The organism is Saccharopolyspora spinosa NRRL 18395, from assembly GCF_000194155.1.
Taxonomy (GTDB): domain Bacteria; phylum Actinomycetota; class Actinomycetes; order Mycobacteriales; family Pseudonocardiaceae; genus Saccharopolyspora; species Saccharopolyspora spinosa.
This window is the reverse complement of sequence record NZ_GL877878.1, coordinates 1,051,118-1,266,286: the sequence shown is the minus strand read 5'-3', so window position 1 is coordinate 1,266,286 and position 215,169 is coordinate 1,051,118. Positions and strand designations below refer to the sequence as shown.

General features: G+C 69.0%; 218 protein-coding genes and 4 pseudogenes. 120 read left to right on the top strand and 102 right to left on the bottom strand.

Features of this window, described 5'->3' with window-relative positions:
* Positions 1 to 645, bottom strand: a 645-nt coding sequence (locus tag SSPN_RS42710) for a hypothetical protein (protein ID WP_010693017.1), incomplete at its 3' end; no start/stop codon positions are given.
* 140 nt (positions 646 to 785) lie between these two features.
* Between SSPN_RS42710 and SSPN_RS42705 the strand changes: the two are divergent.
* The 3 genes and pseudogenes from SSPN_RS42705 to SSPN_RS0106390 all read left to right on the top strand — a co-directional run bounded on the left by SSPN_RS42705 (position 786) and on the right by SSPN_RS0106390 (position 3,268).
* Positions 786 to 1,596, top strand: a pseudogene (locus tag SSPN_RS42705) (DUF3097 domain-containing protein).
* 75 nt (positions 1,597 to 1,671) lie between these two features.
* A complete protein-coding gene (locus tag SSPN_RS0106395) occupies positions 1,672 to 2,103 on the top strand; it encodes an NfeD family protein (protein ID WP_010693015.1) in 432 nt (143 codons plus the stop codon).
* Between the two features lie 16 nt (positions 2,104 to 2,119).
* Positions 2,120 to 3,268: an SPFH domain-containing protein gene (locus SSPN_RS0106390; protein WP_010693014.1), complete on the top strand. Its 1,149-nt coding sequence runs from the start codon at positions 2,120 to 2,122 to the stop codon at positions 3,266 to 3,268.
* Between the two features lie 95 nt (positions 3,269 to 3,363).
* On the opposite strand, the gene SSPN_RS0106385 is transcribed toward SSPN_RS0106390, so the two are convergent.
* The 3 genes from SSPN_RS0106385 to SSPN_RS0106375 form a co-directional block, all read right to left on the bottom strand.
* The gene (locus SSPN_RS0106385) at positions 3,364 to 3,756 is read right to left on the bottom strand and encodes a VOC family protein (protein WP_010693013.1); all 393 of its coding nucleotides are present in this window, start codon (positions 3,754 to 3,756) and stop codon (positions 3,364 to 3,366) included.
* Positions 3,757 to 3,760: 4 nt separating this feature from the next.
* On the bottom strand, positions 3,761 to 4,585 hold the full coding sequence (locus SSPN_RS0106380) for a helix-turn-helix domain-containing protein (RefSeq protein ID WP_010693012.1): 825 nt from the start codon (positions 4,583 to 4,585) through the stop codon (positions 3,761 to 3,763).
* A 156-nt stretch (positions 4,586 to 4,741) separates the two neighbouring features.
* A complete protein-coding gene (locus SSPN_RS0106375) occupies positions 4,742 to 5,452 on the bottom strand; it encodes a GntR family transcriptional regulator (RefSeq protein WP_101376729.1) in 711 nt (236 codons plus the stop codon).
* A 340-nt stretch (positions 5,453 to 5,792) separates the two neighbouring features.
* Between SSPN_RS0106375 and SSPN_RS0106365 the strand changes: the two genes are divergently transcribed.
* A complete protein-coding gene (locus tag SSPN_RS0106365; protein WP_044572645.1) occupies positions 5,793 to 7,247 on the top strand; it encodes an aldehyde dehydrogenase family protein in 1,455 nt (484 codons plus the stop codon).
* A 6-nt stretch (positions 7,248 to 7,253) separates the two neighbouring features.
* On the opposite strand, the gene SSPN_RS0106360 is transcribed toward SSPN_RS0106365, so the two are convergent.
* A complete protein-coding gene (locus tag SSPN_RS0106360; protein WP_029535030.1) occupies positions 7,254 to 8,177 on the bottom strand; it encodes a LysR family transcriptional regulator in 924 nt (307 codons plus the stop codon).
* Positions 8,178 to 8,358: 181 nt separating this feature from the next.
* Here SSPN_RS0106360 and SSPN_RS0106355 point away from each other — a divergent pair, with 181 nt between their 5' ends.
* Positions 8,359 to 9,333, top strand: coding sequence for a YeiH family protein (locus SSPN_RS0106355; RefSeq protein ID WP_010693007.1), 975 nt, complete (start codon positions 8,359 to 8,361; stop codon positions 9,331 to 9,333).
* Between the two features lie 11 nt (positions 9,334 to 9,344).
* On the opposite strand, the gene SSPN_RS0106350 is transcribed toward SSPN_RS0106355, so the two are convergent.
* Positions 9,345 to 10,763 (bottom strand): amidase, encoded by a 1,419-nt coding sequence (locus SSPN_RS0106350; RefSeq protein WP_010693006.1) that lies wholly within the window; start codon positions 10,761 to 10,763, stop codon positions 9,345 to 9,347.
* On the bottom strand, positions 10,763 to 11,740 hold the full coding sequence (locus tag SSPN_RS0106345; protein WP_010693005.1) for a D-2-hydroxyacid dehydrogenase: 978 nt from the start codon (positions 11,738 to 11,740) through the stop codon (positions 10,763 to 10,765). Before SSPN_RS0106345 ends, SSPN_RS0106350 begins: the two co-directional genes overlap by 1 nt.
* A 266-nt stretch (positions 11,741 to 12,006) precedes the next feature.
* Between SSPN_RS0106345 and SSPN_RS0106340 the strand changes: the two genes are divergently transcribed.
* The 4 genes from SSPN_RS0106340 to SSPN_RS0106325 all read left to right on the top strand — a co-directional run bounded on the left by SSPN_RS0106340 (position 12,007) and on the right by SSPN_RS0106325 (position 14,868).
* Positions 12,007 to 12,501 (top strand): DUF3830 family protein, encoded by a 495-nt coding sequence (locus SSPN_RS0106340; protein WP_029535028.1) that lies wholly within the window; start codon positions 12,007 to 12,009, stop codon positions 12,499 to 12,501.
* 11 nt (positions 12,502 to 12,512) lie between these two features.
* Positions 12,513 to 13,271 (top strand): maleate cis-trans isomerase family protein, encoded by a 759-nt coding sequence (locus tag SSPN_RS0106335; protein ID WP_029535027.1) that lies wholly within the window; start codon positions 12,513 to 12,515, stop codon positions 13,269 to 13,271.
* 137 nt (positions 13,272 to 13,408) lie between these two features.
* A complete protein-coding gene (locus SSPN_RS0106330; protein WP_029535026.1) occupies positions 13,409 to 14,158 on the top strand; it encodes a maleate cis-trans isomerase family protein in 750 nt (249 codons plus the stop codon).
* A 14-nt stretch (positions 14,159 to 14,172) separates the two neighbouring features.
* Positions 14,173 to 14,868 carry a GntR family transcriptional regulator gene (locus tag SSPN_RS0106325; protein WP_010693001.1) on the top strand — a complete coding sequence of 232 codons (696 nt, stop codon included), beginning with the start codon at positions 14,173 to 14,175 and terminating at the stop codon, positions 14,866 to 14,868.
* Between the two features lie 61 nt (positions 14,869 to 14,929).
* Here the strand turns inward: SSPN_RS0106325 and SSPN_RS0106320 are convergent, their stop codons facing one another.
* Complete coding sequence (locus SSPN_RS0106320) at positions 14,930 to 16,411, bottom strand: NAD-dependent succinate-semialdehyde dehydrogenase (protein ID WP_010693000.1); 1,482 nt, start codon at positions 16,409 to 16,411, stop codon at positions 14,930 to 14,932.
* 116 nt (positions 16,412 to 16,527) lie between these two features.
* Here SSPN_RS0106320 and SSPN_RS0106315 point away from each other — a divergent pair, with 116 nt between their 5' ends.
* A complete protein-coding gene (locus tag SSPN_RS0106315; RefSeq protein WP_010692999.1) occupies positions 16,528 to 17,784 on the top strand; it encodes an aspartate aminotransferase family protein in 1,257 nt (418 codons plus the stop codon).
* Between the two features lie 175 nt (positions 17,785 to 17,959).
* On the top strand, positions 17,960 to 19,099 hold the full coding sequence (locus SSPN_RS0106310; protein WP_083821615.1) for an LCP family protein: 1,140 nt from the start codon (positions 17,960 to 17,962) through the stop codon (positions 19,097 to 19,099).
* 67 nt (positions 19,100 to 19,166) lie between these two features.
* Here SSPN_RS0106310 and SSPN_RS0106305 read toward each other — a convergent pair whose 3' ends face one another.
* Positions 19,167 to 19,952 (bottom strand): lysozyme, encoded by a 786-nt coding sequence (locus tag SSPN_RS0106305; protein ID WP_237710468.1) that lies wholly within the window; start codon positions 19,950 to 19,952, stop codon positions 19,167 to 19,169.
* A 363-nt stretch (positions 19,953 to 20,315) separates the two neighbouring features.
* On the opposite strand from SSPN_RS0106305, the gene SSPN_RS0106300 reads away from it, so the two are divergent.
* From SSPN_RS0106300 to SSPN_RS0106270, 5 genes are all read left to right on the top strand, one after another.
* Positions 20,316 to 22,073, top strand: a complete 1,758-nt coding sequence (locus SSPN_RS0106300) for an ABC-ATPase domain-containing protein (protein WP_083821613.1) — start codon at positions 20,316 to 20,318, stop codon at positions 22,071 to 22,073.
* 104 nt (positions 22,074 to 22,177) lie between these two features.
* Positions 22,178 to 22,831, top strand: coding sequence for a phosphoribosyltransferase family protein (locus tag SSPN_RS0106295; RefSeq protein WP_010692994.1), 654 nt, complete (start codon positions 22,178 to 22,180; stop codon positions 22,829 to 22,831).
* Positions 22,832 to 23,359: 528 nt separating this feature from the next.
* A complete protein-coding gene (locus SSPN_RS0106285; protein ID WP_029535024.1) occupies positions 23,360 to 23,764 on the top strand; it encodes a hypothetical protein in 405 nt (134 codons plus the stop codon).
* A gap of 107 nt (positions 23,765 to 23,871) precedes the next feature.
* Positions 23,872 to 24,333 (top strand): hypothetical protein, encoded by a 462-nt coding sequence (locus tag SSPN_RS42700; protein ID WP_237710467.1) that lies wholly within the window; start codon positions 23,872 to 23,874, stop codon positions 24,331 to 24,333.
* Positions 24,334 to 24,584: 251 nt separating this feature from the next.
* A complete protein-coding gene (locus SSPN_RS0106270; RefSeq protein ID WP_394378916.1) occupies positions 24,585 to 26,975 on the top strand; it encodes an ATP-dependent Clp protease ATP-binding subunit in 2,391 nt (796 codons plus the stop codon).
* A 46-nt stretch (positions 26,976 to 27,021) separates the two neighbouring features.
* On the opposite strand, the gene SSPN_RS0106265 is transcribed toward SSPN_RS0106270, so the two are convergent.
* The gene (locus SSPN_RS0106265) at positions 27,022 to 27,909 is read right to left on the bottom strand and encodes a nitroreductase/quinone reductase family protein (RefSeq protein ID WP_010692982.1); all 888 of its coding nucleotides are present in this window, start codon (positions 27,907 to 27,909) and stop codon (positions 27,022 to 27,024) included.
* Positions 27,910 to 28,075: 166 nt separating this feature from the next.
* Between SSPN_RS0106265 and SSPN_RS61500 the strand changes: the two genes are divergently transcribed.
* From SSPN_RS61500 to SSPN_RS0106240, 5 genes are all read left to right on the top strand, one after another.
* Positions 28,076 to 28,450, top strand: a complete 375-nt coding sequence (locus SSPN_RS61500; protein WP_010692981.1) for a thiamine pyrophosphate-dependent enzyme — start codon at positions 28,076 to 28,078, stop codon at positions 28,448 to 28,450.
* 38 nt (positions 28,451 to 28,488) lie between these two features.
* Entirely contained in the window at positions 28,489 to 28,704 is a 216-nt protein-coding gene (locus SSPN_RS48655; RefSeq protein WP_010692980.1) for a hypothetical protein, read from the top strand.
* Between the two features lie 84 nt (positions 28,705 to 28,788).
* Positions 28,789 to 29,097 (top strand): hypothetical protein, encoded by a 309-nt coding sequence (locus SSPN_RS48650; RefSeq protein ID WP_010692979.1) that lies wholly within the window; start codon positions 28,789 to 28,791, stop codon positions 29,095 to 29,097.
* A gap of 370 nt (positions 29,098 to 29,467) precedes the next feature.
* On the top strand, positions 29,468 to 29,932 hold the full coding sequence (locus tag SSPN_RS0106245) for an STAS domain-containing protein (RefSeq protein WP_010692978.1): 465 nt from the start codon (positions 29,468 to 29,470) through the stop codon (positions 29,930 to 29,932).
* Between the two features lie 691 nt (positions 29,933 to 30,623).
* Complete coding sequence (locus tag SSPN_RS0106240; RefSeq protein WP_010692977.1) at positions 30,624 to 31,169, top strand: DUF1697 domain-containing protein; 546 nt, start codon at positions 30,624 to 30,626, stop codon at positions 31,167 to 31,169.
* Between the two features lie 53 nt (positions 31,170 to 31,222).
* On the opposite strand, the gene SSPN_RS0106235 is transcribed toward SSPN_RS0106240, so the two are convergent.
* The 3 genes from SSPN_RS0106235 to SSPN_RS0106225 all read right to left on the bottom strand — a co-directional run bounded on the left by SSPN_RS0106235 (position 31,223) and on the right by SSPN_RS0106225 (position 34,042).
* Positions 31,223 to 32,137: an aminoglycoside phosphotransferase family protein gene (locus SSPN_RS0106235; RefSeq protein ID WP_010692976.1), complete on the bottom strand. Its 915-nt coding sequence runs from the start codon at positions 32,135 to 32,137 to the stop codon at positions 31,223 to 31,225.
* 497 nt (positions 32,138 to 32,634) lie between these two features.
* Positions 32,635 to 33,423, bottom strand: coding sequence for a maleylpyruvate isomerase family mycothiol-dependent enzyme (locus SSPN_RS0106230; protein ID WP_010692975.1), 789 nt, complete (start codon positions 33,421 to 33,423; stop codon positions 32,635 to 32,637).
* A gap of 355 nt (positions 33,424 to 33,778) precedes the next feature.
* A complete protein-coding gene (locus SSPN_RS0106225; RefSeq protein WP_010692974.1) occupies positions 33,779 to 34,042 on the bottom strand; it encodes a hypothetical protein in 264 nt (87 codons plus the stop codon).
* Between the two features lie 85 nt (positions 34,043 to 34,127).
* Here SSPN_RS0106225 and SSPN_RS0106220 point away from each other — a divergent pair, with 85 nt between their 5' ends.
* The 4 genes from SSPN_RS0106220 (at position 34,128) to SSPN_RS0106205 (ending at position 37,422) form a co-directional block, all read left to right on the top strand.
* Positions 34,128 to 34,901 (top strand): GntR family transcriptional regulator, encoded by a 774-nt coding sequence (locus SSPN_RS0106220; protein ID WP_044572633.1) that lies wholly within the window; start codon positions 34,128 to 34,130, stop codon positions 34,899 to 34,901.
* Positions 34,898 to 35,428, top strand: coding sequence for a gamma carbonic anhydrase family protein (locus tag SSPN_RS0106215; RefSeq protein ID WP_010692972.1), 531 nt, complete (start codon positions 34,898 to 34,900; stop codon positions 35,426 to 35,428). Before SSPN_RS0106220 ends, SSPN_RS0106215 begins: the two co-directional genes overlap by 4 nt.
* 381 nt (positions 35,429 to 35,809) lie before the next feature.
* Complete coding sequence (locus SSPN_RS42690) at positions 35,810 to 36,166, top strand: hypothetical protein (RefSeq protein ID WP_010692971.1); 357 nt, start codon at positions 35,810 to 35,812, stop codon at positions 36,164 to 36,166.
* On the top strand, positions 36,163 to 37,422 hold the full coding sequence (locus tag SSPN_RS0106205) for an MFS transporter (RefSeq protein WP_010692970.1): 1,260 nt from the start codon (positions 36,163 to 36,165) through the stop codon (positions 37,420 to 37,422). The genes SSPN_RS42690 and SSPN_RS0106205 overlap by 4 nt, the downstream gene beginning before the upstream one ends.
* An 11-nt stretch (positions 37,423 to 37,433) precedes the next feature.
* Here the strand turns inward: SSPN_RS0106205 and SSPN_RS0106200 are convergent, their stop codons facing one another.
* From SSPN_RS0106200 to SSPN_RS0106190, 3 genes are all read right to left on the bottom strand, one after another.
* Positions 37,434 to 38,186 carry a putative protein N(5)-glutamine methyltransferase gene (locus tag SSPN_RS0106200; protein ID WP_237710465.1) on the bottom strand — a complete coding sequence of 251 codons (753 nt, stop codon included), beginning with the start codon at positions 38,184 to 38,186 and terminating at the stop codon, positions 37,434 to 37,436.
* 244 nt (positions 38,187 to 38,430) lie between these two features.
* Positions 38,431 to 38,832, bottom strand: a complete 402-nt coding sequence (locus SSPN_RS59365) for a hypothetical protein (protein ID WP_010692968.1) — start codon at positions 38,830 to 38,832, stop codon at positions 38,431 to 38,433.
* Between the two features lie 349 nt (positions 38,833 to 39,181).
* Positions 39,182 to 39,442 carry a hypothetical protein gene (locus SSPN_RS0106190; RefSeq protein ID WP_010692967.1) on the bottom strand — a complete coding sequence of 87 codons (261 nt, stop codon included), beginning with the start codon at positions 39,440 to 39,442 and terminating at the stop codon, positions 39,182 to 39,184.
* 177 nt (positions 39,443 to 39,619) lie between these two features.
* Here SSPN_RS0106190 and SSPN_RS0106180 point away from each other — a divergent pair, with 177 nt between their 5' ends.
* The 3 genes from SSPN_RS0106180 (at position 39,620) to SSPN_RS0106170 (ending at position 45,196) form a co-directional block, all read left to right on the top strand.
* Complete coding sequence (locus tag SSPN_RS0106180) at positions 39,620 to 42,625, top strand: alpha-mannosidase (RefSeq protein ID WP_010692966.1); 3,006 nt, start codon at positions 39,620 to 39,622, stop codon at positions 42,623 to 42,625.
* A gap of 769 nt (positions 42,626 to 43,394) precedes the next feature.
* Complete coding sequence (locus SSPN_RS42680) at positions 43,395 to 44,636, top strand: DEAD/DEAH box helicase (RefSeq protein WP_010692965.1); 1,242 nt, start codon at positions 43,395 to 43,397, stop codon at positions 44,634 to 44,636.
* Positions 44,636 to 45,196 (top strand): SWIM zinc finger family protein, encoded by a 561-nt coding sequence (locus SSPN_RS0106170; protein ID WP_010692964.1) that lies wholly within the window; start codon positions 44,636 to 44,638, stop codon positions 45,194 to 45,196. The genes SSPN_RS42680 and SSPN_RS0106170 overlap by 1 nt, the downstream gene beginning before the upstream one ends.
* Here the strand turns inward: SSPN_RS0106170 and SSPN_RS0106165 are convergent.
* Positions 45,193 to 45,804, bottom strand: a complete 612-nt coding sequence (locus tag SSPN_RS0106165; RefSeq protein WP_044572623.1) for a Tn3 family transposase — start codon at positions 45,802 to 45,804, stop codon at positions 45,193 to 45,195. The genes SSPN_RS0106170 and SSPN_RS0106165 overlap by 4 nt on opposite strands.
* Positions 45,805 to 46,284: 480 nt before the next feature.
* On the opposite strand from SSPN_RS0106165, the gene SSPN_RS0106160 reads away from it, so the two are divergent.
* A complete protein-coding gene (locus tag SSPN_RS0106160) occupies positions 46,285 to 46,593 on the top strand; it encodes a DUF6221 family protein (RefSeq protein ID WP_010692962.1) in 309 nt (102 codons plus the stop codon).
* A 37-nt stretch (positions 46,594 to 46,630) separates the two neighbouring features.
* On the opposite strand, the gene SSPN_RS0106155 is transcribed toward SSPN_RS0106160, so the two are convergent.
* The 3 genes from SSPN_RS0106155 to SSPN_RS61495 form a co-directional block, all read right to left on the bottom strand.
* Positions 46,631 to 47,164 carry a PEP-utilizing enzyme gene (locus SSPN_RS0106155; RefSeq protein WP_010692961.1) on the bottom strand — a complete coding sequence of 178 codons (534 nt, stop codon included), beginning with the start codon at positions 47,162 to 47,164 and terminating at the stop codon, positions 46,631 to 46,633.
* A gap of 339 nt (positions 47,165 to 47,503) precedes the next feature.
* Complete coding sequence (locus SSPN_RS56455; RefSeq protein ID WP_010692960.1) at positions 47,504 to 47,665, bottom strand: hypothetical protein; 162 nt, start codon at positions 47,663 to 47,665, stop codon at positions 47,504 to 47,506.
* Positions 47,656 to 47,784 carry a hypothetical protein gene (locus SSPN_RS61495; RefSeq protein ID WP_010692959.1) on the bottom strand — a complete coding sequence of 43 codons (129 nt, stop codon included), beginning with the start codon at positions 47,782 to 47,784 and terminating at the stop codon, positions 47,656 to 47,658. Before SSPN_RS61495 ends, SSPN_RS56455 begins: the two co-directional genes overlap by 10 nt.
* A gap of 1,481 nt (positions 47,785 to 49,265) precedes the next feature.
* Between SSPN_RS61495 and SSPN_RS0106140 the strand changes: the two genes are divergently transcribed.
* The 7 genes from SSPN_RS0106140 to SSPN_RS0106105 all read left to right on the top strand — a co-directional run bounded on the left by SSPN_RS0106140 (position 49,266) and on the right by SSPN_RS0106105 (position 54,617).
* Positions 49,266 to 50,342 (top strand): type III polyketide synthase, encoded by a 1,077-nt coding sequence (locus tag SSPN_RS0106140; protein ID WP_010692958.1) that lies wholly within the window; start codon positions 49,266 to 49,268, stop codon positions 50,340 to 50,342.
* Positions 50,342 to 51,550, top strand: coding sequence for a cytochrome P450 (locus SSPN_RS0106135; protein ID WP_044572620.1), 1,209 nt, complete (start codon positions 50,342 to 50,344; stop codon positions 51,548 to 51,550). The genes SSPN_RS0106140 and SSPN_RS0106135 overlap by 1 nt, the downstream gene beginning before the upstream one ends.
* Positions 51,551 to 51,581: 31 nt before the next feature.
* Positions 51,582 to 52,097, top strand: a complete 516-nt coding sequence (locus SSPN_RS0106130) for a cupin domain-containing protein (protein ID WP_010692956.1) — start codon at positions 51,582 to 51,584, stop codon at positions 52,095 to 52,097.
* Between the two features lie 192 nt (positions 52,098 to 52,289).
* Positions 52,290 to 52,601, top strand: a complete 312-nt coding sequence (locus SSPN_RS48635; protein ID WP_083821844.1) for an alpha/beta fold hydrolase — start codon at positions 52,290 to 52,292, stop codon at positions 52,599 to 52,601.
* 14 nt (positions 52,602 to 52,615) lie between these two features.
* Positions 52,616 to 53,278, top strand: a complete 663-nt coding sequence (locus tag SSPN_RS0106115) for a DUF4158 domain-containing protein (RefSeq protein WP_083821611.1) — start codon at positions 52,616 to 52,618, stop codon at positions 53,276 to 53,278.
* Positions 53,279 to 53,533: 255 nt separating this feature from the next.
* Positions 53,534 to 53,932, top strand: a complete 399-nt coding sequence (locus SSPN_RS48630; RefSeq protein ID WP_143539634.1) for a hypothetical protein — start codon at positions 53,534 to 53,536, stop codon at positions 53,930 to 53,932.
* 286 nt (positions 53,933 to 54,218) lie between these two features.
* Positions 54,219 to 54,617, top strand: a complete 399-nt coding sequence (locus SSPN_RS0106105) for a hypothetical protein (RefSeq protein ID WP_010692937.1) — start codon at positions 54,219 to 54,221, stop codon at positions 54,615 to 54,617.
* Positions 54,618 to 54,666: 49 nt separating this feature from the next.
* Here the strand turns inward: SSPN_RS0106105 and SSPN_RS0106100 are convergent, their stop codons facing one another.
* From SSPN_RS0106100 to SSPN_RS0106075, 5 genes are all read right to left on the bottom strand, one after another.
* Entirely contained in the window at positions 54,667 to 54,996 is a 330-nt protein-coding gene (locus tag SSPN_RS0106100; protein WP_010692935.1) for a putative quinol monooxygenase, read from the bottom strand.
* Positions 54,997 to 55,267: 271 nt separating this feature from the next.
* Entirely contained in the window at positions 55,268 to 56,209 is a 942-nt protein-coding gene (locus SSPN_RS0106095) for an SRPBCC family protein (RefSeq protein ID WP_010692934.1), read from the bottom strand.
* The gene (locus SSPN_RS0106090) at positions 56,206 to 56,532 is read right to left on the bottom strand and encodes an ArsR/SmtB family transcription factor (RefSeq protein WP_010692932.1); all 327 of its coding nucleotides are present in this window, start codon (positions 56,530 to 56,532) and stop codon (positions 56,206 to 56,208) included. The genes SSPN_RS0106095 and SSPN_RS0106090 overlap by 4 nt, the downstream gene beginning before the upstream one ends.
* A 137-nt stretch (positions 56,533 to 56,669) precedes the next feature.
* Entirely contained in the window at positions 56,670 to 56,831 is a 162-nt protein-coding gene (locus tag SSPN_RS58230; protein ID WP_158309529.1) for a hypothetical protein, read from the bottom strand.
* Positions 56,828 to 57,610: a 3-keto-5-aminohexanoate cleavage protein gene (locus SSPN_RS0106075; protein ID WP_010692918.1), complete on the bottom strand. Its 783-nt coding sequence runs from the start codon at positions 57,608 to 57,610 to the stop codon at positions 56,828 to 56,830. The genes SSPN_RS58230 and SSPN_RS0106075 overlap by 4 nt, the downstream gene beginning before the upstream one ends.
* A gap of 80 nt (positions 57,611 to 57,690) precedes the next feature.
* On the opposite strand from SSPN_RS0106075, the gene SSPN_RS0106070 reads away from it, so the two are divergent.
* Positions 57,691 to 58,260 (top strand): hypothetical protein, encoded by a 570-nt coding sequence (locus SSPN_RS0106070; RefSeq protein ID WP_101377327.1) that lies wholly within the window; start codon positions 57,691 to 57,693, stop codon positions 58,258 to 58,260.
* A 101-nt stretch (positions 58,261 to 58,361) separates the two neighbouring features.
* Complete coding sequence (locus tag SSPN_RS0106065) at positions 58,362 to 58,685, top strand: hypothetical protein (protein WP_010692911.1); 324 nt, start codon at positions 58,362 to 58,364, stop codon at positions 58,683 to 58,685.
* A gap of 282 nt (positions 58,686 to 58,967) precedes the next feature.
* Here the strand turns inward: SSPN_RS0106065 and SSPN_RS63225 are convergent, their stop codons facing one another.
* The 3 genes from SSPN_RS63225 to SSPN_RS0106055 all read right to left on the bottom strand — a co-directional run bounded on the left by SSPN_RS63225 (position 58,968) and on the right by SSPN_RS0106055 (position 60,832).
* Complete coding sequence (locus SSPN_RS63225) at positions 58,968 to 59,552, bottom strand: tryptophan--tRNA ligase (RefSeq protein WP_272941727.1); 585 nt, start codon at positions 59,550 to 59,552, stop codon at positions 58,968 to 58,970.
* Positions 59,552 to 59,986, bottom strand: a complete 435-nt coding sequence (locus SSPN_RS63220; protein ID WP_272941726.1) for a hypothetical protein — start codon at positions 59,984 to 59,986, stop codon at positions 59,552 to 59,554. The genes SSPN_RS63225 and SSPN_RS63220 overlap by 1 nt, the downstream gene beginning before the upstream one ends.
* A gap of 108 nt (positions 59,987 to 60,094) precedes the next feature.
* The gene (locus tag SSPN_RS0106055; protein ID WP_010692910.1) at positions 60,095 to 60,832 is read right to left on the bottom strand and encodes a GNAT family N-acetyltransferase; all 738 of its coding nucleotides are present in this window, start codon (positions 60,830 to 60,832) and stop codon (positions 60,095 to 60,097) included.
* 1,318 nt (positions 60,833 to 62,150) lie between these two features.
* On the opposite strand from SSPN_RS0106055, the gene SSPN_RS0106050 reads away from it, so the two are divergent.
* From SSPN_RS0106050 to SSPN_RS54355, 4 genes are read left to right on the top strand one after another with little or no spacing between them, the layout of a single operon-like run.
* Positions 62,151 to 62,816 carry a CatB-related O-acetyltransferase gene (locus tag SSPN_RS0106050; RefSeq protein WP_029535021.1) on the top strand — a complete coding sequence of 222 codons (666 nt, stop codon included), beginning with the start codon at positions 62,151 to 62,153 and terminating at the stop codon, positions 62,814 to 62,816.
* On the top strand, positions 62,809 to 63,705 hold the full coding sequence (locus SSPN_RS0106045; protein WP_010692908.1) for an alpha/beta fold hydrolase: 897 nt from the start codon (positions 62,809 to 62,811) through the stop codon (positions 63,703 to 63,705). The genes SSPN_RS0106050 and SSPN_RS0106045 overlap by 8 nt, the downstream gene beginning before the upstream one ends.
* Positions 63,702 to 64,532 (top strand): SDR family NAD(P)-dependent oxidoreductase, encoded by an 831-nt coding sequence (locus SSPN_RS0106040; RefSeq protein ID WP_010692907.1) that lies wholly within the window; start codon positions 63,702 to 63,704, stop codon positions 64,530 to 64,532. Before SSPN_RS0106045 ends, SSPN_RS0106040 begins: the two co-directional genes overlap by 4 nt.
* Positions 64,533 to 64,549: 17 nt before the next feature.
* Positions 64,550 to 64,825, top strand: a complete 276-nt coding sequence (locus SSPN_RS54355) for an MFS transporter (RefSeq protein WP_143539635.1) — start codon at positions 64,550 to 64,552, stop codon at positions 64,823 to 64,825.
* A gap of 154 nt (positions 64,826 to 64,979) precedes the next feature.
* Here SSPN_RS54355 and SSPN_RS42660 read toward each other — a convergent pair whose 3' ends face one another.
* Positions 64,980 to 66,392, bottom strand: a complete 1,413-nt coding sequence (locus SSPN_RS42660) for an MFS transporter (RefSeq protein ID WP_010692906.1) — start codon at positions 66,390 to 66,392, stop codon at positions 64,980 to 64,982.
* 100 nt (positions 66,393 to 66,492) lie between these two features.
* On the opposite strand from SSPN_RS42660, the gene SSPN_RS0106030 reads away from it, so the two are divergent.
* Positions 66,493 to 67,302, top strand: a complete 810-nt coding sequence (locus SSPN_RS0106030) for a helix-turn-helix domain-containing protein (RefSeq protein ID WP_010692905.1) — start codon at positions 66,493 to 66,495, stop codon at positions 67,300 to 67,302.
* Here SSPN_RS0106030 and SSPN_RS53580 read toward each other — a convergent pair.
* The 6 genes from SSPN_RS53580 to SSPN_RS42640 all read right to left on the bottom strand — a co-directional run bounded on the left by SSPN_RS53580 (position 67,238) and on the right by SSPN_RS42640 (position 72,847).
* Positions 67,238 to 67,393 carry a hypothetical protein gene (locus tag SSPN_RS53580; protein ID WP_187764607.1) on the bottom strand — a complete coding sequence of 52 codons (156 nt, stop codon included), beginning with the start codon at positions 67,391 to 67,393 and terminating at the stop codon, positions 67,238 to 67,240. The two genes, SSPN_RS0106030 and SSPN_RS53580, sit on opposite strands and share 65 nt — an antisense overlap.
* A gap of 42 nt (positions 67,394 to 67,435) precedes the next feature.
* Positions 67,436 to 68,560: a hypothetical protein gene (locus SSPN_RS42655; RefSeq protein ID WP_202798798.1), complete on the bottom strand. Its 1,125-nt coding sequence runs from the start codon at positions 68,558 to 68,560 to the stop codon at positions 67,436 to 67,438.
* Positions 68,561 to 68,743: 183 nt separating this feature from the next.
* Positions 68,744 to 70,057, bottom strand: coding sequence for a helix-turn-helix domain-containing protein (locus tag SSPN_RS42650; RefSeq protein ID WP_237710464.1), 1,314 nt, complete (start codon positions 70,055 to 70,057; stop codon positions 68,744 to 68,746).
* A 657-nt stretch (positions 70,058 to 70,714) separates the two neighbouring features.
* Positions 70,715 to 71,002, bottom strand: a complete 288-nt coding sequence (locus SSPN_RS58225) for a LysE family translocator (RefSeq protein WP_010692900.1) — start codon at positions 71,000 to 71,002, stop codon at positions 70,715 to 70,717.
* Positions 71,003 to 71,270: 268 nt separating this feature from the next.
* Positions 71,271 to 72,491: an RNA polymerase sigma factor gene (locus SSPN_RS0105995; RefSeq protein WP_010692898.1), complete on the bottom strand. Its 1,221-nt coding sequence runs from the start codon at positions 72,489 to 72,491 to the stop codon at positions 71,271 to 71,273.
* Positions 72,473 to 72,847, bottom strand: a complete 375-nt coding sequence (locus SSPN_RS42640; RefSeq protein ID WP_010692897.1) for a YciI family protein — start codon at positions 72,845 to 72,847, stop codon at positions 72,473 to 72,475. The genes SSPN_RS0105995 and SSPN_RS42640 overlap by 19 nt, the downstream gene beginning before the upstream one ends.
* Positions 72,848 to 73,160: 313 nt before the next feature.
* Between SSPN_RS42640 and SSPN_RS0105985 the strand changes: the two genes are divergently transcribed.
* The 3 genes from SSPN_RS0105985 (at position 73,161) to SSPN_RS62085 (ending at position 75,048) form a co-directional block, all read left to right on the top strand.
* A complete protein-coding gene (locus SSPN_RS0105985) occupies positions 73,161 to 74,147 on the top strand; it encodes a malate dehydrogenase (protein ID WP_010692896.1) in 987 nt (328 codons plus the stop codon).
* 113 nt (positions 74,148 to 74,260) lie between these two features.
* Complete coding sequence (locus SSPN_RS0105980) at positions 74,261 to 74,818, top strand: GNAT family N-acetyltransferase (protein WP_010692895.1); 558 nt, start codon at positions 74,261 to 74,263, stop codon at positions 74,816 to 74,818.
* Between the two features lie 128 nt (positions 74,819 to 74,946).
* The gene (locus SSPN_RS62085) at positions 74,947 to 75,048 is read left to right on the top strand and encodes a carboxylesterase family protein (protein WP_010692894.1); all 102 of its coding nucleotides are present in this window, start codon (positions 74,947 to 74,949) and stop codon (positions 75,046 to 75,048) included.
* 203 nt (positions 75,049 to 75,251) lie between these two features.
* On the opposite strand, the gene SSPN_RS0105970 is transcribed toward SSPN_RS62085, so the two are convergent.
* Positions 75,252 to 75,638: a VOC family protein gene (locus SSPN_RS0105970; protein WP_010692893.1), complete on the bottom strand. Its 387-nt coding sequence runs from the start codon at positions 75,636 to 75,638 to the stop codon at positions 75,252 to 75,254.
* 588 nt (positions 75,639 to 76,226) lie between these two features.
* Here SSPN_RS0105970 and SSPN_RS0105965 point away from each other — a divergent pair.
* The 4 genes from SSPN_RS0105965 to SSPN_RS50450 all read left to right on the top strand — a co-directional run bounded on the left by SSPN_RS0105965 (position 76,227) and on the right by SSPN_RS50450 (position 79,345).
* Positions 76,227 to 76,862: a dihydrofolate reductase family protein gene (locus SSPN_RS0105965; protein ID WP_010692892.1), complete on the top strand. Its 636-nt coding sequence runs from the start codon at positions 76,227 to 76,229 to the stop codon at positions 76,860 to 76,862.
* Between the two features lie 36 nt (positions 76,863 to 76,898).
* Positions 76,899 to 77,222 (top strand): YciI family protein, encoded by a 324-nt coding sequence (locus SSPN_RS0105960; RefSeq protein WP_010692891.1) that lies wholly within the window; start codon positions 76,899 to 76,901, stop codon positions 77,220 to 77,222.
* Positions 77,219 to 78,457, top strand: coding sequence for an RNA polymerase sigma factor (locus SSPN_RS0105955; RefSeq protein ID WP_010692890.1), 1,239 nt, complete (start codon positions 77,219 to 77,221; stop codon positions 78,455 to 78,457). The genes SSPN_RS0105960 and SSPN_RS0105955 overlap by 4 nt, the downstream gene beginning before the upstream one ends.
* Before the next feature lie 699 nt (positions 78,458 to 79,156).
* Positions 79,157 to 79,345, top strand: coding sequence for a hypothetical protein (locus SSPN_RS50450; protein ID WP_083821610.1), 189 nt, complete (start codon positions 79,157 to 79,159; stop codon positions 79,343 to 79,345).
* Positions 79,346 to 79,583: 238 nt separating this feature from the next.
* Here SSPN_RS50450 and SSPN_RS0105945 read toward each other — a convergent pair whose 3' ends face one another.
* A complete protein-coding gene (locus SSPN_RS0105945; RefSeq protein ID WP_010692889.1) occupies positions 79,584 to 80,705 on the bottom strand; it encodes a coiled-coil domain-containing protein in 1,122 nt (373 codons plus the stop codon).
* Positions 80,706 to 80,959: 254 nt separating this feature from the next.
* On the opposite strand from SSPN_RS0105945, the gene SSPN_RS0105940 reads away from it, so the two are divergent.
* A complete protein-coding gene (locus SSPN_RS0105940) occupies positions 80,960 to 81,784 on the top strand; it encodes a pentapeptide repeat-containing protein (protein WP_010692888.1) in 825 nt (274 codons plus the stop codon).
* A 41-nt stretch (positions 81,785 to 81,825) separates the two neighbouring features.
* Here the strand turns inward: SSPN_RS0105940 and SSPN_RS0105935 are convergent, their stop codons facing one another.
* Positions 81,826 to 82,596, bottom strand: a complete 771-nt coding sequence (locus SSPN_RS0105935; RefSeq protein ID WP_010692887.1) for an SDR family oxidoreductase — start codon at positions 82,594 to 82,596, stop codon at positions 81,826 to 81,828.
* Positions 82,597 to 82,848: 252 nt separating this feature from the next.
* On the opposite strand from SSPN_RS0105935, the gene SSPN_RS0105930 reads away from it, so the two are divergent.
* From SSPN_RS0105930 to SSPN_RS0105920, 3 genes are all read left to right on the top strand, one after another.
* Positions 82,849 to 85,986: a UvrD-helicase domain-containing protein gene (locus SSPN_RS0105930; RefSeq protein WP_010692886.1), complete on the top strand. Its 3,138-nt coding sequence runs from the start codon at positions 82,849 to 82,851 to the stop codon at positions 85,984 to 85,986.
* 156 nt (positions 85,987 to 86,142) lie between these two features.
* Positions 86,143 to 87,276 (top strand): glycosyltransferase family 9 protein, encoded by a 1,134-nt coding sequence (locus tag SSPN_RS0105925; RefSeq protein ID WP_010692885.1) that lies wholly within the window; start codon positions 86,143 to 86,145, stop codon positions 87,274 to 87,276.
* A gap of 228 nt (positions 87,277 to 87,504) precedes the next feature.
* The gene (locus tag SSPN_RS0105920) at positions 87,505 to 88,047 is read left to right on the top strand and encodes an AAA family ATPase (protein WP_044573470.1); all 543 of its coding nucleotides are present in this window, start codon (positions 87,505 to 87,507) and stop codon (positions 88,045 to 88,047) included.
* 9 nt (positions 88,048 to 88,056) lie between these two features.
* On the opposite strand, the gene SSPN_RS61480 is transcribed toward SSPN_RS0105920, so the two are convergent.
* The 3 genes from SSPN_RS61480 to SSPN_RS0105905 all read right to left on the bottom strand — a co-directional run bounded on the left by SSPN_RS61480 (position 88,057) and on the right by SSPN_RS0105905 (position 90,193).
* Positions 88,057 to 88,188 carry a hypothetical protein gene (locus tag SSPN_RS61480; protein ID WP_010692883.1) on the bottom strand — a complete coding sequence of 44 codons (132 nt, stop codon included), beginning with the start codon at positions 88,186 to 88,188 and terminating at the stop codon, positions 88,057 to 88,059.
* A 361-nt stretch (positions 88,189 to 88,549) separates the two neighbouring features.
* Positions 88,550 to 89,146 (bottom strand): MBL fold metallo-hydrolase, encoded by a 597-nt coding sequence (locus tag SSPN_RS0105910; protein ID WP_010692882.1) that lies wholly within the window; start codon positions 89,144 to 89,146, stop codon positions 88,550 to 88,552.
* A 195-nt stretch (positions 89,147 to 89,341) separates the two neighbouring features.
* A complete protein-coding gene (locus tag SSPN_RS0105905; protein WP_029535015.1) occupies positions 89,342 to 90,193 on the bottom strand; it encodes a LysR family transcriptional regulator in 852 nt (283 codons plus the stop codon).
* Positions 90,194 to 90,262: 69 nt separating this feature from the next.
* Between SSPN_RS0105905 and SSPN_RS0105900 the strand changes: the two genes are divergently transcribed.
* Entirely contained in the window at positions 90,263 to 91,165 is a 903-nt protein-coding gene (locus tag SSPN_RS0105900; RefSeq protein WP_044572613.1) for an EamA family transporter, read from the top strand.
* Between the two features lie 467 nt (positions 91,166 to 91,632).
* Positions 91,633 to 92,259, top strand: coding sequence for a protein-L-isoaspartate O-methyltransferase (pcm, locus tag SSPN_RS0105885; protein ID WP_010692879.1), 627 nt, complete (start codon positions 91,633 to 91,635; stop codon positions 92,257 to 92,259).
* A 32-nt stretch (positions 92,260 to 92,291) separates the two neighbouring features.
* On the opposite strand, the gene SSPN_RS0105880 is transcribed toward pcm, so the two are convergent.
* The gene (locus tag SSPN_RS0105880; protein WP_010692878.1) at positions 92,292 to 93,335 is read right to left on the bottom strand and encodes a tyrosine-type recombinase/integrase; all 1,044 of its coding nucleotides are present in this window, start codon (positions 93,333 to 93,335) and stop codon (positions 92,292 to 92,294) included.
* Between the two features lie 358 nt (positions 93,336 to 93,693).
* On the opposite strand from SSPN_RS0105880, the gene mug reads away from it, so the two are divergent.
* Together mug and SSPN_RS0105870 are read left to right on the top strand one after the other, a co-directional pair.
* Positions 93,694 to 94,281, top strand: a complete 588-nt coding sequence (gene mug / locus SSPN_RS0105875; RefSeq protein WP_010692877.1) for a G/U mismatch-specific DNA glycosylase — start codon at positions 93,694 to 93,696, stop codon at positions 94,279 to 94,281.
* 279 nt (positions 94,282 to 94,560) lie between these two features.
* The gene (locus tag SSPN_RS0105870; RefSeq protein WP_010692876.1) at positions 94,561 to 94,983 is read left to right on the top strand and encodes a hypothetical protein; all 423 of its coding nucleotides are present in this window, start codon (positions 94,561 to 94,563) and stop codon (positions 94,981 to 94,983) included.
* A gap of 182 nt (positions 94,984 to 95,165) precedes the next feature.
* Here SSPN_RS0105870 and SSPN_RS62080 read toward each other — a convergent pair whose 3' ends face one another.
* The 6 genes and pseudogenes from SSPN_RS62080 to SSPN_RS42620 form a co-directional block, all read right to left on the bottom strand.
* Positions 95,166 to 95,432, bottom strand: coding sequence for a helix-turn-helix domain-containing protein (locus SSPN_RS62080; RefSeq protein ID WP_237710463.1), 267 nt, complete (start codon positions 95,430 to 95,432; stop codon positions 95,166 to 95,168).
* Positions 95,329 to 95,613: a recombinase family protein gene (locus SSPN_RS59345; protein ID WP_237710462.1), complete on the bottom strand. Its 285-nt coding sequence runs from the start codon at positions 95,611 to 95,613 to the stop codon at positions 95,329 to 95,331. The genes SSPN_RS62080 and SSPN_RS59345 overlap by 104 nt, the downstream gene beginning before the upstream one ends.
* Positions 95,614 to 95,961: 348 nt before the next feature.
* Positions 95,962 to 97,054 (bottom strand): annotated as a pseudogene (locus SSPN_RS42625) (amidase); the annotation flags it as partial.
* A 24-nt stretch (positions 97,055 to 97,078) separates the two neighbouring features.
* Positions 97,079 to 97,873, bottom strand: coding sequence for a recombinase family protein (locus SSPN_RS0105855; RefSeq protein WP_083821841.1), 795 nt, complete (start codon positions 97,871 to 97,873; stop codon positions 97,079 to 97,081).
* A 51-nt stretch (positions 97,874 to 97,924) separates the two neighbouring features.
* Positions 97,925 to 100,282 carry a tyrosine-type recombinase/integrase gene (locus SSPN_RS0105850; protein WP_010692873.1) on the bottom strand — a complete coding sequence of 786 codons (2,358 nt, stop codon included), beginning with the start codon at positions 100,280 to 100,282 and terminating at the stop codon, positions 97,925 to 97,927.
* The gene (locus SSPN_RS42620; protein WP_237710461.1) at positions 100,279 to 101,157 is read right to left on the bottom strand and encodes a tyrosine-type recombinase/integrase; all 879 of its coding nucleotides are present in this window, start codon (positions 101,155 to 101,157) and stop codon (positions 100,279 to 100,281) included. Before SSPN_RS42620 ends, SSPN_RS0105850 begins: the two co-directional genes overlap by 4 nt.
* A 301-nt stretch (positions 101,158 to 101,458) precedes the next feature.
* On the opposite strand from SSPN_RS42620, the gene SSPN_RS42615 reads away from it, so the two are divergent.
* Entirely contained in the window at positions 101,459 to 101,911 is a 453-nt protein-coding gene (locus SSPN_RS42615) for a DDE-type integrase/transposase/recombinase (RefSeq protein ID WP_272941751.1), read from the top strand.
* Between the two features lie 384 nt (positions 101,912 to 102,295).
* A complete protein-coding gene (locus SSPN_RS42610; RefSeq protein WP_063713914.1) occupies positions 102,296 to 103,270 on the top strand; it encodes a linear amide C-N hydrolase in 975 nt (324 codons plus the stop codon).
* A 129-nt stretch (positions 103,271 to 103,399) separates the two neighbouring features.
* Here SSPN_RS42610 and SSPN_RS0105830 read toward each other — a convergent pair whose 3' ends face one another.
* The 3 genes and pseudogenes from SSPN_RS0105830 to SSPN_RS0105820 all read right to left on the bottom strand — a co-directional run bounded on the left by SSPN_RS0105830 (position 103,400) and on the right by SSPN_RS0105820 (position 108,071).
* Positions 103,400 to 106,537 carry a Tn3 family transposase gene (locus SSPN_RS0105830; protein WP_010692869.1) on the bottom strand — a complete coding sequence of 1,046 codons (3,138 nt, stop codon included), beginning with the start codon at positions 106,535 to 106,537 and terminating at the stop codon, positions 103,400 to 103,402.
* 130 nt (positions 106,538 to 106,667) lie between these two features.
* Positions 106,668 to 107,051, bottom strand: a pseudogene (locus SSPN_RS0105825) (amidase family protein); the annotation flags it as partial.
* 423 nt (positions 107,052 to 107,474) lie between these two features.
* A complete protein-coding gene (locus tag SSPN_RS0105820; protein WP_010692867.1) occupies positions 107,475 to 108,071 on the bottom strand; it encodes a Tn3 family transposase in 597 nt (198 codons plus the stop codon).
* Between the two features lie 356 nt (positions 108,072 to 108,427).
* Between SSPN_RS0105820 and SSPN_RS0105810 the strand changes: the two genes are divergently transcribed.
* From SSPN_RS0105810 to SSPN_RS0105795, 4 genes are read left to right on the top strand one after another with little or no spacing between them, the layout of a single operon-like run.
* Complete coding sequence (locus tag SSPN_RS0105810) at positions 108,428 to 109,468, top strand: s-methyl-5-thioribose-1-phosphate isomerase (RefSeq protein WP_010692865.1); 1,041 nt, start codon at positions 108,428 to 108,430, stop codon at positions 109,466 to 109,468.
* On the top strand, positions 109,465 to 110,184 hold the full coding sequence (gene mtnC / locus SSPN_RS0105805; protein ID WP_010692864.1) for an acireductone synthase: 720 nt from the start codon (positions 109,465 to 109,467) through the stop codon (positions 110,182 to 110,184). The genes SSPN_RS0105810 and mtnC overlap by 4 nt, the downstream gene beginning before the upstream one ends.
* Positions 110,181 to 110,807: a methylthioribulose 1-phosphate dehydratase gene (gene mtnB, locus SSPN_RS0105800; protein ID WP_010692863.1), complete on the top strand. Its 627-nt coding sequence runs from the start codon at positions 110,181 to 110,183 to the stop codon at positions 110,805 to 110,807. Before mtnC ends, mtnB begins: the two co-directional genes overlap by 4 nt.
* Positions 110,804 to 111,382 carry a 1,2-dihydroxy-3-keto-5-methylthiopentene dioxygenase gene (locus SSPN_RS0105795; RefSeq protein ID WP_010692862.1) on the top strand — a complete coding sequence of 193 codons (579 nt, stop codon included), beginning with the start codon at positions 110,804 to 110,806 and terminating at the stop codon, positions 111,380 to 111,382. Before mtnB ends, SSPN_RS0105795 begins: the two co-directional genes overlap by 4 nt.
* A 486-nt stretch (positions 111,383 to 111,868) precedes the next feature.
* Here the strand turns inward: SSPN_RS0105795 and SSPN_RS0105785 are convergent, their stop codons facing one another.
* The 3 genes from SSPN_RS0105785 to SSPN_RS0105770 all read right to left on the bottom strand — a co-directional run bounded on the left by SSPN_RS0105785 (position 111,869) and on the right by SSPN_RS0105770 (position 115,227).
* Entirely contained in the window at positions 111,869 to 112,090 is a 222-nt protein-coding gene (locus SSPN_RS0105785) for a DUF4158 domain-containing protein (protein ID WP_143539638.1), read from the bottom strand.
* Between the two features lie 435 nt (positions 112,091 to 112,525).
* Positions 112,526 to 113,200, bottom strand: coding sequence for a class I SAM-dependent methyltransferase (locus tag SSPN_RS0105780; RefSeq protein WP_143539639.1), 675 nt, complete (start codon positions 113,198 to 113,200; stop codon positions 112,526 to 112,528).
* Between the two features lie 1,637 nt (positions 113,201 to 114,837).
* Positions 114,838 to 115,227: a hypothetical protein gene (locus SSPN_RS0105770; protein ID WP_010692857.1), complete on the bottom strand. Its 390-nt coding sequence runs from the start codon at positions 115,225 to 115,227 to the stop codon at positions 114,838 to 114,840.
* Positions 115,228 to 115,449: 222 nt separating this feature from the next.
* Here SSPN_RS0105770 and SSPN_RS0105760 point away from each other — a divergent pair, with 222 nt between their 5' ends.
* The gene (locus tag SSPN_RS0105760) at positions 115,450 to 116,796 is read left to right on the top strand and encodes an MFS transporter (protein WP_044573443.1); all 1,347 of its coding nucleotides are present in this window, start codon (positions 115,450 to 115,452) and stop codon (positions 116,794 to 116,796) included.
* 46 nt (positions 116,797 to 116,842) lie between these two features.
* Here the strand turns inward: SSPN_RS0105760 and SSPN_RS42605 are convergent, their stop codons facing one another.
* The 3 genes from SSPN_RS42605 to map form a co-directional block, all read right to left on the bottom strand.
* Complete coding sequence (locus tag SSPN_RS42605; RefSeq protein WP_010692854.1) at positions 116,843 to 118,039, bottom strand: erythromycin esterase family protein; 1,197 nt, start codon at positions 118,037 to 118,039, stop codon at positions 116,843 to 116,845.
* 18 nt (positions 118,040 to 118,057) lie between these two features.
* Positions 118,058 to 119,233 carry a macrolide family glycosyltransferase gene (locus SSPN_RS0105750; RefSeq protein ID WP_010692853.1) on the bottom strand — a complete coding sequence of 392 codons (1,176 nt, stop codon included), beginning with the start codon at positions 119,231 to 119,233 and terminating at the stop codon, positions 118,058 to 118,060.
* Positions 119,234 to 119,524: 291 nt separating this feature from the next.
* The gene (gene map, locus SSPN_RS0105745; protein ID WP_010692852.1) at positions 119,525 to 120,292 is read right to left on the bottom strand and encodes a type I methionyl aminopeptidase; all 768 of its coding nucleotides are present in this window, start codon (positions 120,290 to 120,292) and stop codon (positions 119,525 to 119,527) included.
* A 56-nt stretch (positions 120,293 to 120,348) separates the two neighbouring features.
* Here map and SSPN_RS0105740 point away from each other — a divergent pair, with 56 nt between their 5' ends.
* The 3 genes from SSPN_RS0105740 to SSPN_RS0105730 all read left to right on the top strand — a co-directional run bounded on the left by SSPN_RS0105740 (position 120,349) and on the right by SSPN_RS0105730 (position 122,340).
* Entirely contained in the window at positions 120,349 to 120,621 is a 273-nt protein-coding gene (locus SSPN_RS0105740) for a helix-turn-helix domain-containing protein (protein ID WP_010692851.1), read from the top strand.
* 340 nt (positions 120,622 to 120,961) lie between these two features.
* Positions 120,962 to 121,510, top strand: coding sequence for a hypothetical protein (locus SSPN_RS61470; protein WP_143539641.1), 549 nt, complete (start codon positions 120,962 to 120,964; stop codon positions 121,508 to 121,510).
* The gene (locus SSPN_RS0105730) at positions 121,504 to 122,340 is read left to right on the top strand and encodes a hypothetical protein (protein WP_010692849.1); all 837 of its coding nucleotides are present in this window, start codon (positions 121,504 to 121,506) and stop codon (positions 122,338 to 122,340) included. The genes SSPN_RS61470 and SSPN_RS0105730 overlap by 7 nt, the downstream gene beginning before the upstream one ends.
* A 98-nt stretch (positions 122,341 to 122,438) precedes the next feature.
* Here SSPN_RS0105730 and SSPN_RS0105725 read toward each other — a convergent pair whose 3' ends face one another.
* Positions 122,439 to 123,134: a histidine phosphatase family protein gene (locus SSPN_RS0105725; protein ID WP_029535010.1), complete on the bottom strand. Its 696-nt coding sequence runs from the start codon at positions 123,132 to 123,134 to the stop codon at positions 122,439 to 122,441.
* Between the two features lie 103 nt (positions 123,135 to 123,237).
* Positions 123,238 to 124,086 (bottom strand): undecaprenyl-diphosphate phosphatase, encoded by an 849-nt coding sequence (locus SSPN_RS0105720; protein ID WP_010692847.1) that lies wholly within the window; start codon positions 124,084 to 124,086, stop codon positions 123,238 to 123,240.
* A 251-nt stretch (positions 124,087 to 124,337) separates the two neighbouring features.
* Between SSPN_RS0105720 and SSPN_RS0105715 the strand changes: the two genes are divergently transcribed.
* The 3 genes from SSPN_RS0105715 to SSPN_RS0105705 all read left to right on the top strand — a co-directional run bounded on the left by SSPN_RS0105715 (position 124,338) and on the right by SSPN_RS0105705 (position 126,655).
* A complete protein-coding gene (locus tag SSPN_RS0105715; protein WP_010692846.1) occupies positions 124,338 to 125,321 on the top strand; it encodes an aldo/keto reductase in 984 nt (327 codons plus the stop codon).
* 126 nt (positions 125,322 to 125,447) lie between these two features.
* Positions 125,448 to 126,431, top strand: a complete 984-nt coding sequence (locus SSPN_RS0105710) for a YncE family protein (protein WP_010692845.1) — start codon at positions 125,448 to 125,450, stop codon at positions 126,429 to 126,431.
* Complete coding sequence (locus tag SSPN_RS0105705) at positions 126,428 to 126,655, top strand: DUF5703 family protein (RefSeq protein WP_010692844.1); 228 nt, start codon at positions 126,428 to 126,430, stop codon at positions 126,653 to 126,655. Before SSPN_RS0105710 ends, SSPN_RS0105705 begins: the two co-directional genes overlap by 4 nt.
* Positions 126,656 to 126,706: 51 nt before the next feature.
* On the opposite strand, the gene SSPN_RS59335 is transcribed toward SSPN_RS0105705, so the two are convergent.
* Positions 126,707 to 127,216, bottom strand: a complete 510-nt coding sequence (locus SSPN_RS59335) for a lipoate--protein ligase family protein (protein WP_237710460.1) — start codon at positions 127,214 to 127,216, stop codon at positions 126,707 to 126,709.
* Between the two features lie 172 nt (positions 127,217 to 127,388).
* Between SSPN_RS59335 and SSPN_RS59330 the strand changes: the two genes are divergently transcribed.
* The 3 genes from SSPN_RS59330 (at position 127,389) to SSPN_RS56440 (ending at position 129,679) form a co-directional block, all read left to right on the top strand.
* Entirely contained in the window at positions 127,389 to 127,742 is a 354-nt protein-coding gene (locus SSPN_RS59330; protein WP_237710459.1) for a hypothetical protein, read from the top strand.
* Positions 127,743 to 127,770: 28 nt separating this feature from the next.
* Positions 127,771 to 129,321 carry an N-acyl-D-amino-acid deacylase family protein gene (locus SSPN_RS0105695; protein WP_010692843.1) on the top strand — a complete coding sequence of 517 codons (1,551 nt, stop codon included), beginning with the start codon at positions 127,771 to 127,773 and terminating at the stop codon, positions 129,319 to 129,321.
* Positions 129,322 to 129,526: 205 nt separating this feature from the next.
* Positions 129,527 to 129,679, top strand: coding sequence for a hypothetical protein (locus SSPN_RS56440; protein ID WP_010692842.1), 153 nt, complete (start codon positions 129,527 to 129,529; stop codon positions 129,677 to 129,679).
* A gap of 233 nt (positions 129,680 to 129,912) precedes the next feature.
* Here SSPN_RS56440 and SSPN_RS42590 read toward each other — a convergent pair whose 3' ends face one another.
* Positions 129,913 to 130,428 carry a GNAT family N-acetyltransferase gene (locus tag SSPN_RS42590; protein ID WP_202798795.1) on the bottom strand — a complete coding sequence of 172 codons (516 nt, stop codon included), beginning with the start codon at positions 130,426 to 130,428 and terminating at the stop codon, positions 129,913 to 129,915.
* A gap of 216 nt (positions 130,429 to 130,644) precedes the next feature.
* On the opposite strand from SSPN_RS42590, the gene SSPN_RS59325 reads away from it, so the two are divergent.
* Entirely contained in the window at positions 130,645 to 130,896 is a 252-nt protein-coding gene (locus SSPN_RS59325) for an LLM class flavin-dependent oxidoreductase (protein ID WP_010692840.1), read from the top strand.
* 227 nt (positions 130,897 to 131,123) lie between these two features.
* Here the strand turns inward: SSPN_RS59325 and SSPN_RS0105670 are convergent, their stop codons facing one another.
* Complete coding sequence (locus tag SSPN_RS0105670; protein WP_029535008.1) at positions 131,124 to 131,864, bottom strand: TetR family transcriptional regulator; 741 nt, start codon at positions 131,862 to 131,864, stop codon at positions 131,124 to 131,126.
* A 131-nt stretch (positions 131,865 to 131,995) separates the two neighbouring features.
* Here SSPN_RS0105670 and SSPN_RS0105660 point away from each other — a divergent pair, with 131 nt between their 5' ends.
* The 3 genes from SSPN_RS0105660 to SSPN_RS0105650 all read left to right on the top strand — a co-directional run bounded on the left by SSPN_RS0105660 (position 131,996) and on the right by SSPN_RS0105650 (position 134,096).
* Positions 131,996 to 133,153: an acyl-CoA dehydrogenase gene (locus SSPN_RS0105660; protein ID WP_010692837.1), complete on the top strand. Its 1,158-nt coding sequence runs from the start codon at positions 131,996 to 131,998 to the stop codon at positions 133,151 to 133,153.
* A gap of 78 nt (positions 133,154 to 133,231) precedes the next feature.
* Positions 133,232 to 133,522, top strand: coding sequence for a LuxR C-terminal-related transcriptional regulator (locus SSPN_RS62075; RefSeq protein ID WP_010692836.1), 291 nt, complete (start codon positions 133,232 to 133,234; stop codon positions 133,520 to 133,522).
* A gap of 112 nt (positions 133,523 to 133,634) precedes the next feature.
* A complete protein-coding gene (locus SSPN_RS0105650; protein WP_337466316.1) occupies positions 133,635 to 134,096 on the top strand; it encodes a DoxX family protein in 462 nt (153 codons plus the stop codon).
* A 3-nt stretch (positions 134,097 to 134,099) separates the two neighbouring features.
* On the opposite strand, the gene SSPN_RS0105645 is transcribed toward SSPN_RS0105650, so the two are convergent.
* Positions 134,100 to 134,573 carry a YkvA family protein gene (locus tag SSPN_RS0105645; protein WP_010692834.1) on the bottom strand — a complete coding sequence of 158 codons (474 nt, stop codon included), beginning with the start codon at positions 134,571 to 134,573 and terminating at the stop codon, positions 134,100 to 134,102.
* 130 nt (positions 134,574 to 134,703) lie between these two features.
* On the opposite strand from SSPN_RS0105645, the gene murJ reads away from it, so the two are divergent.
* The gene (gene murJ / locus SSPN_RS0105640) at positions 134,704 to 136,332 is read left to right on the top strand and encodes a murein biosynthesis integral membrane protein MurJ (protein WP_010692833.1); all 1,629 of its coding nucleotides are present in this window, start codon (positions 134,704 to 134,706) and stop codon (positions 136,330 to 136,332) included.
* Between the two features lie 3 nt (positions 136,333 to 136,335).
* On the opposite strand, the gene SSPN_RS0105635 is transcribed toward murJ, so the two are convergent.
* The 9 genes and pseudogenes from SSPN_RS0105635 to fdh form a co-directional block, all read right to left on the bottom strand.
* A complete protein-coding gene (locus SSPN_RS0105635; RefSeq protein ID WP_010692832.1) occupies positions 136,336 to 137,061 on the bottom strand; it encodes a type 1 glutamine amidotransferase in 726 nt (241 codons plus the stop codon).
* A complete protein-coding gene (locus SSPN_RS59315; protein WP_010692831.1) occupies positions 137,058 to 137,252 on the bottom strand; it encodes a hypothetical protein in 195 nt (64 codons plus the stop codon). Before SSPN_RS59315 ends, SSPN_RS0105635 begins: the two co-directional genes overlap by 4 nt.
* Positions 137,253 to 137,590: 338 nt before the next feature.
* Positions 137,591 to 138,109 (bottom strand): annotated as a pseudogene (locus SSPN_RS59310) (Mur ligase family protein); the annotation flags it as partial.
* A 386-nt stretch (positions 138,110 to 138,495) separates the two neighbouring features.
* Positions 138,496 to 138,807, bottom strand: a complete 312-nt coding sequence (locus SSPN_RS0105625) for a hypothetical protein (RefSeq protein WP_010692829.1) — start codon at positions 138,805 to 138,807, stop codon at positions 138,496 to 138,498.
* A 442-nt stretch (positions 138,808 to 139,249) separates the two neighbouring features.
* Positions 139,250 to 139,885, bottom strand: a complete 636-nt coding sequence (locus tag SSPN_RS0105615) for a LysM peptidoglycan-binding domain-containing protein (RefSeq protein ID WP_010692827.1) — start codon at positions 139,883 to 139,885, stop codon at positions 139,250 to 139,252.
* A 471-nt stretch (positions 139,886 to 140,356) separates the two neighbouring features.
* Positions 140,357 to 141,202, bottom strand: coding sequence for a siderophore-interacting protein (locus SSPN_RS0105610; RefSeq protein ID WP_010692826.1), 846 nt, complete (start codon positions 141,200 to 141,202; stop codon positions 140,357 to 140,359).
* Positions 141,203 to 141,393: 191 nt separating this feature from the next.
* Positions 141,394 to 142,305: an NrfD/PsrC family molybdoenzyme membrane anchor subunit gene (gene nrfD, locus SSPN_RS0105605; RefSeq protein ID WP_010692825.1), complete on the bottom strand. Its 912-nt coding sequence runs from the start codon at positions 142,303 to 142,305 to the stop codon at positions 141,394 to 141,396.
* A complete protein-coding gene (locus tag SSPN_RS0105600) occupies positions 142,302 to 143,162 on the bottom strand; it encodes a 4Fe-4S dicluster domain-containing protein (protein ID WP_010692824.1) in 861 nt (286 codons plus the stop codon). The genes nrfD and SSPN_RS0105600 overlap by 4 nt, the downstream gene beginning before the upstream one ends.
* Before the next feature lie 4 nt (positions 143,163 to 143,166).
* Positions 143,167 to 146,442, bottom strand: a complete 3,276-nt coding sequence (gene fdh / locus SSPN_RS0105595) for a formate dehydrogenase (RefSeq protein WP_143539642.1) — start codon at positions 146,440 to 146,442, stop codon at positions 143,167 to 143,169.
* Between the two features lie 131 nt (positions 146,443 to 146,573).
* Between fdh and SSPN_RS0105585 the strand changes: the two genes are divergently transcribed.
* A complete protein-coding gene (locus SSPN_RS0105585) occupies positions 146,574 to 147,236 on the top strand; it encodes a TetR/AcrR family transcriptional regulator (protein ID WP_010692821.1) in 663 nt (220 codons plus the stop codon).
* A 167-nt stretch (positions 147,237 to 147,403) separates the two neighbouring features.
* Here the strand turns inward: SSPN_RS0105585 and SSPN_RS0105580 are convergent, their stop codons facing one another.
* On the bottom strand, positions 147,404 to 148,036 hold the full coding sequence (locus SSPN_RS0105580) for a pyridoxamine 5'-phosphate oxidase family protein (protein WP_010692820.1): 633 nt from the start codon (positions 148,034 to 148,036) through the stop codon (positions 147,404 to 147,406).
* Between the two features lie 279 nt (positions 148,037 to 148,315).
* Between SSPN_RS0105580 and selA the strand changes: the two genes are divergently transcribed.
* From selA to ku, 3 genes are all read left to right on the top strand, one after another.
* Positions 148,316 to 149,605, top strand: a complete 1,290-nt coding sequence (selA, locus tag SSPN_RS0105575; RefSeq protein WP_010692819.1) for an L-seryl-tRNA(Sec) selenium transferase — start codon at positions 148,316 to 148,318, stop codon at positions 149,603 to 149,605.
* Complete coding sequence (gene selB, locus SSPN_RS0105570; RefSeq protein WP_010692818.1) at positions 149,605 to 151,425, top strand: selenocysteine-specific translation elongation factor; 1,821 nt, start codon at positions 149,605 to 149,607, stop codon at positions 151,423 to 151,425. Before selA ends, selB begins: the two co-directional genes overlap by 1 nt.
* Before the next feature lie 81 nt (positions 151,426 to 151,506).
* Positions 151,507 to 152,472: a non-homologous end joining protein Ku gene (gene ku / locus SSPN_RS0105565; RefSeq protein ID WP_010692817.1), complete on the top strand. Its 966-nt coding sequence runs from the start codon at positions 151,507 to 151,509 to the stop codon at positions 152,470 to 152,472.
* Between the two features lie 94 nt (positions 152,473 to 152,566).
* Here the strand turns inward: ku and paaE are convergent, their stop codons facing one another.
* From paaE to paaZ, 6 genes are read right to left on the bottom strand one after another with little or no spacing between them, the layout of a single operon-like run.
* Positions 152,567 to 153,685, bottom strand: a complete 1,119-nt coding sequence (gene paaE / locus SSPN_RS0105560; RefSeq protein WP_010692816.1) for a 1,2-phenylacetyl-CoA epoxidase subunit PaaE — start codon at positions 153,683 to 153,685, stop codon at positions 152,567 to 152,569.
* A gap of 1 nt (position 153,686) precedes the next feature.
* Entirely contained in the window at positions 153,687 to 154,205 is a 519-nt protein-coding gene (gene paaD / locus SSPN_RS0105555) for a 1,2-phenylacetyl-CoA epoxidase subunit PaaD (protein ID WP_010692815.1), read from the bottom strand.
* Positions 154,199 to 155,089, bottom strand: coding sequence for a 1,2-phenylacetyl-CoA epoxidase subunit PaaC (gene paaC / locus SSPN_RS0105550; RefSeq protein WP_010692814.1), 891 nt, complete (start codon positions 155,087 to 155,089; stop codon positions 154,199 to 154,201). The genes paaD and paaC overlap by 7 nt, the downstream gene beginning before the upstream one ends.
* 10 nt (positions 155,090 to 155,099) lie before the next feature.
* On the bottom strand, positions 155,100 to 155,411 hold the full coding sequence (gene paaB, locus SSPN_RS0105545) for a 1,2-phenylacetyl-CoA epoxidase subunit PaaB (protein ID WP_010692813.1): 312 nt from the start codon (positions 155,409 to 155,411) through the stop codon (positions 155,100 to 155,102).
* The gene (gene paaA / locus SSPN_RS0105540) at positions 155,408 to 156,379 is read right to left on the bottom strand and encodes a 1,2-phenylacetyl-CoA epoxidase subunit PaaA (protein WP_010692812.1); all 972 of its coding nucleotides are present in this window, start codon (positions 156,377 to 156,379) and stop codon (positions 155,408 to 155,410) included. The genes paaB and paaA overlap by 4 nt, the downstream gene beginning before the upstream one ends.
* Positions 156,376 to 158,418, bottom strand: coding sequence for a phenylacetic acid degradation bifunctional protein PaaZ (paaZ, locus tag SSPN_RS0105535; protein WP_010692811.1), 2,043 nt, complete (start codon positions 158,416 to 158,418; stop codon positions 156,376 to 156,378). Before paaZ ends, paaA begins: the two co-directional genes overlap by 4 nt.
* Before the next feature lie 244 nt (positions 158,419 to 158,662).
* Between paaZ and paaI the strand changes: the two genes are divergently transcribed.
* From paaI to SSPN_RS42580, 7 genes are all read left to right on the top strand, one after another.
* A complete protein-coding gene (gene paaI, locus SSPN_RS0105530) occupies positions 158,663 to 159,064 on the top strand; it encodes a hydroxyphenylacetyl-CoA thioesterase PaaI (protein ID WP_044573431.1) in 402 nt (133 codons plus the stop codon).
* Positions 159,061 to 160,404 carry a phenylacetate--CoA ligase PaaK gene (gene paaK, locus SSPN_RS0105525; RefSeq protein WP_010692809.1) on the top strand — a complete coding sequence of 448 codons (1,344 nt, stop codon included), beginning with the start codon at positions 159,061 to 159,063 and terminating at the stop codon, positions 160,402 to 160,404. Before paaI ends, paaK begins: the two co-directional genes overlap by 4 nt.
* Positions 160,405 to 160,417: 13 nt before the next feature.
* Positions 160,418 to 161,065 carry a TetR/AcrR family transcriptional regulator gene (locus tag SSPN_RS0105520; RefSeq protein WP_010692808.1) on the top strand — a complete coding sequence of 216 codons (648 nt, stop codon included), beginning with the start codon at positions 160,418 to 160,420 and terminating at the stop codon, positions 161,063 to 161,065.
* Positions 161,066 to 161,534: 469 nt separating this feature from the next.
* Entirely contained in the window at positions 161,535 to 162,167 is a 633-nt protein-coding gene (locus tag SSPN_RS0105515) for a hypothetical protein (RefSeq protein ID WP_010692807.1), read from the top strand.
* Between the two features lie 91 nt (positions 162,168 to 162,258).
* Positions 162,259 to 163,230 (top strand): phytoene/squalene synthase family protein, encoded by a 972-nt coding sequence (locus SSPN_RS0105510; RefSeq protein WP_010692806.1) that lies wholly within the window; start codon positions 162,259 to 162,261, stop codon positions 163,228 to 163,230.
* A gap of 68 nt (positions 163,231 to 163,298) precedes the next feature.
* Positions 163,299 to 163,682: a hypothetical protein gene (locus SSPN_RS0105505; RefSeq protein ID WP_010692805.1), complete on the top strand. Its 384-nt coding sequence runs from the start codon at positions 163,299 to 163,301 to the stop codon at positions 163,680 to 163,682.
* A 77-nt stretch (positions 163,683 to 163,759) separates the two neighbouring features.
* The gene (locus SSPN_RS42580) at positions 163,760 to 164,077 is read left to right on the top strand and encodes a hypothetical protein (protein ID WP_010692804.1); all 318 of its coding nucleotides are present in this window, start codon (positions 163,760 to 163,762) and stop codon (positions 164,075 to 164,077) included.
* Between the two features lie 20 nt (positions 164,078 to 164,097).
* Here the strand turns inward: SSPN_RS42580 and SSPN_RS0105495 are convergent, their stop codons facing one another.
* Complete coding sequence (locus SSPN_RS0105495) at positions 164,098 to 165,264, bottom strand: S8 family peptidase (RefSeq protein ID WP_029535003.1); 1,167 nt, start codon at positions 165,262 to 165,264, stop codon at positions 164,098 to 164,100.
* 268 nt (positions 165,265 to 165,532) lie between these two features.
* Between SSPN_RS0105495 and SSPN_RS0105490 the strand changes: the two genes are divergently transcribed.
* A complete protein-coding gene (locus SSPN_RS0105490) occupies positions 165,533 to 166,366 on the top strand; it encodes an SDR family NAD(P)-dependent oxidoreductase (protein WP_029535002.1) in 834 nt (277 codons plus the stop codon).
* Positions 166,367 to 166,404: 38 nt separating this feature from the next.
* Positions 166,405 to 166,839 carry a universal stress protein gene (locus SSPN_RS0105485; protein ID WP_010692801.1) on the top strand — a complete coding sequence of 145 codons (435 nt, stop codon included), beginning with the start codon at positions 166,405 to 166,407 and terminating at the stop codon, positions 166,837 to 166,839.
* Here the strand turns inward: SSPN_RS0105485 and SSPN_RS0105480 are convergent.
* Entirely contained in the window at positions 166,836 to 167,612 is a 777-nt protein-coding gene (locus tag SSPN_RS0105480; protein WP_029535001.1) for an IclR family transcriptional regulator, read from the bottom strand. The two genes, SSPN_RS0105485 and SSPN_RS0105480, sit on opposite strands and share 4 nt — an antisense overlap.
* 24 nt (positions 167,613 to 167,636) lie before the next feature.
* Entirely contained in the window at positions 167,637 to 167,945 is a 309-nt protein-coding gene (locus tag SSPN_RS54335; RefSeq protein WP_143539643.1) for a hypothetical protein, read from the bottom strand.
* Here SSPN_RS54335 and SSPN_RS0105475 point away from each other — a divergent pair.
* Both SSPN_RS0105475 and SSPN_RS0105470 read left to right on the top strand, forming a co-directional pair.
* A complete protein-coding gene (locus SSPN_RS0105475; RefSeq protein ID WP_010692799.1) occupies positions 167,944 to 169,209 on the top strand; it encodes a cytochrome P450 in 1,266 nt (421 codons plus the stop codon). The genes SSPN_RS54335 and SSPN_RS0105475 overlap by 2 nt on opposite strands.
* 39 nt (positions 169,210 to 169,248) lie before the next feature.
* Positions 169,249 to 170,718 (top strand): MFS transporter, encoded by a 1,470-nt coding sequence (locus tag SSPN_RS0105470; protein WP_010692798.1) that lies wholly within the window; start codon positions 169,249 to 169,251, stop codon positions 170,716 to 170,718.
* A gap of 63 nt (positions 170,719 to 170,781) precedes the next feature.
* Here SSPN_RS0105470 and SSPN_RS56435 read toward each other — a convergent pair whose 3' ends face one another.
* Positions 170,782 to 170,952, bottom strand: a complete 171-nt coding sequence (locus tag SSPN_RS56435; protein ID WP_010692797.1) for a hypothetical protein — start codon at positions 170,950 to 170,952, stop codon at positions 170,782 to 170,784.
* A gap of 147 nt (positions 170,953 to 171,099) precedes the next feature.
* On the opposite strand from SSPN_RS56435, the gene SSPN_RS57530 reads away from it, so the two are divergent.
* Entirely contained in the window at positions 171,100 to 171,267 is a 168-nt protein-coding gene (locus SSPN_RS57530; RefSeq protein ID WP_170121583.1) for a hypothetical protein, read from the top strand.
* A gap of 75 nt (positions 171,268 to 171,342) precedes the next feature.
* Here SSPN_RS57530 and SSPN_RS0105455 read toward each other — a convergent pair whose 3' ends face one another.
* A complete protein-coding gene (locus tag SSPN_RS0105455; protein ID WP_029535000.1) occupies positions 171,343 to 172,503 on the bottom strand; it encodes an MFS transporter in 1,161 nt (386 codons plus the stop codon).
* 294 nt (positions 172,504 to 172,797) lie between these two features.
* Between SSPN_RS0105455 and SSPN_RS0105450 the strand changes: the two genes are divergently transcribed.
* Positions 172,798 to 173,736: a pseudouridine synthase gene (locus SSPN_RS0105450; protein WP_010692794.1), complete on the top strand. Its 939-nt coding sequence runs from the start codon at positions 172,798 to 172,800 to the stop codon at positions 173,734 to 173,736.
* On the opposite strand, the gene SSPN_RS42575 is transcribed toward SSPN_RS0105450, so the two are convergent.
* The 3 genes from SSPN_RS42575 to SSPN_RS0105435 form a co-directional block, all read right to left on the bottom strand.
* The gene (locus tag SSPN_RS42575) at positions 173,715 to 173,975 is read right to left on the bottom strand and encodes a hypothetical protein (protein WP_010692793.1); all 261 of its coding nucleotides are present in this window, start codon (positions 173,973 to 173,975) and stop codon (positions 173,715 to 173,717) included. The two genes, SSPN_RS0105450 and SSPN_RS42575, sit on opposite strands and share 22 nt — an antisense overlap.
* Before the next feature lie 53 nt (positions 173,976 to 174,028).
* Positions 174,029 to 174,823: a FadR/GntR family transcriptional regulator gene (locus tag SSPN_RS42570; RefSeq protein ID WP_010692792.1), complete on the bottom strand. Its 795-nt coding sequence runs from the start codon at positions 174,821 to 174,823 to the stop codon at positions 174,029 to 174,031.
* 186 nt (positions 174,824 to 175,009) lie between these two features.
* Positions 175,010 to 175,924: a LysR substrate-binding domain-containing protein gene (locus tag SSPN_RS0105435; RefSeq protein WP_010692791.1), complete on the bottom strand. Its 915-nt coding sequence runs from the start codon at positions 175,922 to 175,924 to the stop codon at positions 175,010 to 175,012.
* Positions 175,925 to 176,063: 139 nt separating this feature from the next.
* On the opposite strand from SSPN_RS0105435, the gene SSPN_RS0105430 reads away from it, so the two are divergent.
* Positions 176,064 to 177,035 (top strand): CoA transferase subunit A, encoded by a 972-nt coding sequence (locus SSPN_RS0105430; RefSeq protein ID WP_010692790.1) that lies wholly within the window; start codon positions 176,064 to 176,066, stop codon positions 177,033 to 177,035.
* A gap of 25 nt (positions 177,036 to 177,060) precedes the next feature.
* Positions 177,061 to 177,888, top strand: coding sequence for a CoA-transferase subunit beta (locus tag SSPN_RS0105425; RefSeq protein WP_010692789.1), 828 nt, complete (start codon positions 177,061 to 177,063; stop codon positions 177,886 to 177,888).
* Positions 177,889 to 178,119: 231 nt separating this feature from the next.
* Here the strand turns inward: SSPN_RS0105425 and SSPN_RS0105420 are convergent, their stop codons facing one another.
* A complete protein-coding gene (locus tag SSPN_RS0105420; RefSeq protein WP_010692788.1) occupies positions 178,120 to 179,313 on the bottom strand; it encodes an acyl-CoA dehydrogenase family protein in 1,194 nt (397 codons plus the stop codon).
* A 324-nt stretch (positions 179,314 to 179,637) separates the two neighbouring features.
* Between SSPN_RS0105420 and SSPN_RS0105410 the strand changes: the two genes are divergently transcribed.
* On the top strand, positions 179,638 to 180,483 hold the full coding sequence (locus SSPN_RS0105410; RefSeq protein ID WP_010692786.1) for an HTD2 family dehydratase: 846 nt from the start codon (positions 179,638 to 179,640) through the stop codon (positions 180,481 to 180,483).
* 173 nt (positions 180,484 to 180,656) lie between these two features.
* On the top strand, positions 180,657 to 180,938 hold the full coding sequence (locus SSPN_RS0105405; protein ID WP_010692785.1) for a hypothetical protein: 282 nt from the start codon (positions 180,657 to 180,659) through the stop codon (positions 180,936 to 180,938).
* A 178-nt stretch (positions 180,939 to 181,116) separates the two neighbouring features.
* Here SSPN_RS0105405 and SSPN_RS0105400 read toward each other — a convergent pair whose 3' ends face one another.
* The 4 genes from SSPN_RS0105400 to SSPN_RS0105385 form a co-directional block, all read right to left on the bottom strand.
* On the bottom strand, positions 181,117 to 182,037 hold the full coding sequence (locus tag SSPN_RS0105400) for an AEC family transporter (RefSeq protein ID WP_010692784.1): 921 nt from the start codon (positions 182,035 to 182,037) through the stop codon (positions 181,117 to 181,119).
* A gap of 257 nt (positions 182,038 to 182,294) precedes the next feature.
* Positions 182,295 to 185,471 carry an arabinosyltransferase domain-containing protein gene (locus SSPN_RS0105395; protein ID WP_010692783.1) on the bottom strand — a complete coding sequence of 1,059 codons (3,177 nt, stop codon included), beginning with the start codon at positions 185,469 to 185,471 and terminating at the stop codon, positions 182,295 to 182,297.
* A 116-nt stretch (positions 185,472 to 185,587) separates the two neighbouring features.
* The gene (locus SSPN_RS56425; protein WP_010692782.1) at positions 185,588 to 185,761 is read right to left on the bottom strand and encodes a hypothetical protein; all 174 of its coding nucleotides are present in this window, start codon (positions 185,759 to 185,761) and stop codon (positions 185,588 to 185,590) included.
* A complete protein-coding gene (locus SSPN_RS0105385; protein WP_010692781.1) occupies positions 185,758 to 185,985 on the bottom strand; it encodes a hypothetical protein in 228 nt (75 codons plus the stop codon). Before SSPN_RS0105385 ends, SSPN_RS56425 begins: the two co-directional genes overlap by 4 nt.
* A 357-nt stretch (positions 185,986 to 186,342) precedes the next feature.
* On the opposite strand from SSPN_RS0105385, the gene SSPN_RS0105375 reads away from it, so the two are divergent.
* Positions 186,343 to 187,149 (top strand): IclR family transcriptional regulator, encoded by an 807-nt coding sequence (locus SSPN_RS0105375; protein ID WP_010692779.1) that lies wholly within the window; start codon positions 186,343 to 186,345, stop codon positions 187,147 to 187,149.
* A 145-nt stretch (positions 187,150 to 187,294) separates the two neighbouring features.
* On the opposite strand, the gene SSPN_RS0105370 is transcribed toward SSPN_RS0105375, so the two are convergent.
* The 3 genes from SSPN_RS0105370 to SSPN_RS48625 are packed head-to-tail and all read right to left on the bottom strand — an operon-like array spanning position 187,295 to position 190,563.
* Positions 187,295 to 188,350 (bottom strand): class I SAM-dependent methyltransferase, encoded by a 1,056-nt coding sequence (locus SSPN_RS0105370; protein WP_010692778.1) that lies wholly within the window; start codon positions 188,348 to 188,350, stop codon positions 187,295 to 187,297.
* A gap of 30 nt (positions 188,351 to 188,380) precedes the next feature.
* Entirely contained in the window at positions 188,381 to 189,592 is a 1,212-nt protein-coding gene (locus SSPN_RS0105365; protein ID WP_143539645.1) for a stearoyl-CoA 9-desaturase, read from the bottom strand.
* 29 nt (positions 189,593 to 189,621) lie between these two features.
* Positions 189,622 to 190,563, bottom strand: a complete 942-nt coding sequence (locus tag SSPN_RS48625; RefSeq protein WP_010692774.1) for an aminotransferase class IV — start codon at positions 190,561 to 190,563, stop codon at positions 189,622 to 189,624.
* Positions 190,564 to 190,974: 411 nt separating this feature from the next.
* On the opposite strand from SSPN_RS48625, the gene SSPN_RS0105355 reads away from it, so the two are divergent.
* Positions 190,975 to 192,105, top strand: a complete 1,131-nt coding sequence (locus SSPN_RS0105355) for an aminomethyltransferase family protein (RefSeq protein ID WP_010692772.1) — start codon at positions 190,975 to 190,977, stop codon at positions 192,103 to 192,105.
* Positions 192,106 to 192,222: 117 nt separating this feature from the next.
* Complete coding sequence (locus SSPN_RS0105350; RefSeq protein ID WP_044573419.1) at positions 192,223 to 192,957, top strand: TauD/TfdA family dioxygenase; 735 nt, start codon at positions 192,223 to 192,225, stop codon at positions 192,955 to 192,957.
* A gap of 103 nt (positions 192,958 to 193,060) precedes the next feature.
* Here the strand turns inward: SSPN_RS0105350 and SSPN_RS0105345 are convergent, their stop codons facing one another.
* Positions 193,061 to 194,056 carry a 4-hyroxy-2-oxovalerate/4-hydroxy-2-oxopentanoic acid aldolase gene (locus SSPN_RS0105345; protein WP_010692768.1) on the bottom strand — a complete coding sequence of 332 codons (996 nt, stop codon included), beginning with the start codon at positions 194,054 to 194,056 and terminating at the stop codon, positions 193,061 to 193,063.
* Between the two features lie 44 nt (positions 194,057 to 194,100).
* Positions 194,101 to 195,243 (bottom strand): alpha-hydroxy-acid oxidizing protein, encoded by a 1,143-nt coding sequence (locus SSPN_RS0105340; RefSeq protein WP_029534996.1) that lies wholly within the window; start codon positions 195,241 to 195,243, stop codon positions 194,101 to 194,103.
* Here SSPN_RS0105340 and SSPN_RS0105335 point away from each other — a divergent pair.
* Positions 195,242 to 196,174: a TauD/TfdA family dioxygenase gene (locus tag SSPN_RS0105335; protein ID WP_085982063.1), complete on the top strand. Its 933-nt coding sequence runs from the start codon at positions 195,242 to 195,244 to the stop codon at positions 196,172 to 196,174. The genes SSPN_RS0105340 and SSPN_RS0105335 overlap by 2 nt on opposite strands.
* Positions 196,171 to 197,181 carry a hypothetical protein gene (locus SSPN_RS0105330; RefSeq protein ID WP_010692763.1) on the top strand — a complete coding sequence of 337 codons (1,011 nt, stop codon included), beginning with the start codon at positions 196,171 to 196,173 and terminating at the stop codon, positions 197,179 to 197,181. Before SSPN_RS0105335 ends, SSPN_RS0105330 begins: the two co-directional genes overlap by 4 nt.
* Positions 197,182 to 197,325: 144 nt before the next feature.
* Here SSPN_RS0105330 and SSPN_RS0105320 read toward each other — a convergent pair whose 3' ends face one another.
* Positions 197,326 to 197,814: a GtrA family protein gene (locus SSPN_RS0105320; RefSeq protein WP_083821605.1), complete on the bottom strand. Its 489-nt coding sequence runs from the start codon at positions 197,812 to 197,814 to the stop codon at positions 197,326 to 197,328.
* 245 nt (positions 197,815 to 198,059) lie between these two features.
* Here SSPN_RS0105320 and SSPN_RS42560 point away from each other — a divergent pair, with 245 nt between their 5' ends.
* The 4 genes from SSPN_RS42560 (at position 198,060) to SSPN_RS0105300 (ending at position 202,794) form a co-directional block, all read left to right on the top strand.
* Positions 198,060 to 199,271, top strand: coding sequence for an FAD-binding protein (locus tag SSPN_RS42560; RefSeq protein ID WP_010692760.1), 1,212 nt, complete (start codon positions 198,060 to 198,062; stop codon positions 199,269 to 199,271).
* Between the two features lie 198 nt (positions 199,272 to 199,469).
* Positions 199,470 to 200,819, top strand: coding sequence for a C4-dicarboxylate transporter DctA (gene dctA / locus SSPN_RS0105310; RefSeq protein WP_010692759.1), 1,350 nt, complete (start codon positions 199,470 to 199,472; stop codon positions 200,817 to 200,819).
* 127 nt (positions 200,820 to 200,946) lie between these two features.
* A complete protein-coding gene (locus tag SSPN_RS0105305) occupies positions 200,947 to 202,359 on the top strand; it encodes an RtcB family protein (protein ID WP_010692757.1) in 1,413 nt (470 codons plus the stop codon).
* A gap of 24 nt (positions 202,360 to 202,383) precedes the next feature.
* A complete protein-coding gene (locus SSPN_RS0105300) occupies positions 202,384 to 202,794 on the top strand; it encodes an archease (protein ID WP_010692755.1) in 411 nt (136 codons plus the stop codon).
* A 5-nt stretch (positions 202,795 to 202,799) separates the two neighbouring features.
* Here SSPN_RS0105300 and SSPN_RS0105295 read toward each other — a convergent pair whose 3' ends face one another.
* Positions 202,800 to 203,609 carry an MBL fold metallo-hydrolase gene (locus SSPN_RS0105295; protein WP_010692753.1) on the bottom strand — a complete coding sequence of 270 codons (810 nt, stop codon included), beginning with the start codon at positions 203,607 to 203,609 and terminating at the stop codon, positions 202,800 to 202,802.
* A gap of 936 nt (positions 203,610 to 204,545) precedes the next feature.
* On the opposite strand from SSPN_RS0105295, the gene pqqA reads away from it, so the two are divergent.
* From pqqA to SSPN_RS42555, 7 genes are all read left to right on the top strand, one after another.
* A complete protein-coding gene (gene pqqA / locus SSPN_RS49900; RefSeq protein ID WP_010692751.1) occupies positions 204,546 to 204,683 on the top strand; it encodes a pyrroloquinoline quinone precursor peptide PqqA in 138 nt (45 codons plus the stop codon).
* A gap of 215 nt (positions 204,684 to 204,898) precedes the next feature.
* Positions 204,899 to 205,180 (top strand): pyrroloquinoline quinone biosynthesis peptide chaperone PqqD, encoded by a 282-nt coding sequence (gene pqqD, locus SSPN_RS0105285; protein WP_029534993.1) that lies wholly within the window; start codon positions 204,899 to 204,901, stop codon positions 205,178 to 205,180.
* A gap of 121 nt (positions 205,181 to 205,301) precedes the next feature.
* Positions 205,302 to 206,516: an MFS transporter gene (locus tag SSPN_RS0105280; RefSeq protein WP_010692749.1), complete on the top strand. Its 1,215-nt coding sequence runs from the start codon at positions 205,302 to 205,304 to the stop codon at positions 206,514 to 206,516.
* Between the two features lie 291 nt (positions 206,517 to 206,807).
* On the top strand, positions 206,808 to 207,785 hold the full coding sequence (locus tag SSPN_RS0105275) for an acyl-CoA desaturase (RefSeq protein WP_010692748.1): 978 nt from the start codon (positions 206,808 to 206,810) through the stop codon (positions 207,783 to 207,785).
* A 116-nt stretch (positions 207,786 to 207,901) separates the two neighbouring features.
* Complete coding sequence (locus SSPN_RS0105270) at positions 207,902 to 208,291, top strand: hypothetical protein (protein WP_010692747.1); 390 nt, start codon at positions 207,902 to 207,904, stop codon at positions 208,289 to 208,291.
* A 181-nt stretch (positions 208,292 to 208,472) separates the two neighbouring features.
* The gene (locus tag SSPN_RS0105265; protein WP_044572592.1) at positions 208,473 to 209,474 is read left to right on the top strand and encodes a TerC/Alx family metal homeostasis membrane protein; all 1,002 of its coding nucleotides are present in this window, start codon (positions 208,473 to 208,475) and stop codon (positions 209,472 to 209,474) included.
* Between the two features lie 3 nt (positions 209,475 to 209,477).
* Entirely contained in the window at positions 209,478 to 209,807 is a 330-nt protein-coding gene (locus SSPN_RS42555) for an RrF2 family transcriptional regulator (protein WP_337466340.1), read from the top strand.
* Between the two features lie 103 nt (positions 209,808 to 209,910).
* Here the strand turns inward: SSPN_RS42555 and SSPN_RS59305 are convergent, their stop codons facing one another.
* Together SSPN_RS59305 and SSPN_RS42545 are read right to left on the bottom strand one after the other, a co-directional pair.
* Positions 209,911 to 210,063 (bottom strand): lipopolysaccharide assembly protein LapA domain-containing protein, encoded by a 153-nt coding sequence (locus tag SSPN_RS59305; RefSeq protein WP_010692744.1) that lies wholly within the window; start codon positions 210,061 to 210,063, stop codon positions 209,911 to 209,913.
* A gap of 99 nt (positions 210,064 to 210,162) precedes the next feature.
* On the bottom strand, positions 210,163 to 210,675 hold the full coding sequence (locus SSPN_RS42545) for an HdeD family acid-resistance protein (RefSeq protein WP_272941749.1): 513 nt from the start codon (positions 210,673 to 210,675) through the stop codon (positions 210,163 to 210,165).
* Between the two features lie 294 nt (positions 210,676 to 210,969).
* Here SSPN_RS42545 and SSPN_RS0105245 point away from each other — a divergent pair, with 294 nt between their 5' ends.
* On the top strand, positions 210,970 to 211,182 hold the full coding sequence (locus SSPN_RS0105245; protein ID WP_029534991.1) for a DUF2277 domain-containing protein: 213 nt from the start codon (positions 210,970 to 210,972) through the stop codon (positions 211,180 to 211,182).
* 155 nt (positions 211,183 to 211,337) lie between these two features.
* A complete protein-coding gene (locus SSPN_RS42540) occupies positions 211,338 to 212,126 on the top strand; it encodes an alpha/beta fold hydrolase (protein ID WP_202798794.1) in 789 nt (262 codons plus the stop codon).
* Positions 212,127 to 212,281: 155 nt separating this feature from the next.
* On the opposite strand, the gene SSPN_RS0105235 is transcribed toward SSPN_RS42540, so the two are convergent.
* Positions 212,282 to 213,550: a cytochrome P450 gene (locus SSPN_RS0105235; protein WP_029534990.1), complete on the bottom strand. Its 1,269-nt coding sequence runs from the start codon at positions 213,548 to 213,550 to the stop codon at positions 212,282 to 212,284.
* Between the two features lie 317 nt (positions 213,551 to 213,867).
* Here SSPN_RS0105235 and SSPN_RS42535 point away from each other — a divergent pair, with 317 nt between their 5' ends.
* Positions 213,868 to 214,368: a siderophore-interacting protein gene (locus SSPN_RS42535; protein WP_010692738.1), complete on the top strand. Its 501-nt coding sequence runs from the start codon at positions 213,868 to 213,870 to the stop codon at positions 214,366 to 214,368.
* Between the two features lie 60 nt (positions 214,369 to 214,428).
* Positions 214,429 to 215,169: IS1634 family transposase (locus SSPN_RS0105220; protein WP_010310098.1), on the top strand; the 741-nt coding region annotated here is incomplete at its 3' end.

Below are 215,169 nucleotides of genomic sequence, written 5' to 3'. Positions count from 1 at the left end.
GCCGCCGCCGGGCGCGTCCTCGGTGGCCACCCACAGGATCGCCTCGACCTCGGTGGCTCGCTGCAGGATACGGAGGGTGCGCTGCGGCACGCCTTCCGGCCACGGCGGCGCAGGGCGGGACGCGACGGTTTTGGCGATCTCCTCCCGCACTCCGGGGCGGTGCTTGGCCACGCCGAGGTCGATCAGTGCGCTGGCCGCTTCCCGCATCGCCGAGGCCATGCCGTGCTCGGCCTCGCCGATCGGGAGATGTTCGGTTGGCGGCAGGTCGCCGATTTCGAACGCCGTCCAGCGCAGGATGCCCTCGGCGATGCGCTGCGGGACCAGCCCGATTCCAGCCTGCGGCAGCACGACGGCTTCGCCGACGCGCATGGCCAGCTTCGCGAACGGGCTCGCACCGCCGAGCCCGCGGGCGTCGCCGGGCACCGGCAGCACCAGCTCGCTGTTGCCCGCCCTGGCTTTGCGCAGCGCTGCCAGCAGCAGCGCCGGACCGGCCGGGGTCTCCTGCGGGCCGGGAAGGTCCAGCCGCGCGGCCAGATCCGCGTCGGCGGCTTGCACTTCCTGCGACTCGGCCCAGGTCTGCAGGGCATCGAGCACGTCGTCCGAAGCGGCTGCACCGTGCAGCCAGGCGGACGTCCAGACAACCATCGTGGCACTTGGGCAAGGCACGTCGACATAGGGTACGGATCGGACTGCCACCTTGTCGTCCGGGGGCGTTTCACTGTGATCTGCGCTTCGGCGGCGCGCCGCACACCAAGTTGTCCACGATCGGATTACCGTGACGCCTCGTGCGTTCGGTCAACTACGGCAAGGACATTCTCGCGGGCCCGCGGCGGCGGAAGGTGCCCGAGATCCCCGCCGAACCCGGCCTGGTGGTCGAAGACCCGGCGAGCGGTTTCTGCGGCGCGGTGCTGAGGGTGGAGAAGGACACCGTCGTGCTGGAGGACCGGCACGGCAAGCAGCGGCTGTTCCCGATGCGCCCGGCCGCATTCCTGTTCGAGGGCCGGCCCGCGACGCTGGTGCCGGTGCGCGGCGCTGCCCAGGCGAAGCCGACGCGCTCGGCGTCCGGGTCGGTGCGGGTCGAGGGCCTGCGGGCGCGCACCGCGCGGGGCAGCCGGATCTGGGTGGAGGGCCAGCACGACGCCGAGCTGGTCGAGCGCATCTGGGGGCACGACCTGCGGGTGGAGGGCGTGGTCGTGGAGCCGCTGCACGGCGTCGACGACCTGCCTGGGCTGCTGGCCGAGTTCGCCCCAGAGCGGGGGCGGCGGGTCGGAGTGCTGGTGGACCACCTGGTGCCCGGCAGCAAGGAGTCCCGCCTCGTGGAGGGCATCGACGACCCGCACGTGCTGATCACCGGCCACCCGTTCGTTGACATCTGGGAGGCGGTCAAGCCGCAGGCGCTGGGCATCGCGGGCTGGCCGCGGGTGCCGCGGGGGACGGACTGGAAGCAGGGGGTCTGCGCGGAGCTGGGCTGGGGCGAGTCGGCCGACGGCTGGCGGGGGGGGCTCTCGTCGGTGTGTGGCGAACTTCCGCGACGTCGAGGCCCCGTTGCTGACCGCGGTCGAGCGGCTGATCGACTTCGTCAGCGAGGACGGCTGAGCCCGACATCACGCGTTGATCACACCGCGTGAATCGGCCAGCCGGGACCTGTTCGCGTCTGCCACCATGAGAGACATGACACCCGCGCTGCTATGGCTCATCGCTGGGGTGCTACTCGTCGGTGCCGAGGTGCTCTCCGGGGACTTCGTCCTGGTGATGCTGGGCGCCGCGGCTCTGGGTGCTGCGGGTGCTTCGGCGCTGGGCGCTCCGCTGCCGGTAGACGCAGTGGTGTTCGCGGTGCTGGGGCTGGGGCTGATCTTCCTGGCGCGACCGGCGCTGAAGCGACGGATGCACCACCCTGGTGAACTCAAGACCAATGTGGACGCGCTAGTCGGCAAGCACGCCCTGGTGGAATCCACTGTGGATGCGCACGGGGGTCAGGTGCGCATCAACGGCGAGCTTTGGTCGGCTCGGGCGTTCGACGAAACCCAAGTTATCGAGGTCGGCCAGACGGTCACGGTGGTGGAGATCGCGGGCGCGACCGCCATCGTGGGGACCGGGCTGTGAGGAGATGGATGTACGCATGACCGGACTGATCGTGCTAGTGGTCGTGGTGCTGCTGGTGCTGATCATCGCCGTGAAGTCGGTGATGGTGGTGCCGCAGGCCCAATCGGCGGTGATCGAACGGCTCGGGAAGTTCCGGTCGGTGGCCGAGCCCGGGCTGAACTTCCTGGTGCCGTTCTTCGACCGGGTGCGGGCCCGGATCGACCTGCGCGAGCAGGTCGTCTCGTTCCCGCCGCAGCCGGTGATCACTCAGGACAACTTGACGGTGTCGATAGACACGGTGGTGTACTTCCAGGTCACCGATTCGCGCTCTGCGGTGTACGAGATCTCCAACTACATCATCGCGGTGGAGCAGCTGACCACCACGACGCTGCGCAACGTGGTCGGCGCGATGAGCCTGGAGGAGACGCTGACCTCCCGCGACAAGATCAACACGCAGTTGCGCGGGGTGCTGGACCAGGAGACCGGCCGCTGGGGCATCCGGGTCGCGCGAGTTGAGCTCAAGGCCATCGATCCGCCGCCGTCCATCCAGGACTCGATGGAGAAGCAGATGCGCGCCGACCGGGAGAAGCGCGCGATGATCCTCAACGCCGAGGGCACCCGGGAATCGGCGATCAAGACCGCGGAGGGCCAGAAGCAGGCGTCGATTCTCGCGGCAGAGGGCCAGAAGCAGGCGGCGATCCTGGCCGCCGAGGCCGACCGGCAGTCCAGCATCCTGCGGGCGCAGGGCGAGCGGGCCAGCCGGTACCTGCAGGCGCAGGGTCAGGCCAAGGCGATCGAGAAGGTCTTCGCTGCGGTCAAGCGCGGCAAGCCGACCCCGGAGCTGCTGGCCTACCAGTACCTGCAGACCCTGCCGCAGATGGCGCAGGGCGACGCGAACAAGGTCTGGGTGGTGCCCAGCGACTTCGGCAAGTCCCTGGAGGGCTTCGCGCGGATGCTCGGCGCGCCCGGCGAGGACGGCGTGTTCCGCTACGAGCCACCGAAGGAGGAGCCGCCGACCGGTGCTCCGGAGGAGGAAGAGGAGTCGGTGAAGTCCTGGTTCGACACCTCGACGACCCCGGAGGTCGCGGAAGCGGTGCGGGCGGCCGAGGCGGTGGCGCGCAAGGAGGTGCCCAGTCCGGGCATCGCCCCCACCGCGCTGCCGGAGTCGCCGCAGCAGCAGGGCTGAGCGGAGTTCGTCCTAGGCTCGGCGGGACCGTACGTCCCGCGCGGGACCGTACGTCCCGCCGAGCCTTTTCGTTGCCGCATCGAAGGGTTCGGCGGTCAGCTGCCCGCGTATGTCCCGAAGCTCCAGCTGTTGCCTTCCGGATCCCGGACGGAGAACTCCCGCGAGCCGTAGTCGTGGTCTACGGGCTCGTGGACGACCTCGGCGCCGGCCGCGACAGCGCGTTGGAACACCGCGTCGGGGGCGTCGGTGACCACGTAGGCGGCACCCGAGCCCTTCGGCTTGGCGAACGGGCTTCCAGGGTCGCAGGTCCCGATCATGATGCCGCCACCCGGCCAGCGCAGCTCCGCATGCACGATCTCACCGCCTTCGCCCGGCACGATCAGGGTTTCCTCGAATCCGAACGCCTCGACCAGGAAGCGGATGCCGGCTTTCTTGTCGGCGTAGGGGATCAGGGGCCAGATAGTGGTTCGCGTTGCGTTCGTCGTCATGGCCCTAGGATGCGTCGCCGAGATGCGCCGCGCCTTGGACGAATGGAAGCTCCTCGGCAATCCACCGCGACGGCGCGACACCGGTGAACTCCCGCCAGTCCCGGTTGAAGTGGGCCTGGTCGCTGTAACCGCAGTCGGCGGCGACGTCGGCGAGGCTGGCGACGGTCCCGGCGACCAGTTGGCGGCGGGCGCGTTCGAAGCGCATCACCCTGCTGAGGAGTTTGGGGGACAGGCCGAACTCGCGGCGGAACCGCGCCCCGAGGTGCTGGCGGGTCCAACCGACGTCGGAGGCCAGGGCCGCGACGGGGACGTGCCCGTCGGTCTGTGTCATCCGCCGCCAGATCCAGGCCAGCTCCGGGGCGGGGAAGTCGACCGGGGCGGCGAGCCGGAGGAGCCCGTCGTTGAGGCGGTCGAAGCGGTCGGTCCAGGTGGTCGCGGAGTGGACTCGCTCGGTGAGTTCGGCGACGACCGGGCCCAGCACGGCGGACAGGTCGACACCGGTGTCGGCAAGCTCCCCGGCGGGCAGTCCGAGCAGGGCGCGGGCGCCGAGCGGGGTGAGGCCCAGTTGGATGCCGTGCTGAAGTTCGCCGTGCTCGACCTTGGCCGGTTTGCTGTGGAGCCCGCCGACGAGCGCGGTGCAGCACTGCTGGTAGCCCGAGTCGAAGGTGACGTCCACCGTCTCGTCCAGTGCGAGGATCACGGTCAGGCTCCGCGATGGGAGGCCGCGGTGCACGCCAGGCGCGGAGCGCACACGGTATCCGGAGATGCCGCTGATCAGCGGCCGCAAGGGGGGCGGAGGCGTTGCCTTGACGAACTGCGTCTCGGTCACGTCCCGAGGCTAGGCGGCGGGTCCGACGTCAGCGGGGCGAATCCCGGCGCGACTGCCGTAACCCGTCAGTTTTGCAATCACGATTATTTCAGTGCTGATCGAAATTAACTACGATCCGGCGACGTGGCGAAGGCTTGAGCAGAGAGCGGAACCGCCTCAGAGGTCCGATTCCGGGGCGAGATAGGGGCCGCCGATGATGCCGAAAGCGCGGACTATGCCAAGCAGGTGCTCGCGCAGCCGGGCCTTGGCCAGCTCCGGGTCGCCGTCCCGGATCGCCGACGCGAGGTGTGCGTGCTGCTGGGTGATGTGGGGGCGCACGGCGTGGGTGCGGGCCGTGGCGGTGATGCGCATCTGCTTGTCGCGCAGGGCGTTGTAGAGGTCGGCGACCACCGGGTTTCCCGCCGCGGCCACCAGGGTCGCGTGGAATGCGCGGTCGGCCTCGTGAATCCCGGCGTCGCTGAGCTCGGCGGCATCGCACGCGGGGTGCGCGGCGAGTTGCTCGCCGACGGCGGCCATCGCGTCCCGGCCCTGCATCGCGAGCTTGTCGATGGCGAAGCTCTCCAGCGCGAGCCGGGCTTCCAGGACTGCCCGGGCCTCGGTGGGGGTCACCGGCACGACCAGCGCACCCCGCTTCGGGTAGAGCCGCAGGAACCCCTCGGTCTGCAGGCGCAAGAACGCCTCGCGGACCGGGGTGCGCGACATCTGCAGCGTGTTCGCCACCTCGCCCTCGGACAGAAGGTTGCCGTCGGGGTAGCTGCCGTCCAGCAGGCCGGCCTTGACGTGCTGGTACGCGCGGTCCGCAGCGGGCGGCCCGGGAGTGACGGGAGTACCGGAGGACACGGGTTCGCGTGGTGTTGCGCTCGACACGAGGTCATCGTACTTCCACCCATCTTGTATCTATGGTAAATACAAGATTTTGGGTGTCCGAGACCGTCATGACCGCGCCACCCATCGGGGAGCAGGGCGATCGCCCCAGATCGTCGAAGGTCGCGTGGCAGTCGGTGTCGGACCTGCCCGCGGTGCAGGCCTATCGGTGGGCGTTCGCGCCAGTGCTGGTCCTCATGGCGGTGGGCACCCTGGCGCAGGCGCTGCGCCAGGGTGCCAGAAGACGAGCTGCCCCGGCGAGCCGCCTTCACACGCTCGGCCGTGGGGATAGGGTCGGTTGGCGGACGCAGCACCCGGTCGGCCAACGGCGGTCGGCCCGGCGATGGAGGCCTATCTTTTGACCACGGCGTTGGAACTGCACAACTTCGTCGACGGCGAGCCCGCCGACACCCTGGCCGGCGAGACGCTACCGCTGGTGGATCCGAGTACCGGCGAGGAGTACGGCACCGCTCCCCTGACGCGCTGGACGGACGTCGACGCGGTGATGACGGTGGCCGCGTCGGCGTTCGAATCCTGGTCGCAGACGACGCCCCGGCAGCGGCAGCAGGTGCTGCTGGACGTCGCCGACGCCGTCGAGGAGCGGGCCGACGAGCTTGTGGTGGCAGAGTGCCGCAATACAGGCAAGCCCTGGTCGGTGGTGCGCGACGACGAGCTGCCGATGGCGGTGGACCTGATCCGCTTCTACGCCGGGGCGGCGCGGGTCCAGGAGGACGGGGCTGGCGGCGAGTACCGGCCGGGGCACACGTCGTTCTCGCGGCGGGAACCGATCGGGGTGTGCGCGCAGGTCACGTCGTGGACGCATCCGCTGGTGCTGGCCGCGGCGAAGTTCGCGCCGGCTCTGGCGGCGGGCAACACGGTGGTGATCAAGCCCGCGGAGACGACGCCGGTGAGCACCGCGCTGCTGGTGGAGATCGCGGGCCAGTTCTTGCCCGCGGGCGCGTTGAACCTGATTTGCGGGGATCGCGACAGCGGCCGGGCGATGGTGGCGCACGAAGTGCCCGGGATGTTCTCGATCACCGGCACGGTTCGGTCCGGGATGGAGGTCGCGGGTTCTGTGGCTGCCGACCTTAAGCGGGCGCACCTGCAGCTCGGCGGCAAGGCTCCGGCGGTGGTGTTCGACGACGCGGACGTGCCGCGGGCGGCCCGGCGGATCGCGGCAGCGGCGTTCGGCAACGCGGGGCAGAGCTGCACGGCGGCAAGTCGTGTGCTGGCGGGGCCGGCGGTGTTCGACGAGCTCGTGGTGGCGTTGGCCGAGTGGGCCGAGGCGATGCGTCCGGGGCCGCCGCAGGATTTGGACGCGGCGTTCGGGCCGTTGAACAGCCTGGGGCAGCTGGAGATCGTGCAGGCGCACCTGGAGCGGTTGCCGGCGCACGCGCGGATCCTCGTCGGTGGGCGGCGCAAGGGGGCGCGGGGCTTCTTCCACGAGGCGACGGTGGTCGTCGGCGTGGAGCAGGACGACGAGCTGGTGCAGAACGAGGTGCTCGGGCCGGTGCTGACGGTGCAGCGCTTCGACAGCGAGCAGGAGGCTGTCGAGCTGGCCAACGGCGTGCGCTATGGGCTGGTGTCGAGCATCTGGACGCGCGACCACGCGCGGGCGATGCGGGTGTCGCGGCGGTTGCAGGCTGGCACGGTGTGGATCAACACGCACCATCCGTTCACGGCGGAGATGCCGCATAGCGGGTTCAAGCATTCGGCGTCTGCGCGCGATTTCGGCCGCTACGGTCTGGAGGAGTACAGCCGGATCAAGCACGTGATGTCGGCCTGGGACGAGGAATAGCGGTCTTTACCCGGCGGGGCCGGTGGGGCTCGCCTCCGGCGTGCGCATGGCGGTGGCCAGCAGGGCCGCGGCGGAGCCGGTGAGCTGGAGGCCGGAGCGCCAGACCGCGTGCAGCGGGCGGTGCAGGTCGAGCGCTGCGACGGGGACGTCGACGAGGCGTTTCTCGGCGAGGTCGGTGGCGACCGCGAGGACGCTGAGGACCGCGGGCCCGGCGCCGGCGACGACGGCGTTGCGGGCAGCTGTCGTGGACCGGAGTTCCAGCAGCGGGGTGACCGGGTCGGCGCCGACTTCGGCGAGCGCGCGGTAGAGGGTTTCGCGGGTGCCGGAGCCGTGTTCGCGCACGATCAGCGGGGTCGCGGCGAGTTCGGTGGCGGTCAGTGGGCGGCGCAGCCGGGCCCACGGGTGCTCCGGGGGTGCGACGACGACCATGCGGTCGCGGGTCACGAACCGCACCGAGACGCCTTCGGGCGGCTCCGGGGTTTCGATGAAGCCCAGGTCGGCGTGTCCGTGGCGGACGGCTTCGGCCACGGCCAGGGAGTTGGCCACGTCGAGCTCCAGGTGTACGTCGGGCAGCGTGCGGCGCAGCTGGCTGATCCAGCGGGGAACGAGGTATTCGGCGACGGTCATGCTGGCGGCGACGCGGAGCTTGGCCTCGTGCTGGGCACGCAGCGCCCGCACGCCGTTCATCAGGCCGTCGACGTGCGCCAGGACCTGCTTGGCCCAGTCGCAGACCATGACCCCGGCAGGGGTGAGGGTGCAGCCCTGGCGGGTGCGTTCCACCAGCGGTAGGGAGAGTTGGCGCTCCAGCCGGCTGAGGCGCTTGCTCGCCGAGGGCTGGCTGACCCGCAGCTCGGCCGCTGCGGCTCCGATGCTGCCGAGCTCGCCGACGAGGACCAGGAGCCTGAGCGATTCGGGGTCGGGCGGGGTCATGCCCTCAGGGTAGGTCGTCAGCCGGGTGAATCTGGCTGCTTGCCGCCCGTTCCGCTGGTCGGGCATGCACTTTGGCTATGACCTCCTGTGCAGATCATGGCTACTGCGCGGGCGGTGTTGTGGCGAGCCTGAACGGGTGACGAGAACATTCAGCTCGCAGCAGTCAGGTGCAGGCGTTGCGGTGTTGTGGCCGGGTCTCGCGGTCACCGTTGTGGCGATCGCGGTGTCCATGTCGATCTCCGCGCTGGTTCCGGCGGTGGCGGTGAGCGCGTTGACCGTCGCGGTGGTCCTGGGCATCGTGGCTGGCAACGCGCCGGGCTTTCCGGCGTCGGCGCGGCCGGGCATCGCGTGGTCGACGAAGAAGTTGCTGCGCGTCGGGGTGGTGCTGCTGGGTTTGCAGCTGTCGGTGACGCAGGTGCTGGGGCTCGGTGCGGGCACTGTGGTGGCGGTGCTGCTGATCGTGGCCCTGTCCTTCGTGGGGACGTTGCTGATCGGTCGGTTGATGGGGGTTCCGCGCGGGCTGTCGATGCTGGTGGCGACGGGCTTCTCGATCTGTGGTGCGTCGGCGGTGGCGGCGATGGAGAGCGTGGTCGAGCGCGATGACGAGGACGTGGCCACGAGCGTGGCGATGGTGACGGTCTTCGGGACCATCTCGATGCTCGCGTTGCCCGCGGTGGCCGTCGGGTTTGGGTTGTCGGGCGATGAGACCGGCCGTATCGCCGGCGGCAGCGTGCACGAGGTGGCGCAGGTGGTGGCGGCCGCGTCGCCGGCCGGCGCGGCCGCGGTGGCGGTCGCTGTGGTCGTCAAGCTCAGCCGGGTTGTCCTGTTGGCGCCGATGGTGACCGTGGTCAGCGTGGTGGGGCGCCGCCGCAGCGCCGCCGACAGCGGCAAGCGGCCACCACCGATCATGCCGCTGTTCGTGCTCGGATTCCTGGTCGCGGTGGCGGTTCGCAGCGCGGGTGTGCTGCCGGAGGGCGTGCTGGACGGCGCGAAGCAGCTGACCACCCTGCTGCTGACGGGTGCGCTGTTCGCGCTGGGGTTCGGGGTGCGGATCAAGGCGCTGCTGCGAAACGGCGCCAAGGCTTTCGCGCTCGGCGCCTGCTCCACGATCCTGGTGACGGGCCTCGGCTTCGCCACCATGCTCACGCTGGCGTGAAGTCGCTCCGATCAGGAGGTTCTGGGGCGCTGCCAGGGGTGTGCCCGTTCGTAGGCGCGGGCCGCGCGGAGGACTTTCGCGTCGCCGTGGCGGGGGCCGACGATCTGCAGGCCGATCGGCAACCCGTCAGCGGTAAGTCCACAGGGGATGCTCGCGGCAGGCTGCTGGGTCATGTTGAACGGGTAGGTGAACGGGGTCCAGCTCGTCCAGCGCGGGTTGGGGGAACCGGCCGGGACCTCCAGGCCAGCTTCGAACGCCGGGATCGGCACGGTCGGGGTGAGCAGCAGGTCGTAGGTCTGGTGGAACGCTCCCATTCGTTGCCCCAGGAGCATCCGCGTGTTGGTCGCCTCCAGGTAGTCCTGGGCGGAGTAGGTCAGCCCCTGCTGGCAGATTTCGTGCAGGCCCGGGTCCAGGAGCTCCCGCTGCTCTGCGGTGAGGTGCTCGACGGACTTCGCGGCGCCGGCGAACCACAGCACGTGGAAGTCCTCGACCGGATCGGTGATGCCGGGATCGACATCCTCGACGACGGCCCCGAGCTCTTCGAAGGCCCGGGCGGCCGTGGTGACCGCGCGCGACACCTCGGGATCGACGAAGGTGCCGAAGCCGAGGTCGAGGCTGACGGCGATGCGCAGGCCCCGCACCCCGGAGTCGAGCCCGTCCACGAAGGACCCGCTCGGCGGTTCCAGCGCGGACCAGTCCCGGCTGTCCGGTTCGGACAGTACGTCGAGCATCAGCGCGGTCTCGGTGACCGTGGTGGTCATCGGCCCGGCGTGGGCCAGGGTGCCGTAGGGGCTGGCGGGGTAGTGCGGGATCCGGCCGTAGGTCGCCTTGAGCGCGACGATTCCGCAGAACGCAGCAGGGATGCGCACCGAGCCGCCGCCGTCGGTGCCGATGGCCAGCGGGGCCATGCCCAGCGCCACGGCCGCAGCGGCGCCACCGCTGGACCCGCCGGCGGTGCGAGTCGGGTCCCACGGGTTGCGGGTGATGCCGTGCAGCGGGCTGTCGGTGACGCCTTTCCACGCCAGCTCTGGTGTGGTGGTCTTGCCGACGAACACCGCGTTGTGCTCCCGCAGCCGGGCCACCGCCGGGGCGTCGACGGTCCACTGCTGGTGCGGGTCGATGGTTCGGGAGCCGCGCAGCGTCGGCCAGTCCTTGGTCAGGAAGATGTCCTTGATCGAGGTCGGCACGCCGTCCAGCCGCCCGGCGGGTTCGCGGCGTTGCCAGCGTTGTTCGGACGCCCTGGCCTGCTCCAACGCCCGATCGGCGTCGACCAGGAAGTAGGCGTTGACCGCCTCGTCTGCGTCCGCGATGCGGCGTAGCGCCGCCTCGGTCGCCTCCACCGGGGACAGCTCGCCGGCGGCGTAGCCGGCGAGGAGTTCGGTGGCGGTGAGGTCGGCTGCCGTTCGGGCGGCCGGCTGGGTGTTGCCCATCAGTGCTCCGTTCCGCTGACATAACCCCGGTGCTTGTCGACCACGTTGCGCAACTGCGTGCCGTTGGTGTAGCTGCGCAGGTTGGCGAGGAAGAGGTCGACGAGTTCGTCGACCCAGCCGACGGCGTCGCCGGACATGTGCGGGGAGACGAGCACGTTGGGCAGCTCCCACAGCGGCGAGGTCTCGGGCAGCGGCTCGGTCTCGAACACGTCCAGCGCCGCGCCGGCCAGCTTCCCGGCGCGCAGGGCGGCGATCAGGTCGGTCTCGACGACGAGTTCGCCGCGGCTGACGTTGATCAGCCTCGCGCCTGGGCGGCAGTGGGCGAGGACCTCGGCGTCGACGAGCCCCTTGGTCTGCTCGGTCAGCGGGGCGGCGAGCACGACGTAGTCGAAGGCGCCGATGACGTGGGCGAGGTCGCTGGAGGCGTGCACGTCGCCGAAGTCCGGGTCGCCGCTGCGTCCGACGCGCCCGGCACCGGACACGGACAGCCCGGCGGCGGTGAGCTGGCGGGCGATGGCCCGGCCGATCGGGCCGGTGCCCACGACCAGCGCGTTCTTGCCTTTGATGCGTTCGGTCACGCGGTGCCGCCACTGCTTGCGGTCTTGCAGCCGCAGGGTGGTGTGCAGGTCCTTGGCGAAGGTGAGCACGGTGCCGAGCACGTATTCGGCCATCGGCCGGTCGAAGACGCCGCGGGAGTTGGTCAGCAGCACCTCGGAGTCGCGCAGGGCGGGGAACAGCAGGTGGTCGACGCCGGCGCTGGCCGCGTGCAGCCAGCGCAGCGCGTCGGCGTGCGGCCATGCCGAGGTGATCGCATCTGAGCGGAAGTCCCAGACGAACAGCACGTCGGCGCCGGGCAGCGCGGTGGCTAGCGCGTCGGCGTCGGCGTAGCGGAGCTCGGCGTGGTCCTGGATGCGGGCCATTTCCGCGGGCGGGTTCCCGTCGTGCAGGATGACGACCGTGGGGGTGCGGCTGATCATGACCTGACCTTAGGGGCTGTTGCGTGCGGGGCCGGGCAGCGATGATCGTCGGGCGCGCCGGTCAAGAGTTTGTTTCCCCGCGCTGAACGGGAAAACGCGTTCGGCTTGGGGCATTGACACGCTATGAAGCGTTCGTAGGATTGTCAACAATCCACGGGTACCCTCGGCCGACGAGGCGAATCCCGACCTCGCCGGCCGGGCCGGGCGGTGGCCGGGACCGGAGGAGATGAGTCAATAGTCCCCACTTCTTGAAACGGAAGATCACGATGCCCAGGTACCTGTCGATCGCCCTGGAAAAGCGCGGCGTGTCCTGCGTGGCGGAACTGCTCGACAAGGACGCCCCCCGCACCTGCGAAGCCGTGTGGCAGGCACTGCCCCAGGTCGGGCCGGTGCACCACGCCAAGTACGCGCGCAACGAGATCTACACGATGGTGCCTCGGTTCGCGGCCGAGGAGCCGGGTCAGGAGAACCCGACGGTCACTCCGATCCCTGGCGACGTCGTGTACTTCTCCTTCCCGGGCGGCATGCTCGACCGCCAGTTCAAGGAGGAGAAGAACATCCACGAACTGCCTGGCGTGATCGACCTGGCCATCTTCTACGGACGCAACAACTTGCTGCTCAACGGCGACGTGGGCTGGGTGCCGGGCAATGTCTACGCCACCATCGTCGAGGGGTTGGACCGGATGGCGGAGGCGTGCAACGACGTGTGGCGCTCCGGCAGCGTCGGCGAAACCCTTCGCTACGACCGCTACCAGGGTTGACGGGGGTGCACATGCCGCCTGACTTCCTCGGGGCGGTATCGGGCCCGGAACCGCAACGCGGCGTGGGAGTGATCGCCCCGTTCGACCTGGCGCTGGACCGCGAATTGTGGCGGTGGACCCCAGCGGGCGTCTCGCTGTACCTGACGCGCACGGCGTTCGTACCGGTGCCGGTGACCGTCGAGCAGGCCAGTCTGGTCAGCGACGAGGCGGCGGTGCACGGCGCGACCCGTGACCTGCTGGTCCCGGAGCCGGAGGTGGTCGCCTACGCGTGCACCTCCGGCAGCTTCGTCAACGGGGCCACCGGCGAGCGGTCGCTGGTCGAGGTGATGCTGCAGGCGGGTGCACCCGCCGCGGTCACCGCCTCCGGTGCGCTGGTGCAGGCCCTGCAGATGCTGGGCATCGGCCGGATATCGATCGCCACGCCGTACGTGGAGAGCGTGACCGAGCGGTTGCATGGCTTCCTCGACGAGCACGGCATCGAGGTGGTCACCAGCGTCGGTCTGGGTCTGCTCGGGCAGATCTGGAAGGTCAACTACCGGCAGGTGGTGGACATCGTCCGCTCGGCGGACCGGCCGGAGGCCGAGGCGATGTTCATCAGCTGCACCAACCTGCCGACCTACGACATCATTGGGCCGCTGGAGCAGGAGCTGGGCAAGCCGGTGTTGACGGCCAACCAGGTCACGATCTGGGCTGCGCTGCGCGAGATGGGCCTGCAGGCGGTGGCCCCGGAACAGCGGTTGATGCAGGCGGTGGACGCCCCGGCCGCGTGACTATCGCATCAAGATTGAGTTAGCCGCGGCGACTCGTGCGGTAACATTGTCAACAATCGACCGGTCGTCCGGTGTTGGCGTCCGGAACCGCCGCGGTGGTGTCGGAAACCGATGTCGACGAAGGACGGAGCTCCCCGGTGTCATACACCGCAGGAATTCTCTACCCCGGCTACAGCGCCGAAGACGACTACCCCACCCTCGAACGACTGCTCGGCGATGGCATCCGCCTGCCGCTGGTGCACACCCTGATGCGCGAGGACGCGCACCGGGTTGACGCGCTGCTGGACATCGGTTCGGACGACGTGCTCGCCGACGGTGCCCGGCAGTTGCTGGAGCACCGCGTGCAGTCGGTGATCTGGGCGTGCACCAGCGGCAGCTTCGTCTTTGGCTGGCGGGGTGCTCGCGAGCAGGTGGAGAAGTTGCAGGCGGTCACCGGCTTGCCGACCTCCAGCACGTCGTTCGCGTTCGTGAACGCCGCGGCGGGCCTCGGGTTGCGGCGGGTGGCGGTCGCCGCGACCTACCCGGACGACGTGGCGGCGAAGTTCGTGGAGTTCCTCCAGGCCGCCGGCCTGGAGGTGGTGCGGTTGTCCAGCCGGGGCATCATCACCGCCGCAGAGGTCGGCACTCTCGAGCGCGGCGAGGTGCTGGAGTTCGCCGCGGCCAACGATGACGACCGGGCCGATGCGCTGCTGATGCCGGATACCGCCCTGCACACCGCGGCGTGGCTGAGTGATCTGGAGGACCGGCTGGGCAAGCCGGTGCTCACGGCCAACCAGGTCAGTGCTTGGGAAGCGCTGCGGCTAGCCGGTGATCGCGCGGTGCACGACGGATTGGGAACGCTGTTCCGCGAGGGAACAGGAGGGGAGCGCAATGCCTCCCCGGAATGAGGGGATGGTGTCAGGTGCTCGGGACCGACGAGCAGAACCCGCAGCCGGGGGAATTAGAGCCGGTGCAGCGCAAGTCGACCGCGGCGATCGTGGCCGACCAGCTGCGGGCGGCGATCATGTACGGGTCGCTGCAACCAGGTAGTCAGCTTGGCGAAGCCGAGCTCGCCGCACGGCTGGGCGTCAGCCGCGGGCCGCTGCGGGAGGCCATGCAGCGGCTGGTCGCCGAAGGGCTGCTGCGCAGCGAACCGCACCGCGGGCTGTTCGTGATGACGTTGGACGCCGCGGACGTCCACGACATCTACCTGGCCCGCCTGGCGGTGGAGCGCGCCGCGTGCGAGCAGATCGTGCGACACCACCGGGTGGAGGCGGTGGCGGAGCTGACCGCCGCGCAGAGCCGGATGGTCGCGGCGGCCGGGAAGGGCGATTCGATCGAGCTGGCCGACGCCGACCAGGAATTCCACGAGACGCTGGTGCGTGTGTCGGGCAGCCCCCGGTTGCAGCGGATGGCGCAGACGCTGCTGGTGGAGAAGCGGATGTGCCTGACCGCGCTGCAGGACAAGTACCACGCGGACGTGCAGGCGCTGGTCGATGAGCACAAGGGCCTAGTCGACGCGATCGAGGCCGGCGACGAGCAGTTGCTGCTGGGGCGGCTGACGGAGCACATGAACGATGCCCTGGACCGCCTCAACGGCTCCATGATGGCGAGCTGACGTCCGAGAAGCGGGCGGGCTCCTCCACCGCGGAGGGGCCCGCCCCTTTCGTGCGAACTTCTCAGAGGCCGCCGACGGCGAGGTACTTCGTTTCGAGGAATTCGTCGATGCCGAACTTGCCGCCTTCGCGGCCGAGGCCGGAGTGCTTCACCCCGCCGAACGGCGCCGCCGGGTTGGACACGATGCCCTGGTTGAGCCCGACCATGCCGCTCTCCAGCGCCTCGGACACCCGCAGGCCACGCTGCAGATCGCGGGTGTAGAGGTAGCTGACCAGGCCGTACTCGGTGTCGTTGGCCTGGGCGATGACCGCCTGCTCGTCGGTGAAGGTGGTGATCGGGGCGACCGGCCCGAAGATCTCCTCCCGCCCCATCTGGGCCTCCAGCGGCACATTCGTCAGCACGGTCGGCTGGTAGAAGTAGCCGTCACCGTCGCGCGCGCCGCCGCCGGTGACGACTTCCGCGCCGAGCCGCACGGCGTCGGCGACCAGGTCGGCGACCTTGCCCAGCTGGGTGCCGTCGATCAACGGCCCCACCTGGATCTCGTCGGTGACGCCGCGGCCCACCCGCAGGCCGCTCATCCGCTCGGCCAGCCGCTGGGAGAACTCTGCGGCGACGTCGGCGTGCACGTAGAACCGGTTGGCCGCCGTGCAGGCCTCGCCGATGTTGCGCATCTTCGCCAGCATCGCGCCGTCGACCGCGGCGTCCAGGTCGGCGTCGTCGAACACGATGAACGGGGCGTTGCCGCCCAGCTCCAGCGACACCTTGAGCACCTGGTCGGCGGACTGCTCGATGAGCTTGCGGCCCACCGCGGTGGAACCGGTGAACGACAGCTTGCGGGCGCGGCCGTCGCGGATCATCGGTTCCATCAGTTCGCCGGCGTGGCGCGAGGTCACTACGTTGAGGACGCCGTCTGGCAGCCCGGCTTCGATGAGGATCTCGGCAAGAGCCAGCATCGACAACGGCGTCTGGTGCGCCGGCTTGATCACCGAGGTGCAGCCCGCGGCGATGGCCGGGCCGATCTTGCGGGTGCCCATCGCCATCGGGAAGTTCCACGGGGTGATCAGCAGCGCCGGTCCGACCGGCTGGCGCATCACCAGGAACCGGCCGCTGCCGTTGGGTGCCACCGCGTAGTCGCCGCCGATGCGCACGGCTTCTTCGGAGAACCAGCGGAAGAATTCAGCCGCGTAGGTGACCTCGGCGCGCGACTCGGCCAGCGGTTTGCCCATCTCCAGCGTCATCAGCAGCGCGAGGTCCTCGCGCCGCTGCATGATCAGCTCGAAGGCGCGGCGCAGGATCTCGCCGCGCTCGCGGGGCGGGTGCTTGGCCCACTGGGGCTGGGCGTCGGCTGCGGCCGCCAGCGCGGCCAGCCCGTCGTGTGGGGAGGCGTCGGCGACCGAGCACAGCGCCCGGCCGGTGGAGGGGTCTTCGACCTCGTAGCTGCGGTCCCCGTCGGCGTTGCGCCATTTGCCGCCGATGAGCAGTTGCTTCGGCGCGGCGTCGACGACGACTGCCTCTCGGGGGTGCTGTTCGGTTGAGGTTGTCATGGCAACGGCGAACCCTTCTGCCTCGGTGGTGGACAGCGACGCTCGGTGATGGTTGCATGTCAGCGGAGATTGTCAACAATCCTACATTTTGCACGCTTTGAAGCTTGGAGTCGATCATGGCTGAGCTCTCGCCGGTGCTGAAGCAGGCCACGCCGGTCCTAGCCGCCCGCGGGGAAGGCGTCTACCTCTACGACGAGCAGGATCGCCGATACCTGGACTTCACCGCCGGGATCGGGGTCACCAGCACGGGACACTGTCACCCGCGCGTGGTCGAGGCGGCCCAGCGCCAGGTGGGTACCCTTATCCACGGCCAGTACACGACCGTCATGCACCGGCCGCTACTGCGGCTGACCGAACGACTCGGCGAGGTGCTGCCGACCGGCCTGGACCGGCTGTTCTACGTCAACTCCGGCAGCGAAGCGGTCGAGGCGGCGGTGCGGCTGGCTCGCCAGGCCACCGGGCGGCAGAACATCGTGGCCTTCCAGGGTGGCTTCCACGGGCGCACGATGGGCGCGGGCGCGCTGACCACCTCCGGGGTGAAAGTGCGGGCCGGGATCGGCCCGATGATGCCCGGCGTGGTGTTCACCCCGTTCCCGGAGGCCTACCGGCACCGCACCAGCGAGGCCGAGGCGGTGCGCTCCGCGCTGGCCGAGTTCGACCAGTTGCTGGTCACCGTCAGCTCCCCGCGCGACACCGCCGCGATCATCATCGAACCGGTGCTCGGCGAGGGCGGCTACCTGCCCGCACCGCCGGCGTTCCTCGCTGGCCTGCGGGAACGCGCCGACCGGCACGCAATCCTGCTCATCGTCGACGAGGTGCAGACCGGTGTCGGTCGGACCGGCCGGTTCTGGGGCCACGACCACGCCGGGATCCGGCCCGACATCCTGATCACCGCCAAGGGGTTGGCCAGCGGTTTCCCGCTGTCGGCCATCGCCGCGCCGGAGGAGCTGATGGGCCAGGCATGGCCAGGCTCGCAGGGCGGCACCTACGGCGGCAACGCGGTGGCCGCCGCGGCGGCGCTGGCCACGCTCGACGTGGTGCGCGACGAGAACCTCGTCGAGAACGCCGCCGAACAGGGCGCCCGGCTGCAGGAGGGCCTGCGCAAGGTCGCCGCCGAGCACCCGGTGATCGGCGACGTGCGCGGGCTGGGCCTGATGGTCGGCAACGAGTTCAGCACGCCCGATGGCACGCCGGACACCGCGACGGCCACCCGGGCACATCAGGCCGCCGCCGAGCGCGGGCTGCTGCTGCTGACCTGCGGCCCGCACGGCAACGTGGTTCGGATGATCCCGCCCCTGATCGTCACCGCCGAGCAGGTCGACGACGCGGTCGGGCTGTGGGCGGAGGCGGTGCGGGACGCCGTCAACGGCTGACCATTTCGGCTGGTGGCGGGTGTGAGCTTGCGTTCGCGCCCGCCACCAGTCAAAACGGGTGGTGGTCGATCACTGTTAGGTAGCGGTGGGTGCTTCCGGCACGGCCGTCTGGAATGCTTCACGCCACACCCGGCGCGTGCGGGGCGGGCCGGATCGAACCGACGCAGGTGTGTGCATGAGCGACTGGTCGGCGGGGCAACCGCCGAGGAGCAGGAGACCGCAAGGCGGCGGCGAGAGGTACGACTACTACCGAGAGGCCCCAGGCGGGCCGCCGCTAGGACGGCGACCACCACCACCGCCTCCGCACCGCGGCCCTCGGCGGCCGGTGGACGAGCCACCGCCGCTGCCGCCGCGCCGCAAGGAGAAGCGGTGGGGCCGGCGCATCGGTATCACGCTGGTCGTGCTGGTCCTGCTCCTGGCCGGGTTGGTGATCTACTTCGACAGCATGCTGCAGCGCACCGACGCGCTGGGCTTCGGTGGGCAGGCCCCGGACTCGGGGGGTACCAACTGGCTGCTGGTCGGCTCCGACAGCCGCGAAGGCCTCGACGAGGCGCAGCGGGAGCAACTGTCGGCCGGTGACGCCGCCGGACGCCGCACCGACACCGTGATGCTGGTGCACATCCCCAGCGGCAGCGGCCAGCCGGCGCTGATCAGCCTGCCCCGCGACTCGTACGTCGCGATCCCGGGGCACGGCAAGACGAAGCTCAACGCGGCGTTCTCCTTCGGTGGGCCGCAGCTGCTGGCGCAGACCGTCGAACAGGCAACCGGCGTGCACATCGACCACTACGCGGAGATCGGCTTCGGCGGGTTCTCCGACCTGGTCGACGCCGTCGGCGGCGTGGACATCTGCCTGGACCAGCCGATGGACGACGAGATGGCCAACGCGCACCTGCAAGCCGGTTGCCAGGAGCTCGACGGGCCGCAGGCCCTGGGCTTCGTGCGGGCCCGCTACTCGCTCAAGGGCGGTGACCTGGAGCGTGCGGAGAACCAGCGCAAGCTGCTGGCCGCGCTGGTCGATAGGGCCACCAGCCCGGCGACGCTGCTCAACCCGTTCCGGCTGTTCCCGCTGGCCTCCGGGGCCAGCAAGACGTTCCTGGTCAACGACGGCGACCACCTGTGGCACCTGGCGTCGCTGGGGCTGGCGATGGGCGACATCAGCAGCGGTCAGGGCATCACCACCAGCGCGCCGTTCGGCCGCTTCGGCAAGGACTCCGACGGCGGCTCGGTGATCATCTGGGACTCCGACGGCGCCAAGCGGATGTTCGAGGCGATCGCCAACGACCAACCCATCCCGCCGGACCTGGTGGCGAAGTAGATCGCGAAACGATGCGGGCCGCCCCGGAAGATTCCGGAGCGGCCCGCATCGCCGTTGGGAGGGACGGTCAGGAGGTGAATCGCTTGAGCTGCTTGTTGCTGCCGTTGAAGACGTCCTGCCCACCGGGGAACGAGCCCTTGTTGCTGCTCTGCCAGATCGTCTGGTAGTGCCAGCCGGCTGGCAGCGGGCCGATATCGGGGGCGTAGCGGGCGATCCACAGCGGATTGTTCGGCGCGAAGTCCGGATTGGACGCCGTGCAGCGGTTCCACCAGTTGGTGGTGGTGTAGATGACCGGGAAGCGCCCGGTCCGGGCGTGGTACGTGTTGCTGAAGTCGGCGATCCACCACGACATCGCAACCGGGTCCAGGCCGTAGCAGGCCTCCCCGTAGGGGTTGTACTCGATGTCCAGCGCCCCTGGCAGGGTGCGCCCATCGTGCCTCCAGGCCCCGCCGTTGTCGACGAAAAAGTTGGCCTGGTCCGCTCCGTTGGAGCGGTCCGGCAGGCCGAAGTGGTAGGAGCCGCGGATCATGCCGACGGCGTGCGAGCCGTCGTACTGCTGCCCGAAGCGGTCGTTGCGGAACCCGGTGCCCTCGGTGGCCTTGACGTAGGCGAACCGGGCGCCGTCGGCCCAGGCCTTCGGCCAGTCGACATCGCCCTGATGACCGCTGACGTCCATTCCGGACACCGCGCCTGCGGGGCGGTAGCGCGGCTGCGCGTCGCGCGAGCCTTCGACGCTGTAGCCCGCCCAAGCGCCGTTGGGGTCGTTGGGATTGAGCCGCGGGGCCGTGGGCGCCGGGTCGGCGTGGGCGATGCCGCCGGCCAGGCCCGCCGCGGCAATCACAGCCGCGAGCAACGTCGAAGTCCTACATGGACGGCGGGAACTGCTGCGGCCCAGACGTTGCCGGGGACTGCTGTCGACCGGACCGCCGAATCTGCGAAGCACTGCACTCGCCTCCTCACCAACACAGGCAGCGTCGTCGAGTGGAACCGGCCGTTCGGGGTGCCGGGCCGGGTGGTGCTCTGGATCTTGCGCGTTGGGAGGATAACCCGGCATGCGGAAGCGCGCCGGGTTACGACGCGCCGTTTCGCCGGGTTTGCCCCGAGTGGATACTCGGCCGTCCACTGTGGTGCCAGCGGCCTCGAGCCCCGCACCCGACCTGAAGTGACCTATGTCTCCCGATTGGAGAATCGGCGGCCGGTCAGGTAGTTCTCGGGCATGGCACAGCGAACGGGCGGTTCTGGAGCGGGGCGGTACAGGGATCGGCGGCCGAGCGATCGCAGGCGTGACGACCGGCCACGCGGCGACCGTGGCGACGAGCAGGCGCTGCGGCAGGAACTACGCGCCATGCACGGCGCCAGCTACGGCCGCTACAAGTCGTTGAGCGGCCGCTGGTCATTCGGCGGGTTCACGTTGGAGGTCCAGCGGGTGCAGCCGGACCCGTACGCGCCGGCCAGCCGCTGCGAGGTCCGGGTGGATCCGGTGGTCGCGGGCTTCCCGGAGGAGTTGTGGTCCACGCCGGTGCGGGCGCGGGCGCTGGCCGGCTACTTGGTGCGAGCGGCGCACCGCAGGCTCCGCGACAGCCAGTTGCGGGTGGACGCCGGCCGGCAGCAGGTGCTGGACCGGAGTGCCTGCCAGATCGCGGGCGGGGCAGTGGTGCTCCGGCTGGGCATCGACCTGCCGGGCCGGGGCCGGACGATCGATGGCAGGCAGGCCGAGCAGGCGTTGTGCGACGAGCTGCCCGACGTGGTGGAGGCGGCGCTTCGCTGGGCGAGCGCCGATCAGCGCCGGCTGCGGGAGTTCGTGGACTCCATTGAGGACACCGACGCGCTGCGCCGGATGCTGCCGCGGCTGGGCCTGGTGGCCTTCGTCGCCGACGGTTCGATGCTGCCCCGGCGCAGCGGCGTCGACGAGCGGCCGCTGCCTGACGGGGTGCCGTTCGCGTCCCCGGAGTCGATGCGGGTCGAGGTGGAGTTGCCCAACCGCGGCCGGGTACGCGGCATGGGGGTGCCTGCGGGGATCACGCTGATCGTCGGGGGCGGTTTCCACGGCAAGTCCACGCTGCTGCGGGCCCTGGAGTTCGGCGTCTACGACCACATCCCCGGCGACGGCCGGGAACTGGTGGTGTGCCGGGAGGACACCGTCAAGGTGCGTGCGGAGGACGGGCGGCGGGTGCACCGCGTAGACGTCAGCCCGTTCGTCAGCCACCTGCCCACCGGGGCCGACACCGCCGACTTCTCCACTGACAACGCCTCCGGCTCCACTTCCCAGGCCGCGTCGATCGTGGAGGCGGTGGAGGCCGGGGCGAAGGTGCTGCTGGTCGACGAGGACACCGCGGCGACGAACCTGATGATCCGCGACGCCCGGATGCAGGCCCTGGTGGCCAAGGAGTCCGAGCCGCTGACGCCGTTCGTGGACCTGATCCGGCCGCTGCGGGCCGCGCACGGGGTGTCGACGGTGCTGGTGATGGGCGGCTCCGGGGACTACATGGACGTCGCCGACCAGGTGCTGATGCTGGACGCCTACCACGCCCGCGACGTCACCGAACGCGCCAAGCAGCTGGCCGCGGCGCCCACTGGTCGCCGCTCCGAAGCCCAGGCCTTCCCGCCGGTTCGGCACCGCGTGGTGGACCCGCACTCGATCGCCACCGACCGCCCGAAGATCCGCGCCCGGGGGGTGGACGCGCTGACCCTGGGGGAGTCCACTGTGGAATTGCGCGGGGTGGAGCAGGTGGTCGACCCCGCGCAGGTCACCGGGATCGGGCTGGCGCTGGTCAGCTGCGCGCGGCGCGGGGTGCTGGACGGCACCCGCACCATCGCGGAGGTGCTGGACGCCTTCGCCGCGGACGTCGCCAAGCGCGGTGTCACGGCCGTCGACGAGCACTACGTGGGGGACTTCGCCGTGCCCCGGCGCTTCGAGTTGGCCGCCGCGCTGAACCGGCTCCGGGTGCTGCGGGTCGCCGGTTTCCGCACCTGAGGAGGTTTGCCCATTGGCTGCGGGCGGGCATCATCGAGGCGAGCGGTTTCCCCGATGTGCTGTCGTGCGCACGCGCGGCGGACGGGAGGCGAGCGATGCCTCGCATGAGTTTCCCGGAACGAACCACCACCGGTTACGCCGACCGCCGGCACGCCGGCCGGGTCCTGGCCCAGCGGATGACGGAACTTGGGCTGGTCGACCCCGTGGTGCTCGGGTTGGCCAGGGGAGGGGTGCCGGTGGCCGCCGAGGTGGCCCGGATGTTGAAGGCGCCGTTGCGGGTCTGCGTCGCCCGCAAGATCGGCGCGCCGAGCCAGCCGGAACTGGCCGTGGGCGCGGTGACCGCGGACGGGCCGGCGAGCTACGATCCGCAGCTGGTGCGCTCCTTCCACCTCGACGAACGGACCCTGCAGGCTGCCTGCGAACGGGAGCGGGCCGAGGCGCGGCGCCGGGAGCGGTTGTTCCAGCGCGGCGAGCCGTTGCCGTTGGCCGGGCGTGACGTGGTGCTGGTCGACGACGGGCTGGCCACCGGGGCGACGGCCCGCGCGGCGGTGCGGATGCTGCGCGAGTCGTCACCGCGGAGCGTGGTGCTGGCCGTCCCGGTGGGCTCGCCGGACGCTGTCGCCGCGTTGCGCGCGGAGGCGGATGTGGTGGTGTGCGTGTTGCAACCGGTCGGTTTCGCGGCGGTGGGGCAGTGGTACCGCGACTTCAGCGCCACCACCGATGAGGAGATCTACGAGATCCTGCACGACTTCGACTGATCACGCGGATCTTGCCGAGCTGGAGTTCGAAGTCGACGTGTAGCCAGGTGCGTCACGCTGTCCCAGGCGATGTTGACGAAGCCGACGGCGGCGGTGTTGTTGGATCATGGAGCGGGCGAGGTCGTTCGAGCGAGGAAGCGATTCGAGGCTTTCGAGACGCGCAACGTGCTGTACCACTACGGGCCGGAGAAGCCGGCCCTCGGGGGGTACTGCGCGTTGGGGAGGGCGTGCGGTTCACCATGAACGACGCCAACCACCGGATGGACGCTCCGTCGGCGTTCCCGGTCATGGATGGTTCCTGGAGCGAGCACTTCGACATTTGTTTTGATAGTTCTTGCAATTTCAGTGTTGATCAAAATTAGTCCCGCGGACCAACCCTCACCAATGCAGGCCAGTACGCGATAGCCTCGCGGCACCTACTCCTGCGCTGGGGAGGACTGGGAATCGGGTGGACTTGGACCACCGGTCGGGGGTCTTCTGGCGCGTTGGGGTGGAGCTAGGTGTCCGTCTCGGGTTGATTGGTTCGTTATGACTGCCGCTGGACCTTCCGACAACACACCGCCGAAGGCGGGTAGGCACACGCCACCTCGGCGGTCGGGTACGAGACGGAGCGCCGATTCCGGCGAGTCGGGTTACTCGGCCGAGGTCTCGTGGCAGGTTGGAGAGGCGGCGTCGGCGCTGGGTGATCGCCTGCGCGATCCGGCGGTGGCGCACACCGTGGAGGAGATCGAGCAGGTCATGCGTGGGTTCTCGCTCACGGTGGAGGGCATGTCCGCCGGTTGCGCCGGGGTGACGGAGTGGCTGCGGGCGGCGGGGCACGTCGGCCCGCTGTCCGGGCACGCCAGTGTGATGGCGGAGCGGCTGTCGCACATTGGCAAGGAGTTGGCCCGGTTGGCTGAGGCGATTGAGAAGGCGCAGAAGCGCGCGAGCTGAAGTCGGGTTTCTGGTCAGACCTTCGAAGTTAGTGACGCTAACAACATAGACTGGCTGGGTGACGGCTGCTGATCCTGTGCCGCGTCCCGGCCGATGAACGTGGTGGCGTGGGCGTTGTCGCGGGACATGGTGCTCACGATCGCCTGCGGTGCGGTGCGGTGCGGTGCGGTGCGGAGTCGCCCTGGAGCTGGTGGGCGCGGGGTTGTTCGCCGGTCGCGGTCGCGGTGCTGATGCTGTTCCTGCTGTCGTTGTCGGAGCGACCACAGTGGTGGTTGCCGGCGCTGGCCGTGCTGTTCGTGGTCATCGAGCTGCGGGCCCGGAAGCCCTTCACCGACGTGCGGATGCTGGTGGGCAACCGGGCGCTCGGCGGGACTTATCTTCGGACCGCGTTGACGTACGTGGCGATCTTCGGTTTTCCGCTGTGGTTGCAGAGCGCGCGGGGTCTGCCGCCGGGGCAGGTCGGGTTGGTGCTGCTCGATGCCACGGCCGTGGCGGCGGTGCTGGGGGTACCGAACGGGTTCGGCAACATCGGGACCATCGGCGTCGTACTGGCAGGCGTCGGCGCGTGATGCCGGGATAGCTGCGGGGCTGTTCCGGACGTCTCAGTATGTTGGTGCCAACATCGCGGCTGCGGTGATCGAGTTGTGCTTCGCGGGTCCGGCCAGTGATCCGGGGTTGCACCGGCTCGGTGGCGTGGTCGTGGGGATCAGCGCGGTGCTGCTGGTGGGGTTGGTGGTTGGGCGCCGGTCCCGCTGAACGGGTGGTGCTGCGCGCTGGTCTGCTGCTGGAGTTCGGTTCGCAGGCGGGGCCTGCGTGTGTTGTGGAGGTGGCCCCTTTGGTTCGCGGCAGTGTCGGTGATTCCTCTGCCGCCTTTGATTCGCTGTTCAGCGAGGTGTTCTCGGGGGCGTCGGGGGGTGCTTCGGCGTCGGAGCGGGGCTTGGCGTTGGGCACGTTGCTGGATGCGCAGGCGCATGAGGTGGTGTCGAAGGCGGTTCGGGCAACTGTGGACTGGGGCAGCCGGGAGTTGGACGGTGCGCATCTGCTGTGGGCGGTGACGCAGGTGCCGGCGACGGCGGAGTTGCTGGTTTCTTCCGGGGTGCGGGTGGAGGAGTTGGCGGCTGCGGTGCGGTCGGCGGTGGTGGCGCAGGATCCGGGGGTTGCTGGGCGGCCGGTGTTGTCGTCGGCGGTTCGGCGGGCGTTGTTGGGGGCGTATCAGCAGGCGTTGGGTGAGGGTGCCGATGTGGTGGGGGCGCGGCATCTGGTGTTGGGGTTGGCCGCGGATGCGGATTCGGTGGCCGGGAGGGCGTTGGCGCGGGCGATCGAGTTGGGTGATCGGGGTGGGGCTCGGTCGGTGTTGAGCGTGACGCCGCGGTTGGACGAGTTCGGGTTGGATCTGACGGAGTTGGCGCGGGCCGGGAAGTTGGATCCGGTGGTGGGCCGGGATGCCGAGATCGAGCAGGCGATCGAGGTGTTGGGGCGGCGGTCGAAGAACAATCCGGTGTTCATGGGGGATCCGGGGGTTGGGAAGACCGCGATCGTGGAAGGGTTGGCGCGGCGGATCGTCGAGGGTGCGGTGCCGTGGTCGTTGGCGGACATGCGGGTGGTGTCGCTGGATCTGGCGGGGATGGTGGCTGGGGCGAAGTACCGGGGGGAGTTCGAGCAGCGGTTCCGGGATGTGCTGTCGGAGATCCGGGCGCATCGGGAGAGCGTGTTGGTGTTCATCGATGAGATTCACAGCATCGTGGGGGCTGGTGCGGGTGAGGGGTCGATGGATGCGGGCACGATGCTCAAGCCGGCGTTGGCACGGGGTGAGGTGCGGTTGATCGGGGCGACGACCGTGGAGGAGTACCGGCGGCACGTGGAGAAGGATCCGGCGTTGGAGCGCCGGTTCGCGCCGATCATGGTGGCGGAGCCGTCGGTGGCCGAGGCGCTGGTGGTGTTGGAGGGGTTGCGGGAGAGATACCAGCGGCATCATCGGGTGCGCATCGATGATTCGGCGTTGTCGGCGGCGGCGGAGTTGTCGCAGCGCTACATCGCGGATCGGTTCTTGCCGGACAAGGCGGTGGATCTGCTGGACCAGGCTTGTTCGCGGGTGCGGTTGCGGCGTGGTGGTGAGGTGCGGGAGTCGGCGGTGTTCGAGCCGACGGTGGTCGCTGATGACGTGGCGGATGTGGTGGCGTCGCGGACCGGGATTCCGGTGGCGGATGTGAGTGCGCAGGACGTGCAGCGGTTGTTGGGGTTGGAGCAGCAGTTGCGGTCGCGGGTGGTCGGTCAGGATGCTGCGGCGGCGTCGGTGGCGGAGGCGGTGCGTCGGGCGCGGGCGGGGTTGGCGGATCCGGATCGGCCGATCGGGAGTTTCTTGTTCCTGGGGCCCACGGGGGTGGGCAAGACGGAGTTGGCGCGGGCGTTGGCGCATGCGTTGTTCGGGGATGTGCAGCGGTTGTTGCGGTTGGACATGGGGGAGTTCCAGGAGAAGCACACGGTGTCCCGGCTGGTGGGTGCGCCGCCGGGGTATGTGGGTTATGGCGAGGCGGGGCAGTTGACTGATCGGGTGCGGCGGCAGCCGTATTCGGTGGTGTTGCTGGATGAGGTGGAGAAGGCGCATCCGGATGTGTTCAACACGTTGTTGCAGGTGTTGGATGCGGGGCGGTTGACGGATTCGCAGGGCAGGTTGGTGGATTTCCGCAACGTGGTGGTGATCATGACCTCGAACATCGGGGCTGATCGGGTGCTGGATGCGGGCGCGGATGCTGGGGAGTCGGCGTTGGTGGTGCTGGAAGAGTTGCGGGCGTTCTTCCGGCCGGAGTTCATCAACCGGATCGATGATGTGGTCGTGTTCCGGCCGTTGGGGGCGGAGCACTTGCGGCGGATCGCGTCGTTGTTGTTGGAGCGCACGGGGGCGCAGTTGGCGGCCAAGGGGATTCGGTTGGTCGTGGGGGATGCCGCTCTGGATTGGTTGGTGGATCGGGGGTATCAGCCGGAGTTCGGGGCGCGGCCGTTGCGGCGGGTGATCGCGCGGGAGTTGGACAACCGGTTGGCGTCGATGGTGTTGGCGGGCACGGTGTCGGCGGGTGATCAGGTGTCGGTGGATGTGGTGGATGGTGAGTTGTCGTTGGTGGTTACGTCGGTGTGGGAGCCGGTGTCGGGTGGGCGGCATGCGGCGCCGGTGGAGCGTTCGCAGCCGGTTCAGCGGCACAGCGTGTTCGGGTGAGGCTGGCCCGGCCAACCGGCGGGGTGGCCGGGCCAGTGCTTCCTGCTCAGGTGGCTGGTGTTGGAGGCCAGGGGATTTCGGTCAGGGCGGGGATGAGGGTTCGTTCTTCGTAGTTGAGGTGTGCGTGTAGCTCTCGGGCGAGGCGGTCGAGTTCGGTGCGGAACTCGTGGGGGTCGGCGTTGGTGATGTCGGCCAGTAGGGCGAGGATTTCGTCTTTGATGCGCGCGACGGTGCGGTGTTCGGCGTGGAGGCGGTCGAGGGCGTCGCGCAGGTGCGGGTGGTAGTGGGCGAGGGCGGGGAAGATGTGGTCGTTTTCGCTGGTGTGGTGGAAGGTCAGGAATTCGCAGAAGGCCAGGCAGTGCTGGCGGATCTGCATGCCGAGGCTCGGTGGTTGGCGGTCGCTGCTGGTTCGCGCGGTGAGGTGGGTGTGGGCTTCGGTGCGGACGTGCTGGAGTTGGGCGCGTAGCCAGCCGTGGACCTGCAGGAGTTTGTCGGCGAGGTTGGTGATCTCGTGTGTGGCGCCTACGGGATCTTCGGTTCGTTGGAGTGCGATCACGGGCAGGGTTCGGTTGGTGCGGGTTTGGTAGTCGGCGAAGCCGGGTGCTGTTCGGGTGATGTGTTCGAAGAGTTGGTCGCGGTGGGGCCCTTCGGCGGGGATGGCGATGGCTTCGAACGTTTCGGTGCTGATTTCGACTTGGACCAGTGGGTGGGCGAGGAGGTTGTGGTACCAGGCGGGGTGGTGGGGTGCGCCGAGGTTGGAGCCGGTGATCAGCAGTTGGTCGCCGTTGCGGACGTAGCCGAGTGGGACGGTGTGCGGGCGTTGGGTTTTGGCGCCGGTGGTGGTGAGCAGGAGGAGGTCGTTGTCTGCGAAGGGGCCGCCGACTTTGCCCGCTTTGGCGCGGAATTCTTCGATGACGGTGTGGTTGAAGGACATGCGGTGCTGGTTTCTCCAGGAGTGTTGGGGCGCGCGGGATCCCGTGGTCTGGAGCTCGATCGAGCAGGGTGCAGCTGCTGGTGGGGGGTGCCCGGGTGCTGCGAGAGACAGGGGCTGCGCGCGGAGGAATGCGTCAGGCGCGGGGTGCGGAGTGCCTGTTCATGGCGTGATCCCCTTGGTGAAGGTGCTCGCCCGGCTGTCGACCTGCCCACTGCTTTCTAGTCGGCGCCAACGCGGCACGCCGGTATTCAACCATGCGTTCGCCGAGCACCGGCAGGGGCACGCCGATCGGGTGATGTATGTCGGCTGTGGGCTGTTGGAGCCTGTTGCAGCTCTTCCGGCGGCAATGATGGCCGAGATTTTCGGGCGGCGCAGCGGGTCGTGCAACGGCAAGGGCGGCTCGATGCACATCGCGGATCTGAGCAAGGACATGTTGGGCGCCAACGGAATCGTCGGTGGTGGTCCGCCGCTGATCTGCGGGATGGCAGTGGCGGGGAAGCTGGCCGGCGATGGTGCGGTGAGCGTGGCGTTCTTCGGGTGATGGTGCCAGTAATCCGGGCACGACGCTGGAGGCGATGAATGGCTGCGGCGGCCGCCGTTTACGCGCAGGATCTGCCTGGGCATGGTGAGTCGAGCAAGGACGTCGGCGACGGCAGTCTGGTGATGCTGTCGGAGGCCGTGCTGGGGTTGCTCGACGCGGTTGGTGTCGAGCGTGCGCACCTGGTGGGCATTCGCTGGGCGGCGCGGTGGTGGCCGGGGTGGCGCGCTGGGCGCCGCAGCGGGTGGCGTCGCTGACGCTGGTGGTGCCGGCCGGGTTCACCCGCGAGGTCAACGCGGACTTCCTGCGCGGCGTACTCCCTGCGGGAGCTGAAGCCGCAGGTGGTGAAGCTGTTCAGCGACCCGGAGCTGGGCACCCGCAGGCTGGTGGAAGACCTGCTGCGCTACAAGTGGCTGGACGGTGTGACTGAGGCGTTGCAGGCGGTGCAGGCCACGCTGCTCGACGGCGACCGGCAGGCCATCGACACGCGGGCGCTGCTGGCACCGGTGCAGGTGACGGTGCTGTGGGCGGTGCCGACGAGATCTTGCCGGTGCCCGTCGAGCGCGCAGGTGGTAGCTGGGAGGTGGTCGACGGGGCGGGGGATTTTTTGCACCTGGAGCATCCGCACGTGGTGCGCGATGCGGTCTTGAGCAGGCTCTGAGGCCGCCACGACCGGTGGTGCCCCGGTCGGCCGGTTGCGGGATCGGCTGGGCGGGGCGCTGTTGTTCCCGGCTTCTGACACCTCCACAGCGCTATTACTCTGCGTTACAACACGCTCCGTTGAGGGATGGTGGATCGTCGCCCAACTAGGCAGCTCCCCGGCGCGCCACCACCTCACTGCCACCTGATCGAGACCAAATATCACACGAACGTGACGAGCCTTGTTGGCTCGGCTGGTGGCTCCTACGGTGGGGGGTGCGGTTGAGCAGCCGCCACGGCGCACCTCTTGCGTTGAGCGCAGCGGCGAGTTCCCGGGCCCGTGGCCAACCGAACCGTCGATACGCAACCAGGGGAGGTAGCGTGATCGTCTCCAGATCCAGCATGCCACCGGCCGGGTGGGCTCGCGGCGGCCACGCGATCGTCGCGCCACACACCGCCGAGGATCCCGCTGCCGCCGCTCACGCGACCTGCGCTTCCGCGCTGCGGCTGGCCGTGGAATGGCCCGCCTCGGGCGTGGTGGTTGTTCGCATCGGTGGCGAGATAGACCTGGCCACGGTGCCCAGGCTTACCGAGCTGATCCGCCAGCGCCTGACCGCTGCGGCCCTGCAGGCCATTGTCCTGGACCTCTCGGAGGTGTCCTTCGCCAGCAGCGCCGCCATCGAACTGTTGCTGCATACCCAGCGCCGCGCCGACCACCGCAGCACCAAGCTATTCGTGGTACCCGGTCACGGAGCGATGCTGCGGCTGCTGACGCTCACCCGGCTGCGTGAACGGTTCGTGTGCCGGGAATCCGCCGCCCAAGCCGTCGCCGAAGCCCGCGTGTGACACCCGCACTCCTCAGTGCTGCCGAACCACGGCAGCATGGTGGCCAGGTTAGCGCGCGGGTCAGCCCCGCGCAGCTCTGGCCGGAGTCCAGCAGGGGTGGGAAATTGGTGACCTCGCGGATTCAACTGTCGCGTGTTCGTCGTCTTGTGTCACCGGGAGTGGTCATCGGGGCGTAGCGGGCCCAGGCACCACCGGCTGCCGCGAAGCGGGTCTCGAACCGTCGTCAATACGCATCCGGTGCGATATGCGGCGGTCACCGACTACGCCAGAAAGGGGCCGTGGTCAAGCGTAACCGCTGGTCGGGGTAGCGATGCGTGGTGATCAACAGCCTGTCTAAGGTGTGCGGGTCCCGGTAGTGATCTTGCTGGGGTGTCGGGTTGGCGTCGATCGATCGCACGGCTTACCCGCGATTCAAGCGTGCGGTGGCGGTACGGGAGTCAGCCGAGTCCCCCGCACGAACAGCCGCACCGCCGCGATCCGCCAACTCGTTCTGCAGACACCGGCGCCTGGTGGTCGGAGCCGCTACGCCCCCGGGCGACCACACACAGTGACACATCTTGGGTCGTGATCAGAGAACACAGATCGCTCGATCACCGAACCATGCCAGTTCCCCACCCCCAGACCAACCAGGTGCCGCCCCAGGGCTAGGAGCAGGCCACCGCGCTCCGCCGGAGGATGGCAGGATTCCGCCATGAGCACGTACGTCGCGCTGCTGCGCGCTGTCAACCTCGGCAGACACGGCCGCCTGGCCATGTCCGACCTGCGCGCGCTCGTCGCCGCCGCAGGACACGGCGACGTGGCGACCTACCTGCAAAGCGGCAACGTGATCTTCACTTCCGAACACGACGACCCCGAGGCGCTGGCCGCGGACCTGGGGAAACGGCTGGCCGACGGGCTCGGTGTGGACACCCCGGTCATGGTGCGCACCGGCACCGAGATCACCGGCATCGCCGCGCACCACCCGTTCCAGGACCGGCAAAGCGACCACGCCAAACTGCACGTGGCATTCCTGGCCACCGAGCCCGACGCCGACCGCGCCGCGCAGCTGAGCGTGCCCGAAGGCTCGCCCGAAGAACTTCAGCTGACCGGGCGGCAGCTGTACCTGCACTACCCGGCCGGGGCGGGCCGCTCCAAAACCACCGCCGCCTACCTGGAAAGGCGGCTCGGTGTCGCCATCACCGCCCGCAACTGGAAGACCGTCACCGCGCTGGCGGACCTCGTCCAGCAACGATCATGACGGAGCTCTCGCGGCCAGCCCGAGGCCGCTGGCCAGAACCGGCGCTGACCCGCTCACGGCCCCCACGCGATCAGGGCCTCCGCCACCGCGACCTGCACCTCGCTCAGCCCGGCCTCGCCGTCGGCGATGTCCCACAGGCAGTTCTGCAGCACCCGCCCCAGAGTCCAGCCCGCCGCGCGCTGCCGGTCCAGTCCCAGCACCTCGACCATCGCCTCGAACCGGCGTCGCACCGCCCCCGCCACATCACCAGAGGCCCCCACCTCGTCCCAGCGGTTGTGCAACGCCGGCATCAGCTCGAAACCCGGGTCACCGGCCAGCGGCTGCGGATCGATGGCCAACCACGGTTCCCGCTGCCCCGCCAGCACGTTGTCGTAGTGCAGATCCCAGTGCAGCAACCGGTCACCCGCCTCGCCGCGCAACTCCGCGACCACGCCCGCACAATGTTCCAGCAGCCGCCGCTGCGCCGGATCGGCAAGCCGCGCGCACGCGCCAGGAACGTCGGTGAGCATCCCGGCGGCCACATCGGACAGTGTCCGCAGCCCAGCAGGTGCGGGCACCGAGCCCAACCGCGCCAGCAGCCCGGCCAGGACCCGCGCCGCCGCCACATCATCGTCCACACTGGACAGGGACCGCGTCGCGAGCCGCTCCAGCAGCATGCTTCCCGAGACCGGGTCGTGCTCCAGCAACCGCACCGCACCCCGCCCGTCCCACACCCGCAACCCCAGCGGCTCCCCGGCGGTGTCGCCGGTGACCGGCTGCAACTTCAACACCGCAGCACTGCCGTCGTCGCGCACGACTGGCAGCACCAGCGCCACCATGCCGTGCCGGGCGGCGCCATCTGGGCACAGCTGCCACGCCCCCAGCTGCTTCTCGGCCAACTCGGGAAGCTCATCGATCCACGGGGAAGCACCGAAGATCTTGCGATGGGTGGCCACCAACTCGGCCGGAACCACCACAGCAGAAGACATCGCAGAAACACTCCTTCGTCAGGGATGAACACGCGGACGAAGAAGCAGCGGGCGGACCACGAACACGTCAAAGCACGCCAACCACCCTAGCCGCAGGCAGACCGGCCCGCTGCCGCTCTTCAACCGCGGTTCGAGGGTTCTCAGCTCATCGGCTCTGGAATTCCTGGCCAGATCGACGAAAAGTCTCCGGGACGATTTCATCGCGATCTAGCGCCACCGCGTCCTACCTGGCCACATGCGCCCCCGCCACGCTGGCCGTGGCATCGGTGCACGGCTGCACCTCTGCCCTGGCGCTCCTGCTGGCTGGCTGTCGCCTGCATCGCCGCACCGCTGACCACGACCTGCGCCCGAGGATCCCGCATCTAGGAGGCGACCACTCACCGCAGCCGCTCTGAGCCGCACCGGAGTTACGGCCCCAGAAGGTGTTCGCCCCAACACCGCAGTGAACGAAAGGGCTGGTGCGGGCTACACCCGCACCAGCCCGGCTCGGGCGGCGGTCAGAACGGCACCCGCGCGTCGCGGAGAGCGCCCAGGACCGCGCTGTCACCATGCAGGACGGTCAGCTCCGGCTGCGCGCGACCGGAGAACATGCGCATCACACTCACCGCATCGCCTCGTACCGTGGCCACCGGCGCCCCCGAACCGATCTGCCAGGCACCGGCCACCGCACCGGTGAGCTCCAGCACCAGTGGCGGCGCCTGCCACGTGTCGTCGAGATCCCGCAACACCTGCTCGACCACACCGCGGTCGTGCTCGTGTGCCTCGAACGCCCGCCCGGTGGCCCGGCAGATGTCGATGCGGTGCATCCACATGTCGCGGGTGAGCAGCACATCCACGACATAGCCCACGGCCACCGGCAGTGACCCGGGATATCCCGCGTCGAAGGTCTGACCGCGCACCGACTCGCTCATGCCCGGCAGCGACCCGATCACCTGACGCCACAGCGGCGCGAACTCCGCCAGCAGCTCACCAGCTTGCCGGTCCTGCCACGCGTCCACCGCCATCTCATTGACCGCATCCAGCCGGTAGAGCCGTGGATACCGCTGCTCGCCCTCGCGGGCGCGTAGCACCAGCAGATCCGGTGCCAGCGCGACCTCGGCGTTGCCGAGCACGTGGGCGACGACATCGCGCACGCTCCAGCGGGGGCAGTCGGTGGGTGCCAGCCACTGCGAGGCGGACAACCAGCCCAGCTGCGCCCGCATCGCCTCGACCTCCGGGCGCAGCAACTCCGCCGCATGAGCGTGCTCGGTTCGAGCCACGTCATGGGCCCGCACGATGGTGGTCATGGTCCACCCCCTCGCTCGGTCCGTCTGACAACACCCGGATACCCCCGCGCGATGCCCACGACCCTCAGCGACCGGTCCAGCGGCGTGGGCTCTTGTCCAGGAAAGCCCGCACGCCGTGGCGGACCGTCCCATCTGCGAGAACACCACCGCGTCCGGTCCCACCGCTTCGGAAATCCCCGCCAGCACCCGACACTGGCGGCTTTGCGCCACCGCGTCTGTAGCCGACCGCGCCCTGACCGCCCTCCGGTTGTCGACGTCGACCCGCAGGCCCCCGGCTCCACCGCCGCCAGCCCGTCGGTCATCGCCCACCCCGCGATATCGCTGCCACCAGCGGCGGCGAAGGGCACCACCATCGTCACGTTCCCCACCGGCCGCGGCCCCACAACAACGCGAGCATCGCTGCTCCTCGAGCTGCGTCGCGAAAAATCGTCGCGAACGGCGCGGCCATGAACGCGCCGATCTCCACCATGCGCACCCCGTGCAACGGGGACTGGGACCGGGGATCTGGGGGAGAAGTCGTGCCCGGCTCCAAGAAATCCGGGCAGAAACCGGATACCGTGATCGGCATCACCTGACTTTTGTCTACAGCAGGCAGAAAGAAGCTGACAAGCTCCTCCATCGAGGTTGCTCCGAGCGGACCAGCGCCCGGCCGTTGAAAGCAAGACCGCTTCGGCACCGGGCCCCGGAAGGAGAGACTGCTGGTCGTGACCGGATTAGTTGAAGACAGCCCAGCCACCCGCCGGGCCCCGAGCATCGTCGGCCCGCCGAGCCTGGTGGAACTGGCCGCCGCGACGCTGCGCCGCATGATCATCGGCGGCGACCTGCTGTGTGGGCAGCGCATCGTGGAGAACCGGTTGACCCACGAGCTGGGGATCAGCCGGCCGCCGCTGCGGGAGGCGCTGCGGGTGCTGGAACGCGAAGGGCTGGTGCGGCAGGTGCCACGCAAAGGCGTGATCGTGACCCCGCTGACGCTGCACGACATCTACGAGATCTGCACCCTGCGCGCCGAGTTCGAACGACTGCCGGTGCGGCTGGGCGTGCCGGTCACCGAGCCCGCCCGGCTGCGACGCTGCCGGCAGGCGCTGCAGCGGATGGCCGATGCAGCCGACGCCGGCGACGAACCGGCCTTCATGGAATGCTCCTTCGAGTTCCACCTCTCGGTGGTCGGGCTGTCCGGGCACCAGCGCCTCGAAGACGCTTACCGGTCGCTGCAGCTGCAGGTGATGCTGTCCATGTCGCTCAACCGCCGCGACCGCCGGGACCAGGAGAGCCTCACCGGCGATGTGGCGCGCCACCAGCGGCTGCTGACCATCATCGAGGCCGGTGATCCCGAGGCCGTGCTCGCCGAACTCGCCGAACACGGCCCCCGCACCTTCCTCGACGGCATCGAGACCAAAGTGGACGGACACACCGACGTGGCACTGCAGTGGCTGCGGCGGCAACGGGATACGCACGGCGAAAAACAGGAGGACAAGTGAGTTCAGGGCTCCCGGTCACGCTGACCATCGACGGGATCACCCCGCAGGTCGACGCGAATGCCTTCGTCGCGCCCGGCGCCGCGCTCATCGGCCGTGTGCGCCTTTCCGCCGGCGCCAGCGTCTGGTACAACGCCGTGCTGCGCGGCGATCAGGAGAACATCAGCGTCGGCACCGGCAGCAACATCCAGGACGGCTGCGTCGTGCACGCCGACCCCGGCTTCCCGGCCGAGATCCGCGCCGGCGTCACCGTCGGCCACAAAGCCGTGCTGCACGGCTGCACCGTCGAGGACAACTGCCTGATCGGGATGGGCTCGGTCGTGCTCAACGGAGCCCGCATCGGCGCCGGTTCCCTCATCGCCGCCGGTGCGGTGGTCCTGGAGGGCACCGAGATCCCGCCGGGCTCGATGGTCGCCGGCACCCCGGGCAAGGTCCGCCGCGAACTGACCGCCGAGGAGCAGGCCGGTCTGACGCTCTCCGCCGAGCACTACATCGCCCTGGCCGCCAAACACCGCGAAGCCCTGAGCTGACACCGCCAAGCGGGCCGTCCCTTCGACACGGGCGGCCCGCTCCCTGCGCGCACAGCGCGCGGCCGCGGCGTCGCCGAAGACCTAATCCATGCGTTGAACACGCTGGTGCGCGCCCTGCGGCAGGAAACGGCCGAGTTGGCCGGTTGATCGGCTGCCACCTGTTCGTCCAACTCGGCGCCCGGAGTCGGGACCTCTGCTGGCAAAGAGCAACAGCACGTACCTAAACGTTGTTACAGTCGGCCAGGTGGCAACTCGCGGTCCTGACCCGACCGAGGAAGAAAGCGTCTGGCGCCCGCTTCGCCGACTGCGGGGCGAAAAAGACGACGAGTTCAGCCGGCTGTCCCGGAAGCGGACCTGGACAGCATCCGCCCGCGGTTCGTCATGCCCCTGATCAGCCTCGGTCACCGCGGCGCCATGACCATCCGGGAACTCGCCGACGCCCTGACCCACTCCGCGATGAGCCAGACCGTGAGCGCCATGCTCCACGAAGGTCTGGTGCGCGGCGTCGCGGGTGCGGATGCGCGAACCCGCCAGGTGACGCTGACCAAACGCGCCCACGCGCTGCTTCCGCTGCTGGAAGCGGAGTGGCGGTCCACTGAACGGGCCGTCCGCGAGCTGGAAGGCGAACTGCCGCACCCGCTCAGCGCTGTGGTCCGGGATCTGGAGGCGGCCCTGGCGCGGGGTTCGTTCCACGACCGGATCGCCCACCACCTCGCGTCGCAGGAACGGTCCTCGTGAACATGGCGGACCGGCTGCTCGACACCCGCCCGCTGCGCACCAGCGCCGTTTTCCGCCGCCTGTGGGCGGGAAATGCCCTTTCCACCGTGGGTGGGCAGCTCACGGTGGTCGCGGTGCTCTTCCAGATGTGGGAGTTGACTGGCAGTCCGGTCGCGGTGGGCGCGATCGGCCTCGTCCAAGCCGCCGCGATGGTCCTCTTCGGACTGCTCGGTGGCGTGCTGGCCGACGCCGTCGACCGCCGGCGCCTGGTGCTGCTCACGACCGTCATCCAGTTGCTGTCCGCCGGCCTGCTTGCCGTGCACTCCGCCTCTGGCGCCGCCTCGATGTGGGGGCTGCTCGCGCTCACGGCGCTGCAGACAGCTGGCAGCGGGCTGGGCGCGCCCGCCCGCAAGACATTCGTGGTGCGTCTGCTGCCTGCCGACCAGGTCGGCGCGGGCATCGCCTTGACGAACCTCGCCTTCCAAGCGGCCTTGCTGATCGGCCCGGCCATCGCGGGCGTGGTGGTGGCCCAGTGGGGCGTGGCCGCCTGCTACCTGGTGGACGCGCTGACTTTCGCCGCCGCGCTCTACGGCGTGCTGCGGCTGCCCGCCATGCGGCCGCAGGGGGAGACCGCTCGTCCCGGGGCCCGAGCGATTTGGGAAGGCTGGCGATTCATCATCGGCAAACCCCTGCTGCACGGGGCGTTGCTCAGCGACGCCCTCGCGACCGTGACGGCCATGCCGGTGGCGCTGTTCCCGCTGATCAACTCGGAGCGCTTTGGTGGGCGCCCGGAAACCCTGGGCTTGTTCTTCTCCGCGGTCGCCGTCGGCGGGCTCGCGGCGGGTGCCGCCTCCGGCATGGTGACCCGCGCCCGTCGACCGGGCGCGGTCATGCTGGCCGCGGCGGGAGCGTGGGGCCTGGCACTGGCCGGATTCGGTCTGGCGCAGCCGCTGTGGCTGGCGCTGACCTGCCTCACCGCAGCGGGCGCGGCCGACACCACATCGGTGATCACACGCGGGGCGATCGTGCAGCTGGTGACGCCGGACACCCACCGCGGCCGGGTCAGCGCCGTGGATCACATCGCCGGCGTCGCCGGCCCCGAGCTGGGCAACTTCCGGGGCGGCCTGGTCGCCGGAGCGACATCGGCGGCGTTCGCGGCCCTCTCCGGTGGAGTGCTCTGCGTCGCCGGCATCGTGGTGCTCGCGCTGACGAACACGCCCCTTCGCCGGTTCAAGACCGCCGCCCCTGAGCTGCCCGACCCACAACCAGGCCGGTGAAGCCGAAAGCGCTACGGCGTCGCGGGTTTGGCCCCCACCACGACCGTGGCATCCAGTTCCTCGCAACTGGCCGCCCGCGGTACCAGACCGGCATCCGCGAAGAGCTCCGCGGTGTGCGGTGCCTGGCGGCGGCTGGTCTCGATCAGCAGGTGCCCGCCCGGCGCGAGCCACTGCGGCGCCCCGGCCGCCACCTGGCGTTGGACGTCCAGGCCATCGGCACCGCCGTCGAGCGCAACTTGTGGTTCGTGCAGCCGTGCTTCCGGTGGCATCATGTCGACCTCGCCGGAGGGCACGTAGGGGGCGTTGACCACCAGGACCCCGACGCGGCCCCGCAACGCGACCGGAAGCGGTGTGTAGAGGTCGCCTTCGAAGACCTCACCGGCACCGGCGAGGTTGCGGCGCGCGCAGCGCACCGCTGCCGGATCCACGTCCGCGGCGTACAACTCCACCTGCTGCCCGGCGGCAAGGGCAGCGCCGACCGCACCCGAGCCGCAGCACAGGTCGACCACGACCGAGTACGGCCGGACCAGAGCAGCGGCTTGCCGGACGAGGAACTCGGTGCGGCGGCGAGGTACGAACACCCCGGGCACTACGGCGATGTGCAGACCGCAGAACTCCGCCCAGCCCAGCACCTGCTCCAGCGGCAGGCCATCGACACGACGCTGCAGCATCTCGGCCAGCTCACCCGGGCCGGCGGCGGCAGACAGCAGCAACCGCGCCTCGTCCTCGGCGAACACGCAACCAGCGGCACGCAGGCTGGTCACGACGGCCGGATACGACAACGATGATGGGAAAGCAGAAATCGGGAGCGCCTTTCGATCCGACGAGCGCTCTCACCGACGCGGATCACGGCCGCGGGAGGGAAGTGCCCGACCTGCAACAGCGGTAATGGGTCCCACCTCCTCGGTCGCGCACGGTACGGCAACACTACATCAGCGCAACCGGCCCGGGCTCGGGCGGCCGCCTCAGCGGGTCCCGGACCGCCGTGCACCTCGGACGAACCGCGCATCACTGCTCGTAGGTCATGCGGTACTTCGCGGCGATGGTGTTGAGCCGGGTGAGGTCCAGCCGACCGGCGGCACTCACCTGGGCCTCGATCAGGTCCTCGACAAAGCAGTCCCACCCGCCGGGAGCGGACAATTGCAGCGCGTGGACCGGCTCCTCGGAGAGGTTGCGCACGGTCAGCCGGTGGGTGCGGCCGCCGAAGTCGATGCGGCCGCCAGCAGTGGCCGGGAAACGAACTGGTGCCGTGCCCGGCCGGCCACGGCACCAGTGTCTCCAGCAGGTTCTGGCATCAGTCGCCCGGTTGTTGGTTGCCCCGGTGTTGCGGCGCGCGTGTGGCCGCCGGACTGATGCCTCGACCGCGCCCAGCCGAGCGGCCGGGCAGGGTTGGGTACTGACGAAGGTCAATGCCGGGCGTGGCAGCTCGACGCAGGGTTCCGCATCACCATGCGGGCCCGCTGCATCTCGCGCGCCATGCCGCCCAGCCAGCGAACCAGACCTGCCATCGGGGCGTCCTCCACTAACTACGAGGGATGAGTCGACGGTCCTTCATCCCGTTGTCAAATCCCGTTCACGACAACCGGCGCGAACCGGACGGGGCGAAGCCGTCTCACCCGCCATGTCGTCGCAGGTAGCTCCCATGTTTCTGGCAATTCATAACGTATTGGTAACCAATATCCGGGTGGGGTGCTCATCCCCCGATAGGGGCAAGTCCGAGGGTCTTCGCGGACGCTGCGCGCATGCCCCGGACGGACCATCAGGTGGGGTGGGAGCCGACGGTGTCGCGCAGATCCCCGACCATGGCCAGGTCCGACTGGCGTGCGCAGTGCGCGCAGCAGAAGAACCGGCCGCTGGCTTCCACGCCGTGCCCCAGGATCCGGGTTCCACAATGCTCGCACTGCGGTGCGAGCCGCTGCGTGGCGCATTCGAAGCAGTCGAAGGTGTGCACCCCGCCGCCGACGGTGTGCACTTCGAAGGTCATCCAGTATTCGTTGCCGCAGACTTCGCAGGTCCCCATGATGTTGCCTTTCTGCGGAAAAGAAGGGGGGTGGACACCCGCAGCATGCGGTCCTACTTACGGGTCAGCAACCGCGCCGCTGGCTGATTCCGGTCACCGCCCGCGCCACAGCCACCCGCCGGCCGCCGTGATGTGCCAGCATGATCACGATCACGCCGAGGGAAATCGGGGGAGCACATGCACGACGACCGCCGCATCGTCGAACAGCGCCTCGACCGGGTACTGGCCGAACGCCTACGACCTGCCTACTACTCCGAAACACTGCCCTGCGAGGTCGCGGTCTGGCACGCGCCCGGCGAACCGGTGCCGGCCGCGGAAGCGTTGCGCGCCGATTACGCGCCCGCCGCCATCGGCGAAGCCTGGGGACCGGCGTGGGGCACCAGCTGGTTCCGGCTGACCGCGACCGTGCCGCCGCAGTGGGATCGCCGCGTCGTCGAAGTCGTGGTCGACCTCGGTTTCGACGACGACAGCCCCGGATTCCAGTGCGAAGGTCTCGCCTACAGCCCCGACGGCGCCCCGATCAAGGGACTGCACCCCCGCAACACGCACCTGCCCGTCGGGCGGAACTCCGTCGGGCGCGAACATACCTGGTACGTCGAGGCCGCCGCCAACCCCATCATCCTCGGGCCCAACGGGTTCCAACCCACCGAACTCGGCGGTCAACCCACCACCAAGACCCCGCCGCTGTACCGGCTGCGGCGCGCGGAACTCGCCGTGCTCGACGAACCGGTGTGGCAGCTGGTCCGGGACGTCGAGGTCCTCGACCAGCTGATGCGGCAACTTCCGGTGGACTCCCCGCGCCGCCACGAGATCCTGCGCGCCCTGGAACGCATGCTCGACCGCCTCGACCTGCACGACATCTCCGCCACCGCGCCCGCCGCCCGAGCCGAACTCGCCGGCACCCTGGCCCGGCCCGCCCACGCCAGCGCGCACGTGATCTCCGCCGTCGGCCACGCCCACATCGACTCCGCCTGGCTGTGGCCGCTGCGCGAAACCGTCCGCAAAGTTGCCCGCACCACCGCCAACGTCACTGCCCTGATGGCCGAACACCCCGACTTCCACTTCGCGATGTCGCAGGCCCAGCAGCTGGCCTGGATCAAGCAGCACCACCCGCAGTTGTTCGACCGCGTGCGCACCTTCGTCCACACCGGGCAGTTCGTGCCGGTCGGCGGGATGTGGGTGGAAGCCGACACCAACATGCCCGGCGGCGAGGCCATGTCCCGCCAGTTCGTCCACGGCAAGCGCTTCTACCTCGACGAGTTCGGCATCGAGACCCGCGAGGTGTGGCTGCCGGACTCCTTCGGCTACAGCGCTGCCCTCCCGCAACTGGTCGCGCTGTCGGGCTCGCGGTGGTTCCTGACCCAGAAGATCTCCTGGAACCAGACCAACAAGTTCCCCCACCACACCTTCTGGTGGGAAGGCATCGACGGCACCCGGGTGTTCACCCACTTCCCGCCCGCCGACACCTACAACTCCGAGATCACCGGCGGCGAACTCGCCCACGCCGCAGCCAACTTCTCCGAACGCGGCTACGCCACCCGCTCCCTGCTGCCCTTCGGGCACGGTGACGGCGGGGGAGGACCCACCCGCGAAATGCTCGCCCGCGCCTACCGCACCGCCGACCTGGAAGGCTCCCCGCGGGTCCGCCTGGACACCCCCGAAGAGTTCTTCACCGACGCAGAAACCGACCACGCCCGCCCAGCGGTGTGGTCCGGCGAGCTGTACCTGGAGATGCACCGCGGCACCTACACCTCGCAGGCCAAGACCAAGCAGGGCAACCGCCGCAGCGAACACCTGCTGCGCGAAGCCGAGCTGTGGTGCGCCACCGCCACCATCGCCACCGGCCGAGACTACCCGCACGAGGCCCTGGACCGGCTGTGGAAACTGGTGCTGCTGCACCAGTTCCACGACATCCTCCCGGGCTCCTCGATCGCATGGGTGCACCGCGAGGCCGAGGCCACCTACGCTCGCATCGCCAACGAACTCGAAACGATCACCGACGGTGCGCTGCACGCCCTCGCCGGTGAACCCACCCGGCCACTGACCTTCAACGCCGCCCCGCACACCCGCCACGGCGTCCCCGCGCTGGGCGCCGCCACCAACACCAACACCGCGGCACCCACCGCCACCCGCCACCCCGACGGCGCCATCACCCTCGACAACGGGCTACTACGCGTCACCATCGACCACCGCGGGCTGCTGACCTCCGTCTACGACCACGCCGCCGAACGCGAAGCACTGGCCGGCCCGGCGAACCTGCTGCAGCTGCACGCCGACCACCCCAACGCCTGGGACGCCTGGGACCTCGACGCGTTCTACCGCCACCACACCCGCGACCTCACCGAACTCGACGAACTCGACGAACTCGACCTCGACGGCGCCACCGTCCGAGTTCGCCGCAGCTTCGGCAAGTCCGCACTGGTGCAGCACATCAACCTCGCCGCGGACTCCCGCCGCGTCGACATCGACACCGACATCGACTGGCACGAAACCGAGAAACTGCTCAAAGCCGCCTTCCCGCTGGACGTGCACGCCGACCGCTCGGCCGCAGAAACCCAGTTCGGGCACGTCCTGCGCCCGACCCACACCAACACCTCATGGGACGCGGCCAAGTTCGAGATCTGCGCGCACCGCTTCCTGCACGTCGCCGAACCCGGCTACGGCCACGCCCTGGTCAACGACTCCACCTACGGCCACGACATCACCCGCGACACCCGCCCCGACGGCGGCACGACCACCACCGTGCGGCTGTCGCTGCTGCGCGCGCCCCGCTTCCCGGACCCCGACACCGACCACGGCCACCACCGGCTGCGCTACGCCCTGGTCGCCGGGGCCGACATCGGCGAGGCCATCCGCGAGGGCTACCGCATCAACCTGCCCGAACGCACCATCAGCGGCTCCCGCCCGGTGGAGCCGCTGATGGCCGTGGACAACGACGCGGTGGTCGTCGAAGCGGTCAAACTCGCCGACGACCACAGCGGCGACGTCGTGGTGCGGCTTTACGAGTCGCGCGGCGGCCGGGCCCGGGCACGGTTGACCATCTCCTTCCCGGCAACGTCGGTGACCCGCACCGACCTGCTCGAACGTCCGCTGGCCGAACCGGATGCCACCACCGACGCATTGGACCTGCGGCTGCGTCCCTTCGAGATCCGCACCCTGCGCTTCGCCCGCCCCACGCAATGACCACGCACCTTCCCGACGATGTGGTCCGCCGCGAAGACGGCCAACCAGTCGCGGAACTGGCCACTGGTACTGGGCTGACCGAGGTCCCAGGCACGATCGCGCGCATGCGGCAACTGTGGCACTTCGACCTCGACGGCAACAACATCCGCCACCTACCCGCATCGCTCGCGACCGCGACGCCGCCGCAGCTCAGCGATTACCTCTACCGACCTGCAAGCCCTGGACTACCTCAACCTCGCCGGCAAACAGCTCACCGAACTACCCGCAACCCTGGGCGGCATGAAAAACCTTCGCGAACAGTGGCTCTACAACAACGCACTGACCGAACTGCCGTCCACGCTGGACGGTTTGCGCCGGCCGCGGGACCTGCACGCACGCAACCGCCGGATCACCGCGCTGCCGGACTCCCTGCCTGGCCCGCGCCAGTTGCAGCACCTGGAACTGGCGCAACAACCCACTGCAGCGCCTGCCGGAATCCACCGGCACGCTGCCCGGACTGACCCACACGGCCCTGCCGCGGCTGACCAAACTCGACCACCGCCCCGGCTGGCTCGACGACCTGCGCCACCGGGGATGCGCGGTCCTGCTCTGAAACGCCGCGGCCAGAATGTCGCTGCTAGGGCTTCAGAAACGCCGGGTTCCGCCCGCTCCGATCGGGTCGTTTCCAGCAGCAGAACCCGCATCGTAGTGCTGAAAACACCCGTTTCCAGCAGCAGCGCGGGGTTTTCCCGCAGCATCGGCCTGTGCCATCACCGGCGGTCCGCACCTAGTGGTCTGCCCAACCTCCCTGATTGGCAACTGGCGGCGCGAGCTGGACCGGTTCGCGCCGGTCCTGCCCGTGGTGACCTACCAGGGAACGCGCCGGAAACTGCCCGATTCGTTCGCGCTTGGGACCGTCGTGGTCACCAGTTATCCCGTGCTGCGCAAGGACGAATCGCTGGCCAGCACCGAGTGGGACGTGGCGATCTTCGACGAAGCACAGCAGATCAAGAACCCGACCACCCAGGTCAGCCGGGCCGCGGCCCGGCTGAGCGCACGGGCGCGAATCGCCATGACCGGTACCCCAGTGGAGAACCGGTTCGACGAGCTGTGGTCGATCCTCAACGTGACCAACCCCGGCCTGCTCGGCCCCCGGGCCCGGTTCCGGCGCCGCTTCGCCGCGCCCATCGAGCAGCGCCGTTCTGCCACTGCCGCGACGGCACTCAACGCGCTCGTCGCGCCTCACCTCCTCCGCCGCACGAAAACCGAGGTGCTGAGCGAGCTGCCGCCGAAACAGTATTCGACGACGATCTGCACCCTGACCGGTGAGCAGGGGCGGCTCTACCGGGAAGCCGTCGACCGGGCCTTCGCCGACGGGCTCGGCGGCGGTATCGAACGGCGTGGCCGGGTCCTAGCGCTGCTCACCTCGCTCAAACAGATCTGCAACCATCCCGCGCAGTTCCTCCGCGAGGAACTTGCCGGACCCGGCCGTTCCGGCAAGTTCGACCGGGCCGCCGAGATGCTGGCCGAGATCGCCGACGACAACGACCGCGCGCTCGTATTCACCCAGTACCGGGCGATGGGAGAGCTGCTCTCCACCCACCTGTCCGAGGTCCTGGGCACCGGCCCGGTCCCGTTCCTGCACGGCGGGCTCTCCGCCGAGCGGCGCGACCAACTGGTGCGCTCCTTCCAGGAGGACGACGCCTCGCCGATCCTGTTGCTCAGCCTGCGCGCCGCCGGTTTCGGGCTCAACCTGACACGGGCCTCCCACGTCATGCACTACGACCGCTGGTGGAATCCAGCCGTGGAAGAACAAGCCACTGACCGGGCCCACCGGATCGGCCAGCAGCGGACCCTGAACGTCTACACCCTCGTCACCGGCGGCACCATCGAAGACCACATCACACGACTGCACGAAACCAAACGTGGTTTCGCGAACATTGTGTCCGGCGACACCGAAGCCGTGCTGGCCGAGCTGTCCGACGACGAGCTGCGTGCCGTGCTGGACCTCAACGCGGGAGCACTCACCTGATGATGCCCGAATTCGGAGCCACCACATGGGGCCGGGCCTGGGTTCGGGCGATCGAACCGACCGGCGTATCCGCCCCGAACCCGTTGCTGCCCAAGGCACGCACCCTCGCCCGCAACAAAGCGGTCACGCTGACACCCGAGCCGGGACGGGTGATAGGCAACGTAGCCACCGCGGGTGCGGTGCACCATGTGCGAATCGACTTGCCTCTGTGGACGGTGCGGGACAGCGCGGAAGCCGAACGATTGCAGGCGAAAGCACTGGCCAACCACCTTGGTCTAGCCCCCGGTGATCTACCCGACGAGCTCGAAGAGGATCTTCGCCAACACAAGATCGCCATCGCGGTTTGTCTCGATGAGCAGCAGGCCGACTGTGACTGCCGCAGCCAGCGGCGGCCCTGCATACACATCCTGGCCACGCTGTACACCCTGGCCCAACTCATCGACGAACGTCCCGCACTGGCCATAGACCTACGCTCGCCCACCGCAGAGCGGGCCGAACCACCAGACCCGGACTGGATCCCACTGACCGAACTGGACGCACAACGCTTCTACGGGGACTAACGCGAGGCGCGCACATCGACGTGCCAGTAGATCATCACACCAGGGCCACCGTAGCGCTGGTGCCACTGGTCGCGGGTGATGAAATGCCGCCGCACATGCCGCAGCATGGCCTCGGTCTCACCGTGTTCGCCGGTGTCCACAAGCTGGCGGATCCCGATATTCGTCCCCAGCGCGAACAGGCACAACAGCAACAGGCGCCGGAACATGCCCCGCTCGGTGACCTCGCGCGAGGCCACCGAGGAAAACTCCGTTGTGAACTCGGTGAGGAAGTCGGCGTCCTGGAGCACATCCAGCGTGCCCCACCGGCGGATCACCGAGCCGTTCCAGCGCAGTGCCCATGCGCTGGCGCAGGTCGCGATGAACTCGCTGAGATCCAGCGGTTGACGCAGCTCGGCGTAGTACACGTCCCGACTGGTCTCGAAATCCGCCGGCAGATCGTCCCCGGGGTTGCGCCACTTCCCGGCGTCGGCCACATAAACCTCGCGGCGCCGCAGGGCGTCCCGCAGCGCCACCAGCACACACAGCTCATACGGGATGCGCTCGACCCGGCCCCGCCCGTCGACCACCGCTTCCCGCCACGCCTTGGGTACGACCCCGTGGAAGGGCACGGTGCCGACAGGGTCGTAGAAGCAGCCTGCGTCCGCGCGCCGTAGACACCGTCCACCGGCACGGACGCGCCTTACCCCAGCAGCAGCAACTGCTACGCCGTCACCGACGGACCCGACGCTTCCGGCCGCCCCAGCGGCCATACCTCGAAGTGCGCCACGGCTCTGCCGGTGGCCGCGCCAACGGCCTCCCACAGCTCTGGTAATCGTCCGACGAGCCACCCGCACATCCCACAGCACCATAGACAATCCCAAACCGGACGACCATCATGATCAGGGCCGAGCCCGGAAAACCGAACCGTACGCGCAGCAGCGCCGCGACCCGGTAATTGTTGGCTACATACCCACCAACATCCGGTCAACAAGCCACCAGGTGAGATGGCCCGGATGGCTCGATCACGTCATCGAGCGCCGTCACGACCGAACCGCCACCACGTCCCTGTCTGTGACCAACCAACCACCGCGGACGGGGGAGTGCGCCAGATGGACCGGTTCGTCCAGTTCCTGCGCCGGCAGCTCGACATCGATCTCGAACTACTGCGCGTCGCCAGGGAAGACGCGGAAACCGGCTCCACCCGCGCATGCCTGATCACCCCGATCCGGGGATTCCGCGAATGCGAACTCAAGGCCCGCCTGCTGACCACCCACCACCACTGCGGCAGCGGCGAGGGCCCGTGCGACGCACTGGGGGAGAGCTATCCGCCGGAAGACGAGCGCGGCTGCCCCACCCGAGCCCTGCTCGGCCTGCCCTATGCCGACCGCCCCGGCTACAGCGCCCGCTGGCGACCCTAACGGGTCCGCGTGGGTCGCCCGCCGCCCCGGGATCGCGTCAGGCATCAGGGGCCAGGACCTCGACTGTTCCCGCAGCTCCATCCACCTGCACCCGATCACCGCTGCGCAGACGCGTGGCATTCCCGCAACCCACCACGGCAGGAATCCTCAACTCCCGAGCCACGATCGCAGCATGCGACAACGGCGCACCCACATCCGTCACCACCGCTGCGGCCCGCGGGAACAACGGTGTCCACCCCACGTTCGTCACTGTCGTCACCAAAACCTCGCCCGGTCGCAGCGATTCGCCCTCCGCGATCGAGGTCAGCACGCGGGCCGTTGCCGCCACGACACCAGCCGCACCCGCGAAACCGCGCACCGAATCCGACACTGGACGCGCCACCTCACACCGCGCGGCACCAGCTCCGCCGCCGCAAGCCCGTTCCTTGACCGGATGGCGCCGCCTCAACCGCGCCCACGCCACATCCCGCGCAAGTTTCTTCCGCGCCAGCAACTCGTCCGGATCCGCCGCCGAACGCAGACCTGCCAGCTGCCAGCCGATCCACTCCGGACCCTCGGCTGGCCGTGGCACCGACCCCTCGAACTCGTCCGGGCACCGGTGCCCCGACCGCCGCGCGAAGGACCCCGGTCAATCTCGCCGCGCGCCACCTCACCCAGGCCCACCACAGGGCCTGATACTTCGCTTCTGCGCTGTCCAACGATTCGTCCAGGTAAGCCACCGTGGCCGCCGCGAGGCGCTGCGCGTATTCCGAGGTGGGCTCTGTCCCAGCGGTCAACGTCTGGCACACCACCTCGGCCAGCAACTCCGCACGCACCTCGTCGGAGACCGTGGAATCAGCCGGAAGCAGCGGAATCAGAATCCGCTGCCCGCGCCGCTGACGTTCGAGGGAACGATCCCGAGTCCCATCCGCTACCCAAGCCTCCACGATGCGGCCGGAACCACGCACCACTCCATCGGGGTAGGTCGGCTGATGCGGCGAATCGCCAGGCCGGGCAGGTAGGCCTCCTGGTGGCCGCAGGCGCGGGCGACGGCGACGAACGCGATCGCGCTGGAGAGGGTGGTCACCGCCACGGGATCGCCAGGCTTGACAGGTAGAAGCCGAAGACGCCGACGCCGAGCGAGTACACGAGCACCAGAACCAACACATGGTCGAGGACAGCCGGTTCTGCGGGGCGGCGTAGGAGATCCACACGACGAACCCGAAGACGATCATCGGGTAGGCCATCGCGACGACGAGCCCGTAGATCGTGAACAGCATGCCCGCCTGGGAGGTGCTGAAGCCGGTCTGGGGCACCAAGTAGAGTCGGAGAGGAATGCGTGTTCGAGGCCGTCGCCGGAACCAGGGGGCGGTGGCACGCACCATCAGGGGACCGCAGACTGGTGGGCCGGGGGAGAGGTGCACGCTCAGCACGGCATGAGGGGGACTCTAGGGGGACTGGGCTACTCGCCGCGCGTCACAGACAACCAACGCGCCAAAACGCATGCGGCGCGTGGAAGGGATGCCTTGGATTCATTGGACAGTGCAACGGAAGTTCTCTCCGTTTGATGGATAATGTTGATTATCCATCAAACGGAGAAGGGCCTACAGGGGTGCACCAGGGGCCTTCGCGGGGGATGGCGGGTACCCACCCATGCTGATCAACTTCTGTCACGAATGGATGCTCCTACAAGCTGCTTCTCCGACGACGGCGCATCGCGCGCCTGTCGGTCGATCATGCGGCAAAGTCGCTCCAACGTCGTAGGCTTCCTGGCGAATCAGGATCGGCCCGCCGTAGATCATTTGGATCTTCGTGGATCGAGCCGGCTCCATCGATGCTGTAGATGAGCCCTACGTTCGACCGCCCAGTTTTGTCACTGTGACGTTAATAGGTTGCTGGACGGACACAGGGTCCCTGGGAGAAGCAAGCCTGTTTGCTGCGGGAGAGCTTGGCCTGGTCGACATGTCGCGCCATCAGCTGGCTCGTCGAGCTCGGCCATCCGCGCGACGACTGCGAGAACGAAGCGCCACAGGCGTCGACTCATTGCGACGCGCCTTCAGGGTTCGCGTCCGGATGCGTCATCGGCAGGTCCCGTCGGCGCCCAGTATGAAGTCGCGTCGTCCAGCTCATCGACACAACGCCAGTCGATGTCCGATGTGGCCAGTGACCAGAGCCGACGAGGCGCAACAAGGCCCTTCTGGGCTCGTCGCCGCAGCTCGATCAAACGCCGATAATGTACATTATGTTAAGTAATAGATTCGGGAGCTGATGAGAGGTTCGACCGCAGCCCTCCTCCAGCCGGACACGTCCGTGGGTTTCGGGTCGACGCCACGAAGTCGTGCAACATCGACGGGCACCACTGCCGCCGACGCCAGCGGTCCGTCTCGACGATTCTGTTGCGTCGGCACCCTTTCGAGCAGTGCGCCGAGATCAGCTGGGCTGCACACCGGGTTGGTTCGTGCCCATCGCTGCCCGGCGACCGACCGCCGATCTCGACGCCACTCCCCTTGCGTCCAAGGCTGAAATCCCTCCATCAGTGGTTATGCCGGGGGAAACGGTGCTCCGGCAGGTCGCCGCGATGCCGCCCCCGCCGGATGATGAACGGCGAACCCAGTCCACTCCACGACAGAAAGACCCGTGCGCTCGTACTTCTGGAGGCATTGGTGGCAGTCCTGTGCAGACCGGCGGTTGCAGTGCCCGAACATGTCATCACGGCGGAGGAAACCCTCGAACTCGCCCGACGTGTCCACGCCGACCATCCACAACTCCCCCTGGTTCTGCGGTTGATCAGCAACACCGGGGTCCGCAAGCGCCACCTCATCCGCCCCATCTCCGAAACGCTGCAGCACCCGGGGTTCGAGGCGCGCAACAGGATCTACGAGGAGCACGCCAAGCAGCGCGTGCCCGCCGTCGTGGCCCAGGCCCTGACCAACTCCGGATTGCGCGTGGAGGACATCGACCTGCTGGTGTACGTGTCGTGCACCGGGTTCATGATGCCGTCGCTGACGTCGTGGCTGATCAACTCGATGGGGTTCCGCCACGACACCCGGCAGTTGCCGATCGCCCAGCTCGGGTGCGCCGCGGGCGGTGCGGCGATCAACCGCGCCCACGACTTCTGCACCGCCTACCCCGACTCGAACGCCCTGATCATCGCTTGCGAGTTCTGCTCGTTGTGCTACCAGCCCGACGACCACGACATCGGTTCGTTGTTGTCCAACGGGCTGTTCGGTGATGCGGTCGCCGCTGCTGTTGTGCGGGGTGCCGGTGGTAGCGGGGTTCTCCTGGAGCGCAACGCCTCGGCGATCATCGCGGACACCGAGGATTGGATTTCCTACCAGGTCAAGGACACGGGTTTCCACTTCCGGTTGGACAAGCGGGTGCCGACGACGATGAAGCCGCTGGCGCCCGCGCTGCGCGCATTGGTGGATCGTCATCGGTGGGATGTCGCCGGCCTGGACTTCTACATCGTCCACGCTGGCGGGCCCCGGATCCTCGATGATCTCACGAAGTTCCTGGGGGTGCCGCCGGTGGCGTTCCGGTTCAGCCGGGCGACGCTCACCGAGTACGGCAACATCGCCAGCGGTGTCGTGCTCGATGCGTTGTTGCGGATGTTCGACGAGGATTCGCTGACTGCCCGGGCGCGTGGACTGATCGCGGGTTTCGGTCCTGGTATCAGCGCGGAGATGGCGGTCGGCAGTTGGTTGCCGGATCCGCAGGTGTCGTTCGTCCGTCCTCGGAGTGAGTCCGTCCCGTCGTTGGGAGGTCGTTGATGTCGGATGGGTGCCCTCTTCGGTCCTACGATCCGCCGAACATTTCCGGGGTGGGTTTCGACCCGGATCTGGCCGAGTTCCTCCGGGAGGAGCCGGTGGCCCGGATCCGGATGCGCTTCGGTGAGGGCGAGGCGTGGTTGGTGACGCGGTACGAGGACGTCAAGTTCGTCACCTCGGATCCGAGGTTCAGCCGGGCGGCGATCGCGGGTCGGCCGTTTCCGCGGATGACCAAGCACGTCATCCCGTTGGATCGGGCGGTGAGCTATTCGGATCCGCCTGAGCATGCGCGGATCCGGCGGGTGGCGGCGAAGGTGTTCGCGCAGCGCAACGTCGAGCGGTTGCGGGTGCGTGCCGAGCAGGTGGTGGCCGAGCGGGTGGATGCGCTGGTGGCTGCGGGGCGGCCTGCTGACCTGGTCGAGCACGTGGTGGCGCCGTTTCCGATGACGATGATCGGTGAGGTCGTGGGCATTCCGGTGGCTGACCGGTCCTGGTTGATGTGGTGCGCGGAGACGTTGTTCAGCATGGCTCGTAACGAGGCGGAGGTTGCCCGCAACGGTCGGATCAAGGATGAGTTGTACGAGTACTTCCAGAAGTTGGTGGCGCGCCGTCGTGCGTGGCCGCGTGATGATCTGGTGACGGTGCTGGCGGATGCTCGTGATCGTGGCGAGATCGGTGATGAGGAACTGGGTGCGTTGGTGGTGCTGGTGTCGCTGAACGGGTGGCATGCGGTGCGCTACAACAGTTCGAGCATGTTGTACGTGCTGTTGACCGAGGCGGGTTTGTGGGAGCGGTTGGTGGCTGAGCCGGGGCTGATTCCGAATGCGGTGGAGGAACTGCTGCGCTTCGTTCCGCATAAGCGCGGTGTGGGGCAGCCGCGGGTTGCCACCGAGGATGTCGTGATTCGGGGTGTGCGGATCCGGGCTGGGGATGTCGTGCACATCTCATATGTGGCGGCTAATTGGGATGCGGAGGTGTTCCCGCATCCGGAGCGGGTGGATCTGGATCGTGCGGAGGTTCCGCATCTGGCTTTCGGGCACGGTCCGCATTACTGCGTGGGTCCGTTGTTGGCGCGGATGGAGGCGCAGGTTCTGCTGGGGGTGTTGTTGGATCGTCTCCCCCGGCTTCGGTTGGCGGTTTCGCCGGATGAGGTGCGGTGGCGGCGGGACGTCATGATCCGTGGTCCGGTCGATCTGCCAGTGGCCTGGTAATCGTTGTTGGTTCAGGGAAGGTGCTGGGTTGATGGAGGGTTTCGTCGTTCCGCCTGGTGATGGGAAGCGCATCGTCACGGGTGCGCAGGATGTGACCTTCAAGGTCACCGGGGCGCATTCGATGGCGGCGTCGAGTTTCGAGGTGGTGGTGCCGCCCGGTTTCGATGTTGGTGCGCATGTGCATGCCCGCAGCGAGGAGTTGTTCTACGTGCTGGAGGGTGAGCTGGAGGTGTTGGCGTTCGAGCCAGTAGTTCGCGACGGGGATGGTTGGTCGGAGTGGGAGGGCGAGTCGGGTCAGCGGGTGTGTCGTGCTGGTCCGGGCAGTGTCATGTTCGTCCCGCCTGGTTGTCCGCATGCTTTCGCCAATCGGGGTGATGTGGTGGCACGGATGTTCTTCCAGTCTTCGCCGCCTTCGAATCATGAGCGGTATTTCGAGGAGTTGTTGGAGATCCTGGATGCACCGGGTGGTGTGGATCGTGCTGCGGTGGCTGAGCTGCGTTTGCGTCATGACATCGAGCAGTTGACGCCGTTGCGGTTCGAGTCTTGATGCCCGGCGTCGTATGCGGTTGCTGCACTTCCTCGGCGGTGGTCAGCGCTGGGTGAACGTCGCGTGCTTGGTGGGTTCTGAGGCCTGGGCTTCGGGCATGGTGGCGACGGTGCTGCTGGTGCACGGCAATTTCCTCGGGCCGTGGTCGTGGCGTGATGTCGTTGCTGGTCTGGCGGATTCGGGGTGGGGTGCATGGTTGCGGACTTGCCCAGTGGGTTCGGTGGTATTCGCGATGCTGCTGGTGATCTGCACGATGATGCCGGGCATGTGCGGGAGGTCCTGGATGCGGTGTCCGGGCCGGTGGTGCTGTGCGGGCATTCGTATGGCGGTGCGGTGATCACGGAGGCTGCTGTGGAGTATCTGGCGGTGCGGCGGCTGGTGTATCTCGCTGGGGCGTTGCCGGATGTCGGCAGAGTTTGGCGGATCTGGCTCCCTCCTTCTGCGGAGCCTGGGGCGCGGGAATCGGTGCGCTGGCGCAGGGATGGCATGTTGGGGTGTGAGTAGCAGCCGACCGTGAGCTGGTCCGGCGGCATCGTGGCCAGCACAACCGTCTCGGATTCAGCCTTCAGCTTTCGACGGTGCGGTATTTGGGGACGTTCCTGGCGGATCCGCTGGACGTGCCCACCGTGGTGGTGGACTTTCTGGCGGAACAGTTGGAGATCGCCGACCCGTCGTGTGTGAAGTCCTACGCCGAAAGACAGGCCACCCAGTGGGAGCACACGGCGGAGATTCGCCGCGAGTTCGGCTACCGGGACTTCGCCGATGCCGCCGACGAGGTGGACGAGTTTTTGGCGGCGCGGGCCTGGACGCGGGTGGAGACCTCGAAAGCCCTGTTCGATGCCACGGTGACGGTGTCCCGGTGGGCGGTGGTGCGGCCGTTTCTGCCGCTGTTGGCCGAGGCCATCCCGTTCGGGGCGACACCGGCCGGCCAGCCGGTGCTGGACGCGGTGGCCGAGTTGCCCGAGCTGATCGGCCGCAAGAAGGTCCGCATCAGCGAGATCCGCGAGGACCTGGTGGTGGGCTCGTGGCGCAAACTCGTGACCGCTGGCGAGGATCTGGAACCAGGGTGCGTGGACAAGCACGCCTACGCGCTGTGCGTCCTGGAGGCGCTGCACCGTGCGTTGCGGCACCGCGAAGTGTTCGCGCGGGACTCGAAACGCTGGACTGGTCGAACTGGCTAGCGTCTCGCCCGACGCGGGGGCCGCTGCGGGGCCTCGACGGCACGGCCGCAAGTGGACGCTGTACTCGCCCGACCCGGACTACACGGCGATGTTTGCCTCGCCCACCCGCGTGAACGTCGCTTTCCCGGTGTTCGCCGAGACACGTGGCGACAGTCCACATGAAACAATTGGGCAATGGTGCCTCGGATTCTGGCTGTGGGCTCAGTCGTTCTGCTCGCGCTGAGCCTGGGGTTGCTGTTCGCGCACGTGCTTGAGATGGCTCCGAAGCTGGGGTATCCGCCGGAGCTCTATACCCGGTTGAACACCTCGCTGTACCCGTTTTTTGGCACCGTCGGGGCTGTGGTGGAGGTAGGCGCGCTGTTGACGAGCGTGGCTCTCGCGATACTGGTCCGCCGCAACCGCGCCCTGTTCGTTCCCGTTTCCGTGTCGTCGGTGATCCAGGGATTGGTGCTGCTGCTGTGGTTCGTCGTGGTGTCTCCGGTCAACGATGCCTTTATCTCGGCACGGCCGCGGGTCCCGCCGGGTTTTCCGGGGCTGCGCACGAGCTGGGAAACCGGTCACGCGATCGACGCAGCGCTCTTGCTGGTCGCGCTAGTCGTTCTGGTTACCGGCCTGGTCCGCCCGTCGCTGGCGGCCAAAGCATCGAAAACGTGATCCTACGGAACTCGGCAGCCCTGCCCGGAAACCAGACGTGCATACGAGTCCGGTCATCCGTGCAACTGACACCGGACATTGGCACCAGCGCACCGATAACCATTCCGCGAATACGATCTGCCGCCCCAGCCCGGAAAGGCTACCGACTCCCGCGCGCCACGGTTCGTCGCTGAGCACGGCCAGCTCGTCCAAGTCGAGGTCGACGCCCTCGAACCCGACGACCTCCGTCACCTCTTCGACACCGCCATCGCCCGCTGGTGGAACCCCGCCTCCTACGAAGCAATCCTTGAGGCCGACGACCACGACCGAGATCAGCTCGATGCGCAGTGATCAGCCCTCCAGCTCTTACCGGAGGATCTTGTTCGGCTGCTACTCACGCCCCATGTTGGAGTTGACTTCGGACTCCGCGCGGGAGGAGTTGTTCCACGACTGTTTTGCGTGGCGGGCCGCGGAGGCGGTTTCGCTGTTGCGGCTGAGCAATCCGGTTGGCGGTGGGCAGGGTGTGCGGGCGGCGGCGTGGCGGGGGGTGCCGGTGACTTTTGATCGGTTGCCGGAGTTGGTCTCGGCGTCGGTGGTGTGGGATGAGATCGAGGTCGTGGAGTTGCCGACCGGGCTCTGTCCCAATTGGTCGCGGCCTGGTTTGGTCGCTGCGCTGCTGGTGGGTCTGGCGCGGTCGTCGGGCTGATGGCGTTGGGGGGCGGGTGCGGTGGTTTCGTGCCCGCCCCCTGGGCGGTTCAGTTTTCGGGTACGGCCATTTCGCCCAGCAGGGACCAGTCCTGCTGGGCCAGGGTCGTGTTGATGATCCGTGGGGTTTCGGCGAGGTGCGGGGGCAGTGTCTGCTGTGCCTTCTTGAAGTGTTCGGACTGGACGTGCTCGGCGCCGGCTTCGTCGTCGCGGAAGGCTTCGACCAGGACGTATTCGTTGGGGTCGTCGAGGCTGCGGGACCAGTCGAACCAGAGGCAGCCGGGTTCGGCGCGGGTCGCCTGGGTGAATTCGGCGGCGATCTGCGGCCACTGGTCGGCGTGTTCGGGGCGGACTCGGAACTTGGCGGTAATGAAGATCATCGCGGGTACTCCTCCAACCGGTTGAGTTGCTCGGGTTCGGGAACGCCGAAGATCCTAGGTGTCTTTCTGCGGGGTCGTTGGGGCTGGTCGGCGGTGATTCAGCTGGGCGATTGGGGTGTGTTCAGCCCCTCTGCGGTTTCCAGCCGGTTGCGGGCGTAGGAGAAAATTCCGCGGAGCAGCCGTGGATGTCGCCGATGATGGTGGTGCGTCGCACTCGGCGAGCCTAGGTAGGTGCTGTTTCGGCGGGCAGAGGATTATCCGCGCTCCGGTCTCACGGTGTGTCCCGCAGGTGTTGTGCGTAGTGCTCGCGCAGTTGTTCGGTGCGGTCGGTGGGCCAGGGGCAGCGGATGTCGCCGTGCAGGGCTGCGAACACGATCTCGAGGTAGACCTGCCATGCCGCCAGCAGGGTGGCGCGTTCGGTGGCCTGGGTGGCGGGCAGGGTGTGGGTCAGTGTCAGTCGGGTGCCGATGGGGTTCTGGTCGCGGAGCTGGAATCGCACGGTGCCGTTTGGTTGCCAGGCGTATTCCAGGACGTTGGGGGCTTGGATGTTGGTGAGCGCGCCGGCCTGGCCGAATCCGTGGGTGCTCTGCAGTGGTGGTTCGTCGCCTGTGGTGGGGTGGCTGTCGCCGGTGATGAGGGCCCAGACCTGCTGGGGTGGTTGGACGAAGTCGCGTTCGAAGTGGATCGTCCAGCCGTTGTCGGTCGGGCGGAGTTCTCCCTCGCAGAGTCCGAATTGCTCGGTGTAGGCCTCGGCGCGTTCGAACCAGGTCTGCATGGAGAATTCGGCGGTCGTGCCTTCGAGGCGGGCGGTCAGGCTGTCGAGGCAGGCGTCCCAGCCGGCTGCGTGGCGGGCGGTGGACGGGCGGTCGCTGTCGGGTCCGCGCAGGGTGTGGCTGAACACCAGCAGGCAGCCTTCGGGGTGCGGGAGCAGTTCGCAGCGGATGACGTCGGTGTTCCAGCGGAAGGTGAAGACCTTCGGTGGGTCGGCTTCGAGGATCTCCCCGTCGTCGGAGGTGTCCGATCCTTCGAAGGTGAAGTGCATCGGTGTGCCGGGGGTCGGCTGGTCGAAGTCGATGTGGGCTGGGAACCAGTGGGTCAGTTCGGTCGGGTCGGTGATGGCGCGCCAGACCTTCTCCGGTGGGTGGTGCAGTAGGCGTTGCAGGCGCAGCACCGGGCGGTCGCCGATCATCGTGACGGTCGTGTCGGTGTTCATGGCTGGGTGTCCTCTGGGTCGGGCATGTTGTCGAGGTGGCGTTGCAGGGCGTCGAGCCGGTCGTGCCACATTTGCCGGTAGGGCGCCAGCCAGGCGTCGATCTCGGCGAGCGGTTCGGGGCACAGCCGGTACCAGCGGCGTTGGGCGTCTTGGCGGACTTCGACCAGTCCGGCCTCGCGCAGCACCTTGAGGTGTTTGGACACGGTGGGTTGGCTCAGCGGGAGGTGGTCGACGAGGTCGCCGACGGCTCGTTCCCCGGTGCGCAGCAGGTCGAGGATGTTCCGGCGGTGTGGTTCGGCCAGGACTTCGAAGGTACTTGCCACTCCGTCAATATAGCCGACGGGAAATATTCCTGTCCGGTAGTGGGTCGCTCAGGCGGTGAGCACGGCCTGGGTCTGGGGGGTGTGCCTGATGCGGCGCGCGGAGTCGTCCAGCAGCAGCTCCGTCTGCACCGCGATGCTCATGCGGCCGATGTGCAGCGGACGGCTGGCCGCGTGCAACGCTGTGGCATCCAGTCCAGGTGCCCGCGGACCTCTTCGGCGCTCGCGGCGTCGATCTGCACGCCCGGCGATACCGCGAACGGCAGGAGTGCGACGAGTTGCTGGTGGTCGACGGCGGTCACTGAGATTCCTTGGCGAGAATCCGGGTTGCGGCGGTGACGAGTTCGGCGTTGTCGGCGGCGACCTGCCCGTCGGGCAGCAGCAGCGTGTCTTCCAAGCCGATGCGGGTGGCCAGGCCGCGGCGGGCGGCGACGGTGAGTACCGGCCACGCCCCGGCGGCCTCGCCGTGCAGCAGGATCGGCGTCGCCGCCGGGCGCAGCCGCTCCAGCAGCGCTTCGGCAGTGGTCGCCGCGCCCCGCGCGGTCAGGTCGGTGACCTCGGCCAACACCCGCAGCACCCGCCTGCGGTGCGGGGAACGCAGGAACTGGCGGTCGCCGTCGGTGCCGGAGAAGATGCCCGCCTCGATGCCGACACCGCGCTCCAGCAGCACGGCTGCGACATGGTCGGCGCCGGGTTCGTGCCAGTTGACCGAGGCGTGATCGGGCAGCACGGTCCACGCCCGGATGGCCCGGATCCGGTCCGCCGGGTCCGGGGCGGTCCACACGGCGGTGGTGACCCCGACCGGGACTCCGGGGGCCGCGGCCCGTACCGCGCGCAACGTGGCTGCGACCAGGTGCGGATCGAGGCTGTCGGTGCCGTCGGGCGCTTTGGGGTGCAAGTGGATGTCGGTGGCGCCGGCGGCGATGCTGTCCGCGGCGGCCTTGGCCAACTCCTCCGGGCGCACGGGCAGGTGGAAGTGCTCGCGCGGTGACCGCGCGCCGTTGAGGCAGACCTGCAACATGCGCCGATTCTCCCCCGATCCGACGTGCGCGCGGAAGTTGGCGACCCATTTCGTGATCATCTTCAGCTACGTCGCCTCGCCCGGATCGGCGACGCCACGATCACCCGGCGGTGTGGCGGAGGTACTAGCGTGGTGGCGTGGTGTTGAGCAACCGGATCCTGCGGGGCGTGGCCAGCGGCGAGATCACCCTGGCGTTCCAGCGCTGGCCCAGCCCGCAGGCGCAAGCCGGATCGAGGCTGCGCACCGCGGTCGGGCTGATCGGCATCGGTGAGGTCACCGAGGTCGATCCAGGCCGGATCACCGAAGCCGACGCCCAGCGCGCGGGCTTCACCTCCGCCGCGGGACTGCGGTCTTCTTTGGACAAGCACGGCCGCGGCGCGGTCTACCGCCTGGCCCTCAGCTACGACGGCCCCGCACCCGAGCTGCCACCGCAACCGGTGGATCTGCGTCCGCGCGAACGGGTCGCGATCGACCGGCAACTGGCGCAACTGGACGTCTCCGCCCCGCGCGGGCCGTGGACGAGGACCGTCCTGGAAGCACTGCGGCGGCGCCCCGGCTTGCGTGCCGCCGAACTCGCAGCCGACCAAGGACGGCCGGTGTCGCGCTGCAAATCCGACGTGTGGCAGTTGCGCGAGCTCGGCCTCGTCGAACCCCACGAGGCCGGGTTCCGGTTGTCCCCGCGCGGAAAGTCCTACCTCGACAGTCCCTAGAAACGGTGCCCTGTGACTGTCGATCAGGTCCACCACGCCCACCGCAACACTGGGCCACGCGCACTGACGTCTCCCCCGACGACGCCGAATCCGTCCTGTACGTGGCGATCTGGGCGTACAGCAGCGGCGACGCCGCCACCACGCACCGCGCTCCCGAAGCAGCCCGGGCCTTCCTTCCGGACAGCGAGCTGGCCCGGCTGCTGTCGGCGAGCACCGCCGACAGCGATGCCACCGCGGTCTGCGACTCGCCCGCAGTGTTCCGTCGGTCGTGGCGGACGACGTTGCCGAGGCTGGCCTGGGCCGCGCGCAGCCGCACGATGCTCGACAAGCCCTGGGCGAGTGTGTCGTGGATCTCGCCATCGGGGCAGGTCAGTTGGACGTCACCGGGCGGCTCCCAGCGCGGCCAGCTGGTCGACGGAGGCTGATCATCTGGGGGTATGCGGCGACCTACGCCGAGAGCCAGCGCCGGCAGGCCCTCATCGACGGCATCACCCGCACCCGCGAGCAGTTGGCATCCACCCAGCACCAGGCGGGCGTGGCCGCCGACCGGGAACGCCTGGCCCGCGATTCGCACGTCGGAGCCGGCGAGCTGCTGGCCGAGGTCACCTGCCAGCACCAGGTCGCCACCATCATGGTCACCCACAACACCGAGTACCTCGACCACGTCGACGAGGTGGCCGTGATGCGCGATGGGCGCCCTGACCCGTTCAGTAGTGGGTGCCCATCGCTGAGCGCACCTCGGCCAGGGTCGTCTCGGCGATGGCGTTGGCTCGTTCGTTTCCTTCGCGCAGTATCCGGCGAAGATTGCCGCGATCTTGTGCGAAGGCGGCACGGCGTTCCCGCATCGGTGCCAGGTGCTCGTTGACCGCCTCGGTGACGGTGCGCTTCAACGCCGCCGCGCCCCCGGAGCCGATGTCCTCAGCGACCTCGTGCGGATCCCGTTCGGTGCACAACGCCGCCAGCAGCACGAGGCTGGAAACCTCCGGGCGGGACTGCGGGGCGTAGGTGATGTGGCGCTGCGCATCGGTCTTCGCGCCCCGGATCAGTTGCGCGGTCTCGTCGGCCGTGGCCGCCAGCGTGATCGCGTTGCCGCGGCTTTTGCTCATCTTGGTGCCGTCGGTGCCCAGCAGCAGCGCATCCGGTTCGGGCAGCAGCCGCCCGTAGCGGTCGTTGAAGCGGCGCGCGATCGTGCGGGTCAGCTCCAGGTGCGGCAGCTGGTCCTGGCCCACCGGCACCAGATTGGCCTTGCAGAACAGGATGTCGGCGGCCTGGTGCGCCGGGTAGGTGAACATCAGGCCGCTGACCGCCGCGAATGGTTGATCTCGTCCTTGACCGTGGGGTTGCGGCTCAGCTCCGCCACCGACACCAGGCTCAGGAACGGCAGCAGCAGCTGGTTGAGCGCCGCGACCGCGCTGTGGGTGAAGATCGTGGCGCGCTGCGGGTCGATCCCGGCCACCAGGTAGTCCAGCATCAGGTTCTGCACGTGCTCGTCTAGGCGTTCTGCGACATCGCGGTCGGTGAGCACCTGGTAGTCGGCGACGATCACCAGCAGCTCCACGCCCAGGCGCTGCAGCCGGACCCGGTTGTGCAGGGTGCCGAAGTAGTGGCCCAGGTGCAGCAGCCCGGTCGGACGATCCCCGGTGAGCACCCGGAAATCGTTGGGGCGCACCGAGATCAGCTCCTCCAGCTCGGCGCTGCGGCGCGCGGCGGTGGATGTCTCGATCACGGTGGTGCTGAGTGGCCGCTCCTAACCGGAGCGCCACCACGCGAGGCACGCACTGCGAATCACGCCGGCATCCTAACCCGCCCCGCAGTTGCGGGCGGCATGGTGTGGTCAGGGCAGCTCAAGCGTCATCTTGGTCCCGGTGATGGTGAACCCCAGCCGCGCGTACAGCTGTTGCGCGGGATTACCGACCGTGACGGCCAACCCCACCTCGTTCCAGCCCTGCTCGCTCAACCACGACATGGCACGCCGCAGCAGCAGTCCGCCCAGCCCGGCGAACTCGGTGGCCGGGCGGCGGAACACATAACCGACCCACGGAACGCCGTCGCGGTCGTTGACCACCAGACCCGCCACGACCCGGTCCTCGGCATCGACGACCAGAGCGCTGCACGCCAGCACCGGCCCCAGCACCCGGCCGGTCAGCAGCGGTTGCAGCAATTCCGTCAGCACCTGCTGATCGCTGTCGGGAACCCGGTCCGGATGGTCCGGCGGGAACGCCTCCCGCCATGCGCCGAGCAGCTCCGACGCCGGGCGACCACAAGCCACCACCCGCAGCGGCTGCGCCGGGAGCAACCGCGCCCACTCCCGTGGCGGTGGATCGGACCGCAGATCGCGCCGCATCGCATGCCGCTTCAGCCGCGCTCCTGCCCGCCGCAGGGCCTCACCATCGGAGGGAGCGGTCAGCACGCTCCATCCCGCCAACTCCGCGCGCAGCAGCTCCAACGCGTCCGGCCCGTCGATGGCCAGCACCTGGATGGTGTGCGACGCACCGGTCACCGGCGCGTAGGACACCGTCGTGGTCTCGTTCGACAGCACCGAAGCCTCACCAGCGAGGACCTCTTGCAGCATTTGACGATGCCTACACCCGAGCACCGATCCAGGCAAACGTATTAGCTCGCCCGCTGCCATTTCGGTAAAGAGCCGGGGCCCGTTCCTGGTGGAACAAATGCGTTGACGGCCACGGCGGGCGTACCGCTAAGATCATCGGCATTATGAAGAACTGACTTCGAGCCAGGCCCGCGTCCGAGGCTTCCGCGCCCCCTTCCACCAGGTCCGCGTTGAACCGTGCCCGGCGGGCAACTGTCATCGAATCCCCGGTGCGTGAGATTCAGTGTCCTTCCTCCTGCTCGCACGTGGTCTTGTCAAGTTCTATGCGGACGGCGATCCCGAAATCCTCGCTGCCTGCGGCGAAACCCTCGACGGGGCCCAGCCGCACGACATCTGGAACGCCGACCACCGCGCCGAAGTCGTCCAACAACACCTCGCCGCGCTGCCGGGCACCGTCGTGCTCGCCAGCCACGACCGCATGTTCCTCGACGCGGTCTGCACCGACTTCCTTGACCTTGACCCCGCCGTGAACGGGCCCACCTGCTGCGGAGGCGCCGAACGCGCCCGCTGGCAGCGATACACCGACGAGCAGAACGAACTGGCCGCCCTGCGCCAGGCGGTGGAGGTCACCGCCCGCCAGGTCAGCCGCCACGGCATGCGCCGCGACAACGCCACGATGGCCTACGACTACCCCGGTGGCCGGGTTCAGAAGCAGATCTGCCGCCGGGTCCGCAACGCGCAGCACCGCCTCGACACCCTCACCGCTGAGCAAGTCCGTACGCCACCACTACCGCTGCGCTTCGCCGCCGTCCACGACATCACCGCGGAAGTGGTGCTGCAGAGCAGGCAGGCCGGGGTGCGCGGCCGCGGGTGGATCGACGACCTCGACCTCACCGGCACGGACCGGCTGCTGATCACCGGTGGCGACGGCGCGGGCAAAGCCACCCTGCTGCACCTGGCCGCCGGCCGACTGGCACCGGACACCGGCAGCGTGCAGCGCCGCCGGGGCCTTCGCGTCGGCCTGCTCGAACAGGAAGTCACCTTCGCAGGCCCCCGCAGAAGCCCCCGGCGGATCTACGCCGCGGCCCGCCGGCCGGACCGGCCCGACCTCGGCGAACTGGGCCTGCTGGCCCCGGCTCTCCGACCCATCACAGGTGTTGTTGCTCGACGAGCCCACCAACCACGTGTCGCTGACCCTCGTCGGCGAACTCGGAGACGCTCTGCACACCGCTTGCGGCGCCGTCGTCGCCAGTCACGACCGCTGGCTGCGGCAGCGCTGGAACGGGCCCACCCTGAACTTGCACGACGGCCGCCGCAGCGCCAGAGGGGAGCCACCGCCATGCCCGACACACCTGACCCCACCCGCGTGCACCCCAGCACCCGGCCAGAGCTGACCAACGTGGCCTTTCTGTCCACAGTGGTCAGCTCCCCGCTGATCGAGATCGGCGAGTACACCTACTACGACGACCCCGGCGGCGCCGCCGAGTTCGAAACCCGCAACGTGCTCTACAACTACGGTCCCGCGAAGCTGCGCATCGGCCGGTTCTGCGCGCTGGCCACCGGGGCGCGGTTCATCATGCCCGCCGCTAACCACCCCATGATCGGCTGCTCCACCTACCCGTTCACCATGTTCGGCGGAGCGTGGACCGAGGCCACCCTCGACATCGCCGCCGACCTGCCCATCAAGGGCGACACAGTGATCGGCAACGACGTCTGGATCGGCCGCGACGTCACCATCATGCCTGGCGTGCACATCGGCGACGGCGCGATCATCGCCACTGGTGCCGTCGTCACCGGCGACATCCCCGCCTACGGGGTCGCCGGCGGCAACCCCGCCCGGGAGATCCACCGCCGCTTCTACGACGCCGACGTCGAACTGCTGCAACGCATCGCCTGGTGGAACTGGCCCATCGAGACCATCACCGCGCACGTCCGCATCATCATGGCCGGACAGCCCAAAGACCTCGCCGCACTGGCCCGCCGGGAAGGACTGCTCGATGGCTGAACTCCACGTCACCACCCCCGACGGGCTGCGGCTGTGGACCGAATCCCGCGGCGACCCCGCAGACCCGCCGGTGCTGCTGATCATGGGTGCCAACGCCAACGCACTGGGCTGGCCCGACGAGTTCGTCGACGCCCTCGCGGCCAACCACCTGCATGTCCTGCGCTACGACCACCGCGACACCGGCCGCTCCACCCACCTGGACATCACCGGCTACGCGCTGGACGACCTCGCCCGCGATGCCGTGGCAGTCCTCGACGGGCACGGCATCGCCACCGCCCACGTCGTGGGCCTGTCCCTGGGCGGCACCCTCGGTCAACTGCTTGCTCTGGACCACCGCGACCGGCTGCGCACCCTGACCCTGCTGGCCACCGCCGCCCTCGACGTCGACTTCGCCGAAGCACTGCGCCGCGCCGTCGAAGGCGAACCAACAGAGCTGCCCGCGCCCACACCGCAGATCGTCACCGCGCTGGCCCACCGCAGCGACCCCGTATCCGACCGCGACACCGCGCTGCAGCGGCGGTTGGCCGAATGGCGGCTGCTGGCCGGCGACGAAATCCCCTTCAACGAAGCGGAATTCCGCCGCTGGGAGAACGCCGCGATCGACCACGCCGGCAGCTACCAGCAGCCCGGCGCACACGCCTTCGCCACCCCCGTGCCCACCGAACGCGGCGCCGAACTGCGCCACGTCACCACCCCAACCCTGGTCATCCAGGGCCCGCACGACCCCATCAACCCGCCCCCGCACGGACGGCACCTCGCCGACCTCATCCCCGGCGCCCGCTGCGAGACCATCCCCGGGCTCGGCCACGCCCTGCCCAGCGCCCTGCACCAGGCGCTCATCACCACCATCACCGGCCACATCGGACGATTCGAGAGGACCACCGCGTGATCGACCCCCGCCTGCGTGACCGCGTCGCCGTGATCACCGGCGCCAACAGCCCACTGGGCATCGGCGCCGGCATCGCCCGCGCCCTGGCCCGTCAGGGCGTCAAGGTCCTGCTCGCGTCACTTCCCGAAACACCCCCGGCCAGTACCACCGGCGCCGACCGCATCTACAGCGCGGCCAAGGCCACCAGCACCGACCACGTGCGCGACGCCTTGCGCGCCGACGGCGCCGACGCCGAATCCCTGGCCGTCGACCTCGCCGACCCAGCCGCCGCACCGGCGATCTTCGACCACACCGAAACCCACCTCGGGCCCGTGGAAATCCTCGTCAACAACGCTGCGCTCTGCGTGCCCGACACCTTCCGGCCCGACCCCGCACGCGGTGCCACCACCGTCGCCGCGGCCAGCCTGGACGCCCACCACGCGGTCAACACCCGCGCCCCAGCACTGCTGATGGCCGAATTCCACCGCCGCCACCTGCGCCGCAAGGCGCGCTGGGGCCGCATTGTCAACATCTCCACCGATGCCGCCCCCGGTACACCCGACCAGATCTCCTACTGGGCCACCAAGAACGCCCTGGAATCGCTGAGCCGCTCCGCAGCCATCGAACTAGGCTCCGCGGGCATCACCGTCAACACCATCTCGCCCGGCCCGGTGCAGACCGGGTGGATCAGCGCCGACATGAACACCCGCTTCGCCGAGTTCAGCCCGCTGGGCCGTGTCGGCCGCCCAGACGACATCGCCGACCTCGCGGTCTTCCTCGCCTCCCACCAAGCCCGCTGGATCACCGGCCAGACCATCTACGCAGGTGGCGGCAAACGCATGATCTAGCACCCCGGGAATCCACTGTGGTCGATCACGTCCGCAGGGGAAAACCGGGGACGGAACACCGGCATGCCGGGCCGAAATCACCGAACTTGGGCTTGCTCAACGCCGCCCGCTGGGTTCCCTACCTGCTGTCCGGGCTGCTCGCCGGCGTCGTCGCTGACCACTACCGCCGCGAACCGATGCTGGTCCGGCGCCGACCTGGAGCAAGCGGTGTTGCTGTGCGCGATCCACACTGCACGCCACCTGCCTGCTCGACCTGCCAGCACTGGTACTGCTGGTGGCGGCATCTCCTTTGACCGCATCCGGGCCCGGCGGCGCTTGCGGTGCTCGCCTCTGCGCAGGCGTTGTTCTGGGTGCTGATGGGCGTTGAAGGCACCAGCGAAATGGCCGACCGCCAGTCCGTCACACCGCACTGGCTGCAACGCCGGATGAACACCACCATCCGCTCTCTCAACCGCGGCGCGATCGTGCCCGGCGCCCCGCCCGGAGGACTGGTCGCCGACGCCGCGACCTACCGCACCGCGCTGCCGGAACGCGGTCGGTTGCGCGCTGAGTCGACTGGGCGGAATTCCCGGCGAGGACGCTGAAGGTGATCGCCACCAGCCACAGCAGCACTCCGACGACCGCCAGCTGGTGCAGTCCGGCAGTGAAATCAGCAGGTGCTGACGGCGAACCCGCCACCGCGCCGAACACCGCGACGCCCAGCGCCGTACCGGTCTGCCGCATGGTGTTGTTCACCCCGCTGGCCAGCCCCGACCGCTGCGGTCCGAGCGCACCGACAGCGGCAGCCACCACCGACGTGGTCAGCAACCCGGCACCGACCCCGCATGCCACCAGCACCGGCGCGACTTCGGCATACCCACCGTCCGGTGACGCCAGGCCCCAGAAACCCGATCCCGCCGCCACGATCACCGCGCCACACAGCATCGGCACGCGAGGCCCGAACCGCGCCACCATCCACCCGGCCACCGGTGCCAGCAGCACCAGCGGAACCGACATCGGCAACAGCAGCAAACCCGTGCGCGCCGGCGAGTTCCCGCCGAGGTTCTGCAGGTACAGGGTGAGCACGAACAATGTGCCGTTCATGCCGAGATTCATCAGCAGTGCCACCGAGTTCGCCGCCAGGAACGGCCGGTTGCCCAGCAACGCGCGCGGTATCCGGCGCCCGGCCACCCACAGCGCGATCACCGCCACCACCAGCGCTGCCAGCACCAGCACGTCCACTCCGGACTGGCCCGCCTCGATCACCGCGAACACCACCGCGGTCAATCCGCTGACCGCGCTCGCCAGCACCCCGATGCGCACCCGCCGTCCACGATCACCGGGCAGATCCGGCACCAGCATGCGAACCCCCACGACCGCGGCGAGGACCACCGGCACGTTCAGCGCGAACACCAGCCGCCAGCCACCCCACTCGACCAGCGCACCACCGAGCAGCGGACCGGCCGGCAACGCCAGCGATGACACCGCAGACCACACGCCCAAGGCCCGAGCCCGCGCCGCGGAATCCGGATACACCCCGGCGATCACCGCCATACTGCCCGGCAGCAGCAACGCCGCCCCAGCGCCCTGCACCGCGCGGGAAGCGACCAGCACTCCAAGCCCCGGGGCCAGCGCACACCCCAGCGATGCCACACCGAAGAGCACCATGCCCGCCAGCACCACCCGGCGGTGCCCGAAACCATCGCCGAGCATGCCACTGACCAGCAACAACCCGGCGATGGCCAAGGCGTACCCGTCGACCACCCACTGCGCGCCGGCTATCCCCACGCCCAGCGAACCGCGGATGCTGGGCAGGGCCACGTTGACCACCGTGACATCCAGCAGCACCAGGAACATGCCCGCGCACATCACCACAAGCACCAGTGCGGGAGAACCAACACCTCGTCGCATCAACACGCCCCGAGACTGCACCCGCAACACTTCACGCCAGCCTGAAACGTCGCGGGCGCATCATGGAGCCATGTCAATCCACGGAGACAGCGACATCGCCCCGGTGGCCGCGCTGTTCGCCGAGCCCGGCCGCGCCAGGGTGCTGCAGGCGCTGGCCGACGGGCGTGCGCTACCCGCGTCGGTGCTGGCCGCGGAAGCCGGGCTGTCGGCCAGCGCCGCCAGCGCCCACCTGGCCAAGCTCTGCGCCGGCGGTCTGATCGACGCCGCGAGGTCCGGGCGGCACCGCTACTTCCGGCTCGTCGACGACCGGGTGGCCGCCGTGCTGGAAGCCCTCGCCGCCATCGCACCGACCGAACCGGTTCGCTCGCTGCGCCAGGGCACCCGCGCCGCCGCGATGCGCGAAGCCCGCAGCTGCTACGACCACCTCGCCGGCCGGCTCGGCGTCGCGGTCACCGCGGCACTACTAGACCGCGGCGCACTCGCCACCGAAGACGGCATCCCCAACACCCGACGCCGCCCCGGCGATGGCCTGTCCGTGCAGCTCAGCGACCACCCCTACCAGCTCGGTCCGCACGCCAGACCGGTCTTCGCCGCACTGGGCGTGGACCTGCACGCCGTGCAGAGCGGCCCGTCGCGGCGGCCGCTGCTCCGGTTCTGCGTGGACTGGAGCGAACAGCGCCACCATCTCTCCGGGCGGCTGGGCGCGGCGTTGCTGACCGCGCTGCTCGACACCGGCTGGCTGGTCCGAAAACCCCAGCGGCGTGCGCTGAAACTCACCGAACCCGGCGCCAACGGCCTGCAGGAGGTCCTCGGCGTCACGCCGGACGGGTGCGATCGGTCAGCAACCGCACCGCCAAGCCGACCAGCACCGTGCCCATGAAGTAGCGCTGCACCCGCAGCGACACTGGCCGCCGCGCCAGCACACCCGCCACCGAACCGGCGGTCACCACGATCAGCGCGTTGACCGACAACGCCGCCACGATCTGGGGGTTGAGACTGGCGAGGTCGCCTATTCAACTGTCGCGAGTTCCCCGTGGTTGTAGCGGTGAGTGATCACCAGGGGCGTATTGGCTCCAGGTGGTGCCGATCTGGTTGGCGAGCCTGGTTGTGGTGACGGGGTGGTAGCCGAGGGCGTCGGCGACGATCGGGGCCGGCATGTTCTGGAGGTGTTGCCGGATTGCTGCTCCTCGGCTGGCGGCGGCAGGAATCCCTAGTTGGTGGACGAGCCGTGCGAGGTATTCCGGTCGCAGTGGCTGGTTGGCGCGGCGGCCGGGGAACAACCAGGTGGCGGCGGGGTTAGTCGCGGTGTGCATGTTCGCGCGGTGGGCCGCGTAGTCCAGCAGCAGCGCGGCGAAGGGCTGTGGGACGGGCGAGGGCGGGTCGCCGAGGCTGATGAGGACCTGGTCGTCGTCCTGGATGATGTCGTCGACGGTGAGCCTGACGATGCGGCTGACCGGCTGGGCGTAGAGCAGCACGAGGCCCGCGGCGATCCTGCTGCGCATTGGCGCGTCGGCGTCGGTGAGGACCTGGCGCAGCAGCTCGATCCGCCTGCAGCGGGTAAGCGGGGCGCCTTGTCTGGTCTTCGCTGATGGCAGCACGAACTTCCGGGTGAGCTTGTTTTCCATGCACCACAACAAGAAACGGCGAACGGCATTGCGGCCGTGCTCGTTGTGCCCGGCATGCCAGGCGTCGATATCGGCCTGTCGGCAGTTGCCCAATGCTGTGTGGCGGGTGGCGAGCCAGGCGAGAAACGCGGTGGCGTGCCTGATCTGGTCTCCGGCGAACGTGCGTGCGGCCGGGGTGACGGGTTTGCGCTCGGCGCGGGTTCGCAGCCTGGGCAGGATGTCCCAGGTGGCGAACCTGCGGATGAGCTGTGCGTGGTCGGGGTCGGTGATGCCCGCGAGGTGGTGGGCGAGCCACCGTTCGAGCAGGCAGATCTGCTTGTCGATGACGGGCAGCAGACCGCAGGTCATGAGCAGCTCACGCAGATGAGCGGCAGCCCGCCAGGGCAAGAGCTGGTGGAATCCCTCGTGCGTGAGCGGGATCTCGCCGCTTCCCAGACCACGCAACAGATTCGCGGCCGCACCGGCGTTCGGAGGGACGATGTCGCTGTACGAGGCGGTATCGGTCACGATCATCTGCGTTTCTGCCCGGTCGCAGTCATAGAGCACGTCTCCGCGAGCCGGCGAGGTGATGCGGAACGCGCCACGGGCATCGGTGCGGACGAGTAAGGAGGCCGCGCGTCTCGCGGATGTCCAAGCGGGTGCCGGGTGTCCATCCGAGGGCGTGCAGGAGGGCGTGATCGGCAGCCCCCAGAGGAGCTAGGGATGGTCCCTGACCCAGGTGGCGATCTGGACCCGAGAGGTGGCTCCGAGTTTGGAGAGAATGTGCTCGACATGCGTTTCCGCGGTGCGCTGCGAGATCACCAGTGCTTCGGAGATGTCCTTGTTCGACAGTCCTTGCGCCACCAGCTTGGCGACCTCCTGCTCCCGCCGGGTCAGTACTGGCAAAGCGGAACCCGCAGCAGGCACCTTTGCTCGCGTCGGAGTCGCCGGAGCCTGTTCACTGAGCGCGTAGGACACCGCCTGCTCATTGCCTAACTGCGTACCCTGCCGATAGGCCTTTTCGTACGCCTGATCACCCAGGACCTTCTTGGCTTGACTTTCACCGTCGCGGTGCCACCGCAACCAAAAACTCGAGTTCAGCAGGGGGCTGCTGCCCAGGAGCTTCCACCGCGGCTCGACGGCACCGAACAGCCGGGCGGCCCGTTCCGCGTCACCACGATCCATCGCCACCAGACCCAGCTGCTCGATGCCCAACGCCACGCCCAGCGTGTCATTGAACTTGCGCTTGATCCGAAGGGCGGCCCGGGCCTCCTCTTCTGCTGCCTGAATGTCGCCGGCGAGCCGCCGAGCATGCCCCAGGTACCAGCGCATCGAGGCCGACTGCCACTCCTCGCCGGCCCGCTCACAGATCGACCGGCCTTCCGCACAGGCCTCGCCAGCACGTTCGAAGTCGCCACGTGCGAAATGCACGCTGGCCAGAAGGTTGAAGGAGAGCAGGGCGGGGGAGGAAGTGCTGAGCTGCCCCGTTGCGCGAAACTCGGCCAGCGCCTGCTCCGCCAACTCCGACGCCCGCGTCATATCGCCGCAAAACGATGCATGCCATCCCAGCCAGTTGGTGCCGTGGGCCTTGGCCGCCCGATCGCCCACGTGGTCGGCCACCTCGATGGCCTCCTGCGATGCACGCTCCGCATTAGGGAGGTCTCCCTGGATCGTGGCGATCCAGCTGCGCACCCACAGGGCCCTCGCCCGTTCCTGGCTCGGTTCCCGCGACAACGCCAGCAGCCGGTCCAGCCAGTACCGGCCATCCCGAACGAAAGCGCTGCCGATCCAGTGAAACCACAATGCACCAGTGAGCAGCAGTCCTGTCCTGGCCTGACCGGGCTCGGTGCAGCAGAAGTCCAGCGCCGCCCACAGGTTCGGGTTCTGGCTCTGGAACCACTGCCACCATTTCCACTGCTGCGGCCCGCACCATTCCGCGTCGGCCTGCTTGACCACCGCTAGGACACGCAACCATTCACGACTCGTGGCCAGCACCCGCACCCCCCGCGCCGACCCCAACAGGGCACTCACGACAGAACCGGCAGCCCCCAGCACGTGCTCACAGTTGTCCAGCACGATCAACAACCGCTTATCCAGTTTCGGTGTAACTGTTGATCTCGGTGCTATCGGCGTCCGGCGGACAGGCATCCATCGAAGGTGATCTCGAAGACGTTGAGGGCCTTCTTCCAGCGGTTGGACCAGCGCTTGCGGCCCGTTCCGGTGGGATCAAGACTCATGATGGCGAGACCCGACGAGGAGGAGATCGCCTAGAAACGGTGCGTCCCCCAGTTCGGGCGAGATCAGCGACAACTCCGCTGCTGATCGGTAGGGCAGTGCGGCCGCCATTTCGACTTCGGCAGGTGAGTTCGCCGTCACCCGCCTGCGGCGGGTGACGGGGGCGCGGCGCATCATCGGCGTCATGATCGATGGTCTGACGCTGGTGTGGGAGGCAGCCAGCTAGCCGACCAGAGACACGCAAAAGGGCCCTCGCAGCGTTCTCCTTTGCCGCAGATAACAAGGTCGCTTCGCGCACCGTCGCGGGGACGTTCCCGCAGGACGTGATCAGCGATGCCGCAGATAATAGAGCGTTATCTGCGCCAAGATCTCAAGATCTTTCGCCAGCGGCGCCCTCGCCCACAGCCGACCAGCGGCGACGAGGCTTAGCGCACGATCTCGCAGAGATGTTCCTCAACCCCCGATCCGCACCACGCTCAACGTCAGGCTCTGCAACCCCACCCCGCCGCGAGCGGGGTCGATGAACTGCGGCAGCAACGACACGTAGAGAACCGCGATCTTCGGGTTGAGCACGTTGGTCACCAAACCCATAGCGAACAACCGACCCGGCCCGTAGCCGGGAGTGGGCACCGGCGCGAACACCAACAGCCCGCCCGGTCGCACCGCCTGCCACGCCAACCAGCAGGTACGCCGCACCGGCGATCTGCACACCGTGTCCAGCGCGGGTACCAGGGCGAACACCTTGGCAGCACTGGCCTTTCTCGAACTACCCGTCCAACTCGCCCAGGTCGCCGCCCCAGCCGAAGACCGGCCGCTGACTCCTGCCGGTGCTCCTCGGCTCTTGCAGACGCCGACCCACGCCGGATCGAACATGGCGTGGTAGACCACGAGCTACGCGCGGCCGTCGAACAGCCCCAGCAGGTCCACCTGACCACTGGGCCCCTCGAATTTGTAGTCCTCGTCGGTCTCCGCCATCGGCAGCCCCGCCGGTCGGCCGTCGCCGGAAGACTCACCGCTGCAGCGCCTGGCGGGCGCGCTGCAGGAAGTCGCGTTCGGCCGCGTTGTCAGTGCCCGCGATCGCGGCGTTGTAGGCCTGCACGGCTTCCGTGACGCGGCCCAGCCGCCGCAACAAGTCCGCGCGGACGGTGTGCAACACGTGGTAACCGCCGAGATCGAGCTCCTCCACCAGGGCCAGCGCCGCGTGCGGTCCCTCGACCTCGGCCACCGCGACCGCTCGGTGCAGCGCCACCACCTGGCTCGGGGACACCACCAGCAACTGGTCGTACAGCGCCCGGATCTGCCGCCAATCGGTGTCGGCGGCGGTCGGCGCGTCGCTGTGCACGGCGTTGATCGCCGCCTGGATCTGGTAGGGGCCCGGCTGGTTGCGGCGCAGGCAGCGCCGCACGAGGGCCTGTCCCTCGGCGATGAGGTCACGGTCCCACCGGCTGCGGTCCTGATCGGCCAGCAGCACCGGCACACCATCGGCAGTGGTGCGGGCGGCCCGTCGCGAGTCGATGAGCAGCATCAGCGCCAGCAGTCCCATGACCTCTGGCTCGTCAGGCATCAGCTCCGCCAGCAGCCGCCCCAGCCGGATGGCCTCCGCGCAGAGGTCCTCGCGGACCAGCCGCCGCCCCGAACTGGCGGTGTAGCCCTCGTTGAACACGAGGTAGACCACGGCCAGTACCGCGCGCAACCGGTCCGGCAGATCGGCCTCGCTCGGCACCCGGTACGGGATCCCGGCATCGCGGATCTTTCCCTTGGCCCGCACCAGCCGCTGGGCCATCGTCGGCTCGGCCACCAGGAACGCCCGCGCGATCTCCGCGGTGCTCAGCCCACCCAGCAAGCGCAGCGTCAGCGCCACCTGCGCGCCGGTGGCCAGCGCCGGGTGGCAGCACGTGAAGATCAACCGCAACCGGTCGTCGTGCACGGGCCCCTCCTGCTCGGGCTCGTCGCGGGCGTGCAGCAACGCGGCCTGGGCATGCCGGTCCTCACGGGAAGCCTCCCGGCGCAGCCGGTCGACCGCCCGGTTGCGCGCCGTGGTGATGATCCAGCCCGCCGGGCTCGGCGGCAGGCCCGCCGACGGCCACTTCGCCACCGCCGTGGTGAAGGCGTCCTGGACCGCTTCCTCGGCGATATCGATGTCACTGAAGACGCGGACCAGGACCGACACCGCCCGGCCGTATTCCGCGCGGAAGACCCGCTCGACCTCCGCTACGCCGAGGACCGGCACGTGTTCTCGCCCTCGTCGTCCTGCAACGGCCGCACCTCGATGGGGAGGGTGATCGCCTTCGCCAGCTTGCGGCCCCACTCCAGGGCGGCGTCCAGATCGGCCGCGCGGATGATGGTGAACCCGCCGAGATGCTCCTTGCCTTCGGTGAAAGGACCGTCGGTGGTGAGCACCTCTTCGCCCTTCGCGCGCAGCACCGTCGCCGTGCTCGGCGGGTGCAGGCCCGCGGCGAACACCCACGCCCCGGCGGCCTGCATCTCGGCGTTCACCGCCTGCACATCGCGCATGATCGGTTCCAGCACCTCCGGCGGCGGCGTGGGCCCGTCGGGCTGGTAGATGCTCAGCAGGTACTGCTTCATCGCGTTCTCCTCGCACTCGCGAAACCGGCTCCGCCCGGCTTCTCACCCACTACACGAACGGTCTCCGCCGGCATCGACACCACCGCGCGAAGAATTTCTCCGCGCCGCCGGCCGCACCACCCGCCGAGGTGAAAGTGCCGCTGATCACGTCGGCGGTCGGCAGGGCTGTGTCCTGCCTCTCCCGGGCGGGGCGCGGCTGAATCGGTCCGGCACGCCGTGCGCTGTGATCCGTGGCGGGCCCGCAACTGCACCGTGACGCTGGGGATAGCATCCCGGCTAGGCAATCACCCGGCGAGCAGGAGAACAAAACCTCATGACCCAAGCTCCCGTCACCGTGACCGTTACCGGTGCGGCCGGTCAGATCGGCTACGCGTTGCTGTTCCGGATCGCATCCGGACAGCTCATCGGGCCAGACACCCCGATCAAGCTCCGCTTGCTGGAGATCCCGCAGGCGGTCAAGGCGGCCGAGGGCACCGCGATGGAGCTCGACGACTGCGCCTTCCCGCTGCTGCAGAGCATCGACATCACCGACGATGCGCGCACCGCGTTCGACGGCACCAACGTCGCGCTGCTGGTAGGCGCCCGCCCGCGCACCAAGGGCATGGAGCGCGGCGACCTGCTGGAAGCCAACGGCGGTATCTTCAAGCCGCAGGGCGAGGCGATCAACGCCGGTGCTGCCGACGACGTGCGCGTGCTGGTGGTCGGCAACCCGGCCAACACCAACGCGCTCATCGCGCAGGCCCACGCCCCGGACGTGCCCGCCGAGCGGTTTACCGCGATGACCCGCCTGGACCACAACCGGGCGTTGAGCCAGCTGGCGCAGAAGCTGGACGTGCCGGTCACCGACATCAAGAAGCTGACCATCTGGGGCAACCACTCCGCCACCCAGTACCCGGACCTGTTCCACACCGAGGTCGGCGGCAAGATCGCCGCCGAGCAGGTTGAGCAGGCCTGGCTGGCGGACGAGTTCATCCCCACCGTCGCCAAGCGCGGCGCGGCCATCATCGAGGCCCGCGGCGCGTCGTCGGCGGCTTCGGCGGCCAACGCCGCCATCGACCACGTGCACACCTGGGTCAACGGCACGCCCGCGGGTGACTGGACCTCGGCGGCCGTGGTCTCCGACGGCTCCTACGGGGTGCCCGAGGGTCTGATCTCGTCGTTCCCGGTCACCGCCCGCGACGGCAAGTTCGAGATCGTGCAGGGCCTGGAGATCGACGAGTTCTCCCGCGGGCGCATCGACGCCTCGGTCAACGAGCTCGTCGAGGAGCGCGACGCCGTCCGCAAGCTCGGCCTGATCTGAGCCCTCTGCAACACCTGCGGGTGGCGCCGTCCCGGTTGGCGGGGCGGCCCCACCCGTGTTTGCCACCGGTAATTTGGTTGCCTGGATCGACCGCCCGGCAGCATCATCGGCGCATGGCGCACCCCGCGGAAGTGATCACCCTCGAATCGGTGGTGCTGCGACGCTGGCGCGGCGACGACCTCGCCGAGATGCACCAAGTGGTCACCGAGGCACTGCCGCACCTGCGGCCGTGGATGCCGTGGGCCGCCGGCGAATACCCGATCGAGGCCACCACCGAATTCCTCGACGTCTGCGACCGCAACTGGCGCAGCGGCGATGCCTACACCTACGCCATCACCGTCGACGGCGCGATCGCCGGCTGCATCGCTATGGAACGCCGCATCGACCCCGGCGGCCTGGAGATCGGGTACTGGCTGCACCCCGACCACACCGGCCGCGGACTGGCCACCACCAGCGCCGCCGCGCTGGTCGACGAGGCGTTCGCGCTGCCGGGCGTGGACCACGTGGAGATCTGGCACGACGCGGCCAACACCGCCAGCCAGGGCGTGCCGCAGCGCCTCGGTTTCACCTGCGTCGACCGCCGCATCCCCACCCGCGACCCGAGAACCTCCGGAGAGGACGGCATCGACGTCGTCTGGCGGCTGACCCGCCCCGCCCGCAGACTCGCATAACCAGCGCAGGCCGCATCCGAGGCCACAGCGGGGCCCATCGCACCTCAGAACGCCGAACTGCCCGGCGCGCCAACGTGGTCCGGCGCCGATGACGTACTCACCCGCAACGCTTCGAGGGATTCGGCCACTTGCCCGGCCATCCCGACAACCGCGGCCTGCTTGACCAGATCGCCGCACCGCACTGGGTGCGCGAGAACATCACGGCCTTCGGCGGCACCCGGAGAACGTGACGACGGCGGGGCAGTCAGCGGGTGTGGAGTCGGCGGCGTGCCTGCTGCTCATGCCGTCGGCTCGCGGGCTGTTCCGCGCGCCATCGCCCACCGTGTCCTGGATTCCTACTTCACCACCGAACCGGTACGGATGGGCGAACCCGGGCGGCAGACTCGATCGAGCCGGCCGGGAACCATGTCGTTGAGCGCCGGTGCCCCCGCTGTCAGTTCGGGCGGTCTCCCATCCGGGAGGCCTGCAGCAACGAGATCGGGTTGCCGTCGAGATCGGTGAACGACGTGATACGCCCCCACGGCGCCTCCTGCGGATTCCCGGCGGCCACACCCGCGGCGCGCAGCTCCGCGATGTCGCCGTCCAGGTCGTCGGTGTGGAACTGCAGGTGCACCGGTCCGCCGACACCCCGCCCGTCGATGCTGAAGTCCACCAGCACGACTCCGGTCTGCGCGCCGGGCGGGGCGACCATGACGAACTGGCCGTGCGGACCGGCGAAGTCCACCACCAGTTCGAAGCCGAGGACATCGACGTAGAACTCGCGGGCCTTGACGTGGTCTGCCACCGGCACTGACACGAACTGCAAGCGAGAGATCTGCATATCGGACACCGTAAGCGGAAACCGCCCGCCTACAATTCGAACACCAATCGCGGCCGGGATCAGGTGCTCTCGCCCCTGGGCGGTACCAACGCCACTCGCCGGGCCCACCGACCGGTAGAGGCCCTCCGATGGCGGATGCGAGCCACCTGCAGGCCCAGGACTCCCGAAGCTACGGCCAGGGGGCAGGTAGGGGCAGGCGTTATAGCTGGTCAGCGGCAGTGAGTCGTAGCTGATCGAGTCCTGAACGCTGGTCGAGGCGGACTGGCCGCTGGTCGGCAACAAGACGGGCGCGGCTGTGGACTACCCGGCGGGCTCGGTGAAGGTCGAGCCGGCGGCGTTCGACGCCCGCCACCGCTGGTCAAGATCTTCGCGATCGATCTGGGCAACGAGCTCGTCCGCACTGGGCGCGCTTGAGGAAGTGGAGCGCGGTCGCCGCGAAACTGCCGGCCTGTCGGATCGCTGACGACCGGCGTCTGCGGAAGTTCTCGAAAGAAATCCGGGAGGCGGTGTCGGATCGGGGCGGAGGTGTTCGTGGCAGGGGTGAGGCCGCCCGCAAGGGGGCGGCGCCAAGGTAAAGGAACCGCGATCATGAAGCTGACGACCATGACTCAGGTCACCCTCGATGGGGTGATGCAGGGAAACGGCGGTGCGTCGGATGAGGACCGCAGGAACGGATTCGAGCGCGGCGGATGGGCCCGGGGGAAGGGCGGTGACGAGACCACGACGTTCATCAAGCAGACCTACCAGCGCGCCGACGCGTTCCTGTTCGGCCGGCGGACCTACGAGCTGTTCGCCGGCTCGTGGGGGTCCTTGACGGTCCAGGATGTCCCTGGCTGGGAGCCCGTCATGCGGGCCTTGAACACACGGCCCAAGTACGTGGCATCGACCACACTCACTGATCCGGCGTGGTCTGGCACCACCGTCCTGCCCGACGACCTTGCGACCGCCATCGCGGACCTGAAGGCCAAGCCGGGGGGTGAGCTGCAGGTGCACGGCAGTGGCGCGCTGACCCGGTGGCTGCTGGAGAACGATCTGGTCGACGAGATGATTCTGATCGTGGTCCCGGTGATTCTCGGCCAGGGCGCGCGGTTGTTCCCGGCGAACGGCCCGGATCTCGCGCTCGACCTGGTCGAGTCGCGAGTGGACTCGAAGGGCGTGACGGTCCAGGCCTACCGGCCGGCCGGGCGCCCGCACTATGCGCCGACACAAGCACCTGCCCGGTAACCACAGTGTCTTGACACCACAGGAGATGATCTTCAGATGCAGTACCTGGTTTCCGTGATCCACGACGAGGCCAGCCTCGCCACCCCGGACGAGCACGCTGCGATCGACGTGTTCAACGACCGGCTCCAGGCCGAGGGCCACTGGGTCTTCGCCGGCGGCCTCGCGTTTCCCGACACGGCCACCGTCATCGACAACCGGGGTGGGGAGGCGATGGTCACCGACGGGCCCTTCCTCGAGTCCAAGGAGTACCTCGCCGGCTTCTGGGTCATCGAGGCCCCCGACCTGGACGTGGCGCTCAAGCTCGCCGCCGAGGGATCGAAGGCCTGCAACCGGAAGATCGAGGTGCGGCCGTTCCAGTGAACAGCTTCGACGTCCGTGAGGCGGTCACCCGGGCCCACCACGAGGAGTGGGCCCGGGTGACCGCTGCCCTGACCAGGCGTTTCGGTGACCTCGACATCGCGGAGGAAGCGGCGGCCGAGGCGTTCGCGACCGCCGTCGAGCGGTGGCCGGCCGCCGGTCTGCCACCCAACCCCGGCGCCTGGCTGACCACCACCGCAAACCGCAAGGCCATCGACCGGATCCGGCGCGAGAACAAGCGCGACGATAAGCACAAGGAGGCTCAGTTGATGTACGACGACCCGCCCGAGCCTCTCGGGGCCATCGACGACGAGCGTCTCCGGCTGATCTTCACCTGCTGTCACCCGGCGCTGGCGGTGCAGGCCCGCGTGGCACTCACGCTGCGCATGGTCGGCGGGCTGACCATGCCCGAGATCGCCCGTGCCTTCCTGGTGCCGGAGACCACGATGGGGCAGCGAATCACCCGCGCGAAGGCCAAGATCAAGGCGGCGCGCATTCCTTATCGGGTGCCGTCGGCCGAGGATCTCCCTGCCCGCGTGTCCGGCGTGCTGGCCGTCCTGTTCCTGGTGTTCAACGAGGGCTACCTGGCGACCGGCCCGGACACCGATCCGGTGCGGGACGACCTGACGGCCGAGGCGATCCGGCTCACCCGGCTGATCCGTGCCCTGCTGCCGGAGGACGGTGAGGTGGTCGGGCTGCTGGCGCTGATGCTGCTCACCGAGGCCCGCCGCACCGCCCGGGTCTCGGCCGGCGGTGAACTGGTCCCGCTCGGCGAGCAGGACCGTGGTGTCTGGGACGCGGCGCTGATCGCCGAGGGACATCGACTGGTGCGCGAACGCCTGGCCGCTGCCGCCGGCGGGGCGGCTCCTGGTCGCTACCAGATCCTCGCCGCGATCAACGCCGTGCACACCTCCGCCCGCGACATGCGCGACACCGACTGGTCACAGGTCGTCGCCCTCTACGACCAGCTCGTCCGCATCGACCCGTCGCCGATCGTGGCCCTCAACCGGGCCATCGCGGTCGCCGAGCTGGACGGCCCGGAGGTGGCGCTGGCGGCCGTGGACCGTCTCGACGACAGGTTGGCGGGCTATCACGCCTACCATGCGACCCGCGCCGATCTGCTGCGCCGGCTGGGCCGCGGCCAGGAGTCGCGCGCGGCCTACGCCAAAGCCATCGGACTGGCCGGCAATACCGCCGAGGCCGCCGCCCTGACCCGCCGCCGCGACCAACTGCGGTAAGCGCCCACGGATCCCGATCGAAACCCCGCGGGCAGCGGCGGCCGCCCCCGGGGCCCCTGCCGATACATTCCGCAACCTGGCGCGCCAACCTGTCGCGCCAGCGACGGGTCTCGCTTCGTCCAGCTTCGAATGCCAGGTCGCGAGTACACATTTCGCGACGCCGAGCGCGCAGACGATGCCCCGGTAATGGCAATCAGATCGGTCTGATACCCGCATGAGGTCGTTCAGCTTCGGGACGTGCCGCTGCGGGAGAAGACGCTGTGACGGATGCTCTACGAGTCCGCCTCCCCGCGCCAGCGCAGTGCTTGCGCTGAACGTCGAGGACCTGGATCTGCCCAACAAGCAGGCCAAGATCACCGCCAGGGGCGGCGAGACCGTGTGGATCACCTGGGGTACCGACACCGCCCACCTGCTGCCCCGGCTCATCACCGGCCGCGAGTCCGGCCCGCTGTTCCTGTCCGAACACCGACCCGGGCCCGCACCGGTGGGCCACCACCGACCCGAAGGGCATCTGCCCGGAAACCGGCCGCGTCCGCATCCTGCTCGCCCACTACGGCGACGGCCTCCGGCTGCGCCAGCTCCGGCACTCCTCGGCCACCCACCTCGGCGAGGCCAGCGTCTCCGCCAACGTCATCATGACCAAGACCGGACACAAATCCCTACGGTGACCCCTGGCCGTAGCTTCGGGAGTACTGGGCCGTGCAGCAGCCGCAAACCCGGCGCGGCATCATCGGCGAACATGATGTCGGGCTCGCCTTCACCTTCGTCGCGGAGCCCCGGCACGATCATGGTGTAGAAGCCCAGCAGCTCGCCCGCCGCACCGCGCGCCACCCGCACCAGGTGCGCCACCAGGCGCTCGGCGTCGACGCTTCAAACCGGCCACCATGACCCGGTAGTGCCCGTCGTAGGCGCTGCGTCGGCCCATCCGCCGGATAGCCGCACGACCTCCTCGCCACATGATGCGCAACCTCGAAACCGCCCTCGGCGACTCCGGGGCGCAACTGTCCGATGTGGTCAAAACGACCGTCTACGTGGCCTCGGCCCGGCGGGCTGAACTGGTGACGGCCTGGGAAATGGTGCGCGACCACTCCGGCGACCACGACCCCCGTCCAGCACCAGCAGCCGCCTACGCCGGCTCCACCGGCGTCTGCGGGGCCGCCCGCAGGGTCCGCAGCTCCTCCGTCGCCGCGTCCAGCTGCCGTTCGGCGCGTTCCGCGCGTGCCACGGATTGCGCCTGTGCGTCCTGCATCGCCGCCATCCGCTGCGCGGTGGCGTCGCGCTCGGCCTGCATCCGCTCCGCGGATTCCGTCCGCAGCCGGTGTAGCTCTGCAGCCTGCTGCTCGCGCAACGCCACGAGCTCATCGCGCTGGCGCCGCGCCTCCGCCCGCGCTTCCTCGGCTGCGCGCGTGAGCTCGTCCAGGCGCCCCTGCGCCGTCTCCGCCGCCTGCTCGGCTCTCGCCGCGCGCTCCACCGCCGCCGCCTGCTGCTGCGCCGCCGCGTCCATCTGCCGCCGCGCTTCTTCTTGCGCCGCTTGGATTTCCGCCGCCGCGTCCTGCTTGGCCTGCTCGATGGTCTTGCGCGCGTCGGTGATCTGCCGGTCGGCTTCACGACGGGCAGCCGCGATGGCGACCTCCGCTTCGTTGCGTGCGGCTTCGATGCCCTCCCGCGCCTGCTGTTCGGCCTGGCGAGCCTGTTCCACGGCATCATCCCGTTGCTTGCGGGCGCCTTCGGCGTCCTGCCCGGCGGCTTCCGCGGCTGCGGTCGCATCCTCGGCCGCGGCCTCGGCGGCACTGCGGGCCCGCTCGGCGTCACGACGCTGCCGCTGCGCGGTGGCCAGCGCTTGCTCGGCTTGCGCGATGCGGTGTGCGGCTTCGGCTTGGGCGGCCTGGATCTGTGCCTCGGCGGCACTGGGATCAGCGATCGTAGCGAGTTCGGCGATGCCGGCGCGCAGGTTGCGGGTCAGTTGCTCCGAAAGTAGCCGGTACTGGCGCAACAACTCCTCGGCCCGTAGCCGCGCCCCGTCGTACTCCACGACCGCGACCGGCGACGTCTGGGCCTGTTCCTGCGCGGTCTGCAGGCGCTGCCGCTCCTTCCAGGCCCGCCACCGGGTGTGTTCTGGTAGGTCGCAGTACTCCGAGGGACGCCCCGGCCCGCCGGTGCGCACGACCTCCCGCGTGCAGCCGGGGAACCGGCACACCCCCTCGGCCTGCTCGTCGGACACCGCATCGCGCACCGGCTGCTCACCCATGCCCGGGACGCTACCAACCGGCGGCGGGCAGTTCGGTGAACGCCATCACTCGTGGCGTTCGAGCACTGCCCGCCCCGGCGATCACACCGACGAAGAAACAGAGAACTTCGCCTAGCTGCTGCTCATCGCCGAGCGGGTTCCGGAGGCCTCCAGTTCGCCCGCCGGCCCCGTGCCCCGAACCGCACCGGCCGCCACCGGGCCCGACCGGTCGGGGAGAATGCCAGCAGAACACCTCGCGCCAGGAGATCAGCACGTTGTCCCACCAGCACCAGGCCATCCCCACCGACGGCAGTCTGCACGCCGACTGCGCGAACTGCTTCGGGCTGTGCTGCGTCGCTCTGCCATTTGCCGCTTCGGCCGATTTCGCGGTCGACAAGGGCGCCGGGCAACCATGCACGAACCTGCTGGCGGACTCCCGGTGCGGCATCCATTCCCAGCTGCGCGAGCGCGGCTTCCCCGGCTGCACGGTCTTCGACTGCTTCGGTGCCGGGCAGAAGATCTCCCAGCTCACCTTCGGCGGCCAGGACTGGGGACAGGCCCCGCGAACCGCGCGGCAGATGTTCGCCGTGTTCCCCGTGATGCGCCAGCTCCACGAACTGCTCTGGTACGTCACCGAAGCCTTGACGTTGCAGGCCGCCAAGCCCGTGCACGAGGCCCTCCGCACGGCGCTGGAAGACACCGAACGCCTGACCCGCGGCAGCGCCGACGAGATCACCGAGATCGATGTCGCAGCGCTGCGCCGAGACATCAACACCCTGCTGCTGCGCACCAGCGAACTGGTGCGGTCCAAGGTCGCAGGCCGCAAGAAGAACCACCGGGGAGCCGATCTCATCGGAGCCAAGCTGCGCGGCGCCGACCTGCGGGGCGCGAACCTCCGCGGCGCCTATCTCATCGCGGCCGACCTCCGCGGCGCGGACCTGCGTTCGGCGGACGTGATCGGCGCGGACTTCCGGGACACGGATCTGCGCGGCGCCGACCTCACCGGCGCGATCTTCCTCACCCAGGCCCAGCTCAACGCCGCCAAAGGCGACTCCACCACCACGCTGCCCCCAGCGCTGTCCCACCCCATGCACTGGTAACCCGGACGACGTGGCGTTCGGCTTCGGTTTCGGGGGCGGTTTCAGCCGCCGGCGGTGAGGTAGTCGGTGCCTCCGACGTAGACGGTGTGCCCGGTGTCGACCCAGGCGGTGGCGGCGACCGCGATCCCGGTCGCGAACTCGGCGATGGTGGGGAGCTCGCCTGCCTGCCGGCGACGGGCCTCGACCGTGCCGGGATTGGCGCGGTCGAGGAGCGTGACGGTGATGGTGCCCTCGATCATGTCGCCGGAGACGACCACCAGGCTGATGCCGTGTCCGGACAGTTCCGGGATTCGCTCCCGCAGCGCGTCCTCACCGGAGCGTTTGCTGTGGGCGACGGGTTCGTACCGGTCGATTCCGGGCTTGCTGCCGTGGAAATGCGCTTGATGGCTGGTGACGAACACGACCCTCGACTCGGCGGGCATCAGCGGCCGGGCGCATTCCAGGACCTGCAACTGCGCGTCCCTGTTGAGGCGGAGCGCGTAGCCGGGGTCGACGCCGCGTTCCATGCCCCCGGAAGCGTTGAGCACGAGCAGGTCCACCCGCCCGAAGACGTGCCGGACTCGGCTGAACATGGCCTGGACCGCCACGGGATCGGTCAGGTCGGCGCGCACCGCGATCGCCTCGGTCCCCGAAGCGGTGATCTCGTCGACCACCTTGTCGGCTCGCTTGGCCTTGTCCCGGTAGTTCACCACGACTCGTGCGCCGCGGCTGCCCAGGATGCGCGCCGTGTGCGCGCCGATGCCCCGGGAGGCACCGGTCACCAGGGCAACCTTGCCGGACAGGTCGCTCCCGGACCCGGTAACGATGGCCAACGGGGATCTCCTTTCGCCGGTGGGTGATTCCCCACCATCCAACCCGCAGTGCGGCACCGTTTCGCTGCGGCGAGCTACAACGTGCATCGCGGCACTCTGCACCGCTGAGCCCTTGACACCACGGCAACGGGAACCCGCACTCCTTCTAAGCCCGCAGCGGCGGCCAGAACCCGACTGGCGTGCTCGGATCAGCGCGGACCAGCCAAATCCACCCGATCCCCGGTGGTTGCCCCGCCCGAGGGCGGAGCGCGGATGATCTTTTGGCAAGATCGCCGGGTGCGCTTCTACGCCGATCTGCACATCCACTCGAAGTACTCCCGCGCGTGCAGCAAGGACTGCGACATCGAGCACCTGACCTGGTGGGCCCGCCGCAAGGGCATCACGCTGGTCGGGACGGGGGATGTCACCCACCCCGCCTGGTTCGCGCACCTGCGCGAGGTCCTGGAACCAGCCGAACCCGGCCTGTTCCGGCTGCGCGGCGACCTGGACGCGGAATTCACCCGCAGCATGCCCGCCAATTGCGGCGGGCAGGTGCGTTTCATGCTGTCGGTGGAGATCTCCACTATCTACAAGCACGGCGAGCGCACCCGCAAGGTGCACCACCTGTGCTACCTGCCGGACTTCGCCACCGCCGAGAAGTTCAACCAGCGGCTGGGCCGCATCGGCAACCTCGGCTCGGACGGCCGCCCGATCCTCGGCCTGGACTCCCGCGACCTGCTGGAGATCACCCTGGAATCCGGCGACGGCGCCTACCTGGTGCCCGCGCACATCTGGACGCCGTGGTTCGCGGTGCTGGGGTCCAAGGCCGGGTTCGACGCGATCGAGGACTGCTACCGGGACCTGGCCGGGCACATCTTCGCGCTGGAGACCGGGCTCTCCAGCGATCCGGAGATGAACTGGCGAGTTTCCGCTCTCGACAAGTACACGCTGGTCAGCCATTCCGACGCGCATTCACCACCGATGCTGGGCCGCGAGGCCAGCGTCTTCGACACGGACCTGGACTACTTCGCGGTCAAGCGCGCGCTGGAGACCGGCGACGGTTTCGCCGGCACCGTGGAGTTCTTCCCCGAGGAGGGCAAGTACCACCTCGACGGGCACCGCAAGTGCCAGGTGCGCTTCGAACCCGGCGACACCCGCGCCCACAGTGGACTGTGTCCGGGCTGCGGCAAGCCGCTGACCGTCGGCGTCCTGCACCGCATCGACGCGCTCGCCGACCGGCCCGAGGGCATCCGGCCGCCCGGCGCGGCGGGTTTCCGCAACCTGATCCCGCTGCCGGAGATCGTGGGCGAGATCCTCGGGGTGGGTCCCAAAAGCAAGAAGGTGTTCGGCGAGGTCAGCGACCTCACCGCCGCCCACGGCCCGGAACTGGCGATCCTCCAGGACGTGCCGGTGGACGAACTGCACCGCAGCAACGCCGCGGTGGCCGAGGCGATCGAGCGGCTGCGGCGTGGTCAGGTGCTGCGCGATCCAGGCTACGACGGCGAATACGGCACCATCCGGGTCTTCGAACCCGCCGAACTCACCCGGCTGCGCACCGGCGACGCGCCCGCGCTGTTCGACGACGCGCTGTTCACCCAGCAACCGCAACCCGAACCCGCCGCTTCACCGGCTGCCCGGCCGCTACCCGAGCCCGAACTGAGGCCCGCCGTCGCCCCGGCCACCGGGTCCGGCGTGCTGGCCGGGCTGGATCCAGACCAGCGGGCCGCGGCCGAAGTCCCGGACGGCCCGCTGCTGATCGTGGCCGGTCCGGGCACCGGCAAGACCCGCACCGTCACCCACCGGCTGGCGCACCTGGTACTGGAACGCGGTGTCCCGGCCCAGCATTGCCTGGCGATCACCTTCACCCGCCGCGCCGCCGAGGAGATGACCGAGCGCCTGCACGCACTCATCGGCGCGCAGGCGCAGCGGATGACCGTGGCGACCTTCCACTCCTTTGGCCTGCAGGTCCTGCGCGAACACCACGGGGAGCTCGGGCTCGGCGCCGATTTCGGGTTGGCCGACGCCGCCCGCCAGCAGGAGATCCTCACCGCCATCACCGGCGATGAACGCAGCGCACGCAAGGCGAAGGCACAGCTTTCGCCGGTGCGCCGCGGCGGCGAGGCGGACCCGGACATCGAAGCGGTGCTCGCGGCCTACCTGTCAGGACTGCGTGAGCAGAACCTGGTCGACTTCGACGACCTCGTCGTGCTGGCGGTGCAGCTGCTCACCGATCACCCCGACATCGCCGAGCAATACCGGCGGCGGTACCGGTGGATCACCGTCGACGAATACCAGGACGTCGACGAACTCCAGTACCGTCTGCTGCGGCTGATCGCGCCGGCCGGGGCCAACCTGACCGCCATCGGCGACCCCGACCAGGCGATCTACTCCTTCCGCGGCGCCGACGTCGGTTTCTTCCTGTGCTTCGAGCGTGACTACCCGAGTGCGCCGGTGCTGGCCCTGACCCGCAACTACCGCAGCGGCGCCCACATCCTCGACGGTGCGATCCGCGCCATCGCACCGTCCACATTGGTCGCCGATAGGCGGCTGCACCCGGCCTCGGGCCGAGCGGCGCACCGCATCGCAGCCCACCAGGCCGATGACGAACGCGCGGAGGCGGCGTTCGTGGCGCGCACGATCGACCAGTTGCTCGGCGGCGCGTCGTTCCACTCCCTCGACAGCGGCCGAGTCCTCGGCGACGGTCCCGGCGGCATCGGGTTCAACGACATCGCGGTGCTGTACCGCGCGGACTCGCAGTCGCACGCGATCCTCGACGAGCTGACGCGCTGCGGGCTTCCGGTTCAGAAACGCTCGCACGACCGGCTTTCCGCCCGCCCTGGCGTAGACCTCCTGGTGCGCGAGCTGCTGCACGTCGCCGAACGCACCGGCCCGGTGACCGACCAGCTGCGCATGGCCGCGAAAACGGTCACCGACACCGTGCCCGAGGACACCCGGCCCGACGTCCACACGGCGGTGGAACTGCTCGGGCCGCTGGCGCAGCGCTGCGGCGAGGACGTGCAGCGGTTCTGCCGGGACGTGCTGCTCGGTGCCGAGGTCGACACGCTCGACCCGCGCGCCGAGGCGATCTCCCTGCTGACCTTGCACGCCGCCAAGGGCCTGGAGTTCCCGGTGGTGTTCCTGGTCGGCTGCGAGGACGGCCTGCTGCCGCTGCGCTGGCCGGGCACCGAGCCCACCGAGGACGAGGTGGCCGAGGAACGCCGCCTGTTCTTCGTGGGCATGACCCGGGCCCAGGACCACCTCTACCTCACCCGCGCGGCACTCCGAACGATCCGGGGCAGTGCCCAGGACCGCCAACCGTCCCCGTTCCTGTCCACCCTGGGCGAGACCACCACCCAGACCGAAACCGCGGCACGACGCCGGCGACGACCAGCGCAGCTGACGCTCCTCTGACCCTCTACTTACCCGAGCGGTCTACTACATTGCCCCGGCCATCGGCTGGCTGCTCGGGCCGGAATCCGCCTACACCAGCGGCGCCGTGCCGCAGGTGTAGGCGGGCTGTAGTCACGGCCGGAAAAATCGGTGGATCGCGTTCGTAGGCTTGAAGTCGTGCAACGCGAATCGGTGCTCGTGAACTTCGTCTACTGCCATCCCGTCGGCCACGCGGTGGAAGCGTTGCAGTACTGCCTGGGATATCGCAGCGCGAACCCGCAGCGCCGCATCGCGGTGGTGCTCAACTCCGCCACCGCGGTCGATCTGGCGTCCTGGTGCGACGCGATCGACGAGGTGTACACGGTGGACATCGATGTGTTCGAACCGCCGACGGCCGACATCCTCGCGCACATCCCCCGCGAGTGGGACTGGGTCGTCGACGATCCGCGCGGCCACCAGAAGTGGCAGCACGACTTCTTCCCCGGCCTGCAGCGCTACTACGAGCTGGCCGCCGAGCACTTCCGCACCACCGGCGGGCACACACAGGTCGGCGCGCCCAAGCCGAGCTACCAGCCGCGCAACCCGCTGCGGCTGGATCTGGAGGCCCCGGCGCGCAGCTGGGCAGCCGAGCGGCTGCCGCAGCACGCAGCTCCGACCATCGCGGTGCTCCCCGGTGGCAGCGCGCAACGCTGGCGCTACCCGTCGCTGGCGTCGTGGCAGCGGATCCTCGGCGCCGTCACCGATCGCTGGCCGGCGGCGCGGGTGTGCTTCACCGGCAAACTCGCCGACGACGGGCGGACCAGCACCGGCTTCACCCGAGCCGAGTTCGACGCGCTGGCCGGGAGCGTCCCGAATGCCGTGTGGGCGCTGGATGTTCCACTGGACCGGCAGCTGGCCGCGATGCAGCGCTGTGACCTGCTGCTGTCACCGCACAGCGGGTTCGCCTTCGCCGCGCTGGCCGTGGGCACTCCGTGGTTGACGCTGGCCGGGAACGACTGGGCGGAGTACTACTTCAACCCCGGCGTGCCGTTCTACTCGGTCCTGCCGGACCTGGACCGCTTCCCCTGCTACGTCGTGCTCGGCAACACCCCCGATCCCGTCGACGACGGACCGCGCTCCCCCACGATGTCCGCAGAGCGCATCGACGCCGACCTCCCCGAGCTCATCGAAGGCGCGGCCTGGCTGCTGAGCACAGACGCGGACTTCGACGACGCGATGCGTGATCACGCCGCCCGCCTGCACAAGCTCTTCGGAGGCCGCACCGAGCTGATGTACTCGGTGGACGACCTGCTGACTTCCTACCTACGCTGAACGCGGCCGCGAGGTCCACGAGGTGCGTGACGCTGTCGATACGCTCACCTGCCGGGCCCGGCATCACCACGCGCAGTAGTCACCCCGCCCCGTCCGGTTGCTGGAATCGTGTCCGGGCCAGTTCGAAGTCGCCTTTCACGCCGCATCTGGCGTTCACGCCGCATCTGGCGACAGCAATCACCGCACGTCCACTCACGACAGTTGTCGCGTCCAACCGTGGAGGTCGGCATGTCTTCGCCGGAGTGTTTCGTCGTGGTCACAGGTGGTCCAGGGGCAGGTAAGACGACGTTGGTCGAGCGGCTGGCCGCCGCCGGGTACGCCTGGTCGCCGGAAGCAGGCCGCGGTGTGATCACCGATCAGCTCACCATCGGTGGCCGCGGGCTGCCCTGGGCCGATCGGGCATTGTTCGCCGAGCTGATGCTCGGCTGGGACCTGCGCTCGCACCGGCAGGCCCACATCCGGCCCAGCCCGGTGATCTTCGACCGCGCGCTGCCCGACGTCGTCGGCTACCTGCGGCTGAGCGGCCTGCCCGTGCCTGAGCACGTGGATGCCGCTGCGCGGCGGTTCCGGTATCGCCGCCGGGTGCTGATCGCACCGTTCTGGCCGGAGATCTACCGCCACGATGGCGAGCGCAAGCAGTCCCTGGCCGAGGCCGAACGCACTTGCGAGCACATGGTCGCCGCCTACACCGACTACGGCTACGAACTCGTGCACCTGCCGCGCACCCCGGTGGACGACCGGGTGCGTTTCGTGCTCGACGAGCTGCGGTGAGACCTGCTCTCACGCCCCGCATTCGAGGCATTCCCGGCGGGCGCGTGCGAGCGCCTCTGCCGTGGTCGCTGCGCGTTCGGCCGCTTCGAAATGCTGCTCGACGGTTTTCTCGTGGTACCAGTGGTCCAGCGCGATGCCCACACGGCGATCTCTTGTCCACTGTGGAGCAACGTGAGGAAGGACTGGTGGCGGGAGGCTTCGCGGGCCGGAAATCGTCGCAGCCTTTCATGGGCGCGGTTCAGGTCCAGGTCCGCTAGTTCGGCGCCGTTTCAGTGCAGGCTGCGGAACCCGAGAACGTCGTCCCGCACTTCGCCGGCCCGGCAGTCCACGTCCTGTGGCCAGGTTGACACGATGCGTCGGAGGTTCCCGGTGAGCGGGCAAGCGCCCGTGCGCGGTGAGCCCGACGCGGCTTCCACCAGCTGTGGAAGTCGGCCGCCATGCCGGTGAGCATAAGCGCGTTGATCTTTTCGAGGCGCGGCTTGTCCTAAGCGCATGGACCTGATCAGCGCAGCCAGTAGGTCCTGCCCTCAACGCCCCATTCGCCGAAGGACGGGGACTGGCCGCGGTCGATCGCGCGGATCGACGGGCGTCCGATGTGGGCGAACACGAGCCGGGCGACACCAGCGCAGGTGGCGCGTTCGGCGGTGTTCAGGGTCGCGGCGTGGCCGCCGACGCCACCGGCGAAGCGGATCGGCCGGTCCCAGCCGGCCGCGTCAGCGAACATCAGCTCCGCCCCAGCGGCCCAGTCGGGGAAAACCCAGAACTCCGGTGCCCACACGGCGCGGTGGCCGTGCTGTTCGATGAGGTAGCCGTAGGTGGGGTGCGAGGTGTGTTCGACCGGCAGAGGACTCAACCGGACCCCACCGGCCTGGTACTCGACCACCCCGGCAGGCACGCCGAGAGCGGCACTGCGCCGCCGGATCGAAGGCATCAGCTCCGCGCGTTCGTCGCAGACCAGCCAGGCACCGATCTGCTCACCTTCCTCAGCGGTGCCGCCGCCGTCGATGACCACCCGATGCCCCGCCCAGCGCACCGCCAGTCCCGCGGGGCGGTAGCGGGGCGAGTTCATCGCCCCCACACCCAGCAGCGTCAGGTCCACTCCTGCACGATCCTCCGGCCGCAACGCCTAGCGCACCCCGGAAGGCAATCAATCCAGGCCGTGTGGCCTGCACCAGGCAGTGCCCGGTGCAGGCCACACGGCGGCCCGGTCGCCGACCGGCGGGCATCGGCGCATCCCCCCCAGCGATCGCTGAAGGAGTTGTCCATGAGCACCGTGGTGACCACCGCAGCGGAACTACGCCCGGTAGAGGTCGGTGAGCAGGGCGACGGCGTCCTGCGACGCGGGGTGCGGGTCGTCGCGCCACCAGATCAGCCGCACCGCGATGGGAGCGGCGTCGCGCAGCGGGCGGAAGACCACGCCCGGACGCGGGTACTGGGTGACGGTGCTCTCCGCAGTGATGCCGACGCAGCGCCCGGTGGCGATGACGGTGAGCCAGTCGTCGACGTCGTGGGTGTATTCGACGGCGGGCCGGTTCTCCGGTGGCCACAGTTCGGTGGTCGTGGTGCCGGTGCGCCGGTCGATGATGAGGGTGCGTTCGCTGAACTCCTCCAGCCGGATGGAGCGGCGGCGGGCCCACGGGTCGTCGGAGGCCACGGCGCAGAACCGCCGTTCCAGTCCGACGATGACGCCGTCGACGCGCCGCTGATCGGGCGGGGTGCGCACGACCGCGATGTCGCAGGCGCCTTCGGCCAGCCCAGCGGTGGCGGAGTTGGTGCGGACCAGGTGCAGCTCGACGTCCGGTCGCAGCGCCGTCCACCGGCGCTGGAAGTTCACCGTGTGGCGGCCCATCGCGGACCAGGCGTAGCCGATGCGAAGCCGGGTGTGCCCGGAGGTGGCTTCGCGCTCCAGTTCGTCGGCCTCGGCCAGCAGCCGGCGGGCGCGGGCGAGGACCTGCATGCCGACGGCGGTGGGGACGACCTCGCGGCTGGTGCGGCGCAGCAGCCGGACGCCGAGGGTGGTTTCCAGCGAGGACAGCGTGCGGGACACCGCCGCCTGGGAGATACCCAGTTCGATGGCGGCGTCGGTGAAGGTGCCCTCGTCGACGATCGCGACCAGGCAGCGCAGCTGCCGAAGCTCCACATGCATAACCAAAGCGTATAGCTGAGGCACTGGATGCATTTTGCGGAAGCTTCGCCGGCACGCACGCTCTGGTGCATGCAGACGACAGAGCACGCGCACCGGCCCGTGACCACCTCGGCTCCCGTCGCCGACAATGGCGGCCGCTACGCGGGTATCGCGATGATGCTCGGCAGCGGGCTGTCCAATCAGGTCGGCGCGGCGATCGGATCACTGGCGTTCCCGGTGATCGGCCCGGCCGGTGTGGTGGCGGTGCGGCAGTGGGTCGCCGCCGTCGCTCTGCTGGCGGTGGGCCGACCGCGGCTGCGGTCGTTCACCTGGCGGCAGTGGCAGCCGGTCCTTCTGCTGGCCGCGGTGTTCGCGACGATGAACCTCTCGCTCTACAGCGCGATCGACCGCATCGGCCTGGGCCTGGCGGTGACGCTGGAGTTCCTCGGCCCGCTGGCTGTCGCCCTGGCGGCCTCGCGCCGCTTGGTGGATCTCGGTTGCGCGGTGGTGGCCGCGGCGGGTGTGGTCGCGTTGACCCGGCCGCAGCCGACGACGGACTACCTCGGCATCGGCCTCGCGCTGCTGGCCGCGGTGTGCTGGGCGTCCTACATCCTGCTCAACCGCTCGGTGGGCCGCCGGTTGCCAGGTGCCGAGGGCACCGCGGTCGCGGCCGGGCTGTCGGGACTCTTGTTCGTGCCGATCGGCATCGTCGTGCTCGTCGAGAATCCGCCGACGCAGGCCGCGCTGGGGTGCGCGGCGGCAGCGGGCATCCTGTCCTCGGCGCTTCCGTTCCTCATCGACATGCTGGCGCTGCGCCGGGTCCCGGCCCATTTCTTCGGCATCTTCATGAGCATCAACCCGGTCCTGGCGGCCACGGTCGGCCTGGTGTTCCTCGGCCAGACCCTGCAGGCCAGCGAGTGGCTGAGCATCGCGGCCATCGTCACCGCGAACATCGTCAGCGTCATCACCACCAGCCGCCAGCCCAGGGTTTAAAGCTCACAGGACTACTGGAGTACGCCTCGCTCCTGCGCTACGCGCCGAAAACCTAATGAGATTTGCTTGTGCTGCAAGGCGTTTCGGCGTTCTTCCTGATCCAGGCCGACCAGTGCGGCCAGGTCAGCTCCGCGCACGCCTCGTAACGACGTCCCGCCCCAGCCGAGGTGTTCCGGGTCGCCGGCGACGACGGAATCACCGACGAAGCACACGCGAAGACCGGGAATCGCCGTAAGGATGGTGCCTAGACGAGTAAGTCTGAATACGATCAGTGATCGTAGGCGGTGAGTGAGCGAGTGACTGGCTGGCCGGTGCGTTCATCTCCTACGCAGCAACACATCAAGAAGCCCTGCCTACACCAGCTCCTCTCCGCGCTAAGGACACACACAAAGCCCTACTAGGCTGGCTCGCGGATCGGTCTCCCGCAGCGGTCGTAGCGGGGCGATGATGCGGGTGGAGGCAGTTCGATGCACCCCGCCGGACCTGAGGAGCTCGTGCGCGCGGCTCGCCACGCGGGCGTGACCGATGAGCGCGTGCTCAGGGTGTTGCATACGACGCCACGTGAGGTGTTCGTGCCGTTGGAGGCTCGCACCGCCGCCTACGACGATGCGCCGCTGCTGATCGCCCACGGCCAGGTCACGACGCAGCCTTCGTTGTCGGCGCTGATGCTGGAGGGTCTCGCGCTCACCGGCGGCGAACATGTTCTTGAGGTCGGTACCGGGGTGGGTTTCCAGACCGCGTTGCTGGCTCGGCTGGCCGGCGATGTGGTCAGCATCGAGTGGTGGACGGATCTGTCTGGGCAGGCCGGCCGTGCTCTGGCGGCCGAAGGTGTGAGCAATGTCGAACTGGTCGTCGGAAATGGCAGCCGCGGATTTCCTCAGCGGGCTCCGTTCGACGCGGTGCTGGTCTCGGCCGCTGCACCGGATGTCCCTGCTGCGCTGGTCGAGCAGTTGCGCCCGGGTGGGCGTTTGGTGCAGCCCATCGGGATGGGCGGCGATGAGCAGGTGGTGCTGTTCGAACGGCGGGAATCGGGACTGCGGCGCGTGGATGTGCTTGCGCTGGCCCGATTCGTGCGGCTGCGGGGTGGCGACTGAGCATCATATTTTCGTCACCGTGACATAACTGATCAAGGTGATTCCTCTTGGGAATCCGGTGTTTCAGCGTCGGTTCGGTGCGTTGCGCTGGCGACGAGGTGCGCCGGGTCGCGGGTCAGGGACAGGGCGACGTGGTCGTAGAGCTGGGTGATCGCGGCCGAGGAGTGGCCGAGGGCGTCGCGGCGGTCTTCCAGGGCCGCTCCTCTTTCCCGGGCGATGGTGTTGAAGGCGTGCCGCATCGAGTGCGGTGTGATCCGCTGGGGCATCGGCACCCCGGCCTGGGCTGCCAGGGCCTGCACGAGCCGGTAGATCTGGTGACGGTTGACGCGCCTGCCGTGCCGGGTGACCAGCAGCGCGGACGTGTCGGCGTCAGACGGGCGGGCCTGCAGGTAGGCGTCGAGGACGGGGGCCAGCGGAGCCGGGATCGGTCGGGTGCGGATCTTGCCGCCCTTCATGCGCACGGTCAGCACTCGAAGTCCGTCGCGCTGCCCGAGATCGGCCAGGTCGGCGTTGCACAGTTCGGAGACCCGGATGCCCAGGTCGATCAGCAGCATCATGGCCAGGACCGCTGCCTGCGGGCCGAGGGTGCGGTGCGGGTAGCCGCGGCTGCTGGTCAGCATCTGCGCCGCCTGTTGTTCGGAGACGCTGGCCGTCGTCGAATGCCGGCGGTCGTAGCGCGGGCGGGCGGCGTCGCGAGCAGGGTTGGCGTCGATCGCCCCGGCTCGTACTAGGAAGGTGTACCAACTCGAGACCGCAGCGAGCTTGCGCGCCCGGGTCGAAGCGGCGAATGGGCGCCCGGTGCGGGGGTTGGTCGCGGCGGCGAGCTGGGCCGCGTACATCTGCACCTCGGGCAGCCGCATCGTCAGCGGATCGAGGTCGCGCTGGGTGCACCAAGCCAGGTACTCACGCAGATCGCGCGCGTAGGCGGCGCGGGTGTCCGAGGAGTCGGCGAACGAGCCCAGCCAGGCGGAAATCAACGCGGTGACGGTGTGACCGGTCCGCGTGGTCGCCGCCAGCAGTTCCGTTTGCGCCCCCACCGGCCGGGCTCCGGCACCAGGCCCCAAGACGATCTCCATGCGTGGATCTTACCGCACATAAGCGCGATTATGCGCGGTGGCTCTCCGGCAATTCTCCTCGTCGAATTATTGTTTCGTTTGGTTTATAACGTTATTCAGGTAAGGTCACTTAATTGGTGGTGGGAGTGCGGAGGCGCCGAATTAGGGCTTGCGGGGGCGCAATGGCGCGGCGCTACTTCTCGGGAACACCCACGTCGACCGCTCCCCCCGTGGCCCGCTCGTCAAGGAGGTGGCGGTCTTGCGGGGCGGGTACCTCGGCGGGACTGGCCGGGGTCGGGGTGGGCGGATCGCGGTCCGGGGTGTGGTGGCCCCCGGGTTAAAGTCCGGTGTGGTTTGCGGGGACCGGAGGTGGGAGTTGATGGGGAACCGGCCGAGCGCGCAGGAGCTGGCCGCGGCAGAAGGGGTGAGGATTCCGGACGTCCTCTCCCCCGGCTTGCGGGTGCTGTTCTGCGGGATCAATCCGGGTCTGTGGTCGGGCGCCACGGGTTTCCACTTCGCGCGGCCGGGCAACCGGTTCTGGCCGGCGTTGCACGCCTCTGGGTTCACCCCGCGTCTGCTGCGGCCGGACGAGCAGGCGGAGTTGCCTGGCCTCGGGTTGGGCATCAGCAATTTCGTGGCGCGGGCCAGCGCGCGGGCGGCTGAGCTCTCCGACGAGGAGTTGCGGGCAGGCGGGTTGGCGTTGGTGGCGAAGGTGCGGCGGTTTCGGCCAGAATGGGTGGCCGTGGTGGGAATCACCGCTTACCGGGTGGCTTTCGGCGAAAGGCGGGCGACGGTGGGCCGGCAAGACCGGCGAATCGAGGGTGCCGGGGTGTGGGTGTTGCCGAATCCCAGCGGGCTCAACGCGCATTGGACGGCGGGCACCCTGGCTGCGGAGTTCCGCCAGTTGCGGCAGGTCGCGATGGGCGACGAGACGCCGCAGCAGGGTCTTGGCGGTAGCGGCGGCTGACCCGGATCGGACCGCCGGCGGGAACCAAACGATGCTGGCAGGACTGGGTTTTCCGGCAACTTGGCGGATCTTGATTACGCCGAATGGCCGTGCTGGCACTGGGTGTGATCCCGGAACGAGAGCTAGGGAACACGGGGTGTGCTTTATCTGTCCGTTACCGGTAGGGTCTGATCCGCCGGTGAAGGAAGCCCCTGATCCGGTGACATTGGCCGTTTGCCCCCCGCAGAGTCGATACGGATGACTATTCAAGACGACCTTGCTCGACCGTGGTTCCAGCCCGTGGACCCGTCGGAAGACCCGCAATCGCGACTGGACCCGGGACCGCCGACAACCCGCATCGTGGGCCAGCTGCCCTTGGACGAGGTGGTCGTCCCGGCCCGCCCGGCGGTGCCTCCACCACCACCGATGGCCAACGCCCCGTCGCGGGTGGAGGTCACCCAGCCCTACATCCCCGCGATTCGCCATGAGCAGCCCGAGTTCGCCAAGCGGCTCAACGCCGGCCCGTCGGCTGCGGCCGCGGGTATGACGGGTCCGCAGCCGCAGGCTTCGGTCACGGCGCCGACCGAGCGGACCAAGCCGGTCGCGCAGGCTCCGGCTCCGGCTGCGCCGGCGAAGAAGCGCAGCCTGGTTCGCCGGGTGGTGCGTCGTATCATAGGTCCTGATCTGCTACGCAAGGATCCGCCGAAGAAGAAGCGGTCGTAGCGGAGCGAGAAAGCGGTGGCCTTGGCACCGGCGCAGACCTGCATCCTGCGCTAGTGCCAAGGCCACTGTTGTATCGCGGGCCGTGTTCCCAGCCGTCAGGTCAGGTCCCGGTAATAGGCCCAGGACGCCCGAAGCTACGGCGAGCCCCAAAGTAGCCACCGGCTAGCGCGCTGACCTGCGGATCAGGTCTTGGGGGTGGCGTTGGCGAGGTGGCGGTAGATGGTGGGGCGGGTGACTCCGAACTCGTCGGCGATCTGCTGGACGGTGTAGCGGCGTTTGCCGTCGTCGTCCTTCTCGTCGTACATCAGCCAGGCGAGCTTGACCTGGCGGGGGCCGAGCCTGGGCTTATGGCCCCCGGTGCGGCCGCGCGCCCTGGCGGAGTCCAGGCTTTCCTTGGAGAGCCGGATGCGGAGCTCCAAGGACCGGCCGAGCCGGTCGAGCTTGGTCACCACGAGCTTGGTCGCCCTCCCGGTTGACCGACAGCGGCGCCTTGTCCAGCTCGGGCCTCCTGGCGAGCTTGCCGGACACCTTGTCGATGAACACCTTCTCGCACCCGGCGGCCTCCAGGGCGTCTTTCTGGGCATCGGGGTGCTGGTCGCGGGTGGACACCCGCGCGTAGCCGATCCGCATGGCGCGGACTGTATCGCCAACCCCCGACCGCTTTACTTTGGCGCGTACACGGCAAGCGTTACACGCGCCACCTGGGCCAATCCAAGATCAAGAATCTTGTAAAGCGGACGATCGTTTCTGTTCACCGGACCGCGGAGGCGACCGCCTCCGCCAGAGGATCACCGTACAAGGGGGGTTGTGCTGGCCTTCGGCTGATGCCTTCCGGCGGGAGCGGGCAGGGCGCCTTGGCTCAGCCCAGCGCGTCCATCAGGGCGGTGACACTCCGGCGGCGCGGCCGCCAGCCGCGAACCCAATGGTTATTGCGTAATCCGCACCTCGTCCTCGACGGACACCCGGTGGTACGCCCTCCTTCGGCGCCTGGAAGCCGCCGATCTTCTGCTCGAGCAGTTCGGCCAGCCGCAGCGGGGTGCGGTCCTCGAACGCCGGACCGATGAGCTGCACTCCCACCGGCAGGCCCTCGGGGGACCGGCCCGCTGGTATGGCGGGGGGGGGGGGGGGGGGGGGGGGGCATGGTGGCCAGGCCTGCCCAGACGAGTTGGTCGAAGTACGGGTACTCGACGCCGTCGATGTCGATCCGCCGTTCCAACAGATTGGGGTCGTGGTCGTGCGGGAACGCGGGAGTTGGCGTGATCGGACACGCCACGGCATCGAACTCGGCGAAGAGCTGCCGCCAGCCGTGGCGGTGGAGTTCGCGACGGTTGTTCGCCTCGACCCAGTCGCGGTGGCTGAACACCATGCCGCGCAGCCGCGTCGCGCCGAGACTCTGGTCGTCTGCGCTCAGCCCAGCGGCGCGAGTCCGCAGCTGCTCGTACGCTCCGACCGGAAAACGTGCGACAGAGCCCGAAAACAGCAACTGCGTGTAGAGCGTCGCGGCTTCGGTCAGATCGGGCAGCAGCGGACTGCGCCGTTCGACGCGGGCGCCGCCGGCGACTAGCGCGTCGGCCACCCGGTTCACGCCCGCCCGCACAGCGGACCCGGTCGGAATGAGCGGATGCTCGTCGAGGACCAAGACCCGGAAGTCGCGGAGCCGCTCGTGGCGCGCGGGCGGCAGCGTCAAGTCGTGCGCGACGCCGAGCGTCAGCGGGTCCGGCCCGGCCATGACGTCGAGCAAGAGCGTGAGGTCGCGGGCGGTGCGCGCCATCGGACCGACGACGGCGAGGTCGAGGTCGACCGGCAATGCCGGCGCGGGCGGCGGGACCATACCGCGGTTCGCCGCCAGCCCGAGTGTCGGCTTGTGTCCATAGACACCGCAGAAATGCGCGGGGGTGCGCAACGAACCGGCGATGTCAGAGCCAATGGACAGCGTGCCGAATCCGCACGCCAGCGCCGCCGCTGACCCGCCGGAGGACCCACCCGGCGTGCGACCGTGATCCCACGGGTTGTTGGTGGTGCCGTAGATCTCGTTGAAACTCTGCAGATCTTGCAGCCCCAACGGCACATTCGGACATGGGGACCAACGGAACAGTCAGTATCGGTGAGAACGATCATGGTCCGGGAGGGCGTTGACGCGGTTCTCGTACTCGCGGCGGGCCTTGCGCTGTGCCGAGATGACCGGGGTTCCCTGAGCACCGTCGAGGGGCTGGCAGCGGTCGAGGAGAGCGCGGTGGACCGCAGGTACGGCGGTTACACGCAGGGTGTAGCCCTGGCCGCGCCGGACGGTGACGCCCTGGTCGAGCGCGGCACGCTCGGCGGGCTCCAGGTCGGCTACGCGGAGGAAGTCCGCGACCTTGCCCGGCATGTCGAGGACGACCGGCAGCTCCGGAGCGGGGGCGTCCTGGTCGACGGCCGTGTACTCGGGCAGGAGGTCGGTGACGGCGGTACGGATGGCGCCGCGGCTGACGTGGTGGTCCCGGGCCAGGGCGGCGATGGACTGGCCGCCCCGGTATCCGGCGCGTACGGAGGCGGCCCTCGCGGCCGTGACGACCGGGCGGCGCCCACCCTTGTTGCCCTTGGCTTCGGCGGCCCGTAGTCCGTCGTAGGTCAGTTCCCGCTGGAGGTCACGCTGGAGTTCGCCGGCGGCGGCGAGGGTCTGCACCATGAACTTCACGGTGGACAGCAGCTCTCCGGTGCGCGGGTGGCGGGCGGTGAGGTCCATCGCGGAGAACGCGCCGTCGTGGATGCGCAGGGCGAGACGGTCGCGGTGGAGGACATCGAGCACGTCGAGGATGTGAGCGGTGCCGCGTACGAGGCGGAACATCTCGGAGATGTGCACGGTGTCGCCCGGCGCCGTAGCGCCGGATGTCCTGTGGTGCGGGGACATCACGCAGATCGACACCGACGAGGGACCGCTGTACCTCGCGATTCTGTGGAATCAGAATTGTCCCATTTGTGCATGTTTGCCGTGGCTGACGTCGGCGATCGGTAGCAGCGTGGCGGATGGGGGAACGCCGATCTCGCGTGGGGTGGGGCCCGCTGGGGTGGGGATGTCGGTGAGTTTCTCGAGGAGGTCGTCGAGCGCGGCTTGGCCGTCGTCAACGGCGGTGCGTTCGTCGTCGGTGAGCGGGATGCTGGCGAGCATGCGTTGGAGATTTTCCTTGGCCTCCAACAGTTGTGCTTTGGTGGAGTCTTTGGGGGTGTAGAAGTCGCAGCGGGCGCAGGCCATCCGATGTGGACATTGCTCGAAGAAGGTGTAGGTGCAGTAGCCATGGCCGAGGTCGTAGTGTTGCCAGGGCTGTCCGGTTGAGGCGGCTCCGGAGGTGACGGCGGCGCGGTCAAGGAGCACCTCGATGGTGCGGACGTTGCGGGCGAAGTAGCCGGCCTCGGTGTAGGCCGTGGACAGGGTGTTCGGGGTGATCTTCGCGTAGTGCTGGGTGCTGGCGGGATCCTTGTGGCCGAGCCAGGCTTGCAGCTCGAACAGCGTCATAGGTTCTTTGGCGTTGTAGAGCTGGCTGGCGATCGTGGAGCGGGCGCGGTGGCTGGTGATGTTGCCGCGGACATCCGCGGTGGGGACACCGGCTTTGCCGCAAAGTGCCGGAATGATGGTGTGGTTGATGTAGTCCTTGGCGATCGGCTGCGCGCGGATGGAGAACAGCAGGTCAACGTGCTCGCCGGTCTTGCGGTCCAGGCGGTGGGGCTGTGCGGGCCGTTTGGCCTGCCAGGCTTCGATGGCTTGGCCGATGATTGGGTCGACGGGCTTGGTGAAGGCGGTGCCGGTCTTGTGGACGGGGACGTCGAGCAGGCAGACGGCGTTGCAGGCGAGGACGTCGGCCGAGTTGGCGGTGATGGGTTGTCCGTCGTGCTGCCAGCGGATGCAGCCGACGCGTAGCCGGGAGAGTTCGTCGCTGCGTAGCCCGGAGAACAGCCAGGTCAGGGTGATGGCGCGGATCAGGTCCATGGGGTAGTAGGCGTCGGCGGAGTTGCCAGGCAGGTCCGCTGGCTGCAGGTTCAGCCCGGCCCAGAGCAGCTTGGCCCAGACCTCGTCGGCGATCACGCGGGGGTTGGTGCCGATCAGGGAGGCGACGCTGCGCGGGACGGCGAGCGCCCGGGCGGGGTCGAACCGGCGGGGGAACCAGTCCCATTCCTGGCAGTCGCGGAAGAACATCCGGGTGGCCATGAGGATGTGGGCCTTGGTGCGTGGGGAGATCGGTGTTCCGGCGCGGGCGTGGATGTGGTCGCGGCGTTGGACGTAGTCGCCGACGGCCATGCGGTCGACGGCGGCGACCCAGGCCGCGCAGGTCTTCCTGGTCCACTGCCCGGGCTCAGTGGTCTCCGGGTGTTCGGTGGCCAGCCACCGGCCGACCTTAGCCAGGATCGTGCGGCCGGTGGCGCGGACTCGTGGGGTCAGCGGCGAGGTGGCGTGCCAGCGTTCGACCCATGCCGCCCAGGCCGGATCGGTGCCCTCGATCCCGGGAGCGTGGTTGTAGCCGGAGCGGACCGGTGGGTCGCAGTGGCCCAGCGCGGCGACCGCGCGCTGCAGCGCATAGAGCATCTCGGAGTAGCGCCCGCTGTTGGCCGGGTGGGCGCGCAGCGCGGTGAACGCCTCGGTCGTCAGGTCTTCCAGTCGTGGGCTGCGGTTGATCAGCAGGGCTTGGCTAAAGATGCCGCGCAGCCGGTGCTTGACGCGTAGCGGGCCACGGTAGCCCCACTGATCGAGAATGCCGGCGGCCTGGCTGATCGCGGCCTCGACGATGTCGTCGCCGAAGACCAGGCAGGCCAGGTGCAGTCGGTTGAAGTTGCCCAGATGGTGGAAGCCGGTGAACCCGCCGAGGAGGTAGCCGAGGGCGATCAGGAACGGCCGCACCGTCCGCTCGGTGGGCAGCGTTCTGGCGGCGAGGAACTCCTCCGCGTTGGAACCACCCAGTCTTGCCCAGTCCCACGCCGTCCAGGCCCAGTAGGACCGGCCGGTGTCCACGCAGTGCTGCAAGACGAGTGCTGCCGCATGCGCCCCGGCGCGCCGGAACCGGATGTCCTCGCCATGATGCAAGACACCCCGGGCGGCATCGAGCGGCTCGACCAAACGGTCCAAAGCCTTCCAGTGGGTCGCGGTCCGCCGCGGGATGCCCACCGCCCGGTTGCGGCGCAGGCCCGTCGGGCCCAGCGCCAGCACCGCGGCGGACTCGCCATCGGCTAGCTCTCCCCGGCGATCCCAGCCCCGCCCGTCGACGTGAAAGCTCCACGGCGTGCGATCGTCGTGGCGCCCAGGCTCCCAGGCGGAGACGGCGGTGTTCATGCCGAATCCTCAGTGGTTCCAGGGGAGTTCGCCTCGGCGAGAGTGCCCACCCGCCAGGCGTGGATCTGCGCCATCGAGGAGTTCAACTTCGCTGCCAAGTCGCGCCCGGACAGATGGATGTACCGCAGGGTCGAATCAGTGCTGCGATGACCGGCGAAGGTGGCGATCGCGTGCACCTCCCAGCCCGTCCGGGCCAGATCCGTCAAGCACAAATGCCGTGTGGTGTGCGTGGAAAACCGGGGAACCCCGGCCGTCAGCGCGATCCGCCGCACCACCTTCGACCAGGTCCACAAACTCAACGGCTCGCCATGGTTGCGCCGCGACTCGGACAAGAACAGCAGGCCCCTTGCCCGGCTGAGCATGGCCCGATGCCGCAGGTATTCGGCCAACAGCAGCCCGGTGGGCGCCGAATACGGCACCACCCGCTCTCGCCGGGTCTTGGTCGTCTCCGCCCGTACCCGCAGCGTGCGGTGAGCAGGGTCGAGATCATCGGTGCGCAGCGAGCACAGCTCCTCCCGCCGCAACGCCGCGTCGTAAGCCAGCGCCAGCATCACCCGGTTGCGGATCGGTTCGTCGCGGAAGACCGCCAGCAACTGCAGCCATTCGGCATCACTGGGAATCCACGGCAGTTTGACCATTCGCGGCACCAGCGGCCGACTGCCCTGCCCAGCGCGGAAGCGCCGACCAGGCGTGTACGCGCCACGGCCCACCGGGTTGGACTCGCGCAGTCCCTCCTCGATCAGAAAGTCGTAGAACAGCCGCACCGGCACCAGCCGCTGCTGCAACGTGGCGTTGGCCAGCCCGGCACCCGAGTCCAGGGCCACCACGTTCACGCCCCGGCGGCTAGGCCGGGTGGTCAGCTCCCGTACGAACACGGCAACCTGCGCGCGAGTCGCCGCCAACGGATCAACGTCGTGACGCTCACACGACTCCAGAAACTCGGCCAAACCGCGGGCGTAAGCATCGATCGTTCGAGGCGCCCGCCCCAGATCCGTCCAGATCCGCAATCCGTCCAGATCCGCAGCCACTCCGCCGCCCGCTCGTGCCGCCCGAGCACCGGCCACTTCTCCATGACGATCATTGACAGGCTCAACGGCACACCCCTGCACCCGCTGAAGGCCAACTCCCTAGATCCACTCAGGAGCGTGATTCCACGTAACTAATACAACCGAGGACCTGTTCTCCCGCCGGATGCTCGGGTATGCCATGTCCGAACACCACGACTCGGCCGTAGTGGTGGCGTCGCTGCGGATGGCCGCTACGACCCGGGGCAGAGAGGTCGACGGGGTGATCTTCCATACCGATCGCGGATCGGAATACACCGCGGCCACGACGGCGGCAGCTTGCCGGGCGCTGGGCATCGTTGAGTCGATGGGCCGGGTTGGATGTGCGCTCGACAACGCCGCAGCGGAGGCGTTCAACTCCACGCTGAAGGTCGAGTTCGTGCACCGGCACCACTTCGCCACCCGCGTCGAGGCCCGTATCAAGATTTCGACCTGGATCGCGGACTTCTACAACACCACCAGACGAGACAGCACCAACGACGGGCTCGCCCCGATCACGTACGAGCATCACATGGCACGAGCACGGACAGCCTCAACCGTGCAGCTCAGGGCCGAAGTGGCATAACACGTCTCCACGATTCCAGGGGATTGACAGTCGACTGCTGGTCGGTCGACACCCGCTTGTAGACCAGGTTGGCCATGCCGCTCCCCGTGTCGGTGGTCGCGTCCGACCCTGGCTGTCAGTAAACCCTGTCATCATCCGCCATCGGATCTCATTGGATCGAGGCCCCGGAAAGTCCGGGTTCATTTGGACGCCCGCCGCGCCTGTCTTCATTCGTTCGTTTGATGACAGGGGCCAGATACGGCGGTCAGAAATGGCAACCGCCCGGCTGTCAACAAATGTGACAGTAACCCCGGGTTTCTGTTCCGTTCCTACCGGACCCCCTAAATAGGTGAATAGTGGGCGATTCGGGCGACGGTTTGTGGTGAAACGGTTACGTTCTGGGGCATGTGCAGCAGACTTCTATGGTCATCGAAGCTTCGCCCCGGTGACGGCAATGTGCTTGTGGGCCGGAGCATGGACTGGTTCGCAGAGACCGGTACGGTCCTGGCGGTGCGTCCGCGTGGTGTGACGCGCAAGAGCGCCCCCAATTTCCCCCACGACCCCAAGCCCTTCGAGTGGGTGTCGACGTACGGCAGCGTCGTCGCGCTCATGCACGGCGAGGCCGTGGTCGACGGCGTCAATGAATCAGGGCTCCAGGTCAGTGGGCTCTACCTCTCCGTGTCAGACTACGGAACGCGTGACCCCGAGCGCCCTGGTCTTGAGCTCTTCTCGGCTATCCAATGCCTGCTCGACCGCTTCGCTACCGTCGAGGAAGCCGTCAAGGACATCGAGACACAACGTGTGCAGCTCATCGAGATGAGGATCGACGGCAAGCCGGGGACGGGCCATATCGCGCTCGCGGATCCGACGGGCGACTCGGCCATCATCGAGTTCCTCAAGGGCAGGACCACCGTGCACCACGGCGACAAGTACACCGTGATGACGAACGAGCCCGAGTACGATGCGCAGTTGGTGAATCTGGGGAAGTATGAAGGCTTCGGAGGCGTTCAGCCGCTGCCCGGAGGGGTCGCGCCGACGGATCGTTTCGTACGCGCCGCGTACTACTCCAAGCAGCTTCCGGCGGCCTCAGACGCGCAAGAGGCCGCGGCGTACGTGTTCAGCGTGATCCGTAACGCCTCTGCCCCGTTCGGCATCGTGGATGAGCTACACCCGAACGTCTCGCCCACTCGCTGGCGTACCGTCACCGACTGCACCGAGCGGCGGTACTTCTTCGAGTCCACCCGGAGCCCGAACGTCGTGTGGGTTGAGCTGTCGCAGCTGGATCTCGCCGAGGGCCGCCCGGAGCTGATCCTCGACCTGGTGAACGAACCCGACCGCGTCGGCAATGTGACCGGCGAGTTCGTGGCGTCAGGGTCCTAGGACATCGGTATGGGGGGCAGGCCTGAGTCCTGCCCCTCATACCGCCACGGCTCCCCAAGCCCTGCTATCCCTCTCGGCCGTATCTCGGCTGGGCCCCCTCTTCGGCCGCCCCGGACGGCGGTGCGGTACTCACTCGTCCCGGCCGTCGTCGTCATCGTCGAGGTCGACGGCGTCCGGGTCGCGCAGAGGCCGCAGCCCCTGGAACGGCTGGGACGCGGTGAAGCTGTAGCGGCCCAGGACGTTCAAATTCCGGTGCTTGAGCGGGGAGAGCCGGGCGACGTCCTCGTCGCGGATCTCGTGGCCCTCGGCGCGGAGCTGGGCGACGGCGGCGTCGATATAGCGCGTCGTCCACAGAACGACGGCGTTCAGAACGAGGCCCAGCGAGCCCAACTGATCTTCCATCCCGTCCCGGTACGCCTGGTGGATGCTGCCCTTCTTGCCGTGGCAGATGTCGCGGGCGAGCTTGTGGCGGGACTCCTGGACGGTGAGCTGCTTGTGCATCTGCCGCCGGTAGGAGTCATCGACCGGGTCGACGACGGCGAGCAGGTGAAGGGTCTTGGCGATCCGCCCGTACTCGGCGAACGCCTGCCCCAGCGGGGTGGGGTGGCCCTCACGGCCGAACATCCGCAGCAGGTCGTAGGCGCGGACCTGGTTGGTGACCAGGGAACCGGCCACCCGCAGCATTTCCGGCCAGTTCGTGATCACCTTCTTCACGTTCACCCTGTTCCGCGCGATCGCCTCCAGCGGCCCGTACCCGCCGGCCGCCTCGGCGCCGGGCATCGTCGCCTTCCAGAACCGCTGGTCCTGAAGGTCCTTGAAGCGCGGGGAGAAGCGGTAGCCGAGCATCTTGAAGATGCCGAAGACCATGTCGGAGTAGGAGGCGTTGTCGGTGGCGACCATCTCCGGCTTCACCCCGCCGTCCAGGTTCAGCAGAGCGTCCAGGATGAAAAGGGAGTCGCGCGGGGTGCCGGGCACCACCATCTGCCCGATGCCGATGACCTGGTCATTGATCGCGTTGAGCCAGGTGGTTCCGGTCTTCTTCGCGAAGTACTTGGGGCTGGGTACGGCGTTGATGGTGCGGACGGGGACGACAAAGCGCAGGCCGTCGACGGAGGCGAGCAGCCCGTTGCCCCAGAACTTGACGACCGGCACCCGGGCCTGGGCCTCGATCAGCGCGGCGTTCGCCGCGGCGATGGTGTCGGCGCGCAGGTAGTACTGGTCGACGTGGACCAGGTGGGAGCGGGTGAGCGCCTCGTGGTTCGGGTTGATGACCGGGGTCATCCCGATGTTGCACGCCTCGCTCACGAGCAGGGCGACGACCGAGGTGGCCAGGTCCTTCATGCGGGTCTTGCCGTCGCCCAGGTGCACGAAGGCGTCCAGGAACCCGGTCCAGGCGTGCACCTGGAACAGCAGGTCCGGCAGGTCGATCTTCGGGAGCATCTTCTCGACCCGCTTGCGCAGCCAGTTCAGCGACTTCGGCTCGCCGAGGGCGTGGAGCTTCTCCACGTTCAGCTTCGCGCGGCCGTTCGGCTGCACCTCGATGCTGATCTTCGCGTCTGTGCCGGCCTCTTCCAGGCGCTCGGCCATCTGCTTCCACATCGCGTCCAGCACGTCGATCAGCTCCCGAAGGTGCTGTTCGGCGTCTTCCGGGAGGCTCAGGCCCGCCAGGACGTCCTCACGCACTGCCTCCCAGCCCTTGCCCTGAAGCAGCCGGGCGCGCGGATCGGACCAGCGGTGCGAGGGGGAGGCGAAGATGTCGCGGCGCTTGAGCGCGCGGAAGAGCTGTTCCAGCACGCACACCACGTACGCGTCGCGGTCCACCGCCCCCTGGGGCAGCTCGGCGTTCGCGAACACCGCCTTGCGCCAGTGCGCCGGCACTAGCTTGTCGTCGACCTCGCGCGGCAGCAGCGGCTTCTCCGACACCTTCCGCCGCACCAGGGCCGGCAGTCGCTGCACCCCGGTGAGAATCCTCCTGCCGCCGGGCGCCGCATCCAACGCCTTCGACTCGCCCAGCAGCGACAGGAACGGGCGCACGGTGTTGTAGCGCAGCGCCAGTGCCCCGCGCAGCGCGGTCTCGGCCGTGTCGTCGTCCTCCGGGACCAAGCTCACCACCGTGGCGGCCGCGCTGGAGAGCGTGGCCCGGGGAGCGATCTCTTCCAGCGCCCGCCACAGAGCGGCCGTATCCACCTCACAGCCGGTCTCGTCGATGAGCTCCAGCTCCTCGATGACCACCTTCGAGATCCTGGCCGTGATCCGTGCCGCCTTCTCCAGCTGCGGCAGAGTCGACAAGCGCTGCTTGTCGGTGGACCGCTTGGCGGTGCTGATCAGCCGGGTAGCCATCAGGATCTCGAACAGGTCCAAGGCGTCGTCGATCGCCTTGGCCTCCAGGTGACGCATCACCGCGGTGAGCATCGCTGTGCGCTTGGGCTCCGGGGTCCGCTCCAGCTTCGGTGCCTTGGTGCCCAGTCCGTACCGGGCCAGCGCGGACAGCCGGTTCGGCGGGATCTGCTCCAGCTTGAGGCGTCCCAGCTGGAAGGACGCGATGTCATCGACCCGCTGCAACGCGGCCTTCATCGCGGTGCCAGTGGTCCGTGTCGGCGGCCGGCGCATCCGCTCCAGCTCCGAATACCGCTTGCCCTCCGGCGTCTTCAGCGTGGCGACCAGGTCGGCGGGCAGCGCCGGATCCGCCCGCCGGGCCGCCTTGGTGACCGCCGAGTGCAGCCGCTGCTCCGCGATTCCGCGGACCTCGGCGACCTGCCGGGCCAGCACGCTCACCCCCGGCAGCAGCACCCGGTTGCGGCGCAGCCAGCCCACCGAGTGATCAAAGAGCGCCTTGGGCCCCTCCGCGTGCGCCGTCCATGCCCGGCCGTGCAGGAACGCCCGGAACTTCCGGCCCTGATCATGGTCCTCGAACAGGTGGTAGCCGTACGCCTCACGGATCTCCCACGCATGGTCGTACACCGTCTGCCGCCGGTCCGTGTACCGCTTCACACACGAGGCGTCCTCGATGCCCAGCTGCCCGGCCAGGTGCTCCACCACCGGCCACGGCACATCCAGCGGGTCCTCACCCAGGAACAGCCCCACATACCGAACCGTGCACATCTGAAGGGCGAACCCGAGCTGGTGATGCTGTGTACGACGCAGCGCGATCAGATCCCGGTCGACATCGTCGAGGAAGAAGAACCGCTCCAACTCGGGCCGTGTCGGCTCGTCGGCGAACTTCCCGTACGCCGCAGCCTGTTCATCAGTTAAAAACTCCACCGGCATGCGGCGGACATAACCACCCGCAGCGAGGGACCGTGGATCTTTCACTGAAAGTCCGCATGGGGTAGGTCACCTGTGCTAGAAGATCATGACCGCGCGACCATGATCGTTCTCACCGATACTGACTGTTCCGTTGGTCCCCATGTCCGACATTGGTCTTACCGAGCACCACCGCGCCTGCGGCCTTCAGCCGCGACACCTGCACCGCGTCCTCGGCCGGCACATAGTTCCGGTGCGGCGGCATGCCCCAGGTCGTGGGCAGCCCGGCGATGTTGTAGGACTCCTTGACCGTCACCGGAATACCGAACAACGGCCGGTCCTCGCCGCGGGCACGCGCCTGGTCCGCGCCACGAGCGGCGGCCCGCGCACGGTCGAAGTCCGGCACGCAGATCGCGTTGATCACCTGGTCGTCGCACTCGATACGGGCGATCGCCTCGTCGGTCAATTCCACCGAGGTCACCTCACCGGCACGCAAAGCAGCCGAAAGCTCTTCGGCCGCGAGAAAACTCCACTCCATGAATCCGAAGCTATCGGCCTGCCACAGAGGCCATGAAATGCCGCTTCGCGCAACGGGGAAGCCGAACGGGCCACCTTCACCGGCGAAGTCGCGCACTCATTCTGCCATCGAAGATGGCCCACCCCAGGTCACAGCGCCGACAGTGGGCCAACTTCACCGGCACAGGCCATGAAATGCCGCGTCGTTCAACAGGACGGATGTCTCAATTCTTGTCCGCTGACCGTTGATGTTCCCGATCGCCATTGGGTCCTGCCCAAAACATCTTTTGCCGACGGGCAATTGTCGTCATGTTCCTCGACGTCCTGCCGCCGGGAGGGCGTTTCGCCAGTCCGGCTATGCCGCCCTCACGTCCAGGGCCAGGCGTTTGTCCATTGTCGAGCAGGAACCTGCCGTACGGATTCACGTGGGTCCAGAAGAGAGCGCTCAGGGCGCGGCGGTCCTCCGCGCCCATGCGCTTCTCCCACCCGGGATCGTCCAGAACCCGTCGCACCAGAAGGGCGCTGGTGATCGTGCGCACCACGCGGCCCAGCTCCTCCAGGCGAGGTAGACAGGGCGCTTGGGGCCGCCGCCCTTGGTGAACCGGCGCAGCACCTGCTCGGCCTCGGCGGTGCCCAGCCGCAGGGCGGTCGCGTGTTTGACCATCTGGTCGTAGTTGCGCTCGATCAGCTCCCAGTCGATCGGCCGGTTCTTCACCACCCGCTCCAGCCGGGGCCACGCGGCCGGGCCGTCGTCCGGGATGTACAGCCGCACCGACCCGGTGTTCTTCATCCTCGGCAGCTTGAAGCCCAACAGTTCTGTGAACGCGAACCCGACCACGCTGGCGCCGTGGGTGTCGGTGTAGTTGGCCTCGATGTCCGCGTCCGTGCAGTGCCGCAGCAGCCCCTCGGTCAGGGCTTTCTCCACCCGCCGCTGCGCGCGGGCGTTGACCCGGTGGATCAGCCCCGTCAGAAGCTCCACCAGGCCATCGGTGATCTCCATCTGCCGGGTCCAGCACAGCGCCGCCAGCAGCGTGACCCGCACCGGCTCGTCGCAGGCTTTGAGGTCCGAGGGGTACTTCCGCGCGCGGCCCGCGCCCGCCAGGAGCCCACCAGCCGACCGGAGGTGTCGGTGAACAGGTCATCCGGCAGGCCGAGCGCCTTCACCGTGCCTTGCCGATCTTGCCGATCTCGGCGAACAGCGTGTCCAACCCCAGCGGGCCGGGGTTTGCCTTCAACTCCGCCAGCAGCCCGTCCTCGTCCGCCAGGCCGCCCAACCGCCGGCATACCCCCGGCCCCAGCTTGTCTGTCGTCGTGGATCTCGTTTCCGGTGAGTGGACCGGGATCGATACCCTGGGGTGAAGACCTGTTCACCTCCCACGGATACTGCTGAGGCCCTGAATGCCGCCACCTGCCGCACACCCTGGGTTGCCGACGCTGGCCGACAGCGTACGGCTGGCCGAGGACGGGGTTCACATCCTGGACCGCCGCGTGTTCCCGTTCGAGCACCGCTGGGTGCACGCCCGCACGGTCGAGGAGGTCGCCGCGGCGGTCGAGGACATGGTGACCCAGTCCTCCGGGCCGTACTTCGCGGTGCTGTGGGGCATGGTGCTGGCCGCGCGAGAGGCCGCCGGTCAGGGGCCCGACACCGCGCGCGAGCGGCTGCGAGTCGCCGGTGACCGGTTGATCGCCACCAGGCCGACCAACGACCAGCCGCGTAAGGCCGTGGAGTGGGTCATGGCGTCGGTAGACGCTAGCGGCGATGACGTGGTCGCTGCGGCGCTCGCCGGCGCGCAGGCCGGTGACGCCGAGTACCGGCGGCGCAGCCGCGAGATGGGGCGCGCCGGTGCGGCGCTGCTGCCGGAGCGGGGGCGGATCCTGACGCACTGCTGGGGCGATCTGTACCTGGTCGGGCTGGTCGAGGCGGCGCTGGAGGCGGGCAAGCAGCTGTCGTTCGTGTGCACCGAGACCCGCCCATACCTGCAGGGCGCGCGGTTGACCGCGGAGACGCTGGCGGAGATGGGTGTTGATACCACACTGGTCACCGACGCCATGCCGGCGTCGCTGATGCGAGCGGGCGAGATCGACGCGTTGGTGACCGCCAGCGACCGGGTCACCATGGACGGTCACGTGATCAACAAGGTGGGGACGCTGCAGCTGGCGGTGGCCGCGCACACCTTCGGGGTGCCGTTCCACGCGTTGTGCCACGCGCCGGATCCCCGCTCGGCCACCGGCGCCGACGTGCCGATCGAGTTCCGCGACGGCGACGAGGTGCTGCACACCCTGGGGCGACGCAGCGCCAGCGAGCGGGTGCGGGGCCTGTACCCGGCCTTCGACATCACCGATCCGCGGTTCGTGACGACCGTGGTGACCGACCGTGGCGCGTTCGGGCCGGAGCGGGTGCACGAGTACTGGGACGAGGAACGGGGGACGGCGCGGTGAGCGTGCAGGTCGCGGCCCGGTGGGTCGTGCTGGACATCGAGGGGACGTTGACCGCCACCAGCCAAGTGCACGTGGTGCTCTACGACTACGCGCGCCCGCGGTTGGGGCTGTGGATCGACGCGCACTCCGACGATCCTGTGGTGGCCGGGGCTGTCGCGCAGGTCAAAGCCGACGCCGGGCTGGGCGAGCCGGCCGGGACCGCTGAGGTGGTGGCGGTGCTGCACGGCTGGATGGACGCCGATCGCAAGGCCACCCCGTTGAAGACGTTGCAGGGCCTGATCTGGTCCGACGGTTACGCCCGCGGGGAGCTGACCACCGACTACTTCGCCGACGTGGTGCCGGCGCTGCGGTCCTGGCGCGACCGGGGCCTGGGGCTGGCGGTGTTCTCCTCCGGCTCGGTGGCCGGGCAGATCGCGTCGTTCTCCAACACGACTTCCGGCGATCTGCGGGGGCTCTTCGCACATCACTTCGACACGGTCAACGCCGGGCCGAAGCGGGAACGCGACTCCTACGAGAAGATCGCCGACGGGCTGGGCGCCACTGCGGCCGAGATCGTGTTCTTCTCCGATGTGCCCGCGGAACTGGACGCCGCCACGGCGGCGGGCTGGCGGACGGTGGGCGTTGCCCGGGCCGGGGAACCGTTCGCGGACGCCGATTTCGGGACGCACCCGGTGGTGTCCACTTTCGACGATGTTGAGCTTGAGGTGATCGCGTGAGCAGCGAGCTGGACCAGGCCGGGGCGGCGCTGGCTGCGGAGTCGGCGCGGATGGCGGGTCTGGGCTGGATGCGCGGCACCTCCGGCAACCTGTCGGTGACGTTGCGGCAGGACCCGCTGCGGCTGGCGGTGACGGCCAGCGGCCTGGACAAGGGCGAGCTGACCGCTGCCGACGTGGTGGTCGTGGACGCTGCGGGAAAGACCGTGCCCGATCAGCCCAATCCCGCGCAGCGGCCTTCGGCCGAGGCGGGGTTGCACGCGAGGATCGCGGTGGTGGCCGGGGCGGGCGCGGTGGTGCACGTGCACATGCTCTCGGCGGTGGTGGCCGGACAGCGCTGGCCCGGCGGCGTGGTGTTGCGGGATCTGGAGATGCTCAAGGGGCTCGGGCTCCGCGACGACGACGTGATGACGGTCCCGGTGGTGCCCAACAGCCAGGACATGGGTGTGTTGGGCGATGCGTTCGAGGCGGGTTTTGATGCCGCGACGCCGGCGGTGATCGTGGCGCGCCACGGCGTGTACGTGTGGGGGCGAGACCTGGTGCAGGCTAGGCACCGCACGGAATGCTTGGACTGGCTGTTCCAGTTCACCGTGGCCACGAACGGATTCCAGGAGGTAGTGCCATGACGTTGCTGACCGTGTGGCCGGACACCGATCCCGGCACGGTGGAGTTTCGCACCGAGGACCCCGGGCAGATCGGGGACGTCCTCAAGCAGTTCGGGGTGCGTTTCGGGCGTTGGGAGCTCAAGGAGCTGGCCGAGGACGCCTCGCCGGAGGACGTGCTGGCGGCCTATCGCACCGAGGTCGACGCCGTCATCGACGCCGAGGGCTACATCAAGGTGGACGCGGCGGTGATGGCGCCGCGCGACGGTGATCCGGGATGGGAGCAGCAGGCCAAAGCAGCCCGGGAGAAGTTCCTTTCCGAGCACACCCACGACGATGACGAGGACCGGTTCTTCGCTCGTGGCGCAGGGGTTTTCTATCTGCACATCGGCGAGAAGGTGTACGCGGTGCTGTGCGAGGCGGGTGATCTGCTGAGCGTGCCTGCCAACACCACGCACTGGTTCGACATGGGCACCCGCCCGGATTTCGTGGCGATCCGCTTCTTCCACGACGAGGACGGTTGGGTGGGCGATTTCTGCGACACCAACACGGCGGAGCGTTTCCCGTCGTTCGATGATCTGATGGCCTCGCGGGGCTGATCCCCCATGCCGGAGCCGGATGCGGACTCGCGGTCCGCACCCGGCTTTTTCCGTTCCCAGGGGTTGGCCCCGTCTAACGGGCGTTCAGGTAGCGGGCGCGCAGAAAGCAACGATTGGCTGCATTCGCACTGGCCGTAGCGCTTAGAGTCCGTTGAGCTGGTCTCGGTCTTGTTCTTCGGCCGGCAAGGACGGCTTCGCCGATCCGCTGATGGCGCTCAGGTGAATCTCCCCGGACCTGCTCACTGAAATTCCCCACCCGCGTGGCTCCGCCGACCACGCCCGAGTGGGGAATTTCAGCGAGCAACTCTGGCCAAGATCATTAAGCGGCATCACCGCGGCTTACACAGCTGGCATGACACGGCCGAAGATCCTTGCCTGCGACCAGCAGCCCGTCTAGCTCTTCCCGGCGCTCCGGACGCAGAAGTGGCTCCAGCTGCACGAACGTCTCGGCGGTGGCGCGTTCACGTGCTGCGGCGACCGCGCGCATCAGCGGCACCACGCCGGCCCGATGTTCCGGGCGCTGGCGCAGTACTCGCAGACCAAGCGGAACGCCACGCTCGGCGAATCGCGCTCCATCGCCCAAGCCAGCAGGAACTCTTCGGGATCTTTCCACTCGGCATCGTTGGCCAGCCGCCACCCGAGCCGCTCGGCTACCTCCTCGGAGAGAAGAACCTCGTCGACATCCCCCGCTCCGCCTGTAGTGATCAACAAACGGAGCACATCCTCACCACCGCCGAACAGCGCCCTACCAGTGGCTCAACGCGCCCCACCCGACGCTCGGCTTCAGCCTGCAGCTGGTGACCGTGCGCGACGCTGGCGCGTTCGGGGTGCCGGTAGTAACGGCGGCAGAACCACCGGACCTCCTGGTCGCTGCCTGGCGTAGCAGGTGACCTGCATATTCGCCCTTTCCTCGACCATTACTGCCGGAACCCCCAGGAAATCAGGTTTCCGGCAGACCAACTTGGTTTTCGTTGGCAAGACCGGATTCCTGATTCCTTCGTGACGAAGCGTCGCATGCATCACATTGGCACGTTTTGACCCTGGACTCGACAGTTCACAGTCGTGCAACCCTCTCAAGATCGGGTGGCACAAGAATCCAAGAATCTACCTCCGGAGAACCCGGGGGCAGACCCGCCGGGGGTGTTACTCCTTGCGTCCCCATGCGGTGAAAACGGCCAGTGAGAGGTCCCGGAAGGTTGGGTCGCTCAGTTGGGCGTAGGCGCGCTCGAACAAGGAGTCCGGCGCCAGCCCGGCGGAGACGATGCCGGGGCGTGACTGTTCGAGAGTAAGGCGCCACCACTGGGACTCGGCGTCGTCTCCGCGGATCTGCTGGAAGCGCGCCCGCATGTCGATGCCGGTGAGCCCCTTTCCGAAAAGGGGCGTAGGCAGGCTTCTGGCCCAGTCGGTTCGGGTGCCGACCGTGTCCTCTAAATAGTCGCGAAACGCGCGCGTGACCGTCCGGTAGGCAGGGTGCGGTGCGTTCTGGATGGGAAAGAACGCCGGCTCTTCGACTAGCAGTATGCCGCCGGGGGCGAGCCAGCCGGCCAGCCGGGAGATCGCCTCATCCTGGTCAGGAAGGTGGGTCAGGACGTACCGGGTGTGGATGAGGTCGAACGATCCGGGTGGGAAATCGTCGGTGCACAGGTCGTGCTGCCGCACCGTGATCGACGGCTCATCGAGGCGGTCCAGGTACGTGGTGTCCAGGTCGATGGCGGTCACGGAGGCGCCTTGTCGGGCCATCCATACGGCGATAGAGCCTGCGCCGGCGCCGACCTCCAGGCATCGCCACCGGTGACCGACTCCCAGTTCGCTCAGCATGTCCTTGGTATGGGGATCGAGGACGGACTCGAGCAGTCTCAGCCGTTCGTGTTCGGTCGCCAGCGCGTGACTGAAGACGCCGTCGCGGTAGCGGGTGGGCAGCCACTCCGAGTGGGCTGACGCCGAAGCTGCACCGCGGGGTGCTTGTGTGTGAGTCACGCCGGGTCTCCCGACTGCTTTGTGGGCACCAGGCTGTGGCTGAAACTTGTGTGGTAGTCACCCTGCCTTTGCGGGGAGTCGGCACGGGTGTCCAGGGTGCCGAGGCATCCGTGATCATCGCTGCGGGCGGATGGCAGGTCGTGATGTGTGGGCGTTATCAGCACGATGTTTCCTCACATTGTCGCGGGGCGGGTGGTTTCGGTAGGCGGTTTGCCTACCGACGTCGGTCGGGGTATTGGGGAGGAAGCTGTCACCGCACCCTGCCGGGGCTTCGGGAGCAGCGGGCCTGCTCGATCGGCTGGCCGGCATCCAGCGCGGCGCGGGCGGCGGTGAGTTGGTTGGCGTCGAGTTTGCGGGGGTCGGCCGGGTTGCTTGCCCTTGGCTTGGTCGGCTTCGCGGTGGGCGTCCCCGGCTCCCGCCGAGCGGCGGTTCCTGGCGGGCGGGTGCCGGTTGACCGCGCAGGCATTGCGGCGGACAGCCAGCCGGATTTCTTCCGAAGTGTTCTGGTCGTCCCTTGGCGAGGACGGTCATGCTGGTCAGCGATGTGCGTAGTGGGAGGCACCGCAGATAGTCCGGGGTTATCCGCGATAGTCACGGACCGTAGAAGCGTCAGTTTTCGGTCCATTGTTCCTCGCACAAACTCACCCGCACCGACCTCGCGTGTACAGACATCAGCTAACCCCTATATAAACCGCACTACATCGGAAACGGTTAGGACGAGTGGGAGTGCTGCGACTGCGAGTATGACGAGAGCACACCCGCCTTTCGGCTCGAGGACCTTGTCCTGTCGTCGCCATTCCGCCAGGATCTGGTCCGACTCACGCATCGTCCTTCTCGCATACGACTCCGCCTCCTTGTCGATGACCCTGATGCAGGCGCCGCAGCACATCGACGGCTGCGTTGTGATCACGCGTCCGCAGCGGTTGCAAGGATATGGCACGAACCAGGTTCTCCTTCGCCGAGCCGGATGAGCGGGAGTGAAGACCGAGCTGATTGTCTAGTGTTCAGCTAGCCATCGTAGCGATTCTGGGCAGTTGCTACGGAGTTCTTTAAGATGGCACGACCACGTCGATGCGAGACGGCCCTCCAACTAGGCCGGGTGGGGTAGTCCGTTGTAGCCCACGCGTACTCCGGCAAGTCAGCTTCTCCTTCGTCGTAGGCCTCGTGGTGGTCGTCGACCGTGTACTAACTCCGGCCTGCGTGCCACGGAGCCGGTCGCCTCGACGTTGACGACGTGCACCACGGGCCCGCAGTGGCAAAGTGCCGGCGCGAGAGGGGAAACGCCGTTACGGCGGGAAACCCCGCACCGTGCCCGCCAATGCTGAGTTACGCCGCACGCTGGGCGACCGGAAGCAGGCCCGCCTCGACTGGCCCGCGATTAGGAGTGCCCTGGGTTGTTTCTCAACCGCAACGCCCCTGGCGAACCCGACCGGTGACAGCACCCTTGCCTCAACTCGAATACAGGTTCTTACGGATGCTCAGTTGTCGGGACTGGCCTCGGTATCGGACTGGCTGATGTCCGTCTGAAGCCCGGCCAGGGCACCCATCACGATCGCCGGCCAGATAGCTCTGGACCCGGCGCTGTACATGAGGCCGCAGCCGACGAACATGCTCGCCGAGCTGGCTACCAGCGCCACGAAGTGCACGAGCGTCTGCGACATGTTCAGACGGCCAACGACTATCGCCTTGAGGAGCGCCGCAACCGCGGCACACCCCAGAATCGGGATCGCGAGGTCGCCGATGAAGAGCAAGAACTTCAGGAACGTGGCGTTCTCGAACTCGTCACGGACCGCGTAGAAGACATAGTCGCCGAGCTTGCGGCGCTCGTGGAGGTAGTTGAACCCCGCGGCCCACAGCACACTGGTCACGGCGCTCAGCAGCCCCAGCTTGAGCGGAACGGTATGTGGACCGTCGGCGGTTTGACGACGTGGCTGGGCTGGGTGGTTCCGCTGATGCTCGCCCAGCTCTGGCTGGACCGCCGCCCCAGGCACGCCCGGGCGCGCTGATCGCAGGCAGGCTTGACCTGGAGTGCGGTGGAGGTTGAACGCTGGCACGGTCCGTCGTCCGATGAGCCGCGCAAGGGGTGGCCCGTGTCCGCGATCGATGCCGATTCCGCAGCCGGGGCGGGTTTGCTGTCCCGCCGCTACCGGTCGCTGACCGTTGGTGCGCTGATCTTGATCTCGTTGGTGGCCTTCGAGTACGTGGCAGTGGCCACGGCGATGCCGACGGTGGCGCGGGCCCTGGACGGGTTGGCTCTGTATGCGGCGGCTTTCGGCGGGACCTTGGCCGCAGGTGTGGTGAGCATGGTCGTCTCGGGCGGGTGGAGCGATGTCCGGGGGCCGGCGGTGCCGCTGCGGGTGGGGGTCGCGGTGTTTGCCGCCGGGTTGCTGCTGGCAGGGGTGGCGCCGGTGATGTGGGTGCTGGTGGTGGGCCGGATCGTGCAGGGCCTGGGTGGCGGGTTGATCTCGGTGGCGCTGTACGTGGTCGTCGGGCACACGTTGCCGGAGGAGTTGCGGGCGCGGTTTTTCGGGTTGCTGGCCGGGGCGTGGCTGTTGCCGTCGATCGCGGGCCCGTTGGTGGCGGGTTTGCTGGTAGAGCAGTTGAGCTGGCGGTGGGTGTTCCTGGCGACAGCGGTGCTGGCGGTGCCTTCGTTGGTGTTGGTGAACCCCAGTTTGCGCGGGTTGTCGTGGCCCGCGGCGCCGGAGCGGCGCCGCTCGCGTCGTCCGTTGTGGGCGCTGGGTGCGGCCGCGGGGGCATTGCTGCTGCATTATGGCGGGCAGCAGACCGGCTGGGTTCCGGTGGTGCTGGTCGTTTTGGGGTTGGGTGCTCTGGTGGTGTTCGCGCCGATGTTGTTGCCGGCGGGAACGTTTCAGGGCCGGGTGGGGCTGCCCAGCGTGGTGGCGTTGCGGGGTATCGCGGGCGCGGCGGCCTCGGCGGCTGAGGTGTTCATTCCGCTGATGCTGTCGCGGGAACGGGGTTTGTCGCCCACCACGGCCGGTTTGGTGCTGGCCACCAGTGCGGTGGGGTGGATGGCCGGTTCGTGGTTGCAGGGGCGGATGTCCTCGCAGCAGCGGGTTCCGGTGGTGGGTGCGGTGCTGCTGGCCGCCGGGGTGGCGGGGGTGACCGCGACGGTTGTCCCGGTGGTGCCGCTGTTGTTGTGCATCGCCGGGTTGACGTTGCTGTCACTGGGGATGGGGTTGATGTACCCGGTGTTGTCGCTGTTGACGCTGCGGTGGTCGGCGCCGCAGGAGCAGGGGGTGAACAGTTCGGCGTTGCAGCTCAGCGAGTCGCTGTTCACCACGACCGTTCTGGCGGTCACGGGTGCGTTGTTCGCGGCGTGGTTGGTGTGGTCGCCGGTCACGGCGTATTTCGCGGGTTTCGGTGTCGCCTCGGTGTTGACGCTGCTGGCCGTGGCGGTGGCCGTCCGCGTCCGGTGAGGGCTGGTCCGTGAGTGGTTTTGGGCGCTGTGGTCACCGAAACCACTCAGTGGCCGCGCGGATCGCTGGCGGCTTCGATGTCGGCGCGGAGTTTCTCGATCACGCCGGGGACGAGAGCACCGTCGTGGAAGTGGATGATGGCGTCGAAGGCCTCCCGGAAGTCACCGACGGGCACCTGGGTGCCTTGGGCGTGCAGGTGTTCGGCGCCGGCGAGGAGCCCGGTGGGTGTGGCGTGGAGGTCGAGCAACGCGATGGGCCGACCGGTGGTGTTCAGCAGCGCTTCGATGCTGGTCGGTGATGGGGTTCTCCGCTGCAGGGACACTTCCCAGTCGTAGGGCTGCCCGCTGCGCGGGATTAGGTGGATTTCGGGGCCGTTGCCGTAGGTTGTGGCGATGACGACCATGTCGCTGCCGAGTTCGGGTGCGAGCAGTCCGCCCAGGGTCGGCCGGCCGGTGATGGGGCTTCGTTGCACGTGGCCGTTGTGCGCGCTGATCACGACGCGGTGTCCTCGGCCCAGGAGCCGCTGCACGGTGTCGGCCATGAACTCGTCTCGAGTGCTGGGGCTGCCTGCGGTGATCAGCCGGTCCAGCGCTCGGGCCGAAGCCGCGCAGTGCAGGGCGATTTCGTCGCCCTGCACTGCGGCCCGGCTGGCCAGGTCCGCGATGCCCGCCCTCAGCCGGGCATGCTCGGAGGGCGACATGGCCGCGTAGCGACGGGCCGCCACCGCATGCCCACCCAAGTCGGTGCGCGCGAGCAGCTCGTCGTCTCCTGCCTGACCTGGGAGCCGAGCCAGGCAGGCCCGCACCGCCGGTCCTGGCGAGGCCGCGGATCCGGGGACGTCGATACCGCAGAAGGTGATCGGGTGCGGCGCCGAGGTGTTCCAGCGTCGCATCCACCGCAGTTGGGCGTGCCTTTCCGCGCATTCGCCGAACCGGTAGGTGACACCGCGCTTGGCGATGTCACCGACATCGCCAAGCGCGCCGTGGATCCAGTCGTCGACCAGCAGCCCTTCGGCGAAGCCCGATTCCAGGGCGAAGGCGGTGAATCCCTTCTCCTGGACGAGGAACCGCAGGATCCTGTCGGTGATCTGGTGGAACTGGGAGATCCCGTGGTCGCCTTCGCCGATGCAGACCACGCGGGCGTCCCCGACCAGGTCGCCGAGCGCGTCGAGATCGCTGGTACTGGCCGTGTCGGGGTCGGTGGTCGCGATCGGGTGGGTCAATTCCCGCAGCGTGCTGGCCACTGCCATTCCCCCGGGGGGTCAGCTCAGGTGGGTTTCGAGGGCGTCGGCTCCGGCGGGGGCTCCGCCGCAGCCGCGGATGATCTCGCGCATCCAGTCGAGGTTGGCGCGGACCTGCTCGTCGGCGGCGATGGTGTCGACCGCGGCGCGCAGGTCGGTGGCGGTGAGGGTTTCGGGCTTCAGTCGGCGGCCGAGTCCCAGTTCTTCGACGCGGGCGGCGTTGGCGGCCTGTTCGTGCATCTGCGGCACGGCCACCAGCGGCACCCCGGCGTGCAGGGATTCCATGGTGGAGTTCATGCCGGTGTGGGACAGGAACGCGGTGGCGTGGCGCAGGACCGCCGGTTGCGGGAAGGAGGCGCGCACGTCGAAGTTCGCGGGGATCGCGCCGAGTTGGGCCTGGTCGATGTGCTGGCCGGTGGACATCGCGATCTGCCATTGGCTCCCGCCGAATGCCTCGAAGCACATCCCGTAGAACTCCGGGCGGTTATTGAACGCGGTTCCCAGGGAGATGAACAGCAGCGGGGCGTGCGGTTCGCGGGGCTTCCAGGGCACTTCGGCGCGCTCGCCCAGCAGCGGGCCGATGAAACGGAACCGCTGGTCGAAGGTGTCGGCACGGAGCTGGAATTCCCGCGGCAGGAACACCAGGTTCAGCTCGGCGGGCGGCGCGCCGAACGGAAGTTCGGCGCGCACACCGAACTCGGCGCCCACCTGCTGGAATTGGCTGCCGAATTCGGCGAGTGCTTCGGTGGGGAATCCGCCGTTGTCGGCGGGGAACACGTCGCGCAGCGAGAAGTTCTCGTTGGCGGCGAAGCTGGGCACCAGCGCGATCGCGGGGACGTCGAGGTCTTGGGCCAGCATGCGTCCGGTGCTGGTCATCGTGTCGAAGCACACCGCATCCGGCGGGTCGGCGCGGAATCGTTGCCGCAGCAGCGGGAAGCTGGCGCGAATGTCGTCGATGAGGAAGTGCATCAGTTTCGCCACCGGCGGCGGGCCGGGCTGGACCTGTGGCGGTATTTCCGGCATTTCGGTGGGTAGTTCCAGGATTTCGGCACCGCTGGCTCGCACGGTGGACGCCATTTCCCGGCCGATGGCGTAGCTGACGCGGTGACCGCGGCGCACCAGTTCGGCGACCAACGGCAGCGTGGGGTTGACGTGGCCGACGGCGGGCATGCTGACGAAGGCGAAGTGCTTTTTCATAATTCCTCGGGCTGGACGTGCGCGTTCCGCGCGGGGCTCACCGTCCAGTATCCGGGTCTGTTCCGGTAGCGGCATGTGGCGTTGATCATCGCCGTTTTCATCTTTTCCGGAGAAAAGAGGCTCGCGTCCGAATTGGGTCATCGCCGCAAGACCGCGCCTGCCACACAGGAATTGCGTCCGGCATCGGCCATTCGTCGCATTCCCTCGTGCCGTTTCCAGTTACCACCGCATGCGCTGGGCGGTTCCGGGATTTTGCGCGAAGCTCCGGAAACCGCGTGGTTCCGGGGCGGGTCAGGGCAGGGTGAGCACGCGTGGTCCGTCCTCGGTGATGGCGATGGTGTGCTCGACGTGGGCGGCGCGGCTGCCGTCGCTGGTGAGCACGGTCCAGCCGTCCTCGGCGGTGCGGATGTCGTCGCTGCCGCCGGCGAGGAACATCGGCTCGATGGCCAGGACCAGTCCCGGGCGCAGCGGGGTGCCGCGTCCGCCGGGGCCGTCGTTGGGCACGAACGGGGCTTCGTGCATGTCGCGGCCGACACCGTGGCCGCCGAGGGGGCCGGGGATGCCGTAGCCGGCGCCGCGTCCGACGATGCCGATGGCGCGGGCGATGTCGCCGGTGTGGCGGCCGGGCCGGGCGGCGGCGATGCCGTCGGCCAGGGCCTGCGCGGTGGTTTCGGTCAGCTGGGTGTCTTCGGCCCGGCCCGGGCCGACGCTGAAGGTGATCGCCGCGTCGCCGACCCAGCCCTGCAGGCGGGCTCCGCAGTCGATGCTGACCAGGTCGCCGTCGGTTAGTGCTCGCCCGTTGGGGATGCCGTGCACGATCGCGTCGTTGACCGAGGCGCAAATAGTGCCGGGGAACGGGATGGGTGCCCAGTGGGGCCGGTAGCCGAGGAACACCGGTTGTGCGCCGGCGTCGGTGATAGTGGTGTGCGCGATCTCGTCGAGTTCGCGCAGGGTGGTGCCGGCGGTGGCGTGTGCGCGGACGGCTTGCAGCGCTTGGGCGACGATGCGGCCCGCTTCGCGCAGCGCGTCGATCTCCGTCGCTGTCTTCAGTTCGATCACGTGTGTCTCTCCCACACCACTGGACCCAATAACTATACCGATATTAGTATCACGCTATGGTGCGTGTGCCGCTGAACGAGCACGAACGACGACGGGGCGAACTACTCGGCCAAGCGCTGCGGGACGCCCGCGGCGAACGCAGCATGGTCGAGATCGCGGCCGCATCCGGGATCTCCACCGAGACCCTCCGCAAGATCGAGAAGGGCCGCATCCCCACCCCGGCGTTCTTCACCGTCGCCGCGGTCGCCGACGCGGTAGGACTGTCGCTGGACGAACTGCGCAGGGACGTCGCGGCGGCACAGGAAACGCAACGACGTATGTCGGCCTGACACCACCTCAAGGTATAAGTTCTCCTAAAGCCCAGCCGAAAAGACCGGCGACCGCCAATGCCCGTGGAACCCGGTCCGAGGTCCACCGCAGAGCGTCCACATCGGACGATCGCGGTGGCGACTCTTCGTGTCCGGACATGCGTTTTCCATTACCCCGCGCACACGCCGCCGACGCTGCGATAGAGATCACAGGCAAGACTCCGCGGTTCCATACGCTCCAACAACCAACCAGCAACCCACAGCGCCACCCCGGCTTACGACACGAGTTCATGACGAATTCGCTACGATTCGCCAGCCGGGTCGGGGAGAACAACCGGCACAACACGAACGGAGTCACGAGTTGCCTGCCGAGCACCCCGACCAGCTGCGCCGATGGTGGTGGAAAAGCCCCTTGGCGGTACGCCTGCTGCCCGCCGCCGCGCTGTTGACCGCGACCGGCGCCGGCATGATCAACGCCCTGCCCACCGGCAGCCAAGATCTCGCCACGCCCCCGCAACCCGCGCGCGTGCCCGTCAGCCAACTCGCCCCGGTCACCACCTCGATGGACCCGCCGACCACCACGACGACCACCGAACCGGAGCCGACCACGCCTCCGAGCACGACGACCAGCACCACCAGCAAACGTCCCACGCCCTCGGCCGTCCCCACCACGACCACGACCACCCCCACACAGCAGCCCCAGCCAACCCGCCCAGCCAGCCCGCCCGGCCGCGACGGCGACAACGGCCGCCCCCGGCCCAGCACCAACCACGACGGCGACTGGGTCCCCGTGGTCGAAGAAGGTGAACGCTGCTCCCGGGAAGGCGACTCCGGCCGCACCTCCTCCGGCGCGCCCGCCAGCTGCGAACGCGCCGATGACGGCAAGCTGAGGTGGACCACACAATGGTGAACAACGCCGACGACAACCACCCCACCGACCGCCACCACGCCAGCGCCCTGCGCATCCTGGAAAACGGTCCCCACGCCCCGCAATGCCCCCACGGGCACGGTCCGCTGACCACCGTCACCGACCACGACGCCCCCACCGGCGTGGTCATGGTCTGCCCGCAATGCGGGCAACGCCGCGACACGGAAGTCACCATGCTGCGCACCCTGCTCAACCCCGACCACACCGGCTTCAACCAGCCGCTGGCGATCCCGACCGAGAACCCATCGGTCACCGACACCACCGAAATCCCCCGGGTGCGACCCGAGGACACCCACCGCGAGCCACTCGGCAAGATCACCCCCCGGGAAACCACCCGCGATGATCTCGCCGACGCCGAAGAAACCTACTTCGACGCCCCCGAACAGCCCACCGCCGCACCCCGCGGCCGCCGACCCGACGGCACCATCCGCACCACCGGCTGGCTGCAACTGGGCAAAATCCCGATCAGCTCCGGACTATGGGCCGCACTCACCGGCGCCGCACTGGGCCTGGCGCTCATCGACCTGCAGGCCTGGCTGCCGCTGCTCCTGGCCGCCGCCGCCTTCGCCGCCTGGTTCGCCACCACCCGCTGGTTACGGCCCGCCTCGACCGCCACCAACGTCGAACAGATCAACGCCGACGAACTGCTGCCCGGCGACGCAGTCCGCATCTACGGGCCGATCGGCCCCGTCGGCATCGTCGACCAGGTCACCCCGGCCAACAACCAGCAGGTCCTCGTCCGCTACAGCGGCGGCACCCAGCGCTTCCTGTCCGAAGACGCCCACTGCCACCTCGTTCAGCTCCACAGCTAACCACCACAACGATTCACCTGGTCAGCGGCCGCGAGTACGTCACGGCGCCATAGCACCCGAACCACTCACGGCCGCTGACCAGGCCGAACACCCCACGGTCAGCCGCGGCCAGACTCCGAAACACCAGCCGAACCGCCCACGACCGCATCCGAACCCGACTTCGCCGCATCCACCGGCGGCACCAACCCCGACACATCCCCACCCGTGTCATTGACCTTCAACACGAACGGCCTCGTCTCGGTATAACGCACCACGCTCACCGAACACGGATCCACCACGATCCGCTGGAACGCATCCAGATGCAGCCCCAAAGCATCCGCCAGCACCGACTTGATCACGTCACCATGTGTGCAGGCCAACCACACCGCATCCGCGGGCAGCCGACGATCATGCGCCCGCACCGCGGCCACCGACCGCGCCTGCACCTGCGCCAACCCCTCACCACCCGGGAACACCACCGCCGACGGGTGCTGCTGCACCACCTTCCACAACGGCTCCTCCACCAACTCCGAAATCTTGCGCCCGGTCCACTCGCCGTAATCGACCTCGGCCAGATCCGGCTCCACCACCGACGAAAGCCCCCGCTGCGCCACCAACCCCGCCACGGTCTCCCGGCACCGCTGCAACGGCGACACCACGACCTCCCGCAACGGAACCCCCGCCAACCGGTCCACCAGGCCCGCCGCCTGGCCCACCCCGGTCTCGTCCAACCCGACACCGGGCGAACGCCCGGCCAAAGTCCCGGCACCATTAGCCGCCGACCGCGCATGCCGCAACAGGATGAGAGTCGCCACGCCAGCCGAGGGTAGGCCCAACCCCGACTCCACCCACCACAACCCCCACAAAAAGGCGCGGCCCGCACCAACCTGGTGCGGACCGCGCCCAACAATCACCAGATCACGGCTGCATGACGCCGAAACCCAACAACCCGAACAACACCAAACCCAACACGATCCGGTACCACACGAACACGTACACGCTGTGCCGCTCCACGAACCGCAACAACCAGGCGATCACCGCATACCCGATCACCCCGGCCACCACCGTGGCCACGACCATCTGTGCCACCGACGGCTGCAACCCGTACGGGCTCGGCTCGAACACGTGCGAAATCTCCGACAACCCCGCCGCGAACACCGCCGGAATCGCCAACAAGAACGAGAACCGCACCGCCGTCGGCCGATCCAACCCCAACGCCAAACCAGCCGTGATCGTGCCACCCGACCGCGACACACCCGGGATCAACGCCAACGACTGCGCGAACCCCATCGCCACGCCATCGCTCAACCGCAACTGGTCCTGCGCCCGACGCTGCTGGCCGAACCGCTCCGCCAACCCCATCAGCACACCGAACACGATCAACGTCGCACCAGTGATCCACAAACTCCGGAAAGTCGACCGGATGACGTCCTGGAACAACAAACCCAGCACCCCGATCGGCAAACTTCCGACGATCACATACCACGCCAACCGGTAATCCTGCGTCCGCCGCACCTCAGCCGACACCAAGCCCCGGAACCACACCGCCACCAACCGCACGATGTCCTTGGCGAAGTAGATCACCACCGCCAACTCGGTACCGATCTGCGTCACCGCCGTGAACGACGCACCCGCATCGTCACCGAAGAACAACTTCGACACGATCGACAGATGACCAGACGAAGAAATCGGAAGGAACTCGGTGAGCCCCTGGACCACGGCCAACACCAGGGCCTGCAACCACGACAACGAAACCCACTCCAGCACGATCGTGAAAACTCTTATGCGCCCACCGGCCACCGGCCGCCAAGCCCGGAACCCAAATCTTGCAACATTCCCAACACCCACCCACCCCCACCCCGCAAACCCACATCCCAGCAGGTCAGCTAGCAACTGATCACAGCAAGCAACGAACAAACCCGACACTCACCGAGCACTGTGATCCGGAACACCCAGAACCAGACCCGCCGCTGCAGCCTCACCGAACACAACCGCCACAGCGAATACCCTCACCCAACGTGGAACACCGACAACTCGGCCGCAGCGGCCTCCGCGTCTCCCGCCTCGCCCTCGGCACCATGACCTGGGGACTGGACACCGACGCCGACGAAGCCGCCGAGCAACTGTCCACCTTCCACGAAGCCGGCGGCACCCTCCTCGACACCGCCGACGTCTACCAAGACGGCCGCAGCGAAGAAATCCTCGGCGACCTCCTCGCCACCCAAATCCCCCGCGACGAAATCGTCCTCGCCACCAAAGCCGTCGCCCGCCGCAAACCCGGCCCCTTCGGCGGCGGCGCCTCGCGCGGCGCACTGCTCACCGCCCTCGACAACTCACTACACCGCCTCCAAGTCGACCACCTCGACCTCTGGCAACTGCACGCCTGGGACCCCACCGTCCCCCTCGACGAAACCCTCTCCGCCATCGACACCGCCGTCACCAGCGGCCGCGTCCGCTACGCCGGCATCTCCAACTACTCCGGCTGGCAACTCGCCACCGCCGCCACACACCAGAACGCCCACCCCACCCGCACCCCCCTAATCGCCACCCAAGTCGAATACTCCCTGCTCGAACGCGGCATCGAACGCGAAGTAACACCCGCCGCCGAACACCACGGCCTCGGCCTGCTCGCCTGGGCACCACTGGGCCGCGGCGTCCTCACCGGCAAATACCGCAACGCCACCCCACCCGACTCCCGCGGCGCCACCAGCCACTTCGCCAGCTACGTCGAACACCACCGCAACGAACGCGCCGCCCGCATCGTCCAAGCCGTCCTCACCGCCGCCGAAGGCCTCGGCACCTCACCCGTCCACGTCGCCCTCGCCTGGGTCCGCGACCGCCCCGGCGTCACCGCCCCCGTCCTCGGCGCCCGCACCGCCCCCCAACTCAAAACCGCCCTCGCCGCCGAAGACCTCACCCTCCCCCCAGCCATCCGCGCCGCCCTCGACGACATCAGCGCCCCCGACAAGAGCTACCCCGAACGCAACCCCGCCCAGCCCTGACCCCCACCCACAGGTCCACCGCACCCCGCACCGCCCCACACGGCACCCCACCACCCAGATCAGGGATGCTGGAAGCAAGCAACACGCACCGCACCCCGCGGGCACGCGGCACCAAGGAGGACCTCGTTGCGTCGGCTGGCCATCATCTGCCTCTCCGCAACCCTGCTCACCAGCTGCGGAATGGACACCACCAGCGACCCCCTCCAGGTCACCGACACCCTCACCGCCGCAACACCCGCCACCGCACCCCCCGCAACCACACCACCAGCAGGAACCGTCCACCCCGCGCCACCGGTGCAACACGCCGCCTACGACCGCGACACCCACACCCTCGTACTCGCCAGCGGCCCCAACCTCACCCTCATCGACACCCACACCAACACCCAACGCACGGTCACCCTGCCCAGCGCACCCGCCACACTGCGCGCCGAACACGGGCAACTCCTCGCAGCGCTCCCCGACACCAACACCCTCACCCGCATCGACCTACGCACCGCCACCGCACAACCCACCCCAGTACCCGGCGGCCCCATCGACGCAATCGACCTCGACGGCAACCGCACCGCGATCATCCTCCGCGACACCGCCACGGTCACCATCCTCCAAAACGGCAACCCCACCGCCACCACCGAAAAATTCCAAGGCCCCGCACAACTGCTACCCACCCGCGGCGGCAGCGTCGTCGTCCTCGACCGCCTCACCACCGCACTAACCCCCATCGACACCACCACCGGAACCAAAGGCGCAGGCCTGCGCGCCGGACAAGGCGCCACCAACGCCGTCACCGACCGCTACGGCCGCATCCTCACCATCGACACCCGCGGCCAAGAACTCCTCGCCTTCAGCACCGACCCGCTGATCATGAAACAGCGCTACCCCGTCCCCGGCGCCCCCTACGGCCTCGCCTACGACCCCACCCGCGACCTAGCCTGGGTCACGCTGACCGCAACCAACGAAATCGTCGGCTACGACATCGCCGGCGGCGAACCCCAAGAACGCCACCGGCTCCACACCATCACCCAACCCAACGCAGTCGCAGTCGACCCAGACACCGGAGACATCTACATCGCCTCCGCCAACGGCGCCGGATACCAGGTGGTGAGAGTGTGAAACCCGTGAACGCGGAAGGAACCGACACCGACTCGGACTGGGAGTACCGGCCGCTGCGCCTGCCCCCGGGCATCACCCGCTGGAGCGCAGCGACCCAACTCAGCATCCACGCCGAATTCTCCGGCTGGGAACTCTCCCGGGTACTCCTCTACTCCGACGGAACCCGCAAGGTCTGGCTGCGCCGCCGCCGCACCACCCCCGGCGTACCCGGCCTGCTCACCTGAACCCAACACCCCACGCTTCTGCCTGCCTCATGCAGAAGCGACCCCGCACGCTCACGGCACCCGCAACAACCACTCCCGCGTCGCGAACTTCGACTCGATCAACTCGCGAGCCCGCTCCCACTCGCCCTCCGACACCGGCCCGTCCACCAACCCGAACCGCCGCCGGAACCCCTCGATCAACCGCTCAATGATCACCTCGCGCGCCAACCCCGTCTGCCGCCGCAACGGATCCACCCGCTGCGACGCGCTCGTGATCCCCTTGTCCGACAACTTCTCCTTCCCCACCCGCAACACCTCACCCATCTTGTCCGCATCGATGCTGTAAGACATCGTCACGTGGTGCAGCACCGCACCCGACCCCAACCGCTTCTGCGCCGCCCCACCGATCTTCCCGCCATCAGAAGCGATGTCGTTCAACGGCTGGTACCACACGTTCAACCCCAGCTCCCGCAACACACCCAGCACCCAGTCGTCCAAGAACGCGTACGACTCCACGAACATCGCCGCACCACCAGTGATCCGCCGCACCACCTCGACACCGTGCCGCTGCGCACCCGCCATGTCGACCTCGTTGCGCACCGACTGGACGCCCGATGATCACCGCCGGCCCCGCCCACTCCCAGAACCGCAACGTCGGAGCCAGCCGCCCCGCCGCCACCGCCTCGGCCAACACCTGATCCAACGCCATGTGCATGAACGGCGTCTGCGGCCCATCGTGGATCAACCGCCACTCGTGATCAGCCCAATCCGACGCATGCGTCAACGCCCGCCGCACAGCAACCGCAACCGCCTCCGCATCGAACCCCACCAACCGCGCACCAGCCGGCAGACCACTCCGGATCCGCCCCGCCAACTCCGCACCACCGGCATCCGCCAGGGCACCCGACAACGCACCGTTGATGTCCTCCAAAGCCTCATCCGGCTCCAGGAAGAAATCCCCGCTCAACCGCACATCGACCAGCCGACCGTCCACAACCTCCAGATCGACCACGACCAGCTTCCCACCGGGAACCTTGTACTCACCGCGCACCGCGCACCCCTGAAATCGACGCCTACGCTCCCGACAACATCACCCGACGACCCCTAACCACCGGCAGCGCGAAAGGCAAACCCGCGTGACCACCGAACTGCTCACCGGCGCACTCCTCGCCGACGGCACCGGAGCGCCCCTGCGGTCCGCCGAGATCCTCATCCAGGACGACCGCATCACCGCCGTCGAACACCCCGGCACGCTCCCAGCAGGAACCCCCCAACGCGACCTCACCGGACTCGTCCTCGCCCCCGGCTTCATCGACGTCCACTCCCACGCCGACAACGCCCCGCTGCTCACCACCGACGACACCACCAAGATCCTCCAAGGCGTCACCACCGAAATCGTCGGCAACTGCGGCTTCAGCCTCGCACCCCGCAGCACCGGCAACGCCGACGCCCTCGCGACCTTCCTGCAACGCCTCTTCCCACCGCTGGACTTCACCTGGACCGGCTTCCACGACCTCTTCGCCGCCACCGACGCCTCCGGCTACGTCACCAACTACTGCCCCCTGATCGGACACGGCACCCTCCGCATCGCCGCCCTCGACATGGCTGACACCGCACCCGACGACGACACCCTGCGCACCATGCGAACCGCTCTGGAAGAAGGCATGACCGCCGGCGCGTTCGGCCTCTCCAGCGGCCTGATCTACCCACCCGCCGTCTTCTCCACCACCGACGAACTCACCGCCGTCGCCGAAGCCCTCGGCGGCACCGGCCTCTACGTCACGCACATGCGCAACGAAGGCGACGCCCTGCTGGAATCCATCGACGAAGCCCTCCTCATCGGCTCCACCGCAGGACGCACCCACCTGTCGCACCTCAAAGCCACCCACCCGGACAACTGGGGCAAGATGCGCCCAGCCCTGGACAAGATCCACCAGGCCCGCGACACCGGCCACGACATCGTCCAGGACGTCTACCCCTACACCGCATCCTCGACCATGCTCACCGCCGTCCTACCTACCAACTACCTAGCCGGTACCACAGACGAGACCCTCACGCGCCTGCGCAGCCGAACCGGACGCGACGACCTCGCCACCACGATCGGCGACCAGACCGCCTGGGACCGCATCCTCATCGCCACCACCGCCAGCCACCGCTTCGAAGGCCGCACCATCGCCGAGATCGCCACGACCGACGGCACCGAACCCGTCGACGCGCTGATCAGAGTCCTGGTCGACGAACACCTCCGCGTCACGATGATCAACTTCTCGATGCACGAGGACGACCTCGGACTCGCCATGACCGACCCGCAGACCATGATCGGTTCCGACGGCTTGCCTCCCGGCACCGGCGGAAAACCGCACCCGCGGCTGACCGGCACCTTCCCCCGTGTACTCGGCCGCTACGTCCGCGAGCGCGGCGTCCTGACCCTGCCCGAAGCGATCCGCCGGATGACCTCGCTGCCCGCCCAGTGCTTCCGCATCCCCGACCGCGGCGTGATCGCCCCCGGCCACGTCGCCGATCTGGTCGCCTTCGACGCCGACACGGTCATCGACGTCGGCGACTACCAAGACCCGCTGCGGCCACCGGCCGGCATCCCCTGGGTCTGCCAAGCCGGGCGAACCGTCGTCGACAACGGCGAATACCTCGGTCCCCGCACCGGAATCCGCCTCACACCAAAGCCGTGAGCCCGTCATCGCGTTCTTCAAGTCTGCTTGCTGAACCTTCGGTCGGTAGATCGATTTCAATCGAAACTGATATCATCGATATGAATAACCCGGCCCTTTCCTCCCGACCGGGCGATTTCTGATCAGTGAACGCCCTCCGCGCATGCGATCTCACAACACGAGAAGCACCATCAGGCAATAACTTCCGCTTCGATAGGAGCCGGGCATGACGCTCACCGATCACTTCACCGCCCCGCAGCAGCGCACCGACTCCCTGCCCCAGGACATCCACGTACCCACCCAGGACCGCGTGGAAACCGGCCCCGGCGCGGACCACGACGACCACGACGAAAGCCACCTGATCCGCGGCTACGACTGATCACCCCGACCCCGTCCCTGACCGTGCCCACCGACGAGCGCTGGCCTACGAGATCTTCACTGAGATCGGCGTTGCAGCAGCGGCGTTCGCCCCCCACCCACCGGGTACGGCGAACCGCAGGGTTCAGGTGACCCGCTTCCAAATCCGACGGTAGCGGCTAGGACCGACACCCAAGCACCAACCACACCCTCGGGCCCGCACGCGACCGGAGTATCCACAGTGGATTTCCGGTGTCAGCGGCGGAACTCGTAGATCGCGCTGACACCGGAGTCCGACGGGTCGTCCGACCCCAGATCCCGCTCCTCGACCAAGTCGAAACCTGCCCGATCCAGGGCATGGCGGGAAGCGTAGTTCTCCGCCTGCGGCACTGCGACAATCACATCGACGTCGTCGTAGAGGTCGAACACCAGCCCGGTGAACGCAGCGATCGCCGCGGAGCCGATACCGCGTCCACACCGATCGCCTATCCCGATCAGGTAGTCGACCCCGGCCGCTGCCGGAATCCTCACGAGCGCATCCCACTCCGGTTCGTCCACCATCCGATAGCACTGGATCATCCCGACCGGCTCACCGGCCACGTGGATCACGTAGCACCGTGTCGGGTCCACCCCGTCCACGATGGGCCCGTACTCCTGCTCCACCCGCTGCGCTGTCGGCTCCGCACCGCGCCACCAGTCCCGCACGTGCGGCGCCGACAGCCAGCCCCGCAGCAATCCGAAATCGCGCCGGGACAACAGTTCGAAACGCACCGACCCGACCATGCCCACTCCCCGACGACGAAAACCATTGCCGAGCAAGGCTAGAGTCGCCGGCCACGAACTCCTAGCGATTTTTGACCGGTTCGCGGCGGCGTTGTGGGAAGCATAATTTTATTCAATACTGAAATAACAGATTTTAATGATATGCACGGTCACCGGCGGCTGATCTGATGGTGCGCGACTGGGGCATGCAGCAGCATTACCGGCATGACGGAGTTCCGCTTCTCCTACAACATCTTCGGCCTGGAATCACCCGACACCTTCGCCGAGACCTGCCGCCGCGCCAAACGACATGGCTACGACACGGTATTCGCCGCCGACCACCTCGGAATCGCGTCGCCCTTCCCCGCTCTCGTCGCCGCCGCGCAGACCACCGAGCGGCTCAAGGTCGGCACCCTCGTGCTCAACGCGCCGTTTCTGGAACCCCGCGCTGCTGGCGCGCGAGATCGCCATCACTGACGTCCTCACCGGCGGCCGCATGCTGCTCGTCGGCGGCACCGGTGACCGGATTCTCAAGATCGCCGCCGAGACCGCCGACATCATCGGCGCGGAGAAGTCCACAACGGACTCCGGGGCAGCCGCCCAACATGTTTAATTCAGTTAACGCTGAAACAATAGAATCAACCGATTCTTTTCGTAGAGCGTTCCATGTCACATGTGTTCTGACACTGGGTGCCGCAGGCTCGTTAGCAGAGATCGCGCAGTGCTTCTTCGAGGTGCTTGAGCACGACGCCGGCAGGTGCCGCAGTGCGCACGACGCCCACGACGACGTTCTCCCCCGCCTCGGCGGCAGGCACCTCGCCCCACTGCCCCGACATCGCGCCCGCCACCTGCTGCAACGCATCGCGCAACATCTGCATCGCGTCGAGCGCTCCCCCGCTCTTCAGCCACTGCCGGAGCACGTGGTTGTGCGCCGCGACCACCGCCGCAGCCACCACCGCGGCGCGGAGGTCTCCGCCCGGCTGCCCGGAAAAGCGATCGCGGAGGTAACGCGCGAACACCCGCTGGTAGCGATCGATGCTGGTGATTTCCTTGTCCCGCAACGAAGGGACCTCGCGAGTCAGCTCCGAGCGCTTGAGCGAGACCTCCGGCTCGGCGAGGTACATCTCCAGCACCACCTCGGCGGTCCGCCCGAGCACCGCCATCGGGTCTGCCGCCGGGTCGGCGGCGTCGAGCCGCTCGACCACCTCAGCCAGCCGTTCGTCGTGCCCGGGGAACACGACGTCCTCCTTGGACCGGAAGTACCGGAAGAAGGTGCGCCGACCGACGCCCGCCGCCTCGGCGATCTGGTCCACAGTGGTCGCTTCGAAGCCTTGCGCCGCGAACAGCTCCATCGCGGCCAGCGCCAGGGCGCTGCGCACCTTTCGGCGGCCGTGCGGGGTGCGGCCGTAGCGGGTTCTGGGCGCCGGGGTCGCTGGCTCGGACATGGCCGGAATATACACCGGCACCGGCTTGGAAGTGGCACTCAGTGCCGTTACGATGGCGGCGCAGGTGTCCGCCATCGCGCGGGCGGCGATGAACTAACCCGGCCCGGAAGCCGGGACCTAGGGAGGACCCGGTGGACCCGAAGTTCGGCACCTACCAGCTGGCCGAGGAGCACGAGGCGCTGCGTGAGGCGGTGCGTGCTCTGGCAGACAAGGAGATCGCGCCATACGCGGCCGAGGTCGACGAACAGGAGCGCTTCCCGCGCGAGGCACGCGCCGCGCTGGAGAAGTCGGGCTTCGCTGCCGTGCACGTTCCGGAGGCCTACGACGGGCAGGGCGCCGACTCGGTCGCCACCTGCATCGTGATCGAAGAGGTCGCCCGGGTCTGCGCCTCATCGTCGCTGATCCCGGCGGTCAACAAGCTCGGCACCATGCCGATCCTGCTGTCCGGTTCCGAGGAGCTCAAGAAGAAGGTGATGCCCTCGGTCGCCAGCGGTGAGGCGTGCGCGTCGTACGCGCTGTCCGAGCGCGAGGCGGGCTCGGACGCCGCGTCGATGAAGACCCGTGCACGCCTCGACGGCGACCACTGGGTGCTCAACGGCAGCAAGTGCTGGATCACCAACGGCGGCGAATCCAAGTGGTACACCGTGATGGCGGTAACCGACCCGGAAAAGGGCGCCAACGGCATCAGCGCATTCGTAGTGCACGCCGACGACCCCGGGTTAGTGGTGGGGCCGAAGGAGAGGAAGCTCGGCATCAAGGGCTCACCGACCGTGGAGCTGTACTTCGAGGACTGCACCATCCCGGCCGACCGGATCATCGGCGAGCCCGGCACCGGGTTCAAAACCGCACTGCGCACGCTGGACCACACCCGGCCGACCATCGGCGGGCAGGCCGTCGGCATCGCGCAGGGCGCGCTGGAACAGGCGCTGGCCTACGTCCAGGACCGCAAGCAGTTCGGCGAGGCCATCTCCGGCTTCCAGGGCGTCCAGTTCATGCTGGCCGACATGGCCATGAAGATCGAAGCCGCGCGGCACATGGTCTATGTCGCTGCGGCCCGCGCCGAGCGCGGCGAGCCGAACCTCGGGTTCATCTCCGCCGCGGCCAAGTGCTTCGCCTCGGATGTCGCCATGCAGGTCACCACCGACGCGGTGCAGCTGTTCGGCGGCGCCGGCTACACCCGGGACTTCCCAGTGGAGCGGATGATGCGCGACGCCAAGATCACCCAGATCTACGAAGGCACCAACCAGATCCAGCGCATGGTCATGGCCCGCTCGCTGCTCAAAGGCTGAGGCGCGGAGAGGTTGGGGCAGCAAGCAGCTCCCAACCCCGACCAGCGGGGACGAAAACCCTCCCCCGACCGAGCGGAAATGCGCATCCGCGCGGAGTTCCCGGCATGCGCGGTTGCGGGCCGAAACGATCGCGCGCACAAGCTGGACTTCCGACGCACGACAACGGGCGTCTTGCCGGGCATCGACCGCGTCTTCGGTGCGCTGTGCGACGGAATCGCCCAGCGGGAACGGGAAGTGCTGGCGTTGATTACCTGCGGGATGTCGAACACCGAAATCGAGCAACGCCTGCGCGTCAGCCGCAGCACGGTAAAGAGCCACACCGGACGCCTGATGACCAAGCTCGACGCACGGGACCGGGGCAGCTGGTGATCGTCGGCTACGAATCCGGGCTGGCCGATCCCCGGCAGGACGGCGTGCGATCAGGGCAGCGTCGAAATGACTGCGGCCTGCTCGGCCACCACACTGGTGGGCGAAGCCCGCGGTGGGATCGACGCAAGGCTGGGGGTACGCCATGCACGTCGTTCGTGATTTCTTCGCATTGATCGGCCGGCTCGGCATCGGGATCATCCTGCTCGCCCACGGCTGGCAGAAGCTTATCGGCTACGGTCCGGACGCAGTCGCGCAAAGCTTCGCCGCCATGCACATCCCGCTCCCGCAGGTATCCGCCTGGTTCGCCACGCTCGTGGAGCTCGTCGGCGGGGTGTTCCTGGTGCTCGGACTGCTGCTGCCGCTGGTCGGCGTCCTCGTCGCCATCGAAATGGCGGGCGCTGTGCTATTGGTGCACCTGCCGCATGGCCTGTTCTCCCCAATGGGCTTCGAGCTTCCGCTCGCCATCGGCGCCGCCGCCCTCGCGCTGGGCTTCAACGGCGGCCACTGGTCGCTGGACCACGGCCTCTTCGGCCGCCGCCGCACTCCCGCCGAGCCCACGCCGACCGCGACCTGACGGTCAGCCGGCTTCCGATTCGCCGCGCTGCTCCTTCGCCGCGAGGTAGCTGCCCGATTCGGCGTACAGGCTGGTCAGCAGCCAGGTGCCGACGCCGATGTCATCACCGATGCCCAGCAGCGGCAGGAAGTCTGGGATGAGGTCGACCGGCGAGACCACGTACACCAGGGCTAGCAGCCAGAGCGCGAGCTGATAGCGCGGCAGCGCGGGATTCCGGCCACGCGCGGTGGAGGCGATCATCGACGGAACCGCGCGGGCTCGTCGCAGCGGGCCGCCCACCGGCGCCGCCCGGTGGGCGCGTACCGCCGCCCGCAGCGGGAGGCGACGCCGAGCCGCTGCGACCGTTGCGGCCACGAGCATGCCGACACCGGCGGCGATCAGCGCGACCGGCAGCAACCAGCCTCCGGCCGCGTCGCCGCCGGTCGCGATCGCCACGACCACTCCGGCCACCAGCAGCAGCCCGCCGAGCACGATCATCTGTGCGTCTCCCCCGTTCACGTCGGTGTGATCAGGTTGCCATGAATCCGACGCCGGTGGAGCGTCGCACGGCGACGGCGGGGTTTTCGTGGCACGGTCGGCGCAGGTGAGGTCGAGAGCTGGGGGCGTCGTGGTCGATCAGGCCGATTCCCGCGTGCACGGCACCTCGCTGGCCCGGGCCAGCGCAGCGATGGCGGTGGCGACCACCGTCAGCCGGGTCAGCGGTCTGCTGGCGAAGGTGTTGCTGGTCGCTGTCCTCGGGCTGGGCATGGTCAACGACTCCTACACCGTCGCGAACACGCTGCCGACCGTAGTGAACGAGCTGCTGCTCGGTGGCGTGCTCACGAGCATCGCCGTGCCGCTGCTGGTCCGGGCGCAGCAGGAGGGCTCGCGGCAGGGTGAGGTCTACGCCCAGTGGATGATCAGCATGGGTGGGGTTCTGCTGGTAGCGGCCACCACAGCCGCGGTGGCCGCCGCCCCGCTGCTCACGGAGCTCTACCTCGGCCCCGACACCCGCGCGAACGCCGCGCTGACCACGGCGTTCGCGTACCTGCTGCTGCCCGGCATCATCTGCTACGGGATGTCGGCGCTGCTGCAGGCGATCCTCAACGTCCGCGGCGTGTTCGGCACCCCGGCCTGGGCACCGGTGTTCAACAACGTCGTCGTGGTCGCCACAGTTGTGGTGTACGCGATGGTCCCCGGCGAAATCTCCGCCCACCCGGTGCGCATGGGCGAGCCGAAACTGCTGGTCCTGGGCATCGGCACCGCGCTGGGCATCACCGCGCAGATGTTGATCATGGCGGTTTCGCTGCGTCGCAGCGGCTTCCGGTACCGCTGGCGGTGGGGCTGGGACCGCAGGCTGACCGAGTTCGGCGGGCTGGCCGGGTGGGTCGTGCTCTACACGCTGGTCAGCCAGGTCGGCATGGTGGTGATCACCCGCGTCACCGGGCAGGGCACCACCGGCAGCGTCGCGACCTTCAACTACGCCTGGCTGCTGTCGCAGGTCCCCTACGGCGTGCTCGGCGTGTCGTTGCTGACGGCTCTTATGCCCCGGATCAGCCGCGCCGCGGCGGCCAAGGACACCGTCGAATTCGTCGCCGACGTGTCGTTGGGCAGTCGGATGAGCGCCGTGCTGCTGATGCCGATCAGCGCGCTGCTGGCGGTGGCGGGTGGTTCGATCGGCGTCGCGTTCTTCTCGCTGGGGGCAAGCGATGTGGCCGCCGCCGACCGGCTCGGCTGGGCGCTGGCCGCCGCCGCGCTGGGCGTCGTGCCCTTCGCGATTACGATGCTGCAGCTCCGCGCGTTCTACGCGATGAAGGACGCCCGCACACCCACCTGGATCAACGTGATCATGGTGCTGGTGCGCAGCGTGCTTTGCTACGTCGTGCTCGCCGTGCTGGATCCGCGCGACCTGGTCATCGGGGTTACCGCGGCGATGTCGGTGAGCTTCGTGGTCGGCGCGATCGCCGGCCAGATCTGGTTGCACTGCCGGGTCGGCCCGGTCCAGACCAGGCGCACCCTCGCCGGGATCGCGCGGACGCTCGCGGCCACCCTGCTCGGCTCCGGCTGCGGCATCGCGGTCCTCACCGGCTTGCGCAGCGCGTTCGGCCCGTTCGGACCGGTGGCCGACGCGTGGTTCTCGCTGGTCGTGCACACGGTCGTGGTGCTGGCGGTCAGCTTCGGCGTACTGGCGCTGGCCCGCGCCCCGGAACTCAAACCCGCTGTCGACCGGCTGGCCAGGATCGTCCGCCGCCGCTGAGGGTCACTTGCGGTTGCGCGCGTGCGGCCGGGTCCGTTCGGAGCGCAGCGCACGAAGCTCCGGGGGATCGGGCAGCGGCTCCAGGGGTTCACCGATCGCCCACTCCAGCAGCAGATCGGCCAGCTTCGGATTTCGCGCCAGCACCGGTCCGTGCAGGTAGGTGCACACGACGTGCCCGCTGACCGCGCCTTCGGCGTCGTCGTGACCGTTGCCGATGCCGCGGGTCACCCGGCCCAGCGGCCGCGATCCGGGACCGACCCGGGTCCGGCCCAGGTGGTTCTCGAACCCGGTGAGCATCCCGACGCCGCCCAACGTGGATTGGGTGGTCACCTCGCCGATCGCTCGCCCGCTGCCCGGCGCGGTGGCAGCGTCGACCAGGCCCAGCCCGTCGTGCTGGACGCCGTCGCCGGTGACGAAGCTCGTCCCGAGCACCTGCAGACCGCCGCAGATGCCCAGCACCGGCGAGCCGCGGTCCACCGCGCGCAGCAAACCCGGACCTCGGTGCAGGAACCGCACCGCGGCGATTTGCGCGACGTCCTCGCCGCCGCCGATCAGGTACAGGTCACAGGATTCCGGCACCGCGCCGGAGGACGACAGCACCGTCACCGTTTCGCTGTCGATGTTGCGCCACTTCAAGCGTTGCGCCAGCACCAGCACGTTGCCCCGGTCGCCGTAGGTGCCCAGCAGGTCGGGCAGCACAAGCGCGAGGCGGACCCGGTCGCGCATCATTGGCGGCTCCTCGTCACGAGGTCGCGGAAGGCGGTGTAGTTGGCGATCAGGTCCGGCACGCCGCGGTCCGACCCGGACAGCGCCTCGTCCACACCAGCCGCCACGGCGCAGGGCACCTCGGCGTAGCGCAGCCGCACCGCCAGATCCAGCGCCCGGTCCCCCGCCACCCAGACCGGGCGGTCGCGCAGCACCTCGAAATGAACGTCCCACAACCACGAGACGTCGTGGCCGTCGGCTTCGCGGCTGGTGAACCGTCGTGGCCGTCGGCTTCGCGGCTGTTGACCACCAACACCAGCGGCTGGTTCTCGCGGCCGACGAGGTCGAGCATCTCCAGCCAGCTCGCGGGGTTCTTCGCCAACAGCAACCTAACCTCCCGACCGGCCAGTCGCACCGTTCGGTAGCGACCGGCGGCCTCCGAGATCCGGCCGACCCGCGCCAGCGACGCCGTCTCGTCGCAGCCCAGGTGCAGCGCCGCGGCCAGCGCGAACGTCGCGTTGACCCGGTTGACGTGGCCCGGCAGCGACAAGTCGAGGTCGCGGTGGGAGCCGTCCGGGGCGAGCACCCCCGTCTCGGTGACCGTCCAGTCCGCCGCCGGACGCGCCAGACCGCAGGCGCAGCGCCAGCCCCGGTCGGTGTCGCCGATGAACTCGCCGCAGTTCGGGCAGTTCAACGCGTCGTCCTTCCACCGCACCCCACCGGAGATCCAGGTGACCGCTGGGTGCCCGGCCGCGGCGAAGACGATGTTCGGATCATCCCGGTTCGCGATCACCTGCGCTCCCGGTGCCTGCGCCAGGGCGCGCCGCAGGCTCGCGGCGACGGTGCGGATCTCCCCTACCCTGTCGAGCTGATCCCGGCTCAGGTTGAGCAGCAGGATCACCGCCGGCTCGAACTGCTCGGTCACCTGCCTCAGGTGCAGCTCGTCGACCTCCAGCGCGGCGAACGGGGCGTCCGGCCGGGTCATCAGCGCGGCGACGTGGCCGTCGAGCATGTTCGCGCCCGTGCCGTTGCTGACCGCAGGAGCCCGGGAGCGCAACGCCTCGGCCACCATCTGCGTGGTCGTCGTCTTGCCATTCGTGCCGGTGACCATCACGACACGCCGTCCGGACGCCAGCCTTCGCAGGGCTCGCGGTTGTACGCTCAACGCGAGTCTGCCGCCGATCATCCCACCACTGCCCATGCCGAGCCGCCGTGACATCGACGCCGCCAGCCGTCCCAGGTCGACCGCGATGGTGGTGCGCAGGTCCTGCCGGTGTGCGCCGCGCGTTGGCGGTAGCGCCGGAGCGGGAACGACCCGCCAGCTCTGATCGGTCGACGGGTGTTCGGTCGGGGTGCGCTCCGCCGCTTCCCTGGACTTCCGCGTGGTGTCGGTCATGCACCCTCCCCCCTCGGCGCCCGCCGGCCCGCGGCACGCCTACGCCAGCTCTGGGCGACATGTCACCACCATTCGGCCGCACTTGGCCGCGCCGCCCGGCGCTTCTTGGCCAGTGTGGCGCGCGTTCGGCGAAACAGCGCGACGATCAACAACAGGAGTCCGGCGACGATCGCCGATGGGCCCACCCAGCCGTCCAGGGCGGTCGACTCGACCAGTGCGGCGTGTTGGCCGGAGAACATCGTGCTGCCTCCGTCCGCTGCGCGTGCCGTTCCCGGCACCGGGAACGCGGCCGGGGATTGATCACGGACATGATCGAAGTAATGCGCGATGCGACCGGCACCAACATGCCGCGGAATCACTCCGGCGAGGATCATTCACTCCAGGTAATGATCTGATGACACAGAATGTGAGCAGCGGGAGGCGGTGGCGCGCGTTCGAACGGTGCCCCGAATTTGGCTCCGGCTTGGGGAATTGGGCTTGGCTGGACGACCGGCCGATTTGGACAGTTCACCTGATCAGGCTTTATAACCCGACACGTTCGGCGATCAAGCGTGCGGTCATTAGGCTCGGAAAGCAATCTCGACGGCCCCGCACCGCCCGAAGGGAGCCCGCCGTGACCGAGGGACTGGTGTTGATCCTGATGTCCGGTATCGCGCTCGGCGGCATCAGCTGGACCGCCTGGGACATCCGCAGCGACCTGCGCCGCCGCAAGCTGAAATGAGCCGCGGCGCGCCGCGTCCGGAAATGCAAGGGACCCCGCCGGAGAGAGGCAGGCGGGGTCCCTTGCGTATCGCCCGATCGCGCGGACCGAGCGAGTCACTTTACGGTCAGCTGCTGCCCGGGGAAGATGAGGTTCGCATCGTCGACGACGCCGCGGTTCTTCTCGAAGATCGACTCCCAGCTGACGTCGAACTTCGCACCGATCGTGCTCAGCGTGTCGCCGGCCTGCACGGTGTAGGCGCCCTCGACCTGCACGGTCTTCTTGACCTGCGTCCTGGTCTCGGTCTTGACCTTGGTCTCCGGCTTCGGAGTGGTCTTCTTCGTGGTGCCCGAAGCGGCGTCCTGGTTCTGCAGGCCGCCGCCAGCCGACAGGCCCGCCTTCTTCGAGCACACCGGCCAGGCACCGGGGCCCTGCTCTTGCAGCACGCGCTCGGCGACCGCGATCTGCTGGGCACGGCTGGCCTGCGACGCGTTCGACGCGTAGCCGGTGCCGCCGTAGGCGGCCCAGGTGGACTGGCTGAACTGCAGGCCGCCGTAGTAGCCGTTGCCGGTGTTGATCGACCAGTCGCCGCCGCTCTCGCACTTCGCGACGGCGTCCCAGGTGGACTGCGCCGCGGCGTTGGCCGGCAGGGCCAGGGCGAACGGGGCGGCGACGACCGCGCCGGCCAGGGCCACCCGCGCGACGTTGCGGCCGGTGATGGTCTTGCGGTGCTTGCCTCGGGAGCTAGCCATGTTCTTCGTCTCCAGCGACGCCTGCGCCGACGCCAGGGGCGGCGATCGACGCGGCCGAGCTGCTTCGGCCGGACGCCGGGTTCACCGTCGTCGTCAGGCCCCTGCCCTGATGCACGTGTCGGGGGTCGGAGAGCTCGCTGGGCAGGGTTCGGCGGAGCGGGCTTCCGGTCTTGCCTGTCGGCTCGGGGGCGCCGACGAGGGGCCACGCTACGTAACCGAAAACCGATGACCAAACTCTCGGCGAGTGGCCATCGTCACAGAAACGTCGACAAGATCGCTGCGATTACGACGTTCGTCCAGCTCATTTCTTGATCGTCGATGAGATCGACACCGGAAATCCAATCACTTACGGTGAGACATGAGCCACGACTCACCCTATTGAGGAATAACGGAGCGTTTTCGAACGTGCTCGATCAGTTCGCGGCGGCGAATCGAAAAACGGGCGCGGCTCGAATTTCCACGCCCACCGCGTCAATCCCGCGGATCGTCCTCGGACCTGCCGTGGCGCCAATAACCCATGAATGTCACGGCGGAGCGGTCGAACCCCCGCTGGTCGACCAGATGGCGTCGCAGCGAGGCGACCATCCCGGTCTCCCCCGCGAGCCACGCGTACCACTCGCCAGGCAGCACGGCGGCGCGGATCGCGGAGAGCAACGCGGCACCTAGACGCCGTCCGCGGCGCGGAAGCCAGTGCAACTCGACCTCCGCCGCGCTCGCGAGATACTGGGCGTCGGCCGCGTCCGGGATCTCGACGTAGACCTTCGCCCGCACTCCGCCAGGAAGCGCCGCGAGAATGCCGGCGATCGCGGGGAGCGCGGTCTCGTCGCCGATCAGCAGCGCCCGGTCGCGAACCGCGTCCAGGCGGAACTCCACACCACCACGGCCGGCCCGGCATGCGGCGTTCGGCGCGTACACCACCAACCGATCCCCCGGCCGGGCCCGACCGGCGAAGGCAGAGGCCGGGCCGATGTCGCCGTGCAATACGAAGTCGACGTCGAACTCGTCACGCTCGGGCCGGTGGGCGCGCACCGTGTAGCTGCGCAGCTTCGGCCGGACCTCCGGCGGCAACGCGCGCAACGCCTGGTACGGCCGCTCCCCCGCCGGCACCATCGGCTCCCGCTGCCCGGGCTGCGGGAAGATCAGCTTGACCCGCTGGTCGAGCCCGCCGCTGGTCATCGCCGACAGTTCGGGGCCGGTGAAGGTGATCCGGACCAGGCGCCGACTCAACCGGTGCGCCTCGGCGACCTCGATCCGGAACAACCGGAACGGCGGGGCCTCGGCACCCAGTTCGAGGCGCGGCGGACTTGAGATCGTCATGCGAGAACTCCGGATCTGTACTCGTCGGCGCGACGACCAACACTTTAACGAAGCCTAACCTAACCACTTTTCCGGAGGTTCGCAGCACACCATGATCCACCGCACTCGACCGAGATTAATTTCGATTTACACTGAACTCACAGAGCTAGTTAACTGCTGTGGCCGCGAAGGCGAAGAGGCCGAGCATGCGTTCAACGGCGCGCTTCGAGGCGATCGCGTTGGGGAACGACGGTGTAGCGGGGGTCGCTGACCGAAGCGCGGCCGGCTTCGAAGATGGCGTACCGCGTCGCGACGGCCCCGGCCGTCAAGCACAGCCCCGAGGCGATCGCCGCAGGTCGGCTGCGCCCGGCGAACAGGGCCGCGCCCGCGCCGAGGCCGGTCAGCACGCGGGCCGCCCGCCACACCGCGCCCGCGCGTCCCTGCCGGTACACCTCGTCGACCACGCCGATCCGCTGGTGCATGCTCCGTCCCGCCGCGAACTCCAGCGCCGCCCCGGCCACGGCCATCCGGCGGGCCGGACCCGATTCGGCCGGCGCGGCGAGCATGCCCACGGCTCCCGCGCTCGACACCGCACTCCCGGCGAAGAGGAAGGGCAGCTCGCGGTAGGCCTCGTGCCAGCCCGGCACCGCCGTATCGGCCAGCAGCACTGCGGTGTAGGTCGTCATCGCGGGCGCGATCACCCCGGCCGTGGTGGCCGCCGCCCGGCCCAGCGCAGGCAGCCGCCCGGTGAGCTCGCTGGCCACACCCGCACCCGACAAAGCCGAGAACGGCGCCAGGATCCAGGAACCGATGCTCAACGGCGAGGTCGGCTTCAGCACTCGGAGCATGTTCAGGAACCGCGTGGGGCGGCCGAGGTCGTGGATCAACGCCCCGACGCTGGCCGTCGCCCCCACCGCCGCGGCCAACCTCCCGGAACGCGCGAGCCGGCGACGACCGGTGAGGTCTGCGCACAGCGCCATCGTCGACGACGCCCCGGCCAGCCCGCCGAGGTAGAGGTACGCGGGCACGTCCGGCACCTTCCACACCGGCTGCTTGAGCACCGGCCGGCCGTAGTAGGACCGGAACTCCGCCTCGGGCACCATCAGCCGGTCGCCGCGCTTCACCGCTTGCCCCCGACGAAACACCCGACGATCACCGCCGCGGCGGTCAGCGCCGCACCCGCCGCATGCCGCCACATCGAGGGCAGATCGCGCGTCGTCACGACCGGGTCCGGCGGCAGCCCGTATACCTCGGGCTCGTCCAGCAACAGGAAGAACGCACCGTCGCCGCCGACCCCGTCGGCCGGGTCGTGGCCGTAGAGCCGGGCTTCGGTGATGCCCTGGTCGTGCAGTTCCGCGACGCGTTGCTCGGCGCGGTCGCGGAGCTCGTCGAGCGGACCGTACTGGATGGACTCCGTCGGGCACGCCGTGGCGCAGGCCGGCATGAGCCCGGCGCCCAGCCGGTCCTGGCACATCGTGCACTTGGCCGCGCCGCCGGTGTCCGGGCGGATGTCGATCACCCCGTACGGACAGGCCGGTACGCAGTACCCGCAGCCGTTGCAAACGTCGTCCTGCACCAACACCGTCCCGTACTCGGTGCGGATCAACGCCCCGGTCGGGCAGACGTCCAGGCATGCGGCGTGCGTGCAGTGCTTGCACACGTCCGAGGACATCAGCCAGCGCACCTGGTCCTCGCCCATGCCCGGCATCCCCAGGTCCACAGTGGACCCGTGCTGTTCCACGAAGGCCACGTGCCGCCAGGTAGTCGCGCCGAGCGCGCCGGTGTTGTCGTAAGACATCCCGGTGAGGTCGAGGCCGTCCTCGGGCAGCAGGTTCCACTCCTTGCAAGCGACCTCGCACGCCTTGCACCCGATGCACACGCTGGTGTCGGTGAAGAAGCCGACTCGGTCGGGGTGGTCCGACGGGTAACCCGCCTCCCCCGCCGGATCCGCCAGCGGGCCGCTCAACCGGTTCGAATCCACGACCTCACTCCCCTCCGAGTCTCGGGCTGTCGGCGTGCTCCGTGCCGGTGCGCTCGGTGATCCCGGCGCGCCTGCGGTACTCCTCGACGTAGCGGATCAGCGCCGGGCCTCGCGGGCGGCGGCCCGGGCGGATGTCGCAGCTGCCCGCCTTGCTGTCCATGATGTGCACGTTCGGGTCCAGCGCCACGTTGATCAGCTCGTTGGCCGCGTCGCCGACGGTCAGCCCGTTGGGTCCCCAATGCCACGGGATGCCGATCTGGTGGACTGTGCGCTCGCCGTGGCGCAGCGGCCGCATCCGGGAGGTCACCAGGACGCGGCCCTCGATCGCGTTGCGGGCCGTGACCACGGTCGCCCAGTCCAGGTGGCGCAGCCCGCGTTCGGCCGCCAGCTCCGGGGATACCTCCAGGAACATCGCCGGAGCCAGCTCCGACAGGTGCGCCAGCCACCGGCTCATGCCGCCGGCGGTGTGGTGCTCGGTGAGCCGGAACGTGGTGAACACGTATGGGAAGACCTCGCTGCCGGGTTCGGCGCCGCTGGGCTGGTACCGGTTCTCCGGCCGCGAGAACACCTGCCGCGCCGGATTCCGCTGCTGGCCGTCGTGGATCCGGTTCTGCAGCGGCGATTCCTGCGGTTCGTAGTGCACCGGCAGCGGGCCGTCGACCAGACCGACTGGGACGTATAGCCAGCCCCGGCCGTCGCTCTGCATGATGAACGGCTCGGTGCCCGCGATGCCCTCCGGGCCGGTGGCCTCCGGGTCGGGCACGTAGTCCGGGCGCTTGCCCTTGTCGAAGTCCGGGATGTCGTGGCCGGTCCACTCGCCGAGCTCGCCGTCCCACCAGACGTAAGCCTTGCGCTCGCTCCACGGCCGGCCGGCCGGATCCGCCGATGCGCGGTTGTAGAGCAACCGCCGGTTGGCCGGCCATGCCCAGCCCCACTCGGGCGCTACCCACGACTGCTCCCGGCCGGGGCGCCGCCTGGCCGACTGGTTGATCCCATCGGCGAAGACTCCGCAGTAGATCCAGCAGCCGCAGCGCGTCGAACCGTCCGCGCGCAGCTGCGTGTAGGACGACAGCGGGTTGCCGTCGGCGTCGAAGCCGTTGATCTCCTGGAGCACGGCGGCCGCGCTCGGCTCCTCGATGTCGCCTTCCGTCGGGTAGTCCCAGGTCAGCTCCAGCAGCGCGCGGTCTCGCTCGCCCTGCGGTTGGAGCTTCTCCCGGACCCGCCGCCCCAGGTGGTAGAAGAACCACAGGTCGCTGCGCTGATCCCCTCGCGGCGGGACGGCTTTGTGGTGCCACTGCAGCAGCCGCTGGGTGTTGGTGAAGGTGCCGTCCTTCTCGGTGTGCGCGGCGGCGGGCAGGAAGAACACCTCGGTGCCGATGTCCTCGGTGCGCATCTCCCCGGTCTCGATCTCCGGCCCGTCCTTCCAGAAGGTGGCAGTCTCGATCAGGTTGAGGTCGCGCACCACGAGCCAGTCCAGGTTGGCCAGGCCCATCCGCTGCTGGCGGGCGTTCGCGGTGCCCACGGCCGGGTTCTCGCCGACGACGAAGTAGCCTTTGCAACGCCCTTCGATCTGGTCGATCGTGGTCTGGAAGGTGCCGTGGTCGCCGGTCAGGCGCGGCAGCCGGTCGAAGCAGAAGTCGTTGTCGGCCGTGGCGTGCTCGCCCCACCAGGACTTGAGCAGGCTGACCAGGTAGGAGCGCATGTTCCCCCAGTAGCCGCGGGCGAGTTCGTCCGAGGCGACGAAGGTGTCCAGATCGAAGTCGACGTGCGCGTGCGGCATCGGGATGTAGCCGGGCAGCAGGTTGAACAGCGTCGGGATGTCCGTGGAGCCCTGGATGCTGGCATGCCCGCGCAGGGCCAGGATTCCGCCGCCGGGCCGGCCGATGTTGCCCAGCAGCAACTGCAGGATCGAGGCGGCACGGATGTACTGCACACCCACGGTGTGGTGCGTCCAGCCGACCGCGTAGGCGATGGCCGTGGTGCGCTTCCGGCCGGAGTTGGCCACCAGCTGCTCGGCGACCCACTGGAAGTCCGCCCGCGGCACCCCGCACACCTCCTCCACCACTTCCGGCGTGTAGCGGGCGTAATGCCGTTTGAGCAGCTGGAAAACGCAGCGGGGGTGTTGCAGCGTCGGGTCGGTGGCGGCGCGGCCGTGGTAGACGGGGCCGCCTGATCCGGTGCGCTCCGGCCGACTGGCGTCGCGCTCGCGTTCGTGCGCCGTCGTGGGCGGCGTGCTCTCCGGGCCGTGGCTGCCGACCGACGGGACCGCGGTGCTTCCCTCGTACTGCCAGGTCGTCGTGTCGTAGGTGCCGGTTTCGGCGTCGAAGCCGGAGAACACGCCGTCGAGGTCTTCGGTGTCGCGGAAGTCCTCGCTGACGATCATCGGGGCGTTGGTGTAGGTCGCCACGTAGTCGTGGAAGTAGGCGTCGTTGGTCAGCACGTAGTTGATCAGCGCCCCGAGGAACGCGATGTCACTGCCCGCGCGCAGCGCGACGTGCCGGTGTGCCAGCGCCGAGGTCCGGGTGAACCGCGGGTCGACGTGGATGATCGTGGCGCCCCGCCGCTTGGCCTCCATCACCCACTGGAAGCCGACCGGGTGCGCCTCGGCCATGTTGGACCCCTGAATGAGGATGCAGTCCGCGTTGGCGAGGTCCTGCTGGAACGTGGTGGCGCCGCCGCGCCCGAACGAGGTGCCCAGACCGGGCACGGTGGAGGAGTGTCAAATGCGCGCCTGGTTCTCCACCTGGATGGCGCCGAGGGCGGTGTAGAGCTTCTTCATGAGGTAGTTCTCCTCGTTGTCGAGGGTCGCTCCTCCGAGGCTCGCGATGCCCATCGTGCGCCGCAGCGGCCGGCCATCGGCGTCGGCGTCCTGCCAGGTGGCGGCCCGGGTGGCCAGCACCCGGTCGGCGATCATGTCCAACGCGGTGTCGAGGTCGAGGTCCTCCCACGCGGTGCCGTGCGGGCGCCGGTAGCGGACCTTCGCCTGTCGCAGCGGCGAGGTCACCAGTTCGCGGCTGGCCGAGCCCTTCGGGCACAACCGCCCGCGGCTGATCGGCGAATCGGGATCGCCCTCGACCTGGGTTACAGCCCCGTCCCGGGCGAAGACCCGCTGGCCGCAGCCCACCGCGCAGTATGGGCACACCGACCGGACCACCGAGTCCGCATCCTCGGTGCGCGCCCGCCGCTCATCGGTGCGCCGCGACCGGGCGGCCGGGCCCCTGCCCAGCGGGTCCGTCCCGGTCAGCTGGCGCACCACCGGCCAGCGCAACCACTCGACCATCTCGCGTTCTCCTTGGGGGGGGGGAGTGCGGCTCCCGGTCTCCAGGAGAAACCCGGTGCCGGGGTGGTGCAAGTTCAGCGCTGCTCGCAACGCGCTTGACCCGGGCCTGAGCTGGGACGAATCTGGCAGGTATGACGGCCGCCGCGGCGCCCAATCCCGCTTCCAAACCCCAGGACCGCCGCCACCGCCGGACGATGCGTACCCACGCGGCCATCGAGGCGGCGGCCCTGAGGCTGTTCGCCGAGCAGGGCTTCGCCCACACCACGGTGGAGCAGATCGCCGAGGCCGCCGACATCGCGCCGCGCACGTTCTTCCGCCACTTCCCCAGCAAGGACGCCGTGCTGTTCGGCGAACCGGCCCTGGACGCGGAGCGGATGCGCGAGGTGCTGGCCAGCCGGCCCGCCAGCGAACACCCGATGCGCTCGCTGGCCGCGGCGCTGCTCGACGCGGCCGAACGCGCCGAGCTCGACCGCGCGCAGCACCTGATGCGCGCCGAGCTGCTCGACAGCCCGCAGGATGCCGGCGACTACGAGATGTACCTCATCAAGCAGCGCTCGGTCCAGGACATGGCCGACCTGGTCGCGGAGCGGTCGGGCACGGGGACCGACGATCCGCGCACGGTCGCTTGGTCGATCGTTTTGATGAGCTGTTTCGGTTCGGCCATGCACAGCTGGCTGGTCTGCACCGACGGCACGCCGCTGCGCGAGATCCTCGCCCAGGTGCTCGACGAGACGGCGGGCGGCCTCGCGCAGGCCGCCGACGTGGTCGGTTCAGCGATCAAGGATGCAGGATGAGTCCCTTGCAGACCTTGTCGACCGCCGAACATCGCCTCGCCGCCCGCCGAACATCGCCTCGGTGTAGACGGCCGGGTTCATGCCGCGCTCGGCGGCTCGGGTGGAAGAACTGCGGCAGGTCGTGCGCACGCACGAGCGCTGGCCGCTCTAGCCGTAGAGCGCCCGCTCTAGCCGTAGAGCGTCGTGGCGCCGTAGGTCGGGCCGTAGTAGCGCTCCAGCTCAGCCAGGGAGTCGTTGGGCCGGTCGAGCTGCTTGGCCAGCCGGGCGCGGTTGGGCACCGCGTCGGGGTTCCAGGTGCCGTTGTCCCACAGCCCCGACCGCATGAACGCCTTGGAGCAGTGGTGGAAGATCTGCTCGATCTCCACCAGCAGCGCGACCTTCGGCCGGTGGCCGCGAACCACCATCTCGCCGAAGAACGGGGCCTCCCGCACCAGCCGCGCCCGTCCGTTGATGCGCAGCGTGTCGCCGCGGCCCGGGATGAAGTAGATCAAGCCGACGTGCGGATTCGACAGCACGTTGACGAATCCGTCGGCGCGCTTGTTGCCCGGGCGGTCCGGGATGGCGATCGTCCGGTCGTCAAGCACCAGGGTGAACCCGGCCGGGTCGCCCTTGGGCGAGACGTCGCACGATCCGTCCGCACCGGAGGTGGCGATCAGGCAGAACGGCGAAGCGGCCAGCCACTGCCGGTCCAGTTCGTGCAGCTCGGTCCGCTCCTTGTCCACGACGTGCTGCAACGGCTCGCCGATGACATCGCGCAGTTCGTCGACCGACGTGATCTCCACCAGGCCGGTGAGTTGCATGGCTCTCCCCGAGATTGTTCTCCCACCCGAACCATAAGCCACCTCGAAGGCCCGTCGAGAGTTGTTTTCGTCTCCCCAGGCACCTGCGCCGGGCAGCGGCGGGCGTACGAGCGCTCAGAGGTCGGGCACGATCCGGTCCGTTGCCCAGCACCGGAAGGTCGGGGCGGCCGGGTCAGCGCTGCTCATGAACTGCCGGGCAGGTATGCGATCTCGTCACCGGTTCCCGTCTCGCGCGTGCACCAGCCGAAACGAGCCCGGAAACAGTCCTATAGTCCGGTCATGGCCGATCCGCGGCGGCGTGTGCCCGGCACCGACCGGGTGCTGGCCGATCCCGAGGTGGCCGCCGCGACCGCGCGGCTGGGCCACCGGCTGATCAAGCATGCCGTGCACATGGCGCAGGAGCGCGCCCGCAATGGCGAGATCGAGCCGGAGCGGGTCGTCCCCGAAACCCTGGCCGCGCTGCCGGGTTCCGCGTCGAGCATCCGGCCGGTGCTCAACGCGACCGGCGTGCTGCTGCACACCAACCTCGGGCGCGCACCGCTTTCGGATGCGGCTATCCACGCCCTGCAGCAGGCCGCCGGAACCACGAACGTCGAACTCGACCTGCACACCGGCCGGCGGGGCCCGCGTGGTGCCGCCGCCATCGCGGCGCTGCTAGCCGCCGTGCCACGCGCGGAGGCCGCGCACGTGGTCAACAACGGTGCCGCAGCGCTCGCCCTCGCGGCGACCGCACTCGCCCAAGGCCGCGAAATCGTGTTGGCGCGCGGCGAAATGGTCGAGATCGGGGACGGATTCCGCATTCCCGAGCTACTCACCGCCACGGGCGCGAGGCTGCGCGAGGCCGGCACCACCAACCGGGTCCGGCTGGACGACTACCGGTCGGCGCTGGGCCCGGACACCGGCTTCGTCCTCAAGGTGCACCCGTCGAACTTCGTGATCCGCGGCTTCACCGCTGCCGTCCCGGTCTCCGCGCTGCGCGAACTCGAGGCGCCGGTGGTGGTCGACATCGGCTCGGGACTGCTGCACCCGCATCCGGCCCTGCCACAGGAACCCGACGCGACCACGACGCTTGCCGACGGAGCGGATCTGGTCATCGCCAGCGGGGACAAGCTGCTCGGCGGGCCGCAAGCGGGCCTGCTGCTGGGCAGCGCCGAGATCGTGCACCGGCTTCGGCGGCATCCGCTGGCCCGCGCGCTGCGCGTCGACAAGCTCACCCTCGCCGCGTTGGAAGCCACCCTTCGCGGCCCGAGCACGCCGACCGCGCAGCGGCTGCGCCAAGACCAGGCGCAACTGCTGATCCGCGCCGAACGGCTCGCGGATGCACTCAACGCGGCTGGCGTCCCGGCCTCGGTGCAACGCAGCGAGGCGACGGTCGGCGGTGGCGGCGCGCCCGATGTCGCGCTGCCCAGCGCGGCGGTCGTGCTCCCCGAACGCTTCGCGAAGCTCCTGCGCGAGGGCTGCGCGCCGGTCCTCGCCCGCACCGAACGCGATCGCTGCCTGCTGGACCTGGCCGCGATCTCCCCTGAACACGACAACGACCTGCGTCGCGCGGTGCTGGCGGTGGACTGATGCACGTCATCGCCACCGCCGGGCACGTGGATCACGGCAAGTCGACGCTGATCCGCAAGCTCACCGGCATGGAACCGGACCGCTGGGCGGAGGAACGCCGCCGGGGCCTGACCATCGACCTCGGGTTCGCGTGGACCCGGCTGCCCGACGGATGCACCGCCGCCTTCGTAGACGTGCCCGGCCACGAGCGCTTCGTGCCGAACATGCTCGCCGGCATCGGTCCGGTGCCCGCTGTGCTGTTCGTCGTCGCAGCCGATGAGGGCTGGATGCCGCAGTCCGGCGAGCACCTGGACGCCTTGAACGCACTCGGCGTGCGGCACGGCCTGCTCGTCGTGACCCGCTGCGACCTGGCCGCCCCCTGCGCCGCCGCCGAACAGGCCCGCGACCGGCTCCGCGCGACCACGCTGGCCGACATCCCGACCGTGCACGTCAGCGGCCGCACCGGAGCCGGCTTGGGCGAACTGCGGCACCTGATCGACGAGCTCATCCACCGGCTGCCCGCAGCCGACCGGGATGCTGATGTGCGGCTCTGGGTGGACCGCGCGTTTACCATCCGCGGCGCTGGAACGGTCGTGACCGGCACGCTTCCGGCAGGCACCCTCCGCAAAGATGCCCGGCTCCAGCTGCACCCCGCCGGCGTGGATGTGAAGATCCGCGACCTGCAGGCGCTCGGATCGTCCGAACACCAGGTCGGTGCTGTGGCGCGAGTGGCGGTCAACCTCCGCGGCGTGGACCTCGACCAGGTGCGGCGCGGCGACGCGCTGCTGACCCCGGACCGCTGGCTTACCACCGATGTCCTCGACGTCCGGATCCGCCACGCGACCTCGCCGACTTCCGTTGGAACCGGCGCGACACCACGCCTACCTCGCGACCTGGTGCTGCACATCGGTGCGGCGGCGGTCGGGGTGCGCGTCCGGCCGCTCGGCCATGACACGGCGCGGCTGGCATTGCGCACCGCGCTGCCCCTCCGCATCGGCGACCGAGCGCTGCTGCGAGATCCTGGAAGTCGGCGCATCTGCGGGGGGCTCGTGGTGCTCGATGTCCGCCCGCCGCAGTTGACCAGGCGCGGCGCGGCCCGTGCGCGAGCGGCCGAACTGGACACCCTGGACGGCCGCCCCGACGGCGCGGCCGAGTTGCGGCGACGGGGCCTGATCCGAGCCGACGACCTTCGCGCGATGGGCGCCACACCGCCCGGGCCCGGGCGGTGGCTGCTGGACGAGGCGCACCGCGACGAACTCGGCACTCGCCTCGACGAGTTGCTGGCGCAGCACCACAAGACGAACCCGCTGGAAGCCGGCATGCCCGCCGAGGCCGCACGCCGCGCCCTGGCCCTGCCCGATCCTGCTCTGCTGCCCCCGATCGCCGAAGCCGCCGGTGTCTCCCTGTCGGACGGACGGCTGCACAAGGGGCCAACCCCGCTCCCCGAACGCGTGCGGCGCGCGGTGGAAACGATCCGGCGGGCGCTCATCGACCACCCGTACCAAGCCCCAACCGCCGACGAACTCGCCGAACTGGCCATCGGCGACAAGGAACTTGCCGCCGCCGCGCACGCGGGCGCACTACTGCGCCTGGCCCCGGGCCTGGTGCTCCTGCCGGACGCCGAACAAGCGGCCGTTCCGCGCTTGGCGCAGCTGCCCGAGCCGTTTACCCTCAGCCAGGCCAGGCAGGCGCTGGACACGTCGCGCCGGGTTGCGGTTCCCTTGCTGGAACTGCTCGCTCGCCGCGGCCGGACGCAACGGCTGGCCGACGGCACACATCGCGTTGTTTCTCCACCCCCGGCTCCGGGAAATACCGGGAGCGACTCGACGCCACGGCGATGAGCAGGAATTCTGCGATCTTGCGCCCACCACCGCATGGTGAACACCGGTGGCGCTCGGGCGCCGGGGCGATGGGAGGCAGCCATGCCGCGGAAGATCTGGACCGGCTCGATCAACTTCGGCCTCGTCACCATCCCGGTCGGGCTCTACGCAGCGACCGAGGACCACACGATCCAGTTCCACCAGTACGAGCGCGGGACCACCGACCGGATCCGCTACAAGCGCGTCAACGAACGCACCGGCAAAGAAGTCGGCTACAACGACATCGTCAAGGGCCGCGAGTTCGACGGCGGGGTCATCACCGTCGAGCAGTCCGAACTCGACGAGATCGCCCCCGGCCGCTCCCGCACCATCGACATCACGACCTTCGTCGACATCACCGAGATCGACCCCGTGCACTTCCAGAAGACCTACTGGCTGGCCCCCAACAGCAAGGAGCACTTCCGGCCCTACAACCTGCTGCGCCGGGCGATGCACGAAACCAGCCAAGCGGGAATCGCGACCTTCGTGCTGCGGGGCAAGCAATACCTCACGGCGGTGCGCGCCGACGACAACGTGCTGGCGCTGAACACCCTGTTCTTCGCCGACGAAGTCCGCGATCCGGGCGAGCTGGTCGGAGAGGACGGCGAGCAGGCGAAGCCGTCGGAGAAGGAGCTGCAGATGGCGACCACGATCATCGAGTCGATGAGCGGGCCGTGGGAACCGGAGCAGTACGAGGACACCTACACCGTGAAGGTCGAGGACCTGCTGGCGGAGAAGGCGCGCGGCGGCGAGGTGGAGGCGGCCGAGGCACCGCCGAAGCCGACGGACGTCATCGACCTGACCGAGGCGCTGCGGCGCAGCGTCGACGAGGCGCGCAAGGGCCGCAAGCCCGCGCGAGCCGAGGAGAACCTTTCGGAGCTGAGCAAGGCCGAGCTCGACGACCGGGCCAAACGGCTGGGTATCAAGGGCCGCTCCAAGATGAAGCGGGCCGAACTCGAGAAGGCGGTCGCCGAGGCGACGGAGAAGCCCACCGGCACCGACGGCCGCCGCTCCCGCAAGGCCTCCTGACCACAGTGCACACCACCTGGGACGGTCTGCCAGCGGGGACGGTGCACCTGAGCGGTCCGGTCCTGCGGTCCCACACGGGTGGCCGGGCACGTCATCAGGCGTCGAAGTCGACCGTGACCGTGTCGGTGGTCGGCAGCGATTGGCAGGTGAGGACGAAGCCTTCCGCCACTTCCGATTCCTCCAGGGCGAAGTTGCGGCGCATGCGGACCTCGCCGCAGGTGACCTTCGCCCGGCAGGTTCCGCAGACGCCGCCCTTGCAGGCGAACGGCAGGTCGGGGCGGACCCGTTGGGCGGCGTCCAGGACCGGGACGTCGCGGGGCAGCGACATCGGCGTCGAACGGCCGTCGAGCACCACCGTGACCTCGCTCGTCGGCCCCTCCACCGTCGGCTCCTCGTGGCGCGCCGGTTCCGGCGGCACGTCCTCGACGTAGAACAGCTCCTGGTGGATTCGTTCGTTCGCGACGCCGCTTTCGCGCAGCACGTCCTGCGCATCGCTGACCATGCCGAACGGCCCGCACAGCCACCACTGGTCCACCGAGTCGGCCTCGACCAGTGTGGACAGCATCGCCCGGATCTTCGCCGCGTCCAACCGGCCGGTGAACAGCTCCGACTCGCGTGGTTCCCGCGAGAGCACGTGAACCAGCTCCAGCCGCGTCGGGTAGCGGTCCTTCAGGTCGGCGAGCTCGTCGGCGAACATCACTGTGTCGCTGCGCCGATTGCCGTAGAGCAGCGTGACGGTCGCGTCCGTCTCGCGCAGCACCGACGCCGCGATGGACAGCACGGGCGTGATCCCCGATCCGGCGGCGATGCACACGTGCCGCTCGGGCGTCGTCAGGTCCGGGGTGAAGCTGCCCGTCGGCGGCAGCACTTCGATCTCGTCGCCGGGCCGCACCTCCTGCACCAGCCAGCTGGAGAACAACCCGCCCGGCACGTGGCGCACGCCGATCCGGGGCGTTGCGCCGTGCGGGGCGCAGATCGAGTACGACCGGCGCTCCTCGCGGCCGTCGACCCCGCGGCGCAGCGTCAGCGATTGGCCCGGTTTGAAGGCGAAATCCTCGGCGAGCTCCAGTGGGACGTCGAAGCTGACGGCGACCGCGTCTTCGCACAGCCGCTCCACGTGGCTGACCCGCAGCGGGTGGAACAACGTGCGACGACGGCCGGTCCGCTCCGGTGCGGGGGCCTCGGGTGCGTCGACGGGGGCGGGACGGACCACGTCAGATCTCCTTGATGTGCTCGAAAGGTTCGTGGCACGAGCGGCATCGGCGCAGCGCCTTGCACGCGGTCGCGCCGAACTGCGAGACCTGCTCGGTGTCCGGCGAACCGCACTGCGGGCAGCGGACCCGGGACCGCGGCGGGGTCAGCGTCAGCGGCACCGGGCCGGCAGCGTGCTGCGGAGCGGCCCCCGGAGGGGCGATGCCGTACTCGGCGAGCTTCTGCCGCCCTGCCGGGCTGATCCAGTCGGTGGTCCACGGCGGGTCCAGCACGGTGCACACCTCGACGTCGGCGAAACCGGCCTCGCTCAGCCGGTTGCTGAGGTCCGCGCGCATCTCGCGCATCGCCGGGCAGCCCGAGTAGGTGGGCGTGATCGACACGACGACCTTCCCGTCCCCGGCCAGCTCGACGTCGCGCAGGACCCCGAGGTCGGCCAGTGTCAGCACCGGCAACTCGGGGTCGGTGACCGACTCGGCAACCGCCCGGGCGTGCCGGAGGTCCGGCTTCGTGCTCGTCACCATGTCGCCTCCGGGTGCGCTCGGGCCAGGCTCTGCATCTCCGCGAGCAGGTCGCCCAGATGCTCGGTGTGGATGCCGTCCCGGCCGGTCTGCTCGGCCACCCTGGCCAGCGCCGACGCCTCGGGTCGCTGCAAGGTGGCCGCGGCGACGACCTGCTCCAGCACGTCGTCGAACTCGGCGCGCACCTGCGCCGGGTCGGTGCCGACGCCGGCCGCGACCATCTCCCGGTCGGTCGCGTTCGGCACGAACAGTTCGTCGACCAGCGGCCAAACCGCGTCGAGCCCCTGCTGCATCCGCGCGTGCGACACCTCGGTGCCGTCGCCGAGCCGGACCGTCCACTGTGCCGTGTACTCGCGGTGGTAGGCCAACTCCTTGGCGCCCTTGGCCGCGATTGCCGCCAGCACCGGATCGCGCGAGTCGGCGAGCCGGGCGAACAGCGCGAGGCGCCATGTCGAGAACGCCAGCAGCCGGGCGATGGTGTGCGCGAAGTCGCCGTTGGGCGGCTCGACCAGCCGCACGTTGCGGAACTCCCGCTCGTCCCGGAAGTACGCCAGCTCGTCCTCGCCGCGCCCGCTGCCGTCGGCCTGCCCGGCGCGGGCCAGCAGCAGCCGCGCCTGGCCCAGCAGGTCGAGCGCGATGTTGGCCAGCGCCAGCTCGTCCTCCAGTTCCGGCGCGTTGGTGACCCACTCGGTCAGCCGTTGCGAGGCGATCAGCGCGTCGTCGCCGAGCATCAGGCAGTACCGGGCGAACGCGGCGCCGTCCACGCCGTCCGGCAGCGTGGTGTCCATTCCGGACAGCGGATCGTCGAAGCCGGTGCCGAATGCCCAGCGGGACTCGCTGTCGGACTCCGCGGCGGTCAGCGCCTCGTAGGCGTTGTCGAACGACATCAGGCCGACCTCACATGTGCGGAACGTTGTCGGGGATGCGGTAGAACGTGGGGTGCCGGTACACCTTGTCGCCGCTGGGCGCGAAGAACGGGTCCTTCTCGTCCGGGCTCGACGCGGTGATCGCGTCCGCCCGCACCACCCAGATGCTCACGCCCTCGTTGCGGCGGGTGTAGAGGTTGCGGGCGTTGTGCAGCGCCATCTGCTCGTCTGCGGCGTGCAGCGAGCCCACGTGCACGTGGTTCAAACCCCGCTTCCCGCGGACGAAAACCTCGAACAGCGGCCACGAGGACCGCGGTGCACCGGTCTCGGCGTCCGAACTCATCGCGCAGCCTCCTCCCGTGTGGCCTGCATGGCGGCGTGGGCCGCTGCCGCGTCCCGCACCCACTGCCCTTCCTCGTGCGCGGCCCGGCGCCGGGCCAACCGCTCCTCGTTGCAGGGCCCGTCCCCGGCGATGACCTGCTTGAGCTCGGACCAGTCCGGCTCGCCGAAGTCGTAGTGCCCACGCTCGTCGTTCCAGCGCAGCGCCGGGTCGGGCACCGTGACGCCGAGCGCCTCGGCCTGCGGCACGGTCATGTCGACGAACTTCTGCCGGAGCTCGTCGTTGGTGTGCCGCTTGATCCGCCACCCCATAGACTGCTGGGTGTTGGGCGAGTCGCCGTCCGGCGGGCCGAACATCATCAGCGACGGCCACCACCAGCGGTTCGTCGCGTCCTGCACCATCTCCCGCTGTTCCGCGGTGCCGCGCATCATCGTCATCAGCAGCTCGTAGCCCTGCCGCTGGTGGAACGATTCCTCCTTGCAGATCCGCACCATAGCCCGCGCGTAAGGACCGAAGGAGCTGCGGCACAGCGGCACCTGGTTGCAGATCGCCGCCCCGTCGACCAGCCACCCGATGACGCCGATGTCGGCGAAGTTCAGCGTCGGGTAGTTGAAGATCGACGAGTACTTCTGCCGCCGGTCGATGAGCTTCTCGGTCAGCTCCGAGCGGTCCACCCCGAGAGTTTCGGCCGCGGAGTACAGGTAGAGCCCGTGCCCCGCCTCGTCCTGCACCTTCGCGAGCAGGATCGCCTTGCGCCGCAGGCTCGGGGCGCGGGTCAGCCAGTTGCCCTCCGGCTGCATGCCGATGATCTCGGAGTGCGCGTGCTGGGCGATCTGCCGCACCAGGGTCTTGCGGTAGCCCTCGGGCATCCAGTCCCGCGGCTCGATGCGCTGGTCGTGCGCGATCCGCTCCTCGAAGTGCCGCTGCAGCTCGGCGTCGTCGAGCCGGTCCGCCGTGGTCGTCTTGGTCACCCCTGCTCCTCCGGTCGCTTGGCCACCAGCGTCAGCACGTCGTACTTCGCCACCGAGGCGCCGTCCTGGTTGGTCACGTCCACGTCCCAGCGGACCTCGCCGTGCTCGGCGCCGACCCGCGGAGTGATCTGCTTAGCGGTCATGGTCACGGTGATCTCGTCACCAGGGTAGGTCGGCGTGAGGAACCGGAGGTTCTCCAGGCCGTAGTTGGCCAGCACCGGTCCCGGGCCGGGATCCACGAACAGCCCGGCGGCGAAGGACACCACCAGGTAGCCGTGCGCCACGCGGCCGTCGAAGAACGGGTTGGCCCGCGCCGCTTCCTCGTCGGTGTGCGCATAGAAGGTGTCGCCGGTGAACTCGGCGAAGTGCTCGACGTCGTCCAGCGTCACGGTGCGCGGCCCGGCGACCACCGTGTCACCGATGCGCAGTTCGCCGAGGTGCTTGCGGAACGGGTGCTTTTCGGTGATGTTGCGGGGAGTTCCGGTCACCCACTGCCCGGTGATCGCGGTCAGTGTCGCCGGGTCGGCCTGCACCGCGGTCCGCTGCATGTGGTGCAGCACGCCACGAACGCCACCCATCTCCTCGCCGCCACCGGCGCGCCCCGGTCCACCGTGAACCAGCGCGGGCAACGGCGACCCGTGCCCGGTGTTCTCGCCGGCGTTGTGCCGGTTGAGCACCAGCATCCGGCCGTGCCGCGATGCCGCGCCCAGCACCACCTCGCGCGCGAACTCCGCGTCGGCGGTCACCACGGAACCGGCGAGGCTGCCCTTGCCGCGGCGCGCCAGCTCCACGGCCTGCGCCGCAGTCTCGTACGGCATCACCGTACTGACCGGGCCGAAGGCCTCGACCTCGTGCGGCTGCGGCTGGTCCGGGTCGTCACATCGGACCAGCAGCGGCGGCAGGAACGCACCACGCTCCGCGTCGGCGTCCACGACGTCGACCCGCCCGGGGTCTCCGTGCACCAGTGTTCCGGCCTCCAGCAGCGCCTTCAGCGACCGCCGCACCTCTTCGCGCTGCTCCAGGCTGGCCAGCGCCCCCATCCGGACCTCCGGCGAGGCGGGGTTGCCGACGACTACCTTCGCCAACCGCTCCTTGGCGGCCGCGACCACTTCGTCGATCAGGTTCGCCGGCACCAGCGCCCGCCGGATCGCGGTGCACTTCTGCCCGGCCTTGACCGTCATCTCGGTGACCAGCTGCTTGACGAAGAGGGCGAACTCGTCGGTGCCCGGCGCGGCGTCCGGGCCCAGGATCGAGCAGTTCAGCGAGTCGGCCTCGACGTTGAACCGCACCGAGTTCGCCGCCACCACCGGGTGGGCGCGCAACCGCTGGCCGGTCGAGGCCGAGCCGGTGAACGACACCAGGTCCTGGTCGGTGAGGTGCTCGAACAGGTCGCCGACGCTGCCGCAGACCAGCTGCAGCGAGCCGTCCGGCAGCAGCCCGGAGGCGACCATCAGCTCCACCAGCCGGTGCGTGAGGTACGCGGTCTGGCTGGCCGGTTTGATCAGGCTGGGCACCCCCGCCAGGAAGGCGGGCGCGAACTTCTCCAGCGGTCCCCACACCGGGAAGTTGAACGCGTTGATCTGCACCGCGACGCCCGTCAGCGGCGTGCAGATGTGCTGCCCGACGAACGTGCCGCCCTTGCTCAGCGGCTCGAGGGCGCCGTCGACGTAAACCGTACTGTTGGGCAGTTCCCGGCGGCCCTTGCTGGAGTAGCCGAACAGCACCCCGATGCCGCCGTCGATGTCGAACTTGGAGTCGCCGAGCGTGGCGCCGGTGCGGGCCGACAGCGCGTACAGCTCCTCGCGGTGCTCGCGCAGGTGCGAGGCGAGGCTCTTCAGCAGCGCGGCGCGCTGGTGGAACGTCAGTTCCGCCAGCGCCGGGCCGCCCCGGCTGCGCCCGTGCGCCAGCACCGCGCCCATGTCGATCCCCGCCGAGGAGACCCGCGCGACCTCCTCACCGGTCACCGCATCGTGCAACGGCACCCCGTTGTCCGACGGCGCGTGCCAGTCGCCGTTGACGTAGCTTCGCAGGGCAGCCATTCGCCCGACCTCCTCCGACTGGTTCTTTAACTGACCGTTCGTTCGAAAAAGTAGCACTCGTCAAGACTGTTGCGCACCACCTGATGCAGCTAAATTCTGCTTTACCGAGCCAGGGGGACCAGCTTCGCCGGGAACCCTTGACAGGATCACGCGACACAGGATTAATTACCGACTGTTCGTTCGGTTACGAGGTGGTGACCCAGTGCAGGAGCCCGGCACGACGACGCGCGACCCGGCTCAGGCCATGTTCGACGACGACCGCGCCTCGCAGGCGCTGGGCATCGAGCTCGTCGAGACCGGCAGCGGATTCGCCCAGGCCCGGATGCGGATCACCGACGCGATGGTCAACGGCCACGGGATCGCCCACGGCGGCTACATTTTCCTGCTGGCCGACACGACCTTCGCCTGCGCCTGCAACAGCCACGGACCGACGACGGTCGCGGCACGCGCGGACATCACTTTCATCCGCCCCGCCCGCGGCGGCGACCTGCTGGTCGCCCGCGCCGAGGAACGAACCCGGTTCGGCCGCAGCGGGATCTACGACGTGTCCGTGCACCGCGGTGACGAGCTGATCGCCGAATTCCGGGGCCACAGCCGCTCGTTGAACGGCGCACCCGAACACCAGCCCGAAGGAGCTAAGCCATGACAGCGACGACGGGCGCGCCGCGCCGGCTCGGAACCGCGCCGGATCCGGCCGACCTCGACCCCGCCGAGCGGTACTCCGCCGACGAACTCGCCGCGGTGCAGCTGGAACGCCTGCAGCGCACCCTGCACCACGCCTACGAGAACGTGCCGCTGTACCGCAGCAAGTTCGACGCGGCGGGCGTCCGGCCGGCGGACTGCCAGCGCTTGGCCGACCTGGCGAAGTTCCCGCACACCACCAAGCAGGACCTGCGGGACAACTACCCGTTCGGCTTGCTCGCCGTGCCGATGGATCAGGTCCGGCGGCTGCACGCCTCCAGCGGCACGACGGGCAAGCCGACCGTCGTCGGCTACACCGAGCAGGACCTGGACGCCTGGGCCGATGTGGTGGCGCGCTCCATCCGCGCCGCGGGCGGGCGGCCGGGCCACAAGGTGCACGTCTCCTACGGGTACGGCTTGTTCACGGGCGGGCTCGGCGCGCACTACGGGGCCGAGCGGCTCGGGTGCACCGTCATCCCGGCCTCCGGTGGGATGACCGCCCGGCAGGTGCAGATCATCCAGGACTTCCGGCCCGAGATCATCATGGTCACCCCGTCCTACATGCTCACCCTCATCGACGAGTTCGAGCGGCAGGGCATCGACCCGCGCAGCACCTCGCTCGAGATCGGCATCTTCGGCGCCGAGCCGTGGACCGAGCAGATGCGGCAGGAGATCGAGGAACGGCTGGACATCGACGCGGTCGACATCTACGGCCTGTCCGAAGTGATGGGCCCCGGCGTGGCCAACGAGTGCGTGGAGACCAAAGACGGGCTGCACATCTGGGAGGACCACTTCTACCCCGAGGTGATCGACCCGTTCACCGAGGCAGTGCTGCCCGACGGCACCGAGGGCGAACTCGTGTTCACCTCGCTGACCAAGCAGGCCATGCCGGTCATCCGCTACCGCACCCGGGACCTGACCCGGCTGCTGCCCGGCACGGCCCGGCCGATGCGGCGGATGACCAAGATCACCGGCCGCAGCGACGACATGATCATCCTGCGCGGCGTCAACGTCTACCCCACCCAGATCGAGGAGCTGGTGCTGCGCACCGACGGCCTGTCGCCGCACTTCCAGCTGGTGCTCACCCGCGAGGGCCGGATGGACCGGATGACGGTTCGGGTGGAGGCCCGCACCGACTGCCCGGGCGACCGCCGGGATCCGGCCGGCGCCGAGCTGGTCCGCGCGATCAAGGAGGGCGTCGGCATCAGCACCGAGGTCACCGTGGTGGATCCGGACACGCTGGAGCGATCGGTGGGCAAGCTGTGCCGCCTCGTGGACCGCCGCGAATCCGGATCCGCAGGCTGAAATACTGCGAGCCATGTCGGGGAACGCTAGGCGCGCGAATCGCCGGGGTCGGCCGGGCTACGACCTCGGTCGGCTGCTGGACGTCTCCGTCCGGGTGTTCAACGAGCGCGGCTACGAGGGCACCAGCATGGAGGACCTCTCCCGCCGGCTGGGCATCACCAAGTCGGCGATCTACTACCACGTGTCCAGCAAGGACGAACTGCTGCGGCTGAGCGTCAACCGGGCGCTGGACGCGCTGTTCGCGGTCACCGAGGAAGAGGCGTCGACCACCGGCAAGACCATCGACCGGCTGGAGCACGTGGTCCGGCGCAGCATCGAGGTGCTCGTCGACGAACTGCCGTTCGTCACGCTCCTGCTGCGGGTGCGGGGCAACACCAAGGTTGAGCGGCAGGCGCTGACCCGGCGCCGCGAATTCGACCAGGTGGTCAGTGACCTCGTCAAGCAGGCCGAGGCGGAGGGCAGCATCCGGCCGGACGTCGACCCGGCACTGACCAGCCGGCTGCTGTTCGGCATGGTCAACTCGATCATCGAGTGGTACAAGCCCAGCCGCGGCCTGCGGGCCTCGCAGCTCGCCGACGCGGTCACCAAGATCGCCTTCGACGGCCTGCGGACCAGCGCCGACGAGCACTCGCCCGGCGATTCCGGATCTCGCGCGGGATAAATTTCTGGAACTCCCGGCATGACGATCATCCACGCGGGTCTCGACCACGCCGTCTGGAGCGCCTGCGGCGCGCGTGGAATGCAGGGGGTTCCGAACGCGCGACCGGCCGTCGGTCGCGGCGTTGGATGTGGTCGCGGTCGGCGGTCCCCCGCGTCACTCCAGCCCCTTTCTGCGCAGTGGCGCGGATTGTGCCGACATTGAACACAATGGACAGTTACACCCTGGCATCGCAATCCCCAACTTGTGGGTGACAAAAGACCCCTGCGATCACGGCCAGGGTCCGCTTACGCTGCTGCGATGTGACCGACCGCAACCCGGCGGTCGCATGGCGGATCCGCTGAAACTGGGGACAGCGGCAACCATGATTCCGAAACCGGCTGCGCGCCGGTGCGTTCTGCGGTCTTCGGCAGGACCCGGGTCCGCCCTCCCCCTCGCCCTGCACCCTGGACGAGCAACCTGGAGGCCAACCGTGTCACGGCTTGAGTCGCTCGCTCGCGCCTTCCTCCGCTACCTCTACGAGGACGACCGATTCCGGCCCGAGGTCGCGGGTTTCTTCGACAGCCCGGCGGCCGAGGCCGCGACGCTGCAGCCGTCATGGGCCGAACTCGCCGAAGTCGTGCGGACGCTGCGGGACCAGGAGCTGATCGCCACCAGCGGAACCGGACAGCAGGGCGCACCCGCCCGCGCCGGCCTGACCGGCTCCGGGCTGATCTGCGCCGGCCGGCACGGCGGGGACATCGGTTCGTGGGCGCGGGCGCAGTCGGTCGCGCTGCTCGACGAGCCCCCGGCACCGGTGGTGCCCGCCCAGCCTTCGCCGGCACCCGCTCCCAGCCCCGATTTCACCGGGCTGACCCGGGTGGCCAAGGTCGTGCTCCTCACGCTACCGACGGTGCACGCCCGCTACGGCGACACCGCCGAGATCGAATTGATCGCACGGCGGCTGCGCGAGGCCGCGCGGCAGGACCGGCCGGACCCGCGCCGGGTGCGATTGCTCGCCTACCGGCTCCGCAGCGAGCTGGCGACCGGCTCGGTTGCGAACACCCTCGGCGTGGTCCTGCTCGACGGGCTCGACGAGGCCCTCGCCGAGAGCGGGCTCGGCTGAAGCGTCCTAATCGGACTGTGGTAGTGACCGGGTTCACCGCGGATGCCCACCGTACGCACGCTCGCGCACTCCGTGTGCTGAGATTCCCGGTATGGACACGGGCACCTGGCCGCGGGCGGCGGCGCGCCGCGAGCTCGACGCCGCAGGCGTCCAGCCGCATCTGCGCCCCGCCTACCAGCGGTGCCGGGTGCTCAACGCCGCGCACGGCCGCACCTACTTCCTCGCGACCCGGCTGCTGGCCCCGGCGCAACGGCCCGCAGTGCACGCGCTGTACGGCTTCGCGCGGTGGGTGGACGACATCGTCGACGACACCGACGAGTCGCGCACGGTCCGGGACCGGCAGCAGGCAGTGGACCAACTGGACGACAAGCTGCGAGCCGGTCTGCGCGCCGGTAACAGCGAACACCCGATCCTCGCCGCGCTCGTCGACACCGTCGCCCGGCACCACATCGACCCGACGCTGTTCACCGACTTCATGGCCTCGATGCGGATGGACCTGACCGTCCGCTCGTACCCGACGCGGGCTGCACTGGACGCCTATATCCACGGCTCGGCGGCGGTGATCGGCCTCCAGTTGCTCCCGGTATTCGGCACGGTGTGCCCGGCAGGCGAGGCCGAGCCCTACGCCGCGGCGCTGGGCGGTGCTTTCCAGCTCACCAACTTCCTGCGCGATGTCGGCGAGGACCTCGACCGCGGCCGGGTCTACCTGCCGCTGGAGGAACTGGCGGTGTTCGGCGTCGACCAGGAGCGGCTCGTCTGGTGCCGGGAGGCCGGCCGGCCAGACCTCCCGGTGCGCCGGGCGCTCGCCGACCAGGTCGCCCGCACCCGCTCGAAGTACCGGGCCGCGGAACCTGGCATCGCCCTGCTCGCCCCCTGGTCGCGGCCGTGCGTGCGCACCGCGTTCACGTTGTACGGCGAGATCCTCGACCGCATCGTGGAGTCCGGGTACGACGTGTTCCGGCGACGGCTCGCGGTTTCCGGCCCGCGCCGCCTGGAGGTCGCCGCAGGTGCTCTCGGCGCGGTCGTCGCAGCGCGCCTCCTCTCCCGTCGCACCAACGTGTGACAACCGCTCGCACCGGGTACGCGAAGCACGTCGTGACTCGACGAACTGCGGAGGCGAGGTGAGCGGGAATGCCGCAGCAGAGCTGGACCGAGAAAGAGGAACGACAGTACGAGCACATCAAGAGCCAGGCGATGGAGCGCGGCAGCAGCGAGGACCGCGCCGAAGAGATCGCGGCGCGGACGGTCAACAAGAACCGGGCGCAGGCCGGTGAATCCCAGCAGCGGAGCGAAACCGCCACGCAGGACATCCCCCCGCAACGCCGCGGTGGACTGCGCTCCGGATCCGGCTCCGGGCCGGGCGGTCGAACCAAGCAACAGCTCTACGCGGACGCGCAGCGCGCCGACATCAAGGGCCGCTCGAAGATGACCAAGGCGGAGCTGGAACGGGGGGCGGTCGAACCAAGCAACAGCTCTACTCGGCTGACCGCGGGTTCCCGCCGTTCGGGCGGGTGAATCCGGTGACGGGCGTCCCACCAGGGGCGGAAACTGCTGACAATGCGCCGGTACCGGCGCTTGCGGGGGGCGACCAGATGGAGAGCGGAACGCCGGCGCGCTGGCAGGACGTCAACGCGACCGCCGAAATGATCGCGCAGGCCGGCGGCAAGTTGGAGAATGCCCCCGAGGCCAGGACACCGGCCGAAATCACTGCGGCGCGGGAAGCGTTGCTGGCCGTCACCACGGCGGGGGCCCGGCTTGCCCGGCAGCTCGACATACTGGCCTCCAGTTACGAGACCCTGAACGCCGCCGAGCCGTCGGCAGTGCACGTCGCGCTCGACCAGGCCGCGGCCGCCGCCGAAGACCTCGGCAACTGCGCGAAGGTCGCCGCGCAGGCCATCGATGACGACTGACCGCGCGGCGACCCCGGCAGCTACGGCGCCTTGACCACGCCCGCACCGACGTCGGTCGATGCGAGCGGTAGCCGATGTGCGGTCTGCGACAGCCGAGCCCACAGACCCCACGCCCGCTCCGGGTACTGCTGCGCGTACAGCGCCGCGACACCGGCGACGTGCGGGGTGGCCATGCTGGTTCCGCTGAGCTTCCGGTAGCGCTCCGCCCCCGGCCAGCTCGAGTAGACGTCGACGCCGGGGCCGACCAGGTCCACCTGGCCGATCTCGTCGACGGTGCCGCTGGAGAAGTCCGCGATCTGCAGCTGCGAGTCGATCGCGCCGACCGCCAGGATCGACGGGCAGTTCGCCGGGTGCCCGACCGGCGCGACCGTCCCGGCGGAACGCTGGCTCTCGTTGCCGGCGGCGGCGATGATCAGCGTGCCGCGCTCCATAGCGCGCTGGGCGACCCGTTCGAAGGACGCGGAGAACGGCTCACCAGGCTGCGTCGGCGCGCCGAGCGACATCGACACCACGGCGGCTCCGTTGGAGATCGCCCACTCGATGCCGGAGAGGATGCCGCTGTCGGTTCCGGAGCCGTCGTCGCCGAGCACCTTGCCCGCGTAGATGCTGGCCTCCGAAGCGATGCCGTAGCCGGGTCCGGCCTGCGAGGCCCGCGGACCGCAGGAGGTGCCGATCACGTGCGTGCCGTGCCCGTGGCCGTCCTGCACGTCCTGGCCATCCACGAAGGACCCGGTGACGATGTCCCGGTCGGCGAAGTCGGGGTGCTTGAGGTCCAGGCCGGTGTCAAGCACCGCGACCCGGACGCCCTTGCCGGTGGGCTGCGCGTGGTCGGCGCGCACCGCCTGCAGGCCCCACGTGAACTCGCCGTCCTCCACCTGCGCTTCCGCGCCGATGGCGAACACCCTGCGCTCCTGCTCGAACGCCGCGATCGTGCTGGTCTCCCGGGACGCGCGTTCGAGCGCCGCGGCCTGGTCCGGGTCGGCGCTGATCAGCGCGATGCCAAGTTGATGCAGCACGATCCCGCCCGCGCCGCGGAACAGCTCCCCCGGTGCCGCGCCGGCCGCGTCGGCGGTGTTGGCGCAGCGGATGCCCGTCAGACGCGTCAGCTCGCGGGTTCCGATGATCGTCGAATTGTCTTCCAGCAGCACCAGATAACGTCCGGTGGAGCTCTCCTCGTTGGTGGTCATGGTCGCTCCCTCGGCGAGGTTCGGGTGTAGCGGCGCCACACCGTCCCCAGGTGTATCGCGCGTTACCCACAGTTACAAGCACCCACTCGGGTAAGGACTGCACGATCTGTGCCGCCGGTCTCGATGTCCTCAGTGGACTTCCTGCGACACACCGCTTTCGGGGTACTCAGGTCGGGGGCTATCAGATACGACACGCATGCGCTGATGACAACAGCGGAACCTCATCCGCACACTGGTGGTAATCAACTCCCGACAGTTCGGAGCAACCGTGCGCACTCCCAGCCAGCGCTGCATCCTGGTCACGGGCGCGACCAGCGGGCTCGGACGGGCCCTTGCCCACCAGCTCGCCAAGAGCGGGTCCCGGGTACTGATACACGGGCGCAGCGCGGAGCTAGCCGAGGAAACGCGCGCGGAGATCGCGGCGGCCACCGGCTCCGACCGCCTCGACGTGGTGCTTGCCGACCTCGCTGAGCTGCGCCAGGTCGAACGGCTGGCCAACGACGTGCAGCTGCGCTGCGACCGGTTGGATGTGCTGGTGAACAACGCGGGCATCGGTTCCGGGCCCCCGGGCGGCCGGCGCGAGGAGAGCCCGGACGGCATCGAACTGCGGTTCGCGGTGAACTACCTGGCCGGCTACCACCTGACGCATCTGCTGCAGCCGCTACTGCTCGCCTCGGCACCGGCCCGGGTGGTCAACGTCGCCTCGGCCGGTCAGCACCCGATCGACTTCGACGACCCGATGATGACCGAGAACTACATCGGTGCCCGGGCGTACGCGCAGAGCAAGCTCGCGCAGATCATGTTCACCTTCGACCTGGCCGAAGAGCTTCGCGGCCACGGCGTGACGGTCAACGCGCTGCACCCAGCGACCTACATGAACACCGCGATGGTCCGCGAGGCCGGCGTGAGTCCGCTGGGCACGATCGCCGAAGGCGTCGAGGCGACGATGCGGCTGGTCGCGGATCCGGGACTGGACGAGGTCACCGGGGAGTACTTCCATGTGACCCGCGCGTGCCGCGCGCTCGAGCAGGCCTACGACGAGCAGGGCAGGACGCGGCTGCGAGAACTCTCCGGCAAGCTCATCGAACAGGCCCGCGGCTGAACCCGCCACAGCGGATCGTCGAACTGGAGGCTGGCGCCATGAACAGCGGAACCCAGCGCAAGATCGTCGTCGGCGTGGACGGCTCGGAGTCGTCCATGTGCGCCCTGCGGTGGGCGCTGAAGCAAGCGGCGCTTTCCGGGGCCGTGGTGCACGCGGTCACCTCCTGGGAGTACCCCGCCTTCTACAGCTGGGAGGGTGGCCCGATGCCACCGGACGACTTCGAGGAGTCCGCGCGCAAGAGCCTCCACGACACCGTCGACGAGATCGAGCACGAGATGAGCCCGCCGGTCCCGGTGGAGCGCGAGCTCACCCACGGGCACGCGGCGCAGACGCTGCTGGACGCCTCCGAGGGCGCCGACCTGCTGGTGGTCGGCAGCCGCGGCCACGGCAGCTTCTACGGCGCGCTGCTCGGCTCGGTGAGCCAGCGCTGCGCCCAACACGCGAAATGCCCGGTGGTGATCGTCCGGCACTAGAGAAGAGTTCGGGAGCCGGTGTGGCCCAGGCATTCGGACAGGGCGGCCGCGCCTTCGCGGACGAGTTCGCGCAGCGCCGCTTCGGTCTCGTCGTTCCAGCGCAGGATCGGCACCGAGATGCTCATCGCGGCGACTACCTCGCCGGACTCGTCGCACACTGGCGCCGCGACGCAGGCCACCGACTCGTTGGACTCGCAGTACTCGCGCGCCACGCCGTCCTTCGCGATGGCGTCGAGCTCTTGGCGCAGCGCCTTGCGGGTGGTGATGCTGTGCTCGGTCATCGCATCCAGCCGGCGGTTGCCGTAGAGCTCGTCGACCTCTGCGTGCGGCAGCGCCGCCAGCAGCACCTTGCCGAGCGCGGTGCAATGCGCGGGCAGCCGCCGGCCCACGGCCGAGACCATCCGCACCGGGTGGCTGCTGTCGACCTTGGCCACGTACAGCACGTCCGCCCCGTCTCGCACCCCGACGTGCACCGTTTCCTGGCAGCGCTCGGCGATGTCCTCGGCGACGAGCTGGCCCTCGCGGGCGAGGTCCAGCCGCTCAGCGTAGGCCGCGCCCAGCTGAAAGCCGCGCATTCCCAGCCGGAACCGGTTGCTGCCGCGCCCCGCGGGCATCAGGTAGCCGCGCTCGCTGAGCGTGCCGACCAGCTCGTGCACCGTGGTGCGCGGCAGGCCCAGCTGCGCGGTGATCTCCGGCGCGCTCAGCTCGTGGGCGTCCAGGAACAGCTCCAGGACGTCGAAGGCCCGTTCCACGGCAGGTACCGCTCGTGCCACGCGTTCGCTCCCCCCTGTCACGTCTCAACCGGCCGCTGTTTGACCGATATTTCGAACATCGTACCCGGTATCGGCCAACACCAGCTCAAGCGCTTGACCACCCAACCCGGCCAGCCATACGATCCAGCGAACGTCGTCCGGAATATCGAACGGATTATTGGTGCACCCGACCCGCGAATTCCTGCGGTCGGGCTGGCGCTTCCGGCGCTCGGATAATCCACTTAGGACGAATGGGCGGGCGTTGGCGGCACCGAAGTTCCACCGCTTGCGCTGCCGCGCGAGACGAATCCGGCCATAGGCTCCAGGACTGGAAGACGGTGAAGGAGTCAGCATGGCAGCGCCCCCCGCCCACGTCCCGGACGTGTTCGATCCGCGCAGGTACGCCGACGGCGTGCCGCACGAGGACTTCGCCTGGCTGCGCCGGCACGCGCCGGTGAGCTGGCAGGCGGAGCACGAGATCGGCGACTGGCCGGCCGGGCCCGGGTTCTGGGCCGTCACCCGGTACACCGACGTCGTCGCCGTGCTGAAGTCCGCCGAGGTCTACTCGTCCTGGCTGGGCGCCACGCAGATCCGCGATCCCGACCCGGCGGACCTGCCGTTCATCCGCAGCATGATGCTCAACCTCGACCCACCGGAGCACGGGCGGTTGCGCCGCCTCGTCAGCCGGGCGTTCACACCGCGGCGGATCGACCGGTTCCGGCACGAGGTCGCCGAGCGGGCCCGCCAGCTGGTCGACGCGGTGATCGAGCGCGGCGAGTGCGATCTGCCGGTGGAGGTCACCGACGACTACCCGCTGCGCAACCTCGCCGACCTCCTCGGTGTGCCGGAGTCGGACCGGCGGATGCTGCTGGAGTGGACCAACCGGGTGATCGGCTACCAGGACCCGGAGCACTCCGAGGTGACCCGCGGCCCGGACGGCAAGCCGGTCAACCCGCGCTCGCCGACGATGCTGGCCGACATGTTCGCCTTCGCCCAGGACCTCGCGGCGTTCAAGCGCCGCAACCCCGCCGATGACGTGATGACCGCGCTGGCCACCGCCGAGCTGGACGGGCGCGGGCTGGCCGACGCCGAGCTGGAGATGTTCTTCTTCCTGCTCTCGGTGGCCGGCAACGACACCGTGCGCAGCGCGCTGCCGGGCGGGATGCTCGCCTTCGCGGAGAATTCCGGCCAGTTGCGGCTGCTGCTCGACGATCCGGCGCTGCTGGACTCCGCCGTGGAGGAGTCGCTGCGCTTCCATCCACCGGTGCTCAGCTTCCGCCGCACCGCGACCACCGACACCGAGCTGGGCGGTCAGCGCATCGCCGCCGGGGACAAGGTCGTGGTGTTCCACTGCTCGGCGCATTTCGACGATCAGCAGTTCCCCGACCCGCACCGCTTCGACGTCCGGCGCACGCCCAACGACCACGTAGCCTTCGGCAACGGCCCGCACGTGTGCCTGGGTGCGCATTTCGCCCGGCTGCAGCTGCGGGCGTTCTACCGCGAGGCGCTGTGGCGAATGCGCGATCTGCGGGTGACGGGGCCGGTCGAACGCCTGGTATCGAACTTCATCAACGGGATCAAGCACCTGCCGGTGGCGTTCCCGCCGGGTAGCAGGTGATCGAGGGCGGGGCCTGGGCACGCGCATTATGGTCGTGCGGTGACCACCGCTGTAGCCCTGCGCTCCCAGCCGGGACGCTGGATCCTCGTCGCCACGATCCTCGGTTCCGGTGTGGCGTTCCTCGACGGTTCGGTCGTCAACGTCGCGTTGCCGGCGATCGGCCGGGACATCGGCGGTGACCTCAGTGTCCTGCAGTGGGTGCTGGACGCCTACCTGCTCACGCTCAGCGCGTTGTTGCTGCTCGGCGGCGCGCTCGGCGACCGCTACGGCCGCCGACGGGTGTACGTCCTCGGGTTGGTGCTGTTCACCCTGGCGTCGCTGGGGTGCGGCCTGGCGCCCGGCGGCACGGCATTGATCGTCGCGCGCCTGCTGCAAGGCGTCGGCGGGGCGTTGCTGGTGCCCGGCAGCCTCGCGCTGATCAACTCCGCCATCCGGCACGACGACCGCGGCGAGGCGGTCGGCCGCTGGGCCGGGTTGACCGGCATGTCGTCGGCGATCGGGCCGTTCGCGGGTGGCTGGCTGGTGGACGCGGCGTCCTGGCGGTGGGTGTTCTTCATCAACGTCCCCATCGCGGCAGCGGCGCTGCTCGCGCTGCGGCACGTGCCGGAGAGCCGAAACCCGGCTGCGGCCGGTCGCCTGGACGTCTTCGGCGCGATCGCTGTGACCGTCGGCCTGGCCGGCGCCGTGTACGCCCTGATCGAGATCCCGACGAAGGGGCTGGACGCGGTCTCCGCGGGAGCGGCCGTAGTCGGCGTGGTCGCACTGGTGGCCTTCCCGCTGATCGAGCTGCGCCACCCGGATCCGCTGCTGCCGCTTTCGTTGTTCCGCTCCGCGCAGTTCACCGGAGCGAACCTCACGACCTTCACCGTCTACGCGGCTCTGAGCGGTGCGTTGTTCCTGCTGTCCCTGCAGTTGCAGCAATCGATGGGCTACCCCGCGCTGGCCGCCGGGATCGCGACGTTGCCGATCACGATCATCATGCTGCTGATGTCCGGCCGCGTGGGTGCTCTCGCGCAGCGCACCGGCCCGCGCGTGCCGATGACCATCGGCCCGCTCATCTGCGCCGTCGGCCTGGCGCTGATGACGTTGGCGGTGCCCGGCAGCACGTACCTGAGCGGCGTGTTGCCGGGTGTCCTGGTCTTCGGCGTCGGCCTGTCCATCACGGTGGCGCCGCTGACCTCGGCTGTGCTCGCCTCGGTCAGCCCGGACAACGCCGGTGTCGCCTCAGGCGTGAACAACGCCATATCCCGTCTGGCCGGGCTGCTCGCGGTCGCGGTGCTCCCGGTGATCGCCGGGTTGTCGCACACCGGAGCGGGTGCCCCGCTCGGCCCCGGCTTCGGCCGGGCCATGCTGATCTCGGCGGCCATGTGCGCGGCCGGCGGCGTACTTGCGTGGCTGACGATCGACCGCGCGCGGAAGGTCGACGCCTATCCGCTGCCGGGTGTCAACCACGCCTGCCAGGACCCCTGCACCTGCCAGTTCGGCAAGAATCGCGACCAGGCCACCTGACCCGACAACCGATCTGTCAATGGACTCAGCTGATCCGGACCCCGCGCACCTCCGGGAGTCCTGTCATGCGGCGGAGATCCCCGCGGTCAGGCGGTGCATCCGCAGCAGCCACAGCTCCAGCTCGGAGAGCTGGCCGTCCAGGCTCTCGCTGCCGTACATGTCCGGGCTCGCGCGCAGGGTCATCAGCTCTTCCCAGCGCCGTTCCATCTGCTCGACCAACTCCCGCAGCGTCACCTGGTGCCCCTCTCCCCGACGTGCAACACCGCCGATGAGGGTACGGGGCTGGCGTGCACGCGCGGTAAGGCCGAAAGTCACGGTTTCACCCGATCTTCCGGAACCGATTCGGGCCACTGCGGGCACCGTGTGTGGTGTTATCGGTGCATGAGACGAGGTCGCCGCGGCCACCCCTGCGAACCCGACACCAGCCGGATCGGCTTGTGGCGTTGCGACGAGTGCGGGCAGCAGTGGGAGATCCACGGCGTGGCCGACAACCCGCGGATCCGCAAGGTCAGCCGGGTCGGCTGGTTCTTCGCCAAACTGCTCGGCTGACCGGCAGCGAAGAAATGCCCCGGACCGGCGGCGCGGTCCAAGCGCTCGCCTGCGGCGGAAAGCTGCCCTGACGGGTCAGCGGGGCAGGCGCGAGGCCAGCAGCACGATCAGCCCGCCCGCGACCGGAACGATCACCAGCCCCACGCGCAGGCTGACCGCATCGGCGAGCAGCCCGACGACGGGCGGCACGGCCAGCACCCCGAGCCGGTAGACCCAGCTGACGACCGCGATCCCGGCACCCGAGGACAGGCAGGGAAGTTCGTCCGCGGCGTGGAACCCGGCCGGGATGATCGTGGCGACCCCCCAGCCCGCCACCGCGAATCCGACCAGCGTCATGGGGATGGACGGCCAGACGAGCGCCGCACCGACGCCCACGAGCACCGCGATCCCGCCGATGCGGGCCACCGCCCGGTTGCCAAAGCGGTCCACCAACCGGTCGCCGGAGAACCTGCCGACCGTCTGCGCGGCCTGCAACGCGACGAACACCAGCCCCGCCAACACCGGGGCCGCGCCCAGCGAATCGCGCATGTACACCGCGCCCCACGACGCCGCCGTGTCCTCGACCACCGCCGCCGCAGCGCACAACAGGCCCAGCGCCAGCAGGGCGAGCAGCAGCGTGAAGCGCGGCCGGGCTCGCGGTCTCCTTTCCCGTTCGGCGTCGTCATGTCCGGGCAGTAGGAACCGCGTGGAGGTGATCGCGACGGCGGACAGCACGACGGCGGCGCCGCCGAGGTGCACGGGCAGCGGTAGGGCCGCTCCCGCCGCCAACGAGCCCGCCAGGCCGCCGATGATCGCGCCGAAGCTCCACATGCCGTGGAAGGAGTTCACGATCGATCGCCCGTAGCGCCGCTGCACCCGAAGCCCGTGCGCGTTCATCGCCACGTCCACGACCGCGTCCAGCGCGCCCGCGAAGAACAGGGCCGCAGCGAGCTGCCACCACTGCGCCGCCAACCCGATCAGCACGAGATCGGCGGCCAGCAGCACCGAACAGCCGACCGCGACGCTCGCCGAGCGCCACCGGGCCAGGATCGGCCCGGCCAGCAGTCCCGCGACCAGCGAACCCAGGGCCAGCGTGGCGATCGCGGTGCCCAGCGCGGCGTTGGACAGCGACAGGGCGTCCTTGAGCTCCGGGTAGCGGGGCACGACGCTGGCGAAGCTCGCGCCGTTGACCAGGAACAGCGTGGCCACCGCCAGCCGGGCCGCCACCGGCCGCCGATCGGTCGCGACTTCGGGCATACCCTTCCCTCCTCCGGAGTCCCCGACGATCATGCCAAAGGCCAGCCGGCTCGCGCTCCGGGTCATCGCGTTCATGTGCCACGCTAGGGTCGTCAACGGCGGATCTCGCAGCAGAGTCCACAGTGGAGGTTTCGTGCGGGTGCCGGCTGCGCGCTCCACCGGATCCGGGAAGTACCTGCGCGCCGGGCGAACCGCCGACGACCTCGGGCGCGAGATGTTCGAGTGGGCCATCGCCAAGGCCTCGCACGAGGGCTACAAACTCCGGCTCTTACCGCCGGTTACGCTGGTGGGGCGATGCGACGCAAGCTCAAGTCTCCGCTGCCCCAGCGGCACGGCCTGGACCCCGTCCGGTTGCGACTGCCCGCCGAGGGCCACTGGGCCACTGTCCGGGACCACCTTGTCGACCGGATACCGAAGCTCGCCCCGGAACGCATCGACGCCATGCTCCGCGAAGGCCGGATCGTCGGCGTCAGCGGCCCGCTCGGGCCCGACGCACCGTTCACGCCCGGCGGGTTCATCTGGTTCCACCGTGACCTGCCCGACGAGGCACCGGTGCCGTTCGGCCTGGACGTTCTGCACCGCGACGACGACCTGCTGGTCGTGGACAAGCCGCACTTCTTGGCCACCACACCCCGCGGCGGGCACGTCGTGGAGACCGCGCTGGTACGGCTGCGGCGAGACCTCGACCTGCCTCGGCTCAGCCCGGCGCACCGGTTGGACCGGCTGACCGCCGGGCTGGTCATGTTCGTGCTCAAGCCCGAACTGCGCGGCGCCTACCAGACCCTGTTCCACGACCGCTTGGTGCACAAGGAATATGAGGCCGTCGCCCCCTTCGACCCGGGCTTGGCGATGCCGCGCACGGTGCACAGCCGGATCGTCAAGCATCGCGGCGTGCTGGCCGCCCGGGAGGAACCCGGCGAGCCGAACAGCGAAACGCGCATCGAGCTGATCGAGCACCGCGACGGCCTCGGCCGCTACCGGCTGCTGCCGCGCACCGGCCGGACCCACCAGCTGCGTGTGCACCTCAACAGCCTCGGCATCCCGATCGTCGGCGACGACCTCTACCCCACCGTCCGCGACCGCGCCGCCGACGACTTCACCACTCCCCTGCAGCTCCTCGCCAAGGCGCTGGAGTTCACCGATCCGATCAGCGGTCGGCGGCGCCGCTTCGAATCCCGCCGGATCCTGGCGGCCTGGTCCGGCGCAGACGGTCATTCGGCTCCGGCCGGATAGCCCTTGTCCAGCTTCCAGAGCTCGGGCTTGTCGCGCCCGGCGAATTCGTGCACGTAGCCGCACCGCGCGCAGATCAGTCCCAGCGCGGAGCGGTTCGCCCATGCCAGGTCGAAGAACTCGGCGGCGCTGGTGTTCAGCTTGACCTCGCGGTCCCAGAACTCCGAGCAGCCGCACACCAGGCACCGGAAAGCCCGTCCCAGCACCGTGGCAAGCTTCGGCGTCGATCGGAACAAACCCATGAAAGTCAATCATGCCAGCCGAACGGAGACGTTCGCAGCCGAACGGGGACGCGTCAGGACCGGCGCGTGCGGAACGGGTTTTCGTCCGAGCAGAGCCCGGCGAGGGCGGTGCGTTCGGTTTCGTCGAGGTAGTCGCGGTAGTAGCCGAAGATGCTGTGCCGGGCCAGCCGCCCGGCACGCTCGCCGTCCCCCGCCTCGATCGCCTCGAACACCATCTCGTGGTGGCGCAACGACTCCCGCATCTGCGCGCGCTCGTCCCGCGCCCGGAGGATCTTGTCCTCGATCTGCACCAGCGCCGCCTGCCGGGCAGCGCGCAGGCTGTACTGGATCAGCGTGTTGCGGCTGGCCTCGGTGACCTCCTCGTGGAAGTCGAAGTCGGCCGCGCCGAAGTCCTTCGGCCCGCGCTCGATCGCCGCGCTCATCGCCGCCAGGCGCTCCCGGATCGCAGCCAACTGCTCGTCGGTGCGCAGGCAAGCCGCGAGCTGGTTGGCCGTGGACTCCAGCATCATCCGGTACCCGACCAGCTCACCTGCGGTGCAGCCGTGCAACCGGGCGATCCGCTCCAAGGTGTCGCGCAACGGCCCGCCAGCCGGATCCAGCAGCAGCGGCCCGGACCGGTCGCCGTGCCTGGACTTCACCAGTCCGGAATGCTCCAGCACGCGCAGCGCTTCGCGCACCGTCGGACGGCTGACGCCGTAGCGCGCGACCATCTCCCGCTCGCTGGGCAGCCGGTCGCCGGGCCGCAGGGCACCGCTGGCGAGCTCGCTCTCCACCGCGTCGACGATCTGCTGGTATGCCCGTCCTTCACCGCCCGGCCCGGTGCCCGCCGCAGCCGCCACCCCGTTCATCCGACTCATCCTCCAGCCCGACACCTGTGGCGCACAGGCTACCCACGGATTCATCCCGGACACGGCGAGTGGGTGATCTTTGTCGTGCGTGCACGTCATCGAGCGCCTGCTCGAACCCCGCCCCGTCCCGACCGGAGCTTCCGTCGATGCCGCGGCCTACGACCGCAGCCCTGGTGGGACGGACGATCAACCGTCCTCGGGAGTGGGCAGGGCTTCCTCGGCGATACCGAGGACCGTGCGCAGAGCGGCGGAGGTGTTGTTGGTGCGCCAGGCAAGCGCGGCGTGCAGCCGCATCGGCGCGCCCGCCAGCGGCCGGTACGCGGTGCCGCTCTGCTGGATGTGCTGGCAGGACGTAAGCGTCAGCGTCACGCCGACACCTGCGGCGACCAGTGCGAGGATCGTGTAGGAATCCGGCGCCTCCTGGACCACGCGCGGGTTGAAGCCGGCCGACACGCACGCCTTGACCAACGCGTCGCGCACCGTCGACCCGGCGTTGGACGGGAAGCTGACGAACGGCTCGTCGGCCAGGTCCTCGATCGAGATGCTCTCCCTCACGGCCAGCGGGTGATCGGTCGGGAGCGCGCAGATCAGCTCCTCGACCTCGATCACCCGGGTCTGCACGCCGGGCGTCGGCGAGCCCACCTGGTTGACCGGCAGCCGCACGAAGCCCAGGTCCAGCGAACCGTCGGCCACCTTCGCCAGCGCCACGTTCGCGTAGGTCTGGCCGCGCATTACGAGTTCCAGGCCGGGGTGGGCGGCGCGCACCGCGCGGGTCAGCCGCGGCAGGGACTCGTGGCTTGACGCGCCGGCGAAGCCGACGGTGACCCGGCCGTACTCCCCGCGCCCGGCCGCTTTCGCCGCGCGCACCGCGATGTCGACGTCGTCGAGCGCCGCGCGGGCGGGCTCCAGGAACGACTCGCCGGCGCTGGTGAGCCGCACGGACCGGGTGTTGCGCTCGAAGAGCTGGACGCCGAGCTCCTTCTCCAGGTGCCGGATCTGCTGGCTCAGCGGCGGTTGCGCCATCTGCAGCCGCTTGGCGGCCCGGCCGAAGTGGAGTTCTTCGGCGACGGCGACGAATGCGGTCAGGTAGCGCAGCTCCACGATCGACCTCGGCTCACCCCACGCCCGGGGAATCCATAAGAAATGCCTCTTGATCCGACACCAATTCAGTATTAGACAGTTATCAATGCTGGCTGGCAAGGTGACGCGTACCCGAAGCGAACACCGAGGAGCCCCGACGATGCAGAACCCGGTCGCCGAGTCGACGCAGCCGGTCCCCCGGCCCGACAAGACCGTGACGATGCGGGACGCGATCGCCGCATTCGTCGCCGACGGGTCGACGGTGGCGCTCGAGGGCTTCACGCACCTGATCCCCACCGCGGCCGGGCACGAGATCATCAGGCAGGGCCGCAAGGACCTCACCATCGCCCGGCTGACCGCCGACATCGTCACCGATCAGCTCATCGCCGGCGGCTGCGTCCGCAAGCTGGTTTCGTCGTTCGTCGGCAACTCCACCGCCGGCTCGCTCGGCGAGTTGCGCCGCCGCATCGAGACCGGGCAGCCCAAGCCACTGGAGTTCGAGGAGTACAGCCACTACGGCATGATCTGCCGCTACCTGGCCGGTGCCCAGCGGCTGCCGTTCTACCCGCTGCGCTCCTACGGCGGCAGCGACGTGCCGTCGGTCAACCCGGGAATCCGCAAGGTCACCTCGCCCTACCCCGGACCGGACGGCGAGACCGAGCAGATCTACGTGGTGCCGCCGTTGTCCCCGGACGTCACAATCGTGCACGCGCAGCGCGCCGACCGGGCGGGCAACACCCAGATCTGGGGCCTGACCGGGATCCAGGCCGAGGCCGTCTACGCCGCGAAGCGGGCGATCATCGTGGTCGAGGAAGTCGTCGCCGACGAGGTGATCCGCTCCGACCCCAACCGCACGGTCATCCCGGCGCACGCGGTGGACGCGGTGGTGAAGTGCCCGCGCGGCGCGCACCCGGCCTTCGCGCAGGGCTACTACGACCGGGACGGCGACTTCTACCGCGGCTGGTCGCAGATCAGCAAGGACCCCGAACGGCTGCGGGACTGGCTGGACGAGTGGATCCGCGGCACCCGCGACCACGCCGAGTACGTCGCGAAGCTCGGCGACGAGCACTGGGCGGGTCTGGCCGTGGGCGAGGCGTGGAGCGAACCGGTCAACTACGGACGTCGGCTCTGACCGGCGGGACGCGAGGTTTGTCGCGATGAACGCCGGGTCCACCGGTTCGAGGGAGTCCACTGTGGACGTCACTTCTTCGGAACTGCTCGCCGTGGTCGCGTCGCGGGAGCTGGTCGGCAAGAACACCGTCTTCGCCGGGATCGGGTTGCCGACGCTCGCGGTGTCGCTGGCACAGCAGACCGTCGCGCCCGGCATCGAGATCGTCTACGAGTCCGGGGTCTGCGGGGCGCACCCGTCGCACCTGCCCGAGACGATCGCCGACGCGGTGCTGATCACCGACTCCGAGGCGGTGCTGCCGATGACGGCGCTGTTCGGTTACGTGCTGCAGGGCGGCCGGATCGACGTCGGGTTCCTCGGCGCCGCGCAGATCGACAAATGGGGCAATCTGAATTCGTCGGTCATCGGCGACTGGCACGCGCCGAAGGTGCGACTGCCCGGCGCGGGCGGGGCCGTGGAGGTGATGGCCAACGCCCGCGAGGTGTTCGTGGTGATGCGCCGCCACGACCGGCGCTCCTTTACCTCCGAACTGGACTTCTGCACCTCGCCGGGCCCGGACCGGGCGCTGCGGGACGGGATCCGGCCGCTGGGCTCGGGGGTCACGCGGGTGATCACCGACCTCGGCATCCTGGCCCGCGAAGGCGTCGGCGAGGAGCTGCGGCTGCTGGCGACGCACCCCGGCGTCACGGTGGACCAGGTCCGCGCGGCCACCGGCTGGGACCTCCAGATCGCCGACGACCTCGCCACCATCGAACCGCCCACGGAGGCGGAACTCCGCCTGCTCCGCGAAGACGTCGACCCGGACCGCGTCTACCTCCGTAGAAGCGATCCCGGTCCACGCCCCGGGCGTTGCTGAGTACCAGGGCCTTGTGGGTCGAGAACGGCGAGGTGTCGGCGATCGGACAACGTGCTGGCGCGCCGAGCCGGACTGCGCCGCGCGATGCCTCGCCGAGCTCCGCCAACGGCTCACCTGACCCGGGTGCCTGCGGGGGTCAGGGCGATCGCAGGGGTCCACCTCCCGGCTGTCGCCCCTGGCGGTAGCGGAACCGTCCCGGTGTGCGTTGACGGGAAATCGTCGGCATCGGGATCAGGCGTCGAGGCCACCACGGTTGACCAGCTGGGCGGCGATGACGTTGCGCTGGATCTCGTTGGTGCCCTCGCCGACGATCATCAGCGGCGCATCGCGGAAGTAGCGCTCCACATCGAACTCCGTCGAGTAGCCGTAGCCGCCGTGGATGCGCACCGCGTTCAGCGCGATCTCCATAGCCACCTCCGAAGCGAACAGCTTGGCCATGCCCGCCTCCATGTCCACCCTGCGGCCCGCGTCGTACTCGCGGGCGGCGTGCAGGGTGAGCTGGCGGGCGGCGGTGAGCTTGGTGGCCATGTCCGCCAGGTAGTTGCCCACCGATTGGTGCTTCCAGATCGGCTTGCCGAAGCTCTCCCGCTCCTGGGAATAGCGCAGCGCGTCCTCCAGCGCCGCCTTGCCCACGCCTAGCGCGCGGGAAGCGACCTGGATGCGGCCGGTCTCCAGGCCCTTCATCATCTGCGCGAAGCCCTGGCCCTCTTCGCCGCCGAGCAGCGCGGACGCCGGGGCGCGGTGGTCGTCGAAGGACAGCTCGCAGCTCTCCACGCCCTTGTAACCAAGCTTGGGCAGATCGCGCGAGACCGTCAGGCCCGGGCCGGGCTCGACGAGCAGGATCGAGATGCCCTTGTGCACCGGGGTCGCGGCCGGATCGGTCTTGCACATCAGCGCGATCAGCTGCGAGCGGCGCGAGTTCGTGATCCAGGTCTTGGCCCCGTTGACCACGTACTCTCCCCCACTCCCTGCTTCGCCCGAGTGGGAGGTGCCCCCGTCGTCGCGGCGGGCGTTGGTGGTCATCGCCTGCAGATCGGAGCCGCCGCCTGGCTCGGTCAGCGCCATCGTCGCGCGGATCTCGCCGGTGGCCATCTTCGGCAGGTACTTGCGCTTCTGCTCCTCGGTGCCGAAGTGCAGCAGCAGCTTCGACACCACGGTGTGCCCGCCCATCGCGCCGGCCAAGCTCATCCAGCCGCGCGCCAGCTCCTCGACGATCAGCACGTAGCACGGCGTGGAAACCGGTGTGCCGCCGTACTCCTCGGGGATCGCGAGCCCGAAGATGCCCAGTTCCTTCATCTGCTCGATGAGGGCTGCGGGATAGGTGTTGGAGTGCTCCAGCGCCTGCACCACCGGTTTGACGGACTTGTCGACGAAGTCGCGCACCGTTTCCACGGCCAGCTTCTCGTCGTCGCTGAGGATGTCCAATGTGCTCAATGCATTGCTCCCTTGCGGTGGCAGAAACTCAGCGGCTGCGCGAGCCGAACCCGCAGGGCCGGACCGTCGTGTTCGACCTCGATGTCCACTTCGCCGGTGAACAGTCCTTCTTCGCCCCATATTTGTACGGCCAAATGCGCCGCCGGGTCAAGACCCTCGGCCTTCCGCCAGCAACGGCACCTGTTGGCGGAATCACTGACACCGGTGTCATCGCCTCGTTGACGGCGCGCGCCGGTGCGCACAGACTGGCTGCGAGTTTGTACGGCCAATCAGCGTCGGCCGGGCCCGCGCGGGCCCGAGCCGAAAGGAGGACCCGTGCCCGGTCTCGACACCTACCTGCAGGGTTGGCGGCCCGAGCCGCTGGTGGACGCGGACGCTATGTCCCCGGAGCCGTCGCGGGCACTGGCAGCGGTGCTGGAGACGCCCAAGAAGTTCGCCGGCACCGATGCACTGCCGCCGCTGTGGCACTGGATCCACTTCCTGGACTGGCCGCAGCACAGCGAACTCGGCGCGGACGGGCACCCGACCCGCGGTCACTTCCTGCCACCCATCCCGAACCGGCGGCGGATGTTCGCCGGCGGCCGCCTCTCGGTCACCGGCCCGCTGCGGCTGGGCGTGCCGGCCGAGCGCACGTCGTCGCTGGCCAACGTGGCAGTCAAGCAGGGCCGCTCCGGTGAGATGGCATTCGTGACGGTGCGCGGCGAGTACCGGCAGGACGGCGAGGTCCGATTCGCCGAGGAGCAGGATTTCGTCTACCGCAGCGGGGAGAGTCCGACCAAGAGCCCGGGCGCACCACGGCCCACCGAGCTGCCCGCCTCGGACGCGCCGTGGCAGCAGGCCTTCACCGGCGACCCGGTGCGGCTGTTCCGGTTCAGCGCGTTGACCGCGAACGCGCACCGCATCCACTACGACGCGCCGTACGCGCGCGAGGTCGAGTCCTACCCGGGCCTCGTGGTGCACGGCCCGATCCTGGTGCTGCTGATGACCGAACTGGCCCGGCAGCAGGCCTGGGGGCGGGAGATCGCGGGCGTGACCTACCGGCTGCGGCGCCCGGTGTTCGCCGGGGATCCCGTGCTGGTCTGCGGCGGCCCGGACGGGGGCATGACGGTGCGGACCGCGCCCGACGACGTGATGGCCGAGGCGACGGTGACCTTCCGGTGACGGCCCCCGCCCGCCCCTGACCGGCCCGGCGGCCCAGGGCGGCAAAAGCGCACGTCATCGTCGAGATGCGATCAAGGAAGGACTTTGCCAGACTAGAACTCATGTTCGATTACTTGCGTGCGCAATTACCGCTCCGCGAAGCGCACGCCTACCACGGGCGGGGCTGACTGTCCGTGGCAACGCAAGCACAGCTCCGCCAACGGCGAACCGACCACGACCTCATCGCCCGGGCCGCTGAATCCGTTCGCCGCCGGGCCCGTCGCCAGCAGGCCGAGAGCGCCGTCGGCCGGGCGCCGATCGTGCCCTACGGCCGATATGTGCTGGTGGGTTTCCTCGACGAGCTCGCACTCGCCGCCAGCCGCGGCGAGCTACCCGCCGGTGTCCGCCGAGTCGGCCTGGAACTGTGCGGAGAACTCCTCGGCGAAACCAGCGGTGACCCGACGCAGCGGGCATGAGCAAGCGACGGGTCGCCGACGGCGAAGCCGGCCGCGCGAGTCTCGATGGCCGCCGCCGGAACTCGGCTCAGTCCGAAGTGGAGCCGCGATCGGGCGTTGCGGCGAAGCGGGCGGCATACCTTTTCTGCCAAGGGGTTTCGACCGCGTGACCGTCGTAGTGCAACGCGCGGTCTCCACGTCAACCAAGCAGTGCCGTGACGGTGAAAAGCACTGGCACGGACAGGATCGTCGACAGCAGGATCGATTCGCGGGCCAGCCGCATGCCCACGTTGTAGTGAGAGGCGTAGACGAAGAGGTTCTGCGCCGCCGGAAGCGCGGAGATCACCACAGCGGCGAACAACGATGCGCCTTCCAGCCCGAACAGGCCCACCCCGATCGCCCAGGCGATCACCGGGTGCACGACCGACTTCAACACGACCGACAGCAGCACCGGCCACCGCTCCGTACCACCCGCGGGCATTGCGCTGCCGTGCAACGAGATGCCGAACGCGAGCAGCACCGTCGGCACGGACAAGTGCCCGAGCAGGCCGATCGGCTCCAGCACCGGCGCCGGGATCCGCCAGCCGCTCAACGAGATCCCGACGCCGATCAGCGAGCAGATGACGATTGGGTTGCGGAACGGCGCGAGGATCCGCAGCCACGCCGAGGAACGCTCCCCCGCCTGCGAGAAGTCGATCACGGTCAGGCCGATCGGCGTCATCACCAGCAGCTGGAACAGCATCACCGGAGCCACCAGCGTCGCATCGCCGAGCACGTACACGGCGATCGGGATGCCGAGGTTGCCGGCGTTGACGTAGCTGGAGCACAGGGCACCGATGGTCGTGCGGCGGACGTTCCACCGGCGCAGCACGCCAACCAGCACGAACAGGCCCGCGGCTGCGAACGTGCTCAAGGCGCTGACCAGCAGCGGGGTCGAGAAGATGATCGAGACGTCGGATTCCGACAGCATCTTCAGCAGCAGCGCGGGAGTTCCGACGTAGAACGACAACCGGGTCAGCACGTCGCGCCCGTTCTCGCCGAGTGCTTTGGTGCGGCCGAGCAGGTAGCCGATCAGCACGATGGCGGCGATGACGCCGAAGCCCTCGATCACGCCACCCACGACGCCTCCGCTGCTGCGGTCGCATCGAATCCACAGTAGACAAAGGTGGTGGCCGAGCGTTGCCGGGCCGACCGCTGTCGAGCGCGAGGCATTCTTTTTTCTTCCGTGCTAAGGGGTTCCAGCGTTGGCCGCGCCAGCGGCACCAGCTGCGGCGGAAGTCCCGTCGGGTGCCGGTGCACCAGCACACCTCAACTGTTAGCGATCCTAAGCGATCTAGGTCGCCTCCACCCCTCAGACATGGCGATGCTCACATCGGATCACGCAGCGTCGCCGGCCGGGACCGGGCCCAGCGGGCTGAGATCGGTGCGCCCGCTGGAGCTGGGCGCGCCGCCGGGCAGCTTCACGGCCTTCGTCAGCGGTCCCGGGCTCCAAAGACCCCAATGCGTTTCGGAGTGGACCTCCATCGCGGCCTCCGCCGGGAGCGCGTCGGACTGGTAGGAGTCCACCAGGTACAGCGAGCCCCAGTCGCGGTGCAGATCGCCTTCGAGGTAGGTCGGCATCACGCGGACGCTGGCCGCCGCGTTGAGCCAACCGAACGGGCCGCCCGCCCCCGGCGCCGACCAGCTCTGGCCCATGTCGCGCAGAATCCCGCCACCGGCGACCCGGAACCGCGGCATCTCCACGATCCCGTTGTGCAGTCGCGCGAGGTTCAGGCACGGGTGCACCAGTGCGGCGGTCCATTCCACGAAGGCGGGGGCGTCGCCGATCACCTTGGTCATGCTGGTCAACTGCGGGACGCGCGGCGCGCTGACCGCCATCCAGCCACCGCTGTCGATCTTCCGGTCGACGCCCACCACCCGGACCTTCGTCGCACCGTCCACGATGAACCGGCGATCCCACCACATGCCGCTGAGCTGGGCGATGTCGACCTGGCCGATGATCTCGAAGCCCTGCGGGGTGTCTCGGCCCCATTCGACGCCGAGCGAGTTCACGCCGGTGGCGTCGCCGCCGAAGGACAGCACGACGGGGGCTTCACCGCTGGTGGCCTGCGGCGGCAGGTCGTACCAGGGGGTGCGCAGCTCACCGGTGACGGGGCCGTCGGCGGCGAACGTGCCCCACACCGGCGCGTCGTCGCCGCCGAACCCGAACGGCGGGGTCCATTGCTTGCCCCCGGGGTAGCCGAAGCGGTGGAAGCCGACCGCGGTGGCAGCGAGGTAGTCGGTGGGCTTCGGCTTGGTGCGCCGGCTCGCCGACTCCGCGCTCTCCGCAGCCGGCTGGAAGGGCGACACGGTGAGCACACCTCGCCGGGGATCGGTCTCGACGCCGACGTAGTCGGAGAGCCCGCAGCTGGAACCGGCTAGCTGCTTGATGTTGTCCGCGCCCAGGCTGTAACCGCCGCGCTGCCGCTGCATTCCCGCGGTGAACAGCGCCACCTCACCGAGCAGCAGGATCGCGCAGGTGATCGTCAGCGGAGCAGCGCCGAGGCTGACCACCCGGCGCCGTGCGGCAGGCGTGATGACCGGGAGCTCGTCGTGCCGCAGGTGCTCGACCGTGGCGACGACACCAGCCACCGCCGCTGCCGCCAGGAAGTACGTGCTCGCGCTTCGCCCGTCGAGGCTCGGCGCCCGGTCGAACCACGGAACGCCCCAACCCGAGACGTACCACCACGAGTTCGTGCCGGTGACGGAGAAGGCGCAGATGACCATGAGACCGGCGAAGAAGCCCGCCCGGTTGCGCCGGGATCGCAGCACGGCCGCGCTCGTCGCCAACGCAGTCAGCGCGGCCACCACCGCACCGATCCCGGCGAGGATCCCGAAGTGGTGCGTGTGCTTCGTGGGCGTCATGGCCAGCACCACGAAGCTCAGCGCGGCCACCGCCAGCACGCGACGGCTCGGGCCCAGCGCGGCGCCGCGGATCTTGTGCCGGCGCAGCAGCACCACTCCGCTCGCCACGAGGCACAGGACCAGAAGCAGCACCGGGAACCGGCGCGTCAACGACCCGTCCGGCCACGGCCCGAACAGCCGGTTGTAGCGGCTGAGCTCCTCGTACCACTGCTCGTTCGGGCCGAACTTGGTCTTCAGCGCCACCGAGTCCAGCACTGACTGCAGGGTCTGGTCGAAGAAGACGCCGACGAGGATCACCAGGCCGGCCGCCGCGACGGGGGCCAGCACCGGCAGCGCGCCGCGTTCCCGCACGCGCTGCCACAGCATCCGGAGCAGCGGCTTCGCGGCCACGACGAACGGCAGCACCGCGACCATTCCATGTGGGTTCGCGCCCAGGCCCATCGCCGCCACGACGAGCCCGAGAACGGCCGGAGTCAGCCGCCGGGTGGCCACCGCCCGCTCGACTGCGCAAAGCGCGAGCAGGAAGAACGCCACGACGACCGGTTCCGGCCGGAGACCGTTGTTGTAGGGCAGCCAGAAGGCCAGGAACACCGCCGCCGCGGCCCAGCCCGCGGACTTGCTGCCCCCCACCTGCTGCCCGAGCCGCGGCAGCACGCCGCGGCTGACAAGCAGCCAGCTGACGACCCCGAGGAACAGCGCGGGCAACCGCACCCACGGCGTCGCGGGCGAGATCTGCACCCACAGCGCGTAGATCTCGTAGAACCACCCGAAGGGCGATTCCGGGTTGCCGAACCAGCGGAAGTAGTTGGTGACGTACCCGGCGCTGTCGGCCGCGCGCAGCATGGTCAGGATGTAGCCGTCGTCTGCGGTCATCGCGCCGATCAGCCACCACACGCCCAGCGCGCCGAGCACGACGACGTCGCGGACGTCCGGCCGCCACCACCCCGGCGGGACCAGGCGCGGCGCCCGCCGGATCTCCAGGCGACGCAACGCGATCATCGAACCAAGGAACGCCAGGACGGCCAGCACCATCACGGCGACCTTCAGCGGAGTCGCCTGGCTCGCGAAGCGGTTGTCCACCCGCGCCTGGAAATCCAGGCCGCGAACGTCATCGATCGCGGCGTCGAGCTGCGAGTAGATGCCGGTCAGCTGCGGCCGCTGATCGCCGGGCAACGCGGCCAGCGGAAGCCCGCCCACGCCGGCCTGCGTGCCGGTCGCGTCCGAGTGCACGGAGATGGTGCAGTCGCCCTCGGGCAGGGCGGCGGTGCCGGCATGGTGCCCCTTCGACCAAAGCGTGACCTGCCCGGCGTCGACCTGCAGGGTCATCCCGGTCAGCCCGCCGTACTCCGACGACGGCGCGTTCGTGGCGATCAGCACACCCGGCCCGTCGATGCGCGCATCCAGGCTCCGCGCCGCCGCGCACGGCACCTCCGCAGCGAGCCACAGCGGCGCGTGGCTGGCCAGCGGCGCCGAGACCGGTTTCGTGCCCTGCGCGGTCGGCCACTGCAATGTCGTGACCTCGTGCTCGACCGGCAGGAACGGCACCGCCAGCGCCAGCAGCGCGGAGATCAGGCCCAGCAACGCCGCCCAGCGACCGGCGGATTTCGACGCCGGACCGCGACGCGTGACCTGCACCGACCGCTGAGTCACGCGACCGCCACCTCATTCTTCCGGAAAGAACCCAATCCCGAAGAGCTTAATGAGGCGCGCTGCGGGACCGATAACCGGCGCGGCGATGATCGCACTGCGACACCGGTACCGCACGTTCAGCAATGCTTTCCGGTTCCCCACCGCACGGCTTCTGGTGCGGCACCCAGCCGCTCCGCCGCTCTGCGGACCAGTGCGCTGCCCGCGTTGACCAGGTGGATCGCCAGTTCGGCGAACGTGTCCGCCGCGTACAGCACGCCGTCGAGGTCGACGACGGCGGTTCCGGTGGTCATCGGCGCAGCGAGATGTGCACGTCGCCCTCGCCGGGGCGGGCGGCGTCGAGTAGCTCGCCGGGGATGCGGAGAACGCGCCCCGGCGCGGCGGGCCACGGCAGTCGCTTCTCGGCCACCACCCGGCCGCTCTGGGCCACCACGACCCGCGGGAACCGCACGTACTCGTCAACCCAGGCCAGGAGCCGGGTGCGGGCGGGCCGACGGTCGCCGACTCGGCGCACCATCGGTGAGATCCACCGCAGCGGGCGTCAAGACGGGCCGATGTGAGCTGACTCTCGGCGCGGGAGCTGGGCTGTCCGGGTGGAACCGGTCCGATGCGGACGAAGCCTTAACTACCGTGATCGACATGACTTTCACGTTGATCAAAGGCGTTTCCGGATCGAGCTGGAAACCCTCGTCGAGGTCCGCCCCCATCCAGATCAGCCAGGTGCTCATCGCCAGCGAGTGAACCCGGAGCGGGACGCGCGACGCATCGCTGGCGTGCGGTAACGGGCCGAGCACGCGTCGCGCGCGGGCAACGGTTGACTTCGCCTCACTTACCAGGCCGGGTCACAATGGGCTGGTCGGAGTGCGGGGGTGTCATGGGCGAGCGCGGCGCGGGTGGGGCCGGTGCGCCGACCGTGGCGTCCCGGTTGTTCCGGATCCTGGAGACCTTCGCACCGGATCGACCATCGCTGACGCTGTCCGCGATCAGCCGTCACAGCGGCCTGTCGCTGACGACCACGCACCGGCTGGTCGGCGAGCTCGCCGGGTGGGGCGCCCTGGAGCGCGACGCCGACGGCCGCTACCGCATAGGGCTCCGGATCTACGAGCTCGCGGCACTGACCCCGCGTGGCACGTTCCTGCGTCAGGTCGCCATGCCGTTCCTCGGTGACCTCTACGAGGCCACCCGCCAGAACGTGCAGCTCGGCGTCCTCGACGGCCACGAGGTGGTCTACCTCGAACGCATTTCGGGCCGCGACGCGGTACCGGTGGTGTCCCGGCCGGGCGGCCGGTTGCCGCTGCACGCCACCGGAGTCGGCCTGGTCCTGCTGGCGCACGCCGACCGCGAGCTGCAGGAGGCGGTCTTGGACGAGCCGATGAAGCGCTTCACGGACAAGACGATCGCCAACCCGAGGCAGCTGCGCGGAATCCTCGCCGGCATCAGGAAGAACGGCTTCGCCATCAGCGACCGCCAGATCGAACTGTCCACCCTCTCGGTGGCGGCCCCGGTCCACGGCGACACCGACGAGGTGGTGGCGGCACTATCCATTGTGGTGCCGGCCGAGACCAGCGACCCGATTGCCCTGGTCCCCGCGGTCCGAGCAGCGGCCCGCGGCCTCTCCCGAGCCTTGGGCTCCCCCCGGGCCCTCGCCCTGCCACCAACGGCCCACTACGAACACTCGTGAGCCAACTCCGCGAACGAGGCTTACGTCAGCATCTTCCCGCGCCGCGCGCAGCCACCTTCCCGGTCCATCTATTGTGGACACATGTGAGCGACCCAAAACACTCACGGATCCTCAGGAGCTGCCGAGACTCGCTTTCGGACAGGGCTCAACGGGTTGCGGTCGCGACGAGCGCCACCCTGGGGAGTTCGGCCCGGAAACCTCGGCCGGCCGGGCGGACGGTCAGCTCCGCCACCTGCGCTCCAAGCCTGGCTCGTTCCTCTGGACCGAAGGTGGCGTAGCGACGGACGACCTCATCGACGATCATCCAGGAGTCCTCGTCGTCCAACGCGTCCGGGGGAACGAGCTTCGCCAGCGCGAATAGGTCGTACATGTAGTTGATCACGCCACGCCGGGCCGCTGCGGGGGAGTCAGCATCTACGACGCACGGATCGTACAGGTACCGGACCCGCACGTCGTGGAAGCCCGCGCCGGAGAGCAACTCATGCATTTCCTCGCGAAGAAAGTGCTCGTGCTTGTGCCCGGTGTAGGTGTAGCGGTCCAGGGCTTCGCTGTACCAGCGAGCCGTGGTGCTGCCCTCCTCGAAGTCGTGCACGACGATCTGCCCACCTGGCCGGAGCACCCGATGGGCTTCCGCCATCGCCTGGGGACGCTCGTCGACGGGAATGTGGTGGGTGCCGTAGGCGAAGATGACGCCATCGAGTGCCGCATCCCGGAACAGCCACCGCTGCGTGGATTGCCGCACGGCTGGGAGCCCTTGCGCCAAGGCGTCGGCGATCATCGGGGCGGCCACGTCTCCGGTGAAGATGGCGGGACCTGTGGCTGCCTGGAGCAGCCGCATCGCTCGCGTCATGGTTCCGTTGCCACCGAGCGCGTCGAGCAGGAAGCTGCGGGCGGGGCTGCTGTCCCCCGGTATGGCCAGCTGGCACAGGTTGCTGATCCCCCGTGCACGTACCAGGGGATGTTTGAGCTGGGTGCTGCGATAGGCGTCACCGCGACCGCCGTGTTCCTTGGTGTCGAACGGCGAGGCGAAGCAGTCCAGGGCCTCGTATATCCGGGCGAGCTGCGTTGGGTCCAGCCGTGCCAGGTCAAGGCGCTCGTACAACCTCGGGTGGCGGATCCGGAGCTCGTCGAGGTACTCCTGCATGGTGGTGCCGGGCAGGATTTCGACAGCGGAGAAGGATGAGTGCTTCGTGTTCTGCATGGCGCGTCGCAAGCCCTCCGCGTTGCGGGACTACTCTTCGAAGGCCGACAGGAGTTCCTGCCGGCTAACCGACGTGACCTGGGAGACGTCGTACAACCGCAGGTCTGCCGCGCTCAGCGTGGTGAACACCGCGTTGATGGCGGCCACCAGTCCCCACACTTCGGTGTAGGGCGGCCAGCCTGGATGCCCGGCGGCGATGTCGCGGTGCCGGGCGAAGATGTAGTTCGCCCAGTCCCGCGAGCGTGGGAACCGGTGGTGGTAGTCATGGCACGGCCCGTCGCCGACGAAGACGAACAGGCGCGCCGGCAGGTGCACGAACAGCATCCGCAGCCACCACCGCGACCAGCTCAGGACTCGCCGGACACCCGGCACCTCGGGGCCGGGCGCGGCTTCGCCGAAGAAGACGCCGTGGGTATACCCGGCCAGCGTTGCGCGCCCCTTAGGCACCGGTCCGCGGGCCGGGAAGATGTGTCGCGACGAAAGGCGGATCGTGGCTGCCGCGTTGAACAGGAACACCAGGGGGAACACCCACACGACGAGGTACTCGACCCAGATCCCGAGTGCGATGACCACCATGAGCTGCCCGCCGACCAGCGCCAGGAACAGCGCCCGGTACCAGGCAGCGGTGCCACGGAAGTGCGAGGCGACCCGCGAGCAAGTCGCCTTCGCCTGCAGACGCGGCGAGAAGACACCCGCGAGCATTCTGCGCCACAGTTGCCTGCGGGTCATGCCTACCCGCATGCCCAGGACCAGCATCAGGAACTGGACGGTGGGGTCCTTCAACGTCATGTGGTTGCTCGAGTGGTGGTCGCTGACGTGCTCACTCTTGTACTCGCCGTACTCCTGCGTCACCAGCAGCAACGCGATCGCGCTGCCGATCGCGCTGTCGATCTGCTTGTGCCGCAGGAAGTTCGCGTGCGAACACTGGTGGACGATCATCACCCGCAGCTTCCGGATGCCGTGCGTGGTCAGCAGCCAGGAGGCCGGCAGCAACAGCATCCACCACCCCTCGCCCACCACCGCAGCTCCCAGCGCGATTCCCGCGACAATGGGCAGCACGCTGGCCCACAGGTGGTGCAGCGGCTTGAGCTGCCACGGCCGCTGGTCTCCTAGCGGTTTGCCGGTGAGCCACGTGAGGGTGGGTTGGAGGAATCCAGGTAGCACCCGCATGGTCTCCCGCGGGTCGGGTGCTCCGCCCGGCGTCGCGGTTAATGCACCGGGACGCAGTTTTTGGTCGCGCACCTGTTCTCACCTCTGCAATGCTGGTTCCGTCAAGGCAGCAATCGCACGAAGTCGGGTTCGATCGGAGGGCGCCGCCCGGTGCACATGTCGAGGTAGGCCTGGCGCAACGCGTGGGAGATCGGGGCTTCCGGGTTGCGGGGCCGGTGGCCGTCGATCGAGCCGACGACCCGGATCTCCTCCCATGTACCACAGATGAAGACCTCGTCGGCGGTGTACAGCTCAGAGCGGGTGATCGAACACTCCTCGACCGTAAGAGCGAGTTCTCTGCGGGCCAGCTGGATCACGGTCTCCCGGGTCAGGCTGTCCAGGACTCCGTCGGACAGCGGAGGCGTGTACAGCCGGCCGTGGCGGACCATGAAGATCACCGCTTCGGCGGTTTCCGCCACCATGCCGCGGTTGTTGAGCAGGATCGCCTGGTCGGCTCCCGCCTTCTTCGCCTCGACCCGGGCCAGCCTCAGCGCCGCGTAGGACGCACCAGTCTTCACCAGCACCGGGAAGGACGTGTCCTGGGTGCGCTGCCAGGAGCTGACCACGCAGCTGATCGGCTCATCGAAGCGGGGACCGATCTGGTGCAACGAGATGAACGAATCCATCGGGGCGAACTCATCCAGCGACTGCCCCGGCGACAGCGCGTCAGGGTACACATTGGACCGGCCGGAGTCGATGTAGACGGTCAGCCGTAGGTAGACGTCCTCGCGGAAGCTGGTCGCCGCCAGGAGATCGCCCATTCCCTTGTCCAACTGGTCAATCAAACCGTTCTCCGGAACGTGCAGCAGCTCGGCGGCCGAACGGAGGCGATTCAGGTGGCCGTCCACCTGCACCACGGCGAACCGCTTTTCCTCCGGCCGCCAGTACGCACGGAGGCCGTCGAACACGGTCAACCCGCGCAGCGCAGTGACCGGAATACGGGCCTGGTCCCAGGGCACGACCTCACCGTGCCACCAGACCAGCGGTGCGTGGGTTTCATTCATGGGTGCCTTCCTTGACTCGCGCAAGAACCGTTGGGGCCGACGTTGTTCCCCCGAGCCGCAACCAACTACCGTTCCGGGTCCGCAGGACCTTGTCAGGGAATCCTCACCTGCGGGTTACTTCGAAAAATGGCAGATGAAGTTGTCCATAATGGATGTTTGAGCAACCATCCCGGGAGCAAACCTGGAAGAATGTCCCACCGTTGAGCCCCACTCGTCAACGCGTCCGATCGGCGGATGATGTGATTCACCTGCCTGTAGCAATGCGTGGAATCAAAATCCGGCTAGCATCGCCCCGTGCAGACGCTACGGGACGTAGGCTTTACACCTCGTGAATGGAATCCGGAAATTCGGAACCCGCTAGCCCAATCGGGCATGGTATGGAGCAATATTGAACCAGCGGAACTGCCAGTCATGCAGAACGTCCTTAAACTGCGCCGCGTCGATCCTGGAGGGATCCTGCACGCGACGGACGCACTGCTCGGCGGGGTCACGAAGTGGACCGTCCTCGGCGACAACGTGATCGGCGCCTGGGGCTGGCGCGAGGTCGATCTGGACCAGCAGTACCGCGCGGTGACCCACGGCGCAGGCGCTTTCATCGCGTCCGCGATGTGCTACCTCGAGGTTTCGGGCAGCGACGCCGGGGCGTTGTTGGACGCACTTTCCCCACGCAAGGTGTCAGATCTGCCACTCGGTTCCGCGAGATTCGTGCTGTTCACCACACCCGCCGGAACGGTCGACGAGGAAGCTGTCGTCGTCCGCACCGGTCCGGAGGAGTTCCTGCTGTCCTGCGGCGGCGGAAAGGAGCCGGGCTGGCTGCGCCGCACTGCCGAGTTCTTCACCGAGGTCAGCATCCTGCCCAGCGAGGTCTTCAGCTTCAACATCAAGGGGCCCAAGCGCTTGCAAGCGGTGCAGAGCCTCGTCGAGGATGCGGACCGAGGCGTGATCGCCGATCTGCGCAACTTCCAGTCCTGCCAGGTGCGAACGCTCGTCGGTGGCCAGGCCCGAGTGCTCAGGAGCGTCATCGGTTACGAGGTCTGGGCGTCCGCAGAGGTGCTGGCTGCGGTGTGGCGGCAGCTCGTCACCGAACGGCCCGAGATCACCCCGTGCGGCTGGGAACTGCTCACCATCTACCGAATGGAGTGCCGTGACATCACCTTCGGCCTCTTCCCGGTAGACGTGCACATCGGCACCACCCTGTTCGAGATCGGAGCGGGTTGGATGCTGTCCGACGACCACGACAACCGCGACTACATCGGTCGCGACGGGCTGCTGAAAAGCCGCGGTTCGCAACGACTGTGGCTGGCCGGTTTGCACGCTGCCGACCCGAAGGCCGGCTGCCCGCTGGTGGGTGACGAGGTGCTCGACGACAGCGGCGGCTTCCTGGGATACGTCACGTCAGCCGCACCTTCTCCGCGGGAAGGCCGTGTGCTGGCGTTCGCCCACCTGGCACCAGACTGCCAACCGGGTGCGGTCGTGCACGCCGCTGGCTCACGCTGGCAGGTCAGCACTATTCCGTTCCCAGCCCTCCCCACCGCGCCCTAGGCAACGGCCGTACGCACCGACGGAGCGGGGCCGGGGCAGCACCAACCCCGGCCCCTTTTACCGCCCGCCTTGAGCACGACGCACCCGAGAGTGCACATCGACCGAAGGGAGTGGGACATGGGTCGTTCACCACTCAGCGTCCTCCACCGGACTGATGCCAACGGAAAACCCGTTCCCGACGTACTCTTCGAGAAGACTTTCCAAAGCCTCATGGACGAACATGGCTACGTCCACCTGACAGGCCTGCCGGACGACTTCGACCCCGTGGCGTTCGGTCGTCGACTGGGTCCGCTCATGCCGCACCACGACGGTGCTCTCGTGGCCGAGGTCAGACCCGCGCCCACGGCAGACGGCGTCTACTACCCAGGCAGCACCAAAGCGTTCGCGCCGCACACCGAGGGCTATGACCTGCTAGGGCTTCCGCCGCGTTACCTGGCCCTTTGGTGCGTGCATCCCCCGGCTGGGGACGGCGGGGAAACAACTCTGGCGGACACCCGGCCGTGGCTGGCGGGGTTGTCCGAGCAGAACCGCCAACACCTGGAGAAGACCGAGTACGACTGGACGAACCCGCACGGCGAACTCGGCATCGCCTTCCGGCACCCGCTGCTGGACGAGCACCGCGGGAGCACGGTAGTGAGATTCTCGGTCAACAACATCGTGCGCGATGACACCGATCCCGTCGCCGCGCTGCAGTCGGCCTGGCAGCGGCTCTTCGACGAACAACACCTAGCGATCAGCTATCAGCGCAACGACATGGTGATCTGGGACAACTGGCGCCTACTGCACGCCCGCACCGCCTTCGCTGATCCACATCGCCACCTGCGCCGAATCCACATCGCCGAAGCTCATTAGCGTGCACGGTTATCCGGCCCTCGCGGGCGGCGTGCTGCGCGGGCCGGACGGGGTGGTTCAGCGGGCTTGTCTCCGCGGCGAACCACCCCGCAGCACAGGTCAGTCAGACCCGCTCCCCAACGAAGTCCCGCGAGGTGCACAGGTCCTCGGCGGCTGCTTCCATCAGCTCACGCGACGGCCGCACCGGATCGCGGCGGCCGACTTCCCGGACCAAGTCCGGCAGCGGCACGCCGCAGCTCTCGGCGACCTCGCGGGCCAAAGCCAGCCGCTCGGTGTGGAAGCGGCCTTCTCCGATCGCGATATCCAAATAGGACACCCCGCGATCCCGCAACCGGCGGCCTGCGACGAGATCCTCGGACTTCCGGGCCAGCAGATCACCATCTACACCAGACAGGGATCCGCCGCGTTGTGCGGCTTTGACGAGTACTTCAAGCTGCGCGTTGCCAGCGCTACGGCCGGCCCCGCGAAGCGTGCCATCGACCATCACAGCACCGGCGTCCAGCGCCGCCAGGGAATTCGCCACGGCGAGGGCGGTGTTGTCGTGGCCGTGGAACCCGGTGGCGATCCCCCGGTCCCGCAACAACCGGAGCAGGCCCGTGACCTCTCCAGGCAGCATGCAGCCAGCGGAATCAGCCGTGTAGAAGACATCCACCCCGGCAGCGCGGGCGTCCTCGGCAATGCGGACCGCTTCGGCGGGAAGCACCGCATAGGTCTTCATGGCGTTGAAGGTGATCAGCTGGACACCGAGTTCCTTCACGCTGGCGGCCAAGGGAAGAATGTCTGCGGCCTCGGTGATGTTCGCGGCCAGGCGTACGCAGCCCGCGCCAGCCGCAACCGCTCGCGCGATGGTCTCCTGGGACGCACCCGGGTAGACCATGATGGCCACGGTGGATCGGGGGGCCGCCTGCGCAATCGCGCCGACATAGTCCTCGATCTCCAGATCGGCCCGGGACGGAGCGTCCTCGTCGGCAATCTCGAGGTAGTGAACCCCGGCATCGGAGAGCTCCGCCGCGATTTGGACGGACTCGGTGAGGGTGAGGTGGGTTTCGTACTCGACTTCACGCAACGTGCAGTCGACGAGGCTGACGGGAAAGTTCAAGGTGTCTTCTCCAACCCTGTGTACGGCCGGGGAGCTGGGTGATGTCAGCGCAGCGCATCTCGGTCGAGCTCAGCCGGGCTGCGGTATCCGACAAGCCCGAGCGTGATGTCGATGTCCGCGAGCAGGCTGCGCAGCACGTGGAGCACGCCCGCCTCGCCCGCTTGAGCGAGCCCGTACACGTAGGGTCGGCCGACCAGCACGGCTTTCGCTCCCAGAGCGAGGGCTTTGATGACATCGGCACCGGTCCGGATTCCGGAATCGAACAATACGTCTACCTCCGCGCCGACCGCGTCGACGACCTCGGGGAGCATCTCCAACGCACCTACGGCACCGTCGACCTGGCGTCCTCCGTGGTTGGAGACGACGATCCCATCGGCCCCGCTCGCCACGGCACGGCGCGCGTCGTCGGGATGCAGGATTCCTTTCACCACGATCGGGCCGGACCAGTGATCGCGCAGGAAGGAGAACTGCTGCCAGCTCTTGCCGGCATCAGTGGGCATGCGCTGCCACACCTCGAGTGCCGCGGAGAGATCCTCTTCCGGCGGCTTTCGGAAGACAGGATCGGAAAACGGGATCGCCATGCCGATTCCCTGCGCAGCGGGATAGTAGCCCCTGTCCATTTCGTGAGGTCGCCAACCCCGGGTCCAGGTGTCGACAGTGACCACTAGGGCGGAGAAGCCAGCGCGCTTGCCGCGGTCGAGGATGCTGGCGCAGACCTCGCGGTCGCTCGACCAGTACAACTGCATCCACCTCGGCGCGTCACAACCGGCCGAAGCGACCTCTTCCAGAGTCCGCGACGATGACGAGGAGAGCACCGATGGAAGACCCAGTTCTGCGGCCGCACGTGTGCTCGCGAGTTCCGCCTCCTGGTGCAGTATGGATTGAACACCGACGGGTGCCAATAGCACCGGGGCAGGCAGGTGCATGCCGAGCACCGTGGTGCTCAGGTCTCTGCGGTCGGCATTCCGGAGCATCCTTGGCACGATCCGCCAACGCTCGAACGCCGCGCGGTTGGCGCGCACAGTGGCACCCGTCCCGGCACCGCCTGCCACGTACCAGTACGGTCCGGCTGGCACCTTGGCTCGAACAGCGCCCTCCAGGGCGGCCAGATCAGTCGTAAAAGGAAGCGATTCTCCGTCTTTACCGAGTTGGACGATTTCGCGCTGATAATTAGCGAATCCCGTCATGACGGCGAGTCTGCCCAATTTCCAGCAAGTACCGCACCACCCGATCCCAACATCACTCATCTGGCGCAACAATCGTCAGATCTACATCACAGGCCCGTCAGCCGCTTGGTCGCGTACGAAGTTTTGCACCTGGCCTGCCAGACCGCTCTCATCGGCCGAACGGGTTGTGGCGCAAGCGAAGCGCCACCCACATGGACCATTGTGGGCCGTACTATCCGGCAGGCACGATTGCCCCAGGCATAAGGACCATGGAAAGGCAACCATGACCTCCGTGCTCGAAACTCTAACAAATCAAGGTTGGGCATTGATCCACAATGCCGGTTTCACCGATGGATCCGACGTGGACTACCGGGTGGTGGAACGAATCGCGAGCCGTTATGGAACGGCCTCGGATCGCGACGGAGGGCAGGCCATCTGGCCGGTGACACCGCGGAAGTCTGGGTCAACCGATACGTTCAGCGTGCGCGCCGGCGAGGCACGCTTCCACACCGACGCCGCCTACCGGGCGGAACCCGAGCAGCGATTCGCACTGTTCTGCGTGCGCCCCGCCGAAGACGGCGGAGCAAGCCGTGTGCTGCAAGCCCGGAAAGCACTTTCCGGCCTCCCGGCGGAAATGTCCGCTCTGCTGCGAAAACCCGTCTGGCGATGGATTCCGCCAGCCACGTTCGGCGGTGAACCGGACATACCACGCCCGGTGTCCAGGGAGGACGGAAGGATCCGATGGCGGGTCGACAACCTCGACGTGGATTCCTCGCTGCGCTCCGTGGCGACCGACTTCGACGAACACCTCGACTCGCACCCCGATGCAGGTGAGTTCGTGCTTGGCACCGACAGCGTGCTCATCTGCGACAACGAACGCGTCCTGCACGGACGGACGTGGTTCTCCGACCCCCGACGGCTCATCTTGCGCGTCAGGCTGGTCATCCGATGACACCCGCCGACGTGCTCATCCAGCTCGCCACGAACGTTCCCGCCACGGACACCGAGGCGGATGACTGGCGCGCCCGCAACCTGGCAGAACTGCTGCTGGCGGCCCGGACATCGAAAGACCCACTCCTGGTGTCCGCAGTGGACGATTTTGTCCTGACTTCGCCCCCCGTGTACTCACGGTTCGCCGACCGGCTCCGCCGGATACGCGGCTTCCCCGCAGATGCGCCGGTCGACTACGTGGCGGACCGCAAGCAAGATCCCGAACCCCCGTGGCCCCGCCCCGCGGTCCGCGCCCGTGCGGCGCAGCTGGCACGCTTTGTCGACAGCTGCACGCCAGAAGGGTGGGACGAGGAGCACACCGAGCCGGCCGATGCAGCGGAAGTCGCCGCCGAACTGGACCGCAACGCCCGCACACGTGTGCTGGGACGCACCGGCCACGACTGCGTCGATACCGATCTTCCTGCGGAACTCGTATGGCGGGAATGGCTGGTGGACAACGATCGACCAACCCTGGTCGTCGTCGCTAAGCAACGCACCGCCGCAACTCGCGTCGTGCGCTGGGGCCTGCACCTGCACATGGCCTCGCACATGGACCACCTGGCTGAACTCACCGAGCACAGTGGTCCGGCCGCAGCGGCCAAACTGCAATTCGGAGAAGGCCTGCTCATCGCGGAGGCCGTCGCCATGTCTTGCGAGTTCATCGCTCTGGCCGACGCCGGCCGCACGAGCGCCCTGTACCGGGAGTCCCTCCGGCGACTCGCGGTCAACCGGCTGCGGAGACTGCCGCGGATCGCGGAGTGGGGTGCGGCTGCCCTGCCGGACTCCCCCACAATGGCGGAGGTCGTGCAATCCGTCGCCGTCGACGAATTCACGGTGCTACCCACGCTCGCCGAGGCCTACGTCGCCGGCCCGTTCGATCTCGCCGACCGGGGCTTCGACCACCCGCTTATCCCGCCGAGGTTGCGCACCGCACTCGTGGAGAAGTTCCAGATCGTCAAGACCGGCTAGTAGGTCGGGTGGCCGGAGGTTCCCCGGTTCTCGTAGCAGCGGTGCGTGGGCTGGTCGAAGTGCTCGCGCACATCGGCGGTCGCCTGGCCGCTCGGACGGCGACCTGGCGACCGCAGCACCACCCCGCACCGGCGACGCAGGGCTCTACTGCCAGCTGGAGCGACGCGCCCTTGAGCGGCTGAACACCCAGAGCCGCATCACCACGAAGCGCGTGGTGCCACCGAGAATGCTCATCGCCGCGACCGCGGCGGCTTCCGTCACGCTGGAGGGGTCTTCGACGGCCAGGCCGAGCAAGTCCAGCGCGATGTTGTTCGAGACGCAGTAGAAGAGGAACACCGCGAGGGTCTGCAGGTGCATGCGGATCGGGTGCTCGTCCCGGCCGGCGAACGCGAAGTGGCGGTGCGCCATGCTGCTGGCCGCGGTCGTGATCAGCAGCGAGCACAAGTTCGAGGCACCCGTCGGGAAGATCTCCCGCAGCAGCACGTAGAGCACGGCGTTCGCAGCGGTCGCGAGCACGCCCACGACGGTGAACAGCACGGCCTGGCCGACGACGTTGTCGCGCTTGGCCGTGCCAGGCGGATCGGCTGCCACCGGGGCAAGCGCCCCCGGCTCCCGTGCAGCCAGCACTCTCATGGACCCCACTCCAACGCAACGGTTCAGATCTGCGGTCAAACTAGTTCGGCCGTGCGGGAGGGCCGCGTGAACTACCTGGGAAGACGCTGGGAAACGCCGTGATGCCCGCCGTCATCCTCCCGGCCCACCAGTGCATTTGACTCATTGTGTGCTACTCGTGATGGATTATGATTCGACCAATCTGGCGATCTTGAGCATGATCGCCAGGTCCAGCAGCGTCCTGGGACCGACGAGCGAGGACACCGGTGTCGACCTCCGAGCCCACCCCGCACCTACACGCCGACGAGGAATCCCGCGACCGCGCCGCCGACGACTGGGGGCACCTCGTGCGCCTACGCCCGCGCGCGGTGGCGCGACCGTCCACAGTCGACGAGATCGTCGCGGCGGTCGAACACGCCGAAGCCCGGGAGCTGCCGTACGCAGTGCGCGGTCAGGGGCACTCGGCGACGGGCGCGACCCAGGTCGAGGGCGGGATCGTCATCGACACCAGCGGATTCCGCGCCGTGCACCACGTCGACCACGACCGGATCACCGTCGACGCGGGCGCCCGCTGGAGCGAGGTGCTGCGGGCGTCCCTCGCGCTGGGCCGCACCCCGCCGGTGCTGACCGACTACCTCGAACTCTCCGTCGGCGGAACGCTCTCCGTGGGCGGTATCGGCGGCGCGAGCCACCGGCACGGCCTGCAGGCCGACAACGTGCTCGAACTCGAAGTCCGCACGCCAGACGGCACGATCCGAACTTGCTCCGCCGCCGAGGACCGGGCGCTGTTCGACGCCGTCCGCGGCGGCCACGGCCGGCACGGCATCATCCTGCGCGCGACGCTGCGACTGACGCCGGCTCCCGAGCGGGTCAGCCGTCGGCTGCTCGGCTACGACAGCCTCCCGGACTTCCTGACCGACCAGCGGCGGCTGATCGCCGGGCGCGAGTTCGACCACCTGGAAGGCCTGGCGAAACCGGCCGACGACGGCTCCGGTTGGCAGTACCTGCTCGACGTCGCCACCCACTACACCTGGACTCCGCCCTCGTTCACCGGCCACGGCCTGCGGCACCGCACCGAGGAATGCCTGGACCAGGAGTACTTCGAGTTCCTCGACGCGATGGCCCCGCACGAGGCCCTGCTCCGCGAGACCGGGGCGTGGCACCAGCCGCACCCGTGGCTGAACGCGATCCTGCCCGATTCGGCGGCCGACGAGGTGATCGCCGAGACGATGCGGGCCCTCGATCCGGCCGATCTCGGCGTCCCTGACGGTGGTTTGGTGCTGCTGTACCCGTTCCACACCAACGCCATCCGCACGCCGCAGTGCAGGCTGCCCGACGAGCCGGTCGCGTTCCTCTTCGCCCTGCTGCGCACCGCCCCCGCCGACGACGGCGCGGCCCTCCGGCGGATGCTCGACGGCAACGAGATCCTCCGGCGGCGCACCCTCGACTCCGGCGGGTTCATCTACCTCGAACCGTGATGTAACCAATCCGGATTCACTCCAGTCAGGCATGGCGGCAACGCCGAAACCGCAGCTCAAAGCCGCCCCGAAGGAAACTCGGAATCGCGCTCACATTCGTTCCCTTGACGCGGATCCCGGCAGCACGCAAACTCCCGGACCAGCCACAGGAGACAACTTCAAAAGTATACTTCCACAATAAGAAAATCGGAGACCGACATGGCTCAGCCGACGTCGCCGGTCCAGCGCGGCCGCGTGTCAAGGGTGCTGTCTTCGCTGTTCGTCCAGGTCCTCATCGCGGCAGTCCTCGGCATCGCCGTCGGGCACTTCTGGCCCGACTTCGGCGGTGCCCTCAAGCCGATCGGCGACGGGTTCATCCGGCTGATCAAGATGGTGATCGCGCCGCTGATCTTCTGCGTAGTCGTGGTCGGCATCGCCAAGGCCGGCGACATGCGGTCGGTCGGGCGGATCGGGCTCAAGGCGCTGATCTACTTCGAGGTCGTCACCACCGCCGCCCTCGCACTCGGCCTCATCGCCGGGAACGTCATCCAGCCCGGCGCAGGGCTCAACGTCGACCCGGCGACGCTGGACGCCTCCGGCGTGACCGCCAAGACCCACGGCGAGCAGATGCCCGGCCCGGCTCAGTTCGTGCTGCACATGATCCCGGAAAGCGCGGTGGCGGCCTTCGCCGACAACGAACTGCTGCAGGTGCTGCTGCTGGCGGTTCTGTTCGCGGCCGGGCTGCTGCACATCGGCATCGGGCGCGCGCCGCAGGTCTTCGCCTTCATCGAGCAGACCGGCGAGATCATCTTCAAGATCATCGGCTACGTGATGCGGCTGGCCCCGATCGCGGTGTTCGGTTCGATGGCCTACCTCATCGGCCAGTACGGGCTGTCTTCGCTGGGCACCTACGCCACCCTCATCGGCGCCTGCTACGGCGCCGCGCTGCTGTTCTGCATCGTGCTCAGCATGCTGCTCAAGGCGTTCACCGGGCTGAGCCTCCTACGGTTCCTGCGCTATACGCGCGAGGAGTTCGCGCTGGCCGTGGGCACCGCGTCCAGCGAGGTCGTGATGCCGCGGATCATGGAGAAGCTGGAACGCGCGGGATGCCGCAAGGAGGCGGTCGGGCTGGTCATTCCGACCGGGTACTCGTTCAACCTCGACGGCGCGTCGATCTACCTGTCGCTGGCGACGCTGTTCATGGCTCAGGCCGTCGGCGTGGACCTCACCCTAGGGCAGCAGATCACCGTGGTGCTGGTGCTGATCCTCACCTCCAAGGGCATGGCCGGAGTCCCCGGCTCGGCGTTCATCGCCCTGTCGGCGACGGCGTCCGCGGTCGGCGTCATACCGGTCGCCGCGGTCGCGCTGATGCTCGGCGCGGACCGGATCATGGACACCATGCGGGTCGTCACCAACCTGCTGGGCAACTGCGTGGCGACGTTCATCGTGTCCAAGTGGGACGGCGCGCTGGACCGCGACCGGGCCCGAGCCACCCTCGCCGACCCGGCGTCCGCTCCCCCACTCCCCCGCGAGGAGGACGAGCCCGCCAAGCCATCAAACCGAGGGTGAGCACGCGCCGCGGGGTCACCCGATCTCGTCGCCAACGCGGTTGAAGCGAACCGGTGCCGTAACCGGGCGCGTGTCGGGCCGGGCCCCGGTGGGTACTGCCGGGGCGGAGGAACGCGGGAGGTCCGGGGTGGAGCTCGTCGAGGAAACACCGTACCGGTTCCGGATCGAACAACACGGCGCGATGCGCGTGCCGGGGGTGGTATTCGCGTCGCGGCGACTCCTACCGCCGAAGGGCGACGGCGCGCTCGAGCAGGTCGTCAACGTCGCCGCCCTGCCCGGCATCGTCGGCGCGTCGTACGCCATGCCGGACATGCACTGGGGCTACGGATTCCCGATCGGCGGCGTCGCGGCCACCGACATCCGCGCCGGCGGCGTCGTTTCACCGGGTGGCGTCGGGTTCGACATCTCCTGCGGGGTGCGGCTGCTGGCCGCCGAGCTGGACCGGTCGGACTTCCACCGAGTCGCCGAGCGGATCATGGACGGACTCAGCCGGGCCACGCCGCGCGGGGCGGGCCGGGGCGCGGTGTGGGAGCTGCACCGCGAGGGCCTCGACCGGTTGCTGGAAGAGGGGTGCCACTACGCCGTCGCGCGCGGGCGCGGCACGCCACGCGACCTGGAGCGCTGCGAGGACGGCGGCGCGGTGGCCGACGCGGAGCCGGGTCGGGTCAGCGCCCGCGCGCGGGACCGGGGGCTCGGGCAGGTCGGCAGCCTCGGGTCCGGCAACCACTTCCTGGAGGTCCAGGCGGTCGCCGAGATCTACGACGAGGGCGTCGCCGGGGCCTTCGGGCTCCGCCTCGACCAGCTGTGCGTGATGATCCACTGCGGTTCCCGTGGGCTCGGCCACCAGATCTGCACCGACCACGTGCGCAGCATGGACGAGAGCATGGCCGATTACGGCCTGACCGTCCCGGATCGTCAGTTGGCGTGCACGCCGGTCGATTCGCCGGCGGGTCGCGCTTACCTCGGCGCGATGGCCGCAGCGGCGAATTACGCTCGCGCGAATCGCCACGTACTCGGCGTCGCCGCCGGCGAGGTGCTGCGGAAGGCGACCGGCTGCGGGCTCGACCTCGTCTACGACATCTCGCACAACCTCGCCAAGATCGAGACGCACGAGGTGGAGGGCCAGCGGCGAACGCTGTGCGTGCACCGCAAGGGAGCCACGCGCGCGCTGCCGCCCGGGCACCCGGAACTGCCGCCGGGCCTGCGGGCAGCAGGGCAGCCGGTGCTGATCCCCGGTTCGATGGGCACGGCGTCCTATGTGCTCACCGGCGTGCCGACCGGTGATGCGTTCTTTTCGACGTGCCACGGTGCCGGACGCACGCAGAGCCGGCACCAGGCGATCCGCACGACGGATCCCCGCCGCCTGCGCCGGGACCTGGAGCACGACGGCATCGTCGTCCGCGGCAGTTCCGCTCGCGGGCTCGCCGAGGAGGCGCCGACCGCCTACAAGGACGTCGACGCCGTCGTCGCCGTCGCCGAAGGAGCCGGGCTGTGCCGCCGCATCGCCAGGCTCGTGCCGCTGGGTGTGGTGAAGGGGTGAGCGGCGGGGTCCGCTGGTGAAGGGGTGAGCGGCGGGTTCCGCTTCCTGCCGCACACCGCCGACATCCGGTTCGAGGCGTGGGGTTCGACGCGCGAGCAATGCCTGACGGAAGCGGCCCGCGCGTTGGTGGCCGCCTTCGCCGAGGTCGCGGTGGAGGAGGCGGAAAGCACCAGAACCGCCGAATTCGACGGCACCGACGAGCAACTCCTACTCGCGGTGCTCGACGAGATCATCTACCTGCTGGACGCGGAAGGCACCGTACCGCTGGGCATCCGCGTCCGGCCGCGCGCCACCGGCATCGCGCTGGAACTCGCCAACGTCGCGGTGGCACGCGCCGAGATCATCGGTGCCGCCCCCAAAGCCGTTTCGCTGAACGAACTTCAGATCGAGCACGACCCTCGCGGCTGGCACTGCGCTGCGACCATCGACGTCTGAGCCGCTCAGCTCTCGACGTCGTCCAGGGCGTAGCGGAGGTAGCGGGCGGCGGAGCGCTGGACGATGCCGTGCGCGTCGGTGGGGATCACCGCATCCCACCAGGCCCCGTAGAGCGCGTCGAAGCGGTAGGGCTCGAGCAGCTGCGCGGCGCGGCGGACGACGCTGGGGCGTTCCGGGATCAGGTTCGGGTAGCTGTACATGAAGGCCACGTGCGTGCGATCGGGGATGACCTGCACGATGTCGCCGGTGAACAGCGCCCCGTCGCCGCGGTCCCAGTGCAGCACCGTGCCGCCTGCGAAGTGCACACCGAGGTTGATCAGCGTCAGGCCGGGCGCGAGCTCGCTGGTCGTGCCCTCCCACAGCCGGATCGAGGGGTCCGGGCGGCCGATCCACTGCTGGTCGTTGGCGTGCAGGTGCACCGGTACGTCGAAGGCGCGGGCCCACTCCACCATCGTGGTGTAGTAGTGCGGGTGGCTGATCGCGATGCCGATCAGGCCGCCGAGATCGTTGATGGTGCTGATGATTTCATCATCCAAATAGGACACGCAGTCCCAGAGCACGTTGCCTGCGTCGGTGCGCAGCAGCAGCGCGCGCTGGCCGATGGCGAACCGCGGCTCGCAGCCGATCCCGAGCACCTCGCCCTGTTCGCGGATCAGCGCGGTGCGCTCGTCGGAGCGCACGCTCGCGAGGTCCGTCCACTGCTGACCGCCCGGCGGCACGTACTGGCGCTCGTCCTCGCAAACCGGGCAGTCCGGCCGCGGTCGGGCGTACTGCATGCCGCAGGTGGCGCAGATCGGCATCATCGAGGCGGTCATGGTCGTTCGCGGTCCCTTCGTCCCACGCGCGCGGGCACTGCGCGGCGTCCACATTACCGCGCAGCGCCCGCCGCCCGACCCTGAAAAGCACCCGTCAGCGGCCCTTCAGCGAGCGGTCAGCGAGCGGTCAGCGAGCGGTCAGCGAGCGGTCAGCGCCGTTGCCCAAGCTCTTACCCGTCAAGCACGAAAGCCGGGCTAGGAGCATGGTGGTGATCGACGCCGCCGGTCGCGCGCAGGTGCCGCCGACAGCTGGAAATCGCGCGCAGATCCCGCGAGCGCATTCCACGGTGGATTCTCATAGCAAGTGGATTCTCCTAGCACGCGATTTCGCGACCAGCACGTTGGCTTCCGCCGCAGAGTTGCGGTAAGCCTGAACCGGCCGCCTCGGCACGACACCTGAATACGTAGCGCAACCAAAGGGGCTACAGATCGTGCTGAGGACGAAAGTCCCCTGTTGAGACCACCCTTTAACTCTAAAGTTGCAAGTGCAACACCACGCAGAGCAGTCGGTGACACGGCTGTTCGGGTCAACCGATTCCGGCTGAGTGCACATTCCCGACCATCCCGGGCTGACGCTTTTCGGAACGACACCGGCGTTGTTGGTTGCAAAGCAACATCCGAAGGTCCAACGAAAATCGTTGAACCCTTCTGAAAAGATGAGGGATCACGATGAAGATCAGCACGATTTTCAGCTCCCGCGGCGGCGGCTGGGGCGGCCGCGGCGGAGGCTGGGGCGCGGCTGGGGCGGCTGGGGCTGGGGCGGCTGGGGTTGGGGCGGCTGGGGCTGCTGATCGCGCCCTGACACCACCAATCTCATCCGACTAGCAAGAGCTTTCAGCCCGCAAACCGGCCTTTATCAACCGCGGAGCTTCCGCCTGCCCGCAGGCGGAAGCTCCCCTGCAAGACGGTGAAGTCCGCAACGCGGAGGTGCCGATCATGGATTCCGATACCACTCGGACGACCCTTGAATGGGAGCCCCCGAAGTTCGAGGAAGTCCACTGGGAAGCCCCGGACTTCGAAGAACTCGCGTGCGCGTCCGAAGTGACGATGTACGTCTCGCGGATGGAGGACTAGCGGCGGTCGGGAGCACCGACAGCGCTCGCACATGGGCGCCGGTCGCGGAGGCCGGCGCCCATGTCGCGAGAACTCCGGCCCGGCCTTGCCGATATCCAGCGAGCACCGAACACCAGCAATGGCCCCTGCGTCGACGAGCAGACCACCTCGAGAAACCTGCTCGCTGACGCAGGTCCGCAGACCGAGCTTTCCGGACCGAGTGAACTGAGACGGCGATGAGCACAGCACTACAACCATCGAGCCAGCCAAAATTGGCCTCGCACGTGCGCTTGGGCTTCGACCGGGCGCGGAAGCAGTACATGCTGCAGGTGCCCGAAGCTGCGACGGTGCTGAACCTGACCGGCGCGACCACCCTGCACCTGTGCGACGGACGGCGCACGGTCGCCGAGATCGTGGAGAAGCTGCGCGACCGCTACGACCACGTGGCCGACGACGACGTGGCGAACTTCCTCGCCCGCCTCGTCGCCAAGCGGTGGGTGGAACTCGACGGTGACTGATCCGTCCGGGCCGCGGGCCCATGCGCGTGCCCGCTGCCCCTGCTGCCCCAACCCGCTCAACCCGGCCTACTGAACAACAGGTCCTGCCCTCACACCGTCGGGAAGCTGCGGGAGGACATCTGTGCCAGCGGCAGAACCGGGCCGGATCACGGTGCGGGAGTTGCTCGGGCGGCCCATCTACCGGAGGTGGTGGGGCGCTGCGGTGATCTCGCGCGCCGGGGACATCCTGGCCGGGGTGACGCTGCTCCTGCTGGTCCTGGACCGCACGGGCTCGGGTCTGGGCGTGGCGGGAGTGGTGATCGCCGACGTCGTGCCAGTGCTGCTGTTCGCGCCCGTGGCCGGCGTCGTGGTCGATCGCCTGCCCCGACGCCGCATCATGATCGCAGCCGACCTCGTCCGCATGACCCTCGCCGCGTTGCTGCCTCTGGTCGGTACTCACCTGGGAGCGGTCTATGCGATCGCGTTCGCGCTCTCGGCTGCCACGGTGTTCTTCAACCCCGCAGCCAACAGCCTGCTACCGGCACTGGTCGGCGAACGCGAACTCGTTGCCGCCAACTCCGGCATCTGGACCACTGCGATCGTCGCCCAGATAGCGCTCGCACCGCTGGCCGGCGCACTCGCCGCCGTGGCCGGTTACGCCGCCGCGTTCTGGGTCAACGCCGCATCGTTCGCCATCAGCGCCATGCTGCTCACCGGCTTGGCGGTTCCCGGTCACCGCGTCGGCACAACCTCGCAGGGCTGGGCGCGCGACGCCCTCGACGGCGTGCGGCTGCTCGTCGCCGACCGGCTGATGCGGTCACTGGCCACGGCGCAGTTGCTTGCCGCATTGTCGGCCGGAGCGACCAGCGCCCTGCTCGTCGTCCTGATCCGGGAACGGCTCGGTCTGGGACCGCAGGGTTTCGGCTGGCTCTTGGCCTCTATCGCCGTCGGTGCCCTCGCCGGCCCCGCCCTGCTGACGCGGATCATGCGCGGCCCGGTCCGGCCGGGCATCGTCTTCGGTGCATACGGCGTTCGCGGCTTGGTCGACGTGCTGCTGGCCCTGACGACGTGGCCCCTGTTGGCGGCTGCGGCGCTGCTGTTCTACGGCCTGAGCACATCGGCTGGCACCATAACCTTCACCAGCCTGGTGCAAACCCACACCGGCGAGGCAGCGCGAGGTCGCGTCTTCGCCGGATTCGACGCGCTGTTCCAAACAGGCAGGTTGGTCAGCCTCCTCATGGGCGGCGTGCTCGCCGACTGGCTCGGCATCACCGCCGTCTACTTCCTCGGGGCCGCGCTGCTGCTCACGGCAGCAGCGAGCGGGTTCAGCCCCAGGCGGTCCTCGCAGGCGACGTGATCCCGCGCCGGCGTCTCGCCATCCAGCGCAACAGGGTCCCTTGCATCAAAATTGCGATGTACATTGTCGCACGTTGATGAGGGGAACCTGGCTAGCTCCGGACCGTGCCGCTGGGCCGCCCACGACCTGCGGCAGTGTCTCGACACCAAGCTCTTCACTCGCGTTCACCAATGCTTGCCGGGCGGTTCGTTGCTCTTCGTGCCCCTTGCCGGTTGTGTGGTGCGTGAACGGCTGCCTCCCGGTCGGTGGTGGCGGAGCTTCCGACTAGGCGGATTCGAGGTTTCTGCTGCAATGGTCGCCAGCGACGTGTCCGAGTCGAATCCCCAACCGATGCTGGCCGGGCGCAGACCGCTGGCCCCGCACCTGTCGGTCTACGCGTTCATCCTCGTGCCGTTCCTTGCCTTGGTCGCGGCTGTGCCGCTGATGTGGGGGTGGGGCTTGCGCTGGTGGGATGCGCTGCTCGCCGCCGGCTGGTACGTGTTCACCATCCTCGGCGTGACGGTCGGCTACCACCGCTACTTCACGCACGGCGCGTTCCGCTCCAAGCGCTGGATGCGCATCGCGCTCGCCGTCGCGGGCAGCATGGCGGTCCAGGGACCGATCCTGCATTGGGTCGCAGATCATCGCAGGCACCACGCGTTCGCCGACCGGGAGGGCGATCCGCACTCGCCGTGGGCGTTCGGCACGTCTCCCGTCGCGTTGGCGCGGGGGTTCTGGCACGCGCACATGGGCTGGATCTTCGACCGGGATCTGACGAACCAGAAGCGGTTCGCGCCCGATCTGCTGGCCGACCCCGACATCCGGCTGGTGCACCGGTTGTTCGGGCCGCTGACCGTGGCCACGTTCGCGCTGCCCGCGTTGTGCGGCGGCTTGATCACCGGCACCTGGTGGGGTGCCGCGACGTCCTTCTTCTGGGCCGGGTTGGTCCGCGTCGCCTTCCTGCACCACGTGACCTGGTCGGTGAACTCGATCTGCCACATGTTCGGGGAGCGCCCGTTCCGCAGCCGCGACAAAGCGGCCAACTTCTGGCCGCTCGCCCTGCTGAGCATGGGCGAGTCGTGGCACAACCTGCACCACGCCGACCCGACCTGCGCTCGGCACGGCGTCCGACCTGGCCAGATCGACATCTCCGCGTGGCTGATCCGGATCTTCGAGAAGCTCGGTTGGGTCACCCACGTCCGTTGGCCAACGGCCCGGCGCCTCGCCCGGTTGTCCGTCGACGACTGCCGCGCACCTGGTCGACGCCTTACACGGGGGTCGGGCAGCTAAATCGGGTACTTCAGCGGTACCACGCTTTCCTGCGCCACCGGGCAGCGAAGCCTCCGAACAGGGCTTCCCCGCTCCGCAACCGCTGGAGTCGTCACTCAGCCGAGGAGGCATCTCCCATGCCCGAGCACGAACATCCGCTGGAAGCGCTGCACCGCGGGCGGGACGCTGTGGCGGAGTCCGCGAGCCTGCAGGCCAGGACCCCGCAGCCGTCCTTGAACGAACTCCACGCCTTCGGCTCGGCGATCGTGGGTACGCTCGCCGAGCTCAGCCAACTGAGCTCCGTGCTGGCCGAACAGGTGGGGCGCTTCGACGAACAGGATTTGGAGCGGGCCAAGACCAGCGATCACCCCGGCGACGAGCTCAGGCTCGCCGGAACCCACCTGGCCAGGCTCAGCCACGAGTTGGCCCTGGCCGTCACTGACGCCACCCGGTACTGGACCGCGATTGAAAGCGTCGACCTGCACACCTCGGGCGACCTCAGAGCACGACGCCAACCCGAGGCGTAGCGATCGAGGCACCGCGACACGGACCGCTTTTGCAGCCTGGAGCCTTGCCCCGAATACTGACCTGGGGGAGTACTTCGACAGGCTCGACCGGTCAACACGGACACCCCACGGTGTCCCCGGTAGGCCGCCCGCACGGCAGGGCGAAGGAGACCCGAACGCCACGCGCTGTTCGGGAGCCGTCATGCCCAGCTATACGGTCACCACCCCGCCCTCGGAGCCGTTGATCGGTTCTGCCTGGATCTGGATGGCCAGCATCGCCTTCCTGCTCGGTTTGCTGGCCCTTGATTTCGTCATCACCCGCCGCCCTCACGAGGTCGGGCTCCGCGAGGCCGTGGGCTGGTCGGTGTTCTACCTCGCGCTGCCCCTGGTCTTCACCCTGGTCCTGTGGGCCGCGTTCGGCGGGACCTCGGCGCTGGAGTTCTTCACCGGGTTCGTCGTGGAGAAATCCCTGTCCGTGGACAACTTGTTCGTGTTCATGCTGCTGCTGGCGGGCTTCGCCGTACCCGACGAACTGCAGCAACGCGTCCTGCTCTACGGCATCGTCGGCGCGCTGGTGCTGCGCGGGATCTTCATCGCACTCGGCGCCGCCCTGCTCCAGGCGGGAGCCTGGGCTTTCCTGGTGTTCGGCGCGATCCTGTTCGCCACCGCGATCAAGGTCCTCCACGAGGCCCTGACGGGATCCGCCTTCGACCGCGACGTCTCGCAACTGCGATCGGTGCGGCTCCTGCGCAGGCTGATGCCCGTCACCGACGACTACCGAGGACCTCGCCTCGCGGTGCGCGAGGGCGGGCGGCGCGCCCTGACCCCGCTGGCCGTCGTGGTGGTCGCGGTGTTCGCCACCGACGTCGTGTTCGCCGTCGATTCGGTGCCCGCCGTCTACGGCATCACCGGCGACCCCTACCTGGTGTTCACCACCAACGCCTTCGCCCTGCTCGGACTGCGCGCCCTGTATTTCGTGCTGCGCACCGCGTTGGCCAAGATCACCCACCTCGACCACGGATTGGCGATCATCCTCGGCTTCATCGGCGTGAAGCTGGTGCTGCACTGGGCCCACGGAATCTGGCCGGCCGTGCCTGAGATCCCCACCCCCATGTCGCTGGCGGTGATCGTGCTCGTCCTCGCGGCCGTCACCCTGACGAGCCTGGTCGCTCGCCGCCGCGAAGAAGCCACGCCCGAGAACTGAAGCATCGCGCCCCCACCCCGGCTGGGCCGCGGTGGCGGGCTCGCCCTGACCCAGGTGGGGCGCACCGGATCTCTCGGCCGGCTCGTCCGCGAACTCGAAGGCGTGGGCGATGTGGTGGGCTGCGACGACGATCCGCCTTGCCCGCTGCGGTCGGCATGCCGGCTGCGCACGGTGCTGCGCAACGCTCAGGACGCCTTCTACGCCGCACTCGACCCGATCACCATCGAGGACCTGGTAGCCGCCCCCACCGGCCCGGCCCTGCTGAGCCTGTCCCCGGCGGCCGACATCCACTACGAGGTCTTCGGCCCCGATCTGTGGCTCGGCCAGGACTGAGCGCACTGGCACCCCGGGCGGCCCGCCAGCTCAGGCCGCCGTCAGAAGGCGAGTTGACGTACCGTGCTGGTCAGCGAGATCGACCAACGCGAACAGCTGCCCTTCACTTCCGGGGACGGGACACCAAGAGCCCGACGACGATCCCGACGACCAGCATCACGGCCAGCGCCGTCCACATCGGCATCGTGATCAACGGCACGAAGATCCTGATCTCGACGGTTTGCCGGTTCTCGAGCACGAGCACCACTGCCGCCACGACAAGCACCAAACTCGTTATGGTGCGGGGGGACGCCCAATGATGCGTCCTGTCCGGTGAACGCTGGCTCCGCTGACTGCTGCTCATGGCTAACTCCGGCTACGCGGGTGCTGGACCCGCCTGCGCTGCGGGTGCCGCTGCTGCATGCGGCCGCACTCGAACTGCGCGGACAGCGGCGACAACCCCGTACACCACCAGCCAGATGCCGAGGATGTAGGTCAGGGTCACCAGCCCGAGACCGGGGTAGGCCAGCAAGGCGATACCGGCGAGCACGCTGAGCAGCCCGGACGCGATCGCCCATCCCCTCGCCGGAAGGCCCGCAGCGACGATGGCGTGCAAGGTTTCGACAACACCACTGATAGTCCAGTACAGACCCAGCGCAAGCGGGAACAGCGCGACGGAGGCAACAGGCGACCTCAGCACGACCACCCCGGCGATGATGGCCAGCACGGCAAGCAGGACCAGGGAGAAGCGATTCTCCAGGTGCGCGCTAACCGCCTCGACGAACCAGAAGATCCCGCCGACCAACAACTGCACTCCGACGATGATCGCCAAAGCGACGATCGCCGGTCCCGGCCACACCAGGACTAGAATTCCGGCGATCGCGGTCAGGACCCCGAAGGTCAGCAGCCAACCCCAGCAAAGCGACGATCGCCGGCAGCCGTAGCGGGCTGCTCGTGGGCATTCGGCATGACCACCTCACAAGAGGCTCGGCGGGTTCGGCCTCCTCAGCTTGCGCGGCCCCACGATGCCTCCCCAGGGTCCAACGGCCTCAGCCTTCGGCGCGCCCACCGGGCCTCCCAGACGGGGCATCGCCGCTAGCATGACCGGGACAGCACCCGAGCCGTCTCGGTCCGCAGCTCATCGACCTGGTACGAGCCGGGGAAATCCAACCAGGGAATGTTCATGTGCCGCAGCATCAAGACGCTCCGCCCGCCCTACGCCGATGACGTCACCGACGGTGACATCCGGGCGGCCGCATTGCAGTACGTCCGCAAGATCTCGGGGTTCCGCGCGCCCGCCGCGCACAACGCGCCCGCTTTCGAGCAGGCGGTGGACGAGATCGAGAAGGCCACGGCCACCCTGCTGGCGTCGCTGGAGGTCCGTGGCTCTCGGTAACTTCGCCGCATGAGCACCGTCTTCGCTGGGCATCACCCGGCAGGGCGTGCCCGACCTCGTCAACCGCGACAAGCTCGCGCCACCCGGACGGCGGGGTCAGGCGGCAACGCGCCGCAGAATCGGGTGCGGCAACCGACACCGGGAGTTGATTGGGCTTGCAGACCGCGATGGTCGCGCTGAACGACATCCAGACGCACTACTGCACGAACGGTTGCGGCCCGGCCGTAGTGTTCGTGCACGGTCTGGCCGAAGACCACCGCAGTTGGCGGCGCCAGCAGGACGAGTTCACCGACCACCACACTTACGCCTACGACCTGCGCGGGCACGGTGCCAGCACGCTCGGCGGCGCCGACGGAACCTTGGCCCAGCTGCGCGACGACCTGATCGCTTTCCTCACAGAGGTCTCCGGTCCTGCGGTGTGCGTGGGCTTCTCGCTGGGTGGCACGGTGGTGCTCTCCGCCGCCGCACAGCGCCCGGACCTGGTCACCGGCATCGCCGTGCTCGGCACATCCTCGGTGGTGGGCCGGGCGGCCGCCGAGTTCCACCAACGGCGAGCCGAACAGGTCGGAGACGCCGCGGCGGTGCTCGATGGGCTGCGAGAAGACACCGCCGCGATGCTCGCAAGCTCCACAGTGGACGTCGATGATCTGGTGGCGCGGCGCGCGGAGTCCATCGGCGACGGCCGCGGCTACGCGAACGCGGCGACCGCGATGGCCGGCCTCCACGGAAACCCGCTGACCCCGGAACTGGCCGCGATCAAGTGCCCGGTGACGGTGATCGGCGGCGAGAACGACGTGCTCTGCCCCCGGAAGGCGGCCGACATCCTCCTCGAAGCCCTCCCCCGGGCCACGTACCGGGAGATCCCCGGAGCAGGCCACCTGATGAACGGCGACAACCCGGACGCGACCACCGCGGCACTGCGCGACGCACTGAGCCAGCGCTAGTTCCGCGCCGTCGACACCACTGGGCCGCCCCGCGATCACCGGGTCGCCGGGGAAGTCGACCCCCGGCGAGGAGAACCCGGCCATCTCCGCGATGGAACCGAAGGCGATCAGCTCGCCCGGGCCGAATCGAAGCCGCCCTCGACAGCTAAGTGCGCCTACTTCAGGTGGACGGGCAGGGATTCCAGACCGTAGACGATCGAAGCCTTCCGGAAGGCCAGCTCCTCGGGGGCAATCGCCAAGCGCATGTCCGGGAAACGCCGCACCAGGGCGGGATAGGCCTCGCGGAGCTCCAACCGGCCGAGCTCTGCGCCAACGCAGCGGTGGATGCCGTAGCCGAAGGCCAGGTGCGAGGTGGCACGACGCGTGGGATCGAGCCGCTCGAGGTCCGACCCGAGCTCGTCATCCCGGTTCGCGCCGGCCAGCGAGCACACCACGACGTCGCCGCGCGAGATCTTCACCCCGCCGATCTCCACGTCCTCTCGTGCGAAGCGCGGGAAAGCGACCTGGACGACGGTGAGGTGGCGCAGCAGTTCCTCGACGAAACCGGCGACGGCGGCATCGTCATCGCGGACCATCGCCAAGTGGTCCGGGTTCTGCAGCATGACCAGAGCTCCCAGCGAGAGCATGCTGGCCGTGGTCTCGAACCCGCCGGTGAGCACGCCGTCCGCGAGCTCCGCCAGCTCACGATCGGTGACGTCCTCGCCGTGCTCCTTGATGAGGGCGCCCAGCAGTCCGTCGCCCGGGCTCTCGCGCTGCTCCTTGACCACCCGGTGCAGGTACTCCAACGACTGCGACATCGCGCCGAGTGACGCGGCGACGCCGTCGAACAGGTCGAACCGCGCCACGCTCAGCTGCTGGAACTCCGCGCGGTCCACGTGCGGCACACCGAGCAGTTCGCAGATCACCAGCGACGGGATCGGCATCGCGAACTCCCGCACCAGGTCGACCGGCCCGTCCGCCGCTTCCATCGAGTCCAGCCGCTCGCCGACGATCGCCTGGATCTCCGGCCGCAACCGCTCCAACCGGCGCATCGTGAACTCCGGCGTCAGCATGCGGCGTAACCGGGTGTGGTCCGGCGGATCGGTGAAGCCGAGGCCACCGGGGTTGTCCTCCGCCCGGACGCCCGCGTTGCCGACGAGGTGCTTGAAGTCGTTGCTGAACGTGCCGACGTCCCCGAGCACCATCTTGGCCTCCCGATAGCCGGTGACCAGCCAGACGTTCAGCCCGAACGGCACCGGGAGCTTGGCGACCGGCTCCTGCTGGCGCTTGAGGCCGAGTTCCGGCACCGGGTCCAGGCCGGTCCGGCGCAACGGCATCAACGCCGCGTCCGGCAACAACGCCAGCGCCCCGGTCCCTTTCCCGCGCAGGCGCGCGAGATACCGACGCACGAACCAGGACGAGATCCGAGATCGAAGACTTCCCACCGAGCTAACCCCTCGTACGGCATGTTCCGCCAACAAGACTTCGATTCATCCAAGCGGATGCGGATCCCAGGGATTCACTCGGCCCATGCGTGCGCCACCAGCCACGAGCACCCGACACCACCGTCCACATCGGATGGTCGGATCGGAGGCTCGTGGTCCCTCAGCGGGCCAGCTGAGTCTGCAGCTGATCTGCCGACGCCGCCAACGAGCCGACGGCGACGAGCAGCGCGGCAGCGGCTCGGATCTTGCGACGCAATCCAACCTCCCCAATTCCGTAAGGCTAGGCTAACCTAGCATTCGACCTCGGGAGGTTTCGGATGACAGGTACGCGGACCGCGCAGGTGATCGAGCAGAAGCCCGTTTACCGGATGTTCCCGGTCGAGGTCGCGCGGGTGCAGCGGCTCGGCCCGAGCTTCGTCCGGATCAGCTTCAGCGCGCAATGCCTGCGCACCTTCGGCGCGGGCGGGCACGACCAGCGGATCAAGCTGGTGCTGCCGCAGCCCGGCCGCAACCTCGCGGACTTCCCGGAAGGGCCCGACTGGTACCAGCGGTGGCTGGGGCTGCCCGACGAGATCCGCCCCAACCTGCGCACCTACACGGTTCGCGCCTACCGCTGCGAGCCCGCCGAACTCGACGTCGACTTCGTGCTGCACGGCGGCCCCGGCCACGGCGGCCCGGCCTCGAACTGGGCGGCGACCGCGCAACCCGGCGACGAGATCGGACTGCTCGGCCCCGACCGGCCGGGCACCGGCCGCATGTGGGGTTGCGAATGGGCGCCGCCCGCGACGGCTAGCCCCGTCATCCGCACATGGGCATAGGTGAGTTGATCGGCCGGGCCTGTGTCTTCCCGTTCAAGGGCTCTGACAGGGTGTTCGGTCGTGGATCAACGTGAACGGCGACGGGCCCGGTACGTCGGTGCGAGCATCGAGAAGCAGCTGGGCGCGTTGCCCGTGATCGCTGATTACTGTCACCGTCTGGACCTGGCCGACATTATCGATCGGGCCTGCCCGATACGGGATCTTGCCCATCTGACCCACGGGCAGGTGATCGAAGCACTGGTCGCCAACCGGTTGACCTCACCGGCACCGCTGGTCCGGGTGACCGAGTGGGCACGCGAACACGCAGTGGAAGAAGTCTTCGGCGCTGACCCCGAACTGCTCAACGACGACCGGATCGGCCGCGCGCTGGACGCGATCGCTCCCGAGCTCGACCGGATCGTGGGATCCGTTGGAGCGCAAGCGATCTCCGTGTTCGGTTTGGACACTTCCCGGCTTCATTGGGACATGACGTCGATCTCGCTGTACGGGGCCTACGAGCAGATCGACGCCGACCACCCGGCGCCGAAGTTCGGGCATCCCAAAGACCGCCGCCTCGACCTGAAACAGATCCAGGCCGGGCTGGCGGCCACCGGCGACGGCGGCGTGCCGGTCTTCCACCGAGCCTACGACGGCGGAGCCGGGGAAGTGGCCCAGGTAGTGGGCGCTATGACCGAACTGCAAAAAATGGCCAAGCCCCAGGAGTTCCTGCTGATCGGGGACTCTAAACTGGTGTCCTACACCAATGTCTCGGCGATGATCGATGCCGGTGTCGGGTTCATCGCCCCCGCCTCGAAGGCGTAC

What these genes read in the sequence shown, in the direction of transcription:
- SSPN_RS0106395 (WP_010693015.1), top strand. Translation starts at nt 1,672, where the DNA reads ATGACACCCGCGCTGCTATGGCTCATCGCTGGGGTGCTACTCGTCGGT.
- SSPN_RS0106390 (WP_010693014.1), top strand. Translation starts at nt 2,120, where the DNA reads ATGACCGGACTGATCGTGCTAGTGGTCGTGGTGCTGCTGGTGCTGATC.
- SSPN_RS0106385 (WP_010693013.1), bottom strand. Translation starts at nt 3,756, where the DNA reads ATGACGACGAACGCAACGCGAACCACTATCTGGCCCCTGATCCCCTAC.
- SSPN_RS0106365 (WP_044572645.1), top strand. Translation starts at nt 5,793, where the DNA reads ATGGAGGCCTATCTTTTGACCACGGCGTTGGAACTGCACAACTTCGTC.
- SSPN_RS0106360 (WP_029535030.1), bottom strand. Translation starts at nt 8,177, where the DNA reads ATGACCCCGCCCGACCCCGAATCGCTCAGGCTCCTGGTCCTCGTCGGC.
- SSPN_RS0106350 (WP_010693006.1), bottom strand. Translation starts at nt 10,763, where the DNA reads ATGGGCAACACCCAGCCGGCCGCCCGAACGGCAGCCGACCTCACCGCC.
- SSPN_RS0106345 (WP_010693005.1), bottom strand. Translation starts at nt 11,740, where the DNA reads ATGATCAGCCGCACCCCCACGGTCGTCATCCTGCACGACGGGAACCCG.
- SSPN_RS0106340 (WP_029535028.1), top strand. Translation starts at nt 12,007, where the DNA reads ATGCCCAGGTACCTGTCGATCGCCCTGGAAAAGCGCGGCGTGTCCTGC.
- SSPN_RS0106335 (WP_029535027.1), top strand. Translation starts at nt 12,513, where the DNA reads ATGCCGCCTGACTTCCTCGGGGCGGTATCGGGCCCGGAACCGCAACGC.
- SSPN_RS0106320 (WP_010693000.1), bottom strand. Translation starts at nt 16,411, where the DNA reads ATGACAACCTCAACCGAACAGCACCCCCGAGAGGCAGTCGTCGTCGAC.
- SSPN_RS0106315 (WP_010692999.1), top strand. Translation starts at nt 16,528, where the DNA reads ATGGCTGAGCTCTCGCCGGTGCTGAAGCAGGCCACGCCGGTCCTAGCC.
- SSPN_RS0106310 (WP_083821615.1), top strand. Translation starts at nt 17,960, where the DNA reads ATGAGCGACTGGTCGGCGGGGCAACCGCCGAGGAGCAGGAGACCGCAA.
- SSPN_RS0106300 (WP_083821613.1), top strand. Translation starts at nt 20,316, where the DNA reads ATGGCACAGCGAACGGGCGGTTCTGGAGCGGGGCGGTACAGGGATCGG.
- SSPN_RS0106295 (WP_010692994.1), top strand. Translation starts at nt 22,178, where the DNA reads ATGAGTTTCCCGGAACGAACCACCACCGGTTACGCCGACCGCCGGCAC.
- SSPN_RS0106285 (WP_029535024.1), top strand. Translation starts at nt 23,360, where the DNA reads ATGACTGCCGCTGGACCTTCCGACAACACACCGCCGAAGGCGGGTAGG.
- SSPN_RS0106265 (WP_010692982.1), bottom strand. Translation starts at nt 27,909, where the DNA reads ATGTCCTTCAACCACACCGTCATCGAAGAATTCCGCGCCAAAGCGGGC.
- SSPN_RS48655 (WP_010692980.1), top strand. Translation starts at nt 28,489, where the DNA reads ATGGCTGCGGCGGCCGCCGTTTACGCGCAGGATCTGCCTGGGCATGGT.
- SSPN_RS0106240 (WP_010692977.1), top strand. Translation starts at nt 30,624, where the DNA reads ATGAGCACGTACGTCGCGCTGCTGCGCGCTGTCAACCTCGGCAGACAC.
- SSPN_RS0106235 (WP_010692976.1), bottom strand. Translation starts at nt 32,137, where the DNA reads ATGTCTTCTGCTGTGGTGGTTCCGGCCGAGTTGGTGGCCACCCATCGC.
- SSPN_RS0106230 (WP_010692975.1), bottom strand. Translation starts at nt 33,423, where the DNA reads ATGACCACCATCGTGCGGGCCCATGACGTGGCTCGAACCGAGCACGCT.
- SSPN_RS0106225 (WP_010692974.1), bottom strand. Translation starts at nt 34,042, where the DNA reads ATGGAGGAGCTTGTCAGCTTCTTTCTGCCTGCTGTAGACAAAAGTCAG.
- SSPN_RS42690 (WP_010692971.1), top strand. Translation starts at nt 35,810, where the DNA reads ATGCCCCTGATCAGCCTCGGTCACCGCGGCGCCATGACCATCCGGGAA.
- SSPN_RS0106190 (WP_010692967.1), bottom strand. Translation starts at nt 39,442, where the DNA reads ATGGGGACCTGCGAAGTCTGCGGCAACGAATACTGGATGACCTTCGAA.
- SSPN_RS0106180 (WP_010692966.1), top strand. Translation starts at nt 39,620, where the DNA reads ATGCACGACGACCGCCGCATCGTCGAACAGCGCCTCGACCGGGTACTG.
- SSPN_RS0106170 (WP_010692964.1), top strand. Translation starts at nt 44,636, where the DNA reads ATGATGCCCGAATTCGGAGCCACCACATGGGGCCGGGCCTGGGTTCGG.
- SSPN_RS0106160 (WP_010692962.1), top strand. Translation starts at nt 46,285, where the DNA reads ATGGACCGGTTCGTCCAGTTCCTGCGCCGGCAGCTCGACATCGATCTC.
- SSPN_RS0106135 (WP_044572620.1), top strand. Translation starts at nt 50,342, where the DNA reads ATGTCGGATGGGTGCCCTCTTCGGTCCTACGATCCGCCGAACATTTCC.
- SSPN_RS0106130 (WP_010692956.1), top strand. Translation starts at nt 51,582, where the DNA reads ATGGAGGGTTTCGTCGTTCCGCCTGGTGATGGGAAGCGCATCGTCACG.
- SSPN_RS48635 (WP_083821844.1), top strand. Translation starts at nt 52,290, where the DNA reads ATGGTTGCGGACTTGCCCAGTGGGTTCGGTGGTATTCGCGATGCTGCT.
- SSPN_RS48630 (WP_143539634.1), top strand. Translation starts at nt 53,534, where the DNA reads ATGGCTCCGAAGCTGGGGTATCCGCCGGAGCTCTATACCCGGTTGAAC.
- SSPN_RS0106100 (WP_010692935.1), bottom strand. Translation starts at nt 54,996, where the DNA reads ATGATCTTCATTACCGCCAAGTTCCGAGTCCGCCCCGAACACGCCGAC.
- SSPN_RS0106095 (WP_010692934.1), bottom strand. Translation starts at nt 56,209, where the DNA reads ATGAACACCGACACGACCGTCACGATGATCGGCGACCGCCCGGTGCTG.
- SSPN_RS0106075 (WP_010692918.1), bottom strand. Translation starts at nt 57,610, where the DNA reads ATGATCACGAAATGGGTCGCCAACTTCCGCGCGCACGTCGGATCGGGG.
- SSPN_RS63225 (WP_272941727.1), bottom strand. Translation starts at nt 59,552, where the DNA reads ATGTTCACCTACCCGGCGCACCAGGCCGCCGACATCCTGTTCTGCAAG.
- SSPN_RS0106055 (WP_010692910.1), bottom strand. Translation starts at nt 60,832, where the DNA reads ATGCTGCAAGAGGTCCTCGCTGGTGAGGCTTCGGTGCTGTCGAACGAG.
- SSPN_RS0106050 (WP_029535021.1), top strand. Translation starts at nt 62,151, where the DNA reads ATGCCCGACACACCTGACCCCACCCGCGTGCACCCCAGCACCCGGCCA.
- SSPN_RS0106045 (WP_010692908.1), top strand. Translation starts at nt 62,809, where the DNA reads ATGGCTGAACTCCACGTCACCACCCCCGACGGGCTGCGGCTGTGGACC.
- SSPN_RS0106030 (WP_010692905.1), top strand. Translation starts at nt 66,493, where the DNA reads ATGTCAATCCACGGAGACAGCGACATCGCCCCGGTGGCCGCGCTGTTC.
- SSPN_RS42655 (WP_202798798.1), bottom strand. Translation starts at nt 68,560, where the DNA reads ATGATCGTGACCGATACCGCCTCGTACAGCGACATCGTCCCTCCGAAC.
- SSPN_RS42640 (WP_010692897.1), bottom strand. Translation starts at nt 72,847, where the DNA reads ATGAAGCAGTACCTGCTGAGCATCTACCAGCCCGACGGGCCCACGCCG.
- SSPN_RS0105985 (WP_010692896.1), top strand. Translation starts at nt 73,161, where the DNA reads ATGACCCAAGCTCCCGTCACCGTGACCGTTACCGGTGCGGCCGGTCAG.
- SSPN_RS0105980 (WP_010692895.1), top strand. Translation starts at nt 74,261, where the DNA reads ATGGCGCACCCCGCGGAAGTGATCACCCTCGAATCGGTGGTGCTGCGA.
- SSPN_RS0105970 (WP_010692893.1), bottom strand. Translation starts at nt 75,638, where the DNA reads ATGCAGATCTCTCGCTTGCAGTTCGTGTCAGTGCCGGTGGCAGACCAC.
- SSPN_RS0105965 (WP_010692892.1), top strand. Translation starts at nt 76,227, where the DNA reads ATGAAGCTGACGACCATGACTCAGGTCACCCTCGATGGGGTGATGCAG.
- SSPN_RS0105960 (WP_010692891.1), top strand. Translation starts at nt 76,899, where the DNA reads ATGCAGTACCTGGTTTCCGTGATCCACGACGAGGCCAGCCTCGCCACC.
- SSPN_RS0105945 (WP_010692889.1), bottom strand. Translation starts at nt 80,705, where the DNA reads ATGGGTGAGCAGCCGGTGCGCGATGCGGTGTCCGACGAGCAGGCCGAG.
- SSPN_RS0105930 (WP_010692886.1), top strand. Translation starts at nt 82,849, where the DNA reads ATGATCTTTTGGCAAGATCGCCGGGTGCGCTTCTACGCCGATCTGCAC.
- SSPN_RS0105920 (WP_044573470.1), top strand. Translation starts at nt 87,505, where the DNA reads ATGTCTTCGCCGGAGTGTTTCGTCGTGGTCACAGGTGGTCCAGGGGCA.
- SSPN_RS0105905 (WP_029535015.1), bottom strand. Translation starts at nt 90,193, where the DNA reads ATGCATGTGGAGCTTCGGCAGCTGCGCTGCCTGGTCGCGATCGTCGAC.
- SSPN_RS0105900 (WP_044572613.1), top strand. Translation starts at nt 90,263, where the DNA reads ATGCAGACGACAGAGCACGCGCACCGGCCCGTGACCACCTCGGCTCCC.
- pcm (WP_010692879.1), top strand. Translation starts at nt 91,633, where the DNA reads ATGCACCCCGCCGGACCTGAGGAGCTCGTGCGCGCGGCTCGCCACGCG.
- SSPN_RS0105880 (WP_010692878.1), bottom strand. Translation starts at nt 93,335, where the DNA reads ATGGAGATCGTCTTGGGGCCTGGTGCCGGAGCCCGGCCGGTGGGGGCG.
- mug (WP_010692877.1), top strand. Translation starts at nt 93,694, where the DNA reads ATGGGGAACCGGCCGAGCGCGCAGGAGCTGGCCGCGGCAGAAGGGGTG.
- SSPN_RS59345 (WP_237710462.1), bottom strand. Translation starts at nt 95,613, where the DNA reads ATGCGGATCGGCTACGCGCGGGTGTCCACCCGCGACCAGCACCCCGAT.
- SSPN_RS0105855 (WP_083821841.1), bottom strand. Translation starts at nt 97,873, where the DNA reads ATGTCCCCGCACCACAGGACATCCGGCGCTACGGCGCCGGGCGACACC.
- SSPN_RS0105850 (WP_010692873.1), bottom strand. Translation starts at nt 100,282, where the DNA reads ATGAACACCGCCGTCTCCGCCTGGGAGCCTGGGCGCCACGACGATCGC.
- SSPN_RS42610 (WP_063713914.1), top strand. Translation starts at nt 102,296, where the DNA reads ATGTGCAGCAGACTTCTATGGTCATCGAAGCTTCGCCCCGGTGACGGC.
- SSPN_RS0105830 (WP_010692869.1), bottom strand. Translation starts at nt 106,537, where the DNA reads ATGCCGGTGGAGTTTTTAACTGATGAACAGGCTGCGGCGTACGGGAAG.
- SSPN_RS0105810 (WP_010692865.1), top strand. Translation starts at nt 108,428, where the DNA reads ATGCCGCCACCTGCCGCACACCCTGGGTTGCCGACGCTGGCCGACAGC.
- SSPN_RS0105795 (WP_010692862.1), top strand. Translation starts at nt 110,804, where the DNA reads ATGACGTTGCTGACCGTGTGGCCGGACACCGATCCCGGCACGGTGGAG.
- SSPN_RS0105780 (WP_143539639.1), bottom strand. Translation starts at nt 113,200, where the DNA reads ATGCTGAGCGAACTGGGAGTCGGTCACCGGTGGCGATGCCTGGAGGTC.
- SSPN_RS0105750 (WP_010692853.1), bottom strand. Translation starts at nt 119,233, where the DNA reads ATGAAAAAGCACTTCGCCTTCGTCAGCATGCCCGCCGTCGGCCACGTC.
- SSPN_RS0105740 (WP_010692851.1), top strand. Translation starts at nt 120,349, where the DNA reads ATGGTGCGTGTGCCGCTGAACGAGCACGAACGACGACGGGGCGAACTA.
- SSPN_RS0105730 (WP_010692849.1), top strand. Translation starts at nt 121,504, where the DNA reads ATGGTGAACAACGCCGACGACAACCACCCCACCGACCGCCACCACGCC.
- SSPN_RS59335 (WP_237710460.1), bottom strand. Translation starts at nt 127,216, where the DNA reads ATGGCGGGTGCGCAGCGGCACGGTGTCGAGGTGGTGCGGCGGATCACT.
- SSPN_RS56440 (WP_010692842.1), top strand. Translation starts at nt 129,527, where the DNA reads ATGACGCTCACCGATCACTTCACCGCCCCGCAGCAGCGCACCGACTCC.
- SSPN_RS59325 (WP_010692840.1), top strand. Translation starts at nt 130,645, where the DNA reads ATGACGGAGTTCCGCTTCTCCTACAACATCTTCGGCCTGGAATCACCC.
- SSPN_RS0105670 (WP_029535008.1), bottom strand. Translation starts at nt 131,864, where the DNA reads ATGTCCGAGCCAGCGACCCCGGCGCCCAGAACCCGCTACGGCCGCACC.
- SSPN_RS62075 (WP_010692836.1), top strand. Translation starts at nt 133,232, where the DNA reads ATGCGCATCCGCGCGGAGTTCCCGGCATGCGCGGTTGCGGGCCGAAAC.
- SSPN_RS0105645 (WP_010692834.1), bottom strand. Translation starts at nt 134,573, where the DNA reads ATGATCGTGCTCGGCGGGCTGCTGCTGGTGGCCGGAGTGGTCGTGGCG.
- SSPN_RS0105635 (WP_010692832.1), bottom strand. Translation starts at nt 137,061, where the DNA reads ATGATGCGCGACCGGGTCCGCCTCGCGCTTGTGCTGCCCGACCTGCTG.
- SSPN_RS0105625 (WP_010692829.1), bottom strand. Translation starts at nt 138,807, where the DNA reads ATGATCCTCGCCGGAGTGATTCCGCGGCATGTTGGTGCCGGTCGCATC.
- SSPN_RS0105615 (WP_010692827.1), bottom strand. Translation starts at nt 139,885, where the DNA reads ATGGCTAGCTCCCGAGGCAAGCACCGCAAGACCATCACCGGCCGCAAC.
- SSPN_RS0105610 (WP_010692826.1), bottom strand. Translation starts at nt 141,202, where the DNA reads ATGACGATCTCAAGTCCGCCGCGCCTCGAACTGGGTGCCGAGGCCCCG.
- SSPN_RS0105585 (WP_010692821.1), top strand. Translation starts at nt 146,574, where the DNA reads ATGACGGCCGCCGCGGCGCCCAATCCCGCTTCCAAACCCCAGGACCGC.
- SSPN_RS0105580 (WP_010692820.1), bottom strand. Translation starts at nt 148,036, where the DNA reads ATGCAACTCACCGGCCTGGTGGAGATCACGTCGGTCGACGAACTGCGC.
- selA (WP_010692819.1), top strand. Translation starts at nt 148,316, where the DNA reads ATGGCCGATCCGCGGCGGCGTGTGCCCGGCACCGACCGGGTGCTGGCC.
- selB (WP_010692818.1), top strand. Translation starts at nt 149,605, where the DNA reads ATGCACGTCATCGCCACCGCCGGGCACGTGGATCACGGCAAGTCGACG.
- ku (WP_010692817.1), top strand. Translation starts at nt 151,507, where the DNA reads ATGCCGCGGAAGATCTGGACCGGCTCGATCAACTTCGGCCTCGTCACC.
- paaD (WP_010692815.1), bottom strand. Translation starts at nt 154,205, where the DNA reads ATGGTGACGAGCACGAAGCCGGACCTCCGGCACGCCCGGGCGGTTGCC.
- paaC (WP_010692814.1), bottom strand. Translation starts at nt 155,089, where the DNA reads ATGTCGTTCGACAACGCCTACGAGGCGCTGACCGCCGCGGAGTCCGAC.
- paaB (WP_010692813.1), bottom strand. Translation starts at nt 155,411, where the DNA reads ATGAGTTCGGACGCCGAGACCGGTGCACCGCGGTCCTCGTGGCCGCTG.
- paaZ (WP_010692811.1), bottom strand. Translation starts at nt 158,418, where the DNA reads ATGGCTGCCCTGCGAAGCTACGTCAACGGCGACTGGCACGCGCCGTCG.
- paaI (WP_044573431.1), top strand. Translation starts at nt 158,663, where the DNA reads ATGTTCGACGACGACCGCGCCTCGCAGGCGCTGGGCATCGAGCTCGTC.
- paaK (WP_010692809.1), top strand. Translation starts at nt 159,061, where the DNA reads ATGACAGCGACGACGGGCGCGCCGCGCCGGCTCGGAACCGCGCCGGAT.
- SSPN_RS0105520 (WP_010692808.1), top strand. Translation starts at nt 160,418, where the DNA reads ATGTCGGGGAACGCTAGGCGCGCGAATCGCCGGGGTCGGCCGGGCTAC.
- SSPN_RS0105510 (WP_010692806.1), top strand. Translation starts at nt 162,259, where the DNA reads ATGGACACGGGCACCTGGCCGCGGGCGGCGGCGCGCCGCGAGCTCGAC.
- SSPN_RS0105505 (WP_010692805.1), top strand. Translation starts at nt 163,299, where the DNA reads ATGCCGCAGCAGAGCTGGACCGAGAAAGAGGAACGACAGTACGAGCAC.
- SSPN_RS42580 (WP_010692804.1), top strand. Translation starts at nt 163,760, where the DNA reads ATGGAGAGCGGAACGCCGGCGCGCTGGCAGGACGTCAACGCGACCGCC.
- SSPN_RS0105495 (WP_029535003.1), bottom strand. Translation starts at nt 165,264, where the DNA reads ATGACCACCAACGAGGAGAGCTCCACCGGACGTTATCTGGTGCTGCTG.
- SSPN_RS0105485 (WP_010692801.1), top strand. Translation starts at nt 166,405, where the DNA reads ATGAACAGCGGAACCCAGCGCAAGATCGTCGTCGGCGTGGACGGCTCG.
- SSPN_RS0105475 (WP_010692799.1), top strand. Translation starts at nt 167,944, where the DNA reads ATGGCAGCGCCCCCCGCCCACGTCCCGGACGTGTTCGATCCGCGCAGG.
- SSPN_RS54335 (WP_143539643.1), bottom strand. Translation starts at nt 167,945, where the DNA reads ATGCTGACTCCTTCACCGTCTTCCAGTCCTGGAGCCTATGGCCGGATT.
- SSPN_RS57530 (WP_170121583.1), top strand. Translation starts at nt 171,100, where the DNA reads ATGAGACGAGGTCGCCGCGGCCACCCCTGCGAACCCGACACCAGCCGG.
- SSPN_RS0105455 (WP_029535000.1), bottom strand. Translation starts at nt 172,503, where the DNA reads ATGCCCGAAGTCGCGACCGATCGGCGGCCGGTGGCGGCCCGGCTGGCG.
- SSPN_RS0105450 (WP_010692794.1), top strand. Translation starts at nt 172,798, where the DNA reads ATGCGACGCAAGCTCAAGTCTCCGCTGCCCCAGCGGCACGGCCTGGAC.
- SSPN_RS42575 (WP_010692793.1), bottom strand. Translation starts at nt 173,975, where the DNA reads ATGGGTTTGTTCCGATCGACGCCGAAGCTTGCCACGGTGCTGGGACGG.
- SSPN_RS42570 (WP_010692792.1), bottom strand. Translation starts at nt 174,823, where the DNA reads ATGAACGGGGTGGCGGCTGCGGCGGGCACCGGGCCGGGCGGTGAAGGA.
- SSPN_RS0105430 (WP_010692790.1), top strand. Translation starts at nt 176,064, where the DNA reads ATGCAGAACCCGGTCGCCGAGTCGACGCAGCCGGTCCCCCGGCCCGAC.
- SSPN_RS0105425 (WP_010692789.1), top strand. Translation starts at nt 177,061, where the DNA reads ATGAACGCCGGGTCCACCGGTTCGAGGGAGTCCACTGTGGACGTCACT.
- SSPN_RS56425 (WP_010692782.1), bottom strand. Translation starts at nt 185,761, where the DNA reads ATGACCACCGGAACCGCCGTCGTCGACCTCGACGGCGTGCTGTACGCG.
- SSPN_RS0105385 (WP_010692781.1), bottom strand. Translation starts at nt 185,985, where the DNA reads ATGGTGCGCCGAGTCGGCGACCGTCGGCCCGCCCGCACCCGGCTCCTG.
- SSPN_RS0105375 (WP_010692779.1), top strand. Translation starts at nt 186,343, where the DNA reads ATGGGCGAGCGCGGCGCGGGTGGGGCCGGTGCGCCGACCGTGGCGTCC.
- SSPN_RS0105370 (WP_010692778.1), bottom strand. Translation starts at nt 188,350, where the DNA reads ATGCAGAACACGAAGCACTCATCCTTCTCCGCTGTCGAAATCCTGCCC.
- SSPN_RS48625 (WP_010692774.1), bottom strand. Translation starts at nt 190,563, where the DNA reads ATGAATGAAACCCACGCACCGCTGGTCTGGTGGCACGGTGAGGTCGTG.
- SSPN_RS0105355 (WP_010692772.1), top strand. Translation starts at nt 190,975, where the DNA reads ATGCAGAACGTCCTTAAACTGCGCCGCGTCGATCCTGGAGGGATCCTG.
- SSPN_RS0105350 (WP_044573419.1), top strand. Translation starts at nt 192,223, where the DNA reads ATGGGTCGTTCACCACTCAGCGTCCTCCACCGGACTGATGCCAACGGA.
- SSPN_RS0105335 (WP_085982063.1), top strand. Translation starts at nt 195,242, where the DNA reads ATGACGGCGAGTCTGCCCAATTTCCAGCAAGTACCGCACCACCCGATC.
- SSPN_RS0105340 (WP_029534996.1), bottom strand. Translation starts at nt 195,243, where the DNA reads ATGACGGGATTCGCTAATTATCAGCGCGAAATCGTCCAACTCGGTAAA.
- SSPN_RS0105330 (WP_010692763.1), top strand. Translation starts at nt 196,171, where the DNA reads ATGACACCCGCCGACGTGCTCATCCAGCTCGCCACGAACGTTCCCGCC.
- SSPN_RS0105320 (WP_083821605.1), bottom strand. Translation starts at nt 197,814, where the DNA reads ATGAGAGTGCTGGCTGCACGGGAGCCGGGGGCGCTTGCCCCGGTGGCA.
- dctA (WP_010692759.1), top strand. Translation starts at nt 199,470, where the DNA reads ATGGCTCAGCCGACGTCGCCGGTCCAGCGCGGCCGCGTGTCAAGGGTG.
- SSPN_RS0105295 (WP_010692753.1), bottom strand. Translation starts at nt 203,609, where the DNA reads ATGACCGCCTCGATGATGCCGATCTGCGCCACCTGCGGCATGCAGTAC.
- pqqA (WP_010692751.1), top strand. Translation starts at nt 204,546, where the DNA reads ATGGATTCCGATACCACTCGGACGACCCTTGAATGGGAGCCCCCGAAG.
- pqqD (WP_029534993.1), top strand. Translation starts at nt 204,899, where the DNA reads ATGAGCACAGCACTACAACCATCGAGCCAGCCAAAATTGGCCTCGCAC.
- SSPN_RS0105275 (WP_010692748.1), top strand. Translation starts at nt 206,808, where the DNA reads ATGGTCGCCAGCGACGTGTCCGAGTCGAATCCCCAACCGATGCTGGCC.
- SSPN_RS0105270 (WP_010692747.1), top strand. Translation starts at nt 207,902, where the DNA reads ATGCCCGAGCACGAACATCCGCTGGAAGCGCTGCACCGCGGGCGGGAC.
- SSPN_RS0105265 (WP_044572592.1), top strand. Translation starts at nt 208,473, where the DNA reads ATGCCCAGCTATACGGTCACCACCCCGCCCTCGGAGCCGTTGATCGGT.
- SSPN_RS0105245 (WP_029534991.1), top strand. Translation starts at nt 210,970, where the DNA reads ATGTGCCGCAGCATCAAGACGCTCCGCCCGCCCTACGCCGATGACGTC.
- SSPN_RS42535 (WP_010692738.1), top strand. Translation starts at nt 213,868, where the DNA reads ATGACAGGTACGCGGACCGCGCAGGTGATCGAGCAGAAGCCCGTTTAC.